This window comes from Rhodococcus sp. BH5 (genome assembly GCF_027583855.1).
Lineage (GTDB): Bacteria > Actinomycetota > Actinomycetes > Mycobacteriales > Mycobacteriaceae > Rhodococcus_F > Rhodococcus_F qingshengii.
The window spans coordinates 1-186832 of sequence record NZ_JAJHVW010000012.1 but is presented as its reverse complement, the minus strand read 5'-3'; the positions used below and the strand labels follow the sequence as shown (position 1 = coordinate 186832).

The following is a 186832-nucleotide window of genomic DNA, read 5'->3' as shown; positions in this document are numbered from 1 at the left end:
AGCTTCGTCACAGACTTGCCGCGCTCGAATCTCGCAACTAAAGCCTTGTCGATCTCCTCGCTCACGATGGCGCGCACGTCGTCGTGGGTGAGGGGGTTGTGTGGTGCCGTAGAATTTGGCATCAGAGTTCCTTTCTGGGGGATGGCCCGTCCGGTGGTGAGAGACCGGGCGGGCATTTTTTGTGGGGTGAGTTAGGCGACGGCAGTTGTGCAATGAAGGTGCTCGACAGGCACTCCTAGGAACGCCGCTACCGCGGTCAGTTCGTTGACATCGAACGCCACTCGTCCAAGCATTCGCTGGGAGAGCATTTGCTGGCTCATTCCAATCGCTCGCGCAAGCTGCGTTTGCGAGATCATCTGCCTAGCGGCTTCACTGCGAACATTCGCGGCAACCTGTTGCGCTGGTGTCATGTTCACAATCACGAAAACTACGCGTCAGGCGCGTAGATGACAAGCTCATGATTCGGATTCGTTCGTATTGGAGAGTGCGTCTACTAGCGCTGAACTTGCCGTTACAAGCGACGCATGTAATATCAACGTCATGACGAGCGCAACGAATTTGACAGACAATGACGGCGAGACTGTGGCCTCGGCGGTGGCAAAACGAGTGCGCCAGGAGCTTGCGGGAAAGCTGCCGAGGATTTCTCAGGCACGTATTGCAGAGGCAAGTGGCATGACCCAGCAGACGCTGTCGGCGAGGATGACGGGCAAGGTCGAGTTTGGTGTCGAGGAAGTTACGCGCGTGTGCGCCTTCGCAGACTTGGATCTGATGTACGTCATGACCGGCCAGAGGATGCCTCGTCAGGCCAACGCTGGTGGGGTTTTCTCCGGGAAACCTACGCAACCGTAGGTTGTGTATCGTTTGGTCAAGGGGCACTTCTCCAGCGAGGGCGGATCATGGGCAATCCTGAAGTTTCACTCGACAATTACGAGGCTGTGTACGAGTACTACCGCAGTCATCAGCAGAACCGATTCGTGGCGAAGCTCGCTTATGCCGCATTGGCGCTGAAGTACCGCCCGCGAGTGAGGTACGCGCCGGGTGCGGAAGGTGCGCTGAAGACTCTGCTGGAACGTAAGACGCAGTTGGTCGTGGCAGTCAATCATCTGACCGAGAGCGACCAGTTCACGCTCGCCGCGACCGCGTGGCGTACTCCGTTGCGTCGAGTGATCGGACGGACCCGGGTCCTCGCCAAAGACGAACTCTTCGTTGATCCTTCACAGCGCAAGAAGGTCGACATGATGGGCAGCATCCCGGTTTTTCGCAGCAAGAACTACGGCCTCCGTGCAGTTTCGGATGCCGGCCGAGTGATGATGGACGTCGCGGCCGAGCGGCTGGGCAACGGGGACTGTCTGGCGATTTTCCCGGAAGGGACGTGCAACACCGAAGATCCGACGCGGCTGCAGCACGTCAACAGCGGAATCGGCCACATCGTCGCGCGCGCCGAGAAGTTGGGATGCTCACCGGCTCTGGTGTCGATTGGCATCAATTACGGTCCGGTGGCCGGCGACGTCAAGGCTGCGAGTGTCTTTGTCGGAATGCCGGTGACCGAACTTCCGGACAAGCCGATGGATATCGCCCGAACTGTGCAGGCCGATTTGCAGGTGGCAGTGAACGGGGCCGTCGCCGGATACTAGGCGCGCCTGTCAATTTTGGTTGACAGATTCCGGTTGTCAACCTAAATTGACATCATGACCGAAGCAACCTCTCTCGCTGCTGCCGCCGGTAGCCCGGATCCCACCGAGGGATTGCGTGCTGTTCGAGCGCTGCGTCGTCTACTCGAAAAACTCGAGGCCATTCAGGTCGCCAATGCGCGCCGTCACGGATGGTCCTGGCAGGCGATCGCGGAAGCTCTCGAGGTCAGCCGTCAAGCCGTCCACAAGAAATACGCGTCCGCGCAGTCGGAATCGATGCTGCGTTCACTGCGCGAGAAGGGCAGGTAATTGCCATGTTCGAAAGGTTCTCCGCACAGGCTCGAGGCGTCGTTGTCGATGCTGTCGCCGGCCCCGGTCCTGTCACGCCGATGGAACTTCTGACCGCGCTGCTCACCTCTGATCGGGGCATCGCCACCGAGGTGCTCACCGAGTCTGGTGTCACGCTCGACGTGATCCGCCACGCCGGCGCCGGATCGAACGAAGGTAGCTCCAACAATTTCGACGACGACGCCGAGATACTCAAGTCGATCGGCATCGATCTCGATGCGGTTCGGGAGAGTCTCGAGCAGTCCTTCGGCGAAGGTGTGCTGGACGAGACTCCTGTGCCGGACGGCGTCGACACTTCTCGCAAGAGCCGATTCAGGTTCCCTCGTTCACGATTCGAGAAGGACTCCAAGAAGGTGTTGGAACTCTCGCTCCGTGAAGCGCTCGCGCACAAGGACAATCCCATCGGCGCCGAACACATCCTGCTCGGCATCCTGCGTGTCGCCGACGGGCCTACCCGTCAGGCCCTCGAAACGCAGGTCACGATGTCGGTGATCCGTGAGCGCTTGGAAGCGAAGATGAATCGCGCCGCCTAGATTCGGCACGGCTCCGCATGCACGGGGCGGGATGTGCCAGCATTCAGACATGACATTTCTGGCACGTCTCATCATCAACGGCATAGCCATCTGGCTGGCGTCGGCGTGGGTCACCGGCATCACGATCGCCAACCACGACAACGGCACCTGGGGCACGGTTCTCGTAATCGCGGTGATCGCTTTGATCTTCACGGTGGTCAACGCGTTCATCAAGCCGGTAGTGCAGCTTCTCTCGCTACCGCTGCTCATCCTGACTCTCGGATTGTTCACGCTCGTGATCAACGCCCTCATGCTGATGCTGACGGCGTGGATCTCGTCCGGAACGTCCTACGGCTTGACGGTCGACGGCTTCTGGACGGCAGTCTGGGGCGCGCTGATCATCTCGATCGTGAACTTCCTGCTCAGCGCGTTCGTCCCGGACAACCGTTGAGTCCGTCGACTTTCAGGCGAGACTGAGCGCAACTGCGGTCGCCGCACCCCAGACGAGCATGGCGAGTCCGGTGTCGCGCAACGCGGGGATCAGGGCCATACCCTGCCCGCCCGAACGCAGTGGGGCGTTGGCTCGGATTGCCAGTGGCAACGCCAGCAATCCGAGCAATGCCCACGGAGTACGCAGGATCAGCAGCAGGGTCGCGACGAACGGGACGGCCAGCAGGATCACGTGCAGCGTGCGGGTCCTGGCGTCGCCGAGCCGGACTGCGAGAGTGATCTTTCCGGACTCGGTGTCGGTCGGGATGTCTCGAAGATTGTTGGCAACGAGCACCGCGCTCGAGAACGAACCGATGGCAATCGCGCCGGCCAGCCCGGCCAGATCCACCCGCTCGGCCTGTACGAACTGAGTTCCCAGCACTGCAATCAGTCCGAAGAAGATGAACACGGCGATCTCGCCGAACCCGCTGTATCCGTAAGGCTTCTTGCCGCCGGTGTAGAACCAGGCACCGATGATGCAGAACACGCCGACCGCAACCAGCCACCAGGCTGTGGTCGCCGCCAGAACGAACCCGGCTACCGCGGCAACGGTGAAGCAGCTGATCGCCGCGGCCTTCACAGCTCCGGGACTGACCAACTTCGATCCGACCAAGCGCAGTGGCCCGACGCGGTCGTCGTCCGTTCCGCGGATTCCGTCGGAGTAGTCGTTCGCGAAATTCACCCCGACGATCAAGGCCAAGGAGACGATCAGTGCCAGGAGCGCCTTCCACCACACTGCGAGGTCCAGGGACGCCGCGGCTCCGGTGCCGACCAGCACGGGCGCAATCGCGTTCGGGAGTGTGCGCGGCCTCGCGCCTTCGATCCATTGAGCAGCTGTTGCCATACAACGATCTTTGCACTGTGCAATACGATCGAACGCGGTGGATCAGCACATGACTCGAGACGTGAGTGAGCGCGCCAGGTACGCGCAGTCGGGCGAAGACCTGGCAGACATTGCCTTGCTCGGACCCGTTTCGACCAAAGTGGGCGATCGTCTGGTTCCGTTGCCGGGTCCGCGAGCTCGAACTCTGCTGGTTGCGCTAGCTCGCAATCCGGGTGAGCCACGTACCGCGCAGAGCCTGATCGACGACGTCTGGGGGCTGGAGCCGCCGCGCTCACCGATGAACGCCCTCCACACTCAGGTCTCGCGCCTGCGATCTGCACTCCCGGACGGGGCCCTCGAAGTCACGGCGGCCGGATACCGGCTCACTCTCGCTCGGGAGCGTGTCGACCTGGCCAGGGCTGCGGACGCCGCCCGTGGTCTGCGCACCGTCGGCGCCGACGCGTCCGAAGCGCTCGCAGTCACGACCGCGTCATTGCGCCTGTGGCGCGGTACCCCCGGGAGTGACGTCGTCGGCGACGTTGCAGATCGTCTGGCGCTCGACGCAGGCCGGGTGTACGACGAACTGGAGACGGCGCAGATCGACGCGTTGCTCACATTGGGGGAGTACGCGGCAGCCATTCCCCTGGTGCGCGGACGCCATCTGGCGAGCCCATTCGACGACACAGCGGCCGAGGCGTTGATGCGTGCGCTCGCCGGAGCAGGCCGAGTCAACGAGGCACTCGAAGTGTTCGCGGAGTTCCGCAACCACCTCGCCAATCGCCTGGGCGCTGATCCGTCACCCGCACTGGTGACTCTCAACGCGGAACTTCTCGGGGCACCTGCGGCTACACCGCGGGCCGCCCGTGCGATCGGTCTCCGCGCTGCCCCCAACACCTTGCTCGGTCGCGACAACGACATCGACCAGATCGAATCCTTGCTCGCCCGCTCGCGCGTCGTCACCATTCTCGGACCTGGTGGCGCCGGAAAGACCCGTCTCGCACACGAATTGGGCCTGCGCGGATCCGTGAACCAGCCGGGCGTCTCGGTGGTCCTCGTGGAGTTGGCGTCGTTGCGCAGCAGCGAAGATGTCATCGCGGCCATCGGAGGCACCCTCGGAATCAGCGAATCCGATCTGGCGCCAGGCAAATTGACCGTCGGCCGAACGCATTCGGCGAGAGAGCGACTCAAAGAGGCGCTGTCCGCCGGTCCGATGTTGCTCATCCTCGACAATTGTGAGCACGTGATCGGCGCGTGTTCGGAGATCGTGGCCGAGATGATCGCGGCCGGTCGTCAGCTGACGGTACTGACCACCAGTCGTTCTCCGCTCATGATCAGTGCCGAGGCGGTGTACCCGTTGCCGCCGTTGGCGATCGAAGACGGAACCGGCTCGGCAGTCGAACTCTTCTCGGCGAGAGCCCGTGCGGTGCGGCCGTCTGTTCATCTGGACGTCGACGCGGTCGTCAAGCTGTGTACGACGCTCGACGGACTCCCGCTGGCGATCGAGCTCGCTGCCGCGCGGGTCCGCACCATGAGCGTCGACGAAATCGGTTCGAGACTGCGAGACAGGTTCGCGTTGTTGCGCTCCGATGATCCGACGTCTCCGGATCGGCATCGCACCCTGCACGCGGTGATCGACTGGAGCTGGAATCTGTTGGGCAGCGGGGATCAGATTGCGTTGCGTCGATTGTGCCGATTCTCGGCCGGCTTCACCCTTTCTTCGGCGCAAGCCGTTGCCGGGTGGGGCGAGTTGACCGATGTGGCAAGTGCCGTCGAAGCGCTGGTGAATCAGTCACTTCTTTCCGTCAGCGACGGGCAGGGAGATCTTCGGTACTACATGCTCGAGACTGTCCGTGAATACGGCGAGGAGCAACTCGCCGCGTCCGGGGAGGGACCGGAAGTGATTCGGCGCCTCGACGACTGGGCGATTGCGATCGCCGAGGATGCCGTCGTGCGTGCACGGACGGATCAGCTCCGTCTGATTGCCGACCTCGACGCCGAGCACGACAACCTTCTGGCTGTACTTCGCTGGGCCGTGGAACGCGGCGACGCGGTGACCGTAGCCAACGTCTTCCCCGTCCTTGCGATTCTGTGGGCCGTACGAGGATCGAACTCGGAAATTTCGAACTGGGCGTCGAAGATCGTCGGGGCGACCGCGGACAACGATCTGCGCGACGTGAATGCAGAACTGGTGGGCGCTACGTTCATCCTGGTGGCGATGCATCTCTTCTTCGGAGAGGCCGATCGAAACCATGCCCGTGCGCGGATCCGACTTCGAAAGCTGTTGCGTGAGCGCGATGATCTCGGTCCGTTGTTCGCATTTCTGATCAAGCTGACCACGAGTGCGATCGCCAACCACAAACTTGCGCGGTTGGTGGCCGAAGGCGTTCGCAGTTCCGATCCCGAGACCCGAATGGCGGCGCTGTCCGCGCGTTCGAACATGCGGGAGAACATCGGAGATCTGCGCGGTGCGTTGCTGGACGGGGAGACTCTGTTCGACTACGCCACCAGCATCGGTGACGAGTGGGGTCTGGCGATGGCGGCCCAACATGTCGGGTCGGTTCACAGCCAATCCGCCCGCTATGGCGAGGCCATCGAGTTCTACGCGATCGCGGCGGCGTCGATGGAACGCCTCGGTGCGCGTGACGAGGCGATGCAGCTCATCTGCTTTCAAGCCGGAGCAATGATCGCGGCCGGTGACACCGCTGGTGGTCGGGTGCTTCTCGATCGTGCACGTCCGGCATTGGCGCATTCGGGTGGGACCGGGGCCATCGAAACCGATCAACGGCGCGCGGCGCTCATAGCGAGTATCGCCGAGGCGGATCTCGCGGACGGCCGTATCGACGAGGGCTTGGCGCGGTATCGAGAAGCGCTGGAGCTGTTGGGTTCTGCGATCGAGAACATCTTCGGTGATCCCTTCGTCGTTCTGCTCGGTGCCGCGGCTGTGTGCGCTCACGCAGTTCACGGCCGGCACGAACTGGTGGCGGGCCGCGTTCTGCAGATGAAGGAGTCGAGTGCTCTCAAGCTCGATCCCAACGGTTACGCGGACCTGCCGCTCGCGGGTTCGTTGGCGTCGGCGATCGGGTCGTTCGATCTTGTCACGGGCAACATCGAACGCGGAGTCGAACTGATGGCTTTGTCGTTGAAAATGCCGGGGAGACAAGACTTCGTCTCGCTCCATCACGCGCGCCTCTCCGACTTCGCGGTTGGTCTGGTCGGAGCCGACAGGTGGTCTGTGGAAACCGAGAAGGTATCGGGTTACTCACGCAGAGCGGTCCGCGAAGCAGTGTTGGCTGCGCTTCGCGGACCGGTGCTGGACTAGGTCTGGACGATGGTGCGGGACTTATGTCTTGCGCATGTACATCCGCACGGTCAAAGGTGCCATGACGGCAACGATCACCGCGGCGCCCACCAGCGACCACACGACGTGGATACCGAAGTGGCCGTCGTTGGCCAGCTCGCGAACCGCGGTCACCAGGTGTGAGACCGGATTGACGTTCACGAACTTCTGAAGCCAACTCGGCATGGTGGCAGGATCGACGAACGCATTCGACAGGAACGTCAGCGGGAACAGCACGAGCATCGAAACACCCTGCACCGTGGACGCTTTGTTCATCAGCACGCCCATGAGAGCGAAGATCCAGCTGATGGAGAACGCGCACACCATGACCAGGATCGCGGCAGACAGAATGCCGACCACGCCGCCTGCGGGGCGGTAACCCATCGCGAAACCGACGATGAACGTGATGGTCGTGGCGATGCCGTAGCGCACGACGTCGGCGAGCAATGCACCGGACAGCGGGGCGATACGAGCGATGGGAAGGGACTTGAAGCGGTCGAACACGCCCTTGTCCATGTCCTCACGAAGCTGAGTGCCCGTGACGATGGAACCGGTGATGACGGTCTGGACGAGGATGCCGGGGATGATCGTCGGCAGATATGCCGTCACGTCACCGGCGATCGCGCCGCCGAAGATGTAGGTGAACATCAACGTGAAGATGATCGGCTGGATGACGACGTCGAACAGTTGCTCGGGGTTGTGCTTGATCTTGAGAATTCCGCGGTACGCCATCGTGAACGTGTTCGCGAAGCTCTGCTGCAGGCTGATGCGGCGGGGTGCGGCATCCGGCTGGGCTATCGGCGACCGGGGTTTGGTGAGGGTGGTTGTCATGCGACGCTCCGATCGGAGTCGTTGTCGGACTGGGCGTCGTTGCGTCCACCGTCTTCGGGCTGGTGCCCGGTGATGGTCAGGAACACTTCGTCCAGGCTGGGTTTCTGTACGTTGATCTCGTCGACGGCGATACCTTGCTCACGCAGACGGATCAACAGGTCCGCCGTGATCGACGGGTCGCTCAGTGGTGCGGTGATCCGCCCGACCTCGGGAGTGACTCCCACCTCGACGCTCAGCGCGGCGGCGATGAGCGAGCGAGCCTCCTCGGTGCGATCACGATCGACCAGCTTGAGTTGGAGCGAGGAGATCCCGACCGAAGCCTTGAGTTCGTCGGCGGTGCCGTTGGCGATCACGCGGCCGCGGTCGATCACCGCGATGCGATCGGCCAGTTGATCGGCTTCGTCGAGGTACTGCGTGGTGAGCAACACCGTCGAACCCTCGGCGACGAGTCGCCGGATGGTCTCCCACATCTGGGCGCGGGTGCGCGGATCGAGGCCGGTGGTGGGCTCATCGAGAAACAGCAGCGGCGGGCGCGCGATCAGGCTTGCCGCCAGATCCAGGCGTCGACGCATGCCGCCGGAGAAGTTCTTCAGCGGTTTGGTCGCGGCCTCGACCAGATCGAACTCCTCGAGGAGTTCGAGGGACTTGGTGCGCGCATCGCGGCGGCTCAGGCCGAGCAACCGGGAGAAGATCACGAGGTTCTCGGTCGCGGTCAGATCCTCGTCGACGGAGGCGTACTGACCGGTGACGCCGATCAGGGATCGGACCGCGGTGGGTTCACGGCTGACGTCGTGGCCGAAGATGCGCGCCTCACCGCCGTCGGGGCGAAGGAGAGTGGCGAGCATGCGGACGGTGGTGGTCTTGCCGGCGCCGTTCGGCCCGAGGACGCCGAACACCGAGCCGGTGGGGACGGTGAGGCTGACGCCGTCGACCGCGCGGTGCTCGCCGAACTTCTTGACGAGTCCGTCGGCCTCGATGGCAAGAGGCGAAGCTGTGTGGTTCATGGGATGAAGCTTGGCAGACCGATCTTGCATGGACCTTGCGTGGAACTTGCGGTTACTTGCACAGCGCGCGAGGTCGGTGCTCCACAACCGGCAAACAATCCCCAGACGGATCTTGCTTGTCGGTGTGCGGGCGCGGCGGCATCACGCTCGCTGCATGGAGATTCTTACGCGGGCACAGGCTCACCGGGACGGCACCAGCGACGCGCAGTTGCAGCGAGCGGTCAGGCGCGGCGAGCTGCACCGAATCGCAGCGGGGATCTACATGCGCGCCGATCACTTCCGCGAACTCGATGCGAGAGCACGCCACCGCTGCGCTGTCATGGTAGCCACCGAAAGCTGTGGACCAGGCGCAATCGTGAGCCACGCTTCGGCAGCGGTCATGCACGGATTGGATTGCGGCGGATTGCGATTGGACACCGTGCACATGACGCGTAACCGGTGCTCGGGTGGGCGGAAGAGTCAAACCTTGCATCTTCATCCGGCAGTGGTCCCGGCCGAGGAGGTCGTGCTGATCGACGGCGTCGCAACCACGTCGCTTGCGCGAACGTTCGTCGACCTCGCACGGACGACGCCGTTCGAGACCGCCGTGGTGATCGGTGATTGCGCCCTGCGACGTGGGATGAGGCGTGAGAACGTCGACGCTTCGCTCGATCATGCGCGCGGACGGCTGGGAATGAGTCGCGCTCGAGTGGCGGCGACGTTCATCGAACCAGGTGCCGAGAGTCCGGGGGAGTCCATCAGCCGGGTACGCATGCGCGACGACGGTTGGCCGATGCCGACCCTGCAGCACGAGATCCGTCACGGTGGCCGGTTCATCGGGAGAGTCGATTTCTTCTGGAAAGAGCACGGTGTGGTGGGCGAGTTCGACGGGATGGTCAAGTATCGCGGCGACAATCCGGGGAGGGCGGTAGAGCGCGAGAAACTGCGGGAGGACGCGATCCGGGACGCGGGGTTCGAGGTGTTCCGGTGGGTATGGGCGGATCTTCGCGACTTCGAACGTGTCCGCGAAAGGTTCGAGCGGGCTTGCCTCCGCGGAGCCGCGCGCTGATTGTGCAGCCGCGGCGCTGATCAGGCCTGCGGCTGAACAATCGGGCTGCGGCTGCTAGCTGAACCGAGCCACCAGGGCGGCGCGGTCGAGCTTTCCCGGTCCACGCAGGGGGAGCGCGTCCACGACGAAGAGTTCCCGCGGCGCCGCGGTGACGTCGAGTGTCCGCTGAGCATATGCGCGCAGTTCGTCGAGCGTCGGAGCTTCGCCCTCGGGTACGACCACGGCCACCACCCGCTGCCCCAGCCGCGGGTCCTTGATGCCGATCACCGCGCACTCGCGAACGGCGGGGTGATCGGCCAGCGCGGCCTCGACCACCTGCGGTACGACGGTCAGCCCACCGGTGGAGATTGCCTCGTCCAACCGGCCGCTGATGCGCAGGACCCCGTCGACCACTGATCCGGCGTCGTCGGTCCGGAACCATCCGGGTTCGGCGAAGGCAGGGTGGTCGGGAAGCCCGCGGTACCCGGACGCGAGCATCGGACCGCCCAGCAGTACTCGCCCGTCGTCGATACGAATCTGTGCTCCGGACAACGGGATTCCGTCGTAGACGCAACCGCCGGACGTTTCGCTCATCCCGTAGGTGCGGACGACGGTGATGCCCGCTTCGGTGGCCTGCGCGAGTACCGGTGCGGGAGTAGCAGCGCCGCCGAGCAGAACCGCGTCGAGCGAAGCCAGGGCCTCGACCGCGGCGCGATCACCGAGTGCCTTGACCAACTGCGTCGGCACCAACGAGGTGTAGCGGCGCGGTCCGCTCATCGCGGCGACAGCGCCCGGCAATGCTGCAGGGTCGAAACCCGCACTGACGTCGACGATCACCGGTTGTGTTCCGGCGAGGACACTGCGCAACAGAACTTGCATCCCGGCGATGTGGTGCGGGGGGAGAACCAGCAACCAGGATCCGGTGCCGCCGAGGCGTTCATGGGTCGCGTCGCCGCTGGCTCGCAGTGCGCTCGCGGCGAGCATCGCGCCCTTCGGGGTTCCGGTGGTCCCCGACGTGGCGACCACCAGCGAGATGCCGTCGTCGATGGGCTGATCGGGGTGCAGAGCGTCGCTCAGTCGGGCCGTCTCGCGTGCGTCGGCCGCCGGGACGGGAAGCACGGCGTCGTGCACGCCGTCCAGGATCTGCGCGATGGCAGGCAGTACCTCGAAGACCGCCTCACCCTGTGGAACGGCCAGTGTGCGAAGAACGTTCACCGGACGTCCGGCCCGGCCAGCGGCCAACCACCGGCAGCCAGATGGCTTCGTACGCGGTCGACGTCGGTTTCGAGTGGCATCTCGTTGGTGATCTTCGTGATGAGGACCTGGATGTCGGTCTTCTCGATGGGCAGATCGCCGTCCTCGATCAACGCGTCGGCGACGGCGTCGACCTCGGTTTCGGAGAGTCTGCGAGTGAGGAGCGCGAAAAGTGGGATGTAGTCCTGCTCGGGGACGCCATTGGGATAGCCGGCCCGCAACCAGCCGACTATCGACGTGAGGAAGGGCGGAAGGGCCATGACGTCAGCTCACGTCTCGAACTTCGTTGTCGGTGTCCACGTCTTCGATGACCGGCCACCCACCTGCGCGCAGCCTTTCGGTGACACGATCGACGTCGTCCTCGGACGGCTCCTCGTTGAGGATTCCCTCGATGATGGCGCGGATGGTGTCGTAGTCGACGTGGCGGTCCGGCACTTCGTGTGCCGACTCGATGGACATCGAAACGACCTGCTCGATCTCCTCGTCGGTCAGACGACGACGGAGAACGGCGAGCAGCGCAAAATGATCCTTGTCCGGGATGCCCTCGGGATACCCGGCACGCAGCCAGTCGAGCACGCTGCGCAATGAATACTTGCTCAAATCCTCGGCCTCATTTTCGTTTCGGTGGTTTCAGTGGTGCGCCGCGACGACCACTCAGAAGACGTGGATTCCGAACGTGCTGGCCAAGAAGTTCTTCATCAACAACAGAATTCCGGCGAAGATCGTGACGAGCACGACCGCAAAACAGAGGTACGCACCCATTTTACCCAGGGTGGACGGTCCTTCGGTGCCGTCGGCGTTCGGCAGACTCAGCGACTTGAGGCCGAAGGCGAAGATCGCCGGCAGTCCGGCTCCGAAGAGCAGTCCGACTGCCACTACCTGCCAGAGCGAATCGAGGGTATCGGTGAGTAGATGCATTCTCTTGCGCCCCTTTCAGGAGTTGCGAGTGGGTTCGGTGGACGGAGTGGGATCAGCAGTCGGAATCTCGCGAGCCGTCGCATCCGGATTCTCGTCCCATTCGGCGGTCACGTTGGCGGCGTCTACGGGTTCCTTACGCGAACGCAGGTACATGAAGATCGCGAACGCGATGAGGGCAGCGAAGACGACGAGCACGCCGGCCAGGCCGCCGATCAGATGCGCGAGTGCCCAGCAGATGGCGCCGACCACTGCAGCCGACGGCAAGGTGATCAACCAGGCGGCGGCCATCCGGCCTGCGACGCCCCAGCGGACCTCGGCGCCCTTGCGCCCGATGCCGGTACCGAGGATCGATCCGGTGGCGACGTGGGTGGTCGAGAGGGGGAGTCCGAGGTGGCTCGACGTGAGAATGATGGCGGCGGACGACGCTTCGGCTGCCAGACCCTGCGGCGCGGCGATCTCGACAAGGCCCTTGCCCAGGGTGCGGATGATGCGCCAACCGCCCAGGTAGGTGCCGAGAGCGATCGCGACGGCACAGGTGAACTTCACCCAGAACGGCATCTCGGTCTCGGCGGTGATGGTGCCGTGAGCGACCAGGGCCAAAAAGATGACGCCCATAGTCTTCTGGGCGTCATTGGTGCCGTGCGCAAGTGAGATCAGCGAGGCGGTGCCGATCTGGCCGAAACGGAAACCGCGCTCACGCTCGTCTTCCTTGACGGATGCGGTGATTCGGTACACGAGCTTGGTACCGACGCCTGCGACCAGGGCCGCGACGACCGGCGCGAGGATCGCGGGGACGACGACCTTGGTCAGAACTCCACCCCACTCGACGCCGCCCATACCGATGGAGGCGATTGCGGCGCCGATCAATCCGCCGAACAGTGCGTGTGAGGAGCTCGACGGCAATCCGAGCAGCCAGGTCGCCAGATTCCAGATGATTCCGCCGACGAGACCGGCGAAGACGATCAGCAGCAGATCCTGCCCACTGACCGCGCCGAGGTTGACGACGCCTTTGGCCACGGTCGCAGCGACCTCGACGGACAGGAACGCACCGACCAGGTTCAGGATCGCGGAAAGTGTGACCGCAACTTTGGGCTTGAGTGCTCCGGTCGCGATGGAGGTGGCCATTGCGTTACCGGTGTCGTGAAAACCATTCGTGAAATCGAACGCGAGGGCGGTGACAACTACCACCAGGAGGATTACGAGCTCTGCGGTCACAACGTGAATTGTGCGTATCGAACGCGTAAAAGTACAGCGAACGGGATGCGAACAGGGGCTCCGCGGAGTACGTCCCCGCGCGTGGGCTGCGGCGCTGCCGTTCGCGATGTGTTCAGCGCCACGAAATCGGAACCCTGTGTGGGACCTCACTTTTTGGTCTCACTCACCGGGAAGGCACATTCGGACCGTTTTAAACGCTGATTACCTACGGGCACCGAGCGCACCGGAACAGGGGTTTCACCCCTGTTTCTCGGTGTCTGTCAGTGAGAAGGAGAGCTCCGACCGTGAAGCCCAACAAGTCCACGAAGCTGATCGTGGCACTCGCCGCGACCGCCGTTCTGGCGTCAGCCTGCGCATCGAATCGTGGTGACGATCCCTACGCCGTCGCTGTCGGCGGACCCGGCGTCAGCGCCGACCTTGCGTCGAGCACATCCGACGCGAAGTTCGGCACCCTCGATTCGCCCTGCGGTGAAGGCGATGCCACCGGCGCAACCGATCAAGGCGTCAGCGACACCGAGATCAAGATCGGGTTCGGTGACGACCGCGGTTATGTGAAGTCTCCTGGGCTGAACAAGGAAATGAGCGATGCGGTGAACGCGCTCATCTCTTGGTGCAACGATCAGGGCGGCATCAACGGCCGCAAGGTCGTCGGAACCGACTACGACGCCGCGATGACGCAGGCCAACTCGGTCATGCAGGAAGCGTGCGCGAGCCAGTTCATGATGGTCGGCTACGGCTTCGCGATGGATCAGACCGCCGAGCAGACGCGTGTCGCGTGCAACCTGGTGTCCGTGCCAGGCTTCACCGTGTCACCCGACGCAGCCAACGGACCGATGACATTCCAGGGTGTCCCGTTCCCGGTCGACTACGCGAACGGTTCGCAGTGGTTCCAGATGGCCGAGATGCACCCCGATCTGGTGAACGACTTCGACGTCGTCAACAGCACGATGCCCACGATCATCAGCTCCACCACGAAGATTCGCTCGATCGCCGAGGCTGCGGGTTTCAAGCTCAAGGATTGCGGCGTCACCCTCAACTACGAGGGGGAATCGAGCTATGTGCCGTTCGCCGAGAAGTACAAGGAGTGCGGCGCGAAGGGGATCTGGACGTCACGATCGGCAAGCCCGTCGGAGCTGAACTTCGTGAAGGCCCTCGACCAGGTCGGGATCGATCCCATGTTCTTCGGTGAAGCCACCTGGTACGGCGCGACCGTCTCCGATTGGAACAAGGACACCGGACTGCTCGACAACCTCAACGCGGGCATGACCTTCCAGATGCTCGAGAACGCGGACAAGGTGCCCGCAGTGAAGAAGTACGTGGATCTGGTCTCCGAGCAGGGTGGCAAGACCGCGCTCCTCGGTATGCAGGCGGCGTCGTCGTTCCTGCTGTGGGCGGCCGCCGCGGACGAGTGCGGTAGCGATCTGACGCGTCAGTGCATGGTGAACGAACTCTCGAACATTCACGAGTGGGACGGCGGCGGATTGCACGCCGTCACCGATCCCGGCAAGAACATGCCGGCCACCTGCGGACTCATGACCTCTCTGAAGGGCAGTACCTACGCGCAGGCGTTCCCGTCCACCGCGGGCGAATTCAAGTGTGACCCCAAGTACCTCGTCGCGACCGACAAGAGCACCTGGGGAACCGAACTCGGCGCTGACCGCGTGTCGACGAAGTACCAGAACGCCAACGTCATCAAGCCGCAGTCCTGATTCTTCCGACTCGGGCGGCGAGCGCCAACCGCCGCCCGAGTCCCTAACGAGGGTTCAGCCATGAACACTTTTGTCACTTTCACGATCCTGGGCCTGGTCCTGGGGTCCGTGTACGCGATCGCCGCCTCCGGGCTGGTACTCACGTACAACACGTCAGGCATCTTCAACTTCGCGCACGGTGCACAGGCAATGCTCGGTGCGTTCATCTACTGGCAGTTGCGCTACGGCTGGGAACTTCCCACCGTCGTCGCTTTGCTGATTTCACTCGTCCTGGTCGGGCCACTGATGGGTCTCGGCCTCTACGTCCTGATCATGAAGGGTCTGCGCGATACCGCCGAGGTCACCAAAATCGTTGTGACGGTCTCGATCCTGCTCGGAATGCTCTCGATCTCGCACTGGTTCTGGCACCCCGAGACCGCTCGGACGATGCAGATGTTCTTCGGCGACCAGTCCAAGATCACGGTGTTCGGCGCGAGCATCCGCTACCACGAGTTGATCTGCATCCTCGTTGCGATCGCCATCGCTGTCGGCCTGCGCATCCTGTTCACGCGCACCCGCGCCGGTGTCGCGATGCGCGGCGTCGTCGACGATCCGGAACTGTTGCGCCTCAACGGCCACAATCCGGAGCGTCTTGCGGCACTGTCCTGGGCGATGGGTTCGACGCTCGCAGTCCTGGCCGGCATCCTGATCACCCCGATCAGTGGCGGCACACTCGAGGCGAACATGTTGACACTCTTGGTGATCGACGCGTTTGCCGCGGCCATGTTCGGCCGGTTGCGCAGCATCCCACGCACGTTTGTCGGCGCCGTGGTTCTCGGGCTTGCCGGTACGTACGTATTGGCGTACTTCCCGACAAGTTGGAGTTGGACGTCGAATTTCCGTGTCTCCCTACCGATGATCGCGCTGTTCGTCGTACTCATCGTCCTACCTCAGGACCGCCTGCGTGGTGCGGTCACTCGCACCCGTGAGCGGTACCACGTTCCGAGCGTGCGCAAGGCCGTCGTCTGGGGCGTGGCACTGATCGTCATCGTGTACCTGATCCGTCTGCTGATGGTGACCTCCGCCGTCACCACACTGACCATCGGAATGACGTTCGCGATCATCGCGCTCTCGCTCACACTCCTCACCGGTTACGCGGGTGAATTGAACTTGGCGCCGGTGTCTTTCGGCGCTATCGCTACCATCGTGGCCTTCCACTTCGGGATCTCCGGTTCCGGGTTGGCTGCGCACCTCAACCTGTGGGGCATCGTCGTCGGAGTCCTCGTCACCGCCGTGATCGGTGGCCTCGTCGCCCTACCGGCGCTGCGGCTGAGAGGGCTGTATCTCGCGCTGGCAACCATGGCCTTCGGAGTGTTCCTCTCCAACATGGTTCTTCGTGACACCACCGAACACGAGATGTTCGGCATGAAGTACTCGCTGTTCAAGGACGGGAACATCGCCCTCCCTCCGCTGAAGATCGGTCCGCTCGATCTGAGCAACGAGACGGTGTTCCTGATGACCGTGACCGCGCTGTTCTCGATACTCGGCGTCGGCGTCATCGCGTTGCGTAACAGCGGCTACGGGCGCCGACTCGCTGCGATGAAGGACAGCCCGGCCGGTTCGGCCATGCTCGGACAGAGCCTGGTTCGGCTCAAGCTGAGTGTCTTCATGATCTCTTCGGGGATCGCCGGTCTCGGCGGCATTCTGATGTCGAGCGCCATGGGGTCCGTCTCGGGCGAGAGCTTTGCCATCATGGTCAGCCTCTCGCTGCTCATGCTGACCGTCGTCGCGGGTATCGGATACGTCACCGGCGCCCTGTTCGGAGGACTGATGGCCGGAATCGGGTTTGCGGTCATCATGGTCTCGTTCACCAATCTGGCTTCGGCGCAACCGGAGTTGGAGGGAATGTGGCTGCTCTTCGGCAACATCGCGGCAGTCAGCCCGGCACTGATCGGCATCGGCGTCGGCGCGAACCCCAGCGGAACGGTCCACAGCGTGATCGAGGGCTACCGACGGCTCGCCGGTGCCAAGCCTGTTCTGATCGGCGGCGCCGCAGTCGTTCTGCTGACCTACGTCCTTGCTCTGACCGGTGTACTCGGCAACTGGTGGTTCGCGTCCATCACGATCGCGGTGGTGTTCATGCTGCCGGTGATCGGTGAGATGGTCATGCCCAGCGCGGTTCTCACTCCGGAGGAACTGGCCGCCAAAGCGACAGTCGTTCCCGAGGACATCGGGATCGATGTCCCTTACAGCCCCGAGATCCGTGACGAGATCGACCGCGAACTGGGGATTCCTCAGTACCAGGGTGGCTCGCCGAAGGAGTTGACCGTCCATGTCTGATACACCACTTCTCGAAACGCGCGGTGTGAGCGTTCGTTTCGGTGGACACGTCGCGGTCAAGGACGTTTCGCTCACCGTGCAACCCGGCACCGTGACAGGACTCATCGGACCGAACGGTGCCGGCAAGACGACGCTCTTCAACACCATCACCGGGCTGCAGAAACCCACCTCCGGTCAGGTGTTCCTCGGTGGCGTCGACGTGACGAAGCTGCCGCCGCACAAGCGGGCGGGGCGCGGGCTGGCACGTACCTTCCAGCGGCTCGAACTGTTCGTCTCGCTGTCGGTGCGTGACAACCTGCGCGTCGCGGGAGACATCCACAAGGCGAACGGCCGCAACAAGATCGACGTGGACGGCGAGACCGATCGCCTGCTGGAGCTGACCGGGCTCACGGATGTCGCGGACAAGGACGTCGCGGACATCCCCACCGGACGCGCCCGCGTCGTCGAAGTTGCACGGGCGCTCATGACCGATCCGCGAGTGCTTCTGCTCGACGAACCGGCCTCGGGTCAGACGGAGCAGGAAACCGAGGTCTTTGCCGAGATGCTCACCGAACTTGCTGCGGGTGGACTCGGAATCTGTCTGGTGGAGCACGACATTCCGCTGGTGATGAAAGTGTGCTCGACCATCCACGTGCTCGACTACGGCGCAGTCCTCGCCTCGGGTGATCCGGAGAAGATCCGGACGGATCCGGAAGTGATCGCGGCCTACATCGGGACCGAGGAGGAGGCGGTATGACTTCAGCGAAAATTGGCGAGGCGAAAATCGACGAGGGTATACGCAGCCCCGACCGCGCCGAACCGTTGCTCGAACTGTCCGGTGTCCGCGCCGGTTACGGATCCATCGAAGTTCTGCACGGGGTGGACCTGATTCTGGAACCGGGCGCCGTGGTGGCGCTACTCGGACCCAACGGCGGCGGCAAGACGTCGACGCTCAAGATCTGCTCGGGCGTCCTTCCGGTCACCCGCGGCGAGTTCCGGCTCGCGGGCCAGGTCGTGAACGGAGTCGAGCCTTCGGAGTTGGCTCGGCTGGGGGTCTGCTCCATCCCCGAAGGACGCGGGATCTTCGCCAACCTCACTGTGCGGGAAAACCTGTGGATCGCCACCGGAACGGGCGTCGGGCTGGCCGAACTCGAAGAGGTTGCGTACGGCAGGTTCCCGATCCTGGGGGAGCGGCGCGGACAGTTGGCCGGATCGATGTCCGGTGGTGAGCAGCAGATGCTGGCGCTGTCACGGGCACTCGGCACTCACCCGACGGTGCTCCTGCTCGACGAGCTGTCGATGGGTCTCGCACCTCGAATCGTCTCGCAGATGTACGACGTCGTCGGCTCGCTTGCAGCCGAAGGCATTTCCATTCTCGTCGCCGAGCAGTTCGCGCGAGCGGTGCTGCCCATCGCGACCTCGGCCGCACTGATGTTGCAGGGACGCGTCGTCAAGACCGGCGATCCACACGACATCGAAAACGAACTTTCTACCAGTTATCTAGGAGGATGACGATGACTACTCTCGCCGAAGATCGCCGTGAGGAATTCAAGAAGAACATCGCAGAGTTGAAGCTGGACAAGAAGCAGGCAGGCGGCGACGCGGCGACGCGCATCGCGGGCCTGGTGCTCATGGTCGTCGGAGTGGTCGGCGCCTTCGTCGTCTACATCTCTTCGCTGACGCTCTCGGACCTGCGGGATCTGGTGTCGTACCAGATCCTCACCGTGGTTTTCCTCGCCCTGACAGTGGTCGGTGCCGCACTCTTCCTGGCCGCATCGGTGGCAAAGGTGCTGCGGCTGTGGTTGGTTCGCCAACTGCTCGAGGGCCAGGCACAGACAGATCAGATCTCTCAGGCGCTGAGCACGCGCAACTGATCTCTGCGAAGAACCGACAGATGCCCGCCACGAAAGTCGTGGCGGGCATCTGTCATTGCTCGGCTACAGCGGTGTCTCGACTACGCGGACGGTGGCCGGGAATCGCGTCGGATGGGATGGTCCTCCGGGATCTGCACCATCACGATCGGTGTCCCGTCCGGGTCGGCGATCCACATCTCGTGTAGACCCCACGGTTCCTGTCTTGCCTCGCGCGCGATCTTGACCCCGGCGAGAACCAGTTCGGTCTGAACGGCAGTGAGGTCCCGGACCTGCAGCCAGATCGCGCCGCGAAAGCCGCCCTCGCCGGTGCCGCCGTGCGCAGCGACTTCGATCAGACCTTGGCCGGCGAAGAAGACTGTGCCGCCGGGATATTCACGAGCGATCGCCAGACCGAGGGTGTCTCGGTAGAAGCTCAGCGTTCGTTCGTACTCGCTCGGGCGCAATATCGTCCGACTGCTCAGAATCTCCACGTCCGACCTCCCTCTCGCACCTACTGTGTCAGAAATACCAGGGATATGGTGACCAGTCGGGATCACGCTTTTCGAGGAACGAGTCACGACCCTCGACGGCCTCGTCGGTCATGTACGCCAAACGTGTTGCCTCACCGGCGAACAGCTGCTGGCCGACCAACCCGTCGTCCTGCAGGTTGAACGCGTACTTGAGCATCCGCTGTGCCTGCGGCGACTTGCCGTTGATCTTGCCGGCCCAGTCGATCGCGACGTTTTCGAGTTCAGCGTGGTCGACAACCTTGTTGACCGCGCCCATCTGATGCATTTCCTCGGCGGTGTACGTCTCACCCAGGAAGAAGATCTCGCGAGCGAACTTCTGGCCCACCATCTTTGCCAGATAGGCGCTGCCGTAGCCGCCGTCGAAGCTTCCGACGTCGGCGTCGGTCTGCTTGAACCGTGCGTGCTCGCGGCTGGCGAGCGTCAGGTCGCACACCACGTGCAGGCTGTGGCCGCCGCCCGCAGCCCAGCCGTTGACCAGGCAGATCACGACCTTCGGCATGAAGCGGATCAAGCGCTGGACCTCGAGGATGTGCAGGCGCCCGGCGCGTGCTTTGTCGACGGTGTCCGCCGTTTCTCCTTCGGCGTACTGGTAGCCGCTGCGACCACGGATGCGCTGGTCTCCGCCGGAGCAGAACGCCCAACCGCCGTCCTTCTCGCTCGGTCCGTTGCCGGTCAGGAGCACCGCTCCCACGTCGGAGGTCATCCGGGCGTGATCGAGCGCGCGGTACAACTCGTCGACGGTGTGCGGGCGGAACGCATTACGCACTTCCGGTCGGTCGAAGGCGACGCGAACGGTGCCTTGGCTGACATGCCGGTGGTAGGTGATGTCGGTGAGGTTCTCGAATCCGGGGACAGGGCGCCAGAGCTGCGGGTTGAAGGTCACCTGAGCCACGATAGAGGCACGGCTCGCGCGTCTAACGGATACCTGAGGTAGAACACGTTCCCGGGCGCGCTAACGTGCAGGTCATGAGCGAACAAACCGCAGACGGCACGGAGATCGTCACAGACGGTGAGAATCGGGGCGGATTTCCACGGTTCCGGCACACTCCCGCAGGTCCGGACTTCGGCCGCTTCGTCGAAGCGATGCGCAGGTTGCAGGACCTTGCCGTCTCGACCAATGTTCCCGACGACGTACTCGCAGACATCGCTACGCAAGCCGAGGAGCTTGCCGATCGGTTGTCTCCGTACGAGGTCCCGGAAGGCAAGCCGCCCGCAGGCTCGAACATCCAACTGCCCGGACGCGGCAGCCTCCTCATGCTCCCGTGGATGGTCGAGAAGTTCGACACCGAAGGAGTCCGCAGTACCGGCGTCTTCCGCCGCTACCACCTGGGCGGCAACGGCGCCGCTCACGGCGGTGTCCTGCCCTTGCTGTTCGACGACGTCTTCGGGATGACGGTCCACGCGGGTGGCCGTCCGATCTCCCGCACCGGCTACCTCCACATCAATTACCGCGCGATCACTCCGCTCAATCAACAACTGGTGATCGAGGGGCAGGTGGATCGGGTCGAGGGTCGCAAGACTTTTGTCAGCGCGCGCCTGACCGATCTCGACGGCAAGCTCCTCGCCGACGGTGAGGCGCTCATGATCGAACTGCTTCCGGGACAGCCCTGACATGTTCCCCTCGTTCGACGATCTGATCGCGGACGCCGTGGTTCTCGCGCTGCCGATGCGAGTTCGCTTTCGCGGCATCACGACTCGTGAGGCCCTGCTCGTTCGCGGCCCGGCCGGGTGGGGAGAATTCGCACCCTTCGTCGAGTACGACGACGACGAGGCGTCGCAGTGGCTGCTCGCGGGTATCGAAGCGGCGTGGCTGGGTCCGCCGCCTGCGCTTCGTGACGCAGTTCCCGTCAACGCGACCGTGCCGGCGATCGACGCGTTTGCCGTTCCGGAATTGCTGGAGCGCTTCCCCGGCGCCCGGACAGCCAAGGTCAAGGTCGCCGAGAAGGGACAGTCGCTGGCGCAGGACGTCGCCCGGGTGAACGAGGTGCGTCGGCACATCCCGAACGTGCGCGTCGACGCCAACGGCGGGTGGAGCGTGGACGAGGCGATCACGGCCTTGCGAGCGATCACCGATGACGGTGAACTCGAATACGCGGAGCAACCGTGTGCAAGCGTCGAGGAACTGGTCAGCGTCCGCGCCGCGGGGACCGGTGTGCGGATCGCTGCCGACGAGAGCATTCGCCGTGCCGAGGACCCGTTGCGCGTCGTACGAGCGGGGGGAGCGGACGTCGCCGTCGTGAAGGTGCCGCCGCTGGGCGGAATGCGTGCTGTGGTGGCGCTGTCTGCGCAGCTGGCGGACTACGGGGTGCCGGTGGTGGTCTCGAGTGCGCTGGACACGGCTGTGGGGATGTCCGCGGGACTGGCGGCCGCGGCAGCGTTGCCTTCGCTTCCGTTTGCCTGCGGTCTCGGTACAGGCGGCCTGTTCGTCCAGGATGTCGCGGTCACCGGGGCAGCTGTCGACGGTGCTTTGTCGGTGGGTGCCGTCGAGCCTGATCCGGTTCTGCTCGAGACGCTGGCCGCGCCCGCGGACCGGCGCGACTGGTGGCTGGAGCGGGCTCGGCGCTGCCATCGGATACTCGGCAGTAAGGACCAGCCGAATTTCGTATAGTCTCGGGCGCGACCTGATGAACATCAGTGAAGAATGAAGGGATCGAAAGTGGTTGCAGCTCTGAACGAAACCCTGCTCGAGGAATCACGGGTTCCCGCGGTCGTCGCGGACGTGCAGACCTTGATCGACGCAGAGGTTTCGGATAAGTCGGGGGCCTCAGGGCTGGCTCTCAAGGGTGGCTACGGCGCGGTCAAGAAGGTGAGCCCGTCCATCGTGCCGGACGCCGTCACCGCGCTTCTGCCGGCTTTCGTGGCAAAGCTCGAGCCGTACTGGCAGGAATTCTCGGCTTCCGGTGAAGGCAGCTTCGCCGATTTCATCAGCGCCCGCGGTGACGCGGTTGCCGATTCCCTCCTCGAGGTGACGGACGAGCGTATCGAGGGCAGCGACAAGGCCGTCGTCAAGTCGATGTACTCGAAGCTGCGCGGTTCGGCGAAGAAGCATGTGACTGCAGCTCTGCCGCGTCTGGGCGATGTGATCCAGAAGCACGCTGCATAAGCGAACGTAAAACGACTAGTGGCCCGGGAGTTTCTCTCGGGCCACTCGTCGTTTTCGGTGCGTTTGTCAGTGAGCCGAATGTCCGTGACGCCAGAAGCCGGTGAAGGTGATGTCGGTTTTGGCGAACTTCCGGTCGTTCACGAGGTGCCGACGCAGCCCGGTGGTGAGTGCCTGTTCGCCGGCGACAAAGGTGTACGACGGCCCCTCGGGCAGTTCGGCGGCGCGGACGGTCTCGAGGGTCAGAACACCCGGCGTCGCGTGTTCGTCCTCGCGAACGAGCCAATGCACGTTGACGTTCGCCAACTCCGGAATGTCTTGCTTGTCTTCGATGTTCGGAATCTCGACGAAGACCTCGGCACGCAGGTCTGCGGGCGCGGATTCCAGAATGCCGATGATCGCGGGAAGTGCACTCTCGTCGCCGACGAGCAGTTGCCACTTGGCCTCGGGTGTGGGGTTGTAGATGCAGCCTTCGTCCAAGAGGGCGACCTCGTCGCCGGCCGACGCGGTGTCCGCCCACGCGGATGCCGGGCCGATGTCGCCGTGATAAGCGAAGTCGATGTCGATCTCCGTGGTCTCGCCGAAGAGACCGGATCCGGCAGCACGGTAGGCGCGAATCGTGTAGTTGCGCACGACGGGTCGCGTGTCCTTGGACATCAACAGGTACTGCGCATACCAGAGATTGCTGGCCGCGCTCGGCAACCGGAGTTCACTCTGGCCGACCTGCGGGATGAACATGCGGAACCACTGATCGGCACCCATCGGAGCGATGGTGGACAGCTCTTCGCCGGCAATGGTCACCCGGATGAAGCTGGGGCTGATTCGTTTGTTCGCCACGACCTGCGCCGACACGATGCTGCGTGAGGCCGGTTTCACGAACTTGGCGCGCTTGGCCATGACTGGTTGCTCCCTGATTATCTGTTACTCGTACCTAATCAGGTAACCCTAACCTGATTTACGGTCGCTGTGGAGTGGTGGGTCTGTCCTTTTCGACGACTTCGGGAGGAAGACCCCACTGCGCTCGGCCAAGTCGGCTCATCGGTGCGATTGCCGCGAAGTCCGGCAGGCCGTCGTCGGCGACAGCCTCGGGACGTACTGCGACCGCCACCACATTTCCCATCACGACAAATGAATTGCCGACCTCGATGACCTGGTGGAGCGTGCATTCGATGGCGATCGGGGAGTCGGCGACCCGGACGGGGCGAACCCGCTCGCTCGGCTCGCTACGGATGTTCAACTCGAGAAACTCGTCGGCCTCGGCGTCGTAGAAGGCGGAACTCTGGTTCACCACGTCGGCAAGCCTGGCAGTCGCCAGGTTGATCACGAATTCGCCGGTCGCTTCGATGTTGCGCAGACTGTCCTTGCGTCCGACCGACGTGAACTGCACGATCGGCGGCGCCGAACTTGCCACGGTGAAAAAGCTGTACGGAGCCAGATTGCCGACGCCGTCCGCCGACAGGGTGGACACCCAGGCAATCGGCCGGGGGACCACCGAAGCGGTGAGTAACTGATAGAACCGGCGGGGTTCGAGCTCGGCTGGATCGAAGAGTGTGCGCACCCACACATAATGCCGCTGTCCCCGCCCCTGGGCATGCTTGCGCCCGAACATCTGACACTCTTGAAGGCGTGAATCCGTCCACTGCACAAGCCACAGCCGTCGTCGACGAACTGGTTCGTGGTGGCGTGCGTGAAGTCGTGCTGTGTCCAGGCTCTCGCAACGCGCCCCTCGCATTTGCCCTCCAGGCCGCCGATCTCGACGGCCGGTTGCGTCTGCACATGCGGATCGACGAGCGGACAGCAGGCTTTCTGGCACTCGGACTGGCAATCGCCGGGAAACGACCGGTCCCCATCGTGATGACTTCCGGGACCGCCGTCGCGAATCTCGGACCCGCTGTCCTCGAGGCCAACTACGCGCGAGTGCCGCTGGTGGTCCTGAGCGCCAACCGGCCGTACGAGATGCTCGGCACCGGCGCCAACCAGACCGTCGAGCAACTCGGGCTCTTCGGCAGTCAAGTCCGCGCAACCATCAGCCTGGGCCTGGCGGAGGACGATTCGACGCAGAACAGCCAGTGGCGCTCGGCGGTATGCCGGGTCCTCGCCGCTGCCCGCGGAACCCGATCCGGAAATGCGGGTCCGGTGCATTTCGACATTCCACTTCGTGAGCCGCTGGTGCCGGACGTGCACGTGCAGGGACCGGTCCCGGAGGGCCGTCCCGGCGGTGCGGCCTGGACCACCACCCAGAATGCGACGCTCGACGTTCCCGTCGATCTGGATCTCACCGCAGATACGGTGGTCATTTCCGGACACGGCAGCGCACTTCGGCCTGAGCTGGCCGGCCTGCCGACCGTGGCCGAGCCGACGGCTCCGATGCACGGGATCGCACTGCATCCACTCGCGCTATCGCAACTCAAGCCCAAGCAGGCGATCATCACCGGCCGCCCGACGTTGCATCGTCAGGTCTCGAAGGTGCTGGCCGACCCGGGCGTCGACGTCTACGCGCTGACTACCGGGCCGCGCTGGCCGGACGTATCCGGCAACGTACTCGCCACCGGAACCAGAGCAGTGGTCACCGGGACTCCCGATCCCGCCTGGATCGCTCGATGCGCCGCGCTGACCGAACACGCCGAAACTGCCGTCCGCAAGCAACTCGACGCCCACCCCAAGGCCACCGGCCTGCACGTGGCCGCTGCTGTGATGGATGCTCTCGCGGACGGCGACCAGCTTCTGCTCGGCGCATCCAACCCTGTTCGCGACGCGGCACTCGTGAGCTACCCCAAGCCCGCCGTGCGGGTGCTGTCGAATCGTGGCGTCGCAGGTATCGACGGCACCGTCTCGGCGGCGGTCGGTGCTGCGTTGGCGTACGACGGTGGCCGGACCGTCGCTCTCATGGGCGACCTGACCTTCCTGCACGACGCTTCCGGGCTGCTGATCGGGACCGGTGAGCCGAGGCCGAGCGACCTCACCATCGTCGTCGCCAACGACGACGGCGGCGGTATCTTCGAGCTCCTCGAACAAGGCGACCCGCAGTACGCCGGAGTCTTCGAGCGAGTCTTCGGAACTCCGCACGGCATGGACCTGGCCGCGCTCTGTGCGGCCTACCGCGTGCCGCACGCAGCGGTCACCGTCGACGCCCTGGCAACGACGCTGGCGCAACCGGCCAACGGCATTCGTGTGCTCGAGGTCGCGACGGATCGCAGTGGGCTGCGCGAACTCCACGCTTCCGTGCGGGCACAGCTGTGACGCAAACAGTTCTGCGTCGCCTCCGCATCGGTGTGCTGGTGGTTGCGGTCGGCATTTCCGTGCTCGCGGTGATTCTGGTTCTCGGTGCCTGGCGCAACGATCGGACCATCGAATCGAACATGGGGACCGCAACCGCCGAGGTGCTCTCGGCGGGCTCGCTACGTTCGGCGATCAGCTTCGTGACACCGGACGGCGCGAATCACAACCCTGAACTCGGCGTTCTCTACCCCACCAATCTGACTGTGGGACAGCGCATCGAGGTGGAGTACTACAAGACCGAGCCCGATTTGGTTCGGGTAGCAGGACGTAACGCGACGGTGGCACTGATCCCGGCCGGATCGGTGATCGTCGTGACGTGGCTCCTGGCTGGACCGTCGATCTGGTACCTGCGCAAGCGGGAAGCGCAGGCGGCAAGTTCGGCGCCGGTCGCCTCGAGTTAGTTCGCGCTTCGCCCGAACTTCACACGAACATGACGTGGACTTTTCCTGGCCCTGTCACCGTTCTCGGTGTGAGAGTAGCCATCGTTGCGGAGTCATTCCTGCCCAACATGAACGGCGTCACCAACTCGGTACTACGCGTGCTCGAACACCTCGATCGCACTGGCCACGACGCCATGGTCATTGCGCCGGACACTGTCGGATCCGACACCTCTGCCGCCACCGAACACGAAGGCGTTCAGGTGGTTCGGGTGCCAGCCGTCATGGTGCCCAAAGTCAGTTCACTTCCCGTCGGCCTGCCGCAACCACGATTGACCACGGCCGTGCGGACCTTCGCGCCCGACGTCGTCCATCTGGCGTCACCGTTCCTGCTCGGCGCCGGAGGAGTGGCCGTCGCCAAACGCCTCGGAATCCCCACCGTCGCGGTCTACCAGACCGACGTCGCCGGATTTGCCGAAAGCTACGGGCTCGGCGTCACCAGCCGCGCCGCATGGGCGTGGACCCGTCGAATCCACAAGAGCTGCAACAGGACACTCGCGCCCTCCACGTCGGCAGTCGACGCCCTCGAAGAGCACGGCATTCCGCGCGTGCACCGATGGGCCCGCGGCGTCGACGCGCAACGATTCGCGCCTTCGCGTCGTAGCTCGGTGTTGCGGCGGTCCTGGATCGGTGACAGCGACCGGTTGGTGGTCGGCTTCGTCGGTCGCCTCGCGCCCGAAAAGCACGTCGAGCGACTGGCCGTGCTGACGGCCGATCCCAGCGTGCAGATCGTGATCGTCGGAGACGGCCCGGATCGCGAGAACCTACGACGACTGATGCCGGACGCGATCTTCACCGGACAACTGGGCGGTACCGCGCTGGCCGACGCCTATGCGAGCCTGGACGTATTCGTTCACCCCGGCGAGCACGAGACCTTCTGCCAGGCGGTTCAGGAAGCCCTCGCGAGTGGTGTGCCTGTCGTCGGACCGGACGCCGGCGGACCGCGTGACCTGATCTCGCATTGCCGCAACGGCTACCTCCTGCCGACGGACAGGTTCACCGAACTCCTGCCAAGCGCCGTGGACGCACTTCGTCAGCGTGATCTGCGGGTGCAGTTCGGCTCCGCGGCGAGGCGCTCGGTGCTGCACCGGACCTGGCCGGCAATCTGCGAAGAGTTGCTCCGTCACTACGAGGACGTGCAGGGCCTCGGGCGGCGAACGGGTGCCAGAGCAGCCTGAACGCCCTCCCTGCTCGAGGGTTGGTAGCGTTTCGGGTGTGGCCACTACACACGGAACCCGAGCAACTCTCGAGAAGCAACCGCACGAAGTCGCGTCGATGTTCGACGACGTCGCGGAGCGATACGACCTCACCAACACCGTGCTGTCCTTCGGCCAGGACAAGGGTTGGCGCAAGGCCACCCGCGAAGCCCTCGACCTCAAGCCGGGCGAGAAGGTACTCGACCTCGCCGCCGGAACCGGAGTCTCGACCGTCGAACTGGGGCGCTCCGGTGCCTGGTGCGTCGCCACCGACTTCTCCAAGGGCATGCTCAAGGCCGGAATCTCGCGCAAAGTTCCGATGGTCGCAGGTGACGCGATGTACCTGCCCTATGCCGACAACGTGTTCGACGCCGCGACGATTTCCTTCGGTCTGCGCAACGTCTCCGACTTCGAAGCCGGACTGCGCGAGATCGCCCGCGTCACCAAGCCTGGCGGACGTCTCGTCGTCAGCGAGTTCTCGACGCCCGTCTTCGGGCCCTTCCGCACGGTCTACATGGAATACCTCATGAAGGCGCTCCCGCAGGTCGCACGCACCGTCAGCAGCAACCCCGACGCCTACGTCTACCTCGCCGAATCGATCCGCGCCTGGCCGACCCAGGAAGAGTTGGCCCGCAAGATCGAGGCTGCCGGGTGGAAGAACGTCAAGTGGCGCAACCTCACCGGCGGCATCGTGGCGCTGCATTACGCCACTGCCTGAACTGCTGTGCGCCTTTATCAACCCCCGGCGGTTAATAAAGGCGCACAGCACTTGCTCAACCGAACAACGGTCGGGAGTCGATCTTTCTCGACGCGGCCCCCGACGCACGCCATGCCTTCGCCGTCAGATCGGCGTCGGCGTCGGTGACGAGGTTCCCCATCACCCGAACGGCGACCGTCATCAGTGCCCGTGAGCGCATCGCGATCGGACCCGACGCGGGCAGGAACTGCGGAACCGTCAGCAGGCCTGCGAGCCGGCGCGCGACCGAGAACGCCTGCCCGTAGTGCTCCCGAAGCACGGTCGGCCACAGCTCCGTCAGATCGTCGGCGCCGAGCTGTTCGACCACCAGACGTCCGCCTTCGAGGCCGTAGTCGATGCCCTCACCGTTGAGCGGGTTCACACACGCTGCGGCGTCGCCGATCACGGCCCAGTTGCGTCCGGCGATGTTGGAAACGGCTCCACCCATGGGTAGCAAAGCCGAAGCGACGGAATGTATTTCGCTGCTCCACTGCCACTCGCTTCGGCGCTGATCGGTGTAGAGGTCCAGCAAGGGTCGCAAGGCACCTGGTGCCGGGCGCTTGGACGTCGCCAGTGTCCCGACGCCGATGTTCACCTCGCCGGTACCGAGCGGGAAGATCCAGCCGTACCCCGCCTGCAACGTGCCCTCCGCGTCCCGCAGTTCCAGATGCGAGGTGATCCACGGGTCGGCGCTGCGCGGCGTCGCGACATACGCGCGTGCCGCGACGCCGTACGCGGTGTCCCGGTGCCACTGCCGTCCCAGCTTCTTGCCGAGCGTCGAGCGAACGCCGTCGGCGATGATCAGCGTCCGGCAACGAAGAGTGCTGCGTCCCGAGGGGCCGGCGAGTACGACGGCGGCTACTCGATCACCGTCGAGTTCGACGTCGACGGCCTTGGTGCCCTCGACCATGACCGCGCCCGATTCGACGGCGCACCGGCGAATGGCGTCGTCGAGTTCGGTCCGGGGGATCGCACTGCCGATCGGCGGGAACGACGTCCCCGGCCACTCGAGTTCGAGTTCTTGTCCGAAGCCGGACAACCGTAGTCCCTTGTTCGTCGTGTGTGACCGAACCCACTCGCCGAGGCCGAGGAGATCCAGTTCGGCCACGGCGCGCGGAGTGAGTCCATCACCACAAGTCTTGTCTCGCGGGAAGACGGCAGCGTCCACCAGCACGACGTCTCGGCCGCTGCGGGCGGCCCACGCCGCGGCCGAAGAACCCGCGGGACCTGCGCCGATGACCACAATGTCGGTTTCGTTCGGAAGCGAATCGACGACGGGGGACTGCTCTTCTACGGACACACTCACATCTTCCCAGGCTCGCGATCGCCACCGTGGCGAGGCCGTCCCGAGTGCGAACCGCTAGGTTCACTACCGTGGGAACCGAGCCGTCACTGACGACAGGAATGGGTACTGACATCGTGAGCACCGAAAAGACTGCTGCCGACGCAACCGCATCGAGCACCGTCGTTGCAGGCATCGACCTGGGCGACGAACAGCTCGCCGCAGTAGTGCGTGGTGGACTCTCCGATGTCGAGGAGTTGTTGGTCAGCGAGCTGTCCGACGGAGAAGACTTCCTCACCGAGGCCGCGCTGCATCTCGCGCGAGCTGGTGGAAAGCGCTTCCGTCCGTTGTTCACGATCCTGACCGCGCAACTCGGACCGGTGCCGAACGATCCGTCGATCATCACCGCAGCGACTGTCACCGAACTCGTTCACCTGGCGACGCTCTATCACGACGACGTCATGGACGAGGCGTCCATGCGGCGCGGAGCACCCAGCGCCAACGCCCGCTGGGGAAACAGCGTCGCGATCCTGGCCGGCGACTATCTGTTCGCGCACGCATCACGACTGGTGTCGACGCTCGGACCCGAGGCCGTTCGGATCATCGCCGAAACATTCGCCGAACTGGTCACCGGCCAGATGCGCGAGACGATCGGTGTCAAGAAGGAGCAGGATCCGGTCGAGCACTACCTCAAGGTCGTGTGGGAGAAGACCGGTTCGCTGATCGCTGCTTCGGGACGCTTCGGCGGCACCTTCTCCGGCGCCGACGCAGCTCACATCGAGCGCCTCGAGCGCCTGGGTGATGCCGTCGGCACCGCGTTCCAGATCTCCGACGACATCATCGACATCTCGTCCGTATCGGCGCAGTCCGGCAAGACGCCCGGCACCGACCTGCGCGAGGGTGTCCACACCCTGCCCGTCCTGTACGCGTTCCGCGAAGAAGGGGCCGACGCAGATCGCCTGCGGGAGCTGCTCGCGGGCCCGGTTACCGAAGATGCCCTGGTAGAAGAGGCCCTCGAACTGCTCGAGCGTTCGCCGGGCATGGTCAAGGCGAAGGCAAAGCTGGGCGAGTATGCCGTCGCGGCGAAAGCTCAGTTGGCTGAGCTCCCGCAGGGACCGGCCAACGAAGCGCTCGTGCGTCTCGTCGATTACACGATCGAACGAGTCGGCTGACACCTCGGCGAATCGGGGCTACCGGGTGGAAACCCCGACAGTCACTGGGTGGGAACCCTGATGACCCTGTCCTTCGTTGACTTAACAGAACCGGTGCATACACCGGGGAGTTCGGGTGAGCCTTCGGCTCCAGCGAGGCAAGAGGTGAGCGGTTTGCACGGCTACGCGAACGGTGCGAAGACATTCGGCTTGTTGGTGGGGATGTCGGCGCTGATCGTCTTCATCGGCTCGCTGTTCAACAGCCCGTTCCTTCTGTGGGGATCCGTTCTGTTTGCCGTCGGCATGAATGCCTACGTGTACTTCAACAGCGACAAGCTGGCGCTTCGATCGATGCGCGCCCAGCCCATCACCGAGGTCGAGGCACCGGCGATCTACCGGATCGTGCGCGAACTCGCCACGACGGCGCACCAACCGATGCCCAGGCTGTACGTCAGCCCCACGAACGCCCCGAACGCGTTTGCCACCGGTCGTAGCCCTCGGCACGCCGCGGTGTGCGTGACCAGCGGCATCATGCAGATCCTGAACGAACGCGAACTGCGTGCCGTGCTCGGGCACGAACTCTCCCACGTCTACAACCGGGACATTTTGATCTCGTCCGTGGCCGGCGCGATGGCCAGCGTCATCTCTGGCCTGGCCAACTTCGCGATGTACGCGAGCATCTTCGGCGGCCGAGGGAACGGGCAGGGAAGCAATCCGATCGCGCTGCTGCTCGTCTCCCTACTGGGACCGATCGCGGCAACCGTGGTCAAGCTGGCCGTCTCGCGCTCTCGCGAGTACCAGGCGGATCAATCGGGAGCCGAGCTCACCGGTGACCCGCTGGCGTTGGCGTCGGCGCTGCGCAAGCTCGAGTCGGGCGTCGCAGCCGCGCCGTTGCCGCCTGAGCCCAAGCTCGCGGCGCAGTCCCACCTGATGATCGCCAACCCCTTCAGAGCGGGGGACAAGGTCAGCAAGCTGTTCTCGACGCATCCGCCCATGGCGGACCGGATCGAGCGTTTGGAGAAGATGGCGGGGATGTAGGGGCCTTCGGCCCCTGTGAGCCTTTCTGGTCGTCGGAACTACCAAAAAGGCGCACAGGGGCGCAGCCCCTACTACCGGTAGTTCACGAACTGCAGGGCGATCCCGAAGTCCTCACCCTTGAGCAGGGAGATGACGCCCTGGAGGTCGTCGCGCTTCTTGCTGCTCACACGAAGTTCCTCACCCTGGATCTGCGCCTTGACGCCCTTGGGGCCCTCGTCGCGAATCTTCTTGGTGATCTTCTTCGCGTTCTCGCTGCTGATGCCCTGGACCAAGGTTCCGGACAGCTTGTAGATCTTTCCGGACTGCGCCGGCTCGCCGGCATCGAATGCCTTCAGCGAGATGTCGCGACGGATCAACTTCTCCTTGAACACGTCGAGGGCGGCCAGCAGTCGCTCCTCGGTGTCGGCGTTCAACGTGATCGTCTCTTCACCAGACCACTCGATCGACGCTCCCGTGTTTCGGAAGTCGAAACGCGTGGTCAACTCCTTGGCAGCCTGATGCAGGGCGTTGTCCACCTCTTGACGGTCAACCTTGCTCACCACGTCGAAGGACGAATCAGCCACTTCACACTCCCGCTTTCCGGTAGTTCACGAACATCGAGTTCCGCCCACCTTCCATACCGGTGGACACCTCGACGTTATCGGGTCGGCACCGCCCGTTACCACCCGGTTTGCAAAATGGGGGTGTGTTCGTTGTATTCTTCTCACCGCACCGAGGAAGCCGTTTTCGGCCGCCGCACGTCGCGATATACTTGCGAATGCGCCGGATCGAAGCCTGGTGCAAGCACGGCAGATTGCCCGAGCGGCCAATGGGAGCGGACTGTAAATCCGTCGGCTTATGCCTACGTAGGTTCGAATCCTACATCTGCCACACCAAGTCAGCCCCGATTCTCTTCGCGAGAGTCGGGGCTGCTTTTTTGTGCGTGTACCGAGGTCGAGCGCGCGTTGGCGACGCAGGCGCCGGCTTCGGCTCAGGGGTGTCGGAGGCTCAGGGGCCTCGGGATGGGCCCCGGGGGATGGTTTCAGGGGGAGTGCGGGGTCAAGTTGGTTCCCGCAAAGCCCTCGCCAGCGGCCTCGATCGGTGCAACAATGGGCTCCGGCACCATTTTTGCCCCGATGACCAGCGGATTTGGTGCTGGCGCTCGTTCGTGTGTAATCTTTCGGAGGCTTCAAGAGAGCGGCAACGCGCTCCTGAGCCACGCCCCCTTAGCTCAGTCGGTAGAGCGTTTCCATGGTAAGGAAAAGGTCAACGGTTCGATTCCGTTAGGGGGCTCGCTGGATTGTGGTGCCGTGCTTTCCGCGCGACACTCGACACCGAGGCGGTGTAGCTCAGTTGGTAGAGCAAACGACTCATAATCGTTGCGTCGCCGGTTCAAGTCCGGTCACCGCTACACAATATGCATGATCCACCCTGATTGCTCGTAATCAGATACACCCGAAAGAAGGCATCCCGTGGCCTCCTCGACCGACGTTCGGCCCAAGATCACCTTGGCCTGCGAGGTATGCAAGCACCGCAACTACATCACCAAGAAGAATCGGCGCAACGACCCCGATCGCCTGGAGCTCAAGAAGTTCTGCCCCAACTGCGGAACCCACCAGTCGCATCGCGAGTCGAAGTAGTAAGTCCTTAACAGGACGACGATTTTCGCGGAAGACCCTCTCTGGGCCTGCGTCTTCGGGTCCTAGCTAGAAGAGAGTCTCACCGCGTGACAGATTTGCAAGAGAACCAGGCAGCGGCCGAGGTCCCTACGGACCCGGCCGCTCATGCCGTCCAGATGGTCGGTCACCACTATCGTGTCGAAGACTTCTACGAGGTCGGACGCGAGAAGGTACGCGAGTTCGCTCGCGCCGTCCAGGACGCCCATCCCGCGCACTACGACGAGTCGGCAGCCAAGGGCCTCGGATACGACGGCCTGATCGCTCCCATCACGTTCGTCGCCATCGTGGGTGCCATTGCTCAGCGACGTCTGTTCGAAGAGATCGTCACAGGCTACGACCTGAGTCAGATTCTTCAGACCGATCAGCGCTTGGTGCTGCACAAGCCCATGCAGGTCGGTGACCGACTCTTCTGCGACGTCTTCCTGGATTCGTTCAGGCAGGCCGCAGGTAGCGACATCATCGTGACCAAGAACATCATCACCGATCAGAACGACGAAGCCGTCGTCACCACGTGGACGACGCTTGTTGCTCGAACGGGTGGGGAAGTGGACGAGAACATCGCCCACGCAGTCAAGGACGTGATGATGCATGTCGCTTCGTAAATTTTCCGACGTGAGTGTCGGCGAACTTCTCCCCGAGAAGTCCGTCACCCTGACGCGTGGAAACCTCGCCAACTACGCGGGTGTTTCGGGAGATCCCAATCCGATTCACTTCAGTGACGAGGTCGCACGACTTGCCGGCTTGCCGGACGTCGTCGCGCACGGCATGCTCTCCATGGGCATCGGTGCCGGCTACGTCACCGAATGGCTGGGAGATCCGGGCGCAGTGACCGAGTACAACGTACGGTTCACGAGCCCGGTGATCGTGGCAGCCGACAAGGCTGCCGAGATCGAGTTCACCGCCAAGGTGAAGTCGATCGACGAAGAAAGCAAGACCGCAGTACTGGCAATTGTGGCCAAGTCCGAAGGTAAGAAAATCTTCGGTCGTGCCACTGCCACGGTCCGTCTAGCCTGATCGCAGGGCGGATTGTGTTTGTTCCGGGGCTTTGAAGTACACTGAGATTTCTGGGATTCCTCAGCGCTGCGCGCTGCCCTGAATGTTGCAAGACATTCACCTCGGGTAGCGCGTATGTTGTGTGATCGCAGAACGGTTGATTCAGGCAGGGTCTACCTGTCGAGGTCAACCAAAGGGGCGTAGCTCAACTGGCAGAGCAGCGGTCTCCAAAACCGCAGGTTGCAGGTTCAAGTCCTGTCGCCCCTGCCCCCGGATGCCAGCGACTGAGAGGAACGACGTGAGCGAGGAGCGCGCCAAGCGCGACGCCGACACTTCGGATGCGGAGACTTCACTGTCTGCCGATTCGACCGGTGTCGACGACACTGCAGCTGACGCGACTACGCGTTCCGATCTTTCGTTGGACAAGGACGGTGCCGAAAAGGCTCCCTCCGCATCCAGTGGGGTTTCCAACAAGCCGACCGGCAAGCGCGCTGCACGCGGCGCCTCGGTCAGCGCGTCCACCGTGAAGACTCCGGCCCGGACGGCATCCCGGACATCTTCGGCCAAGCCGACTGCAACGAACCCCGGCAAGAAGCCCAAGGCGAAGAAGGACAACATCTTCAAGCGCCTGCGCAAATTCTTCCGCGAGGTCATCGCAGAACTCCGTAAGGTCATCTGGCCGAACCGCAAGCAGATGATCACCTACACCAGCGTCGTGCTGACGTTCGTGGTCTTCATGGTCGCTTTCATCAGCGGCGTCGATATCGCTGTGATCAAGGGTGTCACCTGGCTGTTCGGCTGATCGCCGTAGCAGTCGGGCGTCTTTGCCTGCGAGCGCGACAAGACCCGACCCGGGTCCGAGTAACGAGAGGAAGCGAGTGCCCCAGTGAGCACCCCCGAGAACGACACGAATGAGGCTTTGGCCGAAGAGCGTGTTTCTGCCGAGGCGGCAGCCGAAGTAGACGTCGTGGTTGCCGAAGGCACCGATGCAGACGTTGCCGAAGGCACTGATGCAGACGCTGCAGCGACCGAGGACGTCATCTCCGACGATGCCGAGAACTCCGACGAGGCCGCTCCCGCCGCCGAGCTCGAGGTCGAGGATCCCGTTGCCGAACTCAAGGCTGCGCTGCGCCGCGCCCCGGGTGACTGGTACGTCATCCACTCGTACGCCGGTTACGAGAACAAGGTCAAGACCAACCTCGAGACTCGCGTTCAGAACCTCGATGTCGGCGACTACATCTTCCAGGTGGAAGTTCCCACCGAAGAGGTCACCGAGATCAAGAACGGCCAGCGCAAGCAGGTCAACCGCAAGGTTCTGCCCGGATACATCCTCGTTCGCATGGAGCTCAACGACGAGTCGTGGGGCGCCGTGCGCAACACGCCTGGTGTCACCGGTTTTGTCGGTGCCACGTCGCGTCCCTCGCCGCTGACCCTCAACGAGGTCGTCAAGTTCCTGCTCCCGCAGCAGGAGCAGAAGAAGCAGCAGGCTGCAGCGGCCGCCGTCGCAGCAGGCGAGGCACCGTCCGAGTCCTTCGGCAAGCCCCTCATCGAGGTCGACTTCGAGGTCGGCGAGTCGGTCACCGTCATGGACGGCCCGTTCGCAACCCTTCCGGCCAGCATCAGCGAGGTCAACGGCGAGCAGCAGAAGCTCAAGGTTCTCGTGTCGATCTTCGGTCGTGAAACCCCGGTTGAGCTCAACTTCAACCAGGTCGCGAAGATCTGACCACCCCAAAACTTGCAATTTGTTCGACGCAAGACACACACCCAAGCTAGAAACTAGGAACTAGAGATGCCCCCAAAGAAGAAGAAGCTCGCCGGGCTCATCAAGCTGCAGATCCAGGCAGGTCAGGCTAACCCTGCACCTCCCGTGGGTCCCGCGCTCGGTCAGCACGGCGTGAACATCATGGAGTTCTGCAAGGCCTACAACGCGGCGACTGAGTCCCAGCGCGGCAACGTTGTGCCGGTCGAGATCTCGGTCTACGAAGACCGGACCTTCGATTTCAAGCTGAAGACCCCTCCCGCCGCCAAGCTGCTCCTCAAGGCAGCCGGCGTCGCCAAGGGCTCCGGCGAACCGCACAAGACCAAGGTTGCCTCGGTGACCATGGATCAGGTGCGCGAAATCGCGAAGACCAAGGCTGAAGACCTCAATGCCAATGACATCGAGCAGGCCGCGAAGATCATCGCCGGCACCGCTCGTTCCATGGGCATCACGGTCCAGGGCTGATAGTCCGCTCCACAGCATTACGTGGGAGGGCCGGCCAGGCCCCGACCACAACTGAACCATTCACCACTGCACAGGTAATTCGCTGCAGTGACAAGTAAGGACAGAACAAATGGCAAAGCGCAGCAAGGCGTACCTCGCCGCCGCTGAGAAGATCGACGCAGACAAGCTCTACAGCCCGCTTCAGGCTGCAAAGCTCGCCAAGGAGACGTCGTCCACCAAGATGGATGCAACCGTTGAGGTTGCAGTTCGTCTGGGCGTCGACCCCCGTAAGGCTGACCAGATGGTCCGCGGAACGGTCAACCTGCCCCACGGCACCGGTAAGACCGCTCGCGTCATCGTGTTCGCTGTTGGCGAGAAGGCAGCAGAAGCCGAGGCTGCAGGCGCTGACGTAGTCGGTGCAGAAGACCTGATCGAGCGCATCCAGGGTGGATGGGTCGATTTCGACGCCGCAATCGCGACTCCTGATCAGATGGCCAAGGTCGGCCGCATCGCCCGTGTCCTCGGACCGCGTGGCCTGATGCCGAACCCGAAGACGGGCACCGTCACGGCGGATGTCACCAAGGCTGTCAACGACATCAAGGGCGGAAAGATCAACTTCCGCGTCGACAAGCAGGCCAACCTGCACTTCGTCATCGGCAAGGCATCGTTCGACGATGAGAAGCTGGTGGAGAACTACGGCGCAGCCCTGGACGAGATCCTGCGTGCGAAGCCCTCGTCGGCCAAGGGCCGCTACGTGAAGAAGATCACGGTCTCGACCACCACCGGTCCGGGCATCCCGGTGGATCCGAACCGTACTCGCAACCTCCTCGAGGATGCTGCAGACGCGTAAGCAGTCCGCATACGAACAAGAAGGCCGGCAGGGATCACTCCCTGCCGGCCTTCTTGCCGTTTCGGGAGAGGGTGATCCCCGCCGGTGGTATCGGTCCATCGGTGGTATCGGTCCATCGGTGGTATCGATCTAACGGTGGCATCATCGGGGTATGCACGAAGCGTTCCAGTTCCTCGGAAACTTTTGGTGGCTGATCTTCGTTTTCGGCGGCACCATCGGTGGGGCGCTGAAAGGTGTCGCGGTTGCCAACGAAAGGCGGATCGAGCGCCGGCAAGAGCGCTTCCGGCTCAAGCAGCAGACCAAGGTCGCCATCGCGCAAGCCAACGCACAACATCACGCCGACGAAGAAACACAGCGCCGAGAGCTGGCCAAGGCAATCGAGCAGCACGATGCGGTCGACACCCGATGGTTCTCGTACGAGCTCGATCCGGTCACACTGCTCGACACCCCGATGATGACGGACATGCGCGAGCCTTTGACCGCCGATTTTCATCGAGCCAAATATCGTGCCGATCTGCTTCGCCCAGGCAATCCGGAGACGATGATCGGCAACCAGCAGGCACAAACCGAGTACCGCGAGGCGGTGCACGCTTACTCGATCGCCTTCGAAATCGCGGAAGCTGAGGCGAAGCGCCGCCGACGGAGCGGATTCACCCTCGACGAACAAGAACGCCTGGTAAGGGCGCAACGTCTGCTGCGACTGGCCATGGACGAGGGCGCGACGCCACAGGAACGTCAGAGTGCGTACCGGAAGGCCCACAAGGAACTCGATGGATTGCTGGTGTTGCCGGACCGAGCTCGGGCAGCAATCGAACACAAGATCGCCAGGGCTATCGGTGCTTGAAGGAATCGGGTGCGTGACGAACTCGATTTGGTTGTGCAGCGAGCAGTCAGGTAGTCTTCGAGGCGGAGTTCAGTGCTGGATATGAACTTCACCCCAAAATCATGTTCTACCCAAGACCGTTGGTGATTGCACTCAGTGATGGGTGTGGTTGAAAGTCCGGGAGTGCCCGGCGGCCCACGTAGGTGAACGAGGTAGGGGGATAGCTTGATGTAGTGGTTCTACAGTTTGCCTGGTTATGCACTGCCTCGCTTTGCATCGTTACGCTGATTCGTAAGCCTCTTCTTCATGTTTCCTCTGTACGCCCCGTGCGCTTGCGCCGGGGCGTTTTGCATGTCGCGGACTGTGTCTTCTCGGGTTCACCCCGATGAGGTGCAGCGGTTCCTGAGTGGGACAACGACTGTCACGAGAGGAGGCGAAGTATGGCAAAGCCTGAGAAGGTTTCCGCAGTTGCGGAAATCACCGAGCAGTTCAAGGGTTCGACCGCCGCTGTGGTCACGGAATACCGTGGCCTTTCGGTTGGCAACATCACGACACTGCGACGCGCTCTCGGAGAAGGTGCCACCTACTCCGTCGCCAAGAACACCCTGGTCAAGCGTGCCGCCGCAGAGGCTGGCATCGAGGGCCTTGATGACCTGTTCGTTGGTCCGACCGCCATTGCATTCATCAAGGGCGAACCGGTCGACGCTGCGAAGGCTCTGAAGAACTTCGCTAAGGACAACAAGGCGCTCATCATCAAGGGCGGCTACATGGACGGCGCTGCGCTGTCCGTGGAAGAGGTCAACAAGATCGCGGATCTCGAATCCCGCGAAATCCTGTTGGCAAAGCTTGCCGGCGCGATGAAGGGCAACTTGGCAAAGGCCGCAGGCCTGTTCAATGCTCCCGCTTCGCAGATGGCCCGTCTGGCCGCTGCCCTGCAGGAGAAGAAGGCTGCAGAAGGCGGAGCCGCAGAGGCCCCCGCAGAGGCTGCCACCGAGGCTCCGGCCGAGGCCGAAGCCGAAAGCTGATCCGCACCCGCGCATCACTGCTATAACCCCGCCCGGTCGCGGATCAGCGACATGGGACTTACAGGAAGGACCGCCACAATGGCGAAGCTCAGCACCGAAGAGTTGTTGGACCAGTTCAAGGAGCTCACCCTCCTCGAGCTCTCGGAGTTCGTTAAGGCATTCGAGGAGACCTTCGAGGTCACCGCTGCTGCTCCCGTCGCCGTCGCCGCTGCAGGCGCACCGGCTGCCGGCGCAGAAGCTGCTGAAGAGCAGGACGAGTTCGACGTCGTCCTCGAGTCGGCTGGCGACAAGAAGATCCAGGTCATCAAGGTCGTCCGTGAGGTCGTTTCCGGCCTCGGCCTGAAGGAAGCCAAGGACCTCGTCGAGAGCGCTCCGAAGGCCATCCTCGAGAAGGTTGCCAAGGACGCCGCAGAGGCTGCCAAGGAAAAGCTCGAAGCTGCCGGCGCAAAGATCGTCATCAAGTAAGACGGTTTTCCCGCTGCTCTTCGCGAGTAGTAACGAAGAGGGCCACTCCCCACGGGGAGTGGCCCTCTTTTTTTGAACTTTTTTCGCGGGTGATATGCCGGAATTCATGCAGGTGGGAGGGGTGTCCGAACTAGGCTGTGATCTGAATTATGCTTCTTCCCTACTCGTTAGTAGTATTCGCAGTCACGGGTACCACTCCCATGCGATAGAGTGACCCAACCCACACGGGTGCATGCATGCAACGGACGTCGCGGAGGTAATGGTGGGAGTCGAGGTAGCGGTACAAGGACTGACAAAGTCTTTCGGGTCGCAGAGGATTTGGCAGGACGTGTCGTTGACACTTCCCGCGGGTGAGGTCAGCGCACTGCTCGGGCCTTCGGGTACCGGTAAGTCGGTGTTCCTGAAGTCCCTGATCGGACTGCTCCGCCCTGAACAAGGCTCCATCGTCATCGACGGCACGGACATCCTGCAGTGCTCCTCCAAGGAGCTCTACGAGATCCGCAAGCTGTTCGGCGTTCTCTTCCAGGACGGCGCACTGTTCGGCTCGATGAACTTGTACGACAACATTGCCTTCCCGCTTCGTGAGCACACCAAGAAGTCGGAATCCGATATCCGCAAGATCGTGATGGAGAAGTTGGACCTCACAGGTCTGGTCGGCGCCGAGGACAAGCTTCCCGGTGAGATCTCCGGCGGTATGCGCAAGCGTGCCGGTCTGGCGCGTGCACTCGTTCTCGATCCCGAGATCATCCTCGTCGACGAGCCCGACTCCGGTCTGGATCCGGTGCGTACGACGTACATCAGCCAAACGCTGATCGACATCAACGCCCAGTCGGACGCGACGATTCTGATCGTCTCGCACAACATCAACCTCGCACGCACGGTGCCGGACAACATCGGCATGCTCTTCCGTCGTCAGTTGGTGATGTTCGGTCCTCGTGAGGTGCTGCTCACCTCGGACGAGCCCGTCGTCAAGCAGTTCCTCAACGGAACGATGATCGGTCCGATCGGTATGTCGGAGGAGAAGGACGAGGCTCAGATGGCGCACGAGCAGGCGCTCGTCGACGCCGGTCACCACGCCGGTGGTGTCGACGACGTCGAGGGCATCGTGCCGCAGATGAAGGCCACCCCCGGAAACCCGGAGCGTCAGGCTGTTCGTCGTCGCCAGGAGCGCGTCCGTCAGATCATGCACACCCTCCCAGCTAACGCACAGGCGGCGATTCAGGACAGCCTCGACGAGGTTGACGGAACTGGGCAGTACGATCCCCAGTACGCCGAAGCGAGCGGCTATCAGGGGGAGTGGAACGACAACTCGCAAGACACGCAGGTCATTCCTGCATACGAGGGCGATCCCTACGGAAACACGACACACGGGCAAGGGTAGGCATATCGGATGGGGGTTACCCGCAACTCGGTTCTGAGTCCGGTCAACGGAGCATTAACTCAGGCCGGAAACATCGTCGAACTGTTTGTCGACGTCGTCAGGAATACGTTCCGGCGTCCATTTCAGTTCCGTGAGTTCATCGAGCAGGCCTGGTTCATCGCCAGCGTGACAATTTTGCCGACGGCATTGGTAGCCATCCCTTTCGGCGCCGTCGTCTCACTGCAGACCGGTTCGCTGATCAAGCAGTTGGGTGCAGAATCGTTCACCGGCGCTGCCAGCGTCCTGGCGGTGATCCAGCAGGGTAGCCCCCTGGTGACAGCGTTGCTGGTCGCCGGTGCGGCCGGATCGGCCGTGACGGCCGATCTCGGTTCTCGAACCATCCGTGAAGAGATCGACGCGATGGAAGTCCTCGGAATCAATCCGATTCAGCGCCTGGTGGTTCCGCGCGTACTCGCGATGGTGCTGATCGCTGTTCTGCTCAACGGACTGGTGTCCGTTGTCGGTATCGCGGGTGGTTACTTCTTCAACGTGATCCTGCAGGGCGGTAACCCCGGTGCCTACATCTCGTCATTCTCAGCTTTTGCGCAGCTACCGGACATTTGGAGCGGTGAGATCAAAGCCGCGGTGTTCGGTGTCATCGCTGGTGTGATCTCCGCGTACAAGGGACTCCACCCGTCCGGTGGCCCGAAGGGCGTCGGTGAGGCGGTGAACCAGGCCGTCGTCATCACGTTCCTGCTGTTGTTCTTCGCCAATCTGATTCTGACGATGGTGTACCTCCAGATCGTGCCGGCGAAGGGATCTTGACCTAAATGACCATCGCACGAGGCCGCGGCGATCAGTTCCTGCTGAAGAGTCGCAAAGTAGCCAGAATTCCAGTGAACGCGTTGGACCGCGCGGGCGAGCAGATGTCGTTCTACGCGCGCGCCATCGCGTGGACCCCTCGCACGCTGCATCGGTACCGGAAGGAGACGCTTCGACTACTCGCCGAAGTGACCTTCGGTAGCGGTGCGCTCGCTGTGATCGGCGGAACCATCGGCGTCATCGCGATGATGTCCGGATTCACGGGTGTCGTCGTCGGCCTCCAGGGCTTCGCCGCTCTGGAGCAGTTGGGTAGCTCGGTCCTGACCGGCTTCCTCTCCGCATACGTCAACACCCGTGAGATCGCTCCGATCGTTGCGGCTCTTGCGCTCTCGGCCACGGTTGGTTGTGGCTTCACCGCCCAACTCGGTGCCATGCGAATCTCCGAAGAGATCGACGCGCTCGAGGTCATGGCAGTTCCGTCGGTGCCGTTCCTGGTCACGACGCGCATGATCGCCGGCTTCGTCGCCGTCATCCCGCTGTACATCGTGGGTCTGCTTGCGGCGTACCTCGCCTCGAGAGTGATCAGCACGGTCTTCAACGGGCAATCAACGGGTTCCTACGACCACTACTTCAACCTGTTCCTGCCACCGCAGGACGTGCTGTATTCGTTTGCGAAAGTCCTGGTATTCGCCTTCGTGCTGATCCTGATCCACTGCTACTACGGGTTCCATGCCTCAGGTGGTCCCGCAGGTGTCGGCGTGGCCGTCGGCCGCGCTGTTCGCGCCGCAATCGTGACGATCGCCGTTCTCGACTTCTTCCTCAGCCTCGCAATCTGGGGCACCACGACGACAGTGAGGGTGGCCGGATGATCGAGGCTCCGTCAGTCCTGCGCCGCCGTGTGCTCGGACTCGTGTTCTTCGTGGTGTTGGCATTGTTCCTGGCCTTCACCATCGGAACCTTCAACAAGACGTTCAAGGACGTCGTGAAGATCGACCTCGTGACCGACACAGTCGGAAATGCGTTGCCACCCAACGCGGACGTCAAGGTCCGTGGGCTGCTGGTCGGCGAGGTGCGATCCGCGTCGACGAAAGACGGCCAGGTCACCTCGGTCCTCGCGATCGAGCCGGACAAGGCTGATCTCATTCCGTCCAACGTCACGGCGCGTCTGCTCCCGAAGACGCTTTTCGGTGAGCGCTACGTCTCCCTGATCATTCCGGAGGGAACCACCGCGACCCCGATTTCCGCGGGAACGGTGATCCACCAGGACAAGAGTGGCAATGCTGTCGAGGTCGGCGACGTTCTGGACGGACTGCTCCCACTTCTGCAGGCGATTCCGCCGCAGGATCTGGCGAACACTCTCGGTTCTCTCGCGCAGGGTCTGACGGGACGCGGCGCCGAGCTCGGTCTGACGGTCGATCGTCTCGAGGAGATCTTCCGCGGCGTCAATACCGAACTGCCCGCGGTGCAAGAGGATCTGCGCAAGTTCGCGGACTTCTCCCAGACGTACTCGGACGCTGCGCCCGATCTGATCAACGCTCTCGACAATCTGCGGACCACGGGTAACACGGTGGTGCAGAAGCAGGACCAGTTGCGGACACTGCTGGCGTCGCTCACCGTGACATCGTCGGACACCGCAGCCTTCCTCGAAGCGAACTCGTCCTCGATCATCACGCTCGCTGCGGATTCGAAGGAAGCTCTCCAGCTTCTGGCCCAGTACTCTCCGACCTTCGGGTGCACGTTCAAGGGCTTCTCGGACACCGCTCCGGAAGCTGCCAAGATCCTGTCCACCGACGCGCCCAATCCTGGTGTGCGTGCGAGTATTCAGATCGTGAACCCCAAGGGTCGCTACCTGCCCAACCAAGACGAGCCACGGCTCGTCGACAACCGCGGCCCGGTTTGCTACGACAACGTCACCGAGCCCGGTCGTCCGTTCCCGCAGTACCCCGGCGGTTCGTACGGTGACGGTTCCTACCAGGTTCCTTCCCGCAATCCAGGTCCCGCCACCATGGAATTCCTGCCTGCACCCGAGGGCTCCGGACCTCAGTTGTTCTCGACCAACAACAGCGGTCCGGCTCAGCAGGCCGGCTACGCGGGCTCGAAACTCGAAGAGGATACGTTGAAGGTGATCTACGGACAGGCCAACGGTGTTGCGCCGGAAGATGTTCCGGCGTGGACCACGATGGTCAGCGCTCCGGCATTCGCAGGTGCGGAGGTGAGCGTCCAATGAGAGGACTCGCAGCTCCGCTGACAAAGCTCATCATCTTCGTTGTGGTGACGGTCCTGGCGACAGGACTGCTGGCAGCCAGTATCGCCAACCTCGGCGGCGGTGGCGGCACCAAGTTCAACGCCGTCTTCTCCGACGTCACTTCGTTGAACGAGGGCGACGAGGTCCGCATTGCCGGTGTTCGTGTCGGCCAGGTCGAGAAGATTGCCATCGTCAACGACAACCAGGCCGAGGTCCAGTTCTCGGTATCCGACCGTGATTGGTTGCCGGCCAGTTCCATCGCCACCATCCGGTTCCGCAACCTGGTGGGGCAGCGGTACATCTCGCTCTCGCAAGGTGAAGGCAGCCAAGGCAAGAAGATCACCGGCGGCGATACCCTGCCGCTGTCTCAGACGCGCCCGGCAGTCAACCTCACGACACTCTTCAACGGCTTCAAGCCGCTGTTCACCACCCTGAGCGCGGACGACGTCAACAAGCTGTCGTACCAGATCATCCAGGTGTTCCAAGGCGAATCGGGCACCATCAGTGAGCTCGTGCGCAACACCGCGAGCCTGACGAACACCGTCGCGGACAAGGACGCGGTCATCGGCGCGGTGATCAAGAACCTCAACGACGTTCTCGACACCGTCAACGCGAACGACAAGAACCTCGATTCACTGATCGTCAACACCCAGCAACTCGTCACCGGGTTGGCCAACGAGCGTGGGGTGGTCGGTTCGGCCGTCACCTCACTCGCCGGCCTGACCGACGCGACGGCAGACCTGCTCGAGCCGACGCGGCCGTCGATTCAGGGCTCGATCACGGCGCTCAACACACTGGCGACCACACTCAATCGTCGGAGTGACGACGTCAACGCGGTGCTCGAGACCTTGCCGGTCAAGCTCGAGAAGCTCGCACGCGTAGCGAGCTACGGTTCCTGGTTCCAGTTCTATCTGTGCGGAATCGACATCGTTGCCGGTCCAGGACAGTCTGCGTCGCTGAATCTGCCCACCGGCCTGCCGACGGTCAATCAGCCGATTTACACCAACGCGGCCACGCGATGCACTCAAGACGGTATGAGGGAGTTGCAAGGTCGATGAGTAAACGTCGCAGTCCGGCAATGGCCGGAGCCATCGGTATCTTCGTGGTGCTGCTGGCCACTTTGTCCGCGTTCTTCCTCGATTCGCTTCCGTTCGTGGGAGCAGGCTCGTCCTACTCCGCCGAGTTCTCCGAAGCCGCGGGTCTCAAGCCTGGTAACGAGGTTCGTATCGCCGGCGTGAAGGTCGGCAAGGTCACTTCCGTCGATCTCGACGGTGACCGTGTTCTCGTCGACTTCAAGGTCAGTGACGCGTGGGTGGGAGATCAAACCTCTGCGTCCATTCAGATCAAGACCATTCTGGGACAGAAGTACCTCGCACTAGATCCGCGCGGAACCGACAACCTCGATCCCAAGGATCGGATTCCGCTAGAGCGCACCACCTCTCCGTACGACGTCGTTCAGGCCTTCTCGGCCGCGGCGGACACCGTCGGCGACATCGACACCGACCAGTTGGCGAAGAGCATGGAGACGTTGTCCCAGGCATTCTCCGAGACACCTGGCGATGTCCGCGCTTCGCTCGACGGTGTCAGTCGGCTGTCGCAGACGATCGCGAGCCGCGATCAGGACTTGCAGAAGCTCTTCGCCGCCACCGGGAAGACGTCGCAGATTCTTGCTGACCGCAACAAGGAATTCACCCAGCTGATCCGAGACGGTGGACTACTGGTGCAGGAGCTCAACAATCGCCAGCAAGCGATTTCGCAGCTGCTCACCGGAACTCAGCGCGTCTCTCAGCAGCTCACCGGTCTCGTTCGTGACAACGAGGCGGCAATCGGGCCGGCGCTGACGCAGCTCAACGGCGTCATCGACATCCTGAAGGCAAACAACGAGAACCTGGACAAGGCACTGAAGCTCTACGAACCCTTCATTCGCTTGTATGCCAACGTGGTCGGCAACGGCCGTTGGTTCGACCAGGTCGTCGTGAACCTCCTTCCGCCGGGTCTGCCGGACATTCCGGGCTACCGTGACCCCGTTCGTACGTTGGGAGGCAACTGATGGCTGATACTGCCGAAGCCGGAAGCGGCTCCAAGAAGCGCTCGGTCGCGATCATCGCCGCTGTTCTGATCGGGTTACTCGTAATCGGTGGCGCGCTGTGGTGGGTGTTCACTCGCGCCGGTACCACCAAGATCACCGCCTACTTCGACAAGTCGGTGGGTATCTACGACGGTTCCGACGTTCGTGTTCTCGGTGTCAAGGTCGGCACCGTCGAATCCGTCGAACCCCAGGGAGATCAGGTCAAGGTCGAGCTGCGTGTCGATCGTGGGATCGACATTCCCGCGGGTGCCAGTGCCGCTCAGATCACGCCTTCGGTGGTTGCCGACCGCTACATCCAGCTGACACCGGTCTTCACCGGCGGCGACAAGATGGCCAGCGGTGCAGTAATTCCGATCGAGAAGACGGCGACGCCTGTCGAGGTCGACCAGTTGTACTCCAGCATCGACGAACTCGCGTCGGCGCTCGGTCCTGAAGGTGCCAACAAGAACGGAGCACTGTCCGATTTCGTCGAGACAGGTGCGGCCAACCTCGAGGGCAACGGTGAAGCGTTGGGAGACAGCATCACCAACCTCTCGGATGCCGCACGGACGCTCAACGATTCGCGTGACAACATCTCGCTCACCATCAAGAACCTGGATACTTTTGTGGGCGCTCTCGCGGCCAACGATCAGCAGGTGCGCCAGTTCAACACGCAGTTGTCGGACCTGACCGGATTCCTGGCAGGTGAGCGCGACGATCTCGGTGCCGCTCTGAATCAGCTGTCGATTGCTCTCGGCGACGTCGCGAAGTTCGTGGCCGACAACCGCGATCAGTTGGTCCAGACAACCGAGGGGCTCGTCGAACCGACACAGACATTGGCGAACAACAAGGAAGCCCTGGCCAACACGCTCACCATGCTTCCGTTGGCGATCTCCAACCTGGTCAACTCGTACGACGCCGAATCAGGTGTGCTGGCTTCACGTCTGGCGTTCCCTGATCTTCAGAACCCGGCCGGAGTGCTCTGCAAGTTGATGGACCTCGGCAAACTATTGCCCGGTGATCCGCGGTTCGAGGCGTTGGGACGGCAGATGCAACCGGCCATCGACCAGTGCGCAAACGTCGCAGCGATGACCGACGCAGCCAATCAGGCTGCAGGCCTGAACCTTCCCTTCGGCATCCTTGCCGGTTCCGAACGACAGATGCAGGTAGTTCCGGGCACTGTGCCCGGCGTCGTGTCACCGCGACTGACCAGTGGAAACGGGGAGGGCGAGTGAAGCGTTCATTGATAGTCGGCGCCGGTTTGTGCGCCGTCCTGATCTCGGCAACCGCCTGCTCGTCCGAGGGGATCTACGCTGTCCCGCTTCCCGGCGGTCCTGATGTGGGTTCCGATCCGATGCACTTGACCATTCAGTTCGACGACGTGCTCGACTTGGTTCCGCAGTCCGCTGTGAAGGTCGACGGCGTTCCCGTCGGTCGCGTCGACGACGTGTCGGTCGGACCGGACGGATGGACCGCGGATGTCGGCATTATCCTCGACTCGTCGGTTGATCTGCCCGCCAACGCAATTGCCGCGGTCGAGCAGACCAACCTGCTCGGCGAGAAGTTCATCCAGCTGTCGGCCCCGCCGTCCGGACCGGACTCTACGAAGCTGGCCGACGGTGATCTCATTCCGCTGGATCGCACTCGCCACGCCACGGAGATCGAGCAGGTTCTCGGCGCATTGTCGCTGCTGCTCAATGGCGGCGGTGTGGGCCAGTTGCAGCCCATCGTCGAAGAACTCGGTGCCGCGTTCGACGGTCGCGAAGGCAAGACGAGAAGTCTTCTGGAGCAGGCGAACACACTCATCGGTGGACTCAACGAGCAGCGTGACGACATCACACGCGCGCTCGACGGCCTGGATGTGCTCTCGACTCGCGTCAACGATCAGAACGAGAAGATCGGGAAGATTCTCGAGGAACTCCCCGTTGCGACACAGGTTCTCAACGAGCAGCGTCCGCAGCTGACGCAGATGCTCGCTCAGGTGGATCGACTCGGAACAGTGGGAACCGACGTCCTCACACAGTCCAAGGACGATCTGATCGCTGATCTTCAGGCTCTGCGTCCGACGCTGCAGGCGCTCGCAGACTCCGGTGACGACTTCGTGGGGGCACTTCCGTTCCTTCCGACGTTCCCGTTCCCGGACGGTGTCGAGAAGATTGCACAGGGTGGTTCCGTCAACCTCTTCCTGAGTGTCGACCTGCAGATCGGCAATACACTCTCGGGTCTCGGTGTCGGGCAGGGAGAACCGGAATACCGCCAGCCCAAGTTCGGCAATCCCAAGCCGGTGGTCGACCCCTCCAACCCGTACTACAACGGCAACGGACCGCGACCGGGCTGGCCGACAGTGTCACTGCTGCCGATCGCTCCGATCCTGCCGCAGGTTCCCGTTGTCGCCGGCCTTCCCGCCACAACAGCGGGTGACCCGGCAACGCCGGCGCCCGCGGCGAACCCACTCAACCCCATCCAGGGAATGCTGGAACAGTTCGGAATTGGCGGTGATGGACAGTGAGATCAGCTCTGGTCAGATGGCAGCTCGTCGGCTTTGTCGTGGTTGCGCTCCTGGGTCTCATCTACGTCGGCGCCAAGTACGTGCGCCTGGACAACCTCATGGGGTTCGGTCAGTACACGGTCAAGACCGAATTGGCCACGTCCGGTGGAATTTTCACCAACGCCGAGGTGACGTATCGCGGCGTGCCGGTCGGGCGAGTGGGCGACATGTCGTTGACCGAGGACGGAATTCAGGTCGACCTGAAGATCGACAACAGTGCTCCGGAGATTCCCGCGTCGGCCCGTGCCGTCGTGGCCAACCGCTCCGCCATCGGTGAGCAGTACGTCGACCTTCAGCCCGATACCGACCAGGGACCGTTTCTCGAGGACGGCTCGGTGATCGCGGTGGGGGACACCACAACTCCGATCCCGATCGAGGATGTGCTGACCAGTGCCAACGGCTTGGTCAAGTCCGTGCCCGTCGACGCGCTCCACACCGTCGCCGTCGAACTCGGTGCAGCGTTCAACGGCAAGGGCGAGGACATTCAGGTCCTGGCCGATTCGCTGTCCGGCCTCTCGCAGTCCGGGCTCGACACTCTGCCTCAGACGCTCGCGCTGATTCGGAACAGTGAGACGGTATTGACGACGCAGTCGGATCAGTCCTCCGCGATCAAGCAGTTCAGTACCGATCTCGATGCTGTCACGGCGCAGTTGCGGACCAGTGATCCGGACATCCGTCGCTTGATCGACAACGGCATCCCGGCCAGCGATCAGATCGGTGCCCTCATCAACGAGGCGGGCCCGAGCCTGACGACTGACCTGACCAATCTTGCCGCGACCACCAAGACGCTTGCGCCGCGAACGATCGCGCTGCAGCCGTTCCTGATCTTCCTTCCCGGTCTGGCCGCTGCCGCACCGACGGTTGCTCCCGGCGACGGAACGGTCCATCAGGGCTTGGTGCTGGAGACCAACAATCCGCTCTCGTGCACGGTGGGTTACGAAGGCACCATGGCGATCCTGGACGAGATGAAGCGTCAGAATCCCAATTTCGACGACACCCAGCAGGACTTCCCGCTCAACACCGCCGCGTCGTGTGCGACGCCGCTGGGCAGCGAGACGGGCGTCCGCAGTGCCAACCGCGTGGTGTACGCCGATCCCGACACGATCCAGCCTTGGGACTTCAAGCCGAAGGTCGATCCGGACAAGTTGAACCTCAACCCGATCGCGACGCAGTTGGCGCCGTTGCTCGGAGTGACACCGAAGTAGACCGATCCGAATGTGGTCGAGTTTGTGCAGTTCAGGCTACTGAGTTGTGGCAGTTGACGATTCGCGGCCAGAGGCTGGGCAAAACAGGTAAGTAGGGTAGTGAGTGTGATTCAGAGAAACAGTTCCCCGCAGTCCGGCGGGCCCGAGCAAGTGGAATCGGGAGCGCCGACAACCGGTAGACCGAAGGGGCTGACAGCGTCTCTGATTGCGGTCGGTGTCTTGCTTCTGGCGGCCGTGGTTGCGCTCGGTGTGTTCGGCGTCCCGTACGTTCGGGCGCTCACCACCGACCGCACCACCGCCGAGATGCGTGACGACGCGCTTATCGGTGCGCAGCAAGTCGCGATCAACCTCAACAACGCGGATTCGGCCAATCTCGACCAGTCGATCGAGAACATGCGTTCTTCGGTGACCGGTGACGAGATGACGACGTATCTGCAGACCGTTCAGGATTCCATCACCGACGAGTTGCGTAACTCGGGCTCGAAGGCTGACACCGAAGTCGTTCAGTCCGCGCTGACCGAGCTCAATACCGATGACCGGACCGCCACGGCACTGGTCGTCGTTCGAGTCACCACGACCCAGGGCAACCAGTTCGTCAAGAATCAGCTCGGCATGCGGCTGGGCATGGTCGAGGTCGACGGGGTCTGGAAGGCTCAGTCGGCTGATCCGATCGGCTCTCGGCTCGATCTCGGCTCCGGCACCCTGCCGGCCACCGACGGCTCCACGCCTGCTCCTGACGCAACGCCCGCACCCGGTTCGGGGACCGAGGCACCTGCCTCCGGTGCTCCCGCACCGACAACCGAGGGTGGTGATTCCGGTGGCCAGTAGTTCGTCGAACCTGCACACCGACATCCCTCGAAGGAGAAGCGCGTAATGCCACCCAAACGTCGTACCGGCGGACCGTCCTCCCCGCAGAACCGTCGGCCGAAGATCGCGGGAAGCGCTCGCTCGCTCAACGTCCCCGCGGGGACGTCCGATTCGGATCCGGTCGAGCCCACGATCGAACAGCCGGAAGAAGAAACACAGGAGGCTGTGAAGCCGGAGGTTGCGAAGCCGACGCTCACGAAGGCCGAGTCCGGAGAAATCGAGCCGCCGAAGACGGAAACCGACGCTCCGGAATCCACACCAGGCCCCGATCTGACCAAACCGGCGAAAACCGTCGCAGACGAGCCCAAGGCCCCTGCTACCCCGGAGACGGGCGCGGGGGAGTCGGCGACAACACCTACACAATCCAAGGCCGGTTGGCGCCTGGTCGCGATCCTGGGGGCCGCAGCGGTCATCGTCGCGATCCTCGCCGGCATCGCCTTCTTCAAAGTCGGCGCGAAGACGGACGACATCGCCTGGGTGGACGAAGGCGCCACGGCTGAAGTTCTTCGTGTGACGCCGTCGGCGTTGGCTGCAGTCTTCACGTTTTCTCCCGACACCTTCGACGCCGATTTCGACAAGGGTGTCCAGGGCCTGAACCAGTCGATGCGCGATCAGCTGACGCAGTACAAGGACACGCAGAAGGCCGGCGTCGAACAAACCCAGACGGCAACGACCGCTGATGTCCCGCTGATCGGGATCACACGGCTCGAGAAGGACCGGGCGCAGTTGCTCGCCCAACTGAACGTCAGCTCGACGCAGAACGGCGTGGCGGCAGACTCTCGCTCCGGAATGGTCATCGTGAGTCTGGAGAAGCAGGACGGAAACTGGCTGATCTCGGAGATTCGCGACCAGTAGCTCGGAGATTCGCGACCAGTAGCACCTGCGCACCAGCGCGAAGATCTGGATCGACGCACGATGTCGGTCCAGATTTTTCGTATGTGACGCCGTTGCTGGCTACACTCCCGGTGGCAGTGTTCGAATGCGCGTCACGAATGTTCGAATGCTGCGACACGCGCTCTCGCCCTTGACGGAGCGGTCCGCAAGGTCCACTCTGATCGGTGAACATGCACGGACGAGTGATCGGCAGTCTCACGTCAGTATCTGAATTCGACCCTCAGTTACACCCGACTCGACATTTCCAGAGTAAGGGTGTACTTTTGGACGTTGCGCTGGCTGCCTCCTGTCCACCCCTCGTCTCAACCGCTGCGAAGTCAAGTACTTCTTGCTTTCTGCGACGGGTTTCGTTCGGGTTGTAACCAGCGAAATTCGAAGCAGATACAGCGGCGGTCGCAACAGCACGGAGCGGCCCGCGTGAGGTGCTGGAAGGACGCATCTTGGCAGTCTCTAGCCAGACCAAGGCAGTTTCCGGAATCCCCGGAGCCCCGAAGAGGGTTTCGTTCGCGAAAGTTCGCGAACCCCTCGAAGTTCCCGGGCTTCTTGACGTACAGACAGATTCGTTCGAGTGGCTGATCGGCGCGCAGAGTTGGCGTGAACGAGCAGCGGCACTCGGCGACAATGCAGTGTCCGGTGGTCTCGAGGACATCCTCGCGGAGCTTTCTCCGATCGAGGATTTCAACGGCACTATGTCGCTGTCCTTCTCCGACCCTCGATTCGACGAGGTCAAGGCCTCGACGGACGAGTGCAAAGACAAGGACATGACCTACGCGGCGCCGTTGTTCGTCACCGCGGAGTTCATCAACAACAACACTGGTGAGATCAAGAGCCAGACGGTTTTCATGGGAGATTTCCCGATGATGACCGACAAGGGCACCTTCATCATCAACGGCACCGAGCGTGTGGTCGTCTCGCAGCTCGTGCGTTCCCCCGGTGTGTACTTCGACATGAGCGTCGACAAGAGCACCGAGAAGGATCTGCACAGCGTCAAGGTGATCCCGGGTCGCGGCGCATGGCTCGAGTTCGACGTCGACAAGCGCGACACCGTTGGTGTCCGTATCGACCGCAAGCGTCGTCAGCCTGTCACCGTCCTGCTCAAGGCACTCGGCTGGACCACCGAGCAGATCACGGAGCGCTTCGGCTTCTCCGAGATCCTCATGGCCACGCTGGAGAAGGACAACACCGCCGGCACCGATGAGGCGTTGCTCGACATCTACCGCAAGCTGCGTCCGGGCGAGCCCCCCACCAAGGAGAGCGCGCAGACCCTGCTGGAGAACCTGTTCTTCAAGGACAAGCGCTACGACCTCGCTCGCGTGGGTCGTTACAAGATCAACAAGAAGCTCGGCCTGAACGCGGGTCAGCCGATCGTTGCATCCACGCTCACCGAAGAAGACATCGTCGCCACCGTCGAGTACCTCGTGCGTCTGCACGCAGGTGACACCTCGATGACGGCTCCGGGCGGCGTCGAGGTTCCCGTCGAGGTCGACGACATCGACCACTTCGGCAACCGTCGTCTGCGTACGGTCGGCGAGCTCATCCAGAACCAGATCCGCGTGGGCCTGTCCCGCATGGAGCGTGTGGTTCGTGAGCGCATGACCACGCAGGACGTCGAGGCAATCACGCCTCAGACGCTGATCAACATCCGTCCCGTCGTCGCTGCGATCAGGGAGTTCTTCGGAACCTCCCAGCTGTCGCAGTTCATGGACCAGAACAACCCGCTGTCGGGGCTGACGCACAAGCGTCGTCTGTCCGCCCTCGGCCCGGGTGGTCTGTCCCGTGAGCGCGCCGGCCTCGAGGTTCGCGACGTTCACCCGTCGCACTACGGCCGCATGTGCCCGATCGAGACCCCGGAAGGCCCGAACATCGGCCTGATCGGTTCGCTGTCGGTCTACGCCCGCGTCAACCCGTTCGGTTTCATCGAGACCCCGTACCGTCGCGTCGTCGACGGACAGGTGACCGACGAGGTCGACTACCTGACCGCTGACGAAGAAGACCGCCACGTAGTCGCGCAGGCCAACTCGGCCATCGACCGCGAGGGTCGCTTCACCGACTCGAAGATTCTCGTCCGCCGTAAGGGTGGCGAGGTCGAGTTCGTCGCGTCCTCCGACATCGACTACATGGACGTTTCGCCGCGTCAGATGGTGTCCGTCGCAACCGCGATGATTCCGTTCCTCGAGCACGACGATGCAAACCGTGCCCTGATGGGCGCGAACATGCAGCGTCAGGCTGTCCCGCTGGTTCGCAGCGAGGCACCTCTCGTCGGTACCGGCATGGAGCTGCGTGCAGCTGTGGATGCCGGCGACGTCATCATCACCGAGAAGACCGGTGTCGTGGAGGAGATCTCCGCGGACTACGTCACGGTGATGGCTGACGACGGAAGCCGCAAGACGTACCGGATGCGCAAGTTCGCGCGTTCCAACCAGGGCACGTGCGCCAACCAGCGTCCGATCGTGGACGAGGGACAGCGTGTCGAGGCCGGCCAGGTTCTGGCCGACGGCCCTTGCACCGAGAACGGTGAGATGGCGCTGGGCAAGAACTTGCTCGTCGCGATCATGCCGTGGGAAGGCCACAACTACGAGGACGCGATCATTCTGTCGCAGCGTCTCGTGGAAGAGGACGTCCTGACCTCGATTCACATCGAGGAGCACGAGATCGATGCCCGCGACACCAAGCTCGGTGCCGAGGAAATCACTCGCGACATCCCGAACGTCTCCGACGAGGTCCTCGCCGACCTCGACGAGCGCGGCATCATCCGTATCGGTGCCGAGGTTCGTGACGGCGACGTGCTGGTCGGAAAGGTCACGCCGAAGGGCGAGACCGAGCTGACCCCCGAAGAGCGCCTCCTTCGCGCCATCTTCGGTGAGAAGGCTCGCGAGGTTCGTGACACGTCCCTCAAGGTTCCTCACGGTGAGACCGGCAAGGTCATCGGAATCCGCGTGTTCTCGCGTGACGAAGACGACGATCTGCCTCCCGGTGTCAACGAGCTGGTCCGCGTCTACGTGGCACAGAAGCGCAAGATCCAGGACGGCGACAAGCTCGCCGGCCGCCACGGTAACAAGGGCGTCATCGGCAAGATCCTGCCGCAGGAAGACATGCCGTTCCTCTCGGACGGCACGCCTGTCGACATCATCTTGAACACGCACGGCGTCCCGCGTCGTATGAACATCGGTCAGGTCTTGGAGACCCACCTCGGGTGGATCGGCAAGACCGGCTGGAACGTTCAGATCGCGTCCGACGGCTCTCGTCCCGACTGGGCTGCGACCCTGCCGGAAGAGATGCTGTCCGCTCCGGCCGACTCGAACATCGCCACCCCGGTGTTCGACGGTGCGAAGGAAGACGAGCTCACCGGTCTCCTCGGCGCGACGCTGCCGAACCGTGACGGCGAGCAGATGGTCGGACCCGACGGAAAGGCCACCTTGTTCGACGGCCGCTCCGGCGAGCCGTTCCCGTACCCGGTCTCGGTCGGTTACATGTACATCATCAAGCTGCACCACTTGGTCGACGACAAGATCCACGCTCGTTCGACCGGTCCGTACTCGATGATCACGCAGCAGCCTCTCGGTGGTAAGGCCCAGTTCGGTGGCCAGCGCTTCGGTGAGATGGAGTGCTGGGCGATGCAGGCCTACGGCGCGGCTTACACGCTGCAGGAACTGCTGACCATCAAGTCTGACGACGTGGTCGGTCGAGTCAAGGTGTACGAAGCCATCGTCAAGGGCGAGAACATCCCCGAACCCGGCATCCCCGAGTCGTTCAAGGTGCTCCTCAAGGAGCTCCAGTCGCTCTGCCTCAACGTGGAGGTGCTGTCCTCGGACGGCGCGGCCATCACGATGGCGGACGGCGACGACGAGGACTTGGAGCGGGCCGCAGCGAACCTGGGCATCAACCTGTCCAGGAACGAAGCTGCGACGGTCGACGACCTCGCGAACTAGGTTTCGGTCCCCGGGTTGCTCTTGAAAGAGCGGCCCGGGGGCGTAGTTCACATTTGAATTGGCAGTCAGGTTGCCGGGTGACCGGCAACCGTAACCCCAACGGGGAAAGGAAGTTACGTGCTCGACGTCAACTTCTTCGATGAACTCCGCATTGGCTTGGCCAGTGCAGAGGACATCCGCAATTGGTCCTACGGCGAGGTCAAGAAGCCGGAGACCATCAACTACCGCACGCTCAAGCCCGAGAAGGACGGCCTCTTCTGCGAGAAGATCTTCGGCCCCACTCGGGACTGGGAGTGCTACTGCGGTAAGTACAAGCGTGTCCGCTTCAAGGGCATCATCTGTGAGCGCTGTGGCGTCGAGGTCACTCGCGCCAAGGTTCGTCGTGAGCGCATGGGTCACATCGAACTGGCCGCACCGGTCACGCACATCTGGTACTTCAAGGGTGTTCCGAGCCGTCTCGGTTACCTGCTCGACCTGGCTCCGAAGGATCTCGAAAAGATCATCTACTTCGCTGCCTACGTCATCGTCGGTGTCGACGAGGAGCTCCGTCACAACGAGCTGTCCACCCTCGAAGCCGAGATGCAGGTCGAGAAGAAGACCGTCGCAGATCAGCGCGACGCCGATCTCGAGGCACGTGCGCAGAAGCTCGAAGCCGACATCGCCGAGCTCGAGGCAGAGGGCGCGAAGTCCGATGTCCGCCGCAAGGTCAAGGACGGCGGCGAGCGCGAAATGCGTCAGCTCCGTGACCGCGCGCAGCGTGAGCTGGATCGTCTCGACGAGATCTGGACCACCTTCACCAAGCTGAGCGTCAAGCAGCTCATCATCGACGAGCTCCTGTACCGCGAGCTGGTCGACCGTTACGGCGAGTACTTCACGGGTGCGATGGGCGCAGAGTCCATCCAGATCCTGATGCAGAACTTCGACCTCGACGCCGAGGCAGAGTCTCTCCGCGAGACCATCCGCAGCGGCAAGGGCCAGAAGAAGCTGCGTGCACTCAAGCGCCTCAAGGTGGTTGCGGCATTCCAGACCAACGGCAACTCGCCGATGGGCATGGTCCTCAACGCTGTTCCGGTGATCCCGCCGGAGCTTCGCCCGATGGTTCAGCTCGACGGTGGACGTTTCGCGACGTCCGACCTCAACGACCTGTACCGCCGCGTCATCAACCGCAACAACCGCCTCAAGCGACTGATCGACCTCGGTGCTCCCGAGATCATCGTCAACAACGAGAAGCGGATGCTGCAGGAGTCGGTCGACGCCCTGTTCGACAACGGTCGTCGTGGACGTCCGGTCACCGGACCGGGTAACCGCCCGCTGAAGTCCCTGAGCGATCTGCTCAAGGGCAAGCAGGGTCGCTTCCGTCAGAACCTGCTCGGTAAGCGCGTCGACTACTCGGGTCGTTCCGTCATCGTCGTCGGTCCTCAGCTCAAGCTGCACCAGTGTGGTCTGCCCAAGCTGATGGCTCTCGAGCTGTTCAAGCCGTTCGTGATGAAGCGTCTGGTCGATCTGAACCACGCGCAGAACATCAAGTCGGCAAAGCGCATGGTCGAGCGCAAGCGCGTCCAGGTGTGGGACGTCCTCGAAGAGGTCATCGCCGAGCACCCCGTGCTGCTCAACCGTGCACCTACGCTGCACCGTCTGGGTATCCAGGCATTCGAGCCGCAGCTCGTCGAGGGCAAGGCCATTCAGCTCCACCCGCTGGTGTGTGAGGCCTTCAACGCCGACTTCGACGGTGACCAGATGGCTGTTCACCTCCCGCTGTCGGCAGAGGCTCAGGCCGAGGCACGCATCTTGATGCTGTCCTCGAACAACATCCTCTCGCCTGCTTCGGGTCGCCCGCTCGCCATGCCGCGTCTGGACATGGTCACGGGTCTGTTCCACCTGACCCGTCTCGACGAGGGTGTCACCGGTGAGCTCGTTGCTCCGACCAACGACGAGGCAGAGCAGGGCGTGTACTCCTCGCCCGCCGAGGCTCAGATGGCAGTCGACCGCGGCGCGCTCTCGGTTCAGGCTCAGATCAAGGTGCGTCTGACGCAGCAGCGTCCGCCGCGCGACCTCGAGAACGAACTGTTCCCCGAGGGCTGGAACTACGGTGACGGCTGGACCGCCACCACGACACTCGGCCGTGTGCTCTTCAACGAGCTGCTTCCGGCGGACTACCCGTTCGTCAACGAGCAGATGCCGAAGAAGCGCCAGGCGACGATCATCAACGATCTCGCCGAGCGGTACCCGATGATCGTGGTTGCTCAGACCGTCGACAAGCTCAAGGACGTCGGGTTCTACTGGGCCACCCGTTCGGGTGTCACGGTCTCGATCTCCGACGTGCTCGTGCCGCCGGAGAAGCCTGCCATCATCGAGGACTTCGAGGCTCAGGCCGACAAGATCGAGAAGCAGTACCAGCGTGGTGCTCTGGACAAGAAGGAGCGCAACAGCGCTCTGGTCACCATTTGGCAGGAAGCGACCGACAAGGTCGGCAAGGCCATGGAGGCTCACTTCCCCGACAGCAACCCGATCCCGATGATCGTGAAGTCCGGCGCAGCCGGCAACATGACTCAGGTTCGCTCGCTCGCCGGTATGAAGGGCCTGGTGACAAACCCGAAGGGTGAGTTCATCCCGCGTCCGATCAAGTCTTCCTTCAAGGAAGGCCTGACCGTTCTCGAGTACTTCATCAACACGCACGGTGCTCGTAAGGGTCTGGCCGATACCGCACTCCGCACCGCCGACTCGGGTTACCTGACCCGTCGTCTGGTGGACGTTTCGCAGGACGTCATCGTCCGCGAGGTCGACTGTGGAACAGAGCGCGGCATCGTCACCACGATCGCCGAGAAGCAGGCCGACGGCACGATGATCCGCGATGCTCACGTGGAGACCAGCACGTACGCCCGTACCTTGGCGGCCGATGCAGTCGACGCGAACGGCACCGTCATCGTCGAGCGTGGCCACGATCTCGGTGACCCCGCGATCGATGCTCTGCTCGAAGCCGGCATCACGACGGTCAAGGTCCGCTCGGTCCTGACCTGCACCACCGGCACCGGCGTTTGCGCCACTTGCTACGGCCGCTCGATGGCCACCGGCAAGCTGGTCGACATCGGTGAGGCTGTCGGTATCGTCGCCGCACAGTCGATCGGTGAGCCCGGTACCCAGCTGACCATGCGTACCTTCCACCAGGGTGGTGTCGCAGGAGATGACATCACCGGCGGTCTGCCGCGTGTCCAGGAGCTGTTCGAGGCACGTGTGCCCAAGGGCAAGGCTCCTATCGCGGACGTCACCGGTCGGGTACAGCTCGAAGACGGCGATCGTTTCTACAAGATCACCATCGTTCCGGACGACGGCGGCGAAGAGGTTGTCTACGACAAGCTCAGCAAGCGTCAGCGTCTGCGTGTCTTCAAGCATGCCGACGGTCGCGAAAGCCTCTTGGCTGACGGTGACCACGTCGAGGTCGGACAGCAGCTCATGGAAGGTGCTGCCGATCCCCACGAGGTCCTGCGAGTCATGGGTCCGCGTCAGGTTCAGATCCACTTGGTCAACGAGGTCCAGGAGGTGTACCGGAGCCAGGGTGTGTCGATCCACGACAAGCACATCGAGGTCATCGTGCGCCAGATGCTTCGTCGCGTGACGATCATCGATTCCGGTGCCACCGAGTTCCTGCCCGGTTCGCTCACCGAGCGCGCCGAGTTCGAGTCGGCAAACCGCCGCGTTGTCGCCGAGGGTGGCGAGCCCGCAGCCGGCCGTCCGGTGCTCATGGGTATCACGAAGGCGTCGCTCGCGACGGATTCGTGGCTGTCCGCGGCATCGTTCCAGGAGACCACTCGTGTCTTGACCGACGCGGCTATCAACTGCCGCTCGGACAAGCTGATCGGTCTGAAGGAAAATGTCATCATCGGCAAGCTGATCCCTGCCGGTACCGGTATCAACCGTTACCGCAACATCCAGGTTCAGCCCACCGAAGAGGCACGCGCCGCTGCTTACGCCGTGCCGTCGTACGACGACCAGTACTACAGCCCGGACGGCTTCGGCCAGAACACCGGTGCTGCAGTTCCGCTGGACGACTACGGCTTCAGCAACGACTACCGCTAAGCGTTAGTTCGTAGAAATCCCCCCACTTCGAAAGAGGTGGGGGGATTTTTCATGTCAGGAGTGGGACGTTTTCAGGAGTTGCTGCCGCTGAGGTCCGGGATGACGATCTCCTGGACGGCCCACTTGTTCCCGTCGGGGTCGGCGAAGTAGATGAACCGCCCCCAGGCCTGGTCGTCGATCGGGCTGATGTCGATGCCGCGGCTCTTGAACTCGCGCTCGGCCTCTTCGATGTCTTTGACCACTACCTGCATGCCGACGACCGAGCCGGGCTCGGCGTCGGTGATTCCCTTGCCGATGCAGATCGAGCAGGCCGAACCGGGAGGGGTCAGCTGGACGAATCGCAGGTCTTCGCTGACCGTGTGATCGTGGTCGGCATTGAATCCGAGGCGGACGTAGAAGTCCTTGGCGCGGTCGATGTCGGTGACGGGAATGGCGACCAGTTCGAGCTTGATGTCCATGACGTGCCCTTCATGTGATGGTGAATTCCGGCGACAGGTCCAGTGTTGCGGGTATTGCGGTCAGAAACGGTCCTCGTTCGGCGTCCGGATGAAACTTTCCGAATTCCTTGTTGCTCCGAGGGTGCTTCTCTCACTGCTCGACCGATCCCGAACCAGGAGCGGATACCCCGACTCCGCAGCTCTGACGCACTCCGTCGAACGCGCTGCGCACGCCGACGCTCTCGGCTACCACCGGTTCTGGGTGGCCGAGCATCACGCGGTGCCCGGGATCGCGAGCGGGTCGCCGGCAGTGCTGCTTGCCGCGATCGGCGCGCACACGCGCGATATCAGACTCGGGAGCGGTGGGGTCATGCTGCCGAATCACCAACCGCTGATCGTCGCCGAGCAGTTCCTGATGTTGGAGGCTCTCTACCCGGGGCGAATCGATCTCGGCCTGGGTCGATCGCTGGGATTCACGGAGCCTGTACGTCAGGCACTACGACGCAGCAAGGACGCCCCGGACACGTTTGTGTCGGATCTGGAAGAGGTGAGGCGCTACCTGGAGGGTTCTGCGGCAGTGACGGCACGGCCGGCGTCGCAGACTGGAGTCCCGATCTTCGTGCTCGCCACGCGCACAGGCTTGAAAGTGGCAGCGCAGCTGGGGTTTCCGGTGGTCGTGGGTGGGCCGATACTCGGAATCGGTAGCACCGACCGGGTGGATGCGTTGGACGAGTACCGCCGAGCCTTCCGGCCCACCGACGCTCATCCCGAACCCTATGTGGTGGTTTCACTCGAAGTGGCGGTTGCCGATACCACCGACGCGGCGCGTGAGTTGCTGATCCCGGAGGCGTACGCGCTCGCTGAATCGTCACGGACAGGGGAGTTTCCGCCGCTCGTGTCGCCGGACGAGATCAGGCGCGCCCCGCGCAGTGATCGAAACGCCAGGCGCATCGAGTCGTTCACGGCTTCGGCGCTGCACGGGACGCCCGTCGAGGTGAAGCAGCAGCTTCACGATCTGGCCGAGCGAACCGGTGCCGACGAATTGCTGGCGTCCACGTCGACGTACGACCGTGACGCGCTTGCACTTTCGGACCGCCTACTGCGTGAGGTGGTTTAGCAGTGTGGTTGATCTAACGAGGCACGTGAAACTCGAGCAGAGTGGCGACGGAGTCGTCGAGTTCGGTCCACGGCACCGGTACGGAGAGGACGGCGATCGCCGAAGTCGGGAACTTGTCGCGGATACGTTGCGCCGCTTCGGAGTTTTCGTTCGATGCGAGATCGAGTGCAGTCCAGGGAATTCCGGGTTCGTGTCCGACGATCAGGAGCGTCTTGACGTGGTCGGACGTGGTTCGCGCAGCTGCAATGACGTCTGCGGGTGAGCCGCCGTAGATGGACTTCTCGAACCCGGCGGGAGCTTCGATTCCCGTCGAGGCAAGGGTTTCGACGGTCCGCCGGGAGGTGGAGCACAGAACGGCGTCGACGGGCGGGACGTTTTCGCGGATCCATTCGCCGCCGATGCGGGCTTCGCGCAGGCCCCGTTCGGCGAGCGGACGCTCGTGATCACGGATGCCCTCGGGGTAGCTGGACTTGCCGTGTCGCATGAGGACGAGGGTGCGGTGGTCGGCCATGCGTTCACGGTATCCGCTTTGTGCCCGTCAGTCCGGTTACTCTGGATGGTCAGGACCTTGAAGGAGGTTTTCGATGGCCGGTAAGAAGCTCGATCGAACTAATGCCCGAACTGCACTCGAGGTGGTGCGCGAAAGCCCCACCATCGCTTTCATCACCGTTGCCCCGGCAGTGGTCGTGTTCGGCGTGGTGTGGTGGCTCTTCGGTTTCTGGGCCGCGATTCTTCTTGCGTTGGTGTTCGGTGTCGCGGCTGTCGCGACCCAGAAACTGCGTTAGAGGGCGTTCACCTGCGCAACTGCGCGGAGCGCTTCGCCGACCAGGAACCAGACCGTGACGGTCTTGTCGTCGACGCGGCTGCGCAGGACGACGTCGTCGCTGGAGACGATGGGGGAGAGGTACTCGATCAGTGCTCGATGCGGAACTGTCCGTAGCTCGGTGCGAGCGCTGAGGACCTCTTCGACTGCCTGCCAGTAGACGGCGTTGTTGACGTGGTCGAACGGGTCGATATCCGTGGCGCGCAGAGCGAACGGCGTGTCCAGAACACCGGCGTCGTCCGCCTCCGGTGCGTTCTCGGCGAGTACCCGCTTCCACTTCAGGCGATGCTCGTCGGTGGATTCCTCCAGTGGCCGCATGAAGTCGTCACTCATCCGCGTGGGCATGCCCGACTCGGCGCTGATGTTGATCCAGAAGCCTTCGGTTTCCATCAGCGCGCCGTTGCTGCCGTCGAAGCGCACACGCATGTTCGCCCATCTCGTGGAGAAGCCGGAGCACCAGCGAGTCATCGTCAACTCTTCCGGCCAGATCGCCGGGCGTACGACGTCGACGACCGTACGACGCACTATCCAGAGCGGATGGGTGTCGATGGCTCCCGCGGCCTCGATGTTGTCGTTGCCGATGTCCTGCAGGTAGCGGGCGACGGCGTCGAGCCTGACCTGCTTGGCGACGTCGATGTCGCCGGTGCGGACCGGGCGGGACTTGACGAAGATCGGTCCTCGGTCCGGCTGTTGCGCGAGCGTGAGATCTGGGTTCACGTGAGATTCCTGTTCGCTGGAGTGAGCCGATTCTGTCAGGCTTTTCAGCGAGTGGCGATTATCTGCTTTCCGCAGCCGGAGCCGTCGACCATTCGTGCCACGGCGACGGCGGTGTCGGCAAGGGGATGAACGGAGTCGATCACCGGGGTGATGTCACCTGCGTCGATCATCTGCGTCAGGACCTCCAGATCGTCGGCGTTCTCCGAAGCGATGAAGGTGCCCATTTTCTGAGATATGAACGGAGACAAGCACTGTGCGCGTATTTGGCGATCGGTTCCGCCGAGCCACCGTCCGCCGTTCTCGCCGCCGACGATCACCAGCGTTCCGGTGCGTGTGAGCGCCCGTCGAAGATCTCGCAGTCGGCGGTTGCCGCCGGTGTCGATGATGACGTCGTACCGATGCGATCCGTCGGTGGCGTCGTCGACGCGGTAGTCGAGAACCTCGTCGGCACCGATGGAGCGGACGGTATCGGTTTTCGAGGTGCTGCACACGCCGGTGACGTGAGCGCCCATGGCTTTTGCCACCTGCACCGCGTAGATCCCGACGCCACCGGATGCGCCGAGTACGAGGACGGATTGGCCCGCCTGCACGCGGCCGTGGTCGCGCACGGCTTGCAACGCTGTGAGGGCGGAGACCGGCACCGCTGCTGCTTGTGCGAACGACAACCGGGCAGGTTTTGCGGCAATCTTCGTCTCGAGTGCGCGTGCGTACTCCGCGAACGAACCGACCGCGATCCCGTATACCTCCTGGCCGACTGCCACGCGGGTCACCGAACTGCCGACGGCCTCGACTCGGCCGGATACGTCCAGTCCGCGTACCCGGTTCCTAGGTCTGCGCAGCCCGAAACCCGCGAGGCGCAACGGATATGGCAGTCCGGCCATGAGATGCCATGCCCCGCGGTCGACGGACGCGGCCTCGACGCGTATCAGCACTTCGTTGTCGGCGACAGTGGGGCGCGGAATGTGGTCGAGGTAGAGAACGTCGGCCTCGCCGTAGCGATCCTGTACGACGGCGGTCATCAGTTCCTTCGGCATGCGAGTCTCCGTTCGTCGAATACTTACAGCGTAAGTATTGCACTTACGGTGTAAGTTCTGTCAACGTGGAGAAGCGCGCAAGATTGACCCGAGACGACGTCGTACACGCTGCTGTCGCGCTTGCCGATTCCGTCGGAATCGATTCGATGACCATGCGGAAGCTGGGCACCGAACTGGGCGTCGAAGCGATGTCTCTGTACAACCATGTTTCGGACAAAGGGGATCTGCTCGACGGAATGGTCGATGCGGTCTTCGCGGAGATCGATCTGCCGACGCCGGGACGCCCGTGGCGCACGGAACTTCACGTGCGAGCGGTATCGACAAGGGAAGTGTTGGGGAGGCACCCGTGGGCAACTCCGTTGATGGAGTCCCGAACGACGCCTGGTCCCGCGACCCTGCGCCACCACGATGCCGTCATCGGAACGCTACGCGCCGCCGACTTTCCCGTCGCCCTTGCTGCGCATGCCTTTTCGATCATGGATGCGTACATCTACGGCTTCGTGCTGCAAGAAGTGAGCTTGCCGTTCGAAACAGCGCAGGAAACGACGGAACTGGCGAAGGCGATCATGGGCTCGTTCGAGAGCGGTCAGTATCCGCACCTGGCCGAGTTGACCACCAAGCACGTCCTTGCTCCGGGATACAGCTACGCCGCCGAATTCGCTTTCGGTCTCGATCTGATTCTCGACGGACTCGAACGTCTGCACATCGGGAGCGAACGATGATCTGACGTGAGTACCGGGTTAAAGTCGAGAAAACCGGGTTACCGGTCCAGACTTCAGATGTCCCGAAGAGGAGCTTTCTGTGCGCGCCATGGTGGTTACGGAACTGTCCGGTCCCGAAGGAATTGTCGCGCAGGAGGTTCCCGAGCCCCCAGCCGAAGGTCTTGTTCTCATCGATGTGAAGGCAAGTGGCGTCTGCTTTCCGGACCTGCTCATCACCTACGGCAAGTATCAGATCCGCCCGGAACCGTCGTTCATTCCCGGCGCGGAGATCTCGGGCGTCGTGGTCTCCGCGCCGGAAGGGTCGGGTTTCGCTCCGGGCGATCGTGTTCTCGCGGCCGCGTATCTGGGTGGGTATGCAGAGCGGATTGCCGTCAACCCGGCGCAGGTACTCCGAATTCCGGACGGACTCGCCTTCGACGAGGCGGCCTCGCTGATCATCAACTATCAGACGATGGAGTTCGCGCTCGCTCGTCGCGCGAAGATCGTCGCGGGGGAGACTGTTGTCGTGCTCGGCGCTGCAGGCGGAGTCGGAACGGCAACCATCCAGCTGGCCAAGGCGCACGGTGCCCGGGTGATCGCCGTGGTACGACGCGAGGGCGTCGATGACTTCTTGCGTGAGCTCGGTGCCGACGAGGTGGTCGCGCTGGCTCCGGGATGGGGAGAGCGGATTCGGGAACTGACCGACGGCGTCGGCGCTCAGATCGTGGTGGATCCGGTGGGCGGCGATGCGTTCGACGACGCGGTCCGGGTTCTGGCACCCGAAGGACGACTCGTGGTGATCGGATTCGCCGGCGGCGGTATTCCCGAGGTAAAGGTGAACCGGGTGCTGTTTCGCAATATCAGCATTGTCGGCGCGGCATGGGGTGAGTTCACGCGTACCAATCCCGAGGCGGTAGCCGAGGTACACGCATCGCTGGTAGAACACGTCCGAAACGGCTTGCGTCCGCTGGTCAAGGCACGGTATCCGCTTGCCGACGCAGCAGTTGCCCTGGCTGATCTCGAAAGCGGCAAAGTTCTCGGAAAGGCCATCTTGCTGCAGGAATGATTCTTCGCAACGTGATGGTGGTCACCAAATAATAAGTTGCAACATGTTTTCATTTGGGCAATAGTTGCAACCGCACTACCATTTGCCAGGTGATCGCTTCCGATTCTGATGACCTGTATGGAGCACTCGACGAGTTGTTCACTCGCCTGATGAGCGCCGGTGATTCGGAGTCGATCGATGCGTTGATCGAACTGGATCTCTCGTTCTCTCAGGTGCGTGTGCTGTTCGTACTTGCACAACGTGATGCGGCGATCCCGATCAACGAGGTTGCCGACGAGCTTCGGCTCTCGGTGGCAGCTACGGGGCGGAACATCGATCAGCTCGTGAACATGGGTCTGGTCGATCGCCGTGAAGACGAGCGGGACCGACGCGTCAAGCGGGTTTCCTTGTCGGAGGCCGGTCGTAAGGTGACGACCAACCACATCGAGTGCAAGCGCGGCCAGCTTCGCGAATTCGCGTCGCGTGTTCCTGAGCCAGAGCGGATTCGTTTGTTCGAGGCTCTCAAGCCCATTCTCGCGGGTGACTATCTGCGAGCACTTAACCAGGAGACTTCGCGATGACATCGCCGAACGCGCCGGCACCGGCGTCCGACAAACTTGACGGGGCGGTCCTCAAGATCGCTTCCGTGGTGGTGCTCGGCGCCATCATGTCGATTCTCGACGTAACCGTGGTGAGCGTCGCGCTCACCACCTTTGCCGAGGACTTCGAAACTTCGTACGCCACCGTCGCGTGGACGATGACGGCCTACACCCTCGCTTTGGCGACGGTCATTCCGGTTACCGGTTGGGCTGCCGACCGTTTCGGCACCAAGCGCCTCTACATGACGGCCCTGGTGCTCTTCGTGCTCGGTTCGGTCGCCTGTGCGATGGCGTGGGACATCACCTCGCTCATCGGCTTCCGCGTGCTCCAGGGTCTCGGCGGCGGCATGTTGATGCCGCTCGGTATGACGATCATGACCCGGGCCGCCGGTCCGGACCGTGTCGGTCGTGTCATGGCAGTTCTCGGTATCCCGATGCTGCTCGGTCCTATCGGCGGCCCGATTCTCGGTGGTTGGCTGATCGAGGCCGCGAGCTGGCACTGGATCTTCCTGATCAACTTGCCGATCGGCATCATCGCTCTGGCTGCTGCGTTCATCATTCTGCCGTCCGACAAGGCGAAGCCTTCGGAGTCCTTCGACTTCCTCGGCATGATCCTGCTGTCGCCCGGCCTGGCGCTGTTCCTGTTCGGTGTGTCGTCCATCCCTGAGGTGGGAACCGTCGCGTCGGCTCGGGTTCTGGTGTCGGCCGGTATCGGTCTGGCGCTGATCATCGCCTTCGTGTTCCACGCGCTCAACAAGGATCACCCGCTGATCGACCTGCACCTGTTCAAGAACCGTCAGTTGACCACCGCCGTCATCACGACGTCGCTGTTCATCGTCGCGTTCATGGGCGCCGGGTTGCTGTTCCCGAGCTACTTCATCCAGGTCGGCGGGCACACCACGCTCGCGGCCGGATTGTTGATGGCTCCACAGGGTCTGGGCGCTATGGTCACCATGCCCATCGCTGGTCGACTGGTCGACAAGATCGGCCCGGGCAAGATCGTCCTGACCGGTTTGCCGCTGATTCTGATCGGCTTGGGTGTGTTCACACAGGTTGCCTCGGATTCCCCGACGTGGCTGCTGATGGGTGCCTTGTTCGTCATGGGCCTCGGTATGGGTTGCACCATGATGCCGCTGATGACCGCAGCTATCGTGACGCTCTCCAACGAGCAGATCGCTCGCGGCTCCACCCTGATGAACATCGTTCAGCAGACCGCAGGTTCGATCGGTACGGCCGTGATGTCGGTGGTCTTGACCAACCAGCTTCTCGATCGTGGCCTCGATACGACGATGGTCGGTGCGGCGTCGCACATTCCGACCGAGCCGGGAAGTCCGCAGGAGTCTGCTGCGAATTCGATTCTCAGTGCGGCGTCGGACGCTTTCGGCAACACCTTCCTCGTTGCCACTGTGCTGATCGTTCTGACCCTCATCCCGGCGTTCTTCCTGCCGCGTAGCAAGACCACCAGGCCGGTGGCCGAGGGCGAGACGGCAACGCCGATCGTTATGCACTGACCGCTTTTCAGTAGATCGTTTGTCCAGGTGAGGGCGGCACACATCTTGTGTGCCGCCCTCATCTTTTTGCCGTGGAATACAGCGGGATGGTTGAATGTTTGATCAGTTACATGCAAACGCATGGATCTAGTTCGCGGAGGAGCAACCATGCAGTTCGGAATCTTCACGGTCGGCGACGTCACCACTGATCCAACGACCGGGGTCACGCCCACCGAGCACGATCGCATCAAGGCCATGACGACCATCGCCAAGCATGCAGAGGAAGTCGGTCTCGACGTCTTCGCGACCGGCGAGCATCACAACAAGCCGTTCGTTCCGTCGTCTCCGACGACGATGCTCGGATACATCGCTGCTCAGACCGAGAAGATCACGTTGTCCACGTCCACGACGCTGATCACCACCAACGACCCGGTGAAGATCGCCGAGGATTACGCGATGCTCCAGCACCTCGCCGAGGGGCGCGTCGACCTGATGATGGGACGCGGAAACACCGCGCCGGTGTACCCGTGGTTCGGCAAGGACATTCGCGCCGGAATCCCGTTGGCGCTCGAGAACTATCAACTTCTTCGCAGGCTGTGGGACGAGGAGGTCGTGAACTGGCAAGGGGAGTACCGCACACCACTCCAGGGATTCACGTCCACTCCGCGCCCGCTGGACGGCATCGCTCCGTTCGTGTGGCACGGGTCGATCCGCAGCCCCGAGATCGCGGAGATCGCGGCGTATCACGGTGACGGATTCTTCGCGAACAACATCTTCTGGCCGAAAGAGCACTACATCGAGCTGATCAATCTCTACCGCCGGCGTTACGAGCACTACGGCCACGGGTCCGCGGATCAGGCGATCGTCGGCCTCGGCGGTCAGGTCTTCATGCGCAAGAACAGTCAGGACGCGGTCAAGGAGTTCCGTCCGTATTTCGACAATGCTCCGGTGTACGGCCACGGGCCCTCACTCGAAGAGTTCACCGAGCAGACGCCGCTGACCGTCGGTTCCCCTGAACAGGTCATCGAGAAGACCTTGGCTTTTGCCGATTTCTTCGGTGACTACCAGCGCCAGCTGTTCCTGATGGATCACGCCGGACTGCCGCTGAAGACGGTGCTCGAGCAGCTCGATCTGCTCGGTGAGGAAGTTGTTCCGGTTCTGCGCCGTGAGTTCGCGGCCAGGCGGCCAGCACATGTGCCGGACAACCCGCCCACTCACGCGTCGATGAAGGCGGCTCGTGAGGCAAGCAGTGTCACTGCCTGACGAGCAACTGCCTGAGGTTCCGGTCAGCACCACCGAACTCGCCACCGACGCCTGGGAAGCCTTGTTTCGCGCCCAGGTGTCGGTGCTGCGGCGGCTCTCTGCCGACGACGTCTGGGATCAGGTGTCGATGCGCGAGTACGACGTGCTGTTCACGCTGAGTCTTGCGCCGAGTAGTTCCCTTCGCCTGCATGACCTGAATCGGGAGATATTGCTGAGCCAGCCTTCGCTCAGTCGCCTGGTGGAACGGTTGGAGGGCGAAGGTCTGGTAACGAGAAGTGTTGATCCACAGGATCGCCGCGGGACGATCGTGCAACTCACCGAAACGGGTGCAGCGCTGCAGAAATCAGTGGGTCGCCGTCATGCGACGAGCATTCGCCGCCACGTCGGACCGGCCCTGGACGCGGATGAACTTCGACTGTTGGCCGAATTGTGCACGCGTCTGCGTCTCGCGCAGTCATGACTGGAGGCAGGATGGACGATATGAGCAACCTCGAAGCGCAGCCCGTCGAGCAGGAATGCGAAGGCCATCCGGCGGAGAGCGAGATTCAGATCCTCACCCCGCGCGACGTACCGCTCGGTGGCCCGCGGGCCATGCGAGTGCGACGCACCCTCCCGCAACGCGAGCGTTCGCTGATCGGGGGATGGTGTTTTGCAGATCATTACGGTCCGGATGACGTCGGCTCAGGACCGGGCATGCATGTGCCGCCGCATCCGCATACCGGTTTGCAGACGGTGAGTTGGCTGTTCACCGGAGAGATCGAGCACCGTGACAGCATCGGTTCCCATGCGATGGTACGGCCGGGTGAACTGAATCTGATGACGGCCGGGAGTGGGATCGCGCACTCCGAGGTGTCGACGCCGAATACGAAGGTTCTGCACGGGATGCAGTTGTGGGTGGCGCTGCCGGATGCGGCGCGCGATACCGCACCCGCGTTCGTTCACTATCGACCGGAGCCGGTGACCACCGATGGTGTCACGCTCAGTGTGTTCCTCGGTTCGCTCGCCGGTGAAACGTCTCCGGTGTCTACCTTCACCGAATTACTCGGTGCCGAGGTGATTCTCGATCCTGGGGCCGAGATCGCCCTCGATGTCGATCGTTCACATGAGCACGGCGTGATCGTCGATCAAGGATCGGTTGTTCTGCGTGGTACCACTGTCGGCTGGGCCGAGTTGGGTTATCAAGCACCGGGTTTCGGAAAACTGACTTTGCGCAATCCGGGATCCGAACCGGCTCGACTGCTACTTCTCGGCGGGAAACCGTTGGGCGAGCAGGTCATCATGTGGTGGAACTTCATGGGCCGTACACACGAAGAGATCGTCGAGTATCGACGCAAGTGGCAGGCCGAGCTTGCCTCCGGATTCGACGGCAGCGTCCCGGACCGGCGTTTCGGCGTCGTGCCGGGATACGACGGTCCGGCGCTCCCGGCACCCGAGTTGCCGAACAGTACGTTGCGGCCCCGAGGCTAGTCGTTGCTCTTGCTGCTACCGGCCGCGAGCGTCGTTTCGATCAGGCTTGTTCGATGTCCTGGTGAGCCTTCGCGAGCATGATGTAGCCGGCGCCGTTGGCGGTGATACCGGCCTTTTCGCCTTCGGAGAGTTCACGTTTGACTTTGGCGGGCACGCCGGCGACCAGTGATCCAGGCGGGATTTGCATCCCCTGAGACACGACGGCACCGGCTGCAATCAGTGACCCCGAGCCGATGTGTGCGCCGTTGAGCACCACGGCACCCATGCCGACGAGAACGTCGTCTTCGACGGTGCACCCGTGCAGCACTGCGTTGTGGCCGACCGAGATTCGTTCGCCCAGCACTGCGGGGAACGTCGGGTCGGCGTGCACGGTGCAGTTGTCCTGAATGTTGGTGTCAGCGCCGATGGAGATCGATTCTGCGTCGCCGCGGATAACCGCGCCGTACCAGATGCTGGCTCCCGCAGCGATGGTCACCGCGCCGACAACGGTGGCGTTGGGTGCGATGAACGCACTTTCGTCGATCTGCGGGGTGTTACCGAGAACGGTGGCGATGATCGGGTTGGTCATGGTTCTCCTGTGCGTTGGAATGACGTGCTCTGACGGTACCTGGACTACTTCGCTGTGGGTTTTCGATTCATGACGACTGTGCCGACGCCCGCGGTCACCACCAGTGCGATGGCCACGAGTGTGAACGCGTCGAGCGTTTGCCCGATCACGAGGACTCCGGCCAGCGCGGCCGCTGCGGGTTCGAGGGCGATGAGGACGGCAAAGACTTTCTTGGCTAGAGAGCGCAGCGCCCACATTTCCAAGCTGTACGGGATGACGGACGAGAGGACGGCGACGGCTGCGCCTGCGGCGAGCATCGTCGGATCCAGCAGTTCACTTCCTCCCGAGACGACGCCGAAGGGCAGCGTCAATACGGCCGCGACGATGCTTGCGCCTGCCAACCCGTCGGCGCTCGGGAGCGTCGCGGCCAGGTGGGAACCGGCCACGATGTATCCGGCCCACGCAGTAGCGGCGATCAACGCGAACATCACCCCGATCGGGTCCAAACCGGATTCGCCGTGATCGCTTAACCCGAGCAGCAACACTCCGCCGAAGGCGAGCAGCACCCATGCTCCGTCGGCCCACCGACGAGACAGAATTGCGGCCAGGGTGAGCGGTCCGAGGAACTCGATGGTGACGGCCGTTCCGATGGGCACCGTGTCGAGGGCGAGGTAGAAGGCGCCGTTCATCACGGCGAGGGCGATGCCCAGCGCGAAGATGCCTTTGCGCTGCCGGTTCGACCATCTGCTCCATCGCGGGCGGACGATGACGCCGAGGATGATCGCGGCGATCGTCAGTCGCAGGGTCGTGGCGCCGGCCGGTCCGATCTGCGAGAACAATGTCGTCGCGAATGCCGCTCCGAACTGGAGCGACAGTATCGAGGTGAGGACTGCTCCGACCGGCAGTAGCTGACTGCCCGCCTTCATTCTCCGGTGAACTCGGGACTTCGACGCTCGAGCATCGCGGCGACGGCTTCGTGGTGATCTCGGGTGTGGTGGGCGATCGACTGCATGGCGGCCGAGAGTTCGAGCAAGCTCTCGAGGCTCTGGTGCTGGCCCTCGCGGAGGAGCTTTTTGGTCATGCGGAGTACCTGCGGGGGATTGGCGGCTACTCGAGCTGCCAAAGCGTGCGCTGCGGAAAGCAATTCCTCGGGTTCGGTCACCTGCGAGACCAGACCCCAGTCGAGTGCTCTCGCAGCATCGATCGGTTCACCGGTGAACGCCATCTCGGCCGCGCGGGCGTTGCCGATCGCGCGGGGGAGCAGCCACGCTCCGCCGTCGCCGGGGATGAGTCCTACCTTGACGAAACTCTCGGCGAAGACCGCGGCGGTCGAGGCGATACGGAGGTCGCACATGAGTGAGAGGTCGCAGCCCGCTCCGATGGCCGGGCCGTTGACCGCCGCGATGGTCGGCACCTCACACGTGTACAGCGCGAGCGGGATGCGTTGGATGCCGTGCCGGTAGCCCTGGCGGATCTCGCCGGGTGCGCCACCGAACATGCCCTCCTTGTCTCGCATGTGCTTGACGTTGCCGCCGGAGGAGAAGGCCGATCCGGCCCCCGTCAGAATGACCGTGCGCACACTCTGATCTCGGTTGACCGCGGTGACTGCGTCTTCGAGGGCCTCGATCATGTCGATCTCGGAGATCGCATTGCGGGTGTCCGGGCGATTGAGGGTCCACGTGACCACATCGCCGGTTCGCGAGATCAGTACGGCGTCGCTCATGGGTGCTCCTGGTTGTCGATGGCAGTTGAGCTCAGTCTCTCACCACAGGATTTCGCAATAACAATCATTCGTGCTTGATTTTTATGGATGTGAGTGTGATGCTGGTCGCATGGCCGAACTTCAGACGTTCATCGATGACTTGCGGGCCGAAGGCGAGAGCCTCGACGCCCTGGTTGCGGATCTGCCCGAGGAGAAGTGGGCGACAATGACGCCTGCGGAAGGGTGGACCATCGCACATCAGATCGGGCACCTGCACTGGACGGACAGTGCAGCGATCCTGGCGATCACCGACCCGGACGGGTTCGCGGAGCAGTTGAAGGCGGCGTTCGTGAACCCGGCAGGGTTTGTCGACGACGGTGCTGCCGAACAGGCGGCCCGCCAGCCGGCGGAGTTGCTCGCCGATTGGCGAGCGGGGCGCACCGCTCTCGTCGAGGCGCTCACCGCCGCCCCGGCCGGAACCAAGTTCCCCTGGTACGGCCCGCCCATGGGCGGTGTCTCCATGGCTACCGCGCGACTGATGGAGACGTGGGCGCACGGGCAGGACGTTGCCGACGCACTCGGCGTCGAACGCGCTCCGACGGCGCGCATCAAGAACATCGCTCACCTGGGTGTGCGGACGCGAAACTTCGCGTACTCGGTCAACGAGAAAACGCCGCCCGCCGACGATTTCCGGGTTGAGTTGACCGCGCCGGACGGGTCGCTCTGGACCTGGGGGCCGGAGGATGCACCGCAGAAGGTCACCGGGCCGGCGTTGGACTTCTGCCTGCTGGTTACCCAGCGCGCCAATCGCGCCGATCTCGATCTGGTCGCCGTGGGTGCCGACGCGGACGAGTGGCTCGGGTTCGCGCAGGCCTTTGCCGGACCCAGCGGTGAGGGACGAGCCGCCGTCGGATCCAGCGGTGAGGGACGAGCATCGAAGGTGGGCAAATGAGTTCGGTACGGATCGGTAACTGCTCCGGGTTCTACGGCGACCGCGTCTCGGCGATGCGCGAGATGCTCGAGGGCGGCGAACTCGACTACCTGACCGGCGACTACCTGGCCGAACTGACGATGTTGATCCTCGGGCGGGATCGGATGAAGGACCCGTCGCTCGGCTACGCGAAGACGTTCCTGCGGCAGGTGGAGGACACGCTCGGCCTTGCGCTCGACAAGGGGGTGAAGATCGTCGCGAATGCCGGCGGTCTCAACCCGGCCGGACTGGCCGACGCGTTGCGCGAGGTCAACACCAAGCTGGGGTTGAACGCAAAGATCGCCCACGTCGAGGGTGACGATCTGGTCTCTCGGGCAGACGAACTCGGACTCGGCTCCCCGCTGACGGCCAATGCGTACCTCGGCGCCTGGGGCATCGTCGAAGCATTGTCGGCCGACGCCGATGTCGTGGTCACCGGACGGGTCACCGATGCGTCGGTGATCGTCGGTCCGGCCGCTCACCATTTCGGTTGGAAGCGAGATGATTTCGATCAGCTTGCCGGTGCTGTCGCGGCGGGCCACGTCATCGAGTGCGGAACCCAGGCCACCGGCGGCAACTACGCGTTCTTCACAGAGATTCCCAATCTGGGCCGGCCTGGCTTCCCGATCGCCGAGATCAACGCGGACGGAACCTCGGTCATCACCAAGCACGCCGGAACGGACGGCGAGGTGAGCGTCGGCACGGTGACGGCGCAGCTGCTGTACGAGATCACCGGTGGACGCTATGCAGGCCCGGACGTGACGACCCGCATCGACAACGCAGTGCTCACCCAGGAAGGCCCGGACCGGGTGTTGATCAGCGGCGTCACGGGCGAGGCTCCGCCGCCGCAGTACAAGGTCTCCCTGAACACGCTGGCCGGGTTCCGTAACGAGGCCACCTTCATCCTCACGGGTCTCGACATCGAGGCCAAGGCCGATCTGGCGAAGACTCAGCTCGAATCCTGGCTGACGAAGAAGCCCGCCGAACTGGTCTGGACTCTCGCTCGCACGGATCATCCGGATTCCGACACCGAGGAAACCGCGAGTGCGTTGCTGCGCTGCGTGGTTCGCGATTCCGACCCCAAGGTGATCGGTCGCCCTTTCTCCGCGGTTGCGGTGGAAATGGCACTTGCCAGCTACCCCGGCTTCTCGCTGACGGCTCCGCCGAGCAACGGCCAACCGTACGGAGTGTTCACCCCCGGCTACGTCGACGCGGGATCGGTGCCGCACGTGGCCGTACTGCCGGACGGCACGCGCGTGGACATCGCTCCGTCCACGTTGACGCAGGACCTCGAGCCCGTCGGCGAACCGGAGCGTCCGGAGCCGTTGCCGCCACAGTCTTCGCTGTCGGTACCACTCGGCACGATTGCCGGTGCCCGTAGCGGCGACAAGGGCGGAAATGCCAACGTCGGCGTCTGGGTTCGCACGGACGATCAGTGGAAGTGGTTGGCGCACACACTGACCGTCGAGATGCTCAAGGAACTGCTACCGGAAGCAGTAGACCTGAACGTCACTCGCTACCAGCTTCCGCACCTTCGTGCCGTCAACTTCGTGATCGAGGGAATTCTCGGTCAGGGTGTCGCCTCGCAGGCGCGGTTCGATCCGCAGGCCAAGGGAATTGGTGAATGGCTGCGTTCGCGCCACATCGACATCCCGATTTCGCTACTCCCCGTAACTGACGAGAAAGAGGATTCACGGTGACCGTGTGGACCACACCGGAAAGGCTTGCGCTTCGCGAGACCGTACGCGGATTCGTGAACCAGGAGATTCTGCCGCATCTGACGCAGTGGGAGCGAGACGGCGAGATTCCGCGCGAATTGCACCGCAAGGCAGGCGCTCTCGGACTCCTCGGGGCCAGCGCACCCGAATCGGCCGGTGGTGAGGGCGGCGACGCCGTCGACTCCATCGTGATCTGTGAGGAGATGCATCAGGCAGGTGCGTCGGGCGGGCTGTTCGCATCGCTCTTCACCTGCGGCATCGCGGTGCCGCACCTGATCGCGGCCGGCGACGAGGCGCAGATCGAGAAGTGGGTCAAGCCGACCCTGCGCGGCGACAAGATCGGCTCGCTCGCCATCACCGAGCCCGGCGGAGGCAGCGACGTCGGGCACCTGACAACTACAGCCAAGCGCGACGGCGATCATTACGTCGTGAACGGCGCCAAGACGTTCATCACCTCCGGCGTTCGAGCGGACTTCGTCGTTACAGCGGTGCGCACCGGTGGTCCCGGCGCGGGTGGTGTCTCACTGCTCGTGATCGAGAAGGGCACACCGGGATTCACCGTCTCGCGCAAACTCGAGAAGATGGGCTGGCGCGCATCCGATACCGCGGAACTCTCCTTTGTCGACGCCCGGGTTCCGGTGGAGAATCTGGTCGGTGCAGAGAACAGCGGCTTCGCGCAGATCGCCCAGGCATTTGTCTCCGAGCGGGTAGCGCTCGCCGCGCAGGCGTATGCCAGTGCAGAACGTTGCCTGGAGCTGACGCTCGAATGGTGCCGCGCCCGTGAGACTTTCGGTCGCCCCCTGATCAGTCGGCAGGCCGTCCAGAACACCGTCACCGAGATGGCCCGCAAGATCGACGTCGCCAAGGTGTACACGCACTCGGTGATCGAGCGGTACATGGCCGGTGACGGCGATCTGATCGCCGAGGTGTGCTTTGCGAAGAACACGGCAGTCGAGACGGGCGAATGGGTTGCGAACCAAGCTGTTCAGCTGTTCGGCGGCCTCGGATACATGCAGGAAAGCGAAGTGGAGAGGCAGTACCGGGACATGCGAATTCTGGGAATCGGTGGCGGAACCACCGAAATCCTCACCGGCCTCGCGGCCAAGCGATTGGGGTATCAGTCATGAGTGTCATCCGGTCAACACTGGACACCAATTCCGAGGTGTACAAGACCGCAACATCGACCATGAACACCAAGCTCGCCGAGATCGAGGTCGAGCACGCCAAGGCGTTGGCGGGTGGCGGCGAGAAGTACACCGAGCGGCACCACAAGCGGGGAAAGCTCCTGGCACGCGAGCGGATCGAACTCCTGCTCGATCAGGATTCACCGTTCCTCGAACTGTGTCCCCTCGCTGCGTGGGGGAGTGACTTCCCGGTCGGCGCCAGCACCGTGGTCGGTATCGGCGTCGTCGAAGGTGTCGAATGCCTGATCGTCGCCAACGATCCCACCGTGCGCGGCGGCACCAGCAATCCGTGGACGCTGCGTAAGGGATTCCGGGCCAACGACATCGCCATGCAGAACCGCCTCCCGGTGATCTCCCTCGTAGAGTCCGGTGGCGCAGACTTGCCGACGCAGAAAGAGGTGTTCATCCCGGGCGGGCGTATGTTCCGTGACCTCACTCAGCTGTCCGCAGCCGGAATCCCCACCATTGCACTGGTCTTCGGTAACTCGACGGCCGGCGGTGCGTACATCCCGGGCATGTCCGACCACGTCGTGATGATCAAGGAACGCTCCAAGGTGTTCCTCGCAGGCCCGCCGCTGGTCAAGATGGCCACCGGTGAGGAATCCGACGACGAGGCACTCGGCGGCGCCGAAATGCACGCTCGCAAGTCCGGGTTGGCCGACTACTTCGCCGCCGACGAGCAGGACGCGATCCGCATCGGGCGCTCGATCGTCAAGCGGCTCAACTGGACCAAGAAGGGGCCGGCGCCGCGCGCGGAGATCATCGAACCGCTCGAGGATCCGGAAGAGTTGCTCGGCATCGTTCCGGCCGACCTTAAGATCCCGTTCGATCCGCGTGAGGTCATCGCCCGTATCGTCGACGGTTCCGACTTCGACGAGTTCAAGCCGCTCTACGGTTCCTCCCTCGTGACCGGGTGGGCCGAGCTCAACGGCTACCCGATCGGCATCCTGGCGAACGCACGTGGAGTGCTCTTCAGTGAGGAATCACAGAAGGCCACGCAGTTCATCCAGCTCGCCAATCGTTCCAACACGCCGTTGCTGTTCCTGCACAACACCACCGGGTACATGGTGGGTAAGGAATACGAGGAGGGCGGCATGATCAAGCACGGATCGATGATGATCAATGCGGTTGCCAACTCCAAGGTTCCGCACATCTCGATCCTGCTCGGAGCGTCCTACGGCGCCGGTCACTACGGTATGTGCGGACGCGCGTTCGATCCGCGGTTCCTCTTTGCGTGGCCCAGTTCCAAGTCCGCCGTCATGGGCGGTGCGCAGCTCGCCGGCGTCATCTCCATCGTGGGACGCGCTGCTGCCGAGGCGCGCGGCCAGGTCTTCGACGAGCAGGCCGACGCCGGCATGCGCGCGATGATCGAGAACCAGATCGAGGCCGAGTCACTCCCGATGTTCCTGTCGGGTCGTCTGTACGACGACGGCGTCATCGATCCCCGAGACACCCGCACCGTGGTGGGAATGTGCCTGTCGGCCATCGCCACCGCCCCGATCGAAGGCACCGAGAACTTCGGCGTCTTCCGTATGTGAGGCACGCCGTGACAATCACTTCAGTACTGGTCGCCAATCGTGGCGAAATCGCCCGCCGTGTCTTTGCAACCTGCCGCAAGAACGGAATCGGCACGGTCGCGGTATTTTCCGACGCAGATGCCGACAGCCCGCACGTCGCCGAAGCCGATGCTTCGGTTCGCCTGCCGGGTAACACGCCTGCCGAGACCTACTTGCGGGGTGAGCTCGTCATCGCCGCCGCCAAGGCTTCGGGCGCCGACGCGATTCACCCCGGATACGGATTCCTCTCCGAGAACGCGGAGTTCGCGCGCAGCGTCATCGACGCGGGACTGACGTGGATCGGCCCGCCCGTCGAATCCATCGAGCTCATGGGGTCGAAGGTCGAGTCCAAGAAGATCATGGACGCCGCCGGAGTGCCGGTGCTCTCCGAACTCGATCCCGCCGCGGTGACCGAGGCTCATCTGCCGGTGCTGATCAAGGCGTCGGCGGGCGGCGGCGGACGCGGAATGCGTGTCGTTCGTGAATTGTCGGCGCTGGACGGCGAACTGGAAGCGGCGCGGCGTGAGGCGCAGTCCGCTTTCGGCGACCCGACAGTCTTCTGTGAGCGTTACCTCGAGACCGGTCGGCACATCGAGGTTCAGGTCATGGCCGACCGCCACGGTGCGGTGTGGGCGGTGGGGGAGCGCGAGTGCTCGATCCAGCGTCGGCATCAGAAGGTGGTCGAAGAGGCCCCGTCGCCGCTCGTGCAACGCATCCCCGCCATGCGCGACAAGCTGTTCGACGCCTCGCGGCTCGCCGCCAACGCCATCGGTTACGAGGGGGCAGGAACCGTTGAATTCCTGGCTGACGAAAAAGGCGACTTCTTCTTCCTGGAAATGAACACGCGTTTGCAGGTGGAGCATCCGGTCACCGAGTGCACCACTGGACTCGATCTGGTGGAACTGCAATTGCAGGTCGCTTCAGGTGAAGCACTTCCGGACGATCAGCCGGAGATCCGTGGGCATTCGATCGAAGTGCGCCTGTACGCCGAGGACCCCGCCAAGAACTGGCAGCCGCAGAGCGGAACCGTCCACCACATCGAGTTGCCCGGTGACCCGCAAGAATTCAGTGTTCTGCGTGAGCAGGGCGTTCGCCTCGACTCCGGCGTCGTCGACGGCAGTGTTGTCGGCGTCCACTACGACCCGATGTTGGCCAAGGTCATCTCGTACGCGCCGACGCGGACCGCAGCTGCCCGGCTGCTCGCATCGACGCTGGCGCGCACCAGGATTCACGGGCTGCGCACCAACCGCGACCTGCTCGTCAACGTCCTGGCCCACCCCGCCTTCATTGCCGGAGACACCGACACTGCCTTCTTCGAGACTCACGACCTCGAGAAGCTGTCTACGCCCTTGGCCGATACCGCCGCCGAAAAACTCTCGGCGCTGGCGGCGGCACTTGCCGATGCCGCGCACAACCGGGCGTCGGCCCGCGTCATCGGCCGCTTGCCCAGCGGGTGGCGCAACCTCCCGTCGCAGCCGCAGAGCAAGAGCTATTCCACTGCGTCGGGCGACTACGACGTCCGCTACTCCCTGAGCCGAAGCGGCGTGCTGAGTGCAGAAGGCTTCGACGACGTGCGCCTTGTATCGGCAACTGCGACCCGGGTAGTGCTCGAGCAGAGCGGAGTACAGCGCTCGTTCGACGTTGCGGCCTACGGGAGTGAGATTTTTGTCGACTCCTCGCTCGGACCCGTCGCGTTGACGGCAGCACCGCGCTTCGTGGATCCGTCGGCAGAAGTCGCCGCCGGTTCGTTGCTCGCTCCGATGCCGGGATCGGTCATCCGCCTCGGTGCCGCACTCGGTGACACCGTCACCGCCGGCCAGCCGATTCTGTGGCTGGAGGCCATGAAGATGGAACACACCGTCACCGCGCCGACTGCCGGTGTCCTGGTGGAACTTCCGGTCGCCGTCGGCCAGCAGGTCGAGGTCGGATCGGTACTCGCACGTGTGGAAGAACCCGCTACAGAAGAGGAAGCATGATGAGTTTCATCGAGACCGAAGAGCAGAAGGAACTGCGGGCATCCGTTTCCAAACTGGGTGAGCGCTTCAACTACGTCGACTACGTGCTGCCCAAGGCGCGAAAGGGGGAGCCGCTCACCGAATTGTGGAACGAGGCCGGCAAACTCGGATTCCTGGGCGTCAACCTGCCGGAGGAATACGGCGGCGGCGGTGCAGGCATCTACGAACTCGCGCTGGTGCAGGAGGAATTGGCGGCACAGGGTGCCGGTCTGCTCCTGGTTGTCGTATCCCCGGCCATCTGCGGCACCATCATCGGCAAGTACGGCACGGCGGAGCAGAAGCAGCAGTGGCTACCCAGCCTCGCCGACGGCTCCAAGATCATGGCGTTCGGAATCACCGAGGCCGACGCTGGTTCCAACTCTCATCAGATCACCACGACGGCACGCAGGGATGGCGACGACTGGATCCTGAGCGGCAACAAGATCTACATCTCGGGTGTCGATCAGGCTGACGCGGTCCTCGTCGTTGCGCGGACCGAGGACTCCAAGACGGGCAAGCTCAAGCCCGCTCTGTTCATCGTCCCCACGGATTCTCCCGGATTCGTGAAGACGCAGATGGAGATGGACATCATCGAACCGGACCACCAGTTCATCCTCTTCCTCGACGACGTCCGTCTGCCGGCCGACGCTCTGGTCGGCGAAGCCGATGCCGCCTTGATGCAGTTGTTCGCCGGCCTCAACCCCGAGCGCATCCTGGGTGCGTCGATGGCCATCGGCATGGGCCGTTACGCCCTGAACGCCGCAGTGAAGTTCGCCAACGAGCGCACGGTGTGGAAGACGCCGATCGGTGCGCACCAAGGTATTTCGCATCCACTCGCGCAGGTGAAGATCGAACTCGAGCTCGCCAAGCTGATGATGCAGAAGGCCGCGGTGCTCTACGACAGCGGTGACGATTTCGGTGCTGCCGAAGCCGCGAACATGGCAAAGTACGCCGCCGCCGAAGCCAGCATCAAGGCGCTCGATCAGGCGATCCAGACGCATGGCGGCGCAGGACTGACGAAGGAATACGGACTGGCCGCCATGCTCGGTGCGGCTCGTATCGCCCGCGTCGCGCCGGTGAGCCGCGAGATGATCCTCAACTTCGTCTCACAGCATTCCCTCGGTCTGCCACGGTCCTACTAGGAAGAGGCGACTCATGACGGATCAGGACAAGCCATACGTACGGTACGAAGTATCGGGCGGTGCTGCCACGATCACTCTCGACTCACCCCACAACCGCAACGCGATTTCGACGCGGTTGGTCACGGAGTTGCAGGCTGGGTTGACGGCGGCTGCCGCCGATCCGGCAGTTCGAGCGGTGGTACTCACCCACACCGGTGGAACATTCTGTGCGGGAGCCGATCTCAGTGAGGCCTCCGGTTCGTCCGCATCACCGGAGGACGCCGTCAAGGAGCGAGGACGGGGGATGCTGACACTCTTGCGCAGCATTCTCGAGCTTCCCAAGCCGGTGATCGGGCGGATCGACGGTCACGTCCGGGCCGGAGGCATGGGTCTTGTCGGGGCGTGCGACATCGTCGTCGCCGGACCGGCGAGCACCTTCGCGGTGACGGAATCACGGTTGGGTTTGGCAGCGTCCATCATTTCGCTCACGGTCCTACCGAGGCTCGACCAGCGATCTGCGAGCCGCTATCTGCTCACCGGCGAGAAGTTCGGCCAGCACGAGGCCGAATCCATCGGACTCGTCACCTCCGCGTCGCAGGACACGGAGGAGTCGATCACCGAACTGCTCGGCACCCTGCGCCAATGTTCACCGCAGGGACTTGCCGAATCGAAGTGGATCACGACGCGTTCGGTCCTGGCCGGATTCGACCGGGACGGCGAGGAGATGATCGCGCAGTCGGCTCGGCTGTTTTCCTCTGACGAGGCTCGTGAGGGCATGATGTCTTTCTTGCAGAAGCGTCCAGCAGCCTGGGCGCAGTAGAAACTGCGCAGCTGGGACACAGAAGCGCTGGAACACAGAAGTAGAAGGGATGGCGGCGCGATGACTCGAGAGCCCAAGCAGGACCGAAGTCGAGTCACGCGCTCCCACCTGCTCGAAGTGACTGTGGAGTGTCTCGCCGAACTCGGGTGGAGCGCAACGACGATGAGCGTCGTCGCGCAGCGTGCCGGGGTGTCCAGAGGCGCGATGCAGCATCACTTCCCGACCCGCGAGGACCTCATCACCGCGGCGCTCGAGGTGATGTTCGACGCCCGGATGGATCAGGCACGAAAGGAATCGACCGACCTTCCGGTGGGTGCCGGACGAACCGAGGCGATCATTTCGCGGTTGGTGGAGTACTACACCGGGACTCTGTTCAAAGCAGCACTGCAGGTGTGGACGGCCGCTGCCTCCGACCCCGACCTGCGTGCCCGCGTACTGCCCCTCGAGGAACGATTCGGGCGCATCGCGCACCGCATGGCCGTCGAGAGTCTGGGTGTCGACGACTCCGACCCGGTGACGCACCGCTTGGTACAGGCGACCCTGGACCTGGCCCGCGGGCTGGGGCTGGCTGATGTCTTGACAGACGACTCGCGCCGACGCACCGAGGTGGTCAAACAGTGGGCGGCGCAATTGGATTCCACGCTTGTTCGGGTACCGGTGGCAACTCCCTGAATCGGTAGCGGCGGGGCCGGCGCCGGTGCGCGCGACGCGCACGTGGCGTGTGTCGGGGGCCACCGAGAAGTACAGTCGGCTCCATGGCCGCACGCACTCTCACTTCGATCGGGACTTCGGTATTGGTCTCGGCTGCCGTGCTCTCGGCCGTGGTCGGCTGCAGCTCCGGCGACGGGTCCGTCGATCAGCCGGGCGACGGTGCGGGTTCGCAGGCACTCGCACCTACGGATCCCGGCCCAATGTTCGCCGAATGCGGCTCGGTGACCGACGAGGAAGTTGTCAATGCCTTCAATCTCGGCGCATTTGCGACGACGACGCGCAACGGCGTCGGTTGCCAGTGGGAAGTCGCCGGTTCGAACGGCCCGAGCGTCAGTTTCTCCTGGTACCGCGGTAGCCCGATCGGCCGCGAACGGGCCGGGTCCGACCTGCTCGGACGTCCTGCCGACGACATCACGATCGGTGGACACCAGGGCTTCATCGCGTCCACCGCAGGTTCGTTGTGCGAGTTGGGTATCGCGTTCGGCGGAGACTTCGTGCACTGGTCGATCACCTACGGTTTGCTGCCACCGACCGCGGATCCATGCACGGTGGCGCGGGATCTGATGGAAAAAACAGTTTCGAGGGCACAGTGAAGTTCGAGGGCGCCGTGAAGCGCGTAAGGATCGGGCTCGCCCTGGCTGGGTCGCTGGTTCTACTCACGGGGTGCGGCTCCGTGGTCACCGGGACTCCCCGTGCGGAGGGCAGCTACGGCGGTAGTGACAGCCAGGAATTCGCGAACGTCCTCCAAGAATGCGAAGCCGTCACCGACGAGCAGATCGCCGGCGCGGTGGGTGCCGACGCCGTCGGGCGTGGGTTCTTCGGCGCCATCTGCCGTTGGGACGGCATCGGGGCCGCGGGTCCGATCAAGATCACCTTCAACTGGTTCGAGACGGGCACCCTCGATCACGAGCGCGCTGCATTCGAGCACCTGGGATACGTGGTGGCGAAAATCGACATCAACGGCAGTGGCGGGTACCAGGTTCGCCAGCCGGCCGATCCGCAGAGCTGCGGGGTGAGCGCGAGCGCACCGGCCGGGGGAGTGTTCGGTTGGTGGGTCACCGAGCCGCAAGGCGGCGCGGATCCGTGCGAGGCTGCGGCAAAGCTCGGCGCGTTGACGTTGAACCGCAGCATCTGATCGCGACCGGTCCGGCTGCGTGGTCTGAGTGTGCAGCCAGAATGTCTGGTCAGAGCGTGAGGTCACTATCACCGTGGCCTCGCTTTGACCTCGTGGCGCGCCGACAGGTATCGTTATGGGTCGTGTCCGGCATGCCCGGGCCGATCTGTGTGCCTAGCTAGGTATTGCCGTGCGCGCGTTCGAGCAGAAACTGCTGATGAACGAGCATCCGGCTGCCTGTGTGGGGGTATGCGACACGCCCGACCTCGGGGGCAGTGCGCGGCATGAAAGTGCTGAGTACAGACTCTGAGGTGGGTGAGGAGCAGCAGCTCTCTTGCTCCAACTGCTAGATCCCTAATTTCAGAACAGCCACGTTTTCGAACGGCCCGAGTTCGCTCGAGCAGTCTGTTCGTCACAAGAAAGCCGGTAAATGCCAACCATCAACCAGCTGGTCCGCAAGGGTCGCCGCGACAAGACCGCCAAGGTCAAGACGGCAGCCCTCAAGGGCAGCCCGCAGCGTCGTGGCGTGTGCACTCGCGTGTACACCACCACCCCCAAGAAGCCGAACTCCGCGCTCCGTAAGGTCGCACGTGTTCGCCTCACGACTTCGGTCGAGGTCACCGCGTACATCCCCGGTGAAGGTCACAACCTTCAGGAGCACTCCATGGTGCTCGTCCGTGGCGGTCGTGTGAAGGACCTCCCGGGTGTCCGTTACAAGATCATCCGCGGCTCCCTCGACACCCAGGGTGTCAAGGGTCGCAAGCAGGCACGCAGCCGCTACGGCGCCAAGAAGGAGAAGAGCTAATGCCACGTAAGGGCCCCGCTCCGAAGCGCCCGCTCATCAACGACCCGGTTTACGGTTCCCCGTTGGTGACGCAGCTCGTCAACAAGATCCTGCTGGACGGCAAGAAGTCCACCGCAGAGCGAATCGTGTACCAGGCTCTCGAGCAGGCACGCGAGAAGACCGGCACCGATCCGGTCGTCACCCTCAAGCGCGCCCTGGACAACGTCAAGCCTGCACTCGAGGTTCGTAGCCGCCGCGTCGGTGGCGCTACCTACCAGGTGCCGGTCGAGGTTCGCCCCGGTCGTTCCACCACGCTGGCACTGCGCTGGCTGGTCACCTTCTCGCGTGCACGTCGTGAGAAGACCATGGTCGAGCGTCTCGCCAACGAGCTCCTCGATGCCAGCAATGGCCTCGGTGCAGCTGTGAAGCGTCGCGAAGACACTCACAAGATGGCCGAAGCCAACAAGGCATTCGCCCACTACCGCTGGTGATGTAAAGCGTCGGAGCAACTGCCATCGGGTGGGGCTCCGACGCTTATCGCCGTTGGCGGCCTGATCATCGCGACGGATTCCGGACGCAGGTGGCCAGGTTCGCCTCGGCAGAGACATAATTGAAAGACCATGGCCCTGACGGTGGAACACACCGATAAGGCCGACACCCGAAAACCAAGCAACGAGCGGGGAAGAAACCTGTGGCACAGGAAGTGCTGACTGACCTGAACAAGGTCCGCAACATCGGCATCATGGCGCACATCGATGCCGGCAAGACCACCACCACCGAGCGCATCCTGTTCTACACCGGTGTCAATTACAAGATCGGTGAGACGCACGACGGTGCGTCGACGACGGACTGGATGGAGCAGGAGAAGGAACGCGGCATCACGATCACGTCTGCCGCCGTGACTTGCTTCTGGAACAACAACCAGATCAACATCATCGACACCCCCGGCCACGTCGACTTCACGGTCGAGGTGGAGCGGTCGCTGCGCGTGCTCGACGGCGCAGTTGCTGTCTTCGACGGTAAAGAGGGTGTCGAGCCGCAGTCCGAGCAGGTTTGGCGTCAGGCTGCCAAGTACGACGTTCCGCGCATCTGCTTCGTCAACAAGATGGACAAGATGGGCGCGGACTTCTACTTCACAGTCCAGACCATCATCGACCGCTTGGGCGCGAAGCCGCTCGTTCTCCAGCTGCCCATCGGCGCTGAGGACGACTTCGACGGCGTCGTCGACCTGGTCGAGATGAAGGCCATCACCTGGCGCGGCGTGGTCCCGACGGGAACCGCTCCGACCATCGAGGAGATCCCCGCGGATCTCGTCGAGAAGGCTGCCGAGTACCGCGAGAAGCTGCTCGAGACGGTTGCAGAGTCCGACGAAGCTCTCATGGAGAAGTACTTCGGCGGCGAAGAGCTCACCATCGAGGAGATCAAGGGCGCCATCCGCAAGATGACGGTCGCCTCCGAGCTGTACCCGGTTCTCTGTGGCTCCGCGTTCAAGAACAAGGGCGTTCAGCCCATGCTCGACGCTGTCATCGACTACCTTCCGAACCCGCTGGACATCGGCGAGGTCATCGGCCACAAGCTCGGTGACGAAGAAGTAGAGATCACTCGCAAGCCGAGCAAGGACGAGCCGTTCTCGGCTCTCGCCTTCAAGATCGCTGCTCACCCGTTCTTCGGCAAGCTGACCTTCGTCCGCGTGTACTCGGGTCGTATCGATCCGGGTGCTCAGGTGCTCAACGCAACCAAGGGCAAGAAGGAGCGCATCGGAAAGCTCTTCCAGATGCACGCCAACAAGGAGAACCCGGTAGACGAGGCCGTAGCCGGCCACATCTACGCAATGATCGGCCTCAAGGACACCACCACCGGTGACACCTTGTGCGATCAGGCGAGCCCCATCGTCCTCGAGTCGATGTCGTTCCCCGCGCCGGTCATCCAGGTCTCCATCGAGCCCAAGACCAAGTCCGACCAGGAAAAGCTGGGCGTCGCGATCCAGAAGCTCGCCGAAGAGGACCCGACCTTCTCGGTCGAGCTCGACGAAGAGACCGGTCAGACCGTCATCGGCGGTATGGGCGAGCTCCACCTCGACATCCTCGTCGACCGCATGCGTCGCGAGTTCAAGGTCGAGGCGAACGTCGGTAAGCCGCAGGTTGCGTACCGCGAGACCATCACCAAGAAGGTCGAGAAGCACGACTACACCCACAAGAAGCAGACGGGTGGCTCGGGCCAGTTCGCAAAGGTCATCATCGCTCTGGAGCCTTTCGTGGGCGAAGACGGTGCTACCTACGAGTTCGAGAACAAGGTCTCCGGCGGACGTATCCCGCGCGAGTACATCCCCTCCGTGGATGCCGGTGCGCAGGACGCGATGCAGTACGGTGTTCTCGCCGGCTACCCGCTCGTGAACCTGAAGCTGTCGCTGCTCGATGGTGCTTACCACGACGTCGACTCCTCGGAAATGGCGTTCAAGGTTGCCGGTTCGCAGGCACTGAAGGAAGCCGCCCGCAAGGCCGGCCCCGTCATTCTCGAGCCGCTCATGGCTGTCGAGGTCACAACGCCCGAGGAGTACATGGGCGACGTGATCGGCGACCTCAACTCCCGCCGTGGCCAGATCCAGGCCATGGAGGAACGCAGTGGTGCCCGTGTCGTGAAGGCGCTGGTTCCGCTCTCGGAGATGTTCGGTTACATCGGTGACCTGCGGTCGAAGACCCAGGGCCGAGCGAACTTCTCCATGGTGTTCGATTCCTACGCAGAGGTTCCCGCGAACGTCTCGAAGGAAATCATCGCCAAGGCGACGGGCGAGTAAGCACAGCGAGCTCCCCAGCCCGCGCCGGCAAGTAACCTCGGTTTCTTCCGGCACGAAGCACGACCTAGTAACAACCAACCGCACTGCTGCATACGGCAAGCAACAACAGTCCAGGAGGACACAAAGTGGCGAAGGCGAAGTTCGAGCGGACGAAGCCGCACGTGAACATCGGCACCATTGGTCACGTCGACCACGGCAAGACCACGACGACGGCGGCCATCACCAAGGTTCTCGCGGATGCATTCCCCGACCTGAACGAGGCTTCGGCCTTCGATCAGATCGACAAGGCTCCCGAGGAAAAGGCTCGTGGCATCACGATCAACATCTCGCATGTTGAGTACCAGACGGAAAAGCGCCACTACGCGCACGTCGATGCACCGGGTCACGCCGACTACATCAAGAACATGATCACCGGCGCAGCTCAGATGGACGGCGCTATCCTCGTCGTCGCAGCTACCGACGGCCCGATGCCCCAGACGCGCGAGCATGTCCTGCTCGCTCGCCAGGTTGGCGTTCCTTACATCCTCGTCGCCCTGAACAAGGCCGACATGGTTGACGACGACGAGATCCTCGAGCTCGTCGAGATGGAGGTCCGCGAACTGCTGGCCGCTCAGGAATTCGACGAGGAAGCCCCCGTCATTCCGATCTCGGCACTCAAGGCACTCGAGGGTGACCCGAAGTGGACGCAGTCCATTCTCGACCTGATGGCTGCTGTCGACGAGTCCATCCCGGACCCGATTCGTGAGACCGAGAAGCCCTTCCTCATGCCCGTCGAGGACGTCTTCACGATCACCGGCCGTGGCACCGTTGTCACCGGTCGTATCGAGCGTGGCGTTGTCAACGTCAACGAAGAGGTCGAGATCGTCGGCATCAAGGAAACCTCGACCAAGACCACGGTCACGGGTATCGAGATGTTCCGCAAGCTGCTCGACTCGGGCCAGGCCGGCGACAACGTCGGACTGCTCGTTCGTGGCATCAAGCGCGAAGATGTCGAGCGTGGACAGGTTGTCGTCAAGCCGGGCACCACGACTCCCCACACGGAGTTCGAGGGCCAGGCATACATCCTGTCGAAGGACGAGGGCGGCCGCCACACCCCGTTCTTCAACAACTACCGCCCGCAGTTCTACTTCCGTACCACGGACGTTACGGGCGTCGTGACGCTGCCTGAGGGCACCGAGATGGTCATGCCCGGTGACAACACCGAGATGTCCGTCAAGCTGATCCAGCCTGTCGCCATGGACGAGGGCCTGCGCTTCGCAATTCGCGAAGGCGGCCGTACGGTCGGCGCCGGCAAGGTTGCCAAGATCATCAAGTGAGACTCTTGTCTCGCTAGCTGATTCACAGCACTGAAAAAGGCGCTCATTCCCTTCGGGGAGTGAGCGCCTTTTCTGTGTCTTCCATCGGTTGGCCTGTGATCGAGTGTTCGGTGATCGGGTGCCTGCGTGGTTCTTGCTTACTTGTTGGCTTCCACCCGGTCGAGGTGCAGCAGAACCTGTACTGCGACGGTTGAGCCGTCGAGGCTGCGCCTGGTTGCGCCGGCGATACGTTCGGCCGAAGCGGTGAATCCGGCGACGTCGATCGACGGATCTGCAGTGACGACAATCGACAGCGTCGGCAATCCGCGATCGACCGTCGCTTTGCTCTTGGTGCTCCGCACGCCGGTCAGCTGAGCGAGCTCGGCCGCTACGCCGTCTGCGACGGGTCCGAGATCCACGCTGACGTCGGTACCGGATTCGTTGTGCCGCAATGTGACTGCGCTTGTACGGCGCCGGCGAAGGTTCAGGTACAACAGCCCGAAACCGGCGAAGACACAGAGGACGAAGGTGCCCGACAGTACCCAGTGCCACCACGGCTCCTCCGGAAGGCCGAAGAGGACCTCCCGATCGAGGCGTGACACCCAGGTTCGAATCAGCGACGCGCCCGCGTCCCACGCGATGGCGTATGCGCCCGCCGCGAGGAGTGCGATTCCGACGATGAGGACGATGATCCGATCGACCACGGAGATCCAACGGTTCACGAGGCGTCCTTTCGTCGTACTACAGTTTCTCGCACGACAACCGAAAGTTGCAGTGGCCGCTGCAGTATCGCGAGGTGGGGCCGAACCGCCGCGTCGACGGCTGCGGCAAGTTCAGCTCGATCGCCACCGGTCGATTCGATGTGGACCTTGACGTGTTTACGGTCGACGCTGGTGTGAGCCGAGCCGACGCCGGGAACGACCGCTGCGTGGCTACTGCACAGACGTGCAATGTCAGTCGGCCGCATCCACACCGTCGATGCGCTCGGGTTCCCGAGTGGGACATGGGTTTTCGCACGGCGTTTGATCGCCGACATTATCAGGACAACACCCGCGACAACGGCAGCGATTGCCACCGGAAGTAGCCACGGTTGCCAGTGCAGACGAGACGTCCACTCCACGGAGTTTCGGATCCAGGGTGCCGATTCGAAAGTTCCACGGTTGATGAACCATTCGCGCGAGACGACGAAGGCGAGTGCGAGTAGACCACACGCGATGACGACGGCCGAAACCGCGGCCGCCGGGTTCGCAGAGGGGACCCGCGGCGGAATCGGATCCGAGAGTGCCTGCTGTGCCGGGCCCTCCGCGATCTCGACGCCGGAAACACAGGAGTCGTCAGAACCCTCGGTTGCCGCGATCATCACGTTCATGTCGTGGAGTGGAAGCCCGGTCAGCGATTCGACGCTGCGACCGACTTCCGTTCGCACCCGGCCGGTCAACTCGGTGACCGAACACGGCCAGGACACGGCGAGGAAGAGATTGATCGCGACGGCGTCGCTACCCATCGAGATGTCGGCTCGCGGAAGATCGCGTCCGGTCAGGCGGGTCAAGCCACCGGACTGGCGGACCACCCCCGGGACGTTCACCGCTGCGGCCGTGGCGATCTTGGCCATCGCACGGTCCTTGATGACCAAGGAGCCGCGTAGGCCAGGATCGTCCGCTGCGCTGGGATCGGACGGCTCAGCCACGGCCACGGCTTCGGAGGATCGCGCCGAGGTCGAGATGTCCGTCGCGGTGTGCTCCGATCGCCATACCGGCGGCGCCGAGCAGGACTGCGAAGACGAAACCGCTGAACCCACCCATGATTCCGGCGAGTGCGAGGAGCAGACCGACCAGCAGTCCGACGGTGGTGCTGTTCATGTCAGTTCCCTTCTCGAATGTTCGGTGCAATGTCTGTGACGGTGGCAGGCTCGGTGACTGCGTTTTCGGCATCAACGGGTAGATATCCCGCTGTCGACAGGTCGCCGACGGTCACGTTCACCGGTACGTCGACCAATCTCGCCACCACCGCTCGTACGCGCTCGGCGACGCTGCGAACGTCGGCCGGATAGTGAACGGAAATGTGTACAGCACAGGAGTTTTCGTCGACGACGACGCCGGTGATGCGGCGTCCGGGGAGGTAGGTTCCCACTTCGCCGAACTGTCCTCCGTGCAGATCTGCCACTTCCGGGATGGCAAGAACCGCGTCGGCGACTACCTCGGCCGCGTCGATCTCGCGGCCGGCGTCGGCGGTACTCACTGAACCCTCGGCTTGGCTTCCGGATCGGTACTGCCGCCGCTCTCTGCATCCTCGAAGAGCATGACGTCGAAGACGGTGATGTTGACCTCGGTGACCTCGAGACCCGTCATGCTTTCCACTGCGGCAATGACGTTGCGGCGGATACCTACCGCCAGTTCGTGGAGTGCGACGCCGTACTCGGCGACAATGCCGATGTCGATGGCGGCTTGTTTCTCGCCTACCTCCACCGCCACGCCCTGGGCATGGTTGACGCGGGCGCCCGGTATGCGGTCGCGAAGTGCCCCCACCGCACGCGCTGTGCCCCCGCCGACGTCGTACACGCCGTTGATCTCGCGGGTCGCGATACCGGCGATCTTGGCGACCACGGCGTCGGCGATGATCGTCTTACCCTGGGTGCTGACTAGTTCCGCGCCACCGTCGGCGCCGAATCGGACGCTGTTCTTTTCACTGGAATCGCTGGTCATGGGGGCTCCCTGCTCATGTGTCAGTGCGTGCGTCTGAAGTACCTCCAACTGTAGTGACTGGTAGGTGACCATGCGGGATGCACCACACCTACTCCGGCATTTGGTATGGCAGAGTCGGAGGTAAATAGTGACGGCGTTCATAGTGAGCGCTGCAAGTGACGTGGGTCGGACAGGGTGGTACGTGGTGGCACGGATAGTGATCGTGGGTGCGGGTTTGTCGGGACTGCGGACCGTCGAGGAACTGCGACGAGCTGGTTTCGAAGGTGAATTGACGCTCGCGGGTGGGGAAACGCATCTGCCCTACGACAGGCCTCCGTTGTCGAAGGAAGTGATCCGCGGCGACAAGGACGAGACGACCTTGCGTCCGGCCGAGTTCTACGTCGAGAACAAGGTCGATCTCAAGCTCGGTTCGCCGGCAACCTCGGTGGACACGGTCGCCAAGTCGGTGGCGTTCGCCGACGGATCCACCCTGGACTACCACGAGTTGGTCATCGCGACCGGACTGACTCCGCGTCGCATCGCCGGCCTTCCGGAGTTGTCCGGAGTGCACGTTCTGCGCTCCATCGAGGAAGCGTTGGCCCTCCGCGCCGACCTTGCTCCCGGTAAGCGTGCGCTGATCGTCGGGGCCGGCTTCATCGGCTGCGAACTGGCCGCGAGCATGAAGTCTCACGGCGTCGACGTCGTGTTGCTCGAACCACAGCCGACGCCGCTGGCGTCGGTGCTCGGCCCCACCGTCGGCGCCCTCGTCGAACGTCTGCATCGGAACGAGGGCATCGACGTCCGAGTTGGTACGGGCTTGACCTCGCTGTCCGGCGACGGAGCGGTTGCCGCTGCGACCTTGAGCGACGGTTCGGAAATCCCGGTCGACGTGGTCGCGATCGGAGTCGGTTCGGTGCCGGTCACGGGATGGCTCGACGGTTCGGGGATCGAACTCGACAACGGAGTGCTCTGCGACGGCGTCGGCCGCACCAGCACCGAACACGTCTGGGCGGTCGGTGACGTCGCGTCCTGGCAGATCGGAGATCGACGCAAGCGTGTCGAACACTGGACCAATGCTGGGGACCAGGCCAAGATCCTGGCGGGAGCGATCACCGGAACGGGTGATCCGGACGCGCCGGCGCAGGTTCCGTACTTCTGGAGCGATCAGTACGATGTCAAGATCCAGGCATTGGGGACCGTCGCACCCACGGACACCGTTCACATCGTGAAGGACGACGGCCGAAAGTTCGTCGCCTACTACGAGCGCGACGGTGTGCTGGCAGCTGTCGTCGGCGGCGGTAGCGCGGGAGCTGTGATGAAGATGCGCGCGAAGATCGCAGCCGGCACGCCCATCTCGGACGTGTTGGAGTCCACACCGGCCTGAACGGATGAGGCAGGACCGGTTCCGAGGCGATAGATTTGTGCGGTGATCGTTGCACTCATCGACTCGGGACTGGGCCTGCTCCCTACCTCTGCGTGGCTCAGACGCCTGCGCCCGGATCTCGATCTTGTGCTGTCCCTCGATCCGGACGGCGCCCCCTGGGGACCCAAGCCCGAGCAGTGGGTCGTCGACCGGGTACTCGGTGCGGTGCGGCGGAGCCTCGATCGCGGGGCTCAGGTCATCGTTCTTCCATGCAATACCGCGAGCGTCACCGCTCTCCCACACGTCCGCGAACTGGTCGGACCGGGTGTGCCGGTCATCGGAACGGTGCCCGCGATCAAGCCCGCGGCCGCCGCGTGCGATTCAGTGGCGATCTGGGCTACCGCCGCGACGACTGCCAGCCGGTACCAAGCCGATCTGATCGAACAGTTCGGCAACGGCGCCAAGGTCGTCGGGGTGCCGTGCCACGGCCTGGCCGATTCGATAGACCTCGGTGATCGTGCAGCCGCACTTGCAGCCATCGAATCCGCAGTGGCCCGGACGCCGGACGACGTCAACGGCGTTGTCCTCGGCTGCACGCACTACCCACTGCTCGCGGACGAAATCGCAGCGCGGCTACCCGCCGGCGTCACACTCTTCGACAGTGCCGAAGCCGTTGCACGACAGACCGTGCGGCGGATCGACGGGCTCGGTGACGCGGGTGAAGGATCGGGAACCGTCGAGGTTTTCGTGAGTGGTCGTCCGGGCGCGCTACCGCCCAGCGCCGAAGCCTTCGACGCCGGGCGGTTGTTGGGCGCGATCAAAGCCTGATCCAACCTGTATTCAGCCATTCATCAACGGGCAGCTACTCCGCTCTGTCAATGGGCGGCTACGCCGCTCCGTCAATGGGCGGCTACGCCGCCGTGACCCCCGTGATGCATCCGCGCACTCATCACCGGCATCGCACTCACCGCGACCACAACGGTCAGGACCCCGACCACCCAGGCCGTCCACGACGCACCGCGTAGAGCGTCGAAGCTCATGACCCAGGGTGAAATGAACATCAAGACGCCGAAAACGCCCATCGCGTAATCCGCCATGGCCATGTCCGGACGTGCCATGTGCGCCAGACCCGACAGTGCAACCAGGACACCCAGGACGACGAGTGACCACATTGCCCGATCGGTGGTGTCGAGCCACATCGGCGAGAGAGCCGCAAAGACGCCGAGAACCACCGCGACGGCATCTTGCATTCGATTCCACGACTTCATGACGAGACCTCCAAAGACGAGAGTGTGTCCACCTGTAGTACACGCCCGCGGCAGATCGAGATCAACTCTCCGCCAATTGCATTCGCGTTGCAGTTAGAGGCGATGTGGAGGCTCGAATATCAAGATTTGTGACTATTCGTCCGGATTGCCACGAGCCCGCGCGGAGCGCTGGCCGCGATATGTCCCGAGAGTGCCATGAGGGTGAGAGTGGTGAATGCGATAGCGGCGGTGATCATGGGTGGTCCTTTCACTGACTGTCCTCGAGTGTCGTCTGCCGACCTGTGGCCGAGCAGGGCACACGGTGTGAGGACGCTGAGAGAATCGAAGAGTCCGCACAGACGACCCGTGAGAAGGTTCTGGGGTGACGCAATCGAGTGCTCAGGACGTGATCGAACAGTTGGCCGACCTCGCGGATCCCGCGGATGCCGTCCAGCTACAGAAGTTCTTCAAGACAGCGCCGGGGGAGTACGGCGAGGGTGACGTCTTCATCGGCGTGCGAGTACCGAAGACGCGTTCGGTGGTGAAGAAGCATGTCGGTCTCGAGTTGCCTCAGGTACGCCTCCTTCTCGACAGCGACGTCCACGAGCATCGCTTGGCCGGTCTGTTGATCCTGGTTGCTCGATTCGAAAAGGTCAGTCGCCCAAAATTTTTCGACGACGAGAGTCGCGCCCGCATCGCCGACTTCTATCTCAGCGCTGTCGAGGACGGGCGGGTGAACAATTGGGATCTCGTGGATTCGTCCGCCGGACAGATCCTCGGCGGCTGGCTGTACGACCGAGATCGCCGGCTGATCTTCGAGCTTTCCGATTCGGGTGACCTGTGGCGACGACGGGTGGCGCTGCTGACGACGTACGGATTCATCACTCGCGGCGACGGGTCGACCACGCTCGAGCTTGCCGCGCAGGTGCTGGGTGATCGACGAGACTTGACCCAGAAAGCGATGGGCTGGATGCTCCGCGAGGTGGGCAAGCGGGTGGACCGGGATTTGTTGACCGGTTTCCTCGCGAAGAATGCAGCAGACATGGGACGCACGGCACTGAGCTACGCGTGCGAACACCTGACCGCAGACGAGCGAGCGCACTTCCGGGCGGCCCGCTAGCGAAGTACCGCTCGGTAGGTTGTGGGACGATTCTCGGTATGCCCGCCACCCGTGTCGAGGCGTCTCGAATTGTGACGATCGGTTCACTGATCGCTGCCGGCGTCGCAGCTCTGTGTTATCTCGTGTACTCCGTTCGAGCCGTCGAACCCGTTGATTTTCTCGTCTACCGCTACGCTGCCCAGGCGTTCGCAGCGGGATCGAACATCTACGAGGGCAATCTGACCGGCCCGTTGATCGTCGACGAGGGTATGCCGTTCACCTACACCCCATTCGCGGTGATCTTCCTCTGGCCGACTGTCCTCTTCGACTGGTGGACTGCCTATCTGCTGTGGTCGGCATTGTGCATCGCGGCGTTGGTGTGGACGGTTGCGAGGTTCACTCCCGCTCGCGTCCCCAAGCGGCCGCTCGTCATGGCGGCATTGGTCCTGGCCGTGTCGGTGACCCCCATCGTCAGTGCGCACATCTCATTCGGCCAGGTGAACTTGGTGCTGATGGTGCTCGTACTGCTCGACGTGACTCGCCGAGAGGATTCGAGATTCGGCCGGTGGTTTCCGCGAGGACTGCTGATCGGCGTCGCGGCCGCGATCAAGCTGACTCCGGCTCTCTTCATCGTCTACTTCGTCGTCACGAAGCAGTGGCGACTCGCGATCTGGAGTTCGATCGGATTTGCCGCGGCGACCGCCGTCGCAGCAGTGGTGGACCCGGCCGTCAGCTGGACCTTCTGGTCGGACGTCGTCTGGAACCTCAGCGACCGGGTGGATTTGAGCGGGCAGGCGATCGCGAGTGCCGGCAACAGTTCGCTGCAGGGCGGACTTGCCGCGCTGGGCCCATGGACAGCGTCTCTGGCGATGCCGTCGACCGTGCTGTGCGCGGGGGTAGCGCTATGGATCGCCCGAGATGTCTATCGCGTCGGGCGAGCGGTCGATGCGGCGTTGGTGATCGGATTGAGCGCGCCGATTCTTTCGCCGATCAGCTGGATTCATCACTGGGTGTATCTCGTGCCTGCTGCCGTCACGGTTCTCTTTCGGCTTCGATCGCCGCTGCAGTTCGGTGCGGCCGCTGTGGGGTTGGCCGTCGTCTATTGCGGGCCGAGCATGGGGCAGCAGTTCATCGAGACGTCGCCGCTGCTGCTTCCTCTGGGGTTGGTCCTTCGTGAGGGCTTCCTGATCGTGACCCTGGTGCTGATTCTTGCGCTGTGGCGGTTGCCCACAACGGCGCCGGAGTGGATTACGGGGCGGGACTCGGAAGATGACTCGGGAGACTCCGAACATGACAAAGCCCCCGATTCCGCAGGGAATCAGGGGCCGTCATGCATCGAAGCAGGGTTCAGAACTCGATCTTCAGGTGATCGGTGATCGGCTTCGCCTGGCAACCGAGGATGTAGCCGTTCGCCACGTCCTCGGCGTCGAGGATTTCGGAGTTGTCCATCTGAACTTCGCCTTCGGTGACGGTGCAGGCACACGACCCGCACTCGCCTTCCTGGCAGGAGTACGGCACGTCGAGGCCCTTGGCGAGCATGATGTCGACGAGCGTCTGCTTGCGCGGCCAGACGAGGGTGTGGGTTTCACCGTCCAGTTCGACCTCGACGGTTGCGGCGTCGGCTGCTTCCTCGTCGGAGACCTCGGCTACCTCGACGTCACGGAACGGGTCACCCGCGAGTGAATTGAAGACCTCGGCGTGAACCTGCGTGCGGGGCATGCCGGCCTCTGCCAGTGCCTTGTGGACGGCGTCCATGAAGGGGCCCGGACCGCACATGAAGGCCTCGTACGCGACAAATGGCTTGGCCAGTGTCGCCAACTGTGAGACGGCGGGGAGTCCCTGCACGGTTTCGATCCAGTGGACAACGGTGAGGCGGCCGGGGTGTTGCGCTGCCAATTCGCGAAGTTCGGCGCCGAAGATGACGGACTTCTCGTCGCGATTCGCGTAGATCAGCACGACGTTGCCGCTGCCCTGCGTGAGGGCGGACTTGAGGATCGAGATCACCGGAGTGATACCGCTGCCTGCACCGAAGAGCAGGAAGTCGTGATCGAGCGACTTGGGCGTGAAGACACCTGACGGCGGCAGCACTTCGATGGTGTCGCCGACCTGGAGCTTGTCGCACAACCAGTTGGAGCCGTAGCCGTCGACGGTTCGCTTGACGGTCACCTTGGGGGCGTCGTCGGTGAAGGGTGAACTGGCCAGCGAGTAGCAGCGTGCGACCGAGCCGGTCTGATCACTCGGGATGCGCAGGGTCAGGAATTGACCTGGCTTGTAGTCGAACTTGTCCTTCAGTTCTGCGGGAATCTCGAACACCAGCGACCGGGCGTCGGAAGTCTCTTCGATGACTCCGGACACGGTGAGTACCGCCGATCGCGAGCTGTGCGGTACCTCGACTGTCGTCATCGCGAAGCTAGTCCTCTCGTGAAGCTGGGTAAAGCGCAGGTCAGTGAAGTGCAACATCTAGAACGTGTTCTAGTTCAATGTTAGCAGTGATGAAAAGCTACTGGGGATCGTAGTCGCCGAGCAACACGTTCCCGATCAGCGGGAACCACGGCGGTCTGATCCAGCCGTCCTGGCAGTCCGGGGTGGCGTCGACCTGCCCGAACGGGCGGTTCGTGAGCGGCGTCCGGGCGGTTGAGCTGCCGAAGTCTGTGCACGGGCTGTTTGTCGGTACACAGTGGGAACCAGGTGAGACGCCGGTCACAAAGATTCGGCTCGAATCCCTCCCACAGTCACATTCGTGCACATCCCTGAGGAGATACCGATGGCTATCGAGCTCAACCAGATCTGGGACTTTCCCATCAAGGAGTTCCACCCCTTCCCTCGCGCCCTGATGGGTGTGGGCGCTCACGACATCATCGGGGTGGAGGCCAAGAACCTCGGCTTCAAGCGCACCCTTCTGATGACGACCGGTCTGCGCGGTTCGGGCATCATCGAGGAACTCGTCGGCAAGATCGAGTACCAGGGTGTCGAGGTCGTGCTCTACGACAAGGTCGAGTCGAATCCCAAGGACTACAACGTCATGGAGGCCGCGGCTCTCTACCAGAAGGAGAAGTGCGACTCGATCATCTCGATCGGCGGTGGTTCGAGCCACGACGCCGCCAAGGGCGCTCGCGTCGTGATCGCACACGACGGTCGCAACATCAACGAGTTCGAGGGCTTCGCCAAGTCCACCAACAAGGAGAACCCGCCCCATATCGCCGTATCCACCACGGCCGGAACGGGTTCCGAGACGTCGTGGGCGTACGTCATCACCGACACGTCGGACATGAACAACCCGCACAAGTGGGTGGGCTTCGACGAGGCGACCATCGTCACCCTGGCGATTGACGATCCGCTGCTCTACTACACCTGCCCTCAGCATTTCACCGCGTACTGCGGCTTCGACGTACTCGCGCACGGCAGTGAGCCTTTCGTGTCTCGTCTCGATTTCGCGCCTTCGCTCGGTAACGCGATCTACTCGGTCGAGTTGGTCGCGAAGAACCTGCGCGAGGCCGTCTTCGAGCCGCGCAACCTCAAGGCCCGCGAGGGAATGATGAACGCGCAGTACATTGCCGGGCAGGCCTTCAACTCCGGTGGCCTCGGCATCGTTCACTCGATCTCGCACGCGGTCAGTGCCTTCTTCGACAGCCACCACGGTCTGAACAACGCCATCGCGTTGCCGCGTGTGTGGGAGTACAACCTGCCTTCGCGCTACGAGCGCTACGCCCAGTTGGCCGGCGCACTCGGTGTCGACACTCGCAACCTCACCACGGTTCAGGCCGCAGATGCTGCCGTCGAGGCTGCCATCCGTCTGGCCAAGGACGTCGGTATCCCCGACAACTTCGGTCAAGTTCGCACCGACTCGTACGCGAAGAACCAGATGAACACCAAGAAGTACGAGGGCCGTGGTGATGTCATCAAGGGTGACGAGAAGACTGTGCGCGCCATCTCCGAGCACATTCAGGACGACTGGTGCACCCCGGGCAATCCCCGTGAGGTCACCGTGGAGTCGATGATCCCGGTTGTCGATCACGCGATCAACAAGTCGTACTTCTAGCAGGGCCTTCGGCCCCGTGCGCCTTTTTGGTAGCCCGCACTACCAAAAAGGCGCACAGGGGCTTGCCCCCCCATGAAAGGTGTTCCATGTCCGGTCGCAGTTTCTCCAGCGGAATCGAAGTGAAAGATGCTCTGCGAGAGCAGGACTACATTGCCGATGACGAGTTCGCGGTAGTCGTTCATCTGGCGACGGCGCTGGGGCGCCCGCTCCTGCTCGAAGGGCCGGCCGGTGTCGGCAAGACGGAACTGGCTAAGTCTCTGGCTGCGATCGGGGGCCGCAAACTGGTGCGATTGCAGTGCTACGAAGGGCTGGACGACAATCGCGCCCTGTACGAATGGGACTACGCGAAGCAACTCCTGCACGTGCAGATGCTCCGCGACCGGATCAGCGATCAGGTTTCCGAATTCGACAGCGTCGCCGAAGCGTCCAAGTTTCTGGCCGATCAGGATTTCGGTTTGTACTCCGAGAACTTCCTGTCCGTACGACCGCTGCTCGAAGCAATCCTCTCACCCGATCCGGTAGTGCTTCTGGTCGACGAGGTAGACCGCACCGAGGAATCGATGGAAGCACTGCTCCTCGAAATTCTCGCCGAACAGCAGATCACCATTCCCGAGGTCGGTACGTTCGTTGCCCGCTCGCAGCCCTGGGTCATCCTGACGTCCAACGACACCCGCGAGCTCTCACCCGCACTCAAGCGTCGTTGTCTGCATTACCATCTCGGCTATCCGACGTCGGAGCGTGAACGCGAGATCGTCACGGCCCGAGCGCCGGAGGTGGATTCGGCTACGGCCACCGAGGTCGTCGAATTGGCTCGCATCCTGCGTGACCTCCCGCTGCGCAAGAGTCCGTCCATCTCGGAGGTCATCGACGCGGCCAGAGCGGCAACAGTGCTCGCGGCCGGCGGATTCGACACCGCTTCCGACGCCAAGGTGCGCGACATCCTGCTCACGGCGTTGCTCAAGTACTCGTCCGATGTGACGCTGGCCAAGGAACGATTCGACGGAAAGCGTTTCGAATCATCGTCGCGTGACGGTGGCGAGCCGATCGAGCGGGCCACGGTGGCAAGCAAACCCGCCAACACGACGACGGCCGTGTTCCGGGGCACGGGTGGACGTGACCCTCATCAACAGGGAATCCGCGGCGGCAGCGGAATCCGTTCGACGCGATGACGACGCTCGGTGGCCTTGCCGTGTGGCAACCGTCCTTTGTTCTCGACGTGGTGTCCGCGAGTTTCGGCCGATTGCTGAGGGCGGCCGGAGTTTCCGCGTCACCGGCCGAGGTCATCGAGGTTCGGCGTGTTCTCGCGATGGTCGGCGCTTCGGATCGTGAGACGTTGCGAGCATGTCTTCGGGCAGTGTGCGCCAAGTACTCTCACGAGCAGGCCGGTTTCGATCGGGCATTCGACGCGCTGTTCCGGCCGGCCGCAGGCAAAGCGCACGGCGAGCGGATGGGTTCGCGCGCCGAGGTGGCGGACGGTCTGCCCACCGCGCTGGGGATCGACGAGGATCAAGAAGTTGGTCGGTACGCCGAGTACAACGAGCGTGCGGCCGAGGTCGGCGACTACTTCGACACTCCGGAAGCGGAGAAGGGCTTCAACCCGCACAAGGACGACGACGATGTGTCGATGACATCGAGCGATGCCGAACTGTCGGTCGATACCGGTTCGGAGACCGGTCGACGCGGAGTCAGTTACACGGTCGACGTGGACCGTGCAGCATCGGCGGTGGTCGGTGACCTGAGCACCAGTGTTGCTGCAGCAGTGGTCGGCTCGCTGTCCTGGGACGATCCGACGTCGATCCTCGCCTGGTTGGATGCCTACGACCCGAGCAAAGCGTATGCAGATGTCTCCGACGACGGGCCGCTGACGCAGGCGCAACTGAACCGGCTCGTCGAGGCGGTCGAAGCGTTCGTGCAAGCACTCTCGGCCGCTGCACTCGCCGAAACCGCTCCCGATGCGCCCGACAGTGAATCTGCCGCGGGCGCAACGCACAACGACATCGAACTCGCGTGCCACGAAGTGCTTCGGCGGATGAGAGGACCGTCCAGACCTCGGCCCCGTGAGCGCTCTCGTGGGCATCTCGACATGCGGCGCACGGTGCGTTCGAGCCTGCGCACCGACGGGATACCCTTCCATCTGGTCGTGAAAGCTCCTCGCCCCGATCGTGTTCGACTACTTCTCATCGCCGACGTGTCGCTGTCCGTGCGCCCCATCACCGCGTTCACTCTGCGCTTGGCTCAGGCAATGCATCGCCGAGCAGATCGTTGTGAAGTCCTCGCCTTCGTCGATCGTCCGGTCGACGTGACCGACACCCTTCTCGCCAGTAGTGGTGACGGCGCACTGGCCGCGGTACTCGCGCACCCGGGTCTGGATCTGGAAGCCAGCAGCGATTACGGGCGGGTGCTCACAGAATTGTTGGACGAGCACGGAAACACCTTGAACTCACGGACGTCTGTCATCATCGTGGGCGACGGTCGGTGCAACGGGTTGCCCCCGCAGGCGGACAAGCTCGAGGAACTCCGCCGAAAGGTCCACCGTCTGGCCTGGATTACGCCTGAACCACAGCGTTACTGGAACCAGGCATCGTGCGCGATGCCGGAGTATTCGGAGATCTGCGACGAGGTTGTTGTTGCCCGAGATGCCGCGCAACTGATGGCAAAGGCCGCCGAGCTGGGGCACGCACTTCGCTGATGTCAGTGCACTTCACCGATGTCACTGCGCGATCTGTCGTGAACTAGTTTGATCTCATGTCCGAAATCAGGGGATCGATCTGGCGACCGATCGCGGCGCTGACAGTGCTCGGCGCCGTGTGTGGGGTTGTGGCGCTCGGCGTGTTTCAGTGGTGGTGGAAGTCGTTGGCGTCACCGCACATTCTCACCGGAGGATCCTATCGGGAGCCGTTTTCCGAACCGACATACACCGGACCCGGATTCATGGACCTCTTTCCGGCAGAACCTGCCCCGTGGCTGTACTCGGGACTGGTCCTCGGACCGACGGCGGTGGGCTTGCTCGCCGGGATCGTGTTCGTGGTGTTCGTCCGGTGTAATCGTGCGCAGAACCGCACGATTGCACCGGACGAATCATCAGAGCGCTAGCAACGCGCGCGAGCGCAGGCGAGGGTCTGCCAACGGACGTAGCGCCAAGCGCAGCAGGACCAAGACGTTGTCGTCGCCGGCAATCCTGTTGACTTTCAACGTATTGCACTCGACGCACTGGTGAACGAGCATCCATTCACCGTCTTGACGGACCGACAGGCACAGCGCCGCCATGGCACCTCGGCACTGTTGTGCTCGGTCGCCCGGAACGCGACCGTCCACGTGGCGGCTGGCCAGACAGTTCGGGCAGTGGTTCCGATGAGCGGTACCCGGCGCCGCAGTGGAGATGTCCAAACGGCATGTGAGACAACGGAAGCTCGATCCTTGTTCTCCGCCGATTCCGTGCAGTACGTGCTTGGCCCGTTGCGGTGCCCGCCGCGGGCGGGTGCTGGGATTCCTACGTGGCATCTGATTCCCCTTCACAAGTCGCCGAAGGCTTCGAGCGGGAAGGGCGGTTGCGCGAGCGGCCGCACTGCCATTCTCATCAACAACAACTGGTTGTCGTCTCGGCTGACGGGGTTGGAGGTGAGCTCGAGGCACTGTGCGCAGCGGTGGATGATCATCCAATCGCCACTGCGCAGTACAGCGATCGAAATGGGAGCCATCCGCATTCCGCAGTCCGACGGTCCACCTTCCACCTGGTCGAACAGGTGTCGGGAATGCAGGCAACTGGGGCAGTGGTTTCGGCGATCACCATCGGGGCCGTACGTCATGACTGTGAGTCCGCACTGAATGCAAGAGAAGGTGTCGGTTTTCGAGATGGAATTGTGTGATTGAGGCACTGGAGAACTCCTAGCTGAGTGAACAAAGCAGTAGGAGCAGGCCGAGGGGGCCTCGCGGCTGTCAGTCCGACGTTTCGAGGATCAGCATGTGACCCTCGAGGTTGCCGGCAGTGCAGGGGCGAGAGGCGCGCTCGGCGCGGGCTGGGTCATAAACACCTTCTGAATCGGTTCTACGGGCCACTCTGGCCGCAACCGAAAGTACAGCGGGACCTTCTCGCCGCGCCATTCATTTTCCCGAGACGCCTTACCTGCCCGAACGGGTAGGTAAGCGCCTCTCCTTCGGTGGGTGTGCCCCGACTGCTGTCCGCGTAGGCTCGGGGCCAGCGATTGTAAGGTGGATCACACCAGTTTGTGCACGTGGGAGTTGATGCGCTGAGAGCGACGGATGCGAAATCCCGACCGGAGATCTCAGAGCAGCGAGAGGAGAGTGGGGTCGTGTCCGTGGCATACCCGGATGCTGTGAACCACGGTGTTCATCGCCGCGGCACTGCTGCTCGACTGGTCAAATTTCACGCCCCCGAGATCGTCTTCGGTATCGGTTCCCTGGTCGAGGCAGCACACGCGACTCTGAGGTTCGGCGGGTTCCGACCATTCCTGGTCACCGATCCCGGTCTGATCGACGCGGGATGGGTCGGCGAACTCGAAGACCATCTCACGGAGCAGGGATTGACGGCGACGGTGTGGTCAGGGCTGACGCCCAATCCCAAGGACTTCGAGATCGCGGCCGGTTTCGAGGTGTACCAGGAAGGCGAGTGTGACGTCATCATCGCGCTCGGCGGCGGTTCGGTCATCGACGCGGCTAAAGGTGTAGCCGTCCTCGCTGCCAACGGTGGCAACATACTCGACTACGAGGGGGTAGATCAGGCGACCAAACCGATCCCGCCGTTGGTGATGGTTCCCACCACGTCCGGCACGGGCGCGGACGTGTCGCAGTTCTGCATCGTCACGGACACGACCCGCGGCACCAAGATCACCATCATCGGCCGGGCGCTGGTTCCCGATGTGACGGTCATCGATCCGCGGTTGCTCACGACGATGCCCGAGTGGCTCAATGCGGCAACAGGATTGGACGCACTGACGCACGGAATCGAAGCCTTCGTCTCACTGGCGCACAATCCGTTGACCGATCATCACGCGCTCCGCGCTGTCGGCCTCGTGACCGAGAATCTGGTGCACACGATCCAGGACCCGATGGAGATGGAAGCTCGATCGGTGATGGCGCAGGCGAGCCTCGAGGCCGGGTTGGCGTTCACCAACGCGATACTCGGAGCCGCGCACGCCATGAGCCATCAGGTGGGCGGCATGCTCGACCTTCCGCACGGCGTCATCAACGGAATTCTCTTGCCCCACGTCATCCGGTTCAATTCCACCACGGACGCCGCCCCCTTTGTCGCCATCGCTGCGGCACTGAGTCTTCCCGAGCAGCGCGGCACCCCGGAGGAAGCAGCGCTGGCGGTGGCCGACCGTGTCGAACGTCTCGCCCGGGAGGTCGGTGTGCCGAAGGGGCTGGGGGAGTTGGGTGTTCGCGAGGAAGACCTGAGTAGGCTCGCCAGCTTCGCGTTGCTCGACGCCTGCATGTCCACCAATCCCAGGGAAGCGACGCAGGAACAGATGGTGGCGTTGTTCCGAGGTGCCTTGTGAAGATGGACGCTGTGAAGAGGGCCGCTGTGAATTGGTGCAGGCGATGACCGCGGACCTGTCCCGGCTCACCGGATTACGATCGGGTAAGAGTTCGTTCTACCCGCAGTATCGCGGTGCGGCCGAGCGCCTCGAACGCGTCGTGCATGCCTTGGAGTTGATCTCGCGGGCTTTGGTGCGCACCGTCGAGGGGCCGGAAACCCTCGTCTGCGCGGTCGCGGAAGCTGCCCGTGCGCATCTGAGTGCCAACTGGATAGTCTTCGCCTTGGCTGACGGAACTTTGCCCGACGCCGGACCACGGCGACTGGTTCTCGGCCCGGACGCCACCCCTTTTCTGGTCGACAATGTGGAGGGGCCGCCACTTCCGGAGGATGTCGTCGAATGCCTCGACGACATCCGGTACGGAAGAATCGAATCCAACTCGGTGATCGACGCGCACTACGCGTTTGTGCCGATCGTGCTCGGTGGCGGCGTGGTAGGTGCCTTTGCAGCCTGGACGCCGGCCAACCGAACCCTCGACACGACGGACGGAGCCGTGCTCAGCATTCTGGCCAGCCAGACTGCTGTGGCTCTGCAGAATTCGGCGCTCTATCAGCGCGGACAACTGCTGCTCGAGCGTGCCGAAGATGCGTATGCGGAGGCCAATCGTACTGCAGCCGACCTTGCGGTGCGCAACAGCGAATTGGAGTCCACCCAGCGTCAACTCGGAGTGGCGCACCGGCACCAAGTGGTCGACGACGAACGTCACCGGATCGCCCGCGAACTGCACGACAGTGTGACACAGGCGGTGTTGTCGGCCGGCATGCAGATCGAGGTCTGCCGGAGTGACATCCCGGAGGCTGAACGCAGTGAAAGACTGGACTTGGCAAAGGATTTGACCAGGAGGGCGGTCGAGCAGCTTCGTTCGGCGATCTACGCGCTCAATCATTCGTCGGACGCGGACCGGACGTCGTTGCCCGAGATGCTCGAGCAACTCGGCGTGGTTCACATGCCGGACGAGTTGGCGGTGAGCGTTCGCGTCGGCGGTACCCCGACCGAACTTCCGGGCGATGCCGAACACGCTCTTCTCCGGATCGCGGGGGAAGCTCTCTTCAATGCAGCGGTCCATGCTCACGCGAATCGGGCGGTGCTACGTCTGACCTATCGGGCGGACTCCGTGTTGCTGTCGGTCTCCGACGACGGTGACGGCGACCCTGCGCGAATGCGTCTGATCCTCAAACTCGCAGCCACCAACGACGTCGACGGCCGCCATCGCGGTCTCGCGAACATGCAGGCGCGAACACTCGAGTTGGGTGGTGCGCTCGAAGTACGGCGCGCGCGGATCGGTGGGATTCAGATTCTCGTGCGACTACCACTGCCGTTCGACTCGGGCATGGAAAACCTTTGCTCCACAACTGAAATCGAGAGCGAGGAATCATGACCACTGCGCGTCCCGTCATCACCCGCGGAGCATCGCCGGTTCAGGGATTGGTTCGAATCGTCCTGGTCGACGACCATGCAATTCTGCGGCAAGGGCTCCGCTCGGTTCTCGAGCGCGAAAGCGATCTCGAGATCGTGGGGGAGGCTTCGTCCCTCGCCGAGGCACTCGCCGTGGTCGACAAGGTCGGCCCGGACATCGTCCTGATGGATCTCAAACTCTCCGCCAGTTCCGACTACGAGGGACTGACCCTGTGTGGCCAGCTGTCCTCGGCGCATCCCGGCCTCGGACTGTTGGTTCTCACCACGTTTCTCGACGATTAACTGGTGGTGCGAGCGGTGCACGCGGGTGCTCGCGGCTATGTCGTCAAAGACGTCGACACCACCGAATTGGTGCGTGCGATCAGGGCGGTCTCGCGGGGTGAGAGTGCGTTCGATTCGCGCAGCGCGTCAGCTGTCGTGCGATCGCTCAACGGGCAGTCGTCGTCGAAAGAACGATTGACCGATCGCGAACTCGAAGTGCTCAGACTCCTCGCAAACGGCTTGTCCAACATCAAAATCGGTGAGAGATTGTTCATCTCACCGACCACCGTCAAGTTTCACGTCAGCAACATCATGCGCAAACTCGAGGTGAGCCGTCGAGCAGAGGCCGTCTACGCCGCGAGTAAGCAAGGTCTGATCTAGCTCTGCTCGGAGACCGTCCAGGCGCGCAGCGCTTGATGCTGTAGGAGGAGCACGCTCGAACGAGTTGTGCGCAGAGTCGACGCGGTCATCTCGGCAGTCAGACCCACTGCGATTCGTAGTACCAGAACCTCACGTTGGTCGTCGGTCAGGCGGCGCGGGCGTTTGAATTGTCCGTCGATGTTGCGTGACTGGGGAATTGACGCAATTCGTCGAGAGGCCAACTCGTACGCGAAGGTCTCGATGCGTGTGTCGGCCGAGATCGTGTCGGACATTCGTGTGACGACGTCCAGGGTGCATTGGTGGGCGAGATCGTCGGCGAACGTCGCGACGGGCGTCCCGAGGAGTCTGGCGCGATAGTAGAGAACGACGCGAGGGTGCAACCGGGCCAGTAGTTTCGACAATGCATGGTGATCACCGGCGAATGCCTCGGCGGCGGTGCGATTCAGGGAAATCGATCGTTCACAGGTTTCGGGTGAAGCGGTACGCGCGAAGGGTGGAGTCGGTGAAGTGTTCGCGCCCCTGATCGACAGCTTCATCAGCAACTCCTCGATTACACCGCACCTGACCATGCTGGAACGAGAATTGAGGTACCCCGCCGAAATTGCGGGTAAACCTGAAGTTACCTGCCAGGTGTCCGGTCTTTTCGCCGGGAGCGCCAGTCCGCGAGCATTCGCGGCATTTCCGCGGCCATGAAGTCGAAGAAGTCGCGCAGATCTGCCATTCGATCGCCGGCTGTTGTTCCTTCACCGAGGACTCGTATGCCCTCGTCCGCAACTGCCGAGACCTGGTAGAGCGAGGACTGTTTCGTGACAAACGCGTCGGCCCACATGTCGACGCTGACGCAGTAGTGCTGACGCCGCGATCCGGGGACGGCCACACGCTCGATCAATCCGACTTGCTGGAGGTATCTGACGGCTCCGGAAATGGCGGCGGGGCTCACTCCCAACCGAGATCCGAGATCTCCTGGCGTGGACGAGGGTGCCTCGCTGGTCATCAACGCGGCCCAGACGCGGGCGGGCATCGGCGGAAAACCCATGTTGCTCAGTACGAGTGAGAGTCGCTCGACATAGTGTCGGCTCTCGTCCGGTGCAACGGTGTGGCTGGTGTCGGTCATCGGAACCCTTCGATCTTTCCGTCTTTTCTATCTTCACACATTTGTGAAATCGGCGTACGGTCAAATTCATGGGTGCGGCAATTTCAGTGAAAAGCCTCGTCAAGACCTTCGGTACCACCCGCGCGCTGGACGGCCTCGACCTCGACGTCTCGACGGGTGAAGTGCACGGATTCCTGGGGCCGAACGGTTCCGGAAAGTCCACCACTATTCGGGTGCTCCTCGGCCTGCTCCGCTCGGACTCCGGAGACGCAACCGTTCTCGGCGGCGATCCGTGGCGAGACGCTGTCACTTTGCATCGACGTCTCGCCTATGTGCCTGGCGACGTGAATCTGTGGCCCAACCTCACCGGCGGTGAGGCTATCGATCTGTTGGCGGGCCTGCGCGGTGGCCTGGACCGAAAACGCCGCAGCGAGTTGCTCGATCGCTTCGAATTGGACCCGACCAAGAAGGCGCGCACGTACTCGAAAGGTAACCGGCAGAAGGTTGCACTCGTGGCCGCGTTCTCGTCTGACGTCGACCTTTACGTCCTCGACGAACCCACATCGGGGCTCGACCCGTTGATGGAGGCGGTATTCCAGGACTGCGTCGAGGAGGTGGCTCACGCCGGAAAGACGGTACTGCTGTCGAGCCATATCCTCGCCGAGGTCGAAGCGCTGTGCGATCGTGTGAGCATCATCCGCGACGGGCGGACGGTGGAAGAGGGAACACTGTCCGAACTCAGGCATCTCACGCGCACGTCCGTCGCGGCGGAGACGCAGCGTCCGATCGGTGGACTCGACGGACTCGGCGGTGTCCACGACGCGGTGATCGACGGTAACCACGTCACCTGCGAAGTCGACAGCGCGCAACTCGGACCACTCATGACGTACTTGGTCGGATTCGGAATCGTGGCGCTCACTTCCACTCCGCCGACTCTCGAAGAACTTTTCTTGCGGCATTACGGTGACGAACGGGCCAGGGAGACTTCGGTACACCTGCGAGCCGAGACCGGAGTACGGCCGTGACCGTTGTTGTCGAGGCCGCTCCACCGGTACCGGCCTCGGCAAGTCAATTAACCGGCACACGCCGACTGGTTCGGCTGGCTTTGCGGCGGGACCGAATTCAGCTCTCCGTGTGGGTTATCTCCATCGTCTTGTTCATGCTGCTGGTTGTCGCCAGTGTGACCGGGCTGTACTCGACACCCGAGGAATTACGAAACATCGCAGTCAGTTCCGCGGTATCGCCGGTCGCGCTGGCGACCAACGGGATCGTGTCCGGTGATTCGCAGGGCGCGATAGTCGCCAGTCAGTCGGTGCTCGTGTTCGCGTTGGTGGCCGCATTGATGAGCACCCTCGCGGTGGTTCGCCATACGCGACAGAACGAGGAGACCGGCCGAGCCGAGATGATCGGTGCAGCGGTGGTAGGTCGACGAGCGCTCCTGACCTCCGCATTGATCGTAACGGTCGGTGCGAACGTCGTTCTTGCACTGGGAATTGCACTGGGATCGATCGCCGTCGGTTTGCCTGTCGTCGGTTCGTTCGCGTTGGGCGCCTCGATAGGTGGGACCGGAATCGCGTTTGCCGGAGTGGCAGCCGTGACGGCGCAGATCACCGACGGTGCTCGTACGGCCAACGGCCTGGCGGGTGCCGCGATCGGCGTTGCCTTCATGCTGCGCGCGATCGGCGACGTGAACAGTACGGTCGTCGACGACGGAACTCGCGTGGTCAGTGGCTGGTTGTCGTGGCTCTCGCCGATCGGATGGGCACAACAGATCAGACCTTTCGACGACGACGCCTGGTGGATCCTGTTGTTGCTGATCGGATTCGCGGCTGTGCACGTGGTGGTGGCTTTTGTTCTCATCGGCCATCGCGATCAGGGAGCGGGACTCGTTCAGCCCCGACCCGGCCCGCCAGTCGCGGCATCGTGGCTACCGTCGGCTTGGGGCCTGGCGTGGCGCATGCAGCGAATGACGATGTTCTGGTGGATCTTTGCCGTTGTCATACTCGGGTTCGCGTACGGCGCTGTGGGCAACGAGATCGACGCGATGGTGGGATCGTCGCAGCAGACCGCGGAGATGTTCGAGAAACTTGGCGGCGGCGGATCGGATCTGGTGGATTCCTACTTGGCCACTGCTCTGGGGCTCACGTCGATAGTCATCGCGGCGTATTCGGTCCAGAGTCTTCTCCGGATGCGGGGCGAGGAAACTTCGGGACGGCTCGAACCGTTGCTGGCAACGTCTTTGTCGCGGTGGAGGTGGATGCTTTCCCACCTGGGTGTGGTTGTGGGCGGCGTGATCCTCGCGCACGTCTTGATGGGTGCCTTCACCGGTTTTGCCTTCGGGCTCGTCACGGACGACATCGGCGGCAACACACTTCGTATGACTGGCGCCGCGTTGGCCTATCTGCCTGCGGTGCTCGTAGTCGTGGGGTTGGTGTCGTTGGCTTTCGGACTGTTTCCGACGTACGCGTCGGCGCTCTCCTGGGGAATCTTGGCGGCATGCATCGTGCTCGGGCAACTCGGCACGTTGCTGAAGCTTCCGCAGGTAGTGCTGGATCTGTCGCCCTACACTCACGTGCCGGGTGCCCCTGCCGAGCCGGTGACAGTTCTGCCACTGCTGGCAATGATCGTTGTGGCAGTGGTGCTTTCGACAGCATCGCTTGTTGCGTTCCGTCGTCGCGACCTCCAGGTGTAGGAGAGCTGAAACTCAACTCAGAATTCGACGAAGCTGGCGAGCCCGAGCAGCAAGTCGTCCGGTCGAGTCGAATAGTTCGGATTCGTCAACACAGAGAGTGTCCGTCGCCCAGGCAGTCCCGTGGCGTAGGCGATACCACGGTGACAGCGTTCGGGGATCTGCCGTGAGGTGCTCCGGGGTGAAATGCGCGGTGAACTCGATGGTCGGTATGGCCACGGGCATCGTCAGTGTCGCGAACAGTCCGGGCGGAAGCGCGTCGAGAAGGACCGCGGCGCGCTCTTGGGCCGTGAAATCGAGGTCTGTGAGCAGGCGGATCCAGACGTCGAATTCAGGGGAGTCGCCACCGGCGAACGGCCTCGCGGAATTGATCGGCCGGATGTCGAGGTGCTGGGCGAACGGCACAAAATCCACCGGGATCTCCAGCGGCGGCAGGGTTGACGGGTCGGCCGGAGCCGGTTCGGCGACAGGGGCGGACATTGTTGTAGCTCCTATGTCGCGGGCCAACCGAACGAGAGCGGATCCCGAACCGGTCAGCGTGACGTGGCAACTGACGGTCCGCCCGCCCCGCATCTCGCCGACAGTCAACTCGGCCGGCCCAGGAGGAACGGGGCGGTCCAGATGCGCCGTGACTGCCAGCGGTTCGGCTCCGGCCGCGTCGGCCGCCACCCGCAGCATCCGTGCAATTGCGAGTCCGCCCTGGATGCCGTCGAAACTCCGCCAACTGGAGTCGAATTCGGTGTGATGACGCGCTGCGTCGGTCGACGGCGCGGCCGCTACTGATGCCTGACTAGTAATTGCCATAGTCAGCACCCTAGATGCTGACTATGGCTATGGCAAGCTAGGGTCTATTCGGGAGTGCTGGACGACCCACCGAAGAGCATGTAGATGAGGATCTGAAGAATGCCGAGAGGATTGATCTCGCCGAGGCTGCTCATGTGTGAGGAACTCCTGATTGCAGGGATGGGTATTGTTGCGTCGCAACGTCACTGAAAGTACGGCAATTCGGACAATGTGGTGCGAAATTTACCGATAATTCACTGTCCGCGAGTCGAGCGGCAGTGCAGGTAGGCGTCAGTGACCACGTCGAGAACGTGATTGCCGTGTGCATCGACCAATTTCGCTGTGATGGTCACCAATCCTCGCGCGCGATTGTCGAACACGACGTTGTCGACGGTGACCTTTCCGCTCAGGGTGTCACCGGGGCGAAGTGGACGGAGGAAGCTCACGTCGCGCATGGTTTTCCCGGCGATCACGTTCCACTGGTCGTAGAGACTGGCGACCACCAACTTCTGGCAGATCGACAGGGTGTGCAGCCCGCTGGCGATCAACCCGCCGAAGACGCCGGACTCGGCGGCTTCCTTGTCGACGTGAAACCACTGGGGATCCCACTGAGTTGCGAACTCGACGATTTCCTCTTCGGTCACCGAATACGAACCCAATGGGATCACTTGGCCGATCTCGAGATCCTCGGCGAACACTGCGCGTTTGTGAAGGGCGGCCGAATCGTTCATGGTTGTGAAAATCTCCTGCGTGTTCCGGGTGTACTCGGAACATACTCTCGCAGTGTGTTCGAGTCGGTCTCCGGTGTCGTCGGGCAATGCAGGGTCACTAGAATCGCCACATGGTCGACGACGCGAAAATCGAGCCGAGGGCGCTGGTAGGAAAGTGGCACTTCGAGCGGGACATCGTCGACCGCCTTTCCGGTTCCACCAAGCATGTATTCGGCGAGACCACTATCTCCGACGCCGGTGACGGTCGGATGCGCTGGTACGAGAGCGGCACGCTGCGTGACGGCGACCTGGAATTACCCGTGTTCCGAACTCTGTTTATTGCCGAGCGCGGCCTCGAGTGGGCCGTGACATTCGAAGACGGCAGAGAGTTCCACGACTGGGCGCCGGGGGAGGAAGTCGAGCACCTGTGCGGTCCGGATACCTACCGCGGGCGAATCGACGTCACTGCCGGAGATCGATCGACCTGGACTGTCGTCTGGACCGTGACGGGGCCGAGCAAGGACTACACGATGACCACGCATCTCACCCGGCCCTGATCACATCGCTCGCCAGTTACTCGACGCCGATCGTCACCTCGGTGGACTTCACGAATACCGTTGCGGCTTGGCCTGGTTCAAGATCGAGATCCAGTGCGGCATCGCGGGTGATCGACGAGGTCACAATCTGATTCCCGCCGTCCAACTTCACCTTGACCGTCGCCATGACGGTGCCGAGGTTGACCTCGGTTATGGTGCCGGTGAGTTGATTTCGTGTGGACAGTCGCATCGCTGAACTCCTGTGCTCTCGGGTGGGTGTTCTTCGACCATAATGCGATGGTCGCGTATCTACCCAGCGATTCCGCAGGTGCGGACATGCGGGCGCCGCCGGTGCGCGAATATTGTCGGGCGGTGGAGGTAGATTCCGGTCATGACTGAACCCGTGAAAGGCCCGGCGTCGTATTTTCCGTCGATCGAGAAGAAGTACGGTCGGCCGATCGGTGAATGGCAAGAGCTGATCAGAAGCTCAGACCTCACGAAGCACATGGAATTGGTCAACTGGTTGAAGTCGGAGCACGGTATGGGTCATGGGCACGCGAATGCGCTTGTCGCCCATACGCTGAAAGAAGGGTAGTTCTTTTCAGGCGGCCGAAGCGTCCAGCGCCAACCAGCCGCCGTGATGCTCGAATACCTCGAACGGCACACGGCTCTGCCGGCCGACCGCACGCAGTGACTCGAGATCGAAAGTGCGGATGTGGCCGTGGCACGCGGTGGCTTCGTCTTCGAAGGGGACGGCAATGACGACCCGTTGACGCGCGATCCGGAGTGCTTGCGCGATCACGGCCTCGCCGACTGCGTCGTCGACGTGTTCGAGGAGATGAATCGCGGTGACGGTGTCGGCGCTGTTGTCCGGTGCCGGTACTTCACCCGCGTCGCAGATCACCGTGTCGATCGTGATGCCGAGTTCGGGGGCAACCGCGTCGAGCAGGATCATCGTTCCGGGCAGGATGTCCGTGGCGGTCACGTCCATTCCGGCGCGCGCGAGCCGCAGGGGCAGGAAACCGAAGCAGGAACCCAGATCGAGCACGGAACCGCGGACCAGCTCTTCGGCTTTGTCGTGAATCGGCGCGAAATCTGCAGTGCCGTCCAGTAGTTCGGCAAGTGAGTTCCGGTAGTAGGTGGTCCAGGATTCGAGAGCGCCGTCCACGGTGGAGCGAACCAGGCCGACCATCGTCAACTCGAATTCGTCCTGACCGAACTCCGCGTCCTGGATCGACGAGGTGACTCCGGCGACGAGTCGCTCACTCAGATCGGCGGGAGTGAGGGAGTGCTTGACGTGGAGGCGACCGCCTCGGCGATCGAGCGAGATCGGACCGGACTCGACGCGTTCGACGGTGACATGCCCGAACGACCACAAGCCCGGCGCCGACGGCGCCAGGGAATCCAGGACGGGTTCGTTCGTGATGGTGGACATGATCGCCTTTCTCAGGTGGTGATGCTTTCTCAGGTGCTGATACCGGTCCGCAGGGACTGCGTACCTGTTTTCAAGAGTTCCGGTAGCTCGAGTGAATCGTCGGTGAGCCACTGCTCGTACGCCGACATCGCGACCCCGAGCAGAAGATAGCCGACCGTGCGTGGGCCGTGATCGGTCGGCTCGAGATTCATTCGGCGTGCGACGTAGTCGGCGACCACCTGCCGCCAACCTTCGTACATCACCACAGAGTATGCCTGAAGCGTCGGAACTTCGAGGATCAATTCCATCCGTTTGCGATGTACCGCAGTCTCTTCCGGTGGGAAGGTGTTGAACGTCAACAATGCGGATTCGAGTGCGTCGACCAACGGAATATCAGCGGGCAGTGAATCCAGGTGCTCGCGCATCTCGTCGAGATGTCCGTCGAAGTCTCCCCAGGGGACGGCGTTCTTGGACGGGAAGTAGCGAAAGAAGGTCCGACGCGCGATGCCGGCGGCGTCGGCTATCTGGTCGACGCTCACCTCGTTGAAGCCGAGTGTCGAGAACAGTTCGATCCCGATCGTGCTGATTCCCTCCTTCGTTGTGGAGGGGCGACGACCTATCCGAGCGGACGGTTTCTTGCGGCTACGCATACTTTTTTCGCTCCATGTGTGTCATTCTGCACTCGATGCCATTACAGTGGTGAACCGAGTCACAGTGAAGTCCCACTAGTGACCACCAACTCCCAGGTTGGAAGTCTGATCTACAGACTTCCAGACGGAGTGCGACCGCAGGAGGAATCCATGTCAGATCGTGACAACAAGGCGCTCGAGAACGACCTCGTCGAGGAATCCCTCGTGGAGGAAGTTTCCATCGACGGCATGTGCGGCGTGTACTGACCGTGTCTGCTTTGGATCTCGATGCGGGGTGGAAACTCCACCCGCAGGTAGCGCTTCGCCCCGAACCTTTCGGGGCGTTGCTCTACCACTTCGGAACACGCAAGCTGTCGTTCCTGAAGAACACGACCATCGTTGCGGTGGTCAAGGCGTTGCCAGACCATCCTGATGTCCGGTCCGCACTACGTGCGCAAGGCATCGAAGATGACGCGGCTCCCCAATATGCCCGCGCGCTGAGCACTCTCGCCGACTCGCACATGATCGTGCCTGTCTGAGCCAGACGCTCGCCCCCACGTGCGGAACAGCCCTTCCGCACGTTCGCCCGCTTCATTTCTTCGCGAGGACACAGCCATGACCTCAGTTCTTGAACAGCCCTCCCCGCCCGCCAAGGTGGGTCGCCTCGTCGATCAGTTCGAACTCGGACTCGACGCCCCCATCTGCCTGACGTGGGAACTCACCTACGCCTGCAACCTGTCCTGCGTGCACTGCCTTTCGTCGTCGGGTCGTCGTGACCCCAACGAGCTGAGCACCGAACAGTGCAAGTCCATCATCGACGAGCTGCAGCGTATGCAGGTTTTCTACGTCAACATCGGTGGCGGCGAGCCGACGGTACGCTCCGACTTCTGGGAGCTCGTCGACTACGCGACCGACCACCAGGTTGGTGTGAAGTTCTCCACCAACGGCGTGAAGATCGACAAGAAGGTCGCGGCGCGCCTCGCAGCCAGTGACTACGTCGACGTGCAGATTTCCATCGACGGTGCCACCGCTGAGGTCAATGACGCTGTGCGCGGGCCTGGTTCGTTCGCGATGGCCGAGCGCGCTCTCGCGAACCTGAAGGAAGCCGGCTTCAAGGACGCCAAGATTTCGGTGGTCGTCACGCGGCACAACGTCAGTCAGCTCGACGAGTTCAAGGCTCTCGCGGACAAGTACGACGCGACCCTGCGCATCACTCGACTGCGTCCTTCGGGCCGCGGCGCCGACGTGTGGGACGACCTGCACCCGCGTCCGGAGCAGCAGCGTGAGCTCTACAACTGGCTGGTCGCCAATGGCGAAGGCGTCCTGACGGGCGACTCGTTCTTCCACCTCTCCGCCTTCGGCGATGCACTGCCCGGTCTCAATCTCTGTGGCGCGGGCCGCGTCGTGTGCCTGATCGACCCGGTCGGTGACGTGTACGCATGCCCCTTCGCGATTCACGAGCAGTTCCTCGCCGGAAACATCGTGAAAGACGGTGGATTCCAGGAAGTCTGGCAGCACTCGGACCTGTTCGAGGAGCTGCGCTCGCCCCAAACCGGTGGCGCCTGCAGCAAGTGCAACCACTACGACTCCTGCCGCGGCGGCTGCATGGCGGCCAAGTTCTTCACCGGACTGCCGATGGACGGACCTGACCCCGAGTGCGTCATCGGTAACGGTGAAATGGCACTGGCGTCGGCGGGCGAGGTCCCGAAGTCCAGTGTCGACCACTCCCGTTCCGGTCAACGTAAGACCCCACGCGCATCGGTGCCACTGACACTGATGATGCGTCCGCCCGCCAAGATTTGTGACGAAAACCCGCTTGCGGGAATGCAGTAACTACTGCGCGATACCGACAGTGCGGCGAAAGCTGCACCCCAGAGAGGTCAGTTCAATGGCTAAGAATGCTTTCTTCGAGACGGTGGCAGAAGCACAGCGCCGCGCGAAGAAGAGGTTGCCCAAGTCCGTGTACGCGGCGTTGGTAGCGGGATCCGAGAAAGGGCTGACGGTCGACGACAACGTCGCGGCATTCAGCGAATTGGGTTTCGCTCCCCACGCTGCCGGGCTGTCGGACAAGCGCGAGATGTCCACCACCATTATGGGCCAAGACATTTCGTTGCCCGTCATGATTTCACCGACCGGTGTGCAGGCAGTGCACCCCGACGGTGAAGTAGCGGTAGCCCGTGCGGCTGCAGCACGGGGAACAGCCATCGGACTGAGTTCTTTTGCCAGCAAGTCCATCGAAGAAGTTGCCGCGGCCAACCCGCAGGTCTTCTTCCAGATGTATTGGGTCGGCAGCCGCGACGTGCTCCTGCAGCGTATGGAGCGCGCTCGCGCTGCCGGTGCCAAGGGCCTGATCATCACCACCGACTGGTCCTTCTCGTACGGACGCGACTGGGGCAGCCCGTCCATCCCCGAAAAGATGGACCTCAAGGCGATGTTCCAGTTCGCACCCGAGGGAATCATGCGCCCGAAGTGGTTGCTCGAGTTCGCCAAGACCGGCAAGATCCCGGACCTGACCACCCCCAACCTCGCGGCTCCCGGCCAGCCTGCACCGACGTTCTTCGGCGCATACGGCGAGTGGATGCAGACTCCGCTTCCGACGTGGGAAGACATCGCCTGGCTTCGTGAGCAGTGGGGTGGACCGTTCATGCTCAAGGGCATCATGCGCATCGACGACGCCAAGCGAGCTGTCGACGCCGGTGTCTCCGCTATCTCGGTCTCCAACCACGGTGGTAACAACCTCGACGGCACCCCGGCGCCGATCCGTGTGCTCCCGGGCATTGCCGAGGCCGTGGGCGATCAGGTGGAAGTTGTTCTCGACGGCGGCATTCGACGCGGCGGCGACGTCGTCAAGGCGCTCGCACTCGGAGCCAAGGCCGTCATGCTCGGGCGCGCCTACCTGTGGGGCCTCTCGGCCAACGGCCAGGCCGGTGTCGAGAACGTGCTCGACCTCATGCGGATGGGCATCGACTCGGGGCTGATGGGCCTCGGCCACTCGTCCATCACCGAACTGAGCCCGGCGGACCTGGTGATACCGGAAGGGTTCACACGCACATTGGGTGCCAGCTGAGATTACGGCTCCGATAGAGCTGTGAGTTGACACTCGACGAACACACGACCCTGGCCGGACGCCTCGTCCGGTCCAGGGTTGTTTTCGGTCCGCACGAGACCAACCTTGCTGTGGGACGCTCGCTTTCCGATCGGCACCGTGCGTACTACCAGCGCCGCGCCGAGGGCGGAACCGGGATCGTCGTCACCGAAGTGGCCTCGGTATCGGAGAACGACTGGCCGTACGAGCGGGCGCCGTTGGCGTCGCAATGTGGCCCGGGGTGGCAGTCGATCGCGGCTGCATGTGCTCCGTACGGAACGCTGGTTCTGGCCGGGCTCGGTCATACCGGCATGCAGGGATCGAGCGCATACTCCCAGTCGGTGCTGTGGGGACCGTCAAGAGTGGCCGACCCGGCGACGCGTGAGTTGCCGATGGCAATGGGGCAGCCGGAAATCGACCAGCTGATAGTCGGCTTCCGTGAGGCGTCGGCGCTGGCCGTCGCTTCGGGAATGGACGGAGTGGAACTCGATGCCGGTCCTCGAAGCATTCTGCGACAATTCCTTTCGGGTCTGACCAACACTCGGCCAGACCGATACGGTAGCGATCGCGTTGCTCTTGTTCGCGAGGTCATCTCGGCAGTGCGCGAGGAAGTCGGGTCGGATCACGTTGTCTCCCTGCGGTTGTCCTGTGACGAGGAAGCTCCATGGGCGGGCCTGACGCCCGATCTTGCCATCGGTATCGCGCGTGAAGTGTCTCCGTTCCTCGATCTCCTTGTCGTCGTTCGTGGCGGACTCTATTCGTCTGACCGGTACCGCCCCGATTTTCACTGCCCGCCGAACTTCAACCTCGATCTGTGCCGTGAGATCAAGGCCGCTCTGTCGATTCCTGTTGTCGTGCAGGGGAGCGTCGTGGACATCGCCGACGCTCACGCGGCGCTGGAAGTAGGTGAGTTCGTCGAGATGACCCGGGCCCAGATCGCAGACCCGGACCTGGTTGTGAAAGCCGCGCGCGGCGATCGTCCCCGGCCGTGTGTGCTCTGCAATCAGACGTGCCTCGTGCGTGATCCTCGCAATCCTGTCGTGACATGCGTCGGGAATCCGAGCGCGGGTTTCGAGACGGTGGACCCCGATGAGCGAGAGCAGATTTCGACACCGGGAGCCGTGCTGGTCGTGGGGGGTGGCCCCGCTGGGATGGAAGCCGCACGGATCTCGGCGGTGGCGGGGCACTCGGTCACACTCGTCGAGAGTTCATCGCAGTTCGGCGGCATGATCCGAACTTTTGCGCGAGGTGACGGCCGTAGCCGGTTCGCACTCCTCGCGCAGTGGCTGGAGGACGAATGCCGTCGTAGCGGCGTGACGATGCGGACCGGGGCGGCGCTCGACGCCCAAGGCCTGGGTGACGCACGCAGCCGGGGCGAGTTTGTTGTCGTTGCCACCGGTAGTGCTGCGAGGCCGCCGACGTATCCGGTCGACGATTCGGTTCGGTGGTTGGATGCGTCGGAAGCCTTCGAGAAGTTGAGCACCGTGGGGCCGGGTCCGGTCGCGCTGATCGATCCCCTCGGTGGACCGATCGCGGTGGCGTTCGCAGAAGCACTCGCGGCCCATGGCATCTCCGTCTCGATTGTGACTCCCGACAGCATCGTCGGTTCGAGGCTCGGCGCGAGTGGGGATCTGGTCGGCGCCAACACGCGCATCCAGCAGGCCGGGATCACCAGGGTGCTCGCGTCACGTGTCACCGAAATCGCACGAGGGGCCGTCTGCGTCGAACACGTCCATACCGGCGAGCGGTCACAGCTCGAGTGCGAAGTGGTGATCGACTGCTCGCCTCGTCTGCCGAACGAAACGCTGAAGGAAGAGGCCGACATTCAGGTGGGCGACTCGGTTGCCCCGAGAACTGTTCTCGAATCCATCCGCGAAGGGCGCTTTGCAGGGTTTACTACTAGAACGAGTTTCAATTCTGCAGAGAGGGCTATCTCATGACACAGGGTTCAGTTCGTTCGCTCGAAGGTCGCGTTGCTTTCATCACCGGCGCAGCGCGCGGTCAAGGACGTGCGCACGCGGTCAAGATGGCGCGCGAGGGAGCAGCGATCATCGCGGTCGACGTATGCGCGTCGGTGGCGTCGGACAATTCCTACGACGCAGCAACTTCCGAGGACTTTGCCGAGACGATACGTCTGGTGGAAGCGGAGGGCGGGAAGATCCTCGCCCGTGAGGTCGATGTCCGTGACGGCGCAGCGCTCACCGCGGTGGTCAAGGACGGCGTCGAACAGTTCGGACGTCTCGACATCGTGGTCGCCAACGCCGGGGTCTGCAACTGGAATCGATTCTGGGAAATGTCGGACGAGCAGTGGGAAACCCTGATCGACATCAACCTGACCGGAGTCTGGAAAACCCTCAAGGCCTCGGTGCCGGCGATCATCGAGGGTGGGCGCGGTGGATCGATCATCGTGGTCAGTTCGGTGGCCGGACTCAAGGCGCTGCCCGGACAGGCGCACTACGCGAGCGCCAAGTTCGGTCTCGTCGGTCTGACGCAGGCCGCGGCAAAGGAACTGGGGGAGTACAAGATCAGGGTCAACTCAATCCATCCTTACGGAGTGAATACGCCGATGGGGGTCGACCAGGGCGCTCTCGAGGTATTTGCAAAGTTTCCGCAGTACCTTCCCAACTTCACTCCGATCCTCTCGGACATCGCTTTCGCCGAACCTGACGAGATCGCCGATACCGTCCTGTGGCTCGCCGGTGACGGTTCCCGCACCGTCACGGCAAGTCATATCGCTCTCGATCAAGGAAACTCCAAGGTCTGATGACGCCGTACCCGCGCCTCTTCGCGCCACTGCGCCTGGGCAACCTGACACTCCGCAATCGGGTCGTGTTCTCCGCACACCTGACCAATTACGCGGAGAACGGGTTGCCGACGGAGCAGCACTCGAGCTACTACGAGGCGCGGGCACGCGGCGGTGCGGGTCTGATCATCACCGAGGAGCACTCGACGCATCCTTCGGATCGACCGTACGAGAAGATGATTGCGGGCTATCGGCCGGAAGCGATCGAGGGATACCGGCGGATCACCGACGCCGTTCATGCGCATGGTTCGTCGATTCTCGCGCAGATCAACCACAATGGGGGTCAGGGCGCTGGAACCTATTCGCGATCGCCGCTGTTGGCGCCGAGCGCCGTTGCGGATCCGTTGTTCCGCGAGGTGCCCAAGGCTGTCGACGACGCGGACATCGCCGAGATTCTCGCAGGGTTCGCCCTTGTTGCGCGCAACTGCGTTGCCGGTGGCTTCGACGGGGTGGAATTGCAGGCGTCGCAGTCGTCCATCGTGCGCGCGTTTCTCGCACCCTCGACCAACCTGCGCACCGATCGCTACGGCGGGGGCGTGGCGAATCGTGCGCGTTTCCTTCTCGAAGTGCTCGGGGTACTGCGTAAGGCCATCGGCCCGGATCGTGTGCTCGGTGTGCGCCTGAGTGGATACGAAGGAACGCGGGGTGGCATCGAACTGTCCGACGCAGTAGCCACCGCTCAACTCATCGAAGCTGACGGTCACGTCGACTACATCAACACCACCGTCGGAATGGCCACGGAAACACTGCATCTGGTGGAAGCATCGATGGCTGTACCCACCGGCTACGCCAACTTCGTCCCGTCTGCTATCAGGGAGGTCGTCGATCTTCCAGTCGTCGGAGTCGGCCGTTTCAAGACGCCGGAGCATGCCGAAGCCGCACTCGAGGACGGTGTATGCGATCTGGTGGGAGTAGTTCGCGGGCAGATCGCCGATCCGGATTTTGTGAACAAGGCGCGTGCTGGTCAATCGGTACAGGTGCGAACCTGCCTGTCCTGCAACCAGGAATGCGTCGGGCGGATGGGTCTGGGACGTTGGTTGGGGTGCACCGAAAATCCGCGCGCCGGTCGGGAATCGGTACCGCTGCCGATGCCGCGGCGACGGGGCCGCACGGTGGTGGTGGTCGGTGGTGGCCCGGCCGGCCTGCAAGCTGCGGCTACAGCGGCCCAGCGAGGTCATGCGGTGACGCTGTTCGAGCGTGAACGAAGACTTGGGGGACAGATTCTTACCGCCTCGGTGGTACCGGCTCGCCGTGAGCTCGCCGACCTCGTCCGGAATCTCGAATCTGAGTGTCGCCGAAGCGGTGTGACGATCGAGTTGGATGCTGGAGCCGATCTCGCGATCGTGGAGGAGCGCGCGCCCGAGGTGGTCGTGATTGCAACCGGAGCGCGGCCTGTGCGACCGGCGTGGGCGGGTGGATCAGAGCGTGTGGTGGGTGTTCGAGACGTTCTCGACGGCAAGATTCTGCCGAGTGGAACGGTGCTCGTCTACGACGAACTGGGATTCCATCAAGGTACGTCGGTGGCGGAGTTCCTCGCTGATCGAGGCTGTGCCGTCACGATCGCGACCAACGGCATGGTGGTCGCGCAGGACCTGAGCATCACCCTGGATTTCGAGGGGTGGAACCGCCGGGCGTTCGAGAAGTCGATCGGTCAACGGACAGATCTGATGGTGACTTCGGTGAGCGCTGGGGCCTCGCCGCTCGTGAGCTTGGTTCACCTTCCGACGGGTGTGACCGAGGAAGTTGCAGTCGACTGGGTGGTCTTCGCGACACAGCAGGAACCTGTCGACGAGTTGTGGAACACCTTGCAGGGAAGCTGTTTCGAGAAATTTCGCATCGGTGACGCCTTGTCTCCGAGGCGTTCGCACGCGGCCGTCATCGAGGGGCATCGGGCCGCGTTGGCAATATAGTCGTCCGTTTTGTCCCTGGTTCTCGAAAGTATGTTTTGAGCATGGACAGTCGGGAAGCGTGGCAACTGGATGGCGTGGGCCTCAAGAGCGAGGTTCTCGATCTGGTGCGCGCCCGGCACGAGTTGCAGTCGCGGATGGTGTTGTTGATCGTGGAGATGTTTTCCCGGGAGGTTCTCGGCGGGAGAGGTTTTCGGGCGATCGCGCAGTGGTTGCATGGTTCGACGAATTTGGAGATCGGTGAGTGCAGTCTGTTGGTCGGGTTGGCGAGGTTGTTGATGCTCGAGCCTGTTGTGGGCGATGCGTTTCACCGTGGTGACGTGGATGCGTTGAAAGCCCGTCAGGTGGCGTCGTTTTGTCAGCATCCACCGAAGAACATGACCCTGGCGGATGTGGACAAGGCTCGCGGGATTCTGTTGGGGTTGGCGTCGCAGAACATTGCCGATTGTGATGCGGTGCGGGCGGCGATCCGGCGGATCGAGAAGCAGTACGGCAAGCGTGAGGACGGCGTTCCGGTGGGTGAGGATTCGGAGCGTAACGAGTTCTACGCCTCGAAAGGCTTGTACGGCAGAGTGACTGTGAAGGGCGACCTGGATGCTGTGAACGGGGCACGGTTGATCACGTTGTTGTCGAGCCTGTCGGCGCCGACGCCGGAGAAGGACGGCGTGAAGGACACGCGTACTCCGGCGCTGCGGCGGGCGGATGGGTTCTGCGAGTTGTTGCGGCGGTACGAGCGGGCGGGGTTGGGTCCGATCGAGGGCGGAGTGAAACCACACATCACGGTCACCGCCAGCGCAAAAGACATGACGGACCTGCAAGCGTTGAAGGACCTCCTGCCGTCCACCGAAGAACTCGGATTTGCGTGGGCGGATTGGGTGGGCCCGATCAGTATCGATACTGCCCGGATGTTGGCGTGCGACTGCACGGTCACGCGGATTTTGTTGGATGAGAACGGGGTTCCGCTCGAGTGCGGTAAGGAAGCGCGAACGGCGACGGTGCCGCAGCGGCGGGCGTTGGCGGTTCGTGATGGTGGGTGTGCGTTTCCGGGGTGCGGGACACCGTCGGGGTGGTGCGATGCCCATCATATTGTTCACTGGAACGATGGTGGCCCAACGGATCTCGACAATCTGATCTTGTTGTCCGGTCATCATCACCGGACGCTGCATCACACGGAGTGGCGGGTGGAGATCGGGCCGGATCGCAAATCGGTGTTCTACCCACCGATGTCCGTTGATCCGTATCAGCAGCCGATCGGTGGGAACAGCCCACCGACAGCGGCGTGAACCGCGACAACTGACGAATACGCCGGGGCACAACAATCCCCCGGTGTATCCGCATGCAGTGTTGCGGTGGGAGGGGCCCGCACCAATACGATCGGGGGATGAGTTCTCCGCGTGACCTTGCTGCCATCCCGAGTCCTGCGCTCGAGGGCACTGCGCTCACCGTCGTGGTCCCGGTCGGTTCTTTCGAACAACACGGACCGCACCTGCCTCTCGATACCGACACTCGGATCGCGAGAGCAGTCGCACAGGCTCTGCCCGACGTCGTCGTGGCCCCGGCCATCGAATACGGGGCGAGCGGCGAACACGAAGGGTTTGCCGGCACGATTTCGATCGGTGCCGAGGCTATGGAAACCGTCGTCGTCGAATACGGAAGGTCGGCGTTCAGATGGACGAAGCGGGTGCTGTTCGTCAACGGCCACGGCGGAAATGGTCCCGCATTGGCCAAAGCGGTGGCACTTCTGCGGTATGAGGGGCGTGATGCTGCTTGGGCGCCGTGCGCTGTTCCGGGTGCCGACGCGCATGCCGGACACACTGAAACGAGCCTATTGCTGCACCTTTCGCCCGATTTGGTGCACATGAGCCTTGCTGAGACAGGAAATTTGTCTCCTATCGCGGACCTGATGCCAGGAATGCGTTCGGGCGGTATGGTCGCTGTGTCGCAAAACGGCGTTCTCGGCAATCCAGTCGGGGCTACCGCCGAAGACGGCGCATACATCTTCGGTGAGTTGGTAGGACGCGTGACGGATGGACTGGCCCGGTGGGAGCCTGGTCCAGATGGGAGGCTTCGGTGACGACCACGACCGAGTGGGGGCGGACGGTCCACCTGCGACGGCTTTCGAGGCTGCGACGAGTTGCAGCACGACGGGCTACGTCCCTTACGATCATCTGATGCGACCAGCAAGACTCCCCGACGGCTTCGGCATTCGGTTGGACCCCAAGGTGCGCACGTACTCGGGTGGCCGGGTACTCATCGGCGGATCTCCGACGCGGATGCTCAAGCTGGCGCCGACGGCTGCGGCGATGATCGGTGACGGCTTCCTCGAGGTGGTCGATCAGCAGAGCGCTGCGGTTGCGCGACACCTTCTCGATTCAGGTGTCGCGAATCCTCGTCCGATGTCGACGCCGTCCGCTGCCGATGTCACGGTCGTGATTCCGGTCAAGGACAACCAGGCCGGCGTCGAACGCCTATTGCCCGTCCTCAAGGATCTGACCGTCATCGTTGTCGACGACGGTTCGGAAGTGCCGGTGGAGCCCCGTCGCGCCTGCCCGGGCACCGGCACCATCACAGTGGTCCGGCACGAGAGTGCCCGCGGACCCTCGGCAGCGAGAAACTCGGGATTGCGTTCGGCCCAAACACGTTTCGTAGCTTTTCTGGACTCCGACGTCATACCGCGTGCCGGTTGGCTCGAGTTGATGTTGGGTCACTTCAGCGATCCGGGGGTTGCCCTTGTTGCACCCCGCATCGTCGCCCTCGATCCGTACGGGACGGCGCTGGCGCGGTACGAGAACATGCGATCGTCTCTCGACCTCGGACGCAAGGAAGCTGCGGTGAAGTCGGGCAGTCCGGTCGCCTATGTCCCCAGCGCCGCCGTGATCGTCCGGCGCGACGTGGCACTCGAATGCAACGGTTTCGACGAGAGTCTCGAAGTAGCCGAGGACGTCGATTTCTGCTGGCGACTGCAGGCTGCGGGTTGGCGACTGAGGTACGAACCGGTTGCGCATGTCGCCCACGATCATCGAGTTCAGTTCGACAAGTGGTTCGCCAGGAGAGCGTTCTACGGCACGGGTGCGGCGCCGTTGGCTGCAAGACACGAGGGTTCGGTTCCGCCGATGGCGATGTCGTTCTCGACGCTCTTCGCGTGCATCGCCGCCGCAACACTGACCCGTTCCGGTCTTGCCGGCGCACTCGGCGCTTTGCTGTTTACCGTTTACCGGCTGCGAAAGATGTTCACCGGCCTGAGTCAACCCACCCGGATCGCGGCGATCCTCACCGCGCAGGGAGTTGTCGGCGGATTCTGGCAACTCGCCTCGGCAATGTGTCGTCACTACTGGCCCGTGACGCTCCTGGCGGTGATCGCCTCCAGGCGAATCCGGCGGCTGGCCGTCGCTGCAGCAGTCACCGAAGGTTTGGTGGACTGGTATCGCCACCGTGAGCCAGGCGGGCTGGGACCGGTTCGGTACGTCTTCTTCAAACGAGCCGACGACATCGCGTATGGAGCCGGACTCTGGCGTGGCGCATTCGACGCCCGCGACTGGGCGGCGCTGAAACCTCGAATCACCAAGTGACAGAAGCCGACTACGCAGATTTCCTGGTTGTCGGTGGTGGCACGTGTGGTTGCGTGGTCGCAGCCAGGCTCAGTGAAGATCCATCCGCCACGGTGATGCTCCTCGAATCGGGAAGCGGATATCGATCGGCGCTCGAACTCCCGGACGTCCTGGGTGATCCGTACCGACTGCCGGTCGGACCTGCGAGCGAATACACGTGGACCTATCCGGTCGAACTGACGCCGCGTCGGGCGTCCACAATTGCGCGGGGGCGGACACTCGGTGGATCCGGAGCCGTCAACGGTGCGTACTTCACCCGCGCGACCCGTGCTGATTTCGAGAATTGGCCGAGTTCATGGCGATACGACGACGTCTTGCCGTACTTCAAGAAGTCCGAAACGGATCGTGATTTCGAGAGCGAGTTCCACGGGACCGCCGGACCGATCCCGGTCGAGCGTCGAGCGTGGGACCAACTGCATCCACTGAGCGGCGAGTTTCATGCGGCAGCGCTCGGAGCAGGCTTTCCCGACGACGTCGACAAGAATGCGCCGGACTCGTTCGGGGTGGGCCGAGTGCCACTGAACGTGTCGGATCATCGTCGGATCAGTACGGCGATCGGGTATCTGATGCCGGCGTTGCACCGGCCGAATCTGCGGGTGGAATCCGGAGTGAACGTCATTCGTATCGCGTTCTCGGGTACCCGTGCGATCGGCGTCGACGTTCTCGGCGACGGCAATGTCCGACGCATTCGTGCCGACCATGTGGTCGTGTGTTCGGGTGCGGTGGCGACACCGCACATTCTCCTGAATTCCGGTGTTGGTCCAGCGGAACAACTTGTAGGGCAGGGAGTTTCCGTCGTTCTCGATCGACCGGGCGTCGGACAGAACTTCGTCGACCACCCGGAAGTGCTGCTGCCGTACCATTTTTCGAAGCCCCGCACGATTCGATCGCAGACTCCGGTGCTGGAGACAGCCCTCAACCTCGCTGAGATCGAAATTCGTCCGTACACCGCATCTTTCACCGAACTGGTTCCCGGTGTGCCTCGCATGGACCACGGCGTCGGAGTGGTCCTCATGGCGCCGCACAGCCGGGGAAGCATCGAACTGGCATCGCGGGATCCCGCTGGGGCGCCGCGTATTCGGTACAACTACGTCGCGTCGGCGCACGATCGAGCTGCCATTCGGGAAGGGATGCAGATCGCCGAGAATCTTCTCGAGTCGATCGCCGAGACGGGGTTGATCGATCGCCCCGTCGTGGAGTACACCGATGAGTGGGTCGAATCCCGCCTGGGAACGTCGCTTCATATGTCCGGTAGTTGCGTGATGGGTGCCGAGGCGGACCCGTTCGCAGTCGTCGACGGTCGGTGCCGTGTGATCGGCGCGCAAGGACTCAGTATTGTTGACACGTCAATCCTGCCGACGATCCCGACCCGCGGCCCGCATGCGACCGCGGTGATGGTCGCGGAACGAGCAAGCGCCATTCTGCTCGGTGACGAGTGACCGCGAGGGGCGGCAGGCTGGGTCGGCAGTCATACCGAATGGTCGTTCTCGCCTATGGGCTGTGATCGGCGTTACAGTGGTCCACGGAGCGGAGGAACGCAAAATATGGCACGTGAACAGGCTGTGCCCGGCAACCCGTGGGTGGCGGTCAGGCCAGGCGATGACGTCGCGTTACTCGCGCGGCGACTTTCGTCTGCCCATCAGTCGTTCATCGATGCTCGCGGCGTGCCCGGCCAGGGGCTGACCGACGACTCCCATGTCCGCTCGGTCGTACTCGAGTCCTGGATGCGTAGCCGCAACAAGGGGGTAAATCCCGATGTGGTCGGCAACCCTGAGATGCTCGAAGGGTTGGAGCTCGAAAAATATCGCTCCGCGCATCCCATGTCACTGATCCGTCCGGTGATTCGGAAACTCCTGGTGGAAGATGCTGCCGAGACCGGACTACTGATCGCGATCAGTGACGCACACGGTCGATTGCTCTGGGTGGAGGGTGACAACTCGGCCAAGGACAAGGCGTTGTCCATGAACTTCGTCGAAGGCGCCGATTGGAGCGAAGATCGTGTCGGCACCAATGCGCCGGGAACGGCGCTTGCTCTCGATCACTCCGTACAGATTTTCGGATCCGAGCATTTCAACCGAACCGTGCACGACTGGAGTTGTTCGGCCGCACCCGTCCACGATCCCACCACTGGGCAAATCCTTGGTGCCATCGACATCACCGGTGGTCCCAGGGTTGCGGTTCCCGAAGTGCTGTCACTGATCCGTGCAACTGTCGCGGCCGCCGAATCGGAATTGCGATTCCATCTCTTGAACTCGCCCATCCCACTCAGTGCCACGGCTCCGCGCCTCGAAACATTCGGTGCCGGCCGGCCGACGCTGGTTCGCGGCGGTGACCGCATCCCGATTTCGCAGCGTCACGCCGAGATTCTCCTTCTGCTTTCCGAACACCCGGAGGGTCTCAGCTCCGACCACCTTGCGGTCCTGCTCGACGAGGGCGAACTCGACGCAGTGACCATTCGCGCGGAAATGTCGCGGCTTCGTAAGGTTTTCGGTGCCGACCGGCTGGCTTCGCGCCCCTATCGGATCATCACGGAGTTCACGACAGATGTCGGCGAGGTGCGGGCAGCGTTGGATCGAGGCGACGCAGCGACGGCGATGAAACTGTATTCGGGCCCGGTGCTGGCGGGCTCGGCGTCTCCCGGCATCGAAGAGGTGCGGGAAGAACTACGCACCAGGGTCCAGGCAGCTCTGCTGCGTGGAGGTGACGCCAACCTTCTGGCCCGGTGGACCACGTCGGTGCACGGCCGCGAAGACTCAGTCGTGTGGGAGGCCTACCTGTCCACGTTGGATCCTCAATCTCCGCTGTATTCGCAGGTCCAGGCAAGAATTGATCTCCTCGACCGCCAGTTGGGCATCTGAGAATCATCCGCGTTTCTCGCACGCAACGTACTTGCAACGTTGCAACTCCTAGTGTTGTGAATCACACCCCACCGGGGGGTGGGATTGCAGTCACCGATTTGGTGGGTGCGCCCAGGAAGATCACGTTTACATAGGAGCTTGCAATGACCGTGTACGCCCGCCCAGGTACCGCCGACGCGATCATGTCCTTCCAGTCTCGATACGACAACTGGATCGGCAACGAATGGGTTGCTCCGGTCAAGGGTCAGTACTTCGAGAACCCGACACCGGTGACCGGACAGAATTTCTGTGATGTGGCTCGTTCCACCGCAGAAGACATCGAACTCGCTCTCGACGCAGCGCACGCAGCAGCTCCGGCCTGGGGCAAGACCTCGGTCGCCGAGCGCGCGATCATCTTGAACAAGATCGCTGATCGTATGGAGGAGAACCTCGAATCCATCGCACTCGCCGAGTCGTGGGACAACGGCAAGCCGATCCGCGAGACCCTCAACGCCGACATTCCGCTCGCCATCGATCACTTCCGATACTTCGCGGGAGCTATTCGCGCGCAGGAAGGTTCGCTCTCGGAGATCAACTCCGACACCGTGGCGTACCACTTCCACGAGCCGCTCGGCGTAGTCGGCCAGATCATTCCGTGGAACTTCCCGATCCTCATGGCCGTGTGGAAGCTTGCCCCCGCCCTCGCTGCCGGCAATGCCATCGTGCTCAAGCCTGCCGAGCAGACGCCAGTCTCGATCCTGCACCTCATCGGCATCATCGGTGACCTGCTGCCTGCCGGTGTTCTCAACATCGTCAACGGCTTCGGCGTCGAGGCCGGAAAGCCGCTCGCGTCCAGCCCGCGTATCAAGAAGATCGCGTTCACCGGTGAGACCACCACCGGTCGCCTGATCATGCAGTACGCGTCGCAGAACCTCATCCCCGTCACCCTCGAACTCGGTGGCAAGAGCCCCAACATCTTCTTCTCCGACGTTCTCGCCTCAAACGACGACTACCAGGACAAGGCACTCGAGGGCTTCACGATGTTCGCCCTCAACCAGGGCGAGGTCTGCACCTGCCCGTCACGTTCGCTGATCCAGGAAGACATCTTCGACGAGTTCCTCGCGATGGCAGCCATCCGCACCAAGGCTGTGCGCCAAGGGGATCCGCTCGACACCGACACCATGATCGGTGCCCAGGCCAGCAACGATCAGCTCGAGAAGATCCTCTCGTACATCGAGATCGGCAAGGCCGAAGGCGCTAAGGTCATCACCGGTGGTGAGCGAGCCGAACTCGGCGGAGACCTGTCCGGCGGCTACTACGTCCAGCCGACGGTGTTCACCGGCAACAACAAGATGCGCATCTTCCAGGAAGAGATCTTCGGACCCGTCGTCTCGGTCACCTCGTTCAAGGACTACGACGAGGCCATCGAAATCGCCAACGACACGCTCTACGGTTTGGGCGCCGGTGTCTGGTCCCGCGACGGCGGAGTTGCTTACCGCGCAGGCCGCGACATCCAAGCCGGTCGCGTCTGGACCAACACGTACCACCAGTACCCGGCACACGCCGCTTTCGGTGGATACAAGCAGTCCGGCATCGGCCGCGAGAACCACCTGATGATGCTCTCGCACTACCAGCAGACCAAGAACCTCCTGGTCAGCTACGCCCAGAAGGCTCAGGGCTTCTTCTGATCTACCCACCGGCACCCGTGAGCCCCTCGCTGCGGGTGCCGGTGAGCAAGACTGCAACACGCGAAACCTGCACAAACACACGGAGGTTGGAATGAGCGCCACGGACGCACCCGATACCGGCGCCGTTCCACCCCGGTTGGTGACCACCGCTGGGGCGGCTGACCTCCTGCGCCGCCTCAGCGGGACTCACGGCGAACTGATGATGCATCAATCCGGCGGATGCTGCGACGGCTCGGCCCCGATGTGTTATCCCTCAGGCGAATTCATCGTCGGGGACCGTGACGTACTACTCGGAATCGTCGATCTCCGACTTGCTGTCGGAGAGACTCCCGAAGACCTTCCCACCGGAACCGACGCTGTACAGGTCTGGATTTCCGGATCACAGTTCGAAGCCTGGAAGCACACCCAGTTGGTACTGGACGTCGTGCCCGGCCGCGGCAGTGGATTCAGCCTGGAGTCTCCTGAAGGATTCAGATTCCTCAGTCGAGCAAGGGCATTCACACCGGACGAAAACGAAGCACTCGGCGCGTCGAGCATTCTCGTGGGCGCTGATTGGGAAGCGGGCGTGCGTCCTTTGCCCCCGACGGTTCCCCAGGTGGTCGCCGAGGCCGTCGACGCCTGCCCGGTGCCGGGCGCGGCCGCCCGATCCTGAGAACGGCAGCCTGAAGAAGATCTGAACAGACTCGGGGCCGCTCACATGACAGCCAGTTAACAGCACGGTCATCTCCAGGCGACCTTCTCCGTACATCGCCCACATACCGTTCATTTCACGCGACGCATCCACCGTGCGTCGTCTCATTCTTGACCGATTCAGAGGATGGACATGTCTCTTTCCGACCACGCAACCGGCAAAAACGCCGGTGCCGCGGGTGCACACCACGACGGCGCAGACTTCCATGCGGAAGACAATTCGTATCTGGAGAAACGAACACTCCGAAAGGGAACAGCAGGGTGGGTGCTGCTTGCGGGGTTGGGTGTCAGCTATGTGATTTCCGGTGACTACGCCGGCTGGAACAACGGTCTGGCCGAAGGTGGTTTCGGTGGCCTTCTCATCGCGGCGGTTGTCATCGCGGGTATATACCTGGCGATGGTGCTCGGTATGGCCGAGATGTCGTCGGCACTTCCTGCCGCTGGTGGTGGATACACGTTTGCCAGACGGGCCATGGGGCCCTGGGGCGGATTTGCCACCGGCACAGCAATTCTCATCGAGTACTCGATAGCACCCGCAGCGATCGCGACCTTCATCGGTGCGTACGTCGAGTCCCTGAACCTGTTCGGGATCACCGACGGCTGGTGGGTGTACCTCGCGGTGTACGCGATCTTCATCGGCATTCACCTCACCGGCGCCGGTGAGGCACTCAAGGCGATGTTCATCATCACCGCCATTGCACTCGTCGGCCTGGTCGTGTTCGCGGTTTCGGCTGTCGGCCTTTTCGATTCGTCCAACCTCACCGATATCGCCGTCGACACCAGCGCAGTCGGATCGTCGTCGTTCCTGCCATTCGGTCTGCTCGGAATCTGGGCCGCCGTGCCCTTCGCGATCTGGTTCTTCCTTGCGGTCGAAGGTGTACCGCTGGCCGCCGAGGAAGCACGTGAGCCGGAGAAGAACGTCCCCCGCGGCATCATCATCAGCATGTTGATCCTGATCGTCACAGGCGCAACGGTTCTCTTCCTCGCCACCGGTGCGCTCGGCGCAGACGCCCTGTCCACCTCCGGAAATCCGCTCGTCGAGGCTCTGGGGGACAGCGGAGCGGCAAAGGCCGTCAACTACATCGGACTTGCCGGTCTGGTCGCGAGCTTCTTCTCGATCATGTACGCCTACTCACGCCAGACGTTTGCGCTCTCCCGCGCCGGCTATCTGCCGAAGAACCTGTCGGTGACCAACAAGCGCAAGGCCCCCACTCTCGCGCTCGTCGTACCCGGAATCATCGGCTTCGCGCTCTCACTCACCGGTGAAGGTGCAATGTTGCTCAACATGGCGGTGTTCGGCGCGGCAGTAAGCTACGTCCTGATGATGGTGAGTCACATCGTTCTTCGTAAGCGTGAGCCGAACATGCCGCGCCCGTACCGCACGCCCGGCGGTATCGCCACCACCTCGTTTGCGCTCGTGATCGCGGCAGTGTCGGTGGTGGCCACCTTCCTGGTCGATCCCGTTGCGGCATTGCTGACGTTGGTTGCCTTCGGAGTTCTGATGGCGTACTTCGGTCTCTACAGTCGTCACCACCTTGTTGCCAACTCGCCGGACGAGGAGTTTGCTGTACTTGCACAGGCGGAAGAAGAATTGGGATGAGTCGCGGGATGGCCAAGTATCACCAGCAGGTATCCGGAACCAACTACTCGTTCGACGGTCTCGTCGATCTGATGGCAAAAGCGACACCACTGCGGTCGGGTGACGAACTAGCCGGTTGCGCGGCAAGCTCCGACGCCGAACGTGCTGCTGCTCAATGGGTTCTGGCTGATCTTCCGTTGACGGTGTTCCTCGAAGATCTGTTGGTTCCGTACGAGGACGACGAGGTAACCAGGCTCATCATCGACAGCCACGATCGCCTGGCCTTTGCGCCGGTGGCGCACCTGACTGTCGGCGGACTACGAGACTGGTTGCTCGAGACCGCGTCGGCGCCGGAAGCTTCCGCACGGTTGTCCGCCGTAAGTCCCGGGCTCACCCCCGAGATGGTTGCGGCGGTCAGCAAGATCATGCGCAATCAGGACCTGATCGCCGTCGCGAAGGCCATCACCGTGACCGCGGGGTTCCGTACGACCATCGGACTGCCCGGCCGGCTGAGCACCCGACTCCAGCCAAACCACCCGACAGACGATCCACGCGGCATCGCGGCGGCCACATTGGACGGTCTCCTGATGGGATGTGGCGACGCCGTCATCGGTATCAACCCCGCGACGGACTCACCCCAGGCCACCTCGGATCTGCTCCACCTGCTCGACGACATCCGTCAGCGATTCGAGATCCCGACTCAGTCGTGCGTGCTCTCGCACGTGACCACCACGATCGGACTGATCGAATCGGGGGTGCCGGTCGATCTTGTCTTCCAATCGATTGCCGGTACCGAAGGCGCCAATTCCGGTTTCGGAGTGAACATTCCGCTCCTGCGTGAGGGCAACGAGGCCGGGCGCTCCTTGAACCGCGGAACGGTCGGCAACAACGTCATGTACCTGGAGACGGGGCAGGGGTCCGCCCTCAGCTCAGGTGCCCACTACGGCACCGGCGGAGCCCCGGTCGATCAGCAGACACTCGAGACCAGGGCATACGCAGTGGCACGTGATCTCGAACCGCTGCTGGTCAACACGGTGGTCGGCTTCATCGGTCCCGAGTATCTCTACGACGGCAAGCAGATCATTCGCGCGGGCTTGGAGGATCACTTCTGCGGAAAACTCCTCGGGCTGCCGATGGGAGTGGACGTCTGCTACACCAACCACGCCGAAGCCGATCAAGACGACATGGACAACCTGCTCACCTTGCTGGGCGTCGCCGGCGCGGCGTTCGTGATCGCGGTGCCCGGCGCCGACGACGTGATGCTCGGCTATCAAAGTCTGGCGTTCCACGACGCGCTGTATGTGCGTAAGGTTCTCGGTTTGCAGCCCGCCCCGGAGTTCGAGACCTGGCTCCACAACTTGGGGATGACCGACGCAAACGGTCGGGTTCTTCCGATCGATGCCGAAATGTCGCCGTTGCGGGCTTTGACGGTGAACTCATGACCGAAGATCAGGCACCGATCCTCGATTTCTGGGGTCCACTGCGCAAGACCACACAATCGCGTATCGGGCTGGGGCGTGCCGGAGATTCGTTGCCCACCAAGCGGGTTCTCGAATTCAAGGCAGCTCACGCCGCAGCCCGCGACGCGGTCCACGAGCCACTCGACTCCGAGACGCTTGCCAGTCGGGTCGAAGGGGTGGGCATCGGGGCGCCGGTGGTGGTGGCGAGCAGCGTCTCCACCCGCAGTGAGTATCTTCGGAGACCTGACCTGGGGCGCCAACCGGCTGACCTGGGTGCGATCTCGAGTTCCGACAAGGAAATCGGGTTCATCCTCGCCGACGGACTCTCGCCGCGAGCACTGATGGACCACGGCGAGCAATTACTGTCTGCGTTGGTCACGGTGTTGGGGGAGCGGTACTCGATCGCGCCGCCGGTGATCGCCACGAATGCCCGTGTGGCACTGGGTGATCACATCGCTGCCGCGATGGGAGTGCAGACGGCGATCGTCCTGATCGGCGAACGTCCAGGGCTCTCCGTTGCGGACAGCGTCGGGATCTATCTGACTCACCTTCCGCGCGTCGGTCGTACCGACGCGGATCGAAACTGCATTTCCAATGTCCACCCACCCGAGGGACTCGGATACGAGCAGGCTGCTCGTGTCGTCCTGGGATTGGTGACGGGAGCGCGCCAGTTGGGCCGCTCCGGCGTCGACCTCAAGGACACCTCTCGCGCCGACGCCGTTGCGTCGGGAGAAGTGCTGACGCTCGATTAATTGACGGAATTGGCAGATTTCTGCGTCAGAGATACAGCACGCGATACTTGAGGCTGCCCTGGAGTTTGCCGACGAGATTGCCGGCGTGAACGAACCACCTTCCACGCGGAATTGGAGAGAACCTGCTCGGAACAAGCGGATTGAAAAGCAGAAGCGCGAGTAAAGTAGTTCCAAGGGTTCTCATTGGGGTACGGCGGTGACCGAATTCTCGAAAATGTGAGTAGAGCTGGGCTGACGCCATCCCGTATGCGCGCGTCTGATTCCACGTTTCGCGATAAGTGCTGCGCAGGCGATACGCGACGACTGCCTCGGGTGCGTGAGCCAACTTCATTCCTGCCAATTGGAGGCGCCAGCTGAGATCGATGTCTTCACCGGAGTTCACGTAGCGAAGATCGAAACCGTCGACCTGGTCGAAGGCAGATCGCCAAATACCGAATGTGCAGGTTATTCCGTAGGGAAGAAAATCATCGCTGCCGAACTGTGTGTTCGTAAACGTGCGCCATGAAGCTACCTCGGCGGAGTTGATCGACATTGTTTCTACAACTCCACCAACTGCATGCGCGTTCGCCGCAGCATGTGTAAGAGCTGTGAGCCAAGACGGGTGAACACGATCGTCTGCGTCGCAGAATGCGATGAAGTCGCCACGTGCGGCCGAAACACCTACGTTGCGTGCGTACCCACCGCCTCGGGCGGAGGACGCATCGATTAGTCGTAGAGTCAGTGACTGAGAAAGCACATGGTTTGCGATGTGCGTACCAAGGCCATCACTGGACCCGTTATCGGCAACAAGGACCTCGAATGCGCCTTCATAGTCCTGCTCGGAGAGGGCAGTGAGTTGTTCGTCGATGTGATCCATTGCATTGAACGCGGGGATCACCACCGAGACTAGTCGGGGAATCACCTGGGTAAAGATATCGTAAGAAAGGGAACTTTGCCCTGTTTCCGAATTTTGGTAAACGGCAACGCATCATTCAGCCGCTGGATTGTGATCTTATTCTTTCAGGCCCCTTGTCGGGCTGCGGAAACCCAGGGGTGTCCGCTGTGATGCTGGAGCCGCAGAGGCGGCACGTGAGTAGGAGAAATCGATGGCCTTCGCTGGCAATGTGGACGAGTTGGCACTGCTCCAAGCAGTACGTCTCAAGGAGCGGGTCGGAGCGGTCGTCCTGGCCGAGCACCTGGGCGTCAGCTCGGCTTCCGGTCAAGCTGCGTACGACGCACTTGTCGCGCAGGGCAAAGCGGTCGAAGCGGAAAACGCCATCAGCCTGACCGAGAAAGGTTTGGCAGAACTCGAAGATCAGTTGGACGCCGAGCGCGTCTCGATCGACGAGGACTCCATCGGTGAGGTGTACGAGGCGTTCCTTCCCTTGGACGAAGAGTTCGCCGCGCTCATCGATGACGCAGATGCGGATTCCCTTGCAGAGTTGGATCGCCGGGCTGCAAACCTGTTCGACGATCTGTCGGCATTCGTTCCGCGGTTGTCTCGTTACCAGGATCTCTTCTCGGATGCTCTCGCGAAAGTGAAAGCGGGGGAGTCCAAGTGGATTTCCGAACCGATCATCGACTCCTACGCCACGGTGTGGGGCGAGATCCGTCAGGAACTGTTCGGGGCTGCCGGTAAGGCTTGATCCGTAGCGTTGCACCGTGACGCCGTTTCTCGAGGGCCGTCCGATTCGTGAGAACGAATCGGACGGCCTGCGGCATGTCGAGGGTCGTGAAACTCGTTACCATTGCATACAAGTCGTGACCGACATCACTCGTACCCCCTTTCGGGGGTAGTGCGGGGGTGAGCCACATCACTACCTTTCCTCCTATCGACGGTGATGCCCACAGGGCGACACCACGGGACCACGGAGGAATCGAGTGACCACAGTCTCTCCCACAGGCGGCACCAGTGCCGCCGGCGCCGGGGGTGCGAGTGCCGCAGGTGCGACGCAGCCCCCGCAGAACACCACCAGTGTGCGGCGCGTCGCAATCGCGAGTTGTATCGGCACGACTATCGAGTTCTACGACTTCTTCATCTACGGAACCGCTGCGGCACTTGTCTTTCCGACGGTGTTCTTCCCCGCGCTCGGTGCCACTGCGGGAACTGTCGCATCGTTTGCGACTTTCGCAGTCGCATTCATTGCCCGGCCCGTCGGCGCAATGTTGTTCGGACACTTCGGTGATCGCATCGGTCGCAAGAAGACGCTGATCTCGACGCTCCTGCTCATGGGTATCTCGACGCTCCTGATCGGCTTGCTGCCGGGTGCTGCAACCATCGGTGTCGCGGCCCCGATCATCTTGGTGCTCTTGCGATTCGGCCAAGGTTTCGCGGTCGGTGGTGAGTGGGCAGGCGCAACCTTGCTCACGGCGGAATACGCTCCACCGGGCAAACGTGGTCTGTATGCGATGTTCCCGCAGCTCGGCCCTGCAATCGCCTTCGTTCTCTCGAGCAGTACCTTCCTCATCACCGGCGCTGTTCTCGGCGACACCAACCAGGCTTTCCTCGACTACGGCTGGCGTATCCCGTTCCTGTTCTCCATCGTGTTGGTCGGCATCGGCCTCTACATGCGACTCGCTATCGAGGAGACTCCCGTCTTCAAGGCGGAGCAGGCAGAGCGCGTCGCTGAGCAGAAGAACGAAGCACCACGCACCCTCCCGTTCCTGGATGCTTGGCGGTTCCAGACCAAGGAGATCCTGCTCTCGGCAGGCGCCCTGGCTTGCCTGTTCGCGTTTTTCTACATGGGCACGGCTTTCCTGACGAGCTACGGAACAAAGACCCTCGGCTTCTCCCGTCCGTTCGTCCTGTCGGTCGGTATCGCTTCCGCGGTTGTCTTCGGTGCGGCGATCGTCGTTTCCGCTCTGTACTCGGACCGCATCGGGCGCCGCAAGGTCATCATGATCTCGTGTGGTCTGGCCGTCGTCTGGGCGCTGGTGCTGTTCCCGCTCCTCGACACGGGATCGCCGATCGCGTTCATCATCGGAATGTTCGGCACGCTCATGATCTTCGGAATCGCCTACGGCCCCTGCGGTGCGCTGCTTCCGGAAATGTTCCAGACCCGCTACCGCTACACCGGTGCCGGCCTCGGCTACAACCTCGCCGGAGTGCTCGGTGGGGCGGTGCCGCCGCTGATCGCCGCACCGCTGGCCTCGGCCTACGGGAGCATGGCCATCGGAGTCATGCTGGCGATCCTGGGCGTGTTGAGCCTGATCTGCACCTGGGCACTCGTGGAGACCAAGGACCACGCGCTGTAACCACTGTGCGCCTTTATTAACCGCCGGCGGTTAATAAAGGCGCACAGCAGGCGGGTGGGGTGTCCGGACTCTGAACAGTTACGGCCACCCCGCACCGGGAAGTATGTCGTGCATCACACCGAATCGAGTAAATTCGTAGATGAGAGGGTCCGCTGCGGCGGTCCCTCTCATAGGTGCCTGAACAGGCAACCGGAGAGGACAGAACACATGAGTACGCCGCTGCCCAGCTATACGTCCGGAGTATGGGACGGTCCGATGCTGGGCGACACCATCGGAGACAACCTCGATCGCACGGTTGCCGCACACGGCGACCGCGATGCGTTGATCGACCACGCCAGCGGTCGACGATGGACGTACCGGGAGTTCGCCGAGCAGGTGAACGGGCTCGCTGCCGGACTACTTTCCCGTGGTGTGGGGAAGGGTGATCGGGTAGGGATCTGGGCTCCCAACTGTCCGGAATGGGCGTTCACGCAATACGCGACGGCAAAGATCGGCGCGATCCTGGTCAACATCAATCCGGCGTACCGCTCGCACGAGTTGCAGTACGTGCTCGAGCAGGCCGGGATCTCGACGCTGGTGTCTGCGGCCAGCTTCAAGACCTCGGACTACGCGTCGATGATCGAGACGGTGCGGCCGCAGTGCCCGGATCTGACGTCGGTGCTCCTGCTCGGTTCACCCGAGTGGGACGCGGTGCTTGCAGACGGCTTGGCGGCGCAGGCAAGCGATCCGGCTCCGCTCGCCGCAGCCCAGGCCGCGTTGTCGGCCGACGATGCGATCAACATCCAATACACCTCGGGTACTACCGGTTTCCCGAAGGGCGCGACGCTCAGTCACCACAACATCCTCAACAACGGCTATTTCGTCGGCGAGTTGTGCCACTACAGCGAGGTCGATCGGGTGTGCATCCCGGTGCCGTTCTACCACTGCTTCGGCATGGTGATGGGCAACCTTGCGTGCACCAGTCACGGTGCTGCCATGGTCATTCCGGGTCCGGCTTTCGATCCGCGTGCTTCGCTCGAAGCCGTTCAGGCCGAAAAGTGCACGTCCCTCTACGGCGTTCCGACGATGTTCATCGCGGAGTTGGCGTTGCCGGACTTCGACAGCTTCGATCTGTCGTCCCTTCGCACCGGCATCATGGCGGGCTCGCCCTGCCCGGTCGAGGTGATGAAGCAGGTCATCGATCGCATGGGCATGTCGGAGGTGTCCATCTGCTACGGCATGACGGAGACCTCGCCGGTGTCGTTGCAGACCCGCTCGGACGATTCGATCGAGCAGCGCACCGAAACGGTCGGACGGGTAGGGCCGCATCTCGAGATCAAGATCGTCGATCCGGCAACCGGATTGACGGTGCCCCGTGGCGAGCCGGGTGAACTGTGCACGCGTGGTTACTCGGTCATGCTCGGATACTGGGAGAACCCGGAGAAGACCGCCGAGGCGATCGACGCTGCCCGGTGGATGCACACCGGAGACATCGGAGTCATGGACGAGGCCGGATACGTCGCCATCACGGGACGCATCAAGGACATGGTCATCCGCGGTGGCGAGAACGTCTATCCGCGTGAGATCGAGGAGTTCCTCTACACCCACCCCGACATTCTCGATGCGCAGGTCATCGGTGTACCCGACGCAAAGTACGGCGAGGAATTGATGGTGTGGGTCCAGATGCGCGAAGGTGCAGATGATCTCGACGCCGATTCGGTCCGCGCGTTCTGCACCGGCAAGCTCGCGCACTACAAGATTCCGCGGTACGTCCATGTCGTCGAAGAGTTCCCGATGACAGTCACGGGCAAGGTCCGCAAGATCGCGATGCGAGAACAGGCGATCGAATTGATCGGTCAGGCCTGAGAGTATGTCCGCGAACCCAGGGGAGCGTGAGCCGGTACGCCCTGAGATCGCGCTCTCCTGGAAGCGTTCTCGACTCAGTGGCCTCGACCCGTCGTCGGCCATCGCCGTGGACACCGAGGAGCAGGACGGTGAGTCTCGTCTGCTCCGGGCCGCCGCACCCGTGCTCGACGAAGTTTCGCAACAGATCGCGGGCACCGGTTTCTGCGTGCTGCTTGCTGATCGCGAATGCCGCGTGGTCGCTTCGGTGTACTCCGACAGTCGCGTCGAGCGAACGATCGAGCGGTTGGGTGTCGTCAACGGTTCACGCTTCGGTGAAGAGCACGCCGGCACCAACGCGCTCGGTACGCCCCTCGAGGTCGGACGAAGCGTGGTGATCCACGGTGACGAGCATTTCCTCGACAGCCTCAAGGGTTTGAGCTGCTACGGACAGCCGATCCTGCATCCCGTCACACGTCGTGTCGAAGGCATTCTCGACATGACCGGCGTTGTCTCGCAGGCCAACCCACTGTTCGCGCCCTTCCTTGCGCGTGCTGCAGCGGACATCGAGAAACGGCTGCTCGAAGGCTCGAAAGCATCGGAGCAGCGGCTGGTCGACGCATTCCAGCGAGTTTCACATCAGCGCCACATTGCCGTCGCGGCCATCGGCGACGACATCCTGCTGAGCAACCGAACCGCTTTGGATCTGCTCGACACCGCAGACCATGTATCGCTCCGTTCCTTGATTGCCGACCTGAATCCGGACCAATCACGATTGGTGACAGTCGAATTGGCGTCCGGCGCGCTGGCGCGAGTTCAAGCCGACCGGATTTCCGGGGCTGACGGTGGTGCGCTCTTCCTGGTCGAACCACTCCAACGGGAACGGGCACCGATCCGCAGAACGCACGAGCGGGCACCGTCTCCGGGCGAACGACTGCGGCGCGACCTGATGCGGGCGCGGGCAACCTCTGCCGCCGTGGCGATCTCGGGTGAAGCGGGATCCGGCCGAACCTCGGCAGCATCGGATGTCGTCGGCAGTGTCGATGCGAGTTGGCTCGATGCCACGCGAATCGCGTTCGACGGCCGTGAGCAGTGGGTCACCGATCTCGTGCGAGCAGCCCGTAAGCGTTCGGGCGTGGTCGTGATCGAACAGGTACAACTCCTTCCTGACTCGGTGTTGCCGCTGGTCGCAGACCTGATCGACGCCAGCGCCGAGGGGCCGAAAATCGTACTGACCAGCGGAGCGGCAGTTGATCTTCCGCCGACCATCGCCGCGCTGCTCTCACGATGCGCCTCCCGGGTTGTCATCACCCCACTGCGCGAGCGACAGGCTGAGATCGCCGAGTTGGCACAAGTCATGTTGGAGGGGATCTCACCAGAACTGAGATTGACCGCCAGCGCTGCCGAAGCACTCGCGGCGGCCAACTGGCCGGGCAACCTGGCCGAATTGCGCGTCGTGTTGAATCGCGCCTCGGATGAACGCTCGAGCAATCGCATCGACGTCGCTGATCTGCCCGAGGACTATCGCACCACGACCAAGGTGTCGCGGTTGGCAGGGCGGGAGAAAGCCGAGCGCCAGGCGATCATCGGAGCGTTGAAAGACTGCGGCGGCAACAAGGTTCACGCGTCGGCGCAACTCGGAATCAGCCGAAGCACTCTCTACACACGGATGCGGGCGCTCGACATCACTGTGTAGTTTGCTGTCCGACTTCAGTTGTACAAAGTTCGGACAGTTAGCACCCCTAGAAGCGCGGAAGTATGGCGTGCATCACATTCGCACCTCACTACTTCAGGGGAGTTTCCGATGACGGCAGTAGCCGAACACACCATCAGTTCCGCGGTACAGGGTTTCCTGAACGGACCGAAGAAGCTCTACATCGGCGGCGAATTCGTCGACGCCGCTTCGGGTCAGACCTTCGCGACGTACAACCCGGCTGACGGACAGAAGCTCGCAGACGTGGCACACGGTCAGGCCGAAGACATCGACCGCGCGGTACGTGCCGCTCGAACGGCTTTCGAGGACGGCCCCTGGTCACGTATGAAGGCAAACGAGCGCGAGCGGATGATCTGGCGCGTCGGCGACATTCTCAGTGCTCGTGCCGAGGAATTCGGTCAGCTCGAAGCTCTCGACAACGGCAAGTCCGTTGCCATCGCCACCGCCGTCGACGTGGCTTGGGCCGCAGACGTTTTCCGCTACTACGCGGGTTGGGCCACCAAGATCGAAGGCAGCACCGTCAACGTGTCGATGCCCTTCTCTCCGGGCGGCGAGTTCCACGCCTACACCCTGCGTGAGGCGATCGGCGTCTGTGGACTGATCGTGCCGTGGAACTTCCCGCTGCTGATGTCGTCGTGGAAGCTCGCCCCCGCGCTCGCCGCCGGCAACACGGTGATCCTCAAGCCCGCTGAGCAGACCCCGCTCACCGCACTGCTTCTCGCGGAGGTCTTCGAAGAAGCAGGCTTCCCGCCCGGCGTCGTCAACATCGTTCCCGGCTTCGGCGATGCAGGTGCTGCTCTGTCCGGCCACGACGACGTGGACAAGGTTGCGTTCACCGGTTCCACCGAGGTGGGTAAGAAGATCGTCGACGCCGCCAAGGGCAATCTGAAGAAGGTTACGCTCGAGCTCGGTGGCAAGAGCCCCAATATCGTGTTCGCCGACGCCGATTTCGATTCCGCGGTGGAGGGTTCGCTCAACGCGTGGCTGTTCAACCACGGACAGTGCTGCGTTGCGGGTACTCGTCTGTACGTCGAGGACACCATCTTCGAGAAGTTCACCGAGGCCGTCGCGCACGCAGCGAGCCAGGTCAAGATCGGACCCGGCCTCGATCCCACCACCCAGCTCGGACCGCTGGTCTCGCAGGAGCAGTTCGACAAGGTGACCGGCTACCTGCGTGAGGGAATCGCCGACGGCGCACGTGCACTGACGGGCGGCAACCGCTGGGGCGATCAGGGCTACTTCGTCGAGCCGACCGTCTTCGTTGACGTCAAGCCCGAATTCTCCATCGTTCAGGAGGAGATCTTCGGACCCGTCGTGGCGGCGCTGCCGTTCAACGCGGACGACGGACCGATCACTGCCGCAAACGATTCCATCTACGGCTTGGCCGCCGGCATCTGGACCCGGGACATTTCCAAGGCTCACCGCACGGCGAAGCGCTTGAAGGCCGGCTCGGTGTGGATCAACCAGTACAACGGCTTCGACACTGCAATGCCCTTCGGTGGATACAAGCAGTCCGGCTGGGGCCGCGAGCTCGGCGCTTCGGCTATCGATCTCTACACCCAGACCAAGGCCGTCAACATCGCTCTCTGACCGACCCCATCGCTCATTCTCTCGTCCGACAATCAAGGAGATCACCAGTGAAGACCAAAGCTGCTGTACTGCTCGAGCCCGGAAAGCCTTTCGAGATCATGGAACTCGACCTCGACGGCCCGGGTGTGGGTGAGGTACTGATCAAGTACACCGCTGCCGGACTGTGCCATTCGGATCTGCACCTGACCGACGGTGATCTCCCGCCGCGTTACCCGATCGTCGGCGGACACGAAGGCTCGGGCATCATCGAAGAGGTCGGCCCAGGCGTCACGAAGGTCAAGCCGGGCGACCATGTCGTGTGTAGCTTCATCCCCAACTGCGGCACCTGCCGCTACTGCTCGACCGGTCGCCAGAACCTCTGCGACATGGGTGCCACCATCCTCGAAGGCTCGATGCCCGACGGTTCCTTCCGTTTCCACGGCAACGGAATGGATTTCGGCGGAATGTGCATGTTGGGAACGTTCTCCGAGCGGGCCACCATTTCTCAGCACTCGGTAGTCAAGATCGACGACTGGCTTCCCTTGGAGACGGCAGTGGTCGTCGGCTGCGGCGTGCCGTCGGGTTGGGGAACTGCCGTCAACGCAGGCAACCTCCGCGCCGGTGACACCGCGGTGATCTACGGCATCGGTGGCCTCGGCATCAATGCCGTTCAGGGTGCGGTTTCGGCCGGCTGCAAGTACGTCGTTGTGGTCGATCCGGTTGCTCTCAAGCGTGAGACCGCACTGAAGTTCGGTGCAACCCATGCCTTTGCAGACGCCGAGAGCGCTGCTGCCAAGGTCAACGAGCTGACGTGGGGACAGGGTGCCGACGCTGCGCTCATCCTTGTCGGCACCGTCGACGAGGACGTGGTCAGTGCAGCGACGGCAGTGATCGGCAAGGGTGGCACCGTGGTGATCACGGGACTCGCCGACCCCGCCAAGCTGACCGTTCACGTGTCGGGTACCGACCTGACGCTGAATCAGAAGACGATCAAGGGCACGTTGTTCGGGTCCATGAATCCGCAGTACGACATCGTGCGACTGCTGCGTCTCTACGATGCCGGTCAGCTCAAGCTCGACGAACTGATCACCAACACCTACAGCCTCGAAGACGTCAACAAGGGCTACCAGGATCTACGTGACGGCAAGAACATCCGTGGCGTGATCATTCACGACAAGTAACCCCAAGTGCTGTGCGCCTTTATTAACCGCCCGCGGTTAATAAAGGCGCACAGCACTATTTCTTGGCTTTCGACAAAATCTGCATCAACTGAAGTAGCGCCGAGAACTTCGCGAACACCGAACGCGAGACCACCGGACCGAAAGACGCGGTGTCGGTCGCATCGAATGCGTCGAGCAGATCCCGAAAGCTTTCGATCTGCTTGATCATCGCGTCCAGGTCGACGTGCGTGACGGCGTCGGCTTCGCGCAGAGCGAGCAGGTACTGCGGCGCCGTCACCAAGGCGACCGCCGGTATCTTCCGCTCGAACAATGGTTCACCCTCACCGAAATGAATGACCGGTCCCGGCGCCACGATTCGGCGATCGCCCGCCCCGATGTCGCGCCACAGCGGTGCAACGATGTCGTGTACTTCCCGACTCGTCGCGTAGAGCAGTTCCGGTTCCGGAGTGGTCTCCAACGAATAGCTGCCGGTCGAGGTGTTCTCTGTATCACCCAGTGCGCCGAGGTGTTCGATTGCGATCCCCGCTACTGCGCGCGCCTGACCGTCTTCGCCGTTCCACATCTCGGGGTGCGCTTCGAGCCAGGTGGACGTTGCCTGTCCGTGCTTGGACACCGCTGGAATGCGAAGGTGGCCGGTCGTCAGCACAAAAACGTACGACCGTCGATGCGGCTGCGCGACGGCGTGACGCGCCAAGGCCAACATTCCCAGATGCCCGTTCTCCTCGACGCCGTTGGTTCCGTCGCTGTGAGTGATGAGCAGAATCGTCTCTTCCGGTGATGTCCCCGGGGATACCGCCCACACCGTGTCGGTCCGGGTGTCCGGATGCAGAGTTGCATCCAGAACCAGAGTGGCCCGCTGGCCGGAACGAGCTGCAGCGACAACCTTCCTGCCCTCGTCGCCGGCCACCCAGACGGCGGGGATGTCGTGGTACGGCTGCGTGAACGGAAGATATTGTCCCAGTGCGTTGTCCGGAGCGATGTCACGCCACACCGCGATCACGCCGAGGACACCGGCCTTGCGGGCCTTGTCGAGCTTCGGGCCCAGAAGTGTTGCGGAGAGAACCGGATTTCGAAGTGTCTCGTCGGTGGCGATCGGGCCCCACTCGCTGACCAGTAGCTTGCGGGGGAGATCGATGTGCGGGACCTCGATCACTGCGATCGCGCCCTTGGCCGCCGACCACTTGGGGCGTCGCGCGCTGACGTAGACCAGGGGAGCGGAGATTCCCTGTGGCCCGGTCAATCCGGAGTAGGGGAATGCGGACGAAACTCTGATCGGTCCCGTCGGCAATTCGATGCGAAGTCCGTCAGGTGTCGCCGGCAGATCCCAGCGTTCGAAAGTGTGTGAATCACGCCGGACGTCGAGGCCCAGTTCGGTCAGTTCGTTCGCGACTTCTTCCACCACCTCGTGGTGTGCAGGAGAGCCCGTCAATCGTGGGCCCAGCGCGTCGAGTCGCTGTTGGCCGGCAAGGAGGAGATCGCGATCGACGGCCTGGCCGTGATTCATGGGATTGCCTTTCGTACTACGCGACGTCTGCTCTGGTGAGGCGCCTGCCCGTGTCGTGTCCACGGTACCGAGCGGTCTGAAAAGGAGACGGAGAGCGCGCCGGATATGCCGTTTTCGCAGATATAACAGGTGCCAACGAGCCGGTCGGTCCGTACCGTATGACCTTGGCACCGAAAGACTCCGTGTTCTTCGGACAGACCAGTCCACGGCGAGAGAGGCCTACGTTGGCTACGTATCTTTACAGGTTGGGGAAGTTCGCTTTCCGCCACAAGTATCTTGTGGTGGCCGCGTGGATTATCGTGATCGCGGTGGTGGGGGGCGCTATCAGCGCCACAAATCCGACGTTCTCCAAAGAATTCAACCTTCCGGGCACCGATTCACAGCGTGCGACCGAGTTGATGAACGAAAACTTTGCAGCTGCAGCGGAGCAGCAAACTCAGGCGTCGACCAGTATTCTCATCGCGGCAGACGACGGGCTTGCCGCGCACAGCGATCAGATCGATCAGTTGATCGCGCAGGCGAAGACGTTGCCGGACATCGTCGATCCCGAGAAGATCGTCAATCCGGTCACCCTCGCGGAGGCCAATCCAGCGGTGGCGTCGGCCGTTCTCGGCGACAACGGCAAGGTCGGGCTGATCCAGCTCAATCAGTCGATTCGCATCGAGGATCAGACGCAGGCAAACAAGACCGCGTTCCTCGACTTGATGGCAAAGTTCCGCACCGGCGGCTTGCAAGTCGAAGGAACCGGCTCGATGATGCAGGTGCAGGCCGCGGGCGGTCTGTCGGAGATGCTCGGCTTCGCGGTGGCGTTCATCGTGATGATCGTGGCGTTCGGTGCACTCATCGCGGCGTTCATCCCGTTGTTCACTGCAATTCTGGGAATTGCGCTGGCCACTCTGACTGTCACCCTCGGCTCGGGCTTCTTCGACATCAACGAAGGCGTCACGGGAATCGTCACGATGATCGGCATCGCAGTCTCGATCGACTACGCGTTGTTCATCGTGTCGCGCTACCGCAGTGAGCTCAACCTGGGCGGAACCAGGGAAGCCGCCGCCGGACGCGCAGTAGGTACTGCCGGTTCGTCTGTCGTATTCGCAGGCCTGACAGTGGTGGTTGCGCTGGCGGCCCTGGCGGTGGTCGGGGTTCCGATGATCACGCAGATGGGAATCTCGGCAGCGGTTGCCGTCATCATCGCTGTGCTCGGCGCAATCACATTGATACCAGCGGTTCTGGGTATCTTCGGCCGATTCGCGTTCTCGCCTCGTATCCCCGGGCTGCGCCACGGTGACGAGCCCGAGACGATGGAATCCAACGGACATCGCTGGGCCAAGATAGTCACCAAGTACCCGTGGCCGATCGCGGGTGCTGCGCTGGTGCTTCTGGTGATCGCGGCTATTCCGATGACGAAGCTCGAACTCGGACTCTCGTTCACTCAGGACGAAGAGCGGCCGGCACTTGCCCTGCTGCAACGTGGGTTCGGTGAAGGCGTCAATGGCGAATTGTTCGTCGTGCTCGACGCGCCTGACGGCACCGACATCACCGCGATTGCCGAAGGCGCTGTCGCGCACATCAAGGGCCTCGACAACGTCGCAACTCCGGATCAGTTGATGTGGGTCGGAAACGGACCGGACGCAGCAAACCCGATGGCGGGCGCCAACTCTGCGCTCATCGCGGTCACCCCGCAGATGTCACCGAGCGGCCCCGAAACCCACGAGCTGATGAATCAGATCCGGGATTACGGATCGACGGTGAAATCGGAAGGCGCAGAACTCGGTGTAGCGGGGCAAACCGCGATCGTTGCCGACATGTCGTCGAAGCTCAGTTCCGCGCTCATCCCGTATCTCATCGTGGTTGTGGGGCTGGCGTTCATCATCATGATGGTCGTCTTCCGCTCGATCCTGGTGCCGCTGACCGCAACTCTCGGATTCCTGTTTTCCGTCTGTGCGACCTTCGGCGCCACGGTGGCCATCTTCCAGGAGGGCGACTTCGGGCTGATCGAGCACACACAACCCATCATCTCGTTCCTGCCGATCTTCATGATCGGTGTGGTCTTCGGGTTGGCGATGGACTATCAAGTGTTCCTCGTGACGCGAATGCGCGAGGAATACGTGCACGGATTGTCGGCCAAGGACGCCATCATCTCCGGCTACACCCATGGTGCTCGCGTGGTCGCGTCGGCGGCCGTCATCATGATCTCCGTGTTCGGCGCATTCATGCTGTCCTCGGAGACGACAAGCAAGATGATGGGCTTCGGCCTCGCGGCTGCAGTCTTCTTCGACGCCTTCATCATCCGCATGATCGTGATCCCTGCGGTCATGTCGATTCTCGGTGATTCGGCATGGAAGTTGCCGGCGTGGCTCGACAAGATCCTGCCGAACGTCGACATCGAGGGTGAAGCGATTCGACGGATTCCGATCGAGCAGGATCCGGATTCCGATCCAGACCCGAATCAGGTGCCTGTGAGGGTGTAAGCACTCAGGCAGTCAGAACGGGGTGCCGGTTGCACAGCAACTGGCACCCCGTTCTTCTGTGTTCATACGAGCCCGCGCGATAGGAAACCATCCGGTTGGTAACAAAAATCGCTGTGATCGCGACAGGACTTCCAGAGGCGACGCGCATCGGGAGCGAGCCGTGACAGTGACTGCGAGGGTACGTGTCGAAGGAGCAAACCGATTCGAAGCGGGCCGAGAAGTGGACCTTCGCGCTGACGGTCGTCTCCCTGATCGCCGGTGGGACAGTGGTTGCCGGGCTGGTAGATCGGTGGAGCAGCTCGCCGTCCAATGACATCTCTGTAGCTGCGTCATCTTCGATCACCATGACGTCTACACCGGACGAGATTCCGGCGGAGGACGTGCCTGAATTCTCGTACGTCACGCCGAGCGCGGTGTACCCGACCACGATTCCGGGTTGTGAAAGCGTCGAAGCGCCGGACGACGAACACGGAATCTCGATCTTCACATCGACAGGTGGCGACGACGCGTACGACGACCCACGTTTTCCGTGGTTTTCCGGCGCCAAAGCTGTATCGATGTCGGATGCGGTCGCCGATGCGATTCCGGACGGCGTCGAGATCAAGTTCGCCAGTCCGAGCCGATCACTCCAGTTCGGTCCGATCTCGGCACCGTCGACCTCGGACGAGTTGCCCGAGGGATGGACGATCGAGGATCTGGCGTCCACTGATGCGTCGGCGACAATACTTCGAGGCGAGGCCAGTGGTGGACTGTCGGTCTCGGTCAACAGCAGTAAGGCGCCGGTTCCTCCGTGCATTGCCGGTTCTCTCGTCGAACGTCGCTCACTCGCGGATGGTTCAGTTGTGGACGTGCAGGACTCGTGGAGTGAAATCAACGGACAACGCACTCTCTCTCGTTCGGCGTTCCTTTGCGGCATCGATGGCACACGAGTTCACGCCTATCTCGATGACACTGCCGATCGAGTCGGCGCCGAGGTTCAGGCAAGCGGCGCGCTTCCACTGACCATCGACGAACTGGTGTCCTTGGTCAGCCTGCCGCAACTGCGAATCACGACGCCTGCTCCGCCGGGTACGGCACCGCTTTCGCCCGGGTGCCACGGGATCCCCCGAGACTCTGGCGACGTGGCCGAACTCGGTCGCGCGACGATCGAACGTCTCAACGCGGTACTCGAAGTCAGATGGCGCGCTGTACCTCCGGGTTTTCCGATTCTTGATACCGGACCGGGCACTCTGACGGTGGCGGAGAATGACAAGTCCACTGCATGTCAGAGACTTCTCACCCGGACGGGAGACAGCGAGTCGACGCTCAACATGACAATTACCGGCGGACAACCACTCCCTACGGAGCCCAACAAATACGACCCTTCCTACGACGGGCACCCCTTGGAGGTCGTGACGCGACCGGATGGATCCGTGATCGAGCGAGACGAACGGAACTACGCGACCGTGCCCATGACAAATGACGGCTCGAAAGCAGAATCGACGCAGGAAACGAGCAGGTCGGTGGTCGTCACCCGCCCGAATGGGACCCAAGTCTCGGTTTCGTCGTCGGCTGCGATCCCGAACGATCCGATGACGTTCGCGCAGTTGGAGTTTCTCGCGACGACCGAAGGCCTGGAGATTCGATGACCACCAGATTCTCCCCGAAATCGCGACTTCGGATCGCGGCCGCCGCAGCCGTAGTCACCGTCACTGCCGCCATCGCCACGGTGGTCACGTCGACGAGTTCCGAACCGACAGCGATCTCGTCGCCGCTATGGAGCGTCGAGGCCTCCGAGATTCTCGGGCGCGAGTTCGCGATCTTCCGGAGCCCACTTGTTGGAACCGAATTCAACATGGACATGGGCGGATTCATTGACGCCGGATCACTCGTGGTCACGATGATCGGTATGCCGGATCGTCAGGCGTATTCGTTGGACGACGCAGAATTGGTCGGATTGGACGCCGAAGATGGCACAGTTCGTTGGCGCACGTCGGCGGTCGACATCGGTGGTTGCTCCGAGACTCTGCTCGGCAGTTCGGTGCTGTGTTTCTCCGGGCCGTACGTATCCGGTGGTGCGTACTCGCTGTTCGACATCGAGACGGGAGAGCGGCGAGACATCAAGACACCGTGGTCGCCGATCGTCGCGGTTGTCTCGGGCGACACCGTCCTCGCGCTCGAAGGTGATATCGAGAGCAACGACGTTCGCGTGCACAGCGGAACCGTCGACGATCCGGAAGCGAACTGGTCCAAAGCGTTCGACATCGGTGGATCGTGGGAAGCCGGATACGTCGATCCGGTGATGTCGGTTCACGGCGACCTGGGCGTGATCGCTCTCGACGAGTCCTTGGGATTCGACCTGAAGACCGGCGAACAGCGGTGGGTACACGGTTACTCCACCTGTTCGACCGCGCACACATCGTCCGACGGGGTGACATTGGTGTCGGATGGCGGTTGCGAAGGCAATGGCCGTCCGACAAGTGAGTACGCGCTCGATCAGAACGGGCGCGAGTTCGCCAGGACGGACGAACTGCCCTCGGAGTCCTCGTACTACGGCGGACGATACAGCCGAGATGATCCGGCGGGAGGATCGACTCCGATCATTCTGGGACACAGCGGTTTCGACCGGACTTCGGGCGAGAAATTGTGGTCCAACAGTGAAGTCTTCGACACCGCACAGTCGTTGGCGGTGATCGGCAACGTGATCGCCGTGACCCGCTCCAGTTCCGAGCCCGAGGTCCAGTTCGTGGACCTCTTCACCGGTGAGGTCCTGTGGCGATCGAACGCCGAGCGCGCCGGGGAGGTTGTCTGGCACGGCGATGTCGTTATCGACGAGGGAAACGTCTACGGTACAGATGTCAGGACCGGCCAACGTAGTTGGGAGGTCCAAGTCGTCCAGGACGGGGACGACGAGTTCACGCCTTGGGTGATGCCGCGCGAGCTGTGGGCGGGGGAGAAGGTGCTGTTGCGTTCCAGTGAAGACCGCATCACGGCGTTGAAACTGTCGTGAAATTCGGTGGCTGCGAACCTTCGGTGATTAGCGAAATTCGATGGGTTACTGGTGAACTGGCATGATTCGACCTTTCGACATGCCGAACAAGCGCCTGAACTCCAGGCGCTCCTGCTCGAAGTTGTAGATGCGGTAGACGGGCCACACGAGCGCGTGGAGCATCGAGTCGCCCCAGATGGTCAGTTTGAGGCGCCAATTCATGATGTTGTGAAGGTGCGAACCGATTCGGATGCTTGGTTGTACTTCAGGTACTCCAACGGAGGGGTTTCACCGCGTCGACCGGACGTTTCTGCTCGCATGTCGGCGATCTGACCGATCGTCATCCCTTCCTCCCGAAGGCACAGTGAAAGGTCGATATCTTCGTGGATGTCCGGCCGGTCACTGACTTGCTCGCGGACCGACAACCATGCGCTTTTTCTGATCGCCATGTTCGCTCCGGCGACAGCGAGTACTTGACGTTCGCAATCGAACTTCCCCTGTTTCACCTGCCTGTCCAGTGCGTAGCGGTGGATTCGAGCAAACGGCGATTCGAAGAGGTAGGTGAGTCCGGCAACCGCTTAATGAGCGGTGCTGCGTTGGAAGAAACCCTTGACCGCATCTGCCCATCCCGGTTGTACCCGTGTGTCCGCGTCGATACGACCGATGATGTTGCCGGTCGAGGCGTCGAAGCCCGCGTTCCGGGCGTGTACGACGCCTTGGCGGGCCTCGAAGACATATCTGACTTTGTCGTACTTCTCAGCGAACTCCTGGATGATCGATGCAGTACCGTCCGTCGAGTTGTTGTCGACAATCAGAATCTCATCGATTTCCGACTGGGTCAGTAGACGCTCGATGCAGCCGGAAACCGCGTTCTCTTCGTTGAATACCGGAACAACCACCGAAAGTCGATTAGTGGACAAGTGTTCAATATCCTGCATGGATGCGGTCACTGTATTCCTTTGCTGGGCAATCGGGTCCAGTCCTTCGCAAAGGTTGCGATAGCAATAGGTGACCATTCGGACAATTTGAACCGAGGGCCATATGATCGATCCCGCAACAGCTTATTGCGGGAAACTATCAGCATAAGTGCAGCTGGCATGGCATAAATGCATGCAGAATAAGCCTTTCGGAACTGATTGATTTTTACCCACTCGAGTCTATTCGTCGGTCGAACACCGGACTTTAGTCCTTCTAATTCCGGCAAATACAATGCTGCCCGTTCGCTGAATTGTGAATCGCCACTGCGGCAACCGCCGGGCAATATCTGGATGTCGCAAGTTGCTTTTCAGTGAAGTGGAGTCGGTGCAGCGCAAGTGTCGTATTTGTAGATTCAACGGACCCCTGACGGCAAGGTTGTCGCCATCTGCAAATATTTGCTTTTGTAGCTGTCGGTCTGGATTTTCCAGTGAAGTCTGCCCCCCCGCGACTCTTCAGCACCGATTTCCGATGTGCAAACAGCAGCCGGCACCTACCTATCGGGTCAGGATGCTTTCGGTTTCGGGTGCCGGAACGGTTTTCCCCGCGATCGGATCGACTTCCTCGAGCGGTGGAACGTCTTCTCCGTCGAGCACTCGGCGCATGCGCTCCTTGTCGAGCTGCCCCTCCCAATTGGCGACCACGAAGGTTGCGACACAGTTCCCGAGCAGGTTCACCGACACCCGCATCGAATCCATGATTCGATCGGCGCCCAGTAGGAGAGCGACTGCGGCGACGGGAATTGCGCCGTGACCGATTGCGGCCACGGTGGCCGACAGCGCCAGGAATGACGATCCCGGCACGCCGGCCATTCCCTTCGAGGTGAGCATCAGAACCAGGACGGCAGTGATCTGTTCACCGAGTGTCAGGTCCACGCCGAGTGCCTGCGCCAGAAACAGCATGCAGATCGACAGGTACAGCGTTGCGCCGTCGAGATTGAACGAGTAGCCGGTAGGCACCACCAATCCTGTTGTAGTGCGCGAGCATCCGGCGTTGGTGAGCTTGACCATGATTCGGGGCAGAACTACTTCGGTCGACGCCGTTCCCAAAGCGAGGAAGAGTTCGTCCTTGATGTACTTGACGAATTTCCACAGGTTCACGCCCGCGAAGTACCTGACTATCGCGGCCAGGATGAGGATGAACAGGACGGCGGCGAGATAGCATGCGGCGATCAGCTTTCCGTAACTTCCGAGCGAAGCGATCCCGTACTGACCGACGATGTACGCCATCGCGCCCAAAGCGCCCAACGGCGCCAGTCTCATGATCCAGCCGATGATCGTGAAGAACAGATGGCTCAGACGATCGACGAGTTCGAACACGATCGGTGGTCCACTCTCACCCGCCTTGGCCAATGCGAGCCCGAACAGTACGGCGAAGAAGAGGACTTGGAGGAGTGCGTTCTCGGCGAAGGCCGAAACTATCGACACCGGAATGATATTGAGCAGGAATTCGACGGTGTGGGGAAGTTCGCCACTTCCGGTCTTGGCTGCCACGGCGTCCGCACCGTTCGACAGCGTCTCCGGATCGATGTCGAATCCCGCACCCGGCTTCATCAGATTTCCGATGAGCAGCCCGAACAACAGGGCGAAGGTGGTCACGACCTCGAAGTAGATGAGTGCTTTGACGCCGATACGCCCCACGGCCTTCAGATCCCCGACGTGGGCGATCCCGATCACAACGGTGCAGAAGATGATCGGCGCGATCAGCATTTTGATCAGCTTGATGAACCCGTCGGCGAGGGGCTTGAGGTTCGCGCCGAATTCCGGCCACAACCAGCCGATGAGAACACCGATGACGATAGCGGCGATCAATTGCACGAACAGTGATCGGTACCAGGGCGGCTTGTTGGCGAGTCGCGCGAGCTCGCTGTTCGGCAGTTTTACGGAAGTTGGCATGGATGGGAACGGTAGGTCCGCTTGATTGCGAAAAAATAACTCGCGAATGTCGTGGATGTAACGCGTCGAGGTTGCATCTCGGACAACAATTCGGTCAACAAGCGACAGTTGTGTGTGACTGTGGTTATTGTTTCCCTGAGCGGTGATCTTCCGTCCGCGTGCATGCACGACGTGTGAGAGGGGCTGTCATGGGGCAAATTATCGGAACCATCATTTTCGGCGCAGTCATCGGAATCCTGGCTCGTCTCGTACTGCCAGGTAAGCAGCAGTACGGCATGATCGTGACCGTCGTGCTGGGTATCGCCGGAGCGCTTATCGGGTACTGGGTCTGGGGAGCGATCTCGGACAAGGGCGACACGGGTGGAATCGACTGGATCCGCTGGATCATCAGCATCGCCGCGGCGGCCGTGCTCTCGATCGGCTACAGCGCCGTCACGGGCAAGAAATAGCAAGCCGACCCAATTCGAGAAGTGCGCCCTCCCGAAGTTCGGGAGGGCGCACTTCTTTTTGTTTGCCCTAGTTGTCCGACCCCAGTTGTGAGCGAACGGCACTTTCGTCGCCTCAGATGCGCCGAAAGGCGCGTTCGCTCAGGGGAGGGGGACCGAAGTCAGAGCGCCCGTCGCTGAAGATGCAGCGCCTCGAGGAACTGCGCCGGCAGATCCTGCTCGAGGATTTCGTCGTCAGGATGCGGTAGCGCTTTGATTTTCGCGAACTCGTCGTTGAGCCGTTCCATCTTGACGTCCAGGCGGTGTGCCGCGGCCGCTGCCTCGGTGAGTTCGTCGAGGAGTTCAACGGGAACCTCGCGGTTGTACTTGTAGTAGATCTTGTGCTCGAGGCTCGCCCAGAAATCCATCGCGATCGTGCGGATCTGAAGTTCGATCGGTACGTGCCTGACGCGGTCACTCATGAAAACCGGGACCTCGACGATCAAGTGCAAGCTCTTGTAGCCGTTGGGTTTCGGATCGGCGATGTAGTCCTCGCGCTCGATCACCCGAAGGTCCGTCTGGCTGGTGAGCATCTCGGCGATTCGGTACGTGTCGGAAATGAAGCTGCAGGTGATACGTACTCCAGCGATGTCGAAGATGTTCTTCGAGATGTCGTCGATCGTCAGCGGGACGTTCAGGCGTTGAGCCTTTCGCAGGATGCTGTCCGGTGACTTGACTCGTGACGTGACGTGTTCGATGGGGCTGTACTGATTGATGTGAGTGAACTCGTCCTTGAGGATGTTCACCTTGGTCATCAGTTCGGAGATTCCGAATTGGTACAACATCATGAAGCGGGAGAACTCGGTCCGCAGTTCGGCGAAATCGGCCCTGCTGACCCCACTGCTGTCTTCCACGTTCGGCACCCTCATCTGTTAGCTGGTGTAACCAGTCTGCCACCGATTGTGCCGTGTCCGGTTTCAGTGGGTGCGCAGTGCGGCGAGCGTCATATCCCGCAGGACTCGACGCGCGCGTGCCGGCGAAGCGGGGTTGGCGCTGTGAGGGGTCGAGTTGATCAGACCGAAGGTGGCATGCGCTTTGATTCGTGCGTCCGCCTGATCGAGTTGGGGATCGAGTTGCTCGAGCACCCCGACCCACACCTCGACGTACTTGCGCTGCGTCTGGCGTACCTGTCGACGCGCGTCGGCCGGCAGGCTTTCGAGGTCGCGGTCCTGGATGCGGATCAGGTCCGGCTCGCCCAGTGCGAAGTCGAGGTGGAACTCCACCAGTGCGTCGAGAGCAGCGCTCGGTGAGTCCGCTGCCTCCGCTGCCGCAGAACCTCCTTCGTGCAGGCGCGTGCTGATGCCGACGAGAAGTTCCACGAGGACGGCGTCCTTGTTCGGAAAGTGCCGGTACACGGCCGGGCCGCTGATGCCGACGGCCGCGCCGAGGTCTTCGAGTCGCACACTCACGAATCCGCGTTCGGCGATCAACCGTGCGGCGGCGTCCAAGAGCTGACGTCGACGGTCGGCCTTCATCTGATCGCGTCGCGTCGGAGCTGCTACCTGCTCAGAGGTCATTCTCTCGATCTTTCTTCGCTTGTGTTCTGGACAACTCAGTTAATCATAGTTAATCTAGTTTCAGTTATCGAGCATTAACTCATGGCGAAGGCGGCGGGATGACTCCCAGTGGAATCACGCAAGGATCGGGCTACCGGTCCGATCACACCGTTCTGGTGGACGAACTGAAGAAGAAACTGGCGCAAGCAGCGCTGGGTGGCAACGAGCGCTCTCGCGAGCGTCACGTGAGCAGAGGGAAGTTGCTGCCGCGAGATCGCGTCGACTCGCTGCTCGACCAGGGCAGCCCGTTCCTCGAGCTGTCCCCACTGGCGGCCAACGGCCTGTACGACGACGAGTGCCCGGGCGCCGGCGTCATCACCGGTATCGGCCGTGTGTCGGGTCGCGAGTGCGTCATCGTTGCCAACGACGCGACGGTCAAGGGCGGCACCTACTACCCGATGACGGTGAAGAAGCACCTGCGCGCGCAGGAAGTTGCGCTGCAGAACAACCTTCCCTGCATCTACCTTGTCGACTCCGGCGGCGCCTTCCTGCCGCGCCAGGACGAGGTCTTCCCGGACCGTGAGCACTTCGGCCGGATCTTCTACAACCAGGCGACCATGAGCGCCAAGGGGATTCCCCAGATCGCCGCAGTTCTCGGTTCGTGCACCGCGGGAGGCGCCTACGTGCCCGCGATGAGCGACGAAGCAGTGATCGTCCGCAACCAGGGCACCATCTTCCTCGGCGGACCGCCGCTCGTGAAGGCTGCCACCGGTGAGATCGTGACGGCCGAAGAGCTCGGCGGCGGCGACCTGCACTCCAAGGTTTCCGGCGTCACCGATCACTTGGCCGAGGATGACCGCGACGCACTTCGGATCGTGCGCAACATCATTGCCACGCTCGGCCCCCGCTCCGAGCGCCCGTGGGACGTCATCTCCACGGTTCCGCCCGTCGCCGATCAGAGCGAGCTGTACGACGTCGTTCCGACTGATCCCCGTACTCCGTACGACGTGCACGAGGTCATCACCAAGCTCGTTGACGGTGGCGCGTTCCAGGAGTTCAAGGCTGAATACGGCAAGACGCTCGTCACCGGTTTCGCGCACATCGAGGGCCACCCGGTCGGCATCATCGCCAACAACGGCGTGCTCTTCGGCGAATCCGCCATGAAGGGAGCACATTTCATCGAACTGTGCGACAAGCGCAGTGTGCCGCTGCTGTTCCTGCAGAACATCGCGGGCTTCATGGTGGGACGCGACTACGAGGCCGGCGGCATCGCCAAGCACGGCGCCAAGATGGTCACGGCAGTCGCGTGTGCACGGGTCCCCAAGCTGACAGTTGTCATCGGCGGCTCGTACGGCGCCGGCAACTACTCCATGTGTGGACGCGCGTATTCACCTCGCTTCCTGTGGATGTGGCCGAACGCGCGCATCTCGGTCATGGGCGGCGAGCAGGCAGCTTCGGTGCTCTCGACGGTTCGTAGTGACCAGCTCGACAGCGCGGGTAATCCGTGGTCGGCCGAGGACGAAGAGACCTTCAAGGCGCCGATCCGCGAGCAGTACGAGGCTCAGGGCAATCCGTACTACTCCACTGCGCGGCTGTGGGATGACGGTGTCATCGATCCCGCAGATACCAGAACTGTTCTCGGCCTGGCCCTTTCGGTGTGCGCAAACGCGCCGATCGAGCCGGTCTCCTACGGCGTCTTCCGGATGTGAGCGAAATGACTGAGTTGCGCACTATCGATACTGTTCTCGTGGCCAACCGCGGTGAGATCGCGGTTCGCGTGATCCGCACGTTGCGTGAGTTGGGAATTCGCAGCGTCGCCGTCTACAGCGACGCCGACGCGAATGCTCGCCACGTCCGCGAGGCCGACACTGCCGTCAACATCGGACCGGCCGCGGCGCGTGAAAGCTACCTCGTCATCGACAAGGTCATCGACGCTGCCAAGTCCACCGGTGCTCAGGGTATTCACCCCGGTTACGGCTTCCTGTCGGAGAACTCGGCGTTCTCGGCTGCCTGTGCGGCCGCCGGAATCGCCTTCCTCGGCCCCTCCGAGCGGGCGATCGAGGTGATGGGTGACAAGATCACCGCGAAGAACGCGGTTGCCGCGTTCGACGTGCCGGTGGTCCCGGGTATCGCTCGCCCCAATCTGACCGACGAAGAACTGATCGCAGCGGCCGAGGACATCGGCTACCCGGTGTTGGTCAAGCCTTCGGCCGGCGGAGGCGGCAAGGGAATGCGTCTGGTCGAGGATCCGGCCAATCTGGCCGAGGCTCTTCGCAGTGCCCGCCGTGAGGCCGCGTCGTCGTTCGGCGACGACACCCTGTTCCTCGAGCGATTCGTCCTGCGGCCCCGGCACATCGAGGTCCAGGTTCTCGCCGACCAGCACGGCAACGTCGTTCACCTCGGTGAGCGCGAATGCAGCCTGCAGCGGCGTCATCAGAAGGTCATCGAAGAGGCTCCCTCGCCGCTGCTCGATCAGGTGACCCGTGACCGGATCGGCGCGGCAGCGTGCAACACCGCTCGAAGCGTCGATTACACCGGCGCCGGCACCGTGGAGTTCATCGTCTCCGCCGACAAGCCGGACGAGTTCTTCTTCATGGAGATGAACACCCGCCTCCAGGTCGAGCATCCCGTCACCGAAATGGTGACCGGACTGGATCTGGTCGAATGGCAGGTCCGTGTGGCAGCAGGGGAGAAGTTGGCCTTCTCCCAGGGTGACATCACGCTGACCGGGCACGCCATCGAAGCTCGTGTGTACGCGGAGGATCCGGGCCGTGGATTCCTGCCGACGGGCGGCCGCGTCGTCGATCTGGTCGAGCCGTCAGGTTCCGGCGTGCGCGTCGATTCCGGACTGCTCGCGGGCACCGTCGTCGGCAGTGACTACGACCCGATGCTCAGCAAGGTCATCGCCCACGCTCCCGACCGCGCGGGCGCACTGCGCAAGCTCGATCGCGCACTCGGTGACACCGCAGTGCTCGGAGTCGTGACCAACATCGAATTCGCACGGTTCCTCCTGGCTGATCCGGATGTGATCGCGGGCAACCTCGACACCGGTCTGCTCGATCGTCGCGTCGAAGACTTTGTCGCAGCCGACGCCTCCGACGAGGTTCTCATTGCTGCCGCGGCGTATCGCTGGCTCTCGCGGTGGACAACCTCGGAATGCGTTGATCCCTGGGACGTCCCGAGTGGGTGGCGCGTCGGAACTCCCGCTCCGACCAGCATCAGGCTCTCCGCCGGCACCCGAACGGCGCACGTTGCGATCGTCGGCGTTCCCGCGGATGCAAAGGTCGAGGTCGAAGGTTCACAGCCTCGCGCATTCAGCGCGACCCTGACGGGATCCGAACTGGCGGTGGTGATCGACGGACGTCGACGCACGTTTGTCGTCGCCGAGACCGATGGTGGTCTGTGGCTGGCAGGCGGCGGAACCTGGCACGTGCGCGAGGTTGCCGAAGTCAGCGTTCGCGGTGAGGACAAGCACGCCGGTGACGCCGAAATCGCCAGCCCCATGCCCGGTGCCGTCATCGCAGTCAACGTCGAGAACGGCGCGGCAGTGAGCGCGGGACAACCACTCGTCGTGGTCGAGGCCATGAAGATGGAGCACTCCTTGACGTCCCCGATCGACGGGATCGTGGAAGTGCTTGTCCGTCAGGGCGATCAGGTGATGGTGGATCAGGTTCTGGCCCGCGTGGTACCTGTCGCGGACGAAGAGACTGCAGAAGTAAAGACCGAGAACACGACGCAGAAGGAAGACGCCTGATGTCCGATTACCTTGCCACCGGAGCGCTTCCGGACGAATACCAGCAGCTCGCCAAGACGGTTGCGGATTTCGCGAAGACCGTAGTGGCACCGGTTGCTGCCGAGCACGACGCCAACCACACCTTCCCGTACGAGGTAGTGGCCGGGATGGCCGACATGGGACTGTTCGGCCTGCCGTTTCCCGAGGAGTACGGCGGAATGGGCGGCGACTACTTCGCACTCTGCCTGGCGCTCGAAGAGCTGGGCAAGGTCGACCAGAGCGTCGCGATCACTCTCGAAGCTGGTGTGTCCCTTGGTGCCATGCCGATCTACCGTTTCGGTAACGAGGCACAGAAGCAGGAGTGGCTTCCGCAGCTCACCAGCGGCAAGTCGTTGGCTGCCTTCGGCCTGACCGAACCCGGTGCGGGTAGCGACGCCGGCGGCACCAAGACCACCGCGAAGTTCGACAGCGGTGAGTGGATCATCAACGGCAACAAGCAGTTCATCACCAACTCGGGCACCGACATCACCAAGCTCGTGACGGTCACCGCGGTCACGGGTGTCAAGGACGGCGGCAAGAAGGAGATCTCGACGATCCTCGTGCCGACCACGACGCCCGGCTTCACGGCCGAACCGGCGTACAACAAAGTCGGTTGGAACGCATCCGACACCCATCCGCTCACGTTCGCCGATGTTCGTGTCCCCGAAGAGAATCTGCTCGGTGAGCGCGGCCGCGGCTACGCGAACTTCCTGCGCATCCTCGACGAAGGCCGCATCGCCATCTCCGCGTTGAGCGTCGGTGCCGCCCAGGGCTGCGTCGACGAGTCGATCAAGTACGCCAAGGAGCGCGAGGCGTTCGGTCGCGCCATCGGACACAACCAGGCCATCGCGTTCAAGATCGCGCGTATGGAGGCTCGTGCCCACGTCGCACGTACCGCGTACTACGACGCGGCCGCACTCATGTTGTCGGGCAAGCCGTTCAAGAAGCAGGCGTCTATCGCCAAGCTGATTTCCTCCGAAGCTGCCATGGACAACGCCCGTGACGCCACGCAGATCCACGGCGGATACGGCTTCATGAACGAGTACGCCGTCGCGCGCCACTACCGTGACAGCAAGATCCTCGAAATTGGTGAGGGAACGACCGAGGTGCAGTTGATGCTCATCGCTCGTGAGGCAGGGCTGTGACCAACCCCAAGAAGATCACTCAGCGCGGGCTCTGGTTCGAGGAGTTCGAGGTCGGCGCGATCTACGAGCATCGCCCAGGCCGGACGGTGACCGAGGCTGACAACGTCCTGTTCACGACTTTGACCATGAACACGCAGGCGTTGCATCTCGATGCCGCGTACAGCGAGGACACTCAATTCGGTGTGCGGCTGGTCAATTCGATGTTCACCCTGTCGACCATCGTCGGCCTGTCCGTCGCGCAGTTGACGCAGGGCACCATCGTGGCGAACCTCGGTTTCTCCGAGATCAGCTTCCCGAAGCCGCTCTTTCACGGCGACACCTTGTATGCCGAGACGCTCATCGCGGACAAGCGCGAGTCGAAGAGCCGTCCAGGTGAAGGCATCGTGACGCTCGTGCACACCGGGCGTAACCAGCACGGTGACGTCGTCGCACTGGCCACGCGCAAGACACTGGTGCAACTGCGTCCGGCAGAGGTGTCCTCGTGATGTGGACGCCGCCGGGGCCGGCGTGGTTGTTCTGCCCGGCGGATCGTCCCGAGCGCTATGCGAAGGCCGCGGCTGTTGCCGACGTCGTGATCCTCGATCTCGAAGACGGTGTGGCTCCGGCCGACAAGGAAGCCGCACGTGCAGCCCTGATCGACACGCCTCTCGATCCGGAGCGGACGGTCGTGCGCGTCAATCCGGTCGGTACACCTGATCACGAACTCGATCTGATCGCGCTGGACGGCACACACTATTCGCGTCTCATGCTGTCCAAGTGCGAATCGGCCGAGGACGTCCTCTCGCTCGCACCGGCGGACGTGGTTGCGCTCGTCGAGTCCCCGCGAGGAGCCCTCGCCGTGGCCGACATCGCGCTTGCTGCGAACGCCATCGGTGTCATGTGGGGAGCCGAGGATCTTGTGGCCGGTCTCGGCGGTAATTCGAGCAGGCACCCGAACGGTTCGTACCGCGACGTTGCCAAGCACGTCCGATCGACGTCTCTCCTGGCTGCGAAGAGCTACGGCCGGTTGGCTGTCGATTCCGTTTATCTCGACATCAAGGACCTCGTAGGCCTGGGCGTCGAGTCCGCTGATGCTGTCGCAGTCGGCTTCGACGTGAAGGTTGCGATCCACCCGAGTCAGGTCGAGGTCATCCGCGGGGCCTTCGCACCTTCGGAAAAAGAGATCGACTGGGCCACACGAGTGCTTGCCGCGGTGTCTACTGAACGTGGTGTGTTCGCGTTCGAGGGCAAGATGGTCGACGCTCCCGTTCTCCGTCACGCCGAGAAGCTTCTTCACCGAGCCGGAATCTTTCAGCAGAAGGAGAACTAACGGATGAGCAAAGTCGTGAATACGGCAGCTGAGGCAGTTGCCGACATCGCGAGCGGATCCAGGCTCGCAGTGGGCGGCTTCGGGCTGTGCGGTATTCCCGACGCACTGATCGCGGCGATCGCCGACGGCGACGCCACCGATCTCGAGGTGTTCTCCAACAACTGCGGTGTCGACGACTACGGTCTCGGCATTCTGCTCGGCGCGCACCGGATCGCCAGGGTGACGGCGTCGTATGTGGGGGAGAACAAGGAGTTCGCCCGTCAGTATCTCGCCGGTGAGCTCGAAGTGGAGTTGACGCCGCAGGGGACGCTGGCCGAGCGGCTGCGAGCAGGCGGTACCGGCATTCCGGCGTTCTACACTCCGGCGGGCGTCGGCACACCGATCGCCGAGGGCGGCTTGCCGTGGCGATACAACGCGGACGGTTCGATCGCCGTGGCGTCGCCACCGAAGGCGACGGCAGTGTTCGGTGGCCGCACGTATGTATTGGAAGAGGCGATCACCGCTGACTTCGCGCTCGTGCATGCGGACTACGGTGACACCGAAGGAAATCTCGTCTTCAACAAGACGGCGATGAACTTCAACCCGCTTGCTGCCATGGCCGGCCGGATCACCATCGCGCAGGTGGAGAACCTCGTCGAGCCGGGCGACATCGACCCCGCACACGTGCACCTACCTGGTGTGTTCGTCGCGCGGGTCGTGCACACAGGCCCACAGGAGAAGCGGATCGAGAAGCGGACCGTCTCAGGAGGTACCAAGTGAGCAGCGCAGAGGAAACTCGTATCGGTTGGACCCGCCACGAGATGGCCGCTCGCGCTGCTGCCGAGATGCGGCCGGGTGAGTACGTCAACCTCGGCATCGGCCTGCCGACGCTGATCCCCAGTTACCTGCCCGAGGGTGTCAAAGTGGTCCTGCACAGCGAGAACGGCATCCTCGGTACCGGACCGTATCCGACCGATGATCAGGTCGATGCCGACCTCATCAATGCAGGTAAAGAAACCGTCACCGTCAATTCAGGCGCCGCGTTCTTCGACTCGGCTCTCTCCTTCGGCATGATCCGCGGTGGTCACATCGACACCGCGGTGCTCGGCGGGATGCAGGTATCGAAGACCGGTGACCTTGCCAACTGGATGGTGCCGGGCAAGATGGTGAAGGGTATGGGCGGGGCGATGGACCTGGTCCACGGTGCCCGCCGCGTCATCGTCGTGATGGAGCACACCGACCGCGACGGCAATCCCAAGATCGTCGAGGCCTGCACGCTGCCGCTTACCGGTCAGAGCGTCGTCAACCGGATCATCACCGACCTGGCAGTGCTGGACGTCGCCGCGGACGGGCTGCAGCTTGTGGAGCTGGCTCCAGGGGTCAGCAGCGAGCACCTGAAGAGTGTGACTGGTGTGGGCTTTTCCTGAAGCTTCGTACCGTAAATCGAAGAACGCGCCGACCGCTGGTCGGCGCGTTCTTTCGTCGGTCTGTCGGCGAGTACCGATAGTCTCGATCAGCGACTGTCGAATCTTGTTCGAGCTCAGACACCCAGTACCTGGCGGCCCTGTAAATTGTCCGAGGTGACTGATGTGGATTGGGGTGTAGATCGTCGGTTGCAATTGATTGTCCCAGGGGGAGAGGTATCGCGCGCCGCGTCTGAACGGTGCGTTTCGGCAATGCGATCGGGGGGTAGATGAGCTGGGCGATTTGTAACGAATTGCAACAAAACCGTCGATACACCGGGGTATGGATTTCTCTTGTCACCTATGTATCGGAGACAATGGGTGGTTCTGGCTCGTCGAGGTTGGATGAGGTCGGTAGCTGCTGCGAATCGGACGTTCGGCTCGCACGGGTGCGCAATGGTGTGGAAGAGAGGCTGTGGGCGTGAATTCGCTGGGTAACGGAGAACTGGGGAGCGGCAAGCCGGAGGTCGGCAGCTCGCCGGAAGACGTTCAGCGATCCGACGCATTCCCGCTTTCCGCGGCCCAGCTCGGTATGTGGTTCGCGCAACACCTCGATCCCGCCGTTCCGGTCAACATCGCTCAGTACGTCGAACTCCGTGGTGCTCTGGAACTTGACGCCCTTCGCCAGGCCTGCGCAGACGCCGGTCGCGAAATCGGGTCGGCCTTCGTCCGGATCTTCGAGATCGACGCCCAGCCTTACCAGATCATCGACCCCACACTCGATGATTCGGTCGGTTACGTCGACCTTCGTAGTGAAGACGACTCGCACGACGCTGCCATGCGGTGGATGCGAGCAGATCGCAGCCGGCCGATCGACATGCTCACGGACCGCTTGATCTCTGCCACGATCCTGCGGCTCGGCGAGAATCGCTACTACTGGTACACGCGGGTCCACCACACAATTCTCGACGGATTCGGTGCGTCGACGTTCGTCACTCGTGTGGCGGAGCTGTACTCGGCGCGCGTGGAGGGCCGGGATCCGGAGCCGAGTGAGGCCTCCGATCTCCGGAACGTCTACGAGGTGGACAACAAGTACCGCCAGTCGAGTCGTTTCGAAACCGATCGCAAGTACTGGGCAGACAAGATCGAGAATCTCGACGAGATCTCGAGCCTCGCGGGTCGAAGTGCCGCGCCGGCTCCAGTCAGTCGGATCGACAGTGCAGCGCTGTCCAACCACGTCGAGGCTCTGCTCGGGCGGTTCCTCGAGCGCATCGAGAAGACCACTGTTGCCGGCACTGTCGTCGCGGCGTTTGCGGCGTACCTCGCTCAGATGACCGGGCGAGAGGACGTGTCGCTGAGTCTGCCCGTTTCCGGCCGAACGACAGCCGTGCTGCGTCGATCCGGTGGCATGGTCTCCAACGTCGTTCCGCTGCGACTGACCGTCACTGCCGATACCACCGTTCAGGAGCTTCTGGACGACGTCAGGAACGAAATGTCCGGCGCGCTGCGCCACCAGCGGTACCGACACGAGGACATGGTCCGCGGCGGGGACGGGCCGGGCCGGGGCGGATTCTTCGGCCCCTGGATCAACATCATGATGTTTTCCACCGAGTTGGCGTTCGGGCCCCTCGTCGGCGAACTTCACATCTTGTCCACGGGTTTGATCGAAGACCTCGGTGTCAACCTGTACCAGAGCGTCGGCGATACCCGCACACACATCGACTTCGAGTCGAATCCCAATCTGTACGCGCCCGCGGACGCCCAGCGAAATCACTCGCGGTTCGTAGAGTTTCTCGAGAAGTTCGTCTCGGCCGAAACGAGCCGCAAGGTCTGGGATCTTCCTGTCGCAACCGACGAGGAGCGAAACAAGGTTGCCTTGTGGAACCGCACCGGCTTCCACGTTGCCTCGCAGACCATCACCGAAGCATTCGAGCGTCAGGTCGAGAGAACTCCCGATGCCACCGCTGTCGTTTTCGAAGGCGCCAGCCTCACGTACGCCGAATTCGACTCTCGCGCAAATGGTTTGGCTCGTCAACTCATCGCCATGGGTGTTGGGCCCGAATCGCTTGTAGGACTGTCGATCCGCAGGTCTTTGGACTTGATGGTCGGTCTGTACGCGATTGCCAAGGCCGGCGGAGCCTGGGTACCGGTGGATCCCGACCACCCAGCCGACCGCACCGCCTACATTCTCGAGTCGGCGCAGCCCACGTGTGTTGTGACCACTGCGCGGGACGACGTGGATCTGCCCTCGGGCACACGGGTCATCGAGATCGACACACTGGACTATGGGCAGCTCGACAGCAGGCCGATCGTCAACGCGGATCGCCTGTCTCCCTTGCATTTCTCGAACACTGCGTACGTGATCTACACCTCGGGTTCGACCGGTCGACCCAAGGGTGTCGCGGTCACTCACGCGGCGATCAACAATCAGCTTCAGTGGATGAACGCCGAGTACGGGCTTTCGGCGTCGGACATCTACCTGCAGAAGACCGCTACGACATTCGACGTGTCGCTGTGGGGATTTTTCATGCCGTTGCAGGTCGGCGCCACGCTCGTCGTCGCGACTCCGGACGGTCATCGAGACCCGATCTACGTGGCGAACAAGATCGCGGAGCTCGGCGTCACGATCACCGACTTCGTGCCATCCATGCTCACGCTGTTCACGGCGAATGCACCTGCCGGATCTTGTGATTCGTTGCGCCACGTGTTTGTCATCGGCGAGGCGCTCCCGCCCGAGACGTCTTCCGCCTTCCGCGAACTCTGTGGAGCCGGACTGCACAACCTGTACGGTCCGACCGAAGCCGCGGTATCGGTCACGTACTACGAGGCCGTGGCCACGGATACTACTTCCGTGCCGATCGGTATGCCGCAGTGGAACACTCAGGCGCACGTACTGGACGGGCAACTTCGCCCGACCCCCATCGGGCAGCCGGGTGAGCTCTATCTCGCCGGCGTTCAACTCGCGCGCGGATACGTTGGTCGACCGGACCTGAGCTCGGATCGGTTCGTAGCCAATCCGTACGGCACGGCCGGTGAGCGTATGTACCGGACCGGCGACCTCGTTCGTCGCCGTGAGGACGGAAATCTCGACTACATCGGGCGTACAGACTTCCAGGTGAAGTTCCGCGGGCAGCGCATCGAACTCGGCGAGATCGAGACCGTCCTTCTGGCGCACCCCGACGTTTCGCAGGCTGTCGTTTTGGTGACCGTCACCCCGACCGGTGATCAATTGGTCGGCTACGTCGTGCCGGGTCCAGGCCGAAACATCGATGCTGCGGTGCTCAGTGAGTTCGCCGGCCGAAGCCTCCCGTCGTACATGGTTCCGGCCGCGTTGATGGTGCTCGATGCGTTGCCGCTCAACACGAGTGGCAAATTGGATCGTGCCGGGTTGCCCGAGCCGGTGTTCGCGAGTGCGAAGCAGTACCGCGAGCCCCGCACCGAAATCGAACGCATCGTGGCGGACGTGTTTGCCGACGTTCTCGGTGTCGAGCGCGTCGGTATCGATGACGACTTCTTCGAGCTCGGTGGAAACTCTCTGGTTGCAACACAATTAGTGACGCGAGTGGGTTCGGCATTGGGAGTGCAACTCGGCGTTCGAGAGCTCTTCGAATCCACCACGGTCGCCACCCTGGCGGCCCGCGCCGAGTCGGTGGCGGGCAACGCCAGGCAGCTCACCCCGCTGATCGCCAAGCCTCGTCCCGAGGTCGTCCCGCTCTCGCTTGCGCAGCAGCGCATGTGGTTCATCAACCGTCTCGATCCGTCGACGCCCGCCTACAATCTTCCGTTCACGGTCCGGCTCACCGGTTCGGTGGACCCGTCCGCCCTGCACGCCGCGGTGATGGATCTTCTCGAGCGACACGAGTCCTTGCGGACGATCTACCCTGATGTCGACGGAACCGCGCAACAGCTGGTTCTGCCGGTCGACCGGGCCGCGGTGGAGTTGAATCCGGTCAAGATTCGGAATTCGCATCTCGACGCGGCGCTGTTCGACGTGGCGTCTCGCGGCTTCGACGTGACGCTCGAAATCCCGGTACGGGTTGCCCTCTTCGAGGTGTCTCCGACGGACTACGTCCTGGTGATGGTTCTCCATCACATCGCTGCAGACGGACTGTCGTTCCGTCCGCTCGCACGTGACCTTCTCGTCGCCTACTCGGCGCGAAGTGAGAAGTCTGCGCCGGCGTGGACGCCGCTGCCAATTCAGTACGCCGACTACGCCCTGTGGCAGCGCGAAGCACTGGGATCCGACGAAGACCCGCGCTCGGAGTCGTCTCGCCAGATAAACTTCTGGCGCCGGGCACTTGCCGATCTGCCGGATCAGTTGGATCTGCCGACCGACCGACCTCGTCCTGCCATCGCGTCCAATCACGGCGCCAAGCACCATTTTCAGATCAGCGAACGCACGACGCGCAAGTTGAACGAGTTGGCGCGCTCGAGGAGCGTCTCTCTGTTCATGGTGTTGCAGGCGGCGTATGCAACGCTGTTGAGCCGGCTCAGTGGTACCTCCGACATCGCGATCGGTGCCCCGATCGGTGGGCGAGGCGATCAAGCGCTCAACGACGTGATCGGCATGTTCGTGAACACCCTGGTGCTTCGCACCGAGGTCGATCCTGATGAGCCATTCGCCAATCTGATTCAGCGAGTTCGTGATTCGGGCTTGTCTGCGTACGCACATGCGGATGTCCCATTCGAGCGCCTGGTAGAGGCTCTCAATCCGCCGCGCTCACGGGCTCGTCACCCTCTGTTCCAGGTTGCGTTGACCGCGGAGATCAGTGGACGGCGCGAGCTCGAGTTCTCTGGAGTGAAGGCCGTGGCGGCGGAACTCGAGGTGCCGATCGCGAAGTTCGACATCGAGCTGATGGTGTCCGAGGGGCAAGAGGGCGCAACGGACTTCGAAGGCCTGGAGGCGACGCTTACCTACGCGACCGATCTCTTCGATGCTTCGACAATGGTGGAGTTCGCCGAGCGTTTCATCCGCGTCCTGAATGCCGTCGTCGACGATCAAAACACGAAGGTCGGCGATATCGCCGTGTTCGGGAAAGACGAGTCGGCAAGAGTGCTCGACTGGTCGGCGGGAACGCGCTGTAGTGCTCCGGAGTTGTCGATCTTGTCGGCCTTCTACCGTGCTGCAGACGCTCAGCCGAACGCCGTCGCGGTGGCGGACGACGATCGAACACTGACCTACGAGGAATTGGACACACGGTCCAGTCTCCTCGCACTGGAACTGGCCGCGACCGGTGTATGTGCGGGCGACGTTGTGGCGTTGACCGTTGCCAGGTCGTGGCAATGGGTAGTGGCGATGCTGGCTGCATGGAAGGTAGGAGCCGCGTACGCACCCATCGACCCGAGCTTCCCGCAGGAGCGCATCCAGTCGATTCTGGAAGATACCGATGCGGTGTGTGTCGTGACTGTCGACGTCATCGAACTCGACATCCCGATACTCGTTGTGAAGTCTGATCTTCCCCCGGCGACCGCCGTTCAGCGCCAGGACGACCCCTGGCTTTCTGTCGGTGCGAAAGATCATCTCGGATATGTGATTTCGACGTCCGGCTCGACCGGGCGTCCCAAGCCGACGATGGTACCGATGCGAGGCATCGAGAACACCGTGGCGTGGTACCGCTCGGAACTGCCCGAAGCCGGGCCGATCCTTGTTGCGTCCTCACCGAGTTTCGACCTCACGCAGAAGAACATATGGGCAGCGCTCGGTAGTGGAGTGCCGCTTCATTTGAGCGGAGATGGTTTCGACCCGCATGCCATTCTCGGGATCGTCGAATCAGCTGGCATCCGTGTTGCGAACATGTCGCCGAGCGCCTTCGTCGCTCTTTCCGATGCAGATGCGGAGGGAGTGCTCACACAACTGGATGTAGTCTTCCTCGGCGGTGAGCCGATCCAACTCCCCAGGCTCTCGCACCTGATGCGGGCTGGAGTGCGAATCGTCAACAGCTATGGTCCCACTGAGGCTTCGGATGTTGTTTCGGCACTGTCCGCGACATCCGAGCACAGCGCCGGAGTGCCTATCGGTACGCCGATTCCGAACATCGACTTGTTTGTGCTCGATTCTCGTCTGCATCCGGTCCCAGCCGGCCTGATCGGCGAGCTGTACGTTGCGGGCGTTGGTGTCGGGCGAGGTTACGGTGCTCGGTTCGACGTGACGGCAGAACGGTTCGTCGCAAATCCGTTCGGCGACGGTGGTTCCAGGATGTACCGGACAGGCGATCTTGTCCGGTGGAACGATCTGGGACAGTTGGAGTATGTCGGCCGCAGCGACTTCCAGGTGAAACTGCGTGGGCTGCGGATCGAATTGGGCGAGATCGAAGCCGCGCTCGTGTCGCTCGAGTCAGTCGTGCAAGCCGTCGTCTTGATGCACAACGACGAACGGATCGGCGATCAACTTGTCGCGTACGTCGTCGCGGACGGTGACACGTCCCTCGAAACTGAGATGCTCACGACTGCCGTCGCGGAGAAGCTTCCCGAGTACATGATTCCTTCCGCGTTCATGATCGTGGAGGAAATCCCCCTGACGTCGAACGGCAAGTTGGATCGTCGCGCATTGCCAGTCCCCACGTTCGAGGTCCGCGAGTTTCGTGCACCCACCACGCCGGTGGAAGAGATTGTCGCGCAGGTGATTGCGGATGTTCTCGGAGTGGAACGAGTCGGCCTCGACGACGACTTCTTTGAACTCGGTGGCAACTCCCTGGTGGCTACTCAGGTCACCTCCCGATTGGGGCGGGCGCTCGACACTACGGTGCCGGTGCGAACGCTATTCGACGTTTCCACCGTCGAGGCGCTCGCCGCACACATCGAGTCGCACGTAGGTAGCGGCGGGCAGAAGGCGCTCGTCGCACAGGTGCGTCCCGCGGAAATTCCGTTGTCGCTGGCGCAGCAGCGCATGTGGTTCCTGAACCGCTTCGACACCGACTCAGCTGCTTACAACATCACTTTTGCTCTGCACCTGACTGGTCATCTCGATACTGCCGCGATGGAAACTGCGCTGGAGGACGTACTGGCCCGGCATGAGGTGCTCCGAACGGTATATCCGGACGGGGCTTCCGGACCGAAGCAGTCGATTCTGTCGCTCTCGGAGGCGTTCGGCGGGCTGACCGTGGAGTCGGTTTCGAATCAGGACGAGCTCGAAAGTCGAGTTGCTGCAATCGGATCCTCAGCGATCGACGTCACCGTCGACGTGCCGATCCGTGTCCGCCTGTTGACGGTCAGCGACACCGAGCACACCCTTGCGATCGTGGTTCATCACATCGCCGCTGACGGTTGGTCGATGGCGCCCCTGGCTCGCGATGTCATGATTGCCTACTCGGCACGCAAGGACGGGATCGCGCCGGCGTGGCAGCCGTTGACTGTGCAGTACGCCGACTATTCGTTGTGGCAGCGTGAGGTTCTGGGGTCGGAAGACGACTCGGAATCACTGATCTCGCAGCAGATCTCGTACTGGACCGAGACTCTGGCAGACCTACCGGATGTGATCGAGCTTCCGTCGGACCGGTCTCGGCCTGATGTGGCGTCGATGCGCGGCGAGCGATTTGCGTTCGAGATCTCCGGGGATGTGCACCGTCGATTGGACGCGCTGGCACGGGAGAACAACGCGACGCTCTTCATGGCGTTGCACTCGGCGCTTGCCGTTCTGATGGCCCGACTGAGCGGGACCTCGGACATCGCCGTGGGCACTCCCGTTGCCGGTCGCGGGGACGAGGCGCTCGACGATCTCGTCGGCATGTTCGTCAACACGCTTGTTCTGCGCACCGAGGTCGACCCGGCCCAGGCATTCACAGATCTGCTGGCTGCGGCGAGTGATTCCGCGCTCGGAGCGTTCGCTCACTCGGACGTGCCCTTCGAGCGGTTGGTGGACGTCTTGGCTCCCGCCCGGTCGCAGGCCAGACATCCGCTCTTCCAGGTTGTGCTGTCCTTGCAGAATCTCGCGCAAACGGCATTGGAACTGCCGGGACTGGCGATCAAGGCCGCCGAAATCGACACGACCACTGCCAAGTTCGACCTCGAACTCGCAGTGACAGAGTCGATCGGCGAAGACGGGATCCAGCAAGGGCTCTCGGCCGAATTCACGTTTGCTGCAGATCTGTTCGACGTTTCGACGGTCGAGGGGTTTGCTCGGCGTCTGGTTCGTATCCTCGAGACTGTCGTGTCGGTTCCTTCGATTGTCGTCGGTGACATCGATATTCTCGATGCGGCCGAGCGGGGTGTGCTGGCCGATGTTCACGGAGGTCAGTCGGTCTCGGGAACCCTGGTCGAGATCCTCACAGCGGCGGCCGCTTTGGATCCGTCGGCGGATGCGATTCGCTTCGACGGTCAGTCGATCAGCTACCGCGAACTCGACGAGCGGTCGTCGCGACTCGCTCGTGTTCTGATTGCGAAGGGCGTCGGGCCGGAGGATCGGGTCGCGATCGCGATTCCGCGTTCGGCCGATTCAGTTCTCGCTCTGTGGGCGGTGGTGAAAACGGGTGCTGCATTCGTGCCCGTCGACCCGACGTATCCGGTTGACCGTATCGCCCACATGATCTCCGATTCCGGTGCGGTGCTGGGTCTTGCGCTCAGTGACGTCGAGGCAGGATTGCCGTCGGCGTTGACGTGGGTTGTTCTCGACGACGAGAGGACAGTGGCAGCGTGCGCGGCAGAATCTTGCGCGCCGGTAAGTGATTCGGATCGACGCAGTGCGATCGACGAGCGGCAGCCTGCTTACGTCATTTACACCTCGGGCACCACGGGTCTGCCCAAGGGCGTTGTGGTCACCAATGCGGGTGTGGCGAACTTCTGCGCCGAGCAGGTCGAGCGCTATGCGCTGACCGCGGATGCTCGGACGCTGCATTTCGCCTCGCCGAGTTTCGATGCTTCTGTTCTCGAGTTGCTGATGGCATTCGGAGCAGCATCGACGATGGTGATTGCGCCGACGACGGTGTACGGCGGCGCGGAATTGGCCGAGATCTTGCGCTCGGAGGGCGTGACGCATGCGTTCGTGACGCCCGCTGCGCTGGCATCAGTGGATCCGAGCGGGCTCGACGCGTTGCGGGTGGTTGTCGTCGGTGGCGAAGCCAGTTCGCGGTCTCTCGTTGCCAAGTGGGCGGTGCCGCTTCCGGATGGCGGTGTGCGTGGATTCTTCAATGCGTACGGTCCGACGGAGTCGACAGTCGCCTCGAACATCAGCGATACGCTGACCGCGTTTGATCGTATGAACATCGGCGGCCCGATTCGGGGAATGGCCGCGCGGATCTTGGACGGCCGCTTGCAGCCCGTTCCGGTTGGTGTCGCAGGTGAGTTGTACGTGTCGGGTGTTCAGGTCGCACGTGGATACCTGGGACAGCCGGCATTGACAGCGGGTCGTTTTGTCGCAGACCCGTTCGGGGCGCCGGGAGAGCGGTTGTACCGCACGGGTGACGTGGTCCGGTGGATCGACGGTGGCGCAGTGGAGTACGTGGGCCGCAGTGACTTCCAGGTCAAGATCCGTGGGTTCCGTATCGAACTCGGCGAGATCGAGGCCGCGCTGACCCGTTGCGCGGGCGTTGCGCAAGCTGTTGCTCTCGTTCGTTCCGACGATCACTTCGGAGATCGTCTCGTTGCATACGTCGTGCCGCAGGCCGGCGCCGAGGTGGATCCCGCACAGGTCATCGAGTCGGTGTCGACGTTCCTGACCGGCTACATGGTCCCCGACTCGGTACTGGTACTCGATTCGATTCCGTTGACCACCGCGGGCAAGACGGACATCAAGGCTCTGCCCTCGCCCGTGTTCGAGTCCAAGGTGTACCAGGCGCCGATCACGACCGTCGAAGAGACTGTCGCGCAGGTGTTCTCCGAAGTTCTCGGAGTCGCACAGGTTGGCCGCGACGACGACTTCTTCGAGCTCGGAGGCAACTCGCTGATCGCGACCCGTGTCGCCGCACGACTGGGGGAGGCGCTTGACACAAGCGTTCCGGTTCGTGCGCTCTTCGAAGCGTCGACCGTGCAGTCACTCGCCATCCGGCTCGAGCTGCACGCCGGTTCGGGCGCCACGGCCCCACTGGTCCCGCAGTCCCGGCCCGCTCGGATCCCACTTTCGTTGGCGCAGCAGCGCATGTGGTTCCTGAACAGGTTCGAACCCGAGTCCGCAGTCAACAATATTCCGGCCGTGCTTCGTATCTCAGGGAATCTGGATGTCACCGCGCTCGACGCCGCAGTGCGCGATGTCGTCGAGCGCCACGAGGTGCTTCGGACCGTGTATCCGGAAACGGACGGGATCGGTTACCAGCTCGTCCTATCCGTGTCCGAGATGTGGTCGGGACTGACTCCGATTGTAATCACCGAAGCGGCAATCGAAGCCGAAATCGCTGTGCTGGTGACCGTCGGGTTCGACGTTACAACGGAAGTTCCGTTGCGCGTGCGGCTCTTCCAGCTGTCCGACGGCGAGTACGTGTTGGCATTTGTTGTGCACCACATCTCCACTGACGGCTTCTCGATGGCACCCCTGACACGTGACCTCATGCTTGCCTACGAGGCTCGCACTCGTGGTGGCGTTCCGTCGTGGGCACCGCTGCCAGTCCAATACGTGGACTACACGCTGTGGCAGCGCGATGTCCTCGGTTCCGAGAGCGACGAACAGTCGGTGATCTCCCGCCAAATCGGATACTGGCGTGAAGCGCTGGCAGAATTGCCGGGGCAGCTCGATCTACCCAACGACCGCACTCGCCCGCAGCGGGCGTCCGGACGAGGCGCCAACTACGACTTCATCGTGGACGCACAAATGCAGGAGCGCCTCGAAGCCTTGGGACGCACGCACAATGCGTCACTGTTCATGACTGTGCACGCGGCGCTTGCCGTGACACTGGCGCGCTTGTCGGGTACGACCGACATCGCGATCGGAACTCCCGTCGCAGGGCGCGGGCAGGCACAACTCGACGACCTTGTCGGTATGTTCGTCAACACGTTGGTGCTCCGTACCGAGATCGATCCGGCCGGTTCGTTTGCCGAATTGCTGTCGGCGGTGCGCGAGCGCGATCTCGAGGCTTTTGCACATGCAGACGTGCCCTTCGAACGGTTGGTCGAGGTTCTCGAACCGGTACGGTCGCAGGCTCGCCATCCGCTGTTCCAGGTCATGTTGTCGTTCCAGAACCTCTCGGGCACCGAGCTTGTCCTCGGTGATCTGACGGTCTCGCCGTTGGATTCCGATCTCCCGGTGGCTAAGTTCGACCTCCAGTTGACGCTCACTCAAGCCATCGACCAGTCCGGCGTTCCTTCTGGACTAGCAGCTCAGTTTACTTACGCAACAGACCTTTTCGACGAGTCGACAGTGGCCTCGTTTGCGGACGGGTTGTGCCGTGTCCTGGCGAGCGTGACAACTGATTCTCTTTCGCCGGTGGGTGCAGTGGAGATCCTCGACGAAGAGGAGTCGTCGCAGATTCTGGGGTGGTCGCGCGGACAGCACGTACCGTCAGCTGACGTCTCGATTCTCGGCTTGTTCGCGCAGACAGTGGTCGAGTTCCCGGAGCGATCGGCCGTCGTTGCCGGCAACGTCACGTTGTCGTACGCAGATCTGGATGTTCGTTCGTCCGTATTGGCAGCGGAGTTGGTTGCAGCGGGCGTAGGTACGGACGATGTCGTGGGAGTGATAATTCCACGTTCATGGCAGTGGATCGTCGCATTGGTAGCGGTATGGAAGGCCGGGGCGGCCTATCTGCCGATGGATCCTACATTGCCGACGCAGCGCATTGAGGCGGTTCTGTCCGATATTGACGCGCGGTGCGTAATCGCTGTCGACGACGTTTCTCTGACCGTGCCGGTAATTCGCATACAAGACGTGGTGGAGACGACGGGCACCCCTGAGTGGGTTGATCGCTGGGTCGAGCACGGCGCGGATTCTCGTTCCGCCTATGTGATCTCGACATCCGGCTCCACCGGTCGTCCGAAGCCGACAATCGTCGCGATGGCAGGTATCGCCAACACCGTCGCGTGGTATCGATCCGAGATTCCGCCGGCCGCTAGTGTCCTGGTGGCGTCATCTCCGAGTTTCGACCTGACCCAGAAGAATGTGTGGAGTCCGCTGTCGAGCGGCGGAACTGTGATTGTGGCCCCAGCCGGGTTCGATCCGTCGGAGATACTCGGTGTAGTGGCGAGTTCGCATGTGCAGGTGGCGAACATGTCTCCGAGCGCGTTTGAAGCGTTGGTGGATGCGGATTCCGACGGTGCGTTGTCGCGCCTTCAGGTCGTCTATCTTGGAGGCGAGCCGATTCAGGTGAGGCGCCTTGCCGCACTGATGAACTCGGGTGTTCGAATCGTGAACAGTTACGGCCCGACGGAGGCGTCGGACGTGGTGTCGCGGCGTGACGCCTCCGTCGATGACATCATGGGTGTGCCGATCGGATCGCCGATTCCCAATATCGATCTTTTCGTGCTGGATTCGCGGTTGCAGATCGTACCAGTAGGTGTCGTCGGCGAGTTGTACGTCGGTGGTGTCGGCGTAGGCCGCGGCTACGGCGCTCGATTCGACCTGACTGCGGGACGATTTGTCGCCAATCCGTTCAGCGATAGTGGATCTCGTCTGTACCGGACAGGTGATCTGGTCCGCCGGAACCGTACGGGAGAATTGGAATACCTGGGGCGCACCGACTTCCAGGTCAAGGTCCGCGGCCTCCGTATTGAACTCGGTGAAATCGAGTCGGCACTGGTATCTGTGGACACGGTGGCGTCTGCCCTCGTGACAGTGCATCGGGATCAACTGGTCGCGTACGTGGCGCCGGATGCCGGAGTTATCCATCCCAATGCACTTCGCGTGCACCTGAGTGATCGTCTGCCTGATTACATGGTCCCGGCGCTTTTCATCGTGCTCGACGCAATGCCTCTCAATGCGAACGGCAAGGTTGATCGCCGTGCCCTACCTGAACCGGTTTTCGAGGTCGTAGCTTTCCGGGCTCCGACGTCGGTGGTGGAAGAGGTCGTGGCGCAGACATTTGCGGATGTTCTGGGCATTGAGCGTGTCGGTTTGGATGACGATTTCTTCGCGCTCGGAGGTAACTCGCTGATCGCGACACGGGTGATGTCTCGTCTGGGGCAAGCGCTCGAAACCAAGATTCCGGTCCGGATGCTGTTCGACGCGTCGACTGTGGAAGAACTCGCTGCGCGCATCGACGGACACGTCGGCGGCGACGGAGAACGAGCATTGACCGCGCAGGTGCGTCCGGCGCAGGTGCCGCTGTCGCTTGCTCAGCAGCGCATGTGGTTCCTCAACCGCTTCGATACAGAGTCGGCCGTCAACAACATTCCTGTTGCAGTTCGTCTCACCGGCGAGCTGAAAGTGGATGCTCTTCGTGCGGCGATTACCGATGTCATTGCACGACATGAGGTTCTGCGCACGCTGTACCCGGAGATCGACGGCGTTGGCTACCAGCAGATTCTCTCGCCGGAGGATGCCTCGATCGAATTCGATACAGTGCGCACTGCCGAGAGCAACCTTCAGGCAGAGCTCTATGCCTTCTTCGCGGAGGGATTCGATGTCACCGTCGAGGTTCCGTTGCGCGCCAAGCTGTTCCAGGTCGCCGATGATGACTTCGTGTTGTCCTTCGTGGTGCATCACATCTCCACCGACGGTTTCTCGATGGGCCCGTTGACCCGCGATGTGATGACCGCGTACTACGCGCGCTCACAGGGGCAGACCCCGACGTGGGCTCCGCTGCCGGTGCAGTACGCCGACTACGCGTTGTGGCAGCGCGAGGTCCTCGGCTCCGAGGACGAGCCGACGTCCGTCATCGCGCAGCAGATCAACTACTGGTCCGATGCCCTGGCCGACCTGCCCGAGCAGCTGGACCTTCCCAGTGATCGCACCCGCCCCGAGATCGCAACGGGACAAGGAGCGAACCACACCTTCACCATCGACCCGCAACTGTGGGCCGATGTGGAAGCAACAGGTCAGGCGGCGGGCGCAACCCCGTTCATGGTCGTCCACTCTGCGCTGGCCGTGCTACTGGCACGGTTGTCCGCGACAACCGACATCGCAATCGGCGCTCCTGTCGCCGGTCGCGGTGAAGCGCAGCTCGACGACCTGATCGGTATGTTCGTCAACACTTTGGTGCTGCGTACCGAGGTTGATCCGTCGATGTCGTTCGCGGAGCTGTTGGCTTCTGCGCGTGAAGTGGATCTGCAGGCGTTTACCCACGCTGACGTTCCGTTCGAGCGGATCGTTGAAACGCTCGATCCGGTTCGTTCGCAGGCTCGTCATCCGTTGTTCCAGGTGGCATTGACCTTCCAGAACCTTGGACAGAGTGCTCTCGAACTGCCCGGACTCACCGCCGCTGCTGTGGAATTCGACGCAGCACTGGCCAAGTTCGATCTGCAATTCACTCTTGAAGACGCCGCTGACGCCGGTATGTCCGGCACCCTGACCTACGCGACGGATCTATTCGACGCGTCGACAGCGGCCGAGTTCGCTGATCGGTTCGTGTCCGTCCTCCGTGGCGTTGTCGCGAATCCGGCCGCTGCCGTTGGCGACGTGGATGTTCTGACCGCCGGTGAGTTGGATCGCGTTCTGTCATGGAGCGACACGGGTGTCGACAGTGGTGTGGATTCGACGTTGTCGGCGTGGTTCGATGATGCTGCTGCGCGGTTTGGTGATCGGACCGCAGTGCGGTTCGGTGACGATTCGTTGACGTATGCGGAGTTGTCGGTTCAGTCGAATCGGTTGGCGCGCAGGTTGATTGCTCAGGGTTGTGGTCCGGAGTCGTTGGTGGCGGTGGCGTTGCCGCGGTCGGCGGATCTTGTGGTGGCGTTGTTGGCGGTGGTGAAGTCCGGTGCGGGGTATCTGCCGGTGGATCCGTCGTATCCGGCTGATCGTGTCGAGTTCATGTTGGCTGATGCTGCTCCGGTGGCTGCGATTTCGTGGTCCGGGCGTGAGTTGGTGTTGCCCGCTGGTTTGCCTGTGGTTGATATCGACGCGGTGGATTTGTCGGAGTTCGATGGTTCGGTGGTTTCGGATGCGGATCGTGTTGCGCCGTTGCGGTCGTCGAATGTTGCGTATGTGATTTACACGTCGGGTTCGACGGGTCGCCCGAAGGGTGTGCAGGTTCCGCACACGACGGTGGCGAAGTTGTTTGCGAATACTGAGAGTGTGTACGGGTTCGACGAATCCGATGTGTGGACGATGTTCCACAGTTATGCGTTCGACTTCTCGGTGTGGGAGTTGTGGGGTTCGCTGTTGTACGGCGGCACGTTGGTGGTTGTGGATTATGTGACGTCGCGGTCGCCGGAGCAGTTCTTGGAGTTGCTTGCTGCTGAGCGGGTGACGGTGCTCAATCAGACGCCGTCGGCGTTCTATCAGTTGGCCGAGGCTGATCGGTTGGCGTCGGAATCCGGTCGGGCCGCTGAGTTGTCGTTGCGGTGGGTTGTTTTCGGCGGCGAGGCGCTCGAGCTGCGTCGCTTGTCGGATTGGTACGGCCGCCGCGGTGACTTCGCGCCGACGTTGGTGAACATGTACGGCATCACGGAGACGACGGTGCATGTGAGCCATCGTGTGTTGGATGCTGCGTTGGCGGCGGATGCGTCGGCGAGTGTTGTGGGTCAGGCTATTTCGGGTTTGCAGGTGTTCGTGCTCGATACGCGTTTGGCTCCGGTGCCTGTTGGTGTCGCGGGTGAGATGTATGTCTCTGGTGTTCAGTTGGCTCGGGGTTATCTGGGTCAGGCGGGGTTGACGTCGACGCGGTTTGTGGCGAATCCGTTCAATGCCGGCGAGGTGTTGTACCGCACGGGTGACGTCGCTTCGTGGAACAGCGCTGGTGATTTGGAGTATCTGGGTCGCGCGGATGATCAGGTGAAGATCCGTGGTTTCCGGATCGAGATCGGTGAGATCGAGTCTGCGGTGTTGGCGGATGTGTCGGTGGCGCAGACGGCGGTGGTTGTTCGTGAGGATTCTCCGGGTGATCAGCGGTTGGTGGCGTATGTGGTTCCGGCTGCGGGTGTGAGCGTTTCGGTCGACGATGTGCGCACCGGTGTGGGTTCGTTGTTGCCGGAGTACATGGTGCCGTCGGCGTTTGTGGTGTTGGATTCGATTCCGTTGACGGTGAACGGGAAGTTGGATCGTCGGGCGTTGCCGGTTCCGTCGTTGCAGGTTGCGGTGTTCCGTGCTCCGACGTCGGTGGTGGAAGAGGTTGTTGCGCAGACGTTTGCGGATGTTCTGGGCGTCGAGCGTGTTGGTTTGGATGATGATTTCTTCGCGCTCGGTGGTAATTCGCTGATTGCGACGCAGGTGACGTCTCGGTTGGGTCAGGCGTTGGATGCTTCGGTGTCGGTGCGGGAGTTGTTCGAGGCGTCGACGGTGGAGGCGTTGGCTGCTCGTTTGGGTTCTCATGTCGGTGGCGGTTCACGTGCGGCGTTGACTGCGCAGGTGCGTCCGGCGCAGGTGCCGTTGTCGTTGGCGCAGCAGCGCATGTGGTTCCTCAACCAATTGGACCGCGAATCGGCAGCCAACAACATTCCGATGGCGATCACTCTCACTGGCGAGTTGGATCAGGCGGCGTTGTACGACGCTGTCGTGGACGTGTTGAAGCGTCACGAGGTTCTGCGCACGGTCTACCCCGAGGTGGACGGAATCGGCTACCAGCGGATCTTGCCGGTGGCGGCAGTTCCGGTGAATCTGGCTCCCGTGCAGCTCGAAGCATCCGACATCGTGGCGGCGGTGACGGACTTCGTCACGTCAGGCTTCGACGTCACCGCTGAGGTTCCATTGCGGGCCAAGCTCTTCCAGCTCGCGGAGGACTCGTTTGTACTGGCGTTAGTGATTCACCACATCTCCACCGACGGTTTCTCGATGGGTCCGTTGATCCGCGACGTGATGACCGCGTACTACGCCCGCTCACAGGGTCAAGCCCCGACCTGGGCGCCGTTGTCGGTGCAGTATGCCGACTACGCGTTGTGGCAGCGCGAGGTTCTCGGTTCCGAGGGTGACACGGAATCCGTACTCGCAGAGCAGATCGGCTACTGGGCCAAAGCTCTCGACGGAGTTCCAGACCAGATCACCTTGCCCAGTGACCGCGCGCGTCCAGCCGTGTTCACTGGCCGGGGAGCCACCTACAGCTTCCCGATTTCCGCGGATGTTCACCGCGGACTGACCGCTGTGGGTCGCGAGCACCAGGCGTCGCTATTCATGGTGATGCACTCGGCGTTGGCAACACTTCTTGCCCGGTTGTCCGGCACCACCGACATCGCAGTCGGCACCCCGGTCGCCGGTCGCGGTGAAGCGCAGCTCGACGATCTGATCGGCATGTTCGTCAACACGCTCGTGCTGCGTACCGACGTCGATCCGGGGATGTGTTTCCTCGATCTGCTGACGTCGGCGCGTGAGAGTGATCTCGCGGCTTTCGCTCACGCAGACGTGCCGTTCGAGCGGCTGGTCGAGGTACTCGATCCGGTTCGTTCGCAGGCTCACAACCCGTTGTTCCAGGTTGCCTTGGCATTCCAGAACCTGAGGCAGAATAACCTGACGTTGCCGGGACTCGATATCACTGAATTCGATATCGCGGAAACTGTAGCGAAGTTCGACCTTCAGTTGACTCTGGTGGAAGCTGCCGATGGTCACGGCATGACTGCGACCTTCACCTATGCGACGGATCTCTTCGACGAGGGGACAGTTGTCTCCTTCGCCGAGCGGTTGACTAGAATTCTCGAGGCCGTCGCCGTGGATGCGACGCAGGCTGTCGGCGACATCAACATCCTCGAAGCGCCTGAGCGTATCGAATTGACCAGTCGCCGAGCGTCCTCGGGCATCGAGCCGAAGCCGTTGGCCGACATCCTGGCCGAGACCGCGTTGCAGTATCCCTCCAACGAAGCTCTCCGCTACCAGGATCGGTCGATGACCTACGCCGAGGTCGACGAGTGGTCGTCGCGCCTCGCCCGTGTCCTGATCGCTCGCGGTCTGGGCGCCGAAGATCTGGTCGCAGTGTCGATTCCGCGTTCCATCGAATCGGTCCTGCTGGTGTGGGCGGTATCCAAGACAGGTGCCGCGGTTGTTCCCATCGATCCGCACTACCCGGCCGACCGCATCGCGCATATGGTCTCCGACTCGGGCGTCTCGGTCGGTCTGACTCTCGAAGCTGAACTCGCAGGGCTTACCGACACCGTGGAGTGGCTCGCGGTCGACAGTGCTGCTTGCGCGGAACTGATGGCAGCGCAGGATAGTTCACCGATTCGTGAAGATGAGCGTGTGCGCCCCGTCCTTCCGGCGCATCCGGCCTGGGTGATCTACACGTCGGGCACAACAGGCTTGCCCAAGGGCGTTGTTGCTACGGGAGCAGGCCTCGCGAGCTTCAGTGCAACGCAGGCACAGCACTACCTGGTGACGCCGAACTCCCGCACGCTGCACTTCGCGTCGCCGAGTTTCGACGCGTCGATGCTCGAACTGTTCCTGGCTGTCGCGACAGGCGCTGCCATGGTGATCGTCCCGACATCGATCTTCGGCGGCGACGAATTGACCGCGCTGTTCAAGTCCGAACGCGTCACACATGCCTTCATCACGCCCGCGGCGTTGGCTTCCATGGATCCGTCTGGCCTGAACGATCTTGAGGTGGTTGGTGTCGGCGGTGAGGCGTACTCGCCGGAGTTGATGGCCAAGTGGGCGGATCAGCCGAACCGTCGACGTACGTTCCTCAATGTCTACGGTCCCACCGAGACCACTATCGTCACCAATGTCAGTGTGCCGCTGATGCCGGGCGACCGGATGACCATCGGCGAAACCATCGGCGACATGGCCGCGTTTGTTCTCGACACACGTCTGCAGCCCGTTCCGGTTGGCGTTGCCGGTGAGCTGTACCTGTCGGGTCCCCAGGTCACCCGCGGATACCATCGCCGCCCGGGATTGAGCGCGGATCGCTTTGTTGCCAACCCGCACGGCCTGTCCGGTGAGCGCATGTACCGCACCGGTGATGTTGTGCGTTGGACTGACCGATACCAGGTTGAGTACGTGGGCCGCAACGACTTCCAGGTGAAGATCCGTGGGTTCCGTATCGAGCTCGGTGAGATCGACGCGGCACTGACGGCACATTCGGACGTCGAGTTCGCCGCGACGATGGGTACCACGCTGACGTCCGGTGCTCCGGCGCTGGTGTCGTACGTGTTTGTCGGCAAGGAATCGGCTGTCAGCTCGGCGGATCTGAGTGAGTTCGTTTCACGCACTCTGCCGGCGCACATGGTGCCTGCGTCGATCATGGTTCTGACCGACATGCCGCTGACCCCGGCCGGCAAGCTGGACCGAAAGGCTCTGCCGGAGCCGGTATTCGAGGTCAAGGAGTTCCGCGCTCCCACGACCGAGATGGAACGCGTCCTCAGCGAGGTCTTTGCCGACGTTCTCGGCCTCGATCAGATCGGTACCGACGATTCGTTCTTCGCTCAGGGCGGAGACTCGATCATGTCGATCCAGTTGGTGTCCCGGGCTAAGGCCCGCGGTGTTCTGTTCACGCCCAAGGACGTGTTCGAGAACAAGACGGTGGCTGAGTTGGCAGAGGTTGCCGTCTTCGGCTCCGACGCCGATGCGATCACTGTTCTCGCCGAGATCGAAGGCGGCGGCATCGGTTGGATGCCGCTCACGCCGATCAAGCGATTCATGTTCGAACGGCCCGGCAGCTTCCAGCGTTTCAACCAGTTGTTGACGCTGGAGTTGCCGCTCGGCATCGACCGGACCGGTGTTGTCGACACACTGGCTGCCGTCATCAATCACCACGACATGTTCCGTTCGCGTCTGGTCGATGATCAGCGTGGTCCGGGCATGGCTGTGTCCGCGCCCGGAACCGTCGACGTGGATTCTTTGGTGCGACGGGTGCTGGTGGACCCCGCGATTTCGGGCGCAGACCTGACGGCCATCGCGTCGGGTGCTCTCGACGACGCTCTCGGCCGGTTGGATCCGGCCGCCGGTGTCATGGCTCAGTTCGTGTGGATCGACTTCGGTGACACACGCACCGGCCGATTGATCATGGCTGCGCATCACCTGATCGTCGACGGCGTCTCCTGGCGAATCATCGTGCCGGACTTGATTTCCGCGTGGGCTCAGCGCAGTGGCGGAAGTGCACCCGTGCTTGAACCGACGGGCACGTCCATGCGTACCTGGGCGCACTCGCTCGCTGCGGAATCACGATCAGACAAGCGACTGGCAGAACTGCCACGTTGGCGCAAGACGCTGTCGACTCCAGACCCGATTCTCGGTTCGCGGGCGTTCGATCCGTCCGTCGACGTTGCGGCAACAGTCGAGCGTGTGCGCGTGGAGGTGCCCACAGGCGTCACTGAAACCCTGCTGACAACTCTGCCCGAGGTGTTCCGCGGCGGAGCCAACGACGGTTTGCTGGCCGGACTTGCTCTGGCGCTGGTGCGCTGGCGCCGTGAGCGGGGCATCGACACCGAAGCGGCACTGCTCCAGCTCGAGGGCCACGGCCGCGAAGAGGGCGTCGTCCCGGGTGCCGATCTCTCACGCACCGTCGGCTGGTTCACGGCGGCCTTCCCCGTCGCACTCGACCTTGCCGGTATCGACATCGACGACGCCTTCGACGCCGGAGTTGCTGCGGGAGCGGCGATCAAGGCAGTCAAGGAGCAGTTGCTCGCCGCTCCCGACAAGGGTGTCGGCTACGGACTGCTGCGGTACGTCAACGACGACACCTGCACTGAGCTGTCGAAGCTGAGCAGCGGGCAGGTCAGCTTCAACTACCTGGGTCGCATTGTGGCGGAGGATATTCCGGCTGCAGCGCAAGGCCTCGGATGGATTCCGGCACGCGACTTCTCCGATGTCGCTGCGCCGGAAGACCCGGACATGCCGGCCAACAAGGTTGTCGACATCAATGCCATCGTCAACGACGGCCCTGACGGCGCGGTGCTCGAAGCGTCGTTTGCCTTCCCGAACGGATTGCTGAGCGCCACCGAGGTGCAAGCCCTGGCCGACCTGTGGGTCGGAGCACTCACAGCGCTGGCGCAGCACGCACAGGCCGTCGGCGCAGGCGGACTCACGCCGTCGGACGTGCCGCTGGTAACGCTGACCCAGCAGGATCTCGACGGGTTCGAGCAGCGTTTCCCCGCGGTGCAGGACGTCTGGCCGCTGGCTCCGCTGCAGTCGGGTCTGCTGTTCCACGCTGTCATGGCCGAGTCCACCGTCGACCTGTACTCCGTGCAGATGGTTCTCTCGCTGTCCGGCCGCGTCGACGCGGATCGCCTCCACGCCGCAGCACAGGCCATCATCGATCGTCACCCGAACCTGCGCACCGCATTTGTGGTCGACGGAACGGGTACGCCGGTCCAGGTAGTTCTCGGTGACATCGAGGTGCCGTGGCGCGAACTGGATCTCACCACAATCGCTGACAGCGAAGAACGACGCCGCGAGTTGGATCGGATTCTTGTCGAGGACCAGGCCACGCACTTCGACATGTCGAACCCGCCGTTGATCAAGTTCACGCTGATCAAGATCGCGGCGAGCGAATACCGCCTTGTTGTGGCAAACCACCACATCATCCTCGACGGCTGGTCCATGCCGCTGCTGCTCCAGGCGCTCCTCGGCCACTACGCCATGCGTGGGAACATTCCCGCTCAGACGCGGTCACTGAGCTATCGGAACTACCTCGCGTGGCTGGTCCAGCAGGATCGCAGTGTGTCCATGGATGCCTGGGCGAAAGCTCTGGGCGGCGTCGAAGAGCCGACGTTGTTGGCTCCCACCGTCGTTGGTCAGGAATTCAGTGCGCTGTCGCAGAAGTTGCAGATCTCGCTCAGCGAATCGGTGACCGCGACACTGACCGGTTTGGCATCGAGGACCGGCGTTACCGCCAACACGATCGTCCAGGCTGCCTGGGCAATTCTGCTGGGACGCATGACCGGTCGCCAGGACATTGTCTTCGGTGCCACGGTCTCCGGCCGTCCGCCACAACTCGACAGCGTCGAGAAGATGGTGGGCCTGTTCATCAACACGCTGCCCGTGCGTGTCCAACTGGATCTGGCCGAGTCCGTCGAGGCATTGCTCTCTCGGGTTCAGATCGAACAGGCGGGATTGCTCGATCACCATTACCTCGGCCTGACCGATGTGCAGAGCGCCGCGGGCGTCGGCGGACTCTTCGACACTCTGGTGATCTTCGAGTCCTACCCGGTCGACCGTGACGGTCTTGCAGCGCAGGCAGAGTTCTTGGATGGCATGGTGATCGACGATGTCGCCTCCGACGATTCCACGAACTACCCGCTCACACTGCTGATCGGTCTCGACGACCAACTGCACCTGACGCTTCGTTACCTACCCGACTTCTTCGACGAGTCGTACGCGCAGGCCCTGCTGGGTCGCCTCGAGACTCTGCTGACCGAAATCGGTGAAACGCCGTCTACTGCGGTCGGTGACGTCGAGGTCATGACGGCGCCTGAGCGTGCTTTGGTGCTTGAGTCGTGGAACGACACGTCTCGTCCGGTTGTGGGTGGGTTGTTGTTGGATGGTTTTGATTCTGTGGTGGGGGTTTGTTCGGGTTCGCGTGCGGTGGTGTGTGGGGATGTGGTGCTCTCGTATGGGGAGTTCGATGAGAGGGTTAATAGGTTTGCGCGTTATTTGATTGGTTTGGGTGTTGGGCCGGAGTCGTTGGTGGGGTTGGCTGTTCGG

At 62.7% G+C, this 186832-nt stretch carries 162 protein-coding genes, 4 tRNA genes and 1 pseudogene; 121 read left to right on the top strand and 46 right to left on the bottom strand.

Annotation, left to right across the window (positions count from 1 at the left end; translation table 11 throughout):
- Positions 1-191: 191 nt before the first annotated feature.
- Positions 192-356, bottom strand: a complete 165-nt coding sequence (locus RhoBH5_RS32740; protein WP_442972474.1) for a helix-turn-helix domain-containing protein — start codon at positions 354-356, stop codon at positions 192-194.
- A gap of 184 nt (positions 357-540) precedes the next feature.
- Between RhoBH5_RS32740 and RhoBH5_RS26115 the strand changes: the two genes are divergently transcribed.
- Genes RhoBH5_RS26115 through RhoBH5_RS26095 form a run of 5 tightly spaced genes read left to right on the top strand, consistent with a single transcriptional unit; the run spans position 541 to position 2942 of the window.
- Positions 541-849, top strand: coding sequence for a helix-turn-helix domain-containing protein (locus RhoBH5_RS26115; protein ID WP_270008958.1), 309 nt, complete (start codon positions 541-543; stop codon positions 847-849).
- 47 nt (positions 850-896) lie between these two features.
- Positions 897-1634: a lysophospholipid acyltransferase family protein gene (locus tag RhoBH5_RS26110; RefSeq protein ID WP_270008957.1), complete on the top strand. Its 738-nt coding sequence runs from the start codon at positions 897-899 to the stop codon at positions 1632-1634.
- Between the two features lie 54 nt (positions 1635-1688).
- The gene (locus RhoBH5_RS26105; protein ID WP_003941869.1) at positions 1689-1940 is read left to right on the top strand and encodes an HTH domain-containing protein; all 252 of its coding nucleotides are present in this window, start codon (positions 1689-1691) and stop codon (positions 1938-1940) included.
- 5 nt (positions 1941-1945) lie between these two features.
- Positions 1946-2512: a Clp protease N-terminal domain-containing protein gene (locus tag RhoBH5_RS26100; protein WP_270008956.1), complete on the top strand. Its 567-nt coding sequence runs from the start codon at positions 1946-1948 to the stop codon at positions 2510-2512.
- A 49-nt stretch (positions 2513-2561) separates the two neighbouring features.
- The gene (locus RhoBH5_RS26095) at positions 2562-2942 is read left to right on the top strand and encodes a phage holin family protein (RefSeq protein ID WP_003941998.1); all 381 of its coding nucleotides are present in this window, start codon (positions 2562-2564) and stop codon (positions 2940-2942) included.
- 12 nt (positions 2943-2954) lie between these two features.
- Here RhoBH5_RS26095 and RhoBH5_RS26090 read toward each other — a convergent pair whose 3' ends face one another.
- Positions 2955-3824 (bottom strand): 1,4-dihydroxy-2-naphthoate polyprenyltransferase, encoded by an 870-nt coding sequence (locus tag RhoBH5_RS26090; protein WP_007728497.1) that lies wholly within the window; start codon positions 3822-3824, stop codon positions 2955-2957.
- 49 nt (positions 3825-3873) lie between these two features.
- Here RhoBH5_RS26090 and RhoBH5_RS26085 point away from each other — a divergent pair, with 49 nt between their 5' ends.
- Positions 3874-7122, top strand: coding sequence for a BTAD domain-containing putative transcriptional regulator (locus RhoBH5_RS26085; protein ID WP_270008955.1), 3249 nt, complete (start codon positions 3874-3876; stop codon positions 7120-7122).
- Positions 7123-7143: 21 nt separating this feature from the next.
- Here RhoBH5_RS26085 and RhoBH5_RS26080 read toward each other — a convergent pair whose 3' ends face one another.
- On the bottom strand, positions 7144-7971 hold the full coding sequence (locus RhoBH5_RS26080) for an ABC transporter permease (RefSeq protein ID WP_003941848.1): 828 nt from the start codon (positions 7969-7971) through the stop codon (positions 7144-7146).
- On the bottom strand, positions 7968-8975 hold the full coding sequence (locus RhoBH5_RS26075; protein ID WP_047268898.1) for an ATP-binding cassette domain-containing protein: 1008 nt from the start codon (positions 8973-8975) through the stop codon (positions 7968-7970). The genes RhoBH5_RS26080 and RhoBH5_RS26075 overlap by 4 nt, the downstream gene beginning before the upstream one ends.
- A 154-nt stretch (positions 8976-9129) precedes the next feature.
- Between RhoBH5_RS26075 and RhoBH5_RS26070 the strand changes: the two genes are divergently transcribed.
- Complete coding sequence (locus tag RhoBH5_RS26070) at positions 9130-10023, top strand: type IV toxin-antitoxin system AbiEi family antitoxin domain-containing protein (protein WP_050768582.1); 894 nt, start codon at positions 9130-9132, stop codon at positions 10021-10023.
- A gap of 54 nt (positions 10024-10077) precedes the next feature.
- On the opposite strand, the gene menE is transcribed toward RhoBH5_RS26070, so the two are convergent.
- Genes menE through RhoBH5_RS26045 form a run of 5 tightly spaced genes read right to left on the bottom strand, consistent with a single transcriptional unit; the run spans position 10078 to position 13389 of the window.
- On the bottom strand, positions 10078-11217 hold the full coding sequence (gene menE, locus RhoBH5_RS26065) for an o-succinylbenzoate--CoA ligase (RefSeq protein ID WP_270008954.1): 1140 nt from the start codon (positions 11215-11217) through the stop codon (positions 10078-10080).
- Positions 11214-11516 carry a DUF3349 domain-containing protein gene (locus RhoBH5_RS26060; RefSeq protein WP_003941976.1) on the bottom strand — a complete coding sequence of 101 codons (303 nt, stop codon included), beginning with the start codon at positions 11514-11516 and terminating at the stop codon, positions 11214-11216. Before RhoBH5_RS26060 ends, menE begins: the two co-directional genes overlap by 4 nt.
- A gap of 4 nt (positions 11517-11520) precedes the next feature.
- Entirely contained in the window at positions 11521-11856 is a 336-nt protein-coding gene (locus tag RhoBH5_RS26055) for a DUF3349 domain-containing protein (RefSeq protein WP_003941853.1), read from the bottom strand.
- Between the two features lie 54 nt (positions 11857-11910).
- On the bottom strand, positions 11911-12174 hold the full coding sequence (locus tag RhoBH5_RS26050; RefSeq protein WP_003942079.1) for a hypothetical protein: 264 nt from the start codon (positions 12172-12174) through the stop codon (positions 11911-11913).
- 15 nt (positions 12175-12189) lie between these two features.
- Positions 12190-13389, bottom strand: a complete 1200-nt coding sequence (locus RhoBH5_RS26045) for an inorganic phosphate transporter (protein WP_007728486.1) — start codon at positions 13387-13389, stop codon at positions 12190-12192.
- Positions 13390-13673: 284 nt separating this feature from the next.
- Between RhoBH5_RS26045 and RhoBH5_RS26040 the strand changes: the two genes are divergently transcribed.
- From RhoBH5_RS26040 to RhoBH5_RS26020, 5 genes are read left to right on the top strand one after another with little or no spacing between them, the layout of a single operon-like run.
- A complete protein-coding gene (locus RhoBH5_RS26040) occupies positions 13674-15098 on the top strand; it encodes an ABC transporter substrate-binding protein (protein ID WP_270008953.1) in 1425 nt (474 codons plus the stop codon).
- 60 nt (positions 15099-15158) lie between these two features.
- Positions 15159-17417: an ABC transporter permease gene (locus RhoBH5_RS26035; protein WP_063314759.1), complete on the top strand. Its 2259-nt coding sequence runs from the start codon at positions 15159-15161 to the stop codon at positions 17415-17417.
- Complete coding sequence (locus RhoBH5_RS26030; RefSeq protein WP_003942056.1) at positions 17410-18153, top strand: ABC transporter ATP-binding protein; 744 nt, start codon at positions 17410-17412, stop codon at positions 18151-18153. The genes RhoBH5_RS26035 and RhoBH5_RS26030 overlap by 8 nt, the downstream gene beginning before the upstream one ends.
- Positions 18150-18908, top strand: coding sequence for an ABC transporter ATP-binding protein (locus RhoBH5_RS26025; protein ID WP_003941866.1), 759 nt, complete (start codon positions 18150-18152; stop codon positions 18906-18908). The genes RhoBH5_RS26030 and RhoBH5_RS26025 overlap by 4 nt, the downstream gene beginning before the upstream one ends.
- Positions 18909-18910: 2 nt before the next feature.
- Positions 18911-19270, top strand: a complete 360-nt coding sequence (locus tag RhoBH5_RS26020; RefSeq protein WP_003942018.1) for a hypothetical protein — start codon at positions 18911-18913, stop codon at positions 19268-19270.
- An 80-nt stretch (positions 19271-19350) separates the two neighbouring features.
- On the opposite strand, the gene RhoBH5_RS26015 is transcribed toward RhoBH5_RS26020, so the two are convergent.
- The gene (locus RhoBH5_RS26015; RefSeq protein ID WP_003941917.1) at positions 19351-19740 is read right to left on the bottom strand and encodes a VOC family protein; all 390 of its coding nucleotides are present in this window, start codon (positions 19738-19740) and stop codon (positions 19351-19353) included.
- A 28-nt stretch (positions 19741-19768) separates the two neighbouring features.
- Positions 19769-20662 (bottom strand): 1,4-dihydroxy-2-naphthoyl-CoA synthase, encoded by an 894-nt coding sequence (locus RhoBH5_RS26010; protein WP_024487301.1) that lies wholly within the window; start codon positions 20660-20662, stop codon positions 19769-19771.
- A gap of 83 nt (positions 20663-20745) precedes the next feature.
- Between RhoBH5_RS26010 and RhoBH5_RS26005 the strand changes: the two genes are divergently transcribed.
- From RhoBH5_RS26005 to RhoBH5_RS25995, 3 genes are read left to right on the top strand one after another with little or no spacing between them, the layout of a single operon-like run.
- Entirely contained in the window at positions 20746-21390 is a 645-nt protein-coding gene (locus RhoBH5_RS26005; RefSeq protein ID WP_270008952.1) for a PaaI family thioesterase, read from the top strand.
- 1 nt (position 21391) lies between these two features.
- The gene (locus RhoBH5_RS26000) at positions 21392-22387 is read left to right on the top strand and encodes an o-succinylbenzoate synthase (protein ID WP_270008951.1); all 996 of its coding nucleotides are present in this window, start codon (positions 21392-21394) and stop codon (positions 22385-22387) included.
- A gap of 48 nt (positions 22388-22435) precedes the next feature.
- Positions 22436-22882, top strand: a complete 447-nt coding sequence (locus RhoBH5_RS25995; RefSeq protein ID WP_003941973.1) for a DUF6918 family protein — start codon at positions 22436-22438, stop codon at positions 22880-22882.
- Positions 22883-22948: 66 nt separating this feature from the next.
- On the opposite strand, the gene RhoBH5_RS25990 is transcribed toward RhoBH5_RS25995, so the two are convergent.
- Both RhoBH5_RS25990 and RhoBH5_RS25985 read right to left on the bottom strand, forming a co-directional pair.
- Positions 22949-23776: a siderophore-interacting protein gene (locus tag RhoBH5_RS25990; RefSeq protein WP_042453072.1), complete on the bottom strand. Its 828-nt coding sequence runs from the start codon at positions 23774-23776 to the stop codon at positions 22949-22951.
- Between the two features lie 58 nt (positions 23777-23834).
- Positions 23835-24437, bottom strand: a complete 603-nt coding sequence (locus RhoBH5_RS25985; RefSeq protein ID WP_039972961.1) for a flavin reductase family protein — start codon at positions 24435-24437, stop codon at positions 23835-23837.
- Positions 24438-24505: 68 nt separating this feature from the next.
- Here RhoBH5_RS25985 and menD point away from each other — a divergent pair, with 68 nt between their 5' ends.
- The 4 genes from menD to RhoBH5_RS25965 all read left to right on the top strand — a co-directional run bounded on the left by menD (position 24506) and on the right by RhoBH5_RS25965 (position 28509).
- A complete protein-coding gene (menD, locus tag RhoBH5_RS25980; protein WP_058038142.1) occupies positions 24506-26119 on the top strand; it encodes a 2-succinyl-5-enolpyruvyl-6-hydroxy-3-cyclohexene-1-carboxylic-acid synthase in 1614 nt (537 codons plus the stop codon).
- Positions 26116-26559, top strand: a complete 444-nt coding sequence (locus tag RhoBH5_RS25975; protein ID WP_042453078.1) for a DUF3592 domain-containing protein — start codon at positions 26116-26118, stop codon at positions 26557-26559. Before menD ends, RhoBH5_RS25975 begins: the two co-directional genes overlap by 4 nt.
- Positions 26560-26627: 68 nt before the next feature.
- Positions 26628-27773 (top strand): glycosyltransferase family 4 protein, encoded by a 1146-nt coding sequence (locus tag RhoBH5_RS25970; RefSeq protein ID WP_202975891.1) that lies wholly within the window; start codon positions 26628-26630, stop codon positions 27771-27773.
- A gap of 37 nt (positions 27774-27810) precedes the next feature.
- The gene (locus tag RhoBH5_RS25965; RefSeq protein WP_003941879.1) at positions 27811-28509 is read left to right on the top strand and encodes a demethylmenaquinone methyltransferase; all 699 of its coding nucleotides are present in this window, start codon (positions 27811-27813) and stop codon (positions 28507-28509) included.
- A 55-nt stretch (positions 28510-28564) separates the two neighbouring features.
- Here RhoBH5_RS25965 and RhoBH5_RS25960 read toward each other — a convergent pair whose 3' ends face one another.
- Positions 28565-29827, bottom strand: coding sequence for a geranylgeranyl reductase family protein (locus tag RhoBH5_RS25960; RefSeq protein WP_371684349.1), 1263 nt, complete (start codon positions 29825-29827; stop codon positions 28565-28567).
- Between the two features lie 104 nt (positions 29828-29931).
- On the opposite strand from RhoBH5_RS25960, the gene RhoBH5_RS25955 reads away from it, so the two are divergent.
- Positions 29932-30981 carry a polyprenyl synthetase family protein gene (locus RhoBH5_RS25955; RefSeq protein WP_037129929.1) on the top strand — a complete coding sequence of 350 codons (1050 nt, stop codon included), beginning with the start codon at positions 29932-29934 and terminating at the stop codon, positions 30979-30981.
- 153 nt (positions 30982-31134) lie between these two features.
- The gene (gene htpX / locus RhoBH5_RS25950; RefSeq protein ID WP_007728460.1) at positions 31135-31998 is read left to right on the top strand and encodes a zinc metalloprotease HtpX; all 864 of its coding nucleotides are present in this window, start codon (positions 31135-31137) and stop codon (positions 31996-31998) included.
- Between the two features lie 71 nt (positions 31999-32069).
- Here htpX and RhoBH5_RS25945 read toward each other — a convergent pair whose 3' ends face one another.
- Positions 32070-32561 (bottom strand): YajQ family cyclic di-GMP-binding protein, encoded by a 492-nt coding sequence (locus RhoBH5_RS25945; protein ID WP_003941854.1) that lies wholly within the window; start codon positions 32559-32561, stop codon positions 32070-32072.
- 224 nt (positions 32562-32785) lie between these two features.
- Between RhoBH5_RS25945 and RhoBH5_RS25940 the strand changes: the two genes are divergently transcribed.
- From RhoBH5_RS25940 to RhoBH5_RS25810, 27 genes are all read left to right on the top strand, one after another.
- Positions 32786-32868 (top strand) — tRNA-Tyr (locus RhoBH5_RS25940).
- Positions 32869-33197: 329 nt separating this feature from the next.
- Positions 33198-33270: transfer RNA gene (locus RhoBH5_RS25935), tRNA-Thr, on the top strand.
- A gap of 45 nt (positions 33271-33315) precedes the next feature.
- Positions 33316-33388, top strand: a tRNA-Met gene (locus tag RhoBH5_RS25930).
- A gap of 61 nt (positions 33389-33449) precedes the next feature.
- Positions 33450-33617: a 50S ribosomal protein L33 gene (gene rpmG / locus RhoBH5_RS25925; protein WP_003941903.1), complete on the top strand. Its 168-nt coding sequence runs from the start codon at positions 33450-33452 to the stop codon at positions 33615-33617.
- Between the two features lie 86 nt (positions 33618-33703).
- Entirely contained in the window at positions 33704-34258 is a 555-nt protein-coding gene (gene hadA / locus RhoBH5_RS25920) for a (3R)-hydroxyacyl-ACP dehydratase subunit HadA (RefSeq protein WP_019744315.1), read from the top strand.
- On the top strand, positions 34245-34670 hold the full coding sequence (gene hadB / locus RhoBH5_RS25915; protein ID WP_003941909.1) for a (3R)-hydroxyacyl-ACP dehydratase subunit HadB: 426 nt from the start codon (positions 34245-34247) through the stop codon (positions 34668-34670). The genes hadA and hadB overlap by 14 nt, the downstream gene beginning before the upstream one ends.
- Positions 34671-34843: 173 nt before the next feature.
- Positions 34844-34916 (top strand) — tRNA-Trp (locus RhoBH5_RS25910).
- A gap of 31 nt (positions 34917-34947) precedes the next feature.
- A complete protein-coding gene (gene secE, locus RhoBH5_RS25905; RefSeq protein ID WP_064113968.1) occupies positions 34948-35451 on the top strand; it encodes a preprotein translocase subunit SecE in 504 nt (167 codons plus the stop codon).
- Positions 35452-35535: 84 nt separating this feature from the next.
- Positions 35536-36372, top strand: a complete 837-nt coding sequence (nusG, locus tag RhoBH5_RS25900) for a transcription termination/antitermination protein NusG (protein ID WP_003942049.1) — start codon at positions 35536-35538, stop codon at positions 36370-36372.
- A 66-nt stretch (positions 36373-36438) separates the two neighbouring features.
- Positions 36439-36873 carry a 50S ribosomal protein L11 gene (gene rplK / locus RhoBH5_RS25895; protein ID WP_003941896.1) on the top strand — a complete coding sequence of 145 codons (435 nt, stop codon included), beginning with the start codon at positions 36439-36441 and terminating at the stop codon, positions 36871-36873.
- Between the two features lie 109 nt (positions 36874-36982).
- On the top strand, positions 36983-37702 hold the full coding sequence (gene rplA / locus RhoBH5_RS25890) for a 50S ribosomal protein L1 (protein ID WP_003941982.1): 720 nt from the start codon (positions 36983-36985) through the stop codon (positions 37700-37702).
- A 151-nt stretch (positions 37703-37853) separates the two neighbouring features.
- Positions 37854-38546: a hypothetical protein gene (locus RhoBH5_RS25885; RefSeq protein WP_270008950.1), complete on the top strand. Its 693-nt coding sequence runs from the start codon at positions 37854-37856 to the stop codon at positions 38544-38546.
- A gap of 419 nt (positions 38547-38965) precedes the next feature.
- Positions 38966-39550 carry a 50S ribosomal protein L10 gene (gene rplJ, locus RhoBH5_RS25880; RefSeq protein WP_003942074.1) on the top strand — a complete coding sequence of 195 codons (585 nt, stop codon included), beginning with the start codon at positions 38966-38968 and terminating at the stop codon, positions 39548-39550.
- Between the two features lie 78 nt (positions 39551-39628).
- Positions 39629-40015 (top strand): 50S ribosomal protein L7/L12, encoded by a 387-nt coding sequence (rplL, locus tag RhoBH5_RS25875; protein ID WP_003941857.1) that lies wholly within the window; start codon positions 39629-39631, stop codon positions 40013-40015.
- A gap of 259 nt (positions 40016-40274) precedes the next feature.
- Positions 40275-41396, top strand: a complete 1122-nt coding sequence (locus RhoBH5_RS25870; protein WP_007728450.1) for an ABC transporter ATP-binding protein — start codon at positions 40275-40277, stop codon at positions 41394-41396.
- Between the two features lie 9 nt (positions 41397-41405).
- Complete coding sequence (locus RhoBH5_RS25865; protein WP_003942038.1) at positions 41406-42200, top strand: MlaE family ABC transporter permease; 795 nt, start codon at positions 41406-41408, stop codon at positions 42198-42200.
- 5 nt (positions 42201-42205) lie between these two features.
- Positions 42206-43066 (top strand): MlaE family ABC transporter permease, encoded by an 861-nt coding sequence (locus RhoBH5_RS25860; RefSeq protein WP_003941894.1) that lies wholly within the window; start codon positions 42206-42208, stop codon positions 43064-43066.
- Positions 43063-44424, top strand: a complete 1362-nt coding sequence (locus RhoBH5_RS25855; protein WP_231783087.1) for an MCE family protein — start codon at positions 43063-43065, stop codon at positions 44422-44424. Before RhoBH5_RS25860 ends, RhoBH5_RS25855 begins: the two co-directional genes overlap by 4 nt.
- Entirely contained in the window at positions 44421-45500 is a 1080-nt protein-coding gene (locus tag RhoBH5_RS25850) for an MCE family protein (RefSeq protein ID WP_003941932.1), read from the top strand. Before RhoBH5_RS25855 ends, RhoBH5_RS25850 begins: the two co-directional genes overlap by 4 nt.
- Positions 45497-46492 (top strand): MCE family protein, encoded by a 996-nt coding sequence (locus RhoBH5_RS25845; RefSeq protein WP_003942053.1) that lies wholly within the window; start codon positions 45497-45499, stop codon positions 46490-46492. Before RhoBH5_RS25850 ends, RhoBH5_RS25845 begins: the two co-directional genes overlap by 4 nt.
- Positions 46492-47745: an MCE family protein gene (locus RhoBH5_RS25840; protein WP_003941941.1), complete on the top strand. Its 1254-nt coding sequence runs from the start codon at positions 46492-46494 to the stop codon at positions 47743-47745. The genes RhoBH5_RS25845 and RhoBH5_RS25840 overlap by 1 nt, the downstream gene beginning before the upstream one ends.
- Entirely contained in the window at positions 47742-49019 is a 1278-nt protein-coding gene (locus tag RhoBH5_RS25835; protein ID WP_042453094.1) for an MCE family protein, read from the top strand. Before RhoBH5_RS25840 ends, RhoBH5_RS25835 begins: the two co-directional genes overlap by 4 nt.
- Positions 49016-50263: an MCE family protein gene (locus RhoBH5_RS25830; protein ID WP_270008949.1), complete on the top strand. Its 1248-nt coding sequence runs from the start codon at positions 49016-49018 to the stop codon at positions 50261-50263. The genes RhoBH5_RS25835 and RhoBH5_RS25830 overlap by 4 nt, the downstream gene beginning before the upstream one ends.
- 99 nt (positions 50264-50362) lie before the next feature.
- Positions 50363-51091 (top strand): hypothetical protein, encoded by a 729-nt coding sequence (locus RhoBH5_RS25825; RefSeq protein ID WP_007728440.1) that lies wholly within the window; start codon positions 50363-50365, stop codon positions 51089-51091.
- A 45-nt stretch (positions 51092-51136) separates the two neighbouring features.
- Complete coding sequence (locus RhoBH5_RS25820; protein ID WP_064113963.1) at positions 51137-51985, top strand: hypothetical protein; 849 nt, start codon at positions 51137-51139, stop codon at positions 51983-51985.
- 461 nt (positions 51986-52446) lie between these two features.
- Entirely contained in the window at positions 52447-55953 is a 3507-nt protein-coding gene (gene rpoB, locus RhoBH5_RS25815; RefSeq protein WP_003942068.1) for a DNA-directed RNA polymerase subunit beta, read from the top strand.
- A gap of 117 nt (positions 55954-56070) precedes the next feature.
- Positions 56071-60027: a DNA-directed RNA polymerase subunit beta' gene (locus tag RhoBH5_RS25810; RefSeq protein ID WP_003941914.1), complete on the top strand. Its 3957-nt coding sequence runs from the start codon at positions 56071-56073 to the stop codon at positions 60025-60027.
- Positions 60028-60098: 71 nt separating this feature from the next.
- Here RhoBH5_RS25810 and RhoBH5_RS25805 read toward each other — a convergent pair whose 3' ends face one another.
- The gene (locus RhoBH5_RS25805) at positions 60099-60485 is read right to left on the bottom strand and encodes a glyoxalase superfamily protein (protein ID WP_003942070.1); all 387 of its coding nucleotides are present in this window, start codon (positions 60483-60485) and stop codon (positions 60099-60101) included.
- An 88-nt stretch (positions 60486-60573) separates the two neighbouring features.
- Here RhoBH5_RS25805 and RhoBH5_RS25800 point away from each other — a divergent pair, with 88 nt between their 5' ends.
- The gene (locus tag RhoBH5_RS25800) at positions 60574-61581 is read left to right on the top strand and encodes an LLM class flavin-dependent oxidoreductase (protein ID WP_270008948.1); all 1008 of its coding nucleotides are present in this window, start codon (positions 60574-60576) and stop codon (positions 61579-61581) included.
- A gap of 13 nt (positions 61582-61594) precedes the next feature.
- On the opposite strand, the gene RhoBH5_RS25795 is transcribed toward RhoBH5_RS25800, so the two are convergent.
- The gene (locus RhoBH5_RS25795; protein WP_007728426.1) at positions 61595-62092 is read right to left on the bottom strand and encodes a SixA phosphatase family protein; all 498 of its coding nucleotides are present in this window, start codon (positions 62090-62092) and stop codon (positions 61595-61597) included.
- Between the two features lie 73 nt (positions 62093-62165).
- Between RhoBH5_RS25795 and RhoBH5_RS25790 the strand changes: the two genes are divergently transcribed.
- Complete coding sequence (locus RhoBH5_RS25790; protein ID WP_003941897.1) at positions 62166-62366, top strand: hypothetical protein; 201 nt, start codon at positions 62166-62168, stop codon at positions 62364-62366.
- On the opposite strand, the gene RhoBH5_RS25785 is transcribed toward RhoBH5_RS25790, so the two are convergent.
- Entirely contained in the window at positions 62363-63121 is a 759-nt protein-coding gene (locus RhoBH5_RS25785) for an acyl-[acyl-carrier-protein] thioesterase (RefSeq protein ID WP_218679927.1), read from the bottom strand. The two genes, RhoBH5_RS25790 and RhoBH5_RS25785, sit on opposite strands and share 4 nt — an antisense overlap.
- Before the next feature lie 44 nt (positions 63122-63165).
- Entirely contained in the window at positions 63166-64155 is a 990-nt protein-coding gene (locus tag RhoBH5_RS25780; protein ID WP_218679928.1) for an NAD(P)-dependent alcohol dehydrogenase, read from the bottom strand.
- A 65-nt stretch (positions 64156-64220) separates the two neighbouring features.
- Between RhoBH5_RS25780 and RhoBH5_RS25775 the strand changes: the two genes are divergently transcribed.
- From RhoBH5_RS25775 to RhoBH5_RS25745, 7 genes are all read left to right on the top strand, one after another.
- Positions 64221-64877, top strand: coding sequence for a TetR/AcrR family transcriptional regulator (locus tag RhoBH5_RS25775; protein ID WP_039972951.1), 657 nt, complete (start codon positions 64221-64223; stop codon positions 64875-64877).
- 79 nt (positions 64878-64956) lie between these two features.
- Positions 64957-65922, top strand: coding sequence for an NADPH:quinone oxidoreductase family protein (locus RhoBH5_RS25770; protein ID WP_270008947.1), 966 nt, complete (start codon positions 64957-64959; stop codon positions 65920-65922).
- Between the two features lie 89 nt (positions 65923-66011).
- On the top strand, positions 66012-66482 hold the full coding sequence (locus RhoBH5_RS25765) for a MarR family winged helix-turn-helix transcriptional regulator (protein WP_003941890.1): 471 nt from the start codon (positions 66012-66014) through the stop codon (positions 66480-66482).
- Positions 66479-68011 carry a DHA2 family efflux MFS transporter permease subunit gene (locus RhoBH5_RS25760; protein WP_003942006.1) on the top strand — a complete coding sequence of 511 codons (1533 nt, stop codon included), beginning with the start codon at positions 66479-66481 and terminating at the stop codon, positions 68009-68011. Before RhoBH5_RS25765 ends, RhoBH5_RS25760 begins: the two co-directional genes overlap by 4 nt.
- A gap of 147 nt (positions 68012-68158) precedes the next feature.
- Positions 68159-69253 (top strand): LLM class flavin-dependent oxidoreductase, encoded by a 1095-nt coding sequence (locus RhoBH5_RS25755; protein WP_003941891.1) that lies wholly within the window; start codon positions 68159-68161, stop codon positions 69251-69253.
- Complete coding sequence (locus RhoBH5_RS25750) at positions 69240-69713, top strand: MarR family winged helix-turn-helix transcriptional regulator (protein WP_442972473.1); 474 nt, start codon at positions 69240-69242, stop codon at positions 69711-69713. The genes RhoBH5_RS25755 and RhoBH5_RS25750 overlap by 14 nt, the downstream gene beginning before the upstream one ends.
- 20 nt (positions 69714-69733) lie before the next feature.
- Entirely contained in the window at positions 69734-70720 is a 987-nt protein-coding gene (locus tag RhoBH5_RS25745; RefSeq protein WP_039972959.1) for a pirin family protein, read from the top strand.
- Between the two features lie 40 nt (positions 70721-70760).
- Here the strand turns inward: RhoBH5_RS25745 and RhoBH5_RS25740 are convergent, their stop codons facing one another.
- The 3 genes from RhoBH5_RS25740 to RhoBH5_RS25730 are packed head-to-tail and all read right to left on the bottom strand — an operon-like array spanning position 70761 to position 72990.
- Positions 70761-71288 (bottom strand): gamma carbonic anhydrase family protein, encoded by a 528-nt coding sequence (locus RhoBH5_RS25740; RefSeq protein ID WP_003941993.1) that lies wholly within the window; start codon positions 71286-71288, stop codon positions 70761-70763.
- Positions 71289-71332: 44 nt separating this feature from the next.
- Entirely contained in the window at positions 71333-72193 is an 861-nt protein-coding gene (locus tag RhoBH5_RS25735; protein WP_058227497.1) for an EamA family transporter, read from the bottom strand.
- Entirely contained in the window at positions 72190-72990 is an 801-nt protein-coding gene (locus RhoBH5_RS25730) for a crotonase/enoyl-CoA hydratase family protein (RefSeq protein WP_003942035.1), read from the bottom strand. The genes RhoBH5_RS25735 and RhoBH5_RS25730 overlap by 4 nt, the downstream gene beginning before the upstream one ends.
- 109 nt (positions 72991-73099) lie before the next feature.
- Here RhoBH5_RS25730 and RhoBH5_RS25725 point away from each other — a divergent pair, with 109 nt between their 5' ends.
- From RhoBH5_RS25725 to tuf, 14 genes are all read left to right on the top strand, one after another.
- Positions 73100-73921 (top strand): TIGR03084 family metal-binding protein, encoded by an 822-nt coding sequence (locus tag RhoBH5_RS25725; protein WP_003941918.1) that lies wholly within the window; start codon positions 73100-73102, stop codon positions 73919-73921.
- On the top strand, positions 73918-75639 hold the full coding sequence (locus tag RhoBH5_RS25720; RefSeq protein ID WP_270008945.1) for an acyclic terpene utilization AtuA family protein: 1722 nt from the start codon (positions 73918-73920) through the stop codon (positions 75637-75639). The genes RhoBH5_RS25725 and RhoBH5_RS25720 overlap by 4 nt, the downstream gene beginning before the upstream one ends.
- The gene (locus RhoBH5_RS25715; RefSeq protein ID WP_007728404.1) at positions 75636-76784 is read left to right on the top strand and encodes an acyl-CoA dehydrogenase family protein; all 1149 of its coding nucleotides are present in this window, start codon (positions 75636-75638) and stop codon (positions 76782-76784) included. Before RhoBH5_RS25720 ends, RhoBH5_RS25715 begins: the two co-directional genes overlap by 4 nt.
- Positions 76781-78379: an acyl-CoA carboxylase subunit beta gene (locus tag RhoBH5_RS25710; RefSeq protein WP_003941989.1), complete on the top strand. Its 1599-nt coding sequence runs from the start codon at positions 76781-76783 to the stop codon at positions 78377-78379. The genes RhoBH5_RS25715 and RhoBH5_RS25710 overlap by 4 nt, the downstream gene beginning before the upstream one ends.
- Before the next feature lie 8 nt (positions 78380-78387).
- Positions 78388-80373 (top strand): acetyl/propionyl/methylcrotonyl-CoA carboxylase subunit alpha, encoded by a 1986-nt coding sequence (locus RhoBH5_RS25705; protein ID WP_270008944.1) that lies wholly within the window; start codon positions 78388-78390, stop codon positions 80371-80373.
- A complete protein-coding gene (locus RhoBH5_RS25700) occupies positions 80373-81533 on the top strand; it encodes an acyl-CoA dehydrogenase family protein (protein WP_003942033.1) in 1161 nt (386 codons plus the stop codon). The genes RhoBH5_RS25705 and RhoBH5_RS25700 overlap by 1 nt, the downstream gene beginning before the upstream one ends.
- 13 nt (positions 81534-81546) lie before the next feature.
- Complete coding sequence (locus RhoBH5_RS25695; RefSeq protein ID WP_058038134.1) at positions 81547-82332, top strand: enoyl-CoA hydratase family protein; 786 nt, start codon at positions 81547-81549, stop codon at positions 82330-82332.
- Between the two features lie 60 nt (positions 82333-82392).
- A complete protein-coding gene (locus RhoBH5_RS25690; protein ID WP_003942008.1) occupies positions 82393-83004 on the top strand; it encodes a TetR/AcrR family transcriptional regulator in 612 nt (203 codons plus the stop codon).
- Between the two features lie 83 nt (positions 83005-83087).
- On the top strand, positions 83088-83636 hold the full coding sequence (locus RhoBH5_RS25685) for a DUF3558 domain-containing protein (RefSeq protein ID WP_003941874.1): 549 nt from the start codon (positions 83088-83090) through the stop codon (positions 83634-83636).
- Positions 83633-84178, top strand: coding sequence for a DUF3558 domain-containing protein (locus RhoBH5_RS25680; RefSeq protein WP_042453122.1), 546 nt, complete (start codon positions 83633-83635; stop codon positions 84176-84178). Before RhoBH5_RS25685 ends, RhoBH5_RS25680 begins: the two co-directional genes overlap by 4 nt.
- A 409-nt stretch (positions 84179-84587) precedes the next feature.
- Positions 84588-84962, top strand: coding sequence for a 30S ribosomal protein S12 (rpsL, locus tag RhoBH5_RS25675; RefSeq protein ID WP_003941908.1), 375 nt, complete (start codon positions 84588-84590; stop codon positions 84960-84962).
- Complete coding sequence (gene rpsG, locus RhoBH5_RS25670; protein ID WP_003941856.1) at positions 84962-85432, top strand: 30S ribosomal protein S7; 471 nt, start codon at positions 84962-84964, stop codon at positions 85430-85432. Before rpsL ends, rpsG begins: the two co-directional genes overlap by 1 nt.
- A 200-nt stretch (positions 85433-85632) precedes the next feature.
- Entirely contained in the window at positions 85633-87735 is a 2103-nt protein-coding gene (gene fusA / locus RhoBH5_RS25665; protein WP_007728394.1) for an elongation factor G, read from the top strand.
- A 125-nt stretch (positions 87736-87860) separates the two neighbouring features.
- Positions 87861-89051, top strand: a complete 1191-nt coding sequence (tuf, locus tag RhoBH5_RS25660; protein WP_003941926.1) for an elongation factor Tu — start codon at positions 87861-87863, stop codon at positions 89049-89051.
- A 137-nt stretch (positions 89052-89188) separates the two neighbouring features.
- Here tuf and RhoBH5_RS25655 read toward each other — a convergent pair whose 3' ends face one another.
- Genes RhoBH5_RS25655 through RhoBH5_RS25635 form a run of 5 tightly spaced genes read right to left on the bottom strand, consistent with a single transcriptional unit; the run spans position 89189 to position 91732 of the window.
- Positions 89189-89752 (bottom strand): hypothetical protein, encoded by a 564-nt coding sequence (locus RhoBH5_RS25655; RefSeq protein WP_042921019.1) that lies wholly within the window; start codon positions 89750-89752, stop codon positions 89189-89191.
- Complete coding sequence (locus RhoBH5_RS25650; RefSeq protein WP_007728390.1) at positions 89749-90723, bottom strand: Asp23/Gls24 family envelope stress response protein; 975 nt, start codon at positions 90721-90723, stop codon at positions 89749-89751. Before RhoBH5_RS25650 ends, RhoBH5_RS25655 begins: the two co-directional genes overlap by 4 nt.
- Entirely contained in the window at positions 90710-90889 is a 180-nt protein-coding gene (locus tag RhoBH5_RS25645; RefSeq protein WP_003942043.1) for a hypothetical protein, read from the bottom strand. Before RhoBH5_RS25645 ends, RhoBH5_RS25650 begins: the two co-directional genes overlap by 14 nt.
- Position 90890: 1 nt before the next feature.
- The gene (locus RhoBH5_RS25640) at positions 90891-91268 is read right to left on the bottom strand and encodes a hypothetical protein (RefSeq protein ID WP_042453130.1); all 378 of its coding nucleotides are present in this window, start codon (positions 91266-91268) and stop codon (positions 90891-90893) included.
- A complete protein-coding gene (locus RhoBH5_RS25635; RefSeq protein ID WP_003941912.1) occupies positions 91265-91732 on the bottom strand; it encodes an Asp23/Gls24 family envelope stress response protein in 468 nt (155 codons plus the stop codon). Before RhoBH5_RS25635 ends, RhoBH5_RS25640 begins: the two co-directional genes overlap by 4 nt.
- 184 nt (positions 91733-91916) lie before the next feature.
- Here RhoBH5_RS25635 and RhoBH5_RS25630 point away from each other — a divergent pair, with 184 nt between their 5' ends.
- Positions 91917-93095: an NAD(P)/FAD-dependent oxidoreductase gene (locus tag RhoBH5_RS25630; RefSeq protein ID WP_080726736.1), complete on the top strand. Its 1179-nt coding sequence runs from the start codon at positions 91917-91919 to the stop codon at positions 93093-93095.
- 42 nt (positions 93096-93137) lie between these two features.
- Positions 93138-93902 (top strand): glutamate racemase, encoded by a 765-nt coding sequence (locus tag RhoBH5_RS25625; RefSeq protein ID WP_162114653.1) that lies wholly within the window; start codon positions 93138-93140, stop codon positions 93900-93902.
- A 71-nt stretch (positions 93903-93973) separates the two neighbouring features.
- On the opposite strand, the gene RhoBH5_RS25620 is transcribed toward RhoBH5_RS25625, so the two are convergent.
- Positions 93974-94342 carry an SPW repeat domain-containing protein gene (locus RhoBH5_RS25620; RefSeq protein WP_003941901.1) on the bottom strand — a complete coding sequence of 123 codons (369 nt, stop codon included), beginning with the start codon at positions 94340-94342 and terminating at the stop codon, positions 93974-93976.
- Positions 94343-94703: 361 nt separating this feature from the next.
- Here RhoBH5_RS25620 and RhoBH5_RS25615 point away from each other — a divergent pair, with 361 nt between their 5' ends.
- Positions 94704-95441 carry a DNA alkylation repair protein gene (locus RhoBH5_RS25615; protein ID WP_058038130.1) on the top strand — a complete coding sequence of 246 codons (738 nt, stop codon included), beginning with the start codon at positions 94704-94706 and terminating at the stop codon, positions 95439-95441.
- 38 nt (positions 95442-95479) lie between these two features.
- Positions 95480-96796 (top strand): glycosyltransferase 87 family protein, encoded by a 1317-nt coding sequence (locus RhoBH5_RS25610; protein ID WP_270008943.1) that lies wholly within the window; start codon positions 95480-95482, stop codon positions 96794-96796.
- On the opposite strand, the gene RhoBH5_RS25605 is transcribed toward RhoBH5_RS25610, so the two are convergent.
- Positions 96768-97823, bottom strand: a complete 1056-nt coding sequence (locus RhoBH5_RS25605) for a ferredoxin--NADP reductase (protein WP_003941851.1) — start codon at positions 97821-97823, stop codon at positions 96768-96770. The genes RhoBH5_RS25610 and RhoBH5_RS25605 overlap by 29 nt on opposite strands.
- 361 nt (positions 97824-98184) lie before the next feature.
- Here RhoBH5_RS25605 and mdo point away from each other — a divergent pair, with 361 nt between their 5' ends.
- The 4 genes from mdo to RhoBH5_RS25585 all read left to right on the top strand — a co-directional run bounded on the left by mdo (position 98185) and on the right by RhoBH5_RS25585 (position 102552).
- Complete coding sequence (gene mdo, locus RhoBH5_RS25600) at positions 98185-99459, top strand: NDMA-dependent methanol dehydrogenase (protein ID WP_003942095.1); 1275 nt, start codon at positions 98185-98187, stop codon at positions 99457-99459.
- 86 nt (positions 99460-99545) lie between these two features.
- Positions 99546-100628 (top strand): MadB family AAA-type ATPase, encoded by a 1083-nt coding sequence (locus RhoBH5_RS25595; RefSeq protein ID WP_042453145.1) that lies wholly within the window; start codon positions 99546-99548, stop codon positions 100626-100628.
- Positions 100625-102148, top strand: a complete 1524-nt coding sequence (gene madC, locus RhoBH5_RS25590) for a MadC family VWA domain-containing protein (protein WP_042921003.1) — start codon at positions 100625-100627, stop codon at positions 102146-102148. Before RhoBH5_RS25595 ends, madC begins: the two co-directional genes overlap by 4 nt.
- 56 nt (positions 102149-102204) lie before the next feature.
- Positions 102205-102552 (top strand): hypothetical protein, encoded by a 348-nt coding sequence (locus tag RhoBH5_RS25585; protein ID WP_047268921.1) that lies wholly within the window; start codon positions 102205-102207, stop codon positions 102550-102552.
- On the opposite strand, the gene RhoBH5_RS25580 is transcribed toward RhoBH5_RS25585, so the two are convergent.
- Together RhoBH5_RS25580 and RhoBH5_RS25575 are read right to left on the bottom strand one after the other, a co-directional pair.
- Positions 102541-102960, bottom strand: a complete 420-nt coding sequence (locus tag RhoBH5_RS25580; protein ID WP_037129880.1) for an RNHCP domain-containing protein — start codon at positions 102958-102960, stop codon at positions 102541-102543. The two genes, RhoBH5_RS25585 and RhoBH5_RS25580, sit on opposite strands and share 12 nt — an antisense overlap.
- Positions 102961-102971: 11 nt before the next feature.
- Positions 102972-103334, bottom strand: coding sequence for an RNHCP domain-containing protein (locus RhoBH5_RS25575; protein ID WP_003941922.1), 363 nt, complete (start codon positions 103332-103334; stop codon positions 102972-102974).
- A gap of 435 nt (positions 103335-103769) precedes the next feature.
- Here RhoBH5_RS25575 and RhoBH5_RS25570 point away from each other — a divergent pair, with 435 nt between their 5' ends.
- From RhoBH5_RS25570 to RhoBH5_RS25560, 3 genes and pseudogenes are all read left to right on the top strand, one after another.
- The gene (locus RhoBH5_RS25570; protein WP_212633889.1) at positions 103770-104975 is read left to right on the top strand and encodes an iron-containing alcohol dehydrogenase; all 1206 of its coding nucleotides are present in this window, start codon (positions 103770-103772) and stop codon (positions 104973-104975) included.
- Positions 104976-105018: 43 nt separating this feature from the next.
- On the top strand, positions 105019-106392 hold the full coding sequence (locus RhoBH5_RS25565; protein WP_003941844.1) for a MadS family sensor histidine kinase: 1374 nt from the start codon (positions 105019-105021) through the stop codon (positions 106390-106392).
- Positions 106389-107072 (top strand): annotated as a pseudogene (locus RhoBH5_RS25560) (MadR family response regulator transcription factor). The gene RhoBH5_RS25565 and the pseudogene RhoBH5_RS25560 overlap by 4 nt, the downstream one beginning before the upstream one ends.
- Here the strand turns inward: RhoBH5_RS25560 and RhoBH5_RS25555 are convergent.
- Positions 107069-107608, bottom strand: coding sequence for a hypothetical protein (locus RhoBH5_RS25555; RefSeq protein ID WP_007728324.1), 540 nt, complete (start codon positions 107606-107608; stop codon positions 107069-107071). The pseudogene RhoBH5_RS25560 and the gene RhoBH5_RS25555 overlap by 4 nt on opposite strands.
- A gap of 83 nt (positions 107609-107691) precedes the next feature.
- A complete protein-coding gene (locus RhoBH5_RS25550; RefSeq protein ID WP_047268922.1) occupies positions 107692-108186 on the bottom strand; it encodes a GbsR/MarR family transcriptional regulator in 495 nt (164 codons plus the stop codon).
- 68 nt (positions 108187-108254) lie between these two features.
- Here RhoBH5_RS25550 and RhoBH5_RS25545 point away from each other — a divergent pair, with 68 nt between their 5' ends.
- Positions 108255-109190, top strand: a complete 936-nt coding sequence (locus RhoBH5_RS25545; protein WP_003942009.1) for an ABC transporter ATP-binding protein — start codon at positions 108255-108257, stop codon at positions 109188-109190.
- Positions 109187-110857, top strand: coding sequence for an ABC transporter permease (locus tag RhoBH5_RS25540; protein WP_270008942.1), 1671 nt, complete (start codon positions 109187-109189; stop codon positions 110855-110857). Before RhoBH5_RS25545 ends, RhoBH5_RS25540 begins: the two co-directional genes overlap by 4 nt.
- A gap of 12 nt (positions 110858-110869) precedes the next feature.
- On the opposite strand, the gene RhoBH5_RS25535 is transcribed toward RhoBH5_RS25540, so the two are convergent.
- Entirely contained in the window at positions 110870-111658 is a 789-nt protein-coding gene (locus RhoBH5_RS25535; RefSeq protein WP_161120429.1) for a thioesterase family protein, read from the bottom strand.
- Between the two features lie 233 nt (positions 111659-111891).
- A complete protein-coding gene (locus tag RhoBH5_RS25530; RefSeq protein ID WP_270008941.1) occupies positions 111892-112368 on the bottom strand; it encodes a MaoC/PaaZ C-terminal domain-containing protein in 477 nt (158 codons plus the stop codon).
- 110 nt (positions 112369-112478) lie between these two features.
- Here RhoBH5_RS25530 and RhoBH5_RS25525 point away from each other — a divergent pair, with 110 nt between their 5' ends.
- Positions 112479-112904 (top strand): DUF6314 family protein, encoded by a 426-nt coding sequence (locus RhoBH5_RS25525; protein ID WP_083058958.1) that lies wholly within the window; start codon positions 112479-112481, stop codon positions 112902-112904.
- Between the two features lie 16 nt (positions 112905-112920).
- On the opposite strand, the gene RhoBH5_RS25520 is transcribed toward RhoBH5_RS25525, so the two are convergent.
- Positions 112921-113133 (bottom strand): TOBE domain-containing protein, encoded by a 213-nt coding sequence (locus tag RhoBH5_RS25520; RefSeq protein ID WP_003942061.1) that lies wholly within the window; start codon positions 113131-113133, stop codon positions 112921-112923.
- Between the two features lie 141 nt (positions 113134-113274).
- Between RhoBH5_RS25520 and RhoBH5_RS25515 the strand changes: the two genes are divergently transcribed.
- Entirely contained in the window at positions 113275-113478 is a 204-nt protein-coding gene (locus RhoBH5_RS25515; protein ID WP_007728313.1) for a DUF4287 domain-containing protein, read from the top strand.
- 6 nt (positions 113479-113484) lie between these two features.
- Here the strand turns inward: RhoBH5_RS25515 and mftM are convergent, their stop codons facing one another.
- A complete protein-coding gene (mftM, locus tag RhoBH5_RS25510; protein WP_270008940.1) occupies positions 113485-114318 on the bottom strand; it encodes a mycofactocin oligosaccharide methyltransferase MftM in 834 nt (277 codons plus the stop codon).
- Positions 114319-114347: 29 nt separating this feature from the next.
- Entirely contained in the window at positions 114348-114947 is a 600-nt protein-coding gene (gene mftR, locus RhoBH5_RS25505) for a mycofactocin system transcriptional regulator (protein WP_065352151.1), read from the bottom strand.
- 150 nt (positions 114948-115097) lie between these two features.
- Between mftR and mftA the strand changes: the two genes are divergently transcribed.
- The 17 genes from mftA (at position 115098) to eutC (ending at position 135335) form a co-directional block, all read left to right on the top strand.
- Positions 115098-115193, top strand: coding sequence for a mycofactocin precursor MftA (mftA, locus tag RhoBH5_RS25500; protein ID WP_063836238.1), 96 nt, complete (start codon positions 115098-115100; stop codon positions 115191-115193).
- A complete protein-coding gene (gene mftB, locus RhoBH5_RS25495; RefSeq protein WP_007728309.1) occupies positions 115178-115465 on the top strand; it encodes a mycofactocin biosynthesis chaperone MftB in 288 nt (95 codons plus the stop codon). The genes mftA and mftB overlap by 16 nt, the downstream gene beginning before the upstream one ends.
- A 76-nt stretch (positions 115466-115541) precedes the next feature.
- The gene (gene mftC, locus RhoBH5_RS25490) at positions 115542-116759 is read left to right on the top strand and encodes a mycofactocin radical SAM maturase (RefSeq protein ID WP_003942089.1); all 1218 of its coding nucleotides are present in this window, start codon (positions 115542-115544) and stop codon (positions 116757-116759) included.
- Positions 116760-116814: 55 nt separating this feature from the next.
- Positions 116815-117993, top strand: a complete 1179-nt coding sequence (mftD, locus tag RhoBH5_RS25485) for a pre-mycofactocin synthase MftD (protein WP_003942047.1) — start codon at positions 116815-116817, stop codon at positions 117991-117993.
- A 26-nt stretch (positions 117994-118019) separates the two neighbouring features.
- Positions 118020-119951, top strand: a complete 1932-nt coding sequence (locus RhoBH5_RS25480) for a mycofactocin system FadH/OYE family oxidoreductase 1 (RefSeq protein WP_270008939.1) — start codon at positions 118020-118022, stop codon at positions 119949-119951.
- Positions 119948-120775: a mycofactocin-coupled SDR family oxidoreductase gene (locus RhoBH5_RS25475; RefSeq protein ID WP_003941966.1), complete on the top strand. Its 828-nt coding sequence runs from the start codon at positions 119948-119950 to the stop codon at positions 120773-120775. The genes RhoBH5_RS25480 and RhoBH5_RS25475 overlap by 4 nt, the downstream gene beginning before the upstream one ends.
- Complete coding sequence (locus RhoBH5_RS25470) at positions 120775-122724, top strand: mycofactocin system FadH/OYE family oxidoreductase 2 (RefSeq protein WP_270008938.1); 1950 nt, start codon at positions 120775-120777, stop codon at positions 122722-122724. The genes RhoBH5_RS25475 and RhoBH5_RS25470 overlap by 1 nt, the downstream gene beginning before the upstream one ends.
- Before the next feature lie 41 nt (positions 122725-122765).
- On the top strand, positions 122766-124004 hold the full coding sequence (locus RhoBH5_RS25465) for an HNH endonuclease signature motif containing protein (RefSeq protein WP_270008937.1): 1239 nt from the start codon (positions 122766-122768) through the stop codon (positions 124002-124004).
- Between the two features lie 98 nt (positions 124005-124102).
- The gene (gene mftE, locus RhoBH5_RS25460) at positions 124103-124795 is read left to right on the top strand and encodes a mycofactocin biosynthesis peptidyl-dipeptidase MftE (protein ID WP_054186896.1); all 693 of its coding nucleotides are present in this window, start codon (positions 124103-124105) and stop codon (positions 124793-124795) included.
- Positions 124796-124892: 97 nt separating this feature from the next.
- Complete coding sequence (mftF, locus tag RhoBH5_RS25455; RefSeq protein WP_007730153.1) at positions 124893-126290, top strand: mycofactocin biosynthesis glycosyltransferase MftF; 1398 nt, start codon at positions 124893-124895, stop codon at positions 126288-126290.
- Positions 126287-127768: a mycofactocin dehydrogenase MftG gene (gene mftG, locus RhoBH5_RS25450; protein ID WP_166501981.1), complete on the top strand. Its 1482-nt coding sequence runs from the start codon at positions 126287-126289 to the stop codon at positions 127766-127768. Before mftF ends, mftG begins: the two co-directional genes overlap by 4 nt.
- 105 nt (positions 127769-127873) lie before the next feature.
- Positions 127874-129187 carry a helix-turn-helix domain-containing protein gene (locus RhoBH5_RS25445; RefSeq protein WP_047268928.1) on the top strand — a complete coding sequence of 438 codons (1314 nt, stop codon included), beginning with the start codon at positions 127874-127876 and terminating at the stop codon, positions 129185-129187.
- Positions 129188-129330: 143 nt separating this feature from the next.
- Positions 129331-130854 (top strand): aldehyde dehydrogenase, encoded by a 1524-nt coding sequence (gene adh / locus RhoBH5_RS25440; protein ID WP_007730158.1) that lies wholly within the window; start codon positions 129331-129333, stop codon positions 130852-130854.
- A 91-nt stretch (positions 130855-130945) separates the two neighbouring features.
- Positions 130946-131506: a DUF779 domain-containing protein gene (locus RhoBH5_RS25435; protein WP_270008936.1), complete on the top strand. Its 561-nt coding sequence runs from the start codon at positions 130946-130948 to the stop codon at positions 131504-131506.
- Positions 131507-131671: 165 nt separating this feature from the next.
- Complete coding sequence (gene eat / locus RhoBH5_RS25430) at positions 131672-133144, top strand: ethanolamine permease (RefSeq protein ID WP_270008935.1); 1473 nt, start codon at positions 131672-131674, stop codon at positions 133142-133144.
- The gene (locus RhoBH5_RS25425; RefSeq protein WP_019744243.1) at positions 133141-134565 is read left to right on the top strand and encodes an ethanolamine ammonia-lyase subunit EutB; all 1425 of its coding nucleotides are present in this window, start codon (positions 133141-133143) and stop codon (positions 134563-134565) included. The genes eat and RhoBH5_RS25425 overlap by 4 nt, the downstream gene beginning before the upstream one ends.
- Positions 134562-135335: an ethanolamine ammonia-lyase subunit EutC gene (eutC, locus tag RhoBH5_RS25420; RefSeq protein WP_007730164.1), complete on the top strand. Its 774-nt coding sequence runs from the start codon at positions 134562-134564 to the stop codon at positions 135333-135335. Before RhoBH5_RS25425 ends, eutC begins: the two co-directional genes overlap by 4 nt.
- A 25-nt stretch (positions 135336-135360) precedes the next feature.
- Here eutC and RhoBH5_RS25415 read toward each other — a convergent pair whose 3' ends face one another.
- Positions 135361-136236 carry a glycosyltransferase gene (locus tag RhoBH5_RS25415; protein ID WP_029536725.1) on the bottom strand — a complete coding sequence of 292 codons (876 nt, stop codon included), beginning with the start codon at positions 136234-136236 and terminating at the stop codon, positions 135361-135363.
- Between the two features lie 184 nt (positions 136237-136420).
- Here RhoBH5_RS25415 and RhoBH5_RS25410 point away from each other — a divergent pair, with 184 nt between their 5' ends.
- The 6 genes from RhoBH5_RS25410 to RhoBH5_RS25385 all read left to right on the top strand — a co-directional run bounded on the left by RhoBH5_RS25410 (position 136421) and on the right by RhoBH5_RS25385 (position 144854).
- Entirely contained in the window at positions 136421-136960 is a 540-nt protein-coding gene (locus RhoBH5_RS25410) for a hypothetical protein (protein ID WP_075832704.1), read from the top strand.
- A gap of 331 nt (positions 136961-137291) precedes the next feature.
- Positions 137292-138569 (top strand): MFS transporter, encoded by a 1278-nt coding sequence (locus RhoBH5_RS25405; protein WP_085998903.1) that lies wholly within the window; start codon positions 137292-137294, stop codon positions 138567-138569.
- 207 nt (positions 138570-138776) lie between these two features.
- Positions 138777-140414 (top strand): AMP-binding protein, encoded by a 1638-nt coding sequence (locus RhoBH5_RS25400; protein ID WP_270008934.1) that lies wholly within the window; start codon positions 138777-138779, stop codon positions 140412-140414.
- 4 nt (positions 140415-140418) lie between these two features.
- Complete coding sequence (locus RhoBH5_RS25395) at positions 140419-142086, top strand: sigma-54-dependent Fis family transcriptional regulator (protein ID WP_003942072.1); 1668 nt, start codon at positions 140419-140421, stop codon at positions 142084-142086.
- 108 nt (positions 142087-142194) lie between these two features.
- Entirely contained in the window at positions 142195-143694 is a 1500-nt protein-coding gene (locus tag RhoBH5_RS25390; protein WP_019744236.1) for an aldehyde dehydrogenase family protein, read from the top strand.
- A gap of 47 nt (positions 143695-143741) precedes the next feature.
- Positions 143742-144854, top strand: a complete 1113-nt coding sequence (locus RhoBH5_RS25385; RefSeq protein ID WP_003942086.1) for an NDMA-dependent alcohol dehydrogenase — start codon at positions 143742-143744, stop codon at positions 144852-144854.
- 55 nt (positions 144855-144909) lie between these two features.
- Here RhoBH5_RS25385 and RhoBH5_RS25380 read toward each other — a convergent pair whose 3' ends face one another.
- Positions 144910-146358, bottom strand: a complete 1449-nt coding sequence (locus tag RhoBH5_RS25380; protein ID WP_270008933.1) for a hypothetical protein — start codon at positions 146356-146358, stop codon at positions 144910-144912.
- A gap of 224 nt (positions 146359-146582) precedes the next feature.
- Between RhoBH5_RS25380 and RhoBH5_RS25375 the strand changes: the two genes are divergently transcribed.
- The 3 genes from RhoBH5_RS25375 to RhoBH5_RS25365 all read left to right on the top strand — a co-directional run bounded on the left by RhoBH5_RS25375 (position 146583) and on the right by RhoBH5_RS25365 (position 151818).
- A complete protein-coding gene (locus RhoBH5_RS25375; protein WP_270008959.1) occupies positions 146583-148829 on the top strand; it encodes an MMPL family transporter in 2247 nt (748 codons plus the stop codon).
- Between the two features lie 182 nt (positions 148830-149011).
- Positions 149012-150457, top strand: a complete 1446-nt coding sequence (locus tag RhoBH5_RS25370; protein WP_270008932.1) for a hypothetical protein — start codon at positions 149012-149014, stop codon at positions 150455-150457.
- The gene (locus RhoBH5_RS25365) at positions 150454-151818 is read left to right on the top strand and encodes an outer membrane protein assembly factor BamB family protein (RefSeq protein WP_270008931.1); all 1365 of its coding nucleotides are present in this window, start codon (positions 150454-150456) and stop codon (positions 151816-151818) included. Before RhoBH5_RS25370 ends, RhoBH5_RS25365 begins: the two co-directional genes overlap by 4 nt.
- Positions 151819-151863: 45 nt before the next feature.
- Here RhoBH5_RS25365 and RhoBH5_RS25360 read toward each other — a convergent pair whose 3' ends face one another.
- The 4 genes from RhoBH5_RS25360 to dctA form a co-directional block, all read right to left on the bottom strand.
- Positions 151864-152019, bottom strand: a complete 156-nt coding sequence (locus RhoBH5_RS25360; RefSeq protein ID WP_270008930.1) for a hypothetical protein — start codon at positions 152017-152019, stop codon at positions 151864-151866.
- A complete protein-coding gene (locus RhoBH5_RS25355) occupies positions 152016-152246 on the bottom strand; it encodes a hypothetical protein (protein ID WP_270008929.1) in 231 nt (76 codons plus the stop codon). Before RhoBH5_RS25355 ends, RhoBH5_RS25360 begins: the two co-directional genes overlap by 4 nt.
- A gap of 129 nt (positions 152247-152375) precedes the next feature.
- On the bottom strand, positions 152376-152735 hold the full coding sequence (locus tag RhoBH5_RS25350) for a glycosyltransferase family 2 protein (protein ID WP_270008928.1): 360 nt from the start codon (positions 152733-152735) through the stop codon (positions 152376-152378).
- 534 nt (positions 152736-153269) lie between these two features.
- A complete protein-coding gene (gene dctA / locus RhoBH5_RS25345) occupies positions 153270-154667 on the bottom strand; it encodes a C4-dicarboxylate transporter DctA (RefSeq protein ID WP_058227527.1) in 1398 nt (465 codons plus the stop codon).
- Between the two features lie 188 nt (positions 154668-154855).
- Between dctA and RhoBH5_RS25340 the strand changes: the two genes are divergently transcribed.
- On the top strand, positions 154856-155116 hold the full coding sequence (locus RhoBH5_RS25340) for a GlsB/YeaQ/YmgE family stress response membrane protein (RefSeq protein ID WP_003942027.1): 261 nt from the start codon (positions 154856-154858) through the stop codon (positions 155114-155116).
- A 158-nt stretch (positions 155117-155274) separates the two neighbouring features.
- On the opposite strand, the gene RhoBH5_RS25335 is transcribed toward RhoBH5_RS25340, so the two are convergent.
- Together RhoBH5_RS25335 and RhoBH5_RS25330 are read right to left on the bottom strand one after the other, a co-directional pair.
- A complete protein-coding gene (locus RhoBH5_RS25335) occupies positions 155275-156021 on the bottom strand; it encodes a GTP pyrophosphokinase (RefSeq protein ID WP_024487832.1) in 747 nt (248 codons plus the stop codon).
- 48 nt (positions 156022-156069) lie between these two features.
- Positions 156070-156669 (bottom strand): SACE_7040 family transcriptional regulator, encoded by a 600-nt coding sequence (locus RhoBH5_RS25330; RefSeq protein WP_003941968.1) that lies wholly within the window; start codon positions 156667-156669, stop codon positions 156070-156072.
- A 98-nt stretch (positions 156670-156767) separates the two neighbouring features.
- Here RhoBH5_RS25330 and RhoBH5_RS25325 point away from each other — a divergent pair, with 98 nt between their 5' ends.
- The 8 genes from RhoBH5_RS25325 to RhoBH5_RS25290 form a co-directional block, all read left to right on the top strand.
- Positions 156768-158357 carry a carboxyl transferase domain-containing protein gene (locus RhoBH5_RS25325; RefSeq protein ID WP_270008927.1) on the top strand — a complete coding sequence of 530 codons (1590 nt, stop codon included), beginning with the start codon at positions 156768-156770 and terminating at the stop codon, positions 158355-158357.
- Positions 158358-158362: 5 nt separating this feature from the next.
- On the top strand, positions 158363-160402 hold the full coding sequence (locus RhoBH5_RS25320; RefSeq protein ID WP_270008926.1) for an acetyl-CoA carboxylase biotin carboxylase subunit: 2040 nt from the start codon (positions 158363-158365) through the stop codon (positions 160400-160402).
- Positions 160402-161565: an acyl-CoA dehydrogenase family protein gene (locus tag RhoBH5_RS25315; protein WP_270008925.1), complete on the top strand. Its 1164-nt coding sequence runs from the start codon at positions 160402-160404 to the stop codon at positions 161563-161565. Before RhoBH5_RS25320 ends, RhoBH5_RS25315 begins: the two co-directional genes overlap by 1 nt.
- The gene (locus RhoBH5_RS25310) at positions 161562-162050 is read left to right on the top strand and encodes a MaoC family dehydratase (RefSeq protein ID WP_003942078.1); all 489 of its coding nucleotides are present in this window, start codon (positions 161562-161564) and stop codon (positions 162048-162050) included. Before RhoBH5_RS25315 ends, RhoBH5_RS25310 begins: the two co-directional genes overlap by 4 nt.
- Entirely contained in the window at positions 162047-162874 is an 828-nt protein-coding gene (locus RhoBH5_RS25305) for an HpcH/HpaI aldolase/citrate lyase family protein (RefSeq protein ID WP_042453310.1), read from the top strand. The genes RhoBH5_RS25310 and RhoBH5_RS25305 overlap by 4 nt, the downstream gene beginning before the upstream one ends.
- A gap of 3 nt (positions 162875-162877) precedes the next feature.
- On the top strand, positions 162878-163633 hold the full coding sequence (locus RhoBH5_RS25300; RefSeq protein WP_042453312.1) for a CoA transferase subunit A: 756 nt from the start codon (positions 162878-162880) through the stop codon (positions 163631-163633).
- 41 nt (positions 163634-163674) lie between these two features.
- A complete protein-coding gene (locus tag RhoBH5_RS25295; RefSeq protein ID WP_179090796.1) occupies positions 163675-164280 on the top strand; it encodes a 3-oxoacid CoA-transferase subunit B in 606 nt (201 codons plus the stop codon).
- A 457-nt stretch (positions 164281-164737) separates the two neighbouring features.
- On the top strand, positions 164738-186832 hold a 22095-nt coding region (locus tag RhoBH5_RS25290), incomplete at its 3' end, for a non-ribosomal peptide synthase/polyketide synthase (RefSeq protein WP_270008924.1).

Coding starts and splice junctions, on each gene's coding strand:
- RhoBH5_RS25550 (WP_047268922.1), bottom strand. CDS start 108,186: ATGACCGACACCAGCCACACCGTTGCACCGGACGAGAGCCGACACTAT.
- RhoBH5_RS26020 (WP_003942018.1), top strand. CDS start 18,911: ATGACTACTCTCGCCGAAGATCGCCGTGAGGAATTCAAGAAGAACATC.
- eutC (WP_007730164.1), top strand. CDS start 134,562: ATGACCGAAGATCAGGCACCGATCCTCGATTTCTGGGGTCCACTGCGC.
- RhoBH5_RS25525 (WP_083058958.1), top strand. CDS start 112,479: ATGGTCGACGACGCGAAAATCGAGCCGAGGGCGCTGGTAGGAAAGTGG.
- RhoBH5_RS25365 (WP_270008931.1), top strand. CDS start 150,454: ATGACCACCAGATTCTCCCCGAAATCGCGACTTCGGATCGCGGCCGCC.
- RhoBH5_RS25840 (WP_003941941.1), top strand. CDS start 46,492: ATGGCTGATACTGCCGAAGCCGGAAGCGGCTCCAAGAAGCGCTCGGTC.
- RhoBH5_RS25865 (WP_003942038.1), top strand. CDS start 41,406: ATGGGGGTTACCCGCAACTCGGTTCTGAGTCCGGTCAACGGAGCATTA.
- mftC (WP_003942089.1), top strand. CDS start 115,542: ATGACCTCAGTTCTTGAACAGCCCTCCCCGCCCGCCAAGGTGGGTCGC.
- RhoBH5_RS26030 (WP_003942056.1), top strand. CDS start 17,410: ATGTCTGATACACCACTTCTCGAAACGCGCGGTGTGAGCGTTCGTTTC.
- RhoBH5_RS25470 (WP_270008938.1), top strand. CDS start 120,775: ATGACGCCGTACCCGCGCCTCTTCGCGCCACTGCGCCTGGGCAACCTG.
- RhoBH5_RS25300 (WP_042453312.1), top strand. CDS start 162,878: ATGAGCAAAGTCGTGAATACGGCAGCTGAGGCAGTTGCCGACATCGCG.
- RhoBH5_RS25320 (WP_270008926.1), top strand. CDS start 158,363: ATGACTGAGTTGCGCACTATCGATACTGTTCTCGTGGCCAACCGCGGT.
- rplA (WP_003941982.1), top strand. CDS start 36,983: ATGGCAAAGCGCAGCAAGGCGTACCTCGCCGCCGCTGAGAAGATCGAC.
- RhoBH5_RS25955 (WP_037129929.1), top strand. CDS start 29,932: ATGGGTACTGACATCGTGAGCACCGAAAAGACTGCTGCCGACGCAACC.
- RhoBH5_RS25445 (WP_047268928.1), top strand. CDS start 127,874: ATGGCACGTGAACAGGCTGTGCCCGGCAACCCGTGGGTGGCGGTCAGG.
- RhoBH5_RS25885 (WP_270008950.1), top strand. CDS start 37,854: ATGCACGAAGCGTTCCAGTTCCTCGGAAACTTTTGGTGGCTGATCTTC.
- RhoBH5_RS25730 (WP_003942035.1), bottom strand. CDS start 72,990: ATGAGCGACGCCGTACTGATCTCGCGAACCGGCGATGTGGTCACGTGG.
- RhoBH5_RS25350 (WP_270008928.1), bottom strand. CDS start 152,735: ATGCAGGATATTGAACACTTGTCCACTAATCGACTTTCGGTGGTTGTT.
- adh (WP_007730158.1), top strand. CDS start 129,331: ATGACCGTGTACGCCCGCCCAGGTACCGCCGACGCGATCATGTCCTTC.
- RhoBH5_RS25760 (WP_003942006.1), top strand. CDS start 66,479: ATGACATCGCCGAACGCGCCGGCACCGGCGTCCGACAAACTTGACGGG.
- RhoBH5_RS32740 (WP_442972474.1), bottom strand. CDS start 356: ATGATCTCGCAAACGCAGCTTGCGCGAGCGATTGGAATGAGCCAGCAA.
- RhoBH5_RS25435 (WP_270008936.1), top strand. CDS start 130,946: ATGAGCGCCACGGACGCACCCGATACCGGCGCCGTTCCACCCCGGTTG.
- RhoBH5_RS25870 (WP_007728450.1), top strand. CDS start 40,275: ATGGTGGGAGTCGAGGTAGCGGTACAAGGACTGACAAAGTCTTTCGGG.
- RhoBH5_RS25850 (WP_003941932.1), top strand. CDS start 44,421: ATGAGAGGACTCGCAGCTCCGCTGACAAAGCTCATCATCTTCGTTGTG.
- RhoBH5_RS26080 (WP_003941848.1), bottom strand. CDS start 7,971: ATGACAACCACCCTCACCAAACCCCGGTCGCCGATAGCCCAGCCGGAT.
- RhoBH5_RS26090 (WP_007728497.1), bottom strand. CDS start 3,824: ATGGCAACAGCTGCTCAATGGATCGAAGGCGCGAGGCCGCGCACACTC.
- RhoBH5_RS25390 (WP_019744236.1), top strand. CDS start 142,195: ATGACGGCAGTAGCCGAACACACCATCAGTTCCGCGGTACAGGGTTTC.
- RhoBH5_RS25620 (WP_003941901.1), bottom strand. CDS start 94,342: ATGAAGTCGTGGAATCGAATGCAAGATGCCGTCGCGGTGGTTCTCGGC.
- RhoBH5_RS25790 (WP_003941897.1), top strand. CDS start 62,166: ATGGCCGGTAAGAAGCTCGATCGAACTAATGCCCGAACTGCACTCGAG.
- RhoBH5_RS25545 (WP_003942009.1), top strand. CDS start 108,255: ATGGGTGCGGCAATTTCAGTGAAAAGCCTCGTCAAGACCTTCGGTACC.
- RhoBH5_RS26100 (WP_270008956.1), top strand. CDS start 1,946: ATGTTCGAAAGGTTCTCCGCACAGGCTCGAGGCGTCGTTGTCGATGCT.
- RhoBH5_RS25685 (WP_003941874.1), top strand. CDS start 83,088: ATGGCCGCACGCACTCTCACTTCGATCGGGACTTCGGTATTGGTCTCG.
- mftF (WP_007730153.1), top strand. CDS start 124,893: ATGCGACCAGCAAGACTCCCCGACGGCTTCGGCATTCGGTTGGACCCC.
- RhoBH5_RS25740 (WP_003941993.1), bottom strand. CDS start 71,288: ATGACCAACCCGATCATCGCCACCGTTCTCGGTAACACCCCGCAGATC.
- rplL (WP_003941857.1), top strand. CDS start 39,629: ATGGCGAAGCTCAGCACCGAAGAGTTGTTGGACCAGTTCAAGGAGCTC.
- RhoBH5_RS25535 (WP_161120429.1), bottom strand. CDS start 111,658: ATGGCAATTACTAGTCAGGCATCAGTAGCGGCCGCGCCGTCGACCGAC.
- RhoBH5_RS26095 (WP_003941998.1), top strand. CDS start 2,562: ATGACATTTCTGGCACGTCTCATCATCAACGGCATAGCCATCTGGCTG.
- RhoBH5_RS25700 (WP_003942033.1), top strand. CDS start 80,373: ATGAGTTTCATCGAGACCGAAGAGCAGAAGGAACTGCGGGCATCCGTT.
- RhoBH5_RS25820 (WP_064113963.1), top strand. CDS start 51,137: ATGCCACCCAAACGTCGTACCGGCGGACCGTCCTCCCCGCAGAACCGT.
- RhoBH5_RS25465 (WP_270008937.1), top strand. CDS start 122,766: ATGGACAGTCGGGAAGCGTGGCAACTGGATGGCGTGGGCCTCAAGAGC.
- RhoBH5_RS26050 (WP_003942079.1), bottom strand. CDS start 12,174: ATGCATCTACTCACCGATACCCTCGATTCGCTCTGGCAGGTAGTGGCA.
- RhoBH5_RS25395 (WP_003942072.1), top strand. CDS start 140,419: ATGTCCGCGAACCCAGGGGAGCGTGAGCCGGTACGCCCTGAGATCGCG.
- RhoBH5_RS25780 (WP_218679928.1), bottom strand. CDS start 64,155: ATGCCGAAGGAACTGATGACCGCCGTCGTACAGGATCGCTACGGCGAG.
- dctA (WP_058227527.1), bottom strand. CDS start 154,667: ATGCCAACTTCCGTAAAACTGCCGAACAGCGAGCTCGCGCGACTCGCC.
- RhoBH5_RS25515 (WP_007728313.1), top strand. CDS start 113,275: ATGACTGAACCCGTGAAAGGCCCGGCGTCGTATTTTCCGTCGATCGAG.
- RhoBH5_RS25725 (WP_003941918.1), top strand. CDS start 73,100: ATGGCCGAACTTCAGACGTTCATCGATGACTTGCGGGCCGAAGGCGAG.
- RhoBH5_RS25595 (WP_042453145.1), top strand. CDS start 99,546: ATGTCCGGTCGCAGTTTCTCCAGCGGAATCGAAGTGAAAGATGCTCTG.
- RhoBH5_RS25400 (WP_270008934.1), top strand. CDS start 138,777: ATGAGTACGCCGCTGCCCAGCTATACGTCCGGAGTATGGGACGGTCCG.
- RhoBH5_RS25855 (WP_231783087.1), top strand. CDS start 43,063: ATGATCGAGGCTCCGTCAGTCCTGCGCCGCCGTGTGCTCGGACTCGTG.
- RhoBH5_RS25695 (WP_058038134.1), top strand. CDS start 81,547: ATGACGGATCAGGACAAGCCATACGTACGGTACGAAGTATCGGGCGGT.
- mftR (WP_065352151.1), bottom strand. CDS start 114,947: ATGCGTAGCCGCAAGAAACCGTCCGCTCGGATAGGTCGTCGCCCCTCC.
- RhoBH5_RS25315 (WP_270008925.1), top strand. CDS start 160,402: ATGTCCGATTACCTTGCCACCGGAGCGCTTCCGGACGAATACCAGCAG.
- RhoBH5_RS26035 (WP_063314759.1), top strand. CDS start 15,159: ATGAACACTTTTGTCACTTTCACGATCCTGGGCCTGGTCCTGGGGTCC.
- mdo (WP_003942095.1), top strand. CDS start 98,185: ATGGCTATCGAGCTCAACCAGATCTGGGACTTTCCCATCAAGGAGTTC.
- RhoBH5_RS25805 (WP_003942070.1), bottom strand. CDS start 60,485: ATGGACATCAAGCTCGAACTGGTCGCCATTCCCGTCACCGACATCGAC.
- RhoBH5_RS25990 (WP_042453072.1), bottom strand. CDS start 23,776: ATGGCCAAGCGCGCCAAGTTCGTGAAACCGGCCTCACGCAGCATCGTG.
- RhoBH5_RS26085 (WP_270008955.1), top strand. CDS start 3,874: ATGACTCGAGACGTGAGTGAGCGCGCCAGGTACGCGCAGTCGGGCGAA.
- mftM (WP_270008940.1), bottom strand. CDS start 114,318: ATGTCCACCATCACGAACGAACCCGTCCTGGATTCCCTGGCGCCGTCG.
- RhoBH5_RS25530 (WP_270008941.1), bottom strand. CDS start 112,368: ATGAACGATTCGGCCGCCCTTCACAAACGCGCAGTGTTCGCCGAGGAT.
- eat (WP_270008935.1), top strand. CDS start 131,672: ATGGACATGTCTCTTTCCGACCACGCAACCGGCAAAAACGCCGGTGCC.
- RhoBH5_RS25690 (WP_003942008.1), top strand. CDS start 82,393: ATGACTCGAGAGCCCAAGCAGGACCGAAGTCGAGTCACGCGCTCCCAC.
- rplK (WP_003941896.1), top strand. CDS start 36,439: ATGCCCCCAAAGAAGAAGAAGCTCGCCGGGCTCATCAAGCTGCAGATC.
- RhoBH5_RS25520 (WP_003942061.1), bottom strand. CDS start 113,133: ATGCGACTGTCCACACGAAATCAACTCACCGGCACCATAACCGAGGTC.
- RhoBH5_RS25335 (WP_024487832.1), bottom strand. CDS start 156,021: ATGAGGGTGCCGAACGTGGAAGACAGCAGTGGGGTCAGCAGGGCCGAT.
- madC (WP_042921003.1), top strand. CDS start 100,625: ATGACGACGCTCGGTGGCCTTGCCGTGTGGCAACCGTCCTTTGTTCTC.
- RhoBH5_RS25475 (WP_003941966.1), top strand. CDS start 119,948: ATGACACAGGGTTCAGTTCGTTCGCTCGAAGGTCGCGTTGCTTTCATC.
- RhoBH5_RS26070 (WP_050768582.1), top strand. CDS start 9,130: ATGGAGATTCTTACGCGGGCACAGGCTCACCGGGACGGCACCAGCGAC.
- mftD (WP_003942047.1), top strand. CDS start 116,815: ATGGCTAAGAATGCTTTCTTCGAGACGGTGGCAGAAGCACAGCGCCGC.
- RhoBH5_RS26110 (WP_270008957.1), top strand. CDS start 897: ATGGGCAATCCTGAAGTTTCACTCGACAATTACGAGGCTGTGTACGAG.
- RhoBH5_RS26025 (WP_003941866.1), top strand. CDS start 18,150: ATGACTTCAGCGAAAATTGGCGAGGCGAAAATCGACGAGGGTATACGC.
- RhoBH5_RS26060 (WP_003941976.1), bottom strand. CDS start 11,516: ATGGCCCTTCCGCCCTTCCTCACGTCGATAGTCGGCTGGTTGCGGGCC.
- RhoBH5_RS25585 (WP_047268921.1), top strand. CDS start 102,205: ATGTCCGAAATCAGGGGATCGATCTGGCGACCGATCGCGGCGCTGACA.
- RhoBH5_RS25755 (WP_003941891.1), top strand. CDS start 68,159: ATGCAGTTCGGAATCTTCACGGTCGGCGACGTCACCACTGATCCAACG.
- RhoBH5_RS25330 (WP_003941968.1), bottom strand. CDS start 156,669: ATGACCTCTGAGCAGGTAGCAGCTCCGACGCGACGCGATCAGATGAAG.
- RhoBH5_RS25340 (WP_003942027.1), top strand. CDS start 154,856: ATGGGGCAAATTATCGGAACCATCATTTTCGGCGCAGTCATCGGAATC.
- RhoBH5_RS25795 (WP_007728426.1), bottom strand. CDS start 62,092: ATGGCCGACCACCGCACCCTCGTCCTCATGCGACACGGCAAGTCCAGC.
- mftA (WP_063836238.1), top strand. CDS start 115,098: ATGTCAGATCGTGACAACAAGGCGCTCGAGAACGACCTCGTCGAGGAA.
- RhoBH5_RS26000 (WP_270008951.1), top strand. CDS start 21,392: ATGTTCCCCTCGTTCGACGATCTGATCGCGGACGCCGTGGTTCTCGCG.
- RhoBH5_RS25610 (WP_270008943.1), top strand. CDS start 95,480: ATGCCCGCCACCCGTGTCGAGGCGTCTCGAATTGTGACGATCGGTTCA.
- RhoBH5_RS25860 (WP_003941894.1), top strand. CDS start 42,206: ATGACCATCGCACGAGGCCGCGGCGATCAGTTCCTGCTGAAGAGTCGC.
- RhoBH5_RS26115 (WP_270008958.1), top strand. CDS start 541: ATGACGAGCGCAACGAATTTGACAGACAATGACGGCGAGACTGTGGCC.
- RhoBH5_RS25745 (WP_039972959.1), top strand. CDS start 69,734: ATGAGCAACCTCGAAGCGCAGCCCGTCGAGCAGGAATGCGAAGGCCAT.
- RhoBH5_RS25710 (WP_003941989.1), top strand. CDS start 76,781: ATGAGTGTCATCCGGTCAACACTGGACACCAATTCCGAGGTGTACAAG.
- RhoBH5_RS25800 (WP_270008948.1), top strand. CDS start 60,574: ATGAAACTTTCCGAATTCCTTGTTGCTCCGAGGGTGCTTCTCTCACTG.
- RhoBH5_RS25360 (WP_270008930.1), bottom strand. CDS start 152,019: ATGAATTGGCGCCTCAAACTGACCATCTGGGGCGACTCGATGCTCCAC.
- RhoBH5_RS26105 (WP_003941869.1), top strand. CDS start 1,689: ATGACCGAAGCAACCTCTCTCGCTGCTGCCGCCGGTAGCCCGGATCCC.
- RhoBH5_RS25605 (WP_003941851.1), bottom strand. CDS start 97,823: ATGACGACAGTCGAGGTACCGCACAGCTCGCGATCGGCGGTACTCACC.
- rpsG (WP_003941856.1), top strand. CDS start 84,962: ATGCCACGTAAGGGCCCCGCTCCGAAGCGCCCGCTCATCAACGACCCG.
- rpsL (WP_003941908.1), top strand. CDS start 84,588: ATGCCAACCATCAACCAGCTGGTCCGCAAGGGTCGCCGCGACAAGACC.
- RhoBH5_RS25565 (WP_003941844.1), top strand. CDS start 105,019: ATGACCGCGGACCTGTCCCGGCTCACCGGATTACGATCGGGTAAGAGT.
- RhoBH5_RS25580 (WP_037129880.1), bottom strand. CDS start 102,960: ATGCCACGTAGGAATCCCAGCACCCGCCCGCGGCGGGCACCGCAACGG.
- rplJ (WP_003942074.1), top strand. CDS start 38,966: ATGGCAAAGCCTGAGAAGGTTTCCGCAGTTGCGGAAATCACCGAGCAG.
- mftE (WP_054186896.1), top strand. CDS start 124,103: ATGAGTTCTCCGCGTGACCTTGCTGCCATCCCGAGTCCTGCGCTCGAG.
- RhoBH5_RS25410 (WP_075832704.1), top strand. CDS start 136,421: ATGGCCTTCGCTGGCAATGTGGACGAGTTGGCACTGCTCCAAGCAGTA.
- RhoBH5_RS25295 (WP_179090796.1), top strand. CDS start 163,675: ATGGCCGCTCGCGCTGCTGCCGAGATGCGGCCGGGTGAGTACGTCAAC.
- RhoBH5_RS25845 (WP_003942053.1), top strand. CDS start 45,497: ATGAGTAAACGTCGCAGTCCGGCAATGGCCGGAGCCATCGGTATCTTC.
- hadB (WP_003941909.1), top strand. CDS start 34,245: ATGTCGCTTCGTAAATTTTCCGACGTGAGTGTCGGCGAACTTCTCCCC.
- RhoBH5_RS25380 (WP_270008933.1), bottom strand. CDS start 146,358: ATGAATCACGGCCAGGCCGTCGATCGCGATCTCCTCCTTGCCGGCCAA.
- RhoBH5_RS26005 (WP_270008952.1), top strand. CDS start 20,746: ATGAGCGAACAAACCGCAGACGGCACGGAGATCGTCACAGACGGTGAG.
- RhoBH5_RS25735 (WP_058227497.1), bottom strand. CDS start 72,193: ATGAAGGCGGGCAGTCAGCTACTGCCGGTCGGAGCAGTCCTCACCTCG.
- RhoBH5_RS25645 (WP_003942043.1), bottom strand. CDS start 90,889: ATGAACAGCACCACCGTCGGACTGCTGGTCGGTCTGCTCCTCGCACTC.
- RhoBH5_RS25635 (WP_003941912.1), bottom strand. CDS start 91,732: ATGACCAGCGATTCCAGTGAAAAGAACAGCGTCCGATTCGGCGCCGAC.
- RhoBH5_RS25555 (WP_007728324.1), bottom strand. CDS start 107,608: ATGAAGCTGTCGATCAGGGGCGCGAACACTTCACCGACTCCACCCTTC.
- RhoBH5_RS26075 (WP_047268898.1), bottom strand. CDS start 8,975: ATGAACCACACAGCTTCGCCTCTTGCCATCGAGGCCGACGGACTCGTC.
- RhoBH5_RS25355 (WP_270008929.1), bottom strand. CDS start 152,246: ATGGCGATCAGAAAAAGCGCATGGTTGTCGGTCCGCGAGCAAGTCAGT.
- RhoBH5_RS25425 (WP_019744243.1), top strand. CDS start 133,141: ATGAGTCGCGGGATGGCCAAGTATCACCAGCAGGTATCCGGAACCAAC.
- RhoBH5_RS25325 (WP_270008927.1), top strand. CDS start 156,768: ATGACTCCCAGTGGAATCACGCAAGGATCGGGCTACCGGTCCGATCAC.
- RhoBH5_RS25720 (WP_270008945.1), top strand. CDS start 73,918: ATGAGTTCGGTACGGATCGGTAACTGCTCCGGGTTCTACGGCGACCGC.